At 66.5% G+C, this 230686-nt stretch carries 184 protein-coding genes, 4 tRNA genes, 1 other RNA gene and 1 riboswitch (2 of these 190 only partly in view); of the genes, 88 read left to right on the plus strand and 101 right to left on the minus strand.

What is annotated here, in order from left to right:
* A protein-coding gene (locus tag JOF46_RS00280; protein ID WP_209905489.1) for an SCO4226 family nickel-binding protein crosses the window boundary here: on the minus strand, positions 1–17 show its 5' end (the start). The gene continues 232 nt to the left of window position 1, outside the view; the window shows 17 of its 249 coding nt (coding positions 1–17); it begins with the start codon at positions 15–17; its stop codon lies beyond the left edge, outside the window.
* Between the two features lie 169 nt (positions 18–186).
* Positions 187–2322 (minus strand): RecQ family ATP-dependent DNA helicase, encoded by a 2136-nt coding sequence (locus JOF46_RS00285; RefSeq protein ID WP_209905490.1) that lies wholly within the window; start codon positions 2320–2322, stop codon positions 187–189.
* A gap of 119 nt (positions 2323–2441) precedes the next feature.
* Here JOF46_RS00285 and JOF46_RS00290 point away from each other — a divergent pair, with 119 nt between their 5' ends.
* The 4 genes from JOF46_RS00290 (at position 2442) to JOF46_RS00305 (ending at position 6389) form a co-directional block, all read left to right on the plus strand.
* Positions 2442–3863 (plus strand): phosphomannomutase/phosphoglucomutase, encoded by a 1422-nt coding sequence (locus tag JOF46_RS00290; protein WP_209905491.1) that lies wholly within the window; start codon positions 2442–2444, stop codon positions 3861–3863.
* The gene (locus tag JOF46_RS00295; protein WP_209905492.1) at positions 3860–4342 is read left to right on the plus strand and encodes a hypothetical protein; all 483 of its coding nucleotides are present in this window, start codon (positions 3860–3862) and stop codon (positions 4340–4342) included. The genes JOF46_RS00290 and JOF46_RS00295 overlap by 4 nt, the downstream gene beginning before the upstream one ends.
* Positions 4343–4550: 208 nt before the next feature.
* The gene (locus JOF46_RS00300; RefSeq protein ID WP_245347948.1) at positions 4551–4997 is read left to right on the plus strand and encodes an RrF2 family transcriptional regulator; all 447 of its coding nucleotides are present in this window, start codon (positions 4551–4553) and stop codon (positions 4995–4997) included.
* Positions 4998–5207: 210 nt separating this feature from the next.
* Positions 5208–6389, plus strand: a complete 1182-nt coding sequence (locus tag JOF46_RS00305) for a globin domain-containing protein (protein WP_209905494.1) — start codon at positions 5208–5210, stop codon at positions 6387–6389.
* 104 nt (positions 6390–6493) lie between these two features.
* Here JOF46_RS00305 and JOF46_RS00310 read toward each other — a convergent pair whose 3' ends face one another.
* The gene (locus JOF46_RS00310; RefSeq protein ID WP_209905495.1) at positions 6494–7543 is read right to left on the minus strand and encodes an Lrp/AsnC family transcriptional regulator; all 1050 of its coding nucleotides are present in this window, start codon (positions 7541–7543) and stop codon (positions 6494–6496) included.
* Positions 7544–7693: 150 nt separating this feature from the next.
* Between JOF46_RS00310 and JOF46_RS00315 the strand changes: the two genes are divergently transcribed.
* Both JOF46_RS00315 and JOF46_RS00320 read left to right on the plus strand, forming a co-directional pair.
* The gene (locus tag JOF46_RS00315; RefSeq protein WP_209905496.1) at positions 7694–8881 is read left to right on the plus strand and encodes a metal-dependent hydrolase family protein; all 1188 of its coding nucleotides are present in this window, start codon (positions 7694–7696) and stop codon (positions 8879–8881) included.
* A complete protein-coding gene (locus tag JOF46_RS00320) occupies positions 8878–10449 on the plus strand; it encodes an AbgT family transporter (RefSeq protein WP_245347949.1) in 1572 nt (523 codons plus the stop codon). The genes JOF46_RS00315 and JOF46_RS00320 overlap by 4 nt, the downstream gene beginning before the upstream one ends.
* A 93-nt stretch (positions 10450–10542) precedes the next feature.
* Here the strand turns inward: JOF46_RS00320 and JOF46_RS00325 are convergent, their stop codons facing one another.
* The 3 genes from JOF46_RS00325 to JOF46_RS00335 form a co-directional block, all read right to left on the minus strand.
* Positions 10543–11745: an alpha/beta fold hydrolase gene (locus tag JOF46_RS00325; RefSeq protein ID WP_209905497.1), complete on the minus strand. Its 1203-nt coding sequence runs from the start codon at positions 11743–11745 to the stop codon at positions 10543–10545.
* A complete protein-coding gene (locus JOF46_RS00330; protein WP_209905498.1) occupies positions 11742–12269 on the minus strand; it encodes a PadR family transcriptional regulator in 528 nt (175 codons plus the stop codon). The genes JOF46_RS00325 and JOF46_RS00330 overlap by 4 nt, the downstream gene beginning before the upstream one ends.
* A 210-nt stretch (positions 12270–12479) precedes the next feature.
* On the minus strand, positions 12480–14309 hold the full coding sequence (locus JOF46_RS00335) for a phosphoenolpyruvate carboxykinase (GTP) (RefSeq protein WP_209905499.1): 1830 nt from the start codon (positions 14307–14309) through the stop codon (positions 12480–12482).
* A 309-nt stretch (positions 14310–14618) separates the two neighbouring features.
* On the opposite strand from JOF46_RS00335, the gene JOF46_RS00340 reads away from it, so the two are divergent.
* Positions 14619–14695: transfer RNA gene (locus tag JOF46_RS00340), tRNA-Arg, on the plus strand.
* A gap of 50 nt (positions 14696–14745) precedes the next feature.
* Here the strand turns inward: JOF46_RS00340 and JOF46_RS00345 are convergent.
* Entirely contained in the window at positions 14746–15927 is a 1182-nt protein-coding gene (locus JOF46_RS00345; protein WP_209905500.1) for a low temperature requirement protein A, read from the minus strand.
* 281 nt (positions 15928–16208) lie between these two features.
* Between JOF46_RS00345 and JOF46_RS00350 the strand changes: the two genes are divergently transcribed.
* Positions 16209–16282: transfer RNA gene (locus JOF46_RS00350), tRNA-Arg, on the plus strand.
* A 67-nt stretch (positions 16283–16349) separates the two neighbouring features.
* On the opposite strand, the gene JOF46_RS00355 is transcribed toward JOF46_RS00350, so the two are convergent.
* The gene (locus JOF46_RS00355) at positions 16350–17120 is read right to left on the minus strand and encodes an esterase/lipase family protein (protein ID WP_209905501.1); all 771 of its coding nucleotides are present in this window, start codon (positions 17118–17120) and stop codon (positions 16350–16352) included.
* A gap of 3 nt (positions 17121–17123) precedes the next feature.
* The gene (locus JOF46_RS00360; RefSeq protein ID WP_209905502.1) at positions 17124–18149 is read right to left on the minus strand and encodes a lactonase family protein; all 1026 of its coding nucleotides are present in this window, start codon (positions 18147–18149) and stop codon (positions 17124–17126) included.
* A 157-nt stretch (positions 18150–18306) separates the two neighbouring features.
* Here JOF46_RS00360 and JOF46_RS00365 point away from each other — a divergent pair, with 157 nt between their 5' ends.
* The 3 genes from JOF46_RS00365 to JOF46_RS00375 are packed head-to-tail and all read left to right on the plus strand — an operon-like array spanning position 18307 to position 22102.
* Entirely contained in the window at positions 18307–19182 is an 876-nt protein-coding gene (locus tag JOF46_RS00365) for an ABC transporter ATP-binding protein (protein WP_209905503.1), read from the plus strand.
* Positions 19179–21497, plus strand: a complete 2319-nt coding sequence (locus JOF46_RS00370; RefSeq protein WP_209905504.1) for a YhgE/Pip family protein — start codon at positions 19179–19181, stop codon at positions 21495–21497. Before JOF46_RS00365 ends, JOF46_RS00370 begins: the two co-directional genes overlap by 4 nt.
* Positions 21494–22102, plus strand: a complete 609-nt coding sequence (locus JOF46_RS00375; protein ID WP_209905505.1) for a TetR/AcrR family transcriptional regulator — start codon at positions 21494–21496, stop codon at positions 22100–22102. Before JOF46_RS00370 ends, JOF46_RS00375 begins: the two co-directional genes overlap by 4 nt.
* 19 nt (positions 22103–22121) lie before the next feature.
* Here the strand turns inward: JOF46_RS00375 and JOF46_RS00380 are convergent, their stop codons facing one another.
* The 6 genes from JOF46_RS00380 to JOF46_RS00405 form a co-directional block, all read right to left on the minus strand.
* A complete protein-coding gene (locus JOF46_RS00380) occupies positions 22122–23837 on the minus strand; it encodes an ABC transporter ATP-binding protein (protein WP_209905506.1) in 1716 nt (571 codons plus the stop codon).
* Positions 23834–24988, minus strand: coding sequence for a DUF1611 domain-containing protein (locus JOF46_RS00385; RefSeq protein WP_209905507.1), 1155 nt, complete (start codon positions 24986–24988; stop codon positions 23834–23836). The genes JOF46_RS00380 and JOF46_RS00385 overlap by 4 nt, the downstream gene beginning before the upstream one ends.
* 237 nt (positions 24989–25225) lie before the next feature.
* Positions 25226–25747, minus strand: coding sequence for a SixA phosphatase family protein (locus JOF46_RS00390; RefSeq protein ID WP_209905508.1), 522 nt, complete (start codon positions 25745–25747; stop codon positions 25226–25228).
* A gap of 558 nt (positions 25748–26305) precedes the next feature.
* The gene (locus JOF46_RS00395; RefSeq protein WP_209905509.1) at positions 26306–27421 is read right to left on the minus strand and encodes an ABC transporter substrate-binding protein; all 1116 of its coding nucleotides are present in this window, start codon (positions 27419–27421) and stop codon (positions 26306–26308) included.
* Between the two features lie 178 nt (positions 27422–27599).
* Positions 27600–29219: a flavin-containing monooxygenase gene (locus JOF46_RS00400; protein ID WP_342592320.1), complete on the minus strand. Its 1620-nt coding sequence runs from the start codon at positions 29217–29219 to the stop codon at positions 27600–27602.
* On the minus strand, positions 29209–30153 hold the full coding sequence (locus JOF46_RS00405; protein WP_209905511.1) for an alpha/beta hydrolase: 945 nt from the start codon (positions 30151–30153) through the stop codon (positions 29209–29211). Before JOF46_RS00405 ends, JOF46_RS00400 begins: the two co-directional genes overlap by 11 nt.
* Positions 30154–30355: 202 nt before the next feature.
* Between JOF46_RS00405 and JOF46_RS00410 the strand changes: the two genes are divergently transcribed.
* The 4 genes from JOF46_RS00410 (at position 30356) to JOF46_RS22485 (ending at position 34671) form a co-directional block, all read left to right on the plus strand.
* Positions 30356–31030, plus strand: a complete 675-nt coding sequence (locus JOF46_RS00410) for a GntR family transcriptional regulator (protein WP_209905512.1) — start codon at positions 30356–30358, stop codon at positions 31028–31030.
* Between the two features lie 113 nt (positions 31031–31143).
* Entirely contained in the window at positions 31144–32208 is a 1065-nt protein-coding gene (locus tag JOF46_RS00415; RefSeq protein WP_209905513.1) for an alcohol dehydrogenase, read from the plus strand.
* Between the two features lie 92 nt (positions 32209–32300).
* Positions 32301–33677: an NAD-dependent succinate-semialdehyde dehydrogenase gene (locus tag JOF46_RS00420; RefSeq protein ID WP_209905514.1), complete on the plus strand. Its 1377-nt coding sequence runs from the start codon at positions 32301–32303 to the stop codon at positions 33675–33677.
* 865 nt (positions 33678–34542) lie between these two features.
* Positions 34543–34671 (plus strand): hypothetical protein, encoded by a 129-nt coding sequence (locus JOF46_RS22485; protein WP_281070075.1) that lies wholly within the window; start codon positions 34543–34545, stop codon positions 34669–34671.
* Between the two features lie 232 nt (positions 34672–34903).
* Here JOF46_RS22485 and JOF46_RS00425 read toward each other — a convergent pair whose 3' ends face one another.
* Positions 34904–35701 carry a winged helix-turn-helix domain-containing protein gene (locus tag JOF46_RS00425; protein ID WP_209905515.1) on the minus strand — a complete coding sequence of 266 codons (798 nt, stop codon included), beginning with the start codon at positions 35699–35701 and terminating at the stop codon, positions 34904–34906.
* Positions 35702–36289: 588 nt separating this feature from the next.
* Here JOF46_RS00425 and JOF46_RS00430 point away from each other — a divergent pair.
* Positions 36290–37030, plus strand: a complete 741-nt coding sequence (locus JOF46_RS00430; RefSeq protein ID WP_113763161.1) for a response regulator transcription factor — start codon at positions 36290–36292, stop codon at positions 37028–37030.
* Positions 37027–38679 carry a sensor histidine kinase gene (locus tag JOF46_RS00435; RefSeq protein ID WP_209905516.1) on the plus strand — a complete coding sequence of 551 codons (1653 nt, stop codon included), beginning with the start codon at positions 37027–37029 and terminating at the stop codon, positions 38677–38679. Before JOF46_RS00430 ends, JOF46_RS00435 begins: the two co-directional genes overlap by 4 nt.
* Before the next feature lie 80 nt (positions 38680–38759).
* Here JOF46_RS00435 and upp read toward each other — a convergent pair whose 3' ends face one another.
* Positions 38760–39398, minus strand: a complete 639-nt coding sequence (upp, locus tag JOF46_RS00440) for a uracil phosphoribosyltransferase (RefSeq protein WP_209905517.1) — start codon at positions 39396–39398, stop codon at positions 38760–38762.
* A gap of 151 nt (positions 39399–39549) precedes the next feature.
* Between upp and JOF46_RS00445 the strand changes: the two genes are divergently transcribed.
* Positions 39550–40959 (plus strand): FAD-binding oxidoreductase, encoded by a 1410-nt coding sequence (locus tag JOF46_RS00445; RefSeq protein ID WP_245347951.1) that lies wholly within the window; start codon positions 39550–39552, stop codon positions 40957–40959.
* 80 nt (positions 40960–41039) lie between these two features.
* On the plus strand, positions 41040–41528 hold the full coding sequence (gene tadA / locus JOF46_RS00450) for a tRNA adenosine(34) deaminase TadA (RefSeq protein WP_342592321.1): 489 nt from the start codon (positions 41040–41042) through the stop codon (positions 41526–41528).
* A 15-nt stretch (positions 41529–41543) separates the two neighbouring features.
* Here tadA and JOF46_RS00455 read toward each other — a convergent pair whose 3' ends face one another.
* Complete coding sequence (locus tag JOF46_RS00455; protein ID WP_209905518.1) at positions 41544–42782, minus strand: DNA glycosylase AlkZ-like family protein; 1239 nt, start codon at positions 42780–42782, stop codon at positions 41544–41546.
* A 70-nt stretch (positions 42783–42852) separates the two neighbouring features.
* Between JOF46_RS00455 and JOF46_RS00460 the strand changes: the two genes are divergently transcribed.
* Positions 42853–42943, plus strand: a tRNA-Ser gene (locus tag JOF46_RS00460).
* Positions 42944–43204: 261 nt separating this feature from the next.
* On the opposite strand, the gene JOF46_RS00465 is transcribed toward JOF46_RS00460, so the two are convergent.
* Positions 43205–43939 carry an NUDIX hydrolase gene (locus tag JOF46_RS00465; RefSeq protein WP_209905519.1) on the minus strand — a complete coding sequence of 245 codons (735 nt, stop codon included), beginning with the start codon at positions 43937–43939 and terminating at the stop codon, positions 43205–43207.
* Positions 43940–44050: 111 nt separating this feature from the next.
* On the opposite strand from JOF46_RS00465, the gene JOF46_RS00470 reads away from it, so the two are divergent.
* Positions 44051–45070 (plus strand): SPFH domain-containing protein, encoded by a 1020-nt coding sequence (locus tag JOF46_RS00470; RefSeq protein WP_209905520.1) that lies wholly within the window; start codon positions 44051–44053, stop codon positions 45068–45070.
* 8 nt (positions 45071–45078) lie between these two features.
* The gene (locus JOF46_RS00475; RefSeq protein ID WP_209905521.1) at positions 45079–45978 is read left to right on the plus strand and encodes a diacylglycerol kinase catalytic domain-containing protein; all 900 of its coding nucleotides are present in this window, start codon (positions 45079–45081) and stop codon (positions 45976–45978) included.
* Between the two features lie 137 nt (positions 45979–46115).
* Here JOF46_RS00475 and JOF46_RS00480 read toward each other — a convergent pair whose 3' ends face one another.
* Both JOF46_RS00480 and JOF46_RS00485 read right to left on the minus strand, forming a co-directional pair.
* Positions 46116–46889 (minus strand): SDR family oxidoreductase, encoded by a 774-nt coding sequence (locus tag JOF46_RS00480; RefSeq protein ID WP_209905522.1) that lies wholly within the window; start codon positions 46887–46889, stop codon positions 46116–46118.
* A gap of 91 nt (positions 46890–46980) precedes the next feature.
* Positions 46981–47685: a phosphatase PAP2 family protein gene (locus JOF46_RS00485; RefSeq protein ID WP_209905523.1), complete on the minus strand. Its 705-nt coding sequence runs from the start codon at positions 47683–47685 to the stop codon at positions 46981–46983.
* 100 nt (positions 47686–47785) lie between these two features.
* Between JOF46_RS00485 and JOF46_RS00490 the strand changes: the two genes are divergently transcribed.
* From JOF46_RS00490 to JOF46_RS00515, 6 genes are all read left to right on the plus strand, one after another.
* Complete coding sequence (locus tag JOF46_RS00490; protein ID WP_209905524.1) at positions 47786–48244, plus strand: 23S rRNA (pseudouridine(1915)-N(3))-methyltransferase RlmH; 459 nt, start codon at positions 47786–47788, stop codon at positions 48242–48244.
* A complete protein-coding gene (locus JOF46_RS00495; protein ID WP_209905525.1) occupies positions 48237–48713 on the plus strand; it encodes a hypothetical protein in 477 nt (158 codons plus the stop codon). Before JOF46_RS00490 ends, JOF46_RS00495 begins: the two co-directional genes overlap by 8 nt.
* A gap of 55 nt (positions 48714–48768) precedes the next feature.
* The gene (locus tag JOF46_RS00500) at positions 48769–53637 is read left to right on the plus strand and encodes an ATP-dependent helicase (RefSeq protein ID WP_209905526.1); all 4869 of its coding nucleotides are present in this window, start codon (positions 48769–48771) and stop codon (positions 53635–53637) included.
* A gap of 113 nt (positions 53638–53750) precedes the next feature.
* A complete protein-coding gene (locus JOF46_RS00505) occupies positions 53751–54584 on the plus strand; it encodes a DNA-formamidopyrimidine glycosylase family protein (RefSeq protein ID WP_181578381.1) in 834 nt (277 codons plus the stop codon).
* A 64-nt stretch (positions 54585–54648) separates the two neighbouring features.
* On the plus strand, positions 54649–55722 hold the full coding sequence (locus JOF46_RS00510) for a pseudouridine synthase (RefSeq protein ID WP_245348231.1): 1074 nt from the start codon (positions 54649–54651) through the stop codon (positions 55720–55722).
* A gap of 177 nt (positions 55723–55899) precedes the next feature.
* Positions 55900–57696: a hypothetical protein gene (locus tag JOF46_RS00515; RefSeq protein ID WP_209905528.1), complete on the plus strand. Its 1797-nt coding sequence runs from the start codon at positions 55900–55902 to the stop codon at positions 57694–57696.
* Positions 57697–57712: 16 nt separating this feature from the next.
* Here the strand turns inward: JOF46_RS00515 and JOF46_RS00520 are convergent, their stop codons facing one another.
* Positions 57713–58021 carry a hypothetical protein gene (locus JOF46_RS00520; RefSeq protein ID WP_209905529.1) on the minus strand — a complete coding sequence of 103 codons (309 nt, stop codon included), beginning with the start codon at positions 58019–58021 and terminating at the stop codon, positions 57713–57715.
* An 86-nt stretch (positions 58022–58107) separates the two neighbouring features.
* Between JOF46_RS00520 and JOF46_RS00525 the strand changes: the two genes are divergently transcribed.
* Positions 58108–58884: a DUF1684 domain-containing protein gene (locus JOF46_RS00525; RefSeq protein ID WP_209905530.1), complete on the plus strand. Its 777-nt coding sequence runs from the start codon at positions 58108–58110 to the stop codon at positions 58882–58884.
* A 40-nt stretch (positions 58885–58924) separates the two neighbouring features.
* Here the strand turns inward: JOF46_RS00525 and JOF46_RS00530 are convergent, their stop codons facing one another.
* On the minus strand, positions 58925–59704 hold the full coding sequence (locus tag JOF46_RS00530) for an SDR family NAD(P)-dependent oxidoreductase (protein ID WP_209905531.1): 780 nt from the start codon (positions 59702–59704) through the stop codon (positions 58925–58927).
* A gap of 146 nt (positions 59705–59850) precedes the next feature.
* On the opposite strand from JOF46_RS00530, the gene JOF46_RS00535 reads away from it, so the two are divergent.
* A complete protein-coding gene (locus tag JOF46_RS00535; RefSeq protein WP_209905532.1) occupies positions 59851–60597 on the plus strand; it encodes a glutamine amidotransferase in 747 nt (248 codons plus the stop codon).
* On the opposite strand, the gene JOF46_RS00540 is transcribed toward JOF46_RS00535, so the two are convergent.
* Positions 60594–61115, minus strand: a complete 522-nt coding sequence (locus JOF46_RS00540; protein WP_209905533.1) for a YdeI/OmpD-associated family protein — start codon at positions 61113–61115, stop codon at positions 60594–60596. The two genes, JOF46_RS00535 and JOF46_RS00540, sit on opposite strands and share 4 nt — an antisense overlap.
* Before the next feature lie 86 nt (positions 61116–61201).
* Here JOF46_RS00540 and JOF46_RS00545 point away from each other — a divergent pair, with 86 nt between their 5' ends.
* The 3 genes from JOF46_RS00545 to JOF46_RS00555 all read left to right on the plus strand — a co-directional run bounded on the left by JOF46_RS00545 (position 61202) and on the right by JOF46_RS00555 (position 63298).
* Positions 61202–61360: a ribbon-helix-helix domain-containing protein gene (locus JOF46_RS00545; protein WP_209905534.1), complete on the plus strand. Its 159-nt coding sequence runs from the start codon at positions 61202–61204 to the stop codon at positions 61358–61360.
* Complete coding sequence (locus JOF46_RS00550; RefSeq protein ID WP_209905535.1) at positions 61360–62115, plus strand: hypothetical protein; 756 nt, start codon at positions 61360–61362, stop codon at positions 62113–62115. The genes JOF46_RS00545 and JOF46_RS00550 overlap by 1 nt, the downstream gene beginning before the upstream one ends.
* Positions 62116–62188: 73 nt before the next feature.
* A complete protein-coding gene (locus tag JOF46_RS00555) occupies positions 62189–63298 on the plus strand; it encodes an oxidoreductase (RefSeq protein WP_209905536.1) in 1110 nt (369 codons plus the stop codon).
* Between the two features lie 94 nt (positions 63299–63392).
* Here the strand turns inward: JOF46_RS00555 and JOF46_RS00560 are convergent, their stop codons facing one another.
* On the minus strand, positions 63393–64766 hold the full coding sequence (locus tag JOF46_RS00560; RefSeq protein ID WP_209905537.1) for an MFS transporter: 1374 nt from the start codon (positions 64764–64766) through the stop codon (positions 63393–63395).
* A 41-nt stretch (positions 64767–64807) separates the two neighbouring features.
* A complete protein-coding gene (locus JOF46_RS00565) occupies positions 64808–66043 on the minus strand; it encodes a M20 metallopeptidase family protein (protein ID WP_209905538.1) in 1236 nt (411 codons plus the stop codon).
* Positions 66044–66202: 159 nt separating this feature from the next.
* Here JOF46_RS00565 and JOF46_RS00570 point away from each other — a divergent pair, with 159 nt between their 5' ends.
* The gene (locus tag JOF46_RS00570; protein ID WP_209905539.1) at positions 66203–67189 is read left to right on the plus strand and encodes an Lrp/AsnC family transcriptional regulator; all 987 of its coding nucleotides are present in this window, start codon (positions 66203–66205) and stop codon (positions 67187–67189) included.
* A gap of 102 nt (positions 67190–67291) precedes the next feature.
* Here the strand turns inward: JOF46_RS00570 and JOF46_RS00575 are convergent, their stop codons facing one another.
* Positions 67292–68728 (minus strand): MDR family MFS transporter, encoded by a 1437-nt coding sequence (locus JOF46_RS00575; protein WP_209905540.1) that lies wholly within the window; start codon positions 68726–68728, stop codon positions 67292–67294.
* A gap of 163 nt (positions 68729–68891) precedes the next feature.
* On the opposite strand from JOF46_RS00575, the gene JOF46_RS00580 reads away from it, so the two are divergent.
* Positions 68892–69431, plus strand: a complete 540-nt coding sequence (locus tag JOF46_RS00580; RefSeq protein WP_209905541.1) for an NUDIX hydrolase family protein — start codon at positions 68892–68894, stop codon at positions 69429–69431.
* 15 nt (positions 69432–69446) lie between these two features.
* On the opposite strand, the gene JOF46_RS00585 is transcribed toward JOF46_RS00580, so the two are convergent.
* Both JOF46_RS00585 and JOF46_RS00590 read right to left on the minus strand, forming a co-directional pair.
* Entirely contained in the window at positions 69447–70067 is a 621-nt protein-coding gene (locus JOF46_RS00585; protein WP_209905542.1) for a maleylpyruvate isomerase family mycothiol-dependent enzyme, read from the minus strand.
* 52 nt (positions 70068–70119) lie between these two features.
* Positions 70120–71190 (minus strand): FUSC family protein, encoded by a 1071-nt coding sequence (locus JOF46_RS00590; protein ID WP_209905543.1) that lies wholly within the window; start codon positions 71188–71190, stop codon positions 70120–70122.
* Between the two features lie 178 nt (positions 71191–71368).
* On the opposite strand from JOF46_RS00590, the gene tgt reads away from it, so the two are divergent.
* Positions 71369–72670, plus strand: a complete 1302-nt coding sequence (gene tgt, locus JOF46_RS00595) for a tRNA guanosine(34) transglycosylase Tgt (protein WP_209905544.1) — start codon at positions 71369–71371, stop codon at positions 72668–72670.
* A 16-nt stretch (positions 72671–72686) separates the two neighbouring features.
* On the opposite strand, the gene JOF46_RS00600 is transcribed toward tgt, so the two are convergent.
* The 4 genes from JOF46_RS00600 to JOF46_RS00615 all read right to left on the minus strand — a co-directional run bounded on the left by JOF46_RS00600 (position 72687) and on the right by JOF46_RS00615 (position 76605).
* Positions 72687–73277: a DUF4126 domain-containing protein gene (locus JOF46_RS00600; protein ID WP_209905545.1), complete on the minus strand. Its 591-nt coding sequence runs from the start codon at positions 73275–73277 to the stop codon at positions 72687–72689.
* A 68-nt stretch (positions 73278–73345) separates the two neighbouring features.
* The gene (locus JOF46_RS00605; protein ID WP_209905546.1) at positions 73346–75040 is read right to left on the minus strand and encodes a DUF6297 family protein; all 1695 of its coding nucleotides are present in this window, start codon (positions 75038–75040) and stop codon (positions 73346–73348) included.
* Positions 75027–75719, minus strand: coding sequence for an ABC transporter ATP-binding protein (locus JOF46_RS00610; protein ID WP_209905547.1), 693 nt, complete (start codon positions 75717–75719; stop codon positions 75027–75029). Before JOF46_RS00610 ends, JOF46_RS00605 begins: the two co-directional genes overlap by 14 nt.
* Positions 75720–75879: 160 nt before the next feature.
* Complete coding sequence (locus tag JOF46_RS00615) at positions 75880–76605, minus strand: queuosine precursor transporter (RefSeq protein ID WP_209905548.1); 726 nt, start codon at positions 76603–76605, stop codon at positions 75880–75882.
* A 293-nt stretch (positions 76606–76898) separates the two neighbouring features.
* Here JOF46_RS00615 and JOF46_RS00620 point away from each other — a divergent pair, with 293 nt between their 5' ends.
* The 5 genes from JOF46_RS00620 (at position 76899) to JOF46_RS00640 (ending at position 84132) form a co-directional block, all read left to right on the plus strand.
* Entirely contained in the window at positions 76899–77546 is a 648-nt protein-coding gene (locus tag JOF46_RS00620; RefSeq protein WP_209905549.1) for a TetR/AcrR family transcriptional regulator, read from the plus strand.
* A gap of 184 nt (positions 77547–77730) precedes the next feature.
* Positions 77731–78387: a hypothetical protein gene (locus JOF46_RS00625; protein ID WP_209905550.1), complete on the plus strand. Its 657-nt coding sequence runs from the start codon at positions 77731–77733 to the stop codon at positions 78385–78387.
* Between the two features lie 93 nt (positions 78388–78480).
* Positions 78481–79305 (plus strand): hydroxymethylpyrimidine/phosphomethylpyrimidine kinase, encoded by an 825-nt coding sequence (locus JOF46_RS00630; protein WP_209905551.1) that lies wholly within the window; start codon positions 78481–78483, stop codon positions 79303–79305.
* 492 nt (positions 79306–79797) lie between these two features.
* Positions 79798–83085 (plus strand): S8 family peptidase, encoded by a 3288-nt coding sequence (locus JOF46_RS00635; RefSeq protein WP_209905552.1) that lies wholly within the window; start codon positions 79798–79800, stop codon positions 83083–83085.
* A 132-nt stretch (positions 83086–83217) separates the two neighbouring features.
* Positions 83218–84132, plus strand: coding sequence for a serine hydrolase domain-containing protein (locus JOF46_RS00640; protein WP_209905553.1), 915 nt, complete (start codon positions 83218–83220; stop codon positions 84130–84132).
* Positions 84133–84138: 6 nt separating this feature from the next.
* Here JOF46_RS00640 and JOF46_RS00645 read toward each other — a convergent pair whose 3' ends face one another.
* A complete protein-coding gene (locus JOF46_RS00645) occupies positions 84139–85149 on the minus strand; it encodes a glycoside hydrolase family 3 N-terminal domain-containing protein (RefSeq protein WP_245347952.1) in 1011 nt (336 codons plus the stop codon).
* Between the two features lie 511 nt (positions 85150–85660).
* Between JOF46_RS00645 and JOF46_RS00650 the strand changes: the two genes are divergently transcribed.
* Positions 85661–86041: a hypothetical protein gene (locus JOF46_RS00650; protein WP_209905555.1), complete on the plus strand. Its 381-nt coding sequence runs from the start codon at positions 85661–85663 to the stop codon at positions 86039–86041.
* Here the strand turns inward: JOF46_RS00650 and JOF46_RS00655 are convergent.
* From JOF46_RS00655 to JOF46_RS00695, 9 genes are all read right to left on the minus strand, one after another.
* The gene (locus tag JOF46_RS00655; RefSeq protein WP_209905556.1) at positions 86038–87312 is read right to left on the minus strand and encodes a Y-family DNA polymerase; all 1275 of its coding nucleotides are present in this window, start codon (positions 87310–87312) and stop codon (positions 86038–86040) included. The two genes, JOF46_RS00650 and JOF46_RS00655, sit on opposite strands and share 4 nt — an antisense overlap.
* Positions 87309–87536, minus strand: coding sequence for a hypothetical protein (locus tag JOF46_RS00660; RefSeq protein WP_209905557.1), 228 nt, complete (start codon positions 87534–87536; stop codon positions 87309–87311). The genes JOF46_RS00655 and JOF46_RS00660 overlap by 4 nt, the downstream gene beginning before the upstream one ends.
* A 154-nt stretch (positions 87537–87690) precedes the next feature.
* Positions 87691–88077, minus strand: coding sequence for a LexA family protein (locus JOF46_RS00665; protein WP_425355073.1), 387 nt, complete (start codon positions 88075–88077; stop codon positions 87691–87693).
* A 108-nt stretch (positions 88078–88185) separates the two neighbouring features.
* Positions 88186–89079: a cytochrome c biogenesis CcdA family protein gene (locus JOF46_RS00670; RefSeq protein ID WP_209905559.1), complete on the minus strand. Its 894-nt coding sequence runs from the start codon at positions 89077–89079 to the stop codon at positions 88186–88188.
* Between the two features lie 18 nt (positions 89080–89097).
* Positions 89098–89841, minus strand: coding sequence for a DsbA family protein (locus JOF46_RS00675; RefSeq protein ID WP_209905560.1), 744 nt, complete (start codon positions 89839–89841; stop codon positions 89098–89100).
* A 241-nt stretch (positions 89842–90082) separates the two neighbouring features.
* Positions 90083–90913, minus strand: a complete 831-nt coding sequence (locus JOF46_RS00680) for a MerR family transcriptional regulator (protein WP_209905561.1) — start codon at positions 90911–90913, stop codon at positions 90083–90085.
* Between the two features lie 53 nt (positions 90914–90966).
* Entirely contained in the window at positions 90967–92586 is a 1620-nt protein-coding gene (locus tag JOF46_RS00685) for an SH3 domain-containing protein (protein WP_209905562.1), read from the minus strand.
* 194 nt (positions 92587–92780) lie between these two features.
* Positions 92781–94370, minus strand: coding sequence for a long-chain-fatty-acid--CoA ligase (locus tag JOF46_RS00690; protein WP_209905563.1), 1590 nt, complete (start codon positions 94368–94370; stop codon positions 92781–92783).
* A gap of 146 nt (positions 94371–94516) precedes the next feature.
* Positions 94517–95029, minus strand: coding sequence for a nucleoside deaminase (locus JOF46_RS00695; protein WP_209905564.1), 513 nt, complete (start codon positions 95027–95029; stop codon positions 94517–94519).
* A gap of 113 nt (positions 95030–95142) precedes the next feature.
* Here JOF46_RS00695 and JOF46_RS00700 point away from each other — a divergent pair, with 113 nt between their 5' ends.
* Both JOF46_RS00700 and JOF46_RS00705 read left to right on the plus strand, forming a co-directional pair.
* Positions 95143–95772 carry a uracil-DNA glycosylase family protein gene (locus JOF46_RS00700; RefSeq protein ID WP_209905565.1) on the plus strand — a complete coding sequence of 210 codons (630 nt, stop codon included), beginning with the start codon at positions 95143–95145 and terminating at the stop codon, positions 95770–95772.
* Positions 95769–96623: an NAD-dependent epimerase/dehydratase family protein gene (locus tag JOF46_RS00705; protein ID WP_209905566.1), complete on the plus strand. Its 855-nt coding sequence runs from the start codon at positions 95769–95771 to the stop codon at positions 96621–96623. The genes JOF46_RS00700 and JOF46_RS00705 overlap by 4 nt, the downstream gene beginning before the upstream one ends.
* 53 nt (positions 96624–96676) lie before the next feature.
* On the opposite strand, the gene JOF46_RS00710 is transcribed toward JOF46_RS00705, so the two are convergent.
* The 3 genes from JOF46_RS00710 to JOF46_RS00720 form a co-directional block, all read right to left on the minus strand.
* Complete coding sequence (locus JOF46_RS00710) at positions 96677–97462, minus strand: SDR family oxidoreductase (RefSeq protein ID WP_209905567.1); 786 nt, start codon at positions 97460–97462, stop codon at positions 96677–96679.
* 544 nt (positions 97463–98006) lie between these two features.
* Positions 98007–99284 (minus strand): NAD(P)/FAD-dependent oxidoreductase, encoded by a 1278-nt coding sequence (locus JOF46_RS00715; protein WP_209905568.1) that lies wholly within the window; start codon positions 99282–99284, stop codon positions 98007–98009.
* A 194-nt stretch (positions 99285–99478) separates the two neighbouring features.
* A complete protein-coding gene (locus tag JOF46_RS00720; RefSeq protein ID WP_209905569.1) occupies positions 99479–100093 on the minus strand; it encodes a metallophosphoesterase family protein in 615 nt (204 codons plus the stop codon).
* Between the two features lie 111 nt (positions 100094–100204).
* Between JOF46_RS00720 and JOF46_RS00725 the strand changes: the two genes are divergently transcribed.
* Both JOF46_RS00725 and JOF46_RS00730 read left to right on the plus strand, forming a co-directional pair.
* A complete protein-coding gene (locus JOF46_RS00725; protein WP_209905570.1) occupies positions 100205–103576 on the plus strand; it encodes a DEAD/DEAH box helicase in 3372 nt (1123 codons plus the stop codon).
* A 69-nt stretch (positions 103577–103645) separates the two neighbouring features.
* On the plus strand, positions 103646–104773 hold the full coding sequence (locus JOF46_RS00730) for a hypothetical protein (RefSeq protein WP_209905571.1): 1128 nt from the start codon (positions 103646–103648) through the stop codon (positions 104771–104773).
* A gap of 126 nt (positions 104774–104899) precedes the next feature.
* On the opposite strand, the gene JOF46_RS00735 is transcribed toward JOF46_RS00730, so the two are convergent.
* A complete protein-coding gene (locus JOF46_RS00735; RefSeq protein WP_209905572.1) occupies positions 104900–105523 on the minus strand; it encodes a malonic semialdehyde reductase in 624 nt (207 codons plus the stop codon).
* Between the two features lie 444 nt (positions 105524–105967).
* Positions 105968–107230, minus strand: coding sequence for a sensor histidine kinase (locus JOF46_RS00740; protein ID WP_209905573.1), 1263 nt, complete (start codon positions 107228–107230; stop codon positions 105968–105970).
* A gap of 359 nt (positions 107231–107589) precedes the next feature.
* On the opposite strand from JOF46_RS00740, the gene JOF46_RS00745 reads away from it, so the two are divergent.
* Together JOF46_RS00745 and JOF46_RS00750 are read left to right on the plus strand one after the other, a co-directional pair.
* Entirely contained in the window at positions 107590–108261 is a 672-nt protein-coding gene (locus tag JOF46_RS00745; RefSeq protein WP_209905574.1) for a response regulator, read from the plus strand.
* 228 nt (positions 108262–108489) lie between these two features.
* On the plus strand, positions 108490–110271 hold the full coding sequence (locus tag JOF46_RS00750) for a BCCT family transporter (protein ID WP_245347954.1): 1782 nt from the start codon (positions 108490–108492) through the stop codon (positions 110269–110271).
* 106 nt (positions 110272–110377) lie between these two features.
* Here JOF46_RS00750 and ctaD read toward each other — a convergent pair whose 3' ends face one another.
* Complete coding sequence (gene ctaD / locus JOF46_RS00755; protein ID WP_209905575.1) at positions 110378–112108, minus strand: aa3-type cytochrome oxidase subunit I; 1731 nt, start codon at positions 112106–112108, stop codon at positions 110378–110380.
* A gap of 186 nt (positions 112109–112294) precedes the next feature.
* Positions 112295–113548, minus strand: coding sequence for an APC family permease (locus tag JOF46_RS00760; protein WP_209905576.1), 1254 nt, complete (start codon positions 113546–113548; stop codon positions 112295–112297).
* A 128-nt stretch (positions 113549–113676) separates the two neighbouring features.
* Here JOF46_RS00760 and JOF46_RS00765 point away from each other — a divergent pair, with 128 nt between their 5' ends.
* Positions 113677–114924: an exonuclease domain-containing protein gene (locus tag JOF46_RS00765; RefSeq protein ID WP_209905577.1), complete on the plus strand. Its 1248-nt coding sequence runs from the start codon at positions 113677–113679 to the stop codon at positions 114922–114924.
* A 123-nt stretch (positions 114925–115047) separates the two neighbouring features.
* Entirely contained in the window at positions 115048–116292 is a 1245-nt protein-coding gene (locus tag JOF46_RS00770; protein ID WP_209905578.1) for a hypothetical protein, read from the plus strand.
* A gap of 21 nt (positions 116293–116313) precedes the next feature.
* On the opposite strand, the gene lhgO is transcribed toward JOF46_RS00770, so the two are convergent.
* On the minus strand, positions 116314–117513 hold the full coding sequence (gene lhgO / locus JOF46_RS00775; protein WP_209905579.1) for an L-2-hydroxyglutarate oxidase: 1200 nt from the start codon (positions 117511–117513) through the stop codon (positions 116314–116316).
* Positions 117514–117630: 117 nt separating this feature from the next.
* Positions 117631–118200 (minus strand): histidine phosphatase family protein, encoded by a 570-nt coding sequence (locus tag JOF46_RS00780; protein WP_209905580.1) that lies wholly within the window; start codon positions 118198–118200, stop codon positions 117631–117633.
* A gap of 154 nt (positions 118201–118354) precedes the next feature.
* On the opposite strand from JOF46_RS00780, the gene JOF46_RS22490 reads away from it, so the two are divergent.
* The 3 genes from JOF46_RS22490 to JOF46_RS00795 all read left to right on the plus strand — a co-directional run bounded on the left by JOF46_RS22490 (position 118355) and on the right by JOF46_RS00795 (position 123942).
* Complete coding sequence (locus JOF46_RS22490; RefSeq protein ID WP_281070077.1) at positions 118355–119515, plus strand: GAF domain-containing protein; 1161 nt, start codon at positions 118355–118357, stop codon at positions 119513–119515.
* A 98-nt stretch (positions 119516–119613) separates the two neighbouring features.
* Positions 119614–121404, plus strand: a complete 1791-nt coding sequence (locus tag JOF46_RS00790) for an NAD(P)/FAD-dependent oxidoreductase (protein WP_209905581.1) — start codon at positions 119614–119616, stop codon at positions 121402–121404.
* Positions 121405–121464: 60 nt separating this feature from the next.
* On the plus strand, positions 121465–123942 hold the full coding sequence (locus tag JOF46_RS00795; RefSeq protein WP_342592323.1) for a TOTE conflict system archaeo-eukaryotic primase domain-containing protein: 2478 nt from the start codon (positions 121465–121467) through the stop codon (positions 123940–123942).
* Here JOF46_RS00795 and JOF46_RS00800 read toward each other — a convergent pair.
* The 3 genes from JOF46_RS00800 to xsc form a co-directional block, all read right to left on the minus strand.
* Positions 123920–125518 carry a sialidase family protein gene (locus tag JOF46_RS00800; protein ID WP_209905582.1) on the minus strand — a complete coding sequence of 533 codons (1599 nt, stop codon included), beginning with the start codon at positions 125516–125518 and terminating at the stop codon, positions 123920–123922. The two genes, JOF46_RS00795 and JOF46_RS00800, sit on opposite strands and share 23 nt — an antisense overlap.
* Positions 125519–125659: 141 nt before the next feature.
* On the minus strand, positions 125660–127000 hold the full coding sequence (locus JOF46_RS00805; protein WP_209905583.1) for an NAD(P)/FAD-dependent oxidoreductase: 1341 nt from the start codon (positions 126998–127000) through the stop codon (positions 125660–125662).
* A gap of 166 nt (positions 127001–127166) precedes the next feature.
* On the minus strand, positions 127167–128972 hold the full coding sequence (gene xsc / locus JOF46_RS00810; RefSeq protein WP_209905584.1) for a sulfoacetaldehyde acetyltransferase: 1806 nt from the start codon (positions 128970–128972) through the stop codon (positions 127167–127169).
* Positions 128973–129163: 191 nt separating this feature from the next.
* Here xsc and JOF46_RS00815 point away from each other — a divergent pair, with 191 nt between their 5' ends.
* The 4 genes from JOF46_RS00815 to JOF46_RS00830 all read left to right on the plus strand — a co-directional run bounded on the left by JOF46_RS00815 (position 129164) and on the right by JOF46_RS00830 (position 133250).
* Positions 129164–130003 carry an IclR family transcriptional regulator gene (locus JOF46_RS00815; RefSeq protein WP_209905585.1) on the plus strand — a complete coding sequence of 280 codons (840 nt, stop codon included), beginning with the start codon at positions 129164–129166 and terminating at the stop codon, positions 130001–130003.
* Between the two features lie 5 nt (positions 130004–130008).
* Positions 130009–130995, plus strand: coding sequence for an AAA family ATPase (locus JOF46_RS00820; protein ID WP_209905586.1), 987 nt, complete (start codon positions 130009–130011; stop codon positions 130993–130995).
* Between the two features lie 20 nt (positions 130996–131015).
* A complete protein-coding gene (locus JOF46_RS00825; protein WP_209905587.1) occupies positions 131016–132734 on the plus strand; it encodes a cobaltochelatase CobT-related protein in 1719 nt (572 codons plus the stop codon).
* 93 nt (positions 132735–132827) lie between these two features.
* Positions 132828–133250 (plus strand): DUF1801 domain-containing protein, encoded by a 423-nt coding sequence (locus JOF46_RS00830; protein ID WP_209905588.1) that lies wholly within the window; start codon positions 132828–132830, stop codon positions 133248–133250.
* 629 nt (positions 133251–133879) lie between these two features.
* Here the strand turns inward: JOF46_RS00830 and JOF46_RS00835 are convergent.
* The 17 genes from JOF46_RS00835 to JOF46_RS00915 all read right to left on the minus strand — a co-directional run bounded on the left by JOF46_RS00835 (position 133880) and on the right by JOF46_RS00915 (position 156915).
* Complete coding sequence (locus tag JOF46_RS00835; protein ID WP_209905589.1) at positions 133880–135343, minus strand: protein adenylyltransferase SelO; 1464 nt, start codon at positions 135341–135343, stop codon at positions 133880–133882.
* A 178-nt stretch (positions 135344–135521) separates the two neighbouring features.
* A complete protein-coding gene (locus JOF46_RS00840; protein WP_209905590.1) occupies positions 135522–136598 on the minus strand; it encodes a YeiH family protein in 1077 nt (358 codons plus the stop codon).
* 109 nt (positions 136599–136707) lie between these two features.
* Entirely contained in the window at positions 136708–138267 is a 1560-nt protein-coding gene (locus JOF46_RS00845; protein WP_209905591.1) for an APC family permease, read from the minus strand.
* 83 nt (positions 138268–138350) lie between these two features.
* Positions 138351–139364, minus strand: a complete 1014-nt coding sequence (locus JOF46_RS00850) for a phosphotransacetylase (RefSeq protein WP_245347955.1) — start codon at positions 139362–139364, stop codon at positions 138351–138353.
* A gap of 27 nt (positions 139365–139391) precedes the next feature.
* Positions 139392–140783 carry an aspartate aminotransferase family protein gene (locus JOF46_RS00855; RefSeq protein ID WP_209905592.1) on the minus strand — a complete coding sequence of 464 codons (1392 nt, stop codon included), beginning with the start codon at positions 140781–140783 and terminating at the stop codon, positions 139392–139394.
* A gap of 157 nt (positions 140784–140940) precedes the next feature.
* Positions 140941–142122, minus strand: a complete 1182-nt coding sequence (gene alr, locus JOF46_RS00860) for an alanine racemase (RefSeq protein WP_209905593.1) — start codon at positions 142120–142122, stop codon at positions 140941–140943.
* 125 nt (positions 142123–142247) lie between these two features.
* Positions 142248–143759, minus strand: a complete 1512-nt coding sequence (pdxR, locus tag JOF46_RS00865) for a MocR-like pyridoxine biosynthesis transcription factor PdxR (protein WP_209905594.1) — start codon at positions 143757–143759, stop codon at positions 142248–142250.
* 19 nt (positions 143760–143778) lie between these two features.
* Positions 143779–144675 carry a universal stress protein gene (locus JOF46_RS00870; protein WP_209905595.1) on the minus strand — a complete coding sequence of 299 codons (897 nt, stop codon included), beginning with the start codon at positions 144673–144675 and terminating at the stop codon, positions 143779–143781.
* A 107-nt stretch (positions 144676–144782) separates the two neighbouring features.
* On the minus strand, positions 144783–146282 hold the full coding sequence (locus tag JOF46_RS00875) for a helix-turn-helix domain-containing protein (RefSeq protein WP_209905596.1): 1500 nt from the start codon (positions 146280–146282) through the stop codon (positions 144783–144785).
* A gap of 227 nt (positions 146283–146509) precedes the next feature.
* Entirely contained in the window at positions 146510–147748 is a 1239-nt protein-coding gene (locus JOF46_RS00880; protein ID WP_209905597.1) for an acyl-CoA dehydrogenase family protein, read from the minus strand.
* A gap of 36 nt (positions 147749–147784) precedes the next feature.
* Complete coding sequence (locus JOF46_RS00885; RefSeq protein ID WP_245347956.1) at positions 147785–149011, minus strand: acyl-CoA dehydrogenase family protein; 1227 nt, start codon at positions 149009–149011, stop codon at positions 147785–147787.
* A 19-nt stretch (positions 149012–149030) separates the two neighbouring features.
* Complete coding sequence (locus JOF46_RS00890; RefSeq protein ID WP_209905598.1) at positions 149031–150470, minus strand: LLM class flavin-dependent oxidoreductase; 1440 nt, start codon at positions 150468–150470, stop codon at positions 149031–149033.
* A gap of 20 nt (positions 150471–150490) precedes the next feature.
* Entirely contained in the window at positions 150491–151591 is a 1101-nt protein-coding gene (locus tag JOF46_RS00895; protein WP_209905599.1) for an ABC transporter permease, read from the minus strand.
* Positions 151588–152595 (minus strand): ABC transporter permease, encoded by a 1008-nt coding sequence (locus tag JOF46_RS00900; RefSeq protein WP_209905600.1) that lies wholly within the window; start codon positions 152593–152595, stop codon positions 151588–151590. Before JOF46_RS00900 ends, JOF46_RS00895 begins: the two co-directional genes overlap by 4 nt.
* Entirely contained in the window at positions 152592–154157 is a 1566-nt protein-coding gene (locus JOF46_RS00905; protein WP_209905601.1) for a sugar ABC transporter ATP-binding protein, read from the minus strand. Before JOF46_RS00905 ends, JOF46_RS00900 begins: the two co-directional genes overlap by 4 nt.
* Positions 154141–155181 carry a substrate-binding domain-containing protein gene (locus tag JOF46_RS00910; protein ID WP_209905602.1) on the minus strand — a complete coding sequence of 347 codons (1041 nt, stop codon included), beginning with the start codon at positions 155179–155181 and terminating at the stop codon, positions 154141–154143. The genes JOF46_RS00905 and JOF46_RS00910 overlap by 17 nt, the downstream gene beginning before the upstream one ends.
* 147 nt (positions 155182–155328) lie before the next feature.
* A riboswitch (SAM riboswitch) is annotated at positions 155329–155424 on the minus strand.
* Positions 155425–156087: 663 nt separating this feature from the next.
* Positions 156088–156915: a shikimate 5-dehydrogenase gene (locus JOF46_RS00915; RefSeq protein ID WP_209905603.1), complete on the minus strand. Its 828-nt coding sequence runs from the start codon at positions 156913–156915 to the stop codon at positions 156088–156090.
* Positions 156916–157578: 663 nt separating this feature from the next.
* Here JOF46_RS00915 and JOF46_RS00920 point away from each other — a divergent pair.
* Together JOF46_RS00920 and JOF46_RS00925 are read left to right on the plus strand one after the other, a co-directional pair.
* Positions 157579–158319: a hypothetical protein gene (locus JOF46_RS00920; RefSeq protein WP_209905604.1), complete on the plus strand. Its 741-nt coding sequence runs from the start codon at positions 157579–157581 to the stop codon at positions 158317–158319.
* Positions 158320–158640: 321 nt separating this feature from the next.
* Positions 158641–159924 carry an MFS transporter gene (locus JOF46_RS00925; protein WP_342592324.1) on the plus strand — a complete coding sequence of 428 codons (1284 nt, stop codon included), beginning with the start codon at positions 158641–158643 and terminating at the stop codon, positions 159922–159924.
* Between the two features lie 107 nt (positions 159925–160031).
* On the opposite strand, the gene JOF46_RS00930 is transcribed toward JOF46_RS00925, so the two are convergent.
* Together JOF46_RS00930 and JOF46_RS00935 are read right to left on the minus strand one after the other, a co-directional pair.
* Entirely contained in the window at positions 160032–161156 is a 1125-nt protein-coding gene (locus tag JOF46_RS00930) for a YkvI family membrane protein (RefSeq protein WP_209905605.1), read from the minus strand.
* A gap of 188 nt (positions 161157–161344) precedes the next feature.
* A complete protein-coding gene (locus JOF46_RS00935) occupies positions 161345–161581 on the minus strand; it encodes a hypothetical protein (protein ID WP_209905606.1) in 237 nt (78 codons plus the stop codon).
* Between the two features lie 93 nt (positions 161582–161674).
* On the opposite strand from JOF46_RS00935, the gene JOF46_RS00940 reads away from it, so the two are divergent.
* From JOF46_RS00940 to JOF46_RS00965, 6 genes are all read left to right on the plus strand, one after another.
* Complete coding sequence (locus JOF46_RS00940) at positions 161675–162664, plus strand: ArsR/SmtB family transcription factor (protein ID WP_209905607.1); 990 nt, start codon at positions 161675–161677, stop codon at positions 162662–162664.
* Positions 162665–162711: 47 nt separating this feature from the next.
* Positions 162712–163086: a PH domain-containing protein gene (locus JOF46_RS00945; protein ID WP_209905608.1), complete on the plus strand. Its 375-nt coding sequence runs from the start codon at positions 162712–162714 to the stop codon at positions 163084–163086.
* 133 nt (positions 163087–163219) lie between these two features.
* Entirely contained in the window at positions 163220–163882 is a 663-nt protein-coding gene (locus JOF46_RS00950) for a nucleoside/nucleotide kinase family protein (RefSeq protein ID WP_245347957.1), read from the plus strand.
* Positions 163883–164269: 387 nt separating this feature from the next.
* Positions 164270–165571, plus strand: a complete 1302-nt coding sequence (gene aceA / locus JOF46_RS00955; RefSeq protein WP_209905610.1) for an isocitrate lyase — start codon at positions 164270–164272, stop codon at positions 165569–165571.
* A gap of 134 nt (positions 165572–165705) precedes the next feature.
* The gene (gene aceB, locus JOF46_RS00960) at positions 165706–167340 is read left to right on the plus strand and encodes a malate synthase A (RefSeq protein WP_209905611.1); all 1635 of its coding nucleotides are present in this window, start codon (positions 165706–165708) and stop codon (positions 167338–167340) included.
* 297 nt (positions 167341–167637) lie between these two features.
* Positions 167638–168849, plus strand: a complete 1212-nt coding sequence (locus JOF46_RS00965) for an MFS transporter (protein ID WP_209905612.1) — start codon at positions 167638–167640, stop codon at positions 168847–168849.
* Here the strand turns inward: JOF46_RS00965 and JOF46_RS00970 are convergent.
* A complete protein-coding gene (locus JOF46_RS00970; RefSeq protein WP_209905613.1) occupies positions 168846–169514 on the minus strand; it encodes a YoaK family protein in 669 nt (222 codons plus the stop codon). The genes JOF46_RS00965 and JOF46_RS00970 overlap by 4 nt on opposite strands.
* Before the next feature lie 281 nt (positions 169515–169795).
* Between JOF46_RS00970 and JOF46_RS00975 the strand changes: the two genes are divergently transcribed.
* Positions 169796–171217, plus strand: a complete 1422-nt coding sequence (locus tag JOF46_RS00975) for an amino acid permease (protein ID WP_209905614.1) — start codon at positions 169796–169798, stop codon at positions 171215–171217.
* Positions 171218–171509: 292 nt separating this feature from the next.
* Positions 171510–172232 (plus strand): DsbA family oxidoreductase, encoded by a 723-nt coding sequence (locus JOF46_RS00980; protein WP_209905615.1) that lies wholly within the window; start codon positions 171510–171512, stop codon positions 172230–172232.
* Between the two features lie 6 nt (positions 172233–172238).
* Here the strand turns inward: JOF46_RS00980 and JOF46_RS00985 are convergent, their stop codons facing one another.
* Both JOF46_RS00985 and JOF46_RS00990 read right to left on the minus strand, forming a co-directional pair.
* Positions 172239–172907, minus strand: a complete 669-nt coding sequence (locus JOF46_RS00985) for a LytR C-terminal domain-containing protein (protein ID WP_209905616.1) — start codon at positions 172905–172907, stop codon at positions 172239–172241.
* An 8-nt stretch (positions 172908–172915) separates the two neighbouring features.
* On the minus strand, positions 172916–173215 hold the full coding sequence (locus tag JOF46_RS00990; protein ID WP_071214717.1) for a type II toxin-antitoxin system VapB family antitoxin: 300 nt from the start codon (positions 173213–173215) through the stop codon (positions 172916–172918).
* 180 nt (positions 173216–173395) lie between these two features.
* Between JOF46_RS00990 and JOF46_RS00995 the strand changes: the two genes are divergently transcribed.
* The 3 genes from JOF46_RS00995 to JOF46_RS01005 all read left to right on the plus strand — a co-directional run bounded on the left by JOF46_RS00995 (position 173396) and on the right by JOF46_RS01005 (position 177019).
* Positions 173396–174421, plus strand: coding sequence for an isopenicillin N synthase family dioxygenase (locus JOF46_RS00995; protein WP_209905617.1), 1026 nt, complete (start codon positions 173396–173398; stop codon positions 174419–174421).
* Positions 174422–174524: 103 nt separating this feature from the next.
* Positions 174525–176291: a sensor histidine kinase gene (locus JOF46_RS01000; protein WP_209905618.1), complete on the plus strand. Its 1767-nt coding sequence runs from the start codon at positions 174525–174527 to the stop codon at positions 176289–176291.
* Between the two features lie 323 nt (positions 176292–176614).
* Positions 176615–177019, plus strand: a complete 405-nt coding sequence (locus JOF46_RS01005) for an Hpt domain-containing protein (protein ID WP_209905619.1) — start codon at positions 176615–176617, stop codon at positions 177017–177019.
* Here JOF46_RS01005 and JOF46_RS01010 read toward each other — a convergent pair.
* Positions 177009–177791 (minus strand): response regulator transcription factor, encoded by a 783-nt coding sequence (locus JOF46_RS01010; RefSeq protein WP_209911406.1) that lies wholly within the window; start codon positions 177789–177791, stop codon positions 177009–177011. The genes JOF46_RS01005 and JOF46_RS01010 overlap by 11 nt on opposite strands.
* A 150-nt stretch (positions 177792–177941) precedes the next feature.
* Positions 177942–178026: transfer RNA gene (locus JOF46_RS01015), tRNA-Ser, on the minus strand.
* Between the two features lie 332 nt (positions 178027–178358).
* Here JOF46_RS01015 and JOF46_RS01020 point away from each other — a divergent pair.
* From JOF46_RS01020 to recR, 5 genes are all read left to right on the plus strand, one after another.
* The gene (locus JOF46_RS01020) at positions 178359–179771 is read left to right on the plus strand and encodes an HNH endonuclease signature motif containing protein (RefSeq protein ID WP_209905620.1); all 1413 of its coding nucleotides are present in this window, start codon (positions 178359–178361) and stop codon (positions 179769–179771) included.
* Positions 179772–179841: 70 nt separating this feature from the next.
* An RNA gene (gene ffs / locus JOF46_RS01025) (signal recognition particle sRNA small type) lies at positions 179842–179938 on the plus strand.
* A 63-nt stretch (positions 179939–180001) separates the two neighbouring features.
* The gene (gene gluQRS, locus JOF46_RS22065) at positions 180002–180922 is read left to right on the plus strand and encodes a tRNA glutamyl-Q(34) synthetase GluQRS (RefSeq protein ID WP_245347958.1); all 921 of its coding nucleotides are present in this window, start codon (positions 180002–180004) and stop codon (positions 180920–180922) included.
* Positions 180919–184497 carry a DNA polymerase III subunit gamma and tau gene (locus tag JOF46_RS01030; RefSeq protein ID WP_342592325.1) on the plus strand — a complete coding sequence of 1193 codons (3579 nt, stop codon included), beginning with the start codon at positions 180919–180921 and terminating at the stop codon, positions 184495–184497. Before gluQRS ends, JOF46_RS01030 begins: the two co-directional genes overlap by 4 nt.
* A gap of 100 nt (positions 184498–184597) precedes the next feature.
* Positions 184598–185260 (plus strand): recombination mediator RecR, encoded by a 663-nt coding sequence (gene recR / locus JOF46_RS01035; RefSeq protein ID WP_071214710.1) that lies wholly within the window; start codon positions 184598–184600, stop codon positions 185258–185260.
* On the opposite strand, the gene JOF46_RS01040 is transcribed toward recR, so the two are convergent.
* From JOF46_RS01040 to JOF46_RS01055, 4 genes are all read right to left on the minus strand, one after another.
* Positions 185257–187749 (minus strand): GcvT family protein, encoded by a 2493-nt coding sequence (locus tag JOF46_RS01040; protein WP_209905622.1) that lies wholly within the window; start codon positions 187747–187749, stop codon positions 185257–185259. The genes recR and JOF46_RS01040 overlap by 4 nt on opposite strands.
* Positions 187750–187775: 26 nt before the next feature.
* Positions 187776–188678: a formyltetrahydrofolate deformylase gene (gene purU / locus JOF46_RS01045; RefSeq protein WP_342592326.1), complete on the minus strand. Its 903-nt coding sequence runs from the start codon at positions 188676–188678 to the stop codon at positions 187776–187778.
* A gap of 74 nt (positions 188679–188752) precedes the next feature.
* Positions 188753–190633 carry a BCCT family transporter gene (locus JOF46_RS01050; protein ID WP_209905624.1) on the minus strand — a complete coding sequence of 627 codons (1881 nt, stop codon included), beginning with the start codon at positions 190631–190633 and terminating at the stop codon, positions 188753–188755.
* Between the two features lie 755 nt (positions 190634–191388).
* Complete coding sequence (locus JOF46_RS01055; protein ID WP_209905625.1) at positions 191389–192321, minus strand: LysR family transcriptional regulator; 933 nt, start codon at positions 192319–192321, stop codon at positions 191389–191391.
* 160 nt (positions 192322–192481) lie between these two features.
* Here JOF46_RS01055 and JOF46_RS01060 point away from each other — a divergent pair, with 160 nt between their 5' ends.
* The 3 genes from JOF46_RS01060 (at position 192482) to fdhA (ending at position 196635) form a co-directional block, all read left to right on the plus strand.
* The gene (locus JOF46_RS01060) at positions 192482–193786 is read left to right on the plus strand and encodes an aromatic ring-hydroxylating oxygenase subunit alpha (RefSeq protein ID WP_209905626.1); all 1305 of its coding nucleotides are present in this window, start codon (positions 192482–192484) and stop codon (positions 193784–193786) included.
* Between the two features lie 8 nt (positions 193787–193794).
* Positions 193795–195264 (plus strand): ferredoxin reductase, encoded by a 1470-nt coding sequence (locus tag JOF46_RS01065; protein WP_209911408.1) that lies wholly within the window; start codon positions 193795–193797, stop codon positions 195262–195264.
* Between the two features lie 150 nt (positions 195265–195414).
* Complete coding sequence (fdhA, locus tag JOF46_RS01070) at positions 195415–196635, plus strand: formaldehyde dehydrogenase, glutathione-independent (protein ID WP_209905627.1); 1221 nt, start codon at positions 195415–195417, stop codon at positions 196633–196635.
* Positions 196636–197062: 427 nt separating this feature from the next.
* Here the strand turns inward: fdhA and JOF46_RS01075 are convergent, their stop codons facing one another.
* The 4 genes from JOF46_RS01075 to JOF46_RS01090 form a co-directional block, all read right to left on the minus strand.
* Complete coding sequence (locus tag JOF46_RS01075) at positions 197063–197872, minus strand: IclR family transcriptional regulator (RefSeq protein ID WP_209905628.1); 810 nt, start codon at positions 197870–197872, stop codon at positions 197063–197065.
* Positions 197873–197925: 53 nt separating this feature from the next.
* Positions 197926–199668, minus strand: a complete 1743-nt coding sequence (locus JOF46_RS01080) for a zinc ribbon domain-containing protein (RefSeq protein ID WP_209905629.1) — start codon at positions 199666–199668, stop codon at positions 197926–197928.
* Between the two features lie 386 nt (positions 199669–200054).
* Positions 200055–201152, minus strand: a complete 1098-nt coding sequence (locus JOF46_RS01085; RefSeq protein ID WP_209905630.1) for an ABC transporter permease — start codon at positions 201150–201152, stop codon at positions 200055–200057.
* Positions 201149–202129: an ABC transporter ATP-binding protein gene (locus tag JOF46_RS01090; RefSeq protein WP_209905631.1), complete on the minus strand. Its 981-nt coding sequence runs from the start codon at positions 202127–202129 to the stop codon at positions 201149–201151. Before JOF46_RS01090 ends, JOF46_RS01085 begins: the two co-directional genes overlap by 4 nt.
* 323 nt (positions 202130–202452) lie before the next feature.
* Here JOF46_RS01090 and JOF46_RS01095 point away from each other — a divergent pair, with 323 nt between their 5' ends.
* Positions 202453–203739, plus strand: a complete 1287-nt coding sequence (locus JOF46_RS01095; protein WP_209905632.1) for an aspartate kinase — start codon at positions 202453–202455, stop codon at positions 203737–203739.
* A gap of 136 nt (positions 203740–203875) precedes the next feature.
* Here JOF46_RS01095 and JOF46_RS01100 read toward each other — a convergent pair whose 3' ends face one another.
* Positions 203876–205261 carry an HNH endonuclease gene (locus JOF46_RS01100; protein ID WP_209905633.1) on the minus strand — a complete coding sequence of 462 codons (1386 nt, stop codon included), beginning with the start codon at positions 205259–205261 and terminating at the stop codon, positions 203876–203878.
* Between the two features lie 191 nt (positions 205262–205452).
* On the opposite strand from JOF46_RS01100, the gene JOF46_RS01105 reads away from it, so the two are divergent.
* Positions 205453–206358 carry a 3-methyladenine DNA glycosylase gene (locus JOF46_RS01105; protein WP_209905634.1) on the plus strand — a complete coding sequence of 302 codons (906 nt, stop codon included), beginning with the start codon at positions 205453–205455 and terminating at the stop codon, positions 206356–206358.
* Positions 206359–206406: 48 nt separating this feature from the next.
* A complete protein-coding gene (locus tag JOF46_RS01110; RefSeq protein ID WP_209905635.1) occupies positions 206407–206898 on the plus strand; it encodes a serine protease inhibitor in 492 nt (163 codons plus the stop codon).
* 28 nt (positions 206899–206926) lie between these two features.
* On the opposite strand, the gene JOF46_RS01115 is transcribed toward JOF46_RS01110, so the two are convergent.
* Positions 206927–207592, minus strand: a complete 666-nt coding sequence (locus tag JOF46_RS01115; RefSeq protein ID WP_209905636.1) for a response regulator — start codon at positions 207590–207592, stop codon at positions 206927–206929.
* Positions 207589–209289: a sensor histidine kinase gene (locus JOF46_RS01120; RefSeq protein WP_209905637.1), complete on the minus strand. Its 1701-nt coding sequence runs from the start codon at positions 209287–209289 to the stop codon at positions 207589–207591. Before JOF46_RS01120 ends, JOF46_RS01115 begins: the two co-directional genes overlap by 4 nt.
* Positions 209290–209494: 205 nt before the next feature.
* Between JOF46_RS01120 and JOF46_RS01125 the strand changes: the two genes are divergently transcribed.
* Positions 209495–210919, plus strand: a complete 1425-nt coding sequence (locus JOF46_RS01125; protein ID WP_209905638.1) for a CitMHS family transporter — start codon at positions 209495–209497, stop codon at positions 210917–210919.
* A 157-nt stretch (positions 210920–211076) separates the two neighbouring features.
* Positions 211077–212648 (plus strand): Na+/H+ antiporter, encoded by a 1572-nt coding sequence (locus JOF46_RS01130; protein ID WP_209905639.1) that lies wholly within the window; start codon positions 211077–211079, stop codon positions 212646–212648.
* 111 nt (positions 212649–212759) lie between these two features.
* Here the strand turns inward: JOF46_RS01130 and JOF46_RS01135 are convergent, their stop codons facing one another.
* Positions 212760–213701: an NADP-dependent oxidoreductase gene (locus tag JOF46_RS01135; protein ID WP_245347959.1), complete on the minus strand. Its 942-nt coding sequence runs from the start codon at positions 213699–213701 to the stop codon at positions 212760–212762.
* 260 nt (positions 213702–213961) lie between these two features.
* Between JOF46_RS01135 and ald the strand changes: the two genes are divergently transcribed.
* Positions 213962–215080: an alanine dehydrogenase gene (gene ald, locus JOF46_RS01140; protein WP_209905640.1), complete on the plus strand. Its 1119-nt coding sequence runs from the start codon at positions 213962–213964 to the stop codon at positions 215078–215080.
* A 123-nt stretch (positions 215081–215203) separates the two neighbouring features.
* On the opposite strand, the gene JOF46_RS01145 is transcribed toward ald, so the two are convergent.
* Entirely contained in the window at positions 215204–215605 is a 402-nt protein-coding gene (locus JOF46_RS01145; RefSeq protein ID WP_209905641.1) for a YchJ family protein, read from the minus strand.
* Positions 215606–215806: 201 nt separating this feature from the next.
* On the opposite strand from JOF46_RS01145, the gene purS reads away from it, so the two are divergent.
* From purS to purL, 3 genes are read left to right on the plus strand one after another with little or no spacing between them, the layout of a single operon-like run.
* Positions 215807–216058 carry a phosphoribosylformylglycinamidine synthase subunit PurS gene (gene purS / locus JOF46_RS01150; RefSeq protein ID WP_071214694.1) on the plus strand — a complete coding sequence of 84 codons (252 nt, stop codon included), beginning with the start codon at positions 215807–215809 and terminating at the stop codon, positions 216056–216058.
* On the plus strand, positions 216058–216813 hold the full coding sequence (purQ, locus tag JOF46_RS01155; protein ID WP_209905642.1) for a phosphoribosylformylglycinamidine synthase subunit PurQ: 756 nt from the start codon (positions 216058–216060) through the stop codon (positions 216811–216813). Before purS ends, purQ begins: the two co-directional genes overlap by 1 nt.
* A 38-nt stretch (positions 216814–216851) precedes the next feature.
* Positions 216852–219137 (plus strand): phosphoribosylformylglycinamidine synthase subunit PurL, encoded by a 2286-nt coding sequence (gene purL / locus JOF46_RS01160; protein WP_209911414.1) that lies wholly within the window; start codon positions 216852–216854, stop codon positions 219135–219137.
* A 71-nt stretch (positions 219138–219208) separates the two neighbouring features.
* Here purL and JOF46_RS01165 read toward each other — a convergent pair whose 3' ends face one another.
* The gene (locus tag JOF46_RS01165) at positions 219209–220330 is read right to left on the minus strand and encodes an ATP-binding protein (protein WP_209905643.1); all 1122 of its coding nucleotides are present in this window, start codon (positions 220328–220330) and stop codon (positions 219209–219211) included.
* 312 nt (positions 220331–220642) lie between these two features.
* Positions 220643–221038 carry a VOC family protein gene (locus JOF46_RS01170; RefSeq protein ID WP_209905644.1) on the minus strand — a complete coding sequence of 132 codons (396 nt, stop codon included), beginning with the start codon at positions 221036–221038 and terminating at the stop codon, positions 220643–220645.
* A 252-nt stretch (positions 221039–221290) separates the two neighbouring features.
* Here JOF46_RS01170 and JOF46_RS01175 point away from each other — a divergent pair, with 252 nt between their 5' ends.
* Positions 221291–223183, plus strand: a complete 1893-nt coding sequence (locus tag JOF46_RS01175; RefSeq protein WP_209905645.1) for an FAD-binding monooxygenase — start codon at positions 221291–221293, stop codon at positions 223181–223183.
* Between the two features lie 54 nt (positions 223184–223237).
* On the opposite strand, the gene JOF46_RS01180 is transcribed toward JOF46_RS01175, so the two are convergent.
* From JOF46_RS01180 to JOF46_RS01210, 7 genes are all read right to left on the minus strand, one after another.
* Positions 223238–224869 (minus strand): HD domain-containing phosphohydrolase, encoded by a 1632-nt coding sequence (locus JOF46_RS01180; RefSeq protein ID WP_342592327.1) that lies wholly within the window; start codon positions 224867–224869, stop codon positions 223238–223240.
* A gap of 9 nt (positions 224870–224878) precedes the next feature.
* Positions 224879–225592, minus strand: a complete 714-nt coding sequence (locus JOF46_RS01185) for a hypothetical protein (protein ID WP_209905646.1) — start codon at positions 225590–225592, stop codon at positions 224879–224881.
* Between the two features lie 85 nt (positions 225593–225677).
* Positions 225678–226346 carry a DNA alkylation repair protein gene (locus JOF46_RS01190; protein ID WP_209905647.1) on the minus strand — a complete coding sequence of 223 codons (669 nt, stop codon included), beginning with the start codon at positions 226344–226346 and terminating at the stop codon, positions 225678–225680.
* Positions 226347–226413: 67 nt separating this feature from the next.
* Positions 226414–227817: a DUF1990 family protein gene (locus JOF46_RS22630; protein ID WP_209905648.1), complete on the minus strand. Its 1404-nt coding sequence runs from the start codon at positions 227815–227817 to the stop codon at positions 226414–226416.
* Positions 227818–227825: 8 nt separating this feature from the next.
* A complete protein-coding gene (locus tag JOF46_RS01200) occupies positions 227826–228149 on the minus strand; it encodes a putative quinol monooxygenase (RefSeq protein WP_209905649.1) in 324 nt (107 codons plus the stop codon).
* 23 nt (positions 228150–228172) lie between these two features.
* Positions 228173–228568 (minus strand): MmcQ/YjbR family DNA-binding protein, encoded by a 396-nt coding sequence (locus JOF46_RS01205; protein WP_209905650.1) that lies wholly within the window; start codon positions 228566–228568, stop codon positions 228173–228175.
* Between the two features lie 139 nt (positions 228569–228707).
* Positions 228708–230686: the final stretch of a DUF7927 domain-containing protein gene (locus JOF46_RS01210; protein WP_209905651.1), read on the minus strand. Its footprint extends 8431 nt past the window's final position; 1979 of the gene's 10410 nt are visible here — the last part of the coding sequence; the start codon falls outside the window, past its right edge; the stop codon is at positions 228708–228710.

Raw genomic sequence — 230686 nt, forward strand, 5'->3', positions numbered from 1 at the left:
TCCATGAATTCAGCCATAGCAACACTTCCTTGGATTGTGGCAAACGCATTCATGACTCTGCGTTGGCCCCATTCTAGGAGCAGCTCGGACGCATAAACATAGCTGCCGGCCACGAATCCTGCCGCCGGCCGCCACCCTGCCGGCACGGCTCGAATCCTGCGGAAACGTGCCGCCTTGCAAACGCCGCTAGCCGGCCACTCCCAGCACAAACGGAAGCACCCCGGGGGCCCCGGCCTCGCGCAGTATCCTGGCTGCCTCGGTCATCGACCACCGACTGTCGGCCAGGTCGTCGAGGAGCAGGATCGGGCCCGGGGCGCCGGCCAACTTCTCGGCCATTTCGGCGGGAACCACAAACTGGTCCCAGACCGCGGCGAGCCTGAAGGCCGAGTTGCCGCCCGAGCCGCCGCGCGGCCCATGGTCCCGGTATTCCAGCTGCCCCAGATACGGCAGCCGGCCGATGGTGGAAATGCCTTGGGCAAACGATCCAACCAGTTGCGGGCGGGACCGCGAGGGCATTGAGACCACCGCGACTGGCCTGGTCGACCATTTCCACTCGCTGAGCACCTTCACGCAGGCATCGAGCATGGCCTGGGGCACCGGTGCATCCGGCTCGTCCGCGCTTTCGAGCAGGGCGCGCAACCGGCCGCCCCAGCCCAGATCGGTCAACCGGGCCAGGGCCCGTCCGTCCTCGGCCTGGAACCCGGGGGCGATCTTGCCCTTGAGCGGAACACCCAGTTTTTCCATGCCGCCGGGATACATCCGGCGTGCCTCAACCAGGGCACCAACCCTGCCCAGGGCAGTCTGCGCCGAGTCCTTGGCCGAGGCCTGGATGTCATCGCTGAACCAGACACCCGCGCAGTTGTCGCAGCGACCGCACGGGGCAGCCGCCGGGTCGTCAAGGGCGCGGGAGAGGAATTCCATGCGGCAGGTCTTCAGGTTTTCGTAGTCGAGCATCGCGTTCTGCTCGGCCACGCGGGCGGCGGCCACCCGGGTGTAGCGTTCGGCGTCGTAGAACCACTGGGCGCCCGAACCAATCCACCCTCCGGAGACCCGCTCCACGGCGCCATCCACGGCCAGCACCTTCAGCAGCAGCTCGAGCGGCGTGCGCTTGATGTTGACCCGGGCCTCGAGCGCGGGCACCGACAGCGGCCCCGTCGTAGCGGCGAGTTCCTGCAGCACGGCATTGGCCTTCTGCTGGTCCGGCATGGAACTGGTGGCGAAGTAGCGCCAGATCTCGCGATCCTCCGGACCGGGCAGCAGCAGCACGTCTGCGTTGATGCTGCCACGACCGGCACGGCCCACCTGCTGGTAGTAGGCCACCGGGGAGCTGGGTGCCCCGACGTGGATGACAAACCCGAGGTCCGGCTTGTCAAAGCCCATGCCCAGCGCGCTGGTGGCCACCAGCGCCTTGACCTCGTTGTTCTTCAGCGCGGTTTCGGCGCGGTGGCGTTCTTCGGTGTCGGTGCGACCCGAGTACGCGAGCACCTTGTGCCCGGCCTCGGCCAGCAACCGGGTGATGTCCTCGGCGGCGGAGACGGTCAGCGTGTAGATGATGCCCGAGCCGTGGAAGTCGTTCAGGTGGCTCAGCAGCCAGGCGAATTGCGAGCGCGGCGAGGCCAGGCGAAGCACGCCCAGGCGCAGGGACTCGCGGGCCAGCGAGCCGCGCAGCGTGAAGACCTCGGTGCCTCCCACGGCCAATTGCTCCTGCACGTCGTGGACCACCCGCTCGTTGGCCGTGGCGGTGGTGGCCAGCACCGGGACATTGCCCGGCAACGCCTGGATGAGGTCCTTGATGCGGCGGTAGTCGGGTCGGAAGTCATGGCCCCAGTCGGAGATGCAGTGCGCCTCGTCGATGACCAGCAGGCCCATCCGCGCCACCAGCGCCGGCAGCTGGGTGTCGCGGAAGACCGGGTTGTTCAGCCGCTCCGGGGACACCAGCAGCACGTCCAGTTCGTCGTTGTCGAGCTTCTGGGCGATCGACTGCCAGTCCAGGGCGTTGGCGGAGTTGATGGCCTCTGCCCGCACCCCGGCCCGGGAGGCGGCGGCGACCTGGTCGCGCATCAACGCCAGCAGCGGGGAGACGATCAGCGTCGGCCCGGCCCCGCGTGCCCGCAGCAGCAGCGAGGCCACGAAGTACACGGCGGATTTTCCCCAGCCGGTGCGCTGCACCACCAGCGCCCGACGGCCCCCGGCCACCAGGGCCTCGATGGCCTCGAACTGGCCGTCGTGGAACTGCGCATCGTCCCGGCCGACCAGGGAACGCAGGATGGAAGTGGCAGCGGAGCGCAAGTCCGAATCAATGCTGGGTGTATAGGCGTCCATGGCCCCCAGTATTCCAGTGTCCACCGACACTTGCCCCCACCGGGCAAATGCCGCACCTATGGCACTACTCACCTTCATTGCGCCAATTCCCCGGAGCATCGGGCCAACCGGATAAGCTCATGGGTGTGAGTGTGGAAATCGATCTTTCAGAGTCCTTCAAGGCCTACGACGTGCGCGGCATCGTCGGGGCCACCATTAACGCCGAGGCGGTCGAGGCCATTGGCGCCGCATTCGTCGACGTGTTGGGCCTGTCCGGACAGGACGTCCTGGTCGGCGGGGACATGCGCCCCTCCTCCCCCGAATTTTCCGCTGCCTTCGCGCGCGGGGCCGCCTACCGCGGTGCCAACCCGAAGATGCTCGGGTTGATCTCCACCGACGAGCTGTACTACGCCGCCGGCTCGCTGGGTTGCGCCGGGGTGGTGTTCACCGCCAGCCACAACCCGGCCGCCTACAACGGCATCAAGATGGCCAAGGCAGGCGCCGTGCCGGTGTCCTCCGACACCGGGCTCTTCGACATCCGCGACCTGGCCCAGTCCTACCTGGACGAGGGCCTGCCGGTGTCCACCGAGGCCCCCGAGGGGACCGTCGCAGAGATCGACGTGCTGGCGGACTACGCCGCCTACCTGCGCGAACTGGTCGACCTGACGGGCATCCGCCCGCTGAAGGTCGTGGTCGATGCGGCCAACGGCATGGGCGGGCTCACCACCCCCGCGGTGCTCGGCGACACCCTGCTGCCGGGATTGCCGCTGGAAATCATCGAGATGTACTTCGAGCTCGACGGCACCTTCCCCAACCACCCGGCCAACCCGCTGGAACCGGAGAACCTGCGCGATTTGCGGGCCGCGGTCATCAAGCACGGCGCCGACATCGGCCTGGCCTTCGACGGGGACGCGGACCGCTGCTTCGTGATCGACGAATTGGGCAACCCGGTCTCCCCATCGGCGGTCACCGCGCTGGTCGCCGTGCGCGAGATTGCCCGGGCCCGGGCCGCGGGCGAGGACACCCCGGTGATCATCCACAACCTGATCACCTCCCGCGCGGTGCCCGAGGCCGTCGCCGCGGCCGGCGGCCGCCCGGTGGTCACCCGCGTGGGGCACTCCTTCATCAAGGCCGTCATGGCGCAGGAAGGCGCGGTCTTCGGCGGGGAGCACTCGGCCCACTACTACTTCCGCGACTTCTACAACGCGGACACCGGCATGCTCGCGGCGATGCACGTGCTGGCGGCGCTGGGCCACCAGGACACCCCGTTGAGCGAGTTCGCCGCGGAGTACGAGCCCTATGTTTCCTCCGGCGAGATCAACTCCGAGGTCCAGGACAAGGCCGGGGCCGTGGCCCGCGTGCTGGCGGAATTCACCGATGCCCCGGTCACGGTCACCCGCATGGACGGCACCACCGTGGCAGCCACCGACGGGTCGTACTGGTTCAACCTGCGCCCCTCGAACACCGAACCCTTCCTCCGCTACAACGGAGAAGCAATAGACACCGCGACCATGGAATCCATCCGCAACCAGGTCCTCTCAATCGTCAGGAGCAACGCATGAGCACCCCCGAAAACAAGATCGCCGAACTCGACGAGGCCGCCCAGGCCGAGCTGAACAAGGTCCTGGGCACCGCCCTGGGCGTGGCCCGCGAACAGCTGGAGGAACAAGGCGTCTTCTTGCCCTTCGCCATCGCCGTGGAACCGGCCACCGAGGAAAACGCCGAGCCGGAACTGCGCCTTCTGGCCGTCCAGCCCACCGAGGACCTCGACGACCCGGAAGCCGACATCGACGCCGAGGTCATGATGGCCGATCTCGTCCAGCTGCTGCAGGACCAGCGCGATTCCTTCAACGCCGTGGCCTTCGTCTCGGATGTCACCTTGCTGGATGACGCCACGGACGCCGTGCACGTACTGGCAGAACACCGCAACGGCGGTTCGGTCGCCATCGTGCAGCCCTACACCGCACCGGATCCGGAAACCGGGATCTGGGAGTTCTCCGAGCCCAGCGCCGAGGGCGGCCAGATCCAGGTCTGGGCCTAATCCCCCCGATTGTTTTCCGGCCTGTGGCCCGGAACCGGTTCCCCGGTTCCGGGCCACCGGTCTTTGTACTGCTGTTCCCGGCATGGCGACGCGGAGCAGGAACGCCAGGGGCCGCCAAACACGATCGAAGCGTTTGCTGGAGCAATGCCGGACGGGCACCGGCTGCCCGAGGTCTGGATCACGGCGCAGGAATCCAACACCTGCGAGAATGGGACACGTGAAACTCAGCGCCTATGCAGACGTGTGCCTGCGCACCTTGATGTTTCTCGGCTCCCGTCGCGGCCAACAGGTCACCACCATGGACATCGCCGAGCAGATCGGCGTGCCCTACAACCACGTGGCCAAGGCCATCGTTGAGTTGCGCAACCGCGGCGCCCTGGACGTGGCGCGCGGACGCTACGGCGGATCGCAGATCACCGGCCGCGGAATGGATCTGCGCGTGGGCACCTTGATGCGCGACCTCGATGTCCGCGAGGATGTTGTCGACTGCATCTCCGAGGCCGGGGTCCCCTGCCCGCTGCTTGCCGCGTGCAAGCTGCGCAGCGCCCTGCGCCGGGCCCGCGAGGCCTTCTACGCGGAGCTGGACCTGCTCAGTGTCGAGGATCTCACCTCCGTTTCCACCAAGGCACCGCTTCCATTCCCCGCCATGCCCTGACAGCCGCAACCCCGGGATTCAGGGCGTTGTAGCGACTTCCGGCACGTTGCGCGGGCGCAAAGGCACGGCGGTTTGAGTCCCGAAATGACACCCTCCTGCACGAACTCGACGGGCCGATTTGCATCCAACTTCTACGCCATGTAGAAATGAAGTATCAATCTTGCATGACAGATGCAAGATAAGAGCCACCCTTCGTCAAGGAGCCACAAGATGCTTTCCGAGAAGTCCCGCCCGGTCATCGAAGCCACGCTGCCAATCATTGGTGAGCGCATCTCCCACATCACCCCGAAGTTCTACGACCGCCTGTTCGCCGCACACCCGGAACTCCTTGACGGACTCTTCTCCCGCGCCAACCAGAAAAACGGTGCGCAGCAGCAGGCCCTTGCCGGCTCCATCGCGGCCTTCGCCACCCACCTGGTCAACAACCCCGGCACCCTGCCCGAGGCGGTGCTCTCCCGCATCGCCCACAAGCACACCTCGCTGGGCATCGTCGAGGAGCAGTACCCGATCGTCTACGAGCACCTTTTCGCCGCCATCGCCGAAGACCTGGGCGAGGCGGTGACCCCCGAGGTCGCCGAGGCCTGGTCCGAGGTCTACTGGCTCATGGCCGACGCCTTGGTCAAGATCGAAAAGGGCCTCTACGCGCAGCAGGCCAACGACAAGATCTGGACAGACTGGAAGCTCGTGGCCAAGGAAGTCGCCGGAACCGGTTCGGTCACCTTCCGCTTCGTCCCTGCCGACGACACCCCGGTGACAGTGGCCAAGGCCGGCCAGTTCGTCTCGGTGCGGGTCCCGCTGCTGGACGGGGTGCGCCAGTGCCGCCAGTACACCCTCAGCGATTCGGTCACCTCCACGACCGAGCGCGTGATCACCACCAAGTTCGACGGCGGCGGCGAGGTTTCCCCGTTCATGCACCGGCACCTGGACGTCGGAGACGTCATCGAGCTTTCCAACCCGTACGGCGACCTGGTCATCGACACCACCGGCGCCCCGATCATCCTGGCCACCGCGGGCATCGGCTGCACCCCCAGCGCCTCCGCGCTGGCCACCCTCGCCGCCGCGGGCTCGGACCGCCAGGTCATGGTGCTGCACGCCGAGGCCAACGAGGATGCGTGGGCGCTCAAGGAGCAGATGCTCGAATCCGTCGAGTCCCTGCCCAACGCCGAACTGAAGCTGTGGCTCGAGGACATCAACGCCAAGGCCGAAGGCACCGAAGCCACCGAGGGCTACATGTCCCTGGCCAACCTGGAGCTGCCGGCCGATGCCCGGCTGTACCTGTGCGGACCGCTGCCGTTCATGCGCGCTGTCCGCTCGCAGGCCATCGATGCCGGCATCCCCGCCACGAACATCCACTACGAGGTCTTCGGCCCCGACCTCTGGCTCGCAGCCTAACGAACCGGAAGCCGCGGGTTCCGCGGCGATAGGCATATCAGCGGAACCCGCTTGGGGGGCGAAGGCCGCCACCGATGACTCGGTGGCGGCCTTCGCGCTTCGTTTCAGTACCCCACGGGAACCACGTCACCAAAGGCTCCGGAATCGGTGATCCTTGCACCGTTGTATTTGAATGTCCTTAGGACGATCCGCCGGTCATCGATGGTCAGACCGGGAACGGCACGCAGGATCTTGCGCTCGATGGCTAACAAATCGGCTGGGCTGTTAAGCCAGACCACCATGTGGATGTTGTGCGCGCCGGTCACAGCCATCATGATCCGGAGTTCCGGCATTTCAGCCCCGAGATCTCGGTCAATAAGAAGCATGGCCTCCGGCGTCATGGTTCCCCAAAACACGGCACTGACGTTGCGTCCCAGCCCGTGACGCACCAGGTCGCAGCGCACATTGATGAAGTTCCCTGTTATCAGCCGGTTAACGCGTCGGGCCGCGGCCGGCGCGGAGATTCCGGCGCGATCGCCAATTTCCCTGAAACCCATCCTCCCGTTGGTGCTCAAGGAACGCGCCACCTCGCGATCGGCTTCATCCATCACAACGTTGCGGTCTTCGCGAGCGGAACCGGCGCTAGAGGAAAGGCTTCGAAGCGTGCGCACCGCAGCCGCCGGCAATGCACGAAAATGCCATTTGCTGGCTTCCACCAACTGACCGGTCACCGTGCGCACCGAGTAGTGCAGCACTCCGTCCATGGACCCAATGGTGGTGATCAGGAAGTCCGCCAGTGAGCCCCCGGGTGCGGCAACCGTCACCAAGAGGTGAGCAGACCCTGCAATGAACTGGACGGTCATGGCCCGGTGGTCCATGAAAAGTTCGTTAGCAACCTGCGTGACCTGGCTGTTTCTGCATGTCAGCTCGACGAATGCCATTTCCAGTTGCGTGGCACTGCCATGGCCCGGGGAGGTGGAGATGCGAGCCAGTCCGGCCTCCGCGATGCGGTCCCAGCGGCGTGAGAGTGTGGTTGCATGCACGTCCAGGACCTTCGACAGCTCGCTCCAGCTGGCTCGTGGTGCCAGCTGGAGGGCGTTGACGAGCTCCAGGTCACTTTCGGAGATGCCGGCTATTTTCTGCAAATTTTTTGCCATAAAATCTTTTTCCTGCATTCTGGAGAAAAGTCATGTCTGTCTCCTTACGTTTAGTTGAAATTATGACACAGCGCACATGGAGGAAAGTTGCAGCAGCTGCAAACGGTATTTGAACACGTCACCCTTATCGATGGCACGGGGACTGCCCCGGCGGAAAGGCACACCGTAGTGGTGCGGGGCCGCAAGATCGAATGGGTTGGCCCGGATGCACTTGCACCGATCTTCGATACCGATGCTGTCCGCATTGACGGACGTGGACAGGTCCTTCTCCCGGGATTCATCGATTCCCACGTCCACTTGGCCATGTCCGCAGGCCAGTTCAGCGGCACCGAAATGTTGCACCTGCCTCCACGTTTTGGCTACTACGCAGCGATTCCGCTGCTGCGCGCCACCCTTGACGCTGGGATCACCACCGTCCGGGACTTGGGCGGCATAGACATGGCAACCGAGGTGGCTGTCGAGCGTGGACTCGTCGAGGGACCGGAAATCATCTTCGCTTACCGTGCGCTGGGCCCCACTGGCGGCCACGGCGATTTCCGCACCTGCTGCGGCTTCAATCAGGGCTCCGCGATATCCCCGAACGGGGACATCGGGTTCCTGACCGACGGGACGGATGAGGCTTTGCGCAATACCCGCGAGGTCATGCGCCTGGGCGGAAAGGTCATCAAGGTTATGGCCAGTGGCGGCGTGTGGTCCCCGCGCGACACCCCATGGCACGACGGCCTGAACATCGCCGAAATGCGCACGGTGGTCGACGAGGCCGGAAGCCACGGCGTGCCCGTTGCCGCCCATGCCCAATCGGCTCGTTCCATTTCCAATGCCCTGGTCGCCGGCGTGCGAAGCATCGAGCACGGCTATGAGATCGATGAAAAGGCGATCGAGCTGATGCTCGACAAGGGCAGCTTCCTGGTGCCAACCCTCAGCACGGCAACGGTCCCGGCCGACCCGGCGACTGCAGCTTCCTACGCGGTTGAAAAGAAGCAACGCCTACAGAAAAGCCTCTACGGCTGCGTTTCGAATGCCATATCCGCCGGAGTCAAGGTGGCCATGGGAACCGACGCAGGGATTTCCCCGCACGGCACCAACCTCACCGAGTTGGGTCTCCTCGTTGACTTCGGCATGACGCCGATGGACGCCCTGGTCGCCGGAACCCTCAACGCGGCACGGCTGCTGCAGTTGGAGGACCGGGTCGGCTCTGTCGAGGTCGGCAAGGAAGCGGACTTGGTCCTGACAAGTATTGACCCCATGACGTCCATCCATGCCCTGGCCAATGCCAAGAACATCGATCTCGTCATGGCCAAGGGGCGCATCGTCAAGGACAGCCGCGTCGGCGTGCCGGCAGGGGCCGTCGCATGAGCACCCTGATGAGCAAGAAGCCACCAACCAAACCCCGGGTCGGAAAGAAGAAATTCGGCGCAGGGGCACTGGACCATATCGAACGCGTTGGCAACAAGCTGCCCGAACCCTTCGCGCTATTTCTCTATCTTTTCCTGGCCATCGGGATTATCTCCACCGTGGTTTCCTGGTTCAACGTGAGTACCACGCTGCCGGGAGCCGAGACACCGACATTGGTCAAGGGGCTTTTCACCGGCGAAGGCATCGTGTGGCTCATGACCACCGCCGTCCAGAACTTCATCGGGTTCCCGCCCTTGGGCGTTGTGGTCACCTTGTTGCTGGCGGTCGGTGTTGCCGAACGCACCGGGTTGTTGCTGGTCCTGGTCAAATCGACATTGGGCCGCGCCCCGGGTTGGGCGTTGCCGTACGTCATGGCTTTGGTGGCGTTGTGCGCCCACATCATGTCCGATGCCTCGATCCTGGTAATCCCGCCCATCGCGGCCATGGTTTTCCGCGCCGCAGGGCGCAACCCCGTGGCCGGCCTGCTTGGGTCCTATGCCATCGGGCTGGCGGCATTCAGCTGCACCCCGTTCGTCACCTCCACGGATGCGTTGCTGGCAGGCATCTCCAATGCCGCAGCCGCTCCTGTCGCGGAGATGGTGCTGCCGGTGACGGCAGTGTCGAACCTGCTGCTGAACATCGTCTTGGCTGGCGTGCTGACGATCGCCGGCGGTCTGGTCATCGACAAGGTGCTCGAGCCACGGCTGAACCGCGCCGGAGTGGGCGTGAATTCCATGGTCTCCGAGGACGCGAACACGGAAGTCACCGCCGCCGAGAAATCCGCACTGCGCTGGGCGGGGCTGGCGCTGTTGGCCGTCGTCGGCTTGGTCTTGGCCTTGTCTATTCCAGAGGGCGCACCGCTGCGCAACGAGGCCGGCGATTTCCTGCCCAAGTCGCCGCTGCTGAGTTCGGTCATTTTCATCGTGTTCTGCGTTTTGTTGGCACCGTCGATCGTCTATGGGGCACGTCTTCGATTGATCACCAATATCCAGTCCGTCGTGGAAATGATGGGCCAGGCCGTAAAAGACGCAGTGTCCTTCATCATCGTGGCATTCATCCTCGCCCAGTTCCTGGCGTTGTTCACATGGTCCGGTCTTGCCTCATGGGTTGCGGTCAACGGGGCCCAGATGCTGAAGGACATGAACTTCACCGGTTACGGCGCCATCATCGCATTCATCGTCGTCGTCTCGATCCTAAACCTCCTGATCAGCTCGGGGTCTTCCTTGTGGACGCTGATTGCCGCCGTGTTCATCCCGATGTTCGCCCTGATCGGATACGAGGCCGGTTTCATCCAGTCGGCTTTCCGCGTCGGTGATTCCGCAACCCAGGTGTTGACTCCGCTGAATCCGTATCTGGTGGTTGTCCTTGGATTCCTGCGTAGATACGAGCCGGAAGCAGGCATCGGGTCCATCATTGCCCGCCTTCTCCCGTTCACGCTGGTCTTCTGGGTGCTTTGGGTGCTGGTGTTGACCGTGTTCTTCCTGACCGGCACAGGCACAGGCCCTGGCATGGACATCATGATCGGCTAGGGAACCCGTTTCCCGGGAGGCCGAGGGACCGGGGTCGTTGCAGGGAGCTTTCCGCAACGACTCCGGTCCTTCTGTTTCGCGCTTGCGTGCCGTCTACTGCCCTGGCTCCTGCAGCCGCGGGTGCGCGGTGCCCTTCTCGATCCAGGCGCGCACGGTGGCGTTGAAGAGGATCGGGTCCTCGATGTTCCACTGGTGGTGCATGCCGGCCGCGGTGCGGAACCGGGCCTGCGGCAGCGCGCGGGCCAAGGCCGGGAAGGACTTGGCCACCAGCTTGGGTTCCTTGCCGCCGGCAATCACGAGCACCGGGCCCTTGTAGTCCCCGAGCCTGGCAGGGACCCCTCCGGGGTCGACCTCGTCCATGATCGCGCGCATGTTGTCGGCGCGCAGCGCCGTGCCGTGCTCGGTGAACAGTTCCTTCTCGTCGGCGACCATGCCGTAGGCGCCGGCCTGGAAGCGCCAGTACCATTCGCTGCCGAACAGGCGCAGCTGCATCCGGCTCATGGTGCGCATCGAGGCCGAGACCCCGGCGGCCGGGACCCCGGAGATCAGCAGGGAATCAACCAGCTCCGGATGCCGGGCCAGCACGCGCAGTGCCACGACGCCACCCAGGGACAGGCCCACCAGGTGGGCACCGCCGTTGGAGACCTCATCGGCAATGACCGCGGCCACGTCGTCGGCGGCGCTGTCCAGTCCCGCCCAGTCCTCCTGGGAGCGGGCACCGAACCCCGGAAGGTGCGGGGTGAGCACCTCGTAGTCGCCAAAGGCGCGCACCTGGGGGTCCCAGGTCCAGTTGGCCACGTTTCCGCCGTGCAGGAACACGATGGTCTGGGCCGGCTTGCCGTCGCGGCGGGCACGCGTGGGCGCATGGAATTCCGGGTACCCTCCCGGATCGCGCGGCCCTGCGGGCTTGGCCGGCACGGGGGCGGCTGCCGGTGCCGCCGGGGCTTGCGGCTCGGTGCGGGTGTGCGGGACGGCCGGCCGGGGTTGCCGTGGAGCCTTGGCCGGGCGCGCGGCCCTTTCCTTGGCGTGGGCCTGCTGTTGGCGCTCCGGGGACGCCTGGTCCGCCGGGCCGCCGGCCGGAACCTCGGTCCCTTCGTCTGAGGGCTTCGCCTCGTCCTTCGCGATGTCCTTGGGCGCTCGCTTCGGGATTGCCTGCGGGGCAGGCTTCTCGGCCTGCGATGCCTTGCCTTCCCCGCCTGCCGGGGCGGGCTCGGTGTTCTCGTCGGACAGCGAGCGGTCCACGAATTCCTCGTCGGCTCCCGCGTCGCCGCCGGAGGCGTCCTCGTGCCGGCTCATGGCAGGTACTCCGTCACGGCATCCAACCATTCAAGCTCGGCTGCCGCATGCCGGATTCCGTTGTCGAGGGTTGCCGCCATCAGGAAGCTGCGTCGGTCCGCTGCTGCTCGCATGTCAATGTCCTCACGCTGGGAGAGGTAGTCGTCCAGCACTTCCTGCGTGGCCTCGCGCCGGGCGCGGATCAGTTCCAGCACCGACTCCCGGTCGAGCTCGGCGGCAAAGAACACCCGGGCCAGGAACGGTTCTCGGGGAGTGTGCGCAGTGACCTCGCCGCCCAACCATTCCACCAGGGCCTCGCGCCCGGCATCGGTGATGTGGTGTTCCTGGCGGTCCGGGTAGTTCCGCTGGGCAACGGTGGTGACGGTGGCGTGCCCGTCCTTCACCAATTGGGCCAGGGTGCGGTAGATCTGCGCCTTGTCGGCATTCCAGAAGTGATTGATGGACGAGTCGAAGTGCTTCTTCAGTTCATACCCGGTCATGGGCGCCAAACTCAAGAGCCCGAGGATCAAACGCGCAAGAATCATGCTTTCATCCTGACACATCCCCTAGGGGATTGTTCCAGCAGCCACGCATTTTGCTGTCGAAACCGTGCCCGACCACTGGCGATGAGGCCGCCGCCGGGCCCCTGGAAGGGGAAACGGAAGGGCCCCGCCTACCATCCTCCCCACCATCCCGTGACCGGGTGGCGGGTGATGGCAGCGGGGCCCTTCACGAAGGTTGCAGCGCCAGGAAGCCTAGGCGCCCAAGCGCTCCTTCAGGCCTTCAAGCTCGGCACGCAGCGACGCGGGAAGCGCCTCGCCGAACTTGGCGTACCACTCCTGGATGCTGGCCAGCTCGGTGGCCCATTCGTCCTTGTCGACGACCACGGCGGCCTCGACGTCGGCCGGGGTCATGTCCAGACCGGTCAGGTCGATCGAGTCGCCGGTCGGCACGAAGCCGATCGGGGTCTCCACGGCCTCGGCCTTGCCCTCGATGCGATCGATGGCCCACTTCAGCACGCGGGAGTTGTCCCCGAACCCGGGCCAGGCGAACCCGCCGTCGGCGTCGCGGCGGAACCAGTTCACCAGGAAGATCTTGGGCAGGCGCGCCGGGTTGGCCTTGGACTCGATCGAGTCCCAGTGCTTCAGGTAGTCGCCGGCGTTGTAGCCGATGAAGGGAAGCATGGCCATCGGGTCGCGGCGGACAACGCCCACGGCACCGGCTGCAGCGGCAGTGGTCTCCGAGGACAGGGTCGAACCCATGAAGATGCCATGGGCCCAGCTGCGGGCCTGGGTGACCAACGGGATGGTGGTCTTGCGGCGGCCACCGAAGAGGATTGCGTGGATTTCCACGCCGTCGGGGCTGTAGTACTCCTGCGAGAGCATGTCGACCTGGTCGATCGGGGTGCAGAAGCGGGAGTTCGGGTGTGCCGCGACACGACCGGACTCGGGGGTCCAATCGTTGCCCAACCAGTCGGTCAGGTGCGCCGGGACCTCGTCCGTCATGCCCTCCCACCACACGCCGCCTTCGTCGGTGAGTGCAACGTTGGTGAAGATCGAGTTGCCCTTGGTGATGGCGTTCATGGCGTTGGGGTTGTTTGACCAACCGGTGCCCGGTGCCACGCCGAACAGGCCGTATTCCGGGTTGACGCCGCGAAGCTCGCCGTCCTTGCCAATGCGCATCCAGTTGATGTCATCGCCCAGGGTCTCGGCCTTCCATCCCTCGATGGTCGGATCCAGCAGGGCCAGGTTGGTCTTGCCGCAGGCAGACGGGAAGGCCCCGGCAATGTTGTAGCTCTTGCCTTCGGGGTTGGTCAGCTTGAGGATGAGCATGTGCTCGGCAAGCCAGCCCTCGTCGCGGGCCATCACCGAAGCGATGCGCAGCGCGTAGCACTTCTTGCCCAGCAGTGCGTTTCCGCCGTAGCCCGAGCCGTAGGACCAGATGGAGCGCTCTTCCGGGAAGTGCACGATCCACTTGTCTTCGTTGCATGGCCAGGCCACGTCCTGCTGTCCGGGGGCCAGCGGGGCGCCAACCGAGTGCAGCGCGGGGACGAAGAATGCGTCCTCTGCCTCGATCTGGCGCAGGACCTTGTCGCCGATGAGTGCCATGATGCGCATGGAGGCGACAACGTAGGCCGAGTCGGTGATTTCCACGCCGTACTGCGGCTGCTCGGCGTCGAGCGGGCCCATGACGAACGGAATGACGTACATGGTGCGGCCGCGCATGGCACCGTCGAAGAGGCCGGTAAGCATGGACTTCATCTTGACCGGGTTTTCCCAGTTGTTGGTGAAGCCGGCATCCTTCTCGTCTTCCGAGCAGATGAAGGTGCGTTCCTCGACGCGTGCGACATCCTTGGGGTCGGAGAACGCTGCGAAGGAGTTCGGGAACGAAGGATCCGTAAGGCGCTTCAGCGTGCCGGTTTCAACCAGCTCGGCGGTCAGGCGATCGTTTTCCTCCTGCGTGCCGTCTACCCAATAGACACGGTCAGGCTTCGTCAGTTCCGCGATTTCCTGCACCCAAGCGGCTAGCTTTGCGTGCGTGGTCGGTGCTGCGTCGATGACCTTCTGGTCCGAGCTCTCGCTCATGTCCATTCCCTCCATTGGGCTGAATTTGCAATGATTCGATGCTATGGGGCGAATCCCGCGGGCCCCTGTGACTCAGATCGCCAAATATCCCCGCATGTGATTTAGCTTCAGCGAAAAGCCCGGCTTTCCGGGCCCCGCACTTTCCCCATCAAACCACAAAAGTGACGAAGGACACGTAGACCGGTACACTTCACGCAACGCGACAAGACAACTGCCCACCCGACGGTGCCCCGGATTTTGCGCGGACGGCAATCGTATGTATAGTTATTCGAGGTCGAACCGCAAGGTTGGTACCAAAAATTAGAATATGCGCCCATAGCTCAGCTGGATAGAGCGTCTGTCTACGGAACAGAAGGTCAGGGGTTCGAATCCCTTTGGGCGCACCAACAAGAAAGGCCACGAGAAATCGTGGCCTTTCTGCTTTCTCCCACCCCCCCTATCGGCGGGCATACCAGTGGGCTCCAAGTGAACCGCCGATGACATCCAAGGCGAGCAGGGCCAGGGCAACGAATCCCACGGTTGCCCACGCTTGCAGCCCTCCGGTCAACAGACAGGCCAGCGTAGGCAACAGCACGGCCAGCCCGAACAAGACGGCAACGCGGCCAACCCTGCGCCCAAGCCGCAATCCGATCACCGCATTGCACAGGTAAAAACCGCAAACACCCACGGCGAGCAACGTCCGGGCGCTTCCGGACAGCGGAATCACCGGATGGGCCACTGCGATGCCGACGGCCGCGGCGATGAGCGTGAGCGAGGCAACGGCAATGAACGGAAAGTACATGACGACATCGCGCATTGCCGAATAGGAACCGGCCCGCCTGGCGGCATCGAGTCCGGACGCCGTCCGGGGAACTCCTCCGCGAAAGAACGCGCGGGCCAGCAGGGCACAGGCAAGGAAACCGCAAAGCGCCGCGGCCGCACCGCCGACGGTCGGATGCCGGGCCAGGCCGGTTACGCCCAGATAGACGGCCTCGCCGATCACGATGACAACAAACAGCCCGATACGCTCAAGCAAATGCGAAATGGAGACTTGTTCGTACACTTCGAAGGCGAATCCGCGGCGAAGCACCAACAGGATCATTTCTGCGCCAACCGCCGCAGCCCACAGCAGATAGCGGTAGGGCGTCTCCACCGCTATCGACCCCACCCACAGCGCGGCGGTGGCGAGGTTGTACCCAAGCGGGCGCCACAGCGGAACCTCCACGAGCCTTGCCCTGTACGGGATGAGCCAGATGAGCAGCAACACCAGCCGGATCCACGCAGCCCCGGATGCATACAGCCACCCATATTCCTCGATTCCGCTGGCCATGGCTATCGCCATGGCCGCGGGGCCGGGCATGGCCGCCACCACGAACACGCCCATGGACGGATATCGGCTTCCATAGAGGTTGTTGGAGATCATCAGGTTGACCCAGGCCCACCACAAGGGGAAGAACAGCAGCACGAACTCGATCACCACCCACAGGTGCGGGCCTTCCTCAAGGGCCTGGGCGGAGATGGCGATGACTGCAACAAAGACCAGGTCAAAGAAGAGCTCGTACCAGTCCACGGGTCTCTCGTCCCGATCCGGCCGTTCGTGTGCGGGGCTGCCCGGCAAGGCGGGATCGGCAGTGGACATCGGACCCGTTCTCCTTCCGCACTTGCGCGGCCGGCCCGGGCGGGCGACGGGAAGTGCACCAGGGCTGCCGGCGTTGACGGTTCCCATTATGGGCGCGCGACCGAACCCGCGCTAGGTTTGGGCCGCGGCGATGGTGCCTGGGTGAGAGGCAGGACGGAAAACCAACTCCCCGCACCGGGGCGTGAGCTAGCGCACGATTCGCTTTCCTGAATCGACCAGCCAGCCAAAGGTATGTATAGTTATTCGAGGTCAAGCCGTGAGGCGGGGCAACAACAAAATATGCGCCCATAGCTCAGCTGGATAGAGCGTCTGTCTACGGAACAGAAGGTCAGGGGTTCGAATCCCTTTGGGCGCACACATCGCACAAGAGCCGCAATCGAAAGATTGCGGCTCTTGTCGTTTTCCCACAGGTTCCCGCCCGGCTAGCCTTCGCCATCGCCCAAGGACGCCACGGCCTCCTCGACGGCAGCCAGCACGAGAGGATCTCCCAGCGTGCGGAAATGCCCCGCCACCGGAAGTCGCACGTTTGTTGCCCCGGCGAGCGCACTTCCTCCCGGGATATGCGGGTCGAATTGGGCAAAGATGGAAACGATCCTGTTGTTGACGTTTTGCTGTGCCTGCAGCGACAGCAGGACCGCATCCCGGGGAGAAAATTGGCGCAATGTGCGGGAAAACAGATATCGGGCATAAACGGATCCGCCAAACGGGGTGCCAACGGCAACAAGGCCCCTGATCCGGGCCGTCTCCCCCGCGGTGGATCCATGTGGCTCCTGCAGCAGCCCGTCGAGCATCGCATGCTTGCCAATCAGCCCTCCCTTGCTATGCGCCAGCAAGATGCATTGCCCAATCCCGTGGACCTCGCAAAGCTCCCGAAGGCGCCGCCGCACCAGCTGCGCGGATTCGGGAACCGAAAGCTTGTTGGCCCCGAGTTCCGGGACCGCGTACACGCGGTACCCGGCCCCGTTCAGGCGCAGTGCCGCAGGTTCCAGGAACCTCCAGGTCTCATAGACGCCGGGCAGCAACACGATGGCGGGGAGCCTCGGGTCTCCGCTATTGAACGATTCCGGGCTCCGGCGACGGACCACGGACCGCATCTGCCGCCATCCGGCGTAGGCATAGTCCAGTGCCCACCACCAGGGGCGTGCCAGTGGACCGGGCCCATCCCCGCCTCCACGGCGCCGGACCGATTCCATGCCTCAGTTTGTCACTTGCGCGGCGATGCAGGTGGGGCTTTCCAACGCCAGGGAGCTGAGGCGCCGGCTGGGCAACCCGTCCGCGGAGTCCAGCCCGATGGCCTCGATGGTGTTCGAGAGCTGGTTGGCCACCAAGAGGGAGTTGCCGACGTGCACGTGGTGCCGGGGCCACTCCCCCGCGCACGGGGCACTGCCCAGGAAGACCGGGCGCCCGGCGTTCAGCCCCAGCACGGCCATTACCCGGGCGCCCCGGACCCCGATGTAGAGCCTGTTGGTGGGCAGGTCCAACGATATCTCCGCCGGGAAATGCTCGCCGGCCCGGATCGACTCGCCCAGGGCGCTCCGAGAGACTTCCCGGTAGTCCCCGGCGGCATCGGCGCCCAGCGCGATGACCTCGGCACTGTGTTCGGTGACTACATAGATGAGCCCCGAGGGATGCTCCACCAGGTGGCGCGGGCCGTCCCCCTTGCGCAACGCGACCTGCTGGCGGAGTTGCAGCTCCCCGTCGACCAGGTCCCAGATCCGCACCGAATCGTGGCCCAGGTCGGTGGTGATGACCCGGCCCGAGCGCAGCACCGTGCTTTGGTGCGACCGCGAGGCGCGCCTTTCGTGCCCGGGCACGGCGAAGGGGTCGACCGAGGCCGGGGCCGTGGACGGTTCCGCCAGGGACCCGTCGAGGTTGATCGGGTAGGCCAGCACCTTCCCGTCCCCGTAGCAGCTGGCAACCAGTGCCCCTGCGGCAGCGGCAACGGCCAGGTGGCACACCAGGTCCCCGGCCGGCACGGGCCTGCCTAGGGGTTCGAGCCGATCCCTGCCGATGATGCTGTAGGCAGCGACCTCTCCGCGGTGTTCGAGCGCCGCATAAAGCACAGGCAGCTTCGGGTGGGTTGCCAGCCACGAGGGCGAATCGGCGGCGTGGGCCAGGCCCAGGTCGTTCAGCACGCCGTTGCGGATCCCGATGGCCCGGATGCCCAGGCTTGTTCCGCCGCCGTCGGGCGAATAGCCTCCGACCCAAAACCTCTTGTCCATACCTCCAATCCTCCCCCGCCGCCCCTCCCGCGTGGTGGTCAGCGATGAAATGTTGCCCGATCGTGTCGTTGGTCCCGTCTTGCGCCACACACCGAGGTGGGGAATCCAACATCCATACTATTTGTACTGACCAGTCAGTTTGGTTTACGCTTTAGCTGTGCTCATCGCCGATAACCTGGCCATTGCCGGACGCCACCTGCCCCTGCTGAACCCCACAAGCCTCGCCGTTGCGCGCGGCGAACTCCTGCTGGTGGCGGCCGAGCCCCAGCCCACCCGCACCGCGCTGGCCCTGGGGCTCAGCGCGCGCATGCGACCCGGCAAGGGCACCGTGAGCTGGTCCGGGACCACCGCCCTGCGTTCGGTGCGGCGCATCAGCGCGCTGGTCGACTCCCCGGAAATCAACGAACCCGAGGCGCACCTGAAGGTCCGTGACCTCGTGGCCGAGGACCTGGCGCTGCAGCCCGGCCCGATCTGGCGGCGCAGCGGCATCGACGCCTGGATGAGGAAGCACGGCATGGATTCGCTGGCCAACCAATGGCTCGACGCCATTGACCCGCTCGAGCGCCTCACGCTGCTCACCCACCTGGCCCTCGAGGACCGCTCCATCGAGCTGCTGGTCTTCGACTCCCCCGACCGCCACGGCATCCCCGAGGACGATTGGACCCGCTACCTTCATTCCGTGGCCACCTCCCGCCGTTCACCGGCAGTGGTCGCCGTGGTCCAACGCATCCCGGAAAACTGGGACGGCTCCAGTGCACACGCGGGCCAGGTGCAGGAAAAGCCGGCGGTGGCCCAGGAACAGCCACCCGCACATGCGACCGAATCCGGGCCGCGCTCCGGAACGGCGGCCGCTCCCGTCGAGGTTTCGGGGAACGCGCCGGCCCCGGCATTGCCCGCCCCCGAAGAAACCCCGGTTCCCGAGGCCTCGCCTTCACGGCAGGAGCCCGACATCGCGCCCGCGGACGAACCCGCAACCGACACCGATTCGGCCGAAACCACCTTGCCCTTGAGTGCACCGAAGGAAAATTCATGACCACGTTGCGCCTCGCCCTGTCCGAACTCAAGCGCATGACCTCCGGGGCCCTGCCCCGGATCGCAATCATCGCCATGTGCCTGGTTCCGCTGCTCTACGGAGCCCTGTACCTCTACGCGAACTGGGACCCGTACGCGCACCTGGACAACGTCAAGGCCGCCATCGTGAACCTCGATACGGGCTCCACCAAGGACGGCAAGGAACTGCAGGTCGGAGACGACGTCACCAAGGAATTGCTGCAGGACGGCACCTTCGGCTGGACGGTGGTTGCTTCCGAGGACGCGGCCAACGCCGGGGTCGCCTCCGGCGACTATGCATTCTCCATGACCATCCCGAAGGACTTCTCGGCGAACCTTGCCTCCCCGGGCGACTTCGAAAAGGCCAGGCAGGCCATCTTGAAGATCACCACCAACGACGCCAACAACTACATGGTCGGCACCTTCGCCGACAAGCTCGCCGGACAGGTCCACAACACCGTGGCCAAGGAGGTCGGCACACAGACCGCCGACGCCCTGCTGTCCGGTTTCTCCGACATCCACTCGTCCATGGCCAAGGCCGCGGACGGCGCCGGGGAACTGCACACCGGGACCGTCAAGCTCTCCGACGGGGTCACCACGCTGGCCGACGGCGTGGGGAGCCTGCAGGACGGGGCCATCAAGCTCGACACCGGTGCCGCGGACCTTGCGGACGGAGCCGACACCCTGCACGAGGGGACCGGCACCCTGGTGGCCGGGCAGAAGAAACTGGTTTCCGGGACCGACAAGCTCGCCGACGGCGCCGATGCCCTCGCGGCGGGCACCTCCGAGCTGAACACGGGGCTGGGCGAACTGAAGTCCAAGACCTCCTCGCTTCCGGCCAAGACGGCGCAGCTCGATGGCGGGGCGCAAAAAGCCGCCGATGCCTCCAAGAAGCTTTCCTCCGGTGCCGCCCAGGTCGCTGCCGGCAACAAGGCCCTGGATGACAAGGTCACGCAGGCGGCCGACACCCTCACGGCCCTGGAGAAGGATGCCGAGAGCCGCATTGATTCGGCCACCGACACGTTGGATGCCCGGCTGGACACCTTGGTGAAGGACGGGGTCCTCACCCGGGACCAGGCACAGAAGCTCCGCAGCGACGTCAAGGACGCCGCCGCCTCCAGCGGCGTGGCCAACCAGGTCGCCGACACCAGGAAGCAGCTGACCACCGCCCGATCGCAGATCTCCGCGCTCGCCGACGGGTCGGCCCAGGTCGCCGCGGGTGCCAGGGAACTCTCCGGCGGGCTGAGGACCCTCGCAGACGGAACCCACCAGCTGGCCGGGGCCATGCCCGCACTGAAGACGGGCATCCGGGATGCCGCTGCCGGCGCGTCCAAGCTCAACGGCGGCGCCCACACCCTGGCCACCGGGGCAGGCACCCTGGCCGACGGGCAGCACGACGCACTGGCCGGGGCCACGAAGCTCGACTCCGGCGCCGGATCGCTGGCCGAGGGTGCCGACACCCTGCACGCGGGCACCTCCTCGTTGGTTTCCGGGGTCGGCGAGCTGCGCGAGGGCGTGGGCGAGCTGGGCGACGGCGCCACCGAATTACGCGACGGCTCCGGGGAGCTGTCCACCAAGCTGGCCGACGGCACCGACGAGGTGCCCAACCCGGATGCCGCGGCCCGCGAGCAGGTCTCCTCGGTCATCGGGGACCCCGTGGACATTGCCCGCACCGACCAGGCCAAGGCCGGGGTGTACGGCGAGGGACTGGCCCCGTTCTTCATGACCCTTGCCATCTGGATCGGTGCCTTCATCCTGGTGCAGATCATGCGCCCCATCACCAAGCGCGCGCTGGCCTCCAACGCCGCGAACTGGAAGATCGCCATCGGCGGCTGGCTGCCGTTCCTGGGCATCTCGATGCTCCAGGGCACCATCCTCTACGCCGTGGTGCTCTACGGACTGGGCCTGGACACCGCCCACCCGTGGATGACCTGGGGGCTGTTCCTGCTGGCCTCCATGGCGTTCACCGCGATCATCCAGGGCATCTGTGCGCTGGCAGGGACCCCGGGAAAGATGGTGGTGTTGGTGCTGATGGTGCTGCAGCTGGTCTCCTCCGGCGGCACCTTCCCGTGGGAAACCACCCCCGAGGCGCTGCACGTGGCGCACCGCTGGCTGCCCATGGGGCACGTGGTCACGGGCCTGCGCCACCTGATGTACGGGGCCGACCTTTCGGTGCTCGGACCCATCGTGGCGGGCCTCATCGGCTACACCGTGCTGGGCCTGGTGGCCAGCACCGTGGCGGTACGATTGCATAAGACCTGGTCCCTGAAAACCCTGCATCCGGAGCTGAGCGCATGAGTGAACCAAGCGCCCCGCGCACCCGCGTGCGGGCCACCGATTCGAAGCACCGCCTGTTCACCGCCTCCATGGAGCTGATCGGTGCGCGCGGGCACCACGAGGTGAGCGTAGATGAGATCGCCAAGGCCGCCGGGGTCTCCAAGGGCACGGTCTACTACAATTTCGGTTCCAAGTCCGAGCTGATCGGCGAGCTGTTGAACTACGGGGCTGCGATCCTCTTTGAGCGCTTCGAGCGGGCCGCCGAGGTCCCCGACGCCGCCGACGGCTTGCGGCTGATGATCGCCGACGCCCTGGAATTCATTGCCGAATACCCGTCGTTTGCGCAGCTGTGGATCTCCGAGCAATGGCAGGCCGACAGCGACTGGGCCGCCGCGCTGGCCACGCTGCGCCACGAGGTGATCGCCCTGGTGCGCAACGCCCTGGCCCGGATGGCCGCGGACGGCCCGCCGGCCCGCCTCGCACCGGCGGTGGACCTGGGCACCCTGGCCACCGCGATCTTCGGTGCGGCACTGATCCTGGGACGGGACCGGCTGGTGTTCCACCCCGAACGCAGCGTCGAAAGCTGCGTGGAGGCGGTCATGGCCTTCACCGCGCCGCTGCGCTGAGTCCCCAAGCGGTTTCCCTTCAGGCCGCCGGCCCGTCCAGGTCCCATTCCCGGTAGCCGGAGCACCATGCGGCATCGGAGCCGACGATCACCACGCCGCGGTAGGACTGCAGCATGGCCTCCAGCTCGCGCCGGGCAGCGGCGTCGAGGTGGGAGTCGATCTCGTTGAGCAGCAGCAGCTCCGGGGAGCCGAGCATCGCGCGGGCGACCATGAGCCCGGCGCGTTGGGCGGCATCCAGCGGCATCCCGCCGCGGCGCAAAAGCGTGGTTTCCCCGTGTTCCAGCGAAGCTGCGTCGAGCCCCAGCCGCGCGGCCAGCGCCAGCGCCTTGGCGGGGCTTGCCTCGGGCCGGCGGTAGCGCAGGGCCCGAAGGACGGTTCCGCGCTCGGGCACCATGGAGGCGAAGGCCGCGCCGATGAGCCGGCGGCGTTTCTTCTCCGCAACGGCCGCGGGCACCACCCCTGCCACCACGTAGCCGGCACCCCGTCCTGCTGCATCTTCCCCCAGGTCCCCGAGGATCGGGCCTCCGGCGGTGCGTGCCGTGGCGAGCATGCCGAACAGTTCCCCGCGGGCCCGCGCGTCAGCACCAACCATCCGGATCCGGTCCCCGGGCTTGGCGTCCAGCTCCGGGACGGGCCTGCCGTCGAGTTCCACCCCGCGCAGCCACACCCCGGAGATTCGCGAGGCCTGGATCTCGGCGGCGGCCCGAGTCGCTCCCGGGCGCAGCCGGGGGTCGGCCGACAGCGTGCCTTCTTCTGCCAGCAGCGGGGCAATGATCCGGGAGGCAGCCCGGTAGTTCTGCCGGTACTCCACGATGCGCCCCCATTCGCCCACCGGGGCAGCGCACAGCCCCAGCAGCGTCAGGGCCGTGGCGATGTGCCCGGGGCCCAGGGCCGCGGTCCGCGAGACCAGCACCACCACGGCGGTGGCCAGCAGCGGCATGCCCAGTGAACAGGCGCGAAGCACCGCGGCCAGCCGGGCCCGTGCCACCGCGGCGTCCACGACCCTGTTGCCGCTGGCTTCCACCCGTGACAGCTCGCGGGACACGCCGCCGGCGGCGACCACGGCGGAGGACGCGGCGACGGTGTCGGCGATGCGCGCGGCCAGGTTTCCGCGGTGCCGGCGCAGGGTCCGGGCCCGCTCGTAGGCGGGGCGGGCCAGGAGCAGCAGGACGCCGGCCAGCACCAGCACTGGAACCCCCAGGGCCAGGGCCAGGGCCGGGTGGAGGGCGAAGAGCCCGGCCATGGAGATGAGCACCAGCGGGATGCCGGCCAGCAGCGGGGCGATGCCCTGGGCTACCCAGTTGCGCACCGAGGAGAGGTCGTTGCTGGCCCGCGCCACGGTGATGCCCACCGAGGGCACCTTGGGGGCCAGCAGGGAGTGGGAGATCAGCGACAGGCGCAGCTGCGCCACGTAGTGCTGCCCCAGCTTTTCGGCAAGCACGCGTTCGGAGTAGCGGCCGGCGCCCAGCAGCAGGATCAGTGCCCCGATGCCCGTGGCCAGCGGCAGCACCGCTGCCCCGGTCACCAGTGCGCCGACCAGCAGTGCGATGGCCACCCCGAGGGCTCCGCAGCCGGTGGCCAGGGCCAGCAGCGCAAGGAACAGCCCGCGGCGCTTGCCGGTGACCAGCTTCGGCAGGCGCGGGGCCGGTCCCCGGTCCGCGGGGGCCGGAACGATGCCCAGCGGCGCCGTGGCCGGGGCCCGGCGGTCCTCCATCAGTGCGTCGTGGCCGCTCACAGCGAGTCGGCGCGCACCGGGACCAGGGCGGTGGCGACCTCGGGGTTGCACAGGGAGTAGGTGTCGATGACCGGGACCTCAAGCTGGGCCGCGGCTTCCGCGGTGGCCAGCGGGGAGGCGGTGAGCAGGCCGGAGACAGCGGCAACCGGCACCCCGGCATCCTGCAGCACGTCCAGCCCGGCACGGGCACCCAATGCGTCCTGGGCGGAGAACACCACGGTGTCCACGCAGGCGGCGAAGAGCGGGTCGCGCAGCAGCCTGGAGGTCTCGCCCTGGTACAGGCCGTCGGCGATCTCGATGACGACCACGTCGGCGCCGGAGGCGGCCTGCTCGTCGATCATCGCGGCCAGCAGGTCGCGGACCTGCTCGTAGGCGAGCTTGAAGGTGGTGGGGTAGCCGAAGTCGGTGAAGTCGCAGACCGGGAACGCGCCGGCGTCGATGAACAGGTTCGGGTCGTTGCCGGCCCCGGTGCCGGTGGCCTTGCCCGCCGCCACGTGCAGCCCGGCGTTGGCCAGCCCGTTGACCAGGCAGCCCAGCGTGGTGGACTTGCCCGAGTTCATCGAGGTGCCCAGCACCGCAATGACCGGAGGGCGCGGGGCGCCCACGGCGCGGACCACGGCCAGCGACGGGGTGCCGACCTGCAGCGGGGCGAAGTCGCGCAGGTTCACCACGCCGTCCTTGGTGGCGAGCAGGCCTACCGGTTCGATCGCGGTGGCCGCGTCGATCGAGGCGTGCATTTCGGTGACGTATCCGGCCAGCCCGCCGCCTGCCACCAGGTGGCAGGGCTCCAGGGTCTCGGGCACGTGGGCCAGGAACTGGTCCGGGGCGTAGCGGTTGCCGTAGGCGACCATGATCTCCTGGCCGACGAACATCAGCTGGCGCCGGGAGACCGGGGATTCGAGGCGGGTGTGCTTGCCGATTTCGGCGACACGGGCGATGACCACGTCCCCGGGCTGCGGGTGCACATCCGCACCGGCGATCAGGTGGAAGTCCTCGGGTCGCTTGGAGAACTCGGTGGCCACGAAGCGGGTCGTGTAGGCGGCACGGATCTCCAGCGCCCGCCGGGCCCCGAGCTGCAGGTGGCGCAATTGGCCTTCGTCGGCCGGGGCTGCATCGATGGTGCGGGTTTCAAGGCTGGGGCTGATGCTCATGGGGACAATCCTTTTCAATGCCGGGAATCAGGTGCCGCGCTGCCGCGGCCGCAAGCCTTGGGTGCTTGCGTTGTTCCAAGTCAAAGGCCTCAAAGTTAGCAAAGGATGAACATTCCATGAGGGCGTTCTCATAATCGGTCCATCCGCTCTCATGTTCGCGGTGGAACGGTGCGGAAACCCGGGGTTTGGACCCTCCCCAAACTCTCATCGAAGTATTTATGGCACCTGCGCGGTGCCTCAGCGCGGGACCACGAATTCGGTGACCCTCATGTCCCTTCCGTCGATTTCCGCCCACGACTTCTCGGTCTGCAGCACGGCGAGTCCCAGCGTCGGGTAGTTCATGGCCAGCTCGTAGACCGCTTCCTCGTCCGAGTCTGCCGAGGCCAGGCGCATGGCCAGTTCCTGCAGCACCGGCTGGTGCCCAATGACCAGCAGCGTGGTGACGGTGTCGGGTGTTTCGTTGATGATGGCGCACAACCTGGTGCTCGAGGCGCCGTAGATGCGCGAGTCCATGTAGGGCGTGGGGGCCTTTTCGCCCAGCTCGCTGATGACCCACGCGCAGGTGGCGCGGGTCCGCTGGGCATCGGAGAGCACGATGTAGTCGGGGACCACGTCGTGCTCGCGCAGCCAGGCACCGGCGGCGGGCGCCTCGCGGTTGCCGCGGGCGGCCAGCGGCCGGTCATGGTCGGACACACCCAGCGGGTAGTCACTCTTGGCATGGCGCAGCAACACGAGTCGCTTCAGGTGGTGGTCACTCATGTTCCCAAGCTTAAGCCGCTTTGGTCATTGCAGCACCCCGCGCTGCGCGCCGCCGGCCCCGGGTGGATCGTGAAAGCGTGGAATATCAAACATCAAGTCTTGGGTTGTCTCCGCAGCGGCCTGCATTTGCCAGGTTTAGTCCGGTTGGTGCTTGGCCAGGTGTGGTCGCGGTGGGTTTTGTGCGTTCCCGATCCAGCAGCGAGAGGAACCACAGCGGATCAGGGGCGATGTCACCGCCGTCTCTGCTGCCCAGGATGGTGATTGCGCAGTCGAGACAGCCCGTGTTCCAGGGAACGATGGTAGCAACGGGAAAATTCAGCCCGCTAGCGCTGGTGTTCGAGGACCTATAGCGGATCCCTGAATCGATTCCGGGTTCCAGCGGAGGAGTGACGCGGGCCAACCTGTACTGGTGGATCTCGTACAGGTTGGCCCTCGACTTCGACAGGACCCGGGGCGAGGAGCCCGGGAGCTCGGCAACCAAGCCTTCGTATGGTTTATCCGGCCATATCCGTATCCGGTCAGGGCCGGCGGACGATTCGGCACGTCGCGCGGCTACGCCTATGCCCGCGCAAATTCGGGTACCAGCGATTCATACACGATGTCACCCTTCTGGACGCTGCCAAAACGCTCGGCAAGTATTGCCATGTGTTCAACGGTTTCCTTCTTGGCCTTGAACATCGGCTGAATCCTCGGGGCAATGGCCGTGGCGTAGTGCTCGATGTATGCCGCAGCGATTTCAGGTGCCTTGCCACCGAGTCCGGTGGTGTTCAGCAGGTCGGCTGCAGCCTTTTGGTTATCGATGATCCACTTATTGGCGTCTTCCTGGCACGCCAGCCAGTTCTGGACGAGCTCCGGCTGCTGCAACGCCATTTCCTCGCGGACACCGATCGCAAGTACCGCCTGGTTGCGCATAATATCGGGCACATTCTGCTCCGCGAAATCAATGATGATGCTCCCGCCGGCTTCCTGGGCAGCAAAGCGAGTCGAGGTCCACTGGACGGTGACGTAGGCATCGATGCGATTCTGCTGCAGGTTCGTGATCCCCTGGGCGGTGGTACCGACGCCCAGCACCGTCACGTCGCCGTATTTCATTCCGGCCGTCTCGAGGGCGAGCTTCAGCTGCAGGTCACTGCCCGAACCAACGCTCGTAACGCCGACTTTCTTTCCCTTCAGCGACTGCATCTTGTCCTCAAAGCTCGCATCGGCACCCGGAGCCTTGAAATCCTTGCCGCCGACGATTCCGTAGGAAGTCTCCGCGGTGCGGAAACCGATGAGCACCGGACGCTTACCCTTGGTGCTGTTCGCATGGGTCGCCATCAACAGCATCGAATCGGAGGCGTTCCCGTCGAGGGCGCCTGCCACCATCAGCTGGAACGATTGGACGCCGCTTTGCGGGGTCAGGTGCTTGGGAGTGTCCAGGCCGTGCCTGCCATAGTCCTTGTTGGCCAGATTGACGGTATCAAGAAAATAGGAATCCCCGGGGAAAGATCCAACCGAGAATTTAGTGAGGCCCTTGGTGGCTTCGGCCCCTCCCCCGCAGGCCGCCAGCAACGGGACGGAGCCAAGCGCGGCAGCGCCAAGTCCGACATACCGTAACAGCGATCGGCGCGAGACTTCGTAGCCCAACATCCGCGGATCCCCAAAAGTCGTTCCGTTTTTCCTTGACTCAAACATTCCTACTCCTCAGTGGTTGATTGGTACTTGGTGCTCTATTGGTGCGATGTGTAAAACCTTGGTTGCCCTCGGGCCCCTGCGTACCCCGCGACTGTTGACCCTGTGGCTGCTCCCACGGCAAGCCGTCGATGTGCAGCTGGCCAGCCAGCCAGAGGGCCCCGCGGCCCCCGGGGAAGGACTATTTGATCAAGAATCCTTCATAGTCGCGGGCGGCAATGTCTTCACAGTGCGCCCGGTACGTTCCGACACCGCCGACGTAGGGCATGAACACCCGAGGCTTGCCCGGAACGTTTGCGCCCAGGTACCAGGAGTTGGCGCTTGGGAACAGGGTTTTTTCCGAAAGCTCGCGGACATGCTCAACCCATTCGTCCTCTGCGACGGTGTTGGCCTCGGAACTAGCGCATCCCCGCTCAGCCAGGTAAGACAAGTGCTCGGCGATCCACTCGACGTGCTGCTCAATGGAGGTGACCATGTTGCTCAGCACGCTGGGGCTGCCGGGTCCGGCAATTGTGAACATGTTGGGGAAACCGGCAACCGCAAGGCCCAGGTAGGTGCGGGCTCCCGCGTCCCAGTGTTCACGCAATGAGGCGCCGCCGCGTCCACGGATATCCATGCGGAGCATGGCTCCGGTCATGGCATCGAAACCGGTGGCCACGACGATCGTATCCAGCTCAAAGTGCTTGCCGGCCGTCTGGATTCCACGGGCCGTGATTTCCTGGATCGGGTCGCTCTTGACGTCTACAAGATCTACGTTGTCCCTGTTATAGGTCGCGTAGTAGTCGGTGTCGACGCAGATGCGTTTTGCGGTGATCGGGTGGTCCTGGGGCTTGAGGAGTTCCGCGATTTTCGGGTCATCCACCATTTCGTCGATCTTGCCCCGGACGAACGTGGCAAGTGCGTCGTTGGATTCCTTGTTCCGGATGAGGTCATTGAAGCAGGAAGAGATCCTGAATCCACCCTTGGGCCAGTGGTGCTCAAAGATCCGCTGGCGCTCTTCCGCGCTGACCTCCATGGCCGACTGGTCGCGCCTTTGGTATGGAATGCCCATGGTCGTGTGTCGGGAGCGTTCACGCAGTGCCGGGTAATCGGCCTTGATTCCCTTGACCCACTCCTGGTCAATCGGTCCGTTGAAGGCGGGAACCGAGAAGTTCGGGGTCCGCTGGAAGACCTGGAGGTTCTCGGCCTGCGAGGCAATCACCGGGATTGCCTGGATGCCCGAAGAACCGGTTCCGATAACCCCGACGCGCTGGCCGGTGAAGTCGACCTCTTCGTGAGGCCACATTCCCGTGTGCAACAAGTTGCCCTCGAACGATTCAAGACCCGGGATATCCGGCATGCGGGCCGAGGACAGGCAACCGGTCGCCATGACGCAGTACCTAGCACGAGTCACCTGGCCGCCCTCCGGCCCGACGGTGGTCACCGTCCAGACATCGGAAACCTCGTCGAAAATCGCGGATACTGCCGTCGTTTCGAAGGAAATGTCCTTCCGGAGATCGAAGCGATCGGCCACATGGTTAAGGTAGCGAAGCAGTTCAGGCTGCGCGGGGTAACGTTCGGTCCATTCCCATTCCTGTTCCAGGTCCGCATCAAAGGAGTATGAGTAGTAGGGGCTTTCAACATCGCAGCGGGCACCCGGGTACCGGTTCCAGTACCAGGTACCACCCACGCCGTCGCCCTTTTCGAGGGCCACGGCCTCCATGCCGATTCCCCGAAGCTTATGGAGCATGTATAGACCGGAGAATCCGGCGCCAACAACCAATACATCGACTTCATCTGGCAAACGCACGTTAGGCCTCACTTTCTACTTTTTCGTTTTCGCTGATGCGACTCGCAATCAGTTCTGTCACTTCTAAACTTGCTGGCAGTATTCCCACCATTTGAATAAACCCATGCATTTGTCCCTGCCACCGGTGCAACTCGACGTCGACACCGGCTGCTGACAGCGCACGCGCGTAGTGCTCTCCCTCATCACGAAGCACGTCATGCTCCGCGGTAATGATTAGTGCCGGGGGAAGCCCGGAAAGATCTTCGCGTTTGAGCGGTGAAGCCTCCGGGTGGCTCCGCCCGAAAGGATCTTGCAGGTAGTGCCCCCAGAAGTACTCCATGGCTTCCACCGGAAGCAGCGTCTGGTTCTCCGGCGCAAGGTAGCTCGGCCGAGTCAGATCGTGGTCCACCACCGGATAGATCAGGATCTGGCCGGCGAGCTTGCCCACCCCGGTGTCCCGGGAACGGTGCGCCACGACGGCTGCCAGGTTTCCACCCGCGCTGTCGCCAGCAACATACATGGCTGCCTCGGGTGCGGCCACGACTTCACGGTTTTCAACCATCCATTCAAAAGCCGCCCACGAATCGTCGACAGGTACCGGGAAGGGGTGTTCCGGAGCCTTTCTGTATTCGGCCATGACGATCGTGGCACCCGAGCTTTTGGCCAGGTTACGTGCCATCGAATCGTGCGAGTCGAGACCCCCGAGAACCCAACCGCCGCCGTGAAGGTACAGCACCACGGACCTCGGAGTCAGGCTCGGCTTGTGGATGCGCATCCGGATCTCCGCATCCGGCGCCACAGAAAGAAGGAGGTCACGCGTCTCTTCAAGCTCGGGACCGGGCGCTGCCAACGCACCTCGGGCGGAAGTCTGACGCCTCGCTTCGACCGGGCTAAGCGAGTGGAACGGAACCGCTTCCGAATTTTGTGCTGCGCGCAAAAGTGCGGTTGTCGCTTCATCGAGGGCCATGGAGAAGTCCTTCAAGTTCAGTGAGTGGATGGGGTGCAGCTCGATTCAAAGTGAACCTTGTCACAACAGCCTAGAATGCATGATGCATTCTTTTCTAGTGCTTTGAGGAAAAACTTGTTTCCTTGCCAGCTCTGTCCGAAATCCGGAATAAGCTTTATGATGATCGGCTCCACCCGCACCCCCGACTCAGGAGAAGGCACCCATGACAACCGGGCCAAACAACTTCGTCGCACCAGCGACTCTCGGCGAAGCCGTTGCCGCGCAGCTCAGGAGTGAGATCGCCACGGGTACGCTCCCTCCGGGAGCACCCGTGAGGGATGCGGAAATTGCCGCGAGGCTGGGCGTCAGCATCACCCCGGTTCGAGAATCAATTGCGGTTCTCATCTCAGAAGGACTGATCGACGTCCTGCCCAACAAGCGCCGGCAGGTCACAACCCTCACCCAGCGCCAGGCGGAAGAACTCATGGATGCGTTGGGCGCACTTCTCACAATCGGGCTATACAGGATTGACGGAAAAACCCAAGACATCGAGCCCTTGCGAAAAATCATGCTGAAAATTGGCGAGGGCATTGCGCATCCCGAGACACGCCCACCCGAGGGTGGTCCTGTCACGCAAATGGTCAACGAGATATTCGCACTCGCCGGCAATTCGGAACTGCGAGCACTGTCCCAGGGTCTCGTGATCCGCAGTAGCGCCAGGATCTCCCTTTACCCGTACAAACACCTTGCACCCCTCTGGAATGCCGCATTTACGGAAATAGCTGAATTGCTTCCCGACACCAAGGCGGCCGCCGTCAAGGTCTCCGAATTCTTTGAGCTGCTGGTGGCCACAATGTCCACCGAGCGGACTCCGGATCAGGTGGTCACGTTGGCCTAGCGCCACATCCTCCGAAAGATCCTCGGCAAAATTGTCGCTCTAGACAGAACCGTGAAATTCATGTCATGGTTTTGAGCGTGGCAGAAGTCACGCCAATACCCCGAGGAGTTCCATTGAAGTCTTTCGCTGCGTTCACTGCCGATCAGTCCATCCGTGAAGTTGAGTCGGAAACCCCTTCACCGGCAGGAAAAGAAGTTCTTTTACGAATTACCCACAGTGGAGTTTGCCATTCAGATATCCATGCGCGACAAGGTCATTTTGATCTTGGTAGCCGTGGAAAAATGTCACTCGCCGCTCGCGGAATGGGTGAAAGCATCGTCATGGGTCACGAGATTGTCGGCGAGGTAGTGGCCGTCGGCGGGGACGTTGTCGACAAGAAAGTCGGAGACCGACTGCTCGTATACCCGTGGCTTGGATGCGGCGAATGCACGCGATGCCTGGACGGCCGGGAAAATGCTTGCACGCGCTCGCGAACCATTGGCGGGCAGCTGCCCGGCGGATACGCCGACCATGTCCTGGTTCCCAACGAAAAGTACTTGCTGGATATTAACGGGCTGGACCCATCGTGGGCAGCGACGCTGGCATGCTCAGGCGTCACCTCCTTCTCGGCCATCAACAAGGTCCTCCCGCTGCCCCCGGAAGCACCAATTGCCGTTATCGGTGCCGGCGGCGTCGGCCTGAGCGCCATTGCAATCCTCACGGCAATGGGCCACCGGAATACGATCGCTCTTGACTTGAATACGGCCAATCTTGAACTCGCTGCGGCCGCCGGCGCAACCCACACATTTTTGATGGACTCGGAGAGCAGCAGGGCAACCGTGGTTGATGCTCTCGGCTTTTCCCCCGATGCAATCATCGATTTTGTCAACAATTCGCAGACTTCAACCTTGGGGTTCGATTGGATCGTGAAGGGCGGAATCATGGTCCAGGTCGGTCTCTTTGGAGGGGAGCTGGTTGTCCCAACAACCCTGCTGGCCATGAAGATGATCACCCTTCGAGGGAGCTTCGTGGGCAACCTTGGCGAGCTGACCGAATTGGTTGAATTGGCGAAATCGGGGCAGCTTCCCCAAGCACCGGTGAGCTTCGGCCCACTGTCGGAAGATGGCGTGCGCAACGCCCTGGACGCCCTGGAAGCCCGTCTGGTGTCCGGTCGCGTAGTTCTTGTTGCCAACAATTAACACAAAGAATGCATTCTGCATTCATAATAGGACCCGCGTGTCTCGCCGCACTCTAGCAGTTGCCACCGCCCCGCTAAGGAGAAACCCAAGTCATGTACCGCTCAACCAATCCCGCCACCGGCCTCATCGAGGCAGAATTCCCAACACTCACGCCCGAGCAGATTGCACAGGCTGCAGAACAATCATCGACCGCGTACAAGTCCTGGCAAGAGGTCCCAGTCAATCGCCGCGCAGAGATCATCCTCAACGTCGCGAATATTGTTGAAGGCAGGGCCGAAGAGCTCTCCGAAATAATCACGCGAGAAATGGGAAAACCAATCTCGCAGTCTCGTGGAGAAATTTCAATTGTTGCTTCCATTTGTCGCTACTACGGCGACAACGCCCAGGAACTACTAGCAGATGAGAAACTGAACCCGGCCAGCGGCGACCATGCCATCGTACGAACCAGTCCGATCGGCCCGATTCTGGGAATCATGCCTTGGAACTTTCCATTCTATCAAGTTGCTCGGTTCGCTATTCCTAATCTGTTGCTTGGAAATACCATTCTTTTGAAGCACGCAAGCAATTGCCCGCAAGCTGCAATCGCTTTTGATGAGATTCTTCACGAGGCAGGGGTCCCTGCGGACGCCTACATCAACCTCTTGGCTTCATCCCACGACATTGATGACTTGATTGCTTCACCGCACGTCCAGGGAGTATCGCTCACGGGCTCCGAGAAAGCCGGGGCGGCCGTCGCCGCCCAAGCCGGCAAACACCTGAAGAAGGTGGTCCTGGAACTCGGTGGATCCGATCCGCTCATCGTCCTCGATTCGGAAAAGCTATCTTCGACCGTCAAGCTGGCACTGCGCGGCCGGTTCGCGAACGCCGGTCAGGCCTGTGTCTCGTCCAAACGCATGATCGTGCTGGATCACGTGTTTGATGAGTTCTCCGCTGCCTTCTCTACCGCAGCTTCTTCCATCACGCCGGGCGATCCCATGGACGCGTCGACGTTCCTGGGTCCGCTCTACTCGGCCGAAGCGCGAGAGGAAATCATGGAAATCGTCAACGACGCACTGGACCGCGGCGCCGAACTGCTTGTCGGAGGGGAATCCGTCGGGGATTCGGACGCGTTCATGAGTCCCGTTGTCTTGACCGGCGTTACCCCCGAAATGCGTGCATTCCGGGAGGAAATCTTCGGGCCGGTGGCGGTTCTACACCGCGCCCGGGATACGGAACATGCGATCGAGCTGGCAAACGATTCCGATTTCGGTTTAGGTGCCGCCATCTTTGGTTCAAATGCGGCCGAGGCAAACGCCGTTGCCGATCGCCTCGAAGCCGGCATGGTGGTCATCAACGGCATCGCCGGAACCCAGGCGGATCTTCCGTTTGGAGGGATCAAGCGCTCGGGTATCGGCCGTGAACTGGGCCAGTACGGAATCGATGAGTTCTCCAACAAGAAGCTGATCCGAGTGCCGGCACCAGCTGTCTAATCCCGACACCACCTACCGGGAATTTTCTGCGATCGCTCGAGTGACCCTTTGACATCCTGCGTTTCGCGACGCCGGAGCCGGTCCGTGATGGTCGTGGCGGGCTCCTTTCCTGGTATCAATTTTCCATGACATGCCGGGAGGCCGTTGATTTCGTGATTTTCTCGGGATCGGCGGTCTGCCCGGTTTCGGGCGTGCCATCACAACCACGTCGTTGACCAGGGCATAGGGTTCCGCTGCGACTCCGCCATCGCGGCGGTCACCTTGGTCGTGCTCCAGCAATCCGGCTGCAGTCAGGACCGTTGCTGCCGGATAACGAACCGAGTTTGATCCGCGCGTTGATTGCTGCCGTTTAGATCGGCAATGCCATGCTTTTGCTGAACCTGCCATTGGCCGGAGTCCATAAGGCTCTGGATTCCTCCCACCTACTTCTAGACGACTGATTCCAAGGGATCTACGGCCGCAGGCACTCAATGAGAGCAGTGGGTGCCGGACGGCCCCCCGGCTGCCCCAGATTGCCATAGTCCGTGCAAGGCGGCGCCCTAGCACCCACACGGTGACCCGGGCAATGGTGCGCCCACCATGGGCGTCGAGGTCCAGCCGGCTCTTGTGGGTTACGTTGATTGACTCGACGATCTGCTTCAACTGTTTCAGAAAGTCGCTGACGAGCGGGCTTCACCGGGACGATGCCGGACTTGGCGAAGCCCGCTTCCAAGGCCTTGCCAAGCAGTTCCCGGTCGCCGCCACCGGCAACCTCCGGACGGGCCCTCAAAAGGTTTCCACTGGTGCCGCAAAAGTGTCCGGGTCGTTGTCCATCGGAACTTTTCAGGTTCGAATGGTCGGTATTGCATCTCGAGTCTGAGCACCCTTGCCCACACAGTCACTCTTTGGAACCAATCCTCAGTCGCGCATCGTGCTATTCGCCCTGCTTGACGCGTACAACATCAAGAGCGCAGGGTTCGTTGTCGGGGTGCTGCTGGCGTTGGTCCTGCGGTGACAATTCCCTGGTCCCCTCCCCGGAGATCCTTTGGGCCAGTACATCGTTCCTCCCTGCAGCGACGTTGAGCCCGGCTCGGGTGTCGTCGTGAGACCGAGGTGTGGCATGGAACAGGCTGGATAGCACTCGTTCCGGGCCTGGCATGATTTCTGCACAGCGCCGCACCGCTTAATGCAGTTGGGGGCTTGCACGGCAAATGCCGCGCAAGCCCCCAACTGGGATAAAACGAAATTTATATGGTGTATTCCGGGGCGGCCCAGACGACGACCTCGGGGTGCTCGTAGAAGCGGTAGCCCTGGCCGCGCACGGTGCGCACGGTGTTGGCCAGACGGCCCAGCTTGGAGCGCAGGCGACGGATGTGCACGTCGATGGTGCGCTCGTTCGGGACCTCTTCGGCGTTGCGCCACAGGTTGGTGAGCAGCTCGTCGCGGCCCACGGTGCGGGTGCCGTTCTCCACCAGGTAGTTCAGCAGCTCGAATTCCTTGAACGTGAGGTTCAGGGTCTCGCCGTCAAGGTGCACCTCGCGGCGGGACAGGTCGATCAGCACGCCGGAGGGGCGCGGTGCCGTGGGGCGGGCATCGACGCGCGGGCGGCGGTTGACCGTGGGGTCCCCCAGTGCCTGGCGCACGACGTCGATGTTTTCGCCCTGGGCGCTGGCCGGGGCCAGTGCGACGGCGGCATGGGTCTGCGCTTCGGGGGAAAGCGTGGCCAGGAAGGCGCGGACCTGGGTTGCCAGCTTGCCCAGCGAGGTTCCCTGCGCCTGGGCCACCGACTCGTCAAGACCTACATAGAGCACGAAACCGCGTGCGGTGGTGTCGCCTGCCACCGGCTGCGGGCCGGGGCTTCCGCTGGGAGCCACAATGGGGGTCGGAGCAGTCATCGGTCGAGTCTCGTGGGCCGCCGGGACCGCATGGAGCTGGCGATAGCCGGCAGGGGTGTAGCCGCCTGGAGCAGTGTTGCGCTGCGCTGCCGCGGCGCGGGACTGGGCGTTGCGGATTGAGACATGGACGTATCCGGACGTTACCGACATGCTTCTTTACCTCTAACTCGTGTGAATGCCACGGAATGGCGCGAATACCTAGGTGCTCCGCTTGCCTCGCCGGTGCGAGGGGCGGGAGCGATGCGAGTGTCACTGAGCGTCGAAAGGGTTCCGACGCTCAGCTGGGCATTCGACAATGACACTGGCGATGAGTCATCGCCACGCCTTCAAAAAGGCTCCGAGGTGTCATTGCTGCGCTATTCACAAACACTAGTTTCCTCGTAATATAAGGAACCCGCAAGTAACAAACTTCGATAGTGTCCACCATGTGAGACATCAAGCGCTTGAAGTGACGATCATCACATTGTGCAGATGTGTGATGTGGTGGCCGCTGGCCATGCGGTATGCCCTGTCATTTCCCATCGGGCAAGCAATCTGATCAATGCTCCCCATCCCTACCGCCGATGCGGCCAGACTTACACCCGTAGCGGGCTCCAAGCAACGGCCCCGCCAGGCATTGGCGCCGCAGCCACCGGACCCACGGCGATCACAGGCCGTAGGCTGGATGCACCATGCCTCACAGCCCGCGCACAGCCGGGCCACAGGGCCGGCCTACACCCCGGAGGGAAAGTTAGAAACATGCCAAGCTCCCGATTTTCTCCTACGCAACTGCCCCGACTGACCCACCCGGACGGCACCGCCATCAAGGTGCTGGTCGTCGACGACGAACCCTCGCTGGCCGAACTGGTCTCGATGGGCACCCGCATGCTGGGTTGGGAAGCCACAGTGGCGCATGACGGGCCCTCGGCGGTGGAAGCAGCCCGCAAGTCGACACCCGACGTCCTGGTGCTCGACTGGATGCTGCCGGGTTTCGAGGGCCCGGAGGTCCTGCGCAAGGTCCGCACCTTCCTCCCCGAGGTCCCGGTGCTCTTCCTGACCGCCAAGGACGCGGTGGAGGACCGCATCGAGGGACTGGGCATCGGCGCCGACGACTACGTCGCCAAGCCCTTCAGCCTCGAAGAGGTGCTGCTGCGGCTGCACAAGCTCGTGGAACGCTCCGGCGCCACCGCCGCAGACAGCGCCGAACTGGTGGTCGGCGACCTGGTGCTGAACTCCGACTCCCACGATGTCACCCGCGCCGGGGTTCCCATCAACCTCACCGCCACCGAGTTCGACCTGCTCTCCTACCTGATGGTCAACGCACGCCGCGTGGTCTCCAAGACCCAGATCCTGGACAACGTCTGGCACTACGACTTCGGCGGCCAGGCCAACATCGTCGAGCTCTACATTTCCTACCTGCGCAAGAAGATCGAGGCCGACGGCCCGGCCATGATCCACACGGTGCGCGGGGCCGGGTACATGCTCAAGCCCGCGTCATGAGCCAGCCCGCACGCCCGTTGCTGCCACACGACGCACCGGAACCGCAGCCGGCCGAAGCGGCCCGGCCCGATGCCGGGGACGCAGAGGCTGCCTCGGCCCTCGAGGCAGCCTCGTCCGAACCGGGAGAGCCCGGGCAGGAAGCCGTACAGGTTCCGCTCAGCGCTCGGCTGAGGCAGCGCTTCGGCCGGCTCACCCTGCAACGCAAGCTGCTGCTGGCCCTCATCGGGTCACTCGCATTGATCTGCGCCGTCATCGGGCTGCTGTTGAATGCCGGCATGCGCCAGGCCATGGCGTCGCAGCTGCACGAACAGTTGGACTTCGCTTCCGAACGCGCCGCAACCTACTCCGCGCAAAACGGACGCGACGCGTCATCCGGCCCGCTTTTCGCCCCCGGCCAGGCCTCCGGAACGCTCAATGCCCGGCTCGTCCCCGGCTACCTGATCTCCGGGGCCGTGCTCGACTCCAAGACCGGAGACCGCAAGGACATCACCGACGCGGACGTGCTGCCGTTGTCCTCCGTCAAGGTCGATGCCCCGCCAGTGGTCAAGCACCTGAGCATCGGCGACTACCTGCTCTCGGCCCAGAAGGACCCCGGATCCGGAGGCGTCCTGATCACCGGGCTGCCGTTGGCTCCCAACGAGCGGACCCTGGCCGCGTTGGGCATCCTGACGCTGACCATTTCGCTGGCCGGGGTGATCGCCATCGGCCTGGTCGGTTCGATGATCATCCGCCGCTCGCTGGCCCCGCTGCAGCGGGTCTCCGCCGTGGCTTCCTCGGTGGCCAACGCCGAACTCGAATCCGGCACCGCCGCGCTGGAGGCACGGGTTGCCCCCCGCGATTCGATCCCCGGCACCGAATCCGGCGAGGTGGGCAGGGCGTTGAACGCCCTGCTGGACAACGTGGGCTCTGCCTTCGCGGTGCGCGAGGCCTCTGAGGCACAAATGCGCCAATTCGTTGCCGACGCGTCGCACGAGCTGCGCACCCCGCTCTCGGCCATCCGCGGCTACACCGAACTGATCAGCGCCACCGAGCATTTCTCCGACGACGGGCAACGATCGCTGAACCGCGTGCTGGAACAGAGCACCCGGATGAGCTCCCTGGTGGAGAACCTGCTGCTGCTGGCCCGGCTCGACGAGAAGCACCACGTCAAAAAGGCCCCGGTGGACCTGGGGAAATTGGCGGCCGAAATCACCGAGGACTTTGCCATCACCGCCCCGACCCACCACTGGATCCCCAAGGTCCCGGACACCCCGCTGACGGTCTCGGGCGACGCCTCCGCGCTGCGCCGGGTCATCACCAACCTGCTGGCCAACGCCCGCAAGCACACCTCCGAGGGCAACACCGTCACGGTCTCCGTCACCCGCGATGCGGCCACGCACCAGGCGGTGCTGCGGGTTGCCGACACCGGGGAAGGCATCGCACCGGACTTCCTGCCGCTGGTGTTCAAGCGTTTCACCCGCGCCGATGCGGCGCGCTCCGGCGCCGACGGCACCACCGGGCTGGGACTGCCGATCGCCAAGGCCATCGTGGAGTCGCACGACGGATCCATCGATGTCACCTCGGCCCCGGGGAACACGGTTTTCGAGGTGCGCCTGCCGCTTCCGCTGGTGGTCCCGCCCAAGCCCTCGACCCCGCCGAAGCCTGCCTGAGCCCGCCCCCCAACACAAACGCCGCCGCGGATCGGGACCCTTGATCCCATCCGCGGCGGCGCCGCAAGTACGTGTTGTTGTTAGTGGGCCACGCCGTAGAGGCGGTCTCCGGCATCGCCCAGGCCGGGAACGATGTAGGCGTTCTCGTCCAGCTTCTCGTCCAGGGCACCCAGGACCAGGTGGACCTTCTCGTTGTCCCCGTAGGCCTGCTCCAGGCGGGCCAGTCCCTCGGGGGCCGCGATCAGGCAGATGCAGGTGACGTCGGCTGCGCCGCGGTCGAAGAGGAACTTGATCGATTCGATCAGTGTGCCGCCGGTTGCAAGCATCGGGTCCAGCACGAAGACCTGGCGACCGGTCAGGTCCGAGGGAAGCCGCTCGGCGTAGGTGATGATGTCCAGGGTTTCCTCGTTGCGGGCCATGCCCAGGAAGCCGACCTCGGCGGTCGGGACCAGGCGGGTCATGCCCTCGAGCATGCCCAGGCCGGCGCGCAGGATCGGCACCACGAGCGGGGTCGGCTTGGCGAAGGCGATGCCGGTGGTCGTTGCCACCGGGGTCTCGACCTGGATCTGGACGGTCTTGACCTCGCGCGTTGCCTCATAGGCCAGCAGGGTCACCAACTCATCGGTCAGCTGCCGGAAAACCGGCGACGGGGTGTTCTTGTCTCGAAGGACCGATACCTTGTGGGCCACCAACGGGTGGTCAATTACCTGTACGCGCATGCACCAAAATCTACCAGCCGAATGTGCCCGTTTGCCGGTTTTCGCATTCCGGCTTCGGGTGATTCCCGCCATTGACCAACCTTTGGGCCGGGAGGAGAATGGGCCGCAGACCGGGCCGGCCTGCGGCCCGGAGAAACATGAAGCTGGCACCATGGAAATCACCCACCCGCTTCCGGCATCCGCGTTACGGTCGCTGTCGGCGTCACTGCACGGAATGCTCTTCACCGCCGCCGATCCCGAATACGCAGAGAGCCGCACCGTTTGGAACGCCATGATCGACAGGCACCCCCTGTTGGTGGTTCGCGCCGCCGACGTTGCCGACGTGTCTCTCGCGCTGGCCTTCGCCCGGGAGCATGGATTGCCGTTGGCGGTTCGATCCGGCGGGCACAACGTGGCGGGGTTCGGCACCGTCGAGCACGGCTTGGTGCTGGACATGCGCGCCCTGAACACCGTGCACGTGGATGCCGCGGAGCAACGGGTGAGGGTCGGCGGAGGCGCGCTCCTGGGTGAACTCGACCGCGCGACCAGCACCCACGGGCTGGCGGTCCCCGTCGGCGTCGTCTCGAAAACCGGCGTGGCCGGACTGTGTCTCGGCGGTGGCTTCGGCTGGCTCACCCGGCCCCTCGGACTGACCGTTGACAGCCTCTTGGCGGCGGACCTTGTCACCCCGGAGGGCGAGGTGATCCACACCGACGCCACCACCAACCCCGACCTGCTCTGGGGTCTCACCGGCGGGGGCGGAAACTTCGGGGTCGTCACCGAGTTCACGTTCAAGGCCCACCCGCTGCCGGAAACCCTCTACGCCGGGAACCTGATCTACCGCCCCGAACAGTGGAAGCATGCCCTGCACGCCGTGCGTGACTGGTCCTCCAGGCTCCCGGACCAGATGACGGTCATCGTCACGGCCATGGTGCCGCCGCCCGAGTGGGAGCTGGGCACCAGCAGCGTGCTCATCGTCGGATTCCTCTGGGCGGATCCGGACCATGCGACCGGCGCCGCTTGCGTGGAGGAATTCCTCGCAAATGCGCCCACCGACGAACAGGACATCTCCCCCGTTTCATGGCCCGACTGGCAGTCCGTGGTGGACGAGATGTTCCCCAAGGGCGTGCGCGCCTACTGGAAGAACACTGCACTGGACGACCTCTCGGACGAGGCCATCAATGTGTTCACTGCCCGAGCGCGGCAACTCGACTGGCCGGGCATGGGCTTCGACATCCACGTCATGGGCGGTGCCATGGGACGAATCCGCCCGGAAGCAACGGCATTCGAAGACCGAAGCTCCCCGTTCTGGCTGAACATCTACGGCTTCTGGAACGGCAAGGAACTCGACGACCACCACATTGCCTTCATCCGCGGCTTCCACCATGAGATGCAACCCTTCACTCACGGCGGGGAGTACGTGAATTTCTCAAGCAGCGATGAACACGTGCCCGGTGGCTTCGATCTACTCGGCCTCTACGGGGCCGAAAAGCTCGCCAAACTCACGACGCTCAAACGCCGCTACGACCCTCACAACAGGCTTCGCCTGAACCACAACATCGTCCTGCCGAGCACCGGATAGCCGCACCCGCCGGCAGCTGGTTGCCGCATTCCGGTGCAGACGGCATCGAGGGCGCCTACACCGGAACTAGACTTGGCCGGGTGATTCCCGAACAACCCAGCCACCGCGACCTCATGGACCTGGCCCTCGCCGAGGCCAAGGCGGCCTTGGCCACCGGCGACGTTCCCATCGGCGCGGTCGTCATCGGCCCCGATTCAAAGGTGCTGTCCACCGGCCGCAACGAGCGCGAGGCGCACGGGGACCCCACGGCCCATGCGGAGCTCGTGGCCATCCGCGCCGCGGCCCAGGCCCTGCGTGATGCCGGGCGCGGGGACGGGTGGAGGCTGGAGGACTGCACCCTGGTGGTCACCCTCGAGCCCTGCGCCATGTGCGCCGGGGCCATCGTGCTCGCGCGCATCCCGAAAGTCGTCTTCGGCGCCTGGGACGAGAAGGCCGGTGCCGTCGGTTCGGTGTTCGACATCCTTCGCGAACCGCGGCTGAACCACTGGGTCGAGGTCTACCCAGGGGTCCGCGAGGAAGAATGCGCCGCGCTGCTCAGCGATTTCTTCCGCGCCCGGCGCCGCGACTGATCCGCACCCGCCGCCCTACCCGGCGCGCAGCGCGTCGAGCCTGGCAATGTTCTTGGCCCTCGACTTCGGCGAATCCAGGGAAAACGACCTGAAATCGCCGAGGTCCCCGGTGATCCACTCCCCAGTGAGCGCGATGCGTGCAAGCACGGCGGCGCTCGCCGGCTCGAACGTCCACCAGGCGACCCGGGCGTTTTCCGGGTCGTACTGCCACAGCCCGATGATGCGCCCGCGATCCAGGATCGGATGGTCCGAGAGGTCGGCGGCCAGCGCCGAGCCGCTCATCCCCTCCACGGCCTTGGCCCCGGCTTCATCGAACAGGTCGGCCGAGTTCCGGCGCAACAGCACCAACGAGTCGGAGCCCGAGAGCAGCTGGATGTCTTCACCCGCGGGAGCCTCGAATCCGGCCAGCTCGTTCACGTCATGCGGCAGCATCCACAGCACCTCGCCCGCAGCGGTGGGAACCTGAACGGCCCCGGCTGCCGCCAACGCCTTCTTGGACTGGGCCACGGTGAATGCCGTGAACCAGCGGACCTGACCCAGAGTGGCGCCTCCGGTCCAGCCAAGGAACCGCTCGAGCATGCGCGCCCTGACTGCTTCGTCGTCTTCCCCGCTGCCATCCAGCTCCCAGGCCACATAGGAGTAGCGCTGCTGGTCCAGCCGGCCGTTCACCGGCACCCGGCGGATCCGTCCGTCCGCCTGCAGCAGCCCGAGCGCGGCCGGCAATGTGGTGGAGGCACCCTTCTTCTTGCCTTCCTCGCCCATGTTGCGGACCCTGTCCCCCAGGACCTTCTTGAGGCCCTGCGGGTCCAGTGCTTCCTCTGCGGTTCCCCGGGCGTCGCGCAGGACCTGCAGGATGTCTTGCGCCAATGCCTCGATTTCCGCCCGCTTCACGCCCAGGCGTTCGAGCACCTTCACGGAGGCCTCGGCCGAGGCGTGGCCCAGTTGCAGCCCCCAGGCGTAGTCCGCGGCCGGCAACACGTAGGTGCAGCCCCGGGCAGTCGGCAGCTCATGGATTTCCCGGGAGGCGGCGGCCGCGTCGACATCGGCCCGGGGCATGCCGGTCCGGGAGAAAAGCGTCAGGTAGATGTTGGCCCCGCCGATCGACCGAGCCCAGCCCACCCGGTCCAGGATCTCTGCCGCTCCCTTGGATGCCAGCGAACCGTCAAGGCCCTGGCGGTGCCAGGACCAGGCACGAAGCAACTGCGGGTCCAGGTTCTCCGGCGGGATCTGCGTCATTTCATTCAGCGTCGTCATGGGTACATTGTGCCTTCATGGATCCCACGTTTTTGCTGTGGACCATTCTTCCGATAGAGTATTCAGGTCTGGAGACGTGTCCGAGCGGCCGAAGGTGCAACACTCGAAATGTTGTGTACGGTAACCCCGTACCGAGGGTTCAAATCCCTCCGTCTCCGCCAGATTGAAGGCCTCAGATCCCTTATGAACAAAGGGATCTGAGGCCTTTTTCATGCCCGGGAACCAGCTGCCGGGGCCCCGCTTCGGGCTCGCGCCCCTGAGGCGCGCCGTCATGCAAGCCCTTGCACTTCCCCTGCAGCCGCGGTCGGCATTGCCGCAGACGCGAACCGCGAAAGATTCCCCCTTGCGCCCGTGCATTGCGCAGGGCACGCCTTTCCGGCATCCAGGAAAGTCGCACGGGCACGCCTGCTTGCAAGGCGGCGTCAGGAATGCGGCCGCATCAGCGGTGGATTGAGCACCGCCCGGACCGGTTCGCCAGCCGCGGAACGGGCTTCCGCCGCGAGCCGGAAGAGCGCTGCGGGGCGGCCCGCGTCGCCCGTGGTCATCCGCCCCGTGTCCTCAAGGAAACCGGGGTTTCCCGTGGCCTTGCGGTGGAAGTTCCGGGGATCCAGGCGGGTGCCCCATACCGCTTCATACACGGCCCGCAGCTGCGCGATGGTGAACTCCTCCCCGCAAAAAGCCGCCCCCAGCGGCGAGTACTCGAGTTTTGACCTTGCCCGCTCCACTGCGTCGACCAGGATGCGGGCATGGTCGAACGCCAGATGCCTTTCCCCCGCCAGGACATCGCCGACCGGGCACCAGGCAGCCTGCTCGGCGTCGCTCCCGGCAGACAAGACGGGAAAGTCGGGCGCAAGCAGCAGGTGGGCCACGGTGAGCACATCCCCTCGCGGGTCGCGCCCCTGCGGCCCATAGCTCTGCAGCTGCTCCAGGTGCCCCGGCACCTGCTCGACCCCGGTTTCCTCCGCCAGTTCGCGGATCGCGGCCTCCCCCAGGCCCTCTCCGGCCAGCACGAATCCTCCCGGCAGCGCGAGCCGGCCGCGGAACGGCTCGATGAGGCGCGTGATGAGCAGGACGTTCAGGACATCGTCGCGGACGGTGAGGGCGACGATGTCCACCGTCACCGGGAAGCGCTGGAGCGCGGAAGGGAAATCGGCCATGCACCCATCATAAATACTTATCGTCACCTTGACAATAAACACGAAAGCTCCCTATGCTTTTCTTATCGTCAATCAGACGATAAGTTGCAAAGGTTGAGGAGCGACCCCATCATGGCCACCATCAAGAACTACCCCTGGATCAGCCACTTCCTGGGCAGCCCCACCGGTTACGTCGTCCACCTGCAAAAGGGTGCCATCAGGCACCGGGGTGTGGGCCAGGCATTCTGGTTCCGGCCGGCGGCATCCGTGCTGAGCGAGGTCCCCGTCGACGACCAGGAACTGCCCACGCTCTTCCACGCCATCACCCGCGACCACCAGGACGTCAGCGTCCAGGCCAACGTCACCTACCGCTTCGTGGACCCGGTTTCCGTGGCCAGCCGGCTCGACTTCGGCCTCCAGCAGGCAGGCCCGGCAACGTCCGGCGGCAAGGAGCAGGTGGCCACCATCATCGGCCAGCTCTGCCAGAGCCACGCGATCGACCACATCGCCACCACCACGCTCGCCCAGTCGCTGGAACGCGGGGTCAGCGAGCTGCGCCAGATCCTCACCGAGGCCCTCGGCACGGACGCCCGGCTGGCGTCCACCGGCATCGAGATCCTCGGCGTGCAGGTCCTCGCCGTCCGTCCGGAGTCAGAGGTCGAACGGGCCCTGCAGACACCGGTCCGCGAACACCTGCAGGCCGAGGCCGACCGGGCCGTTTACGAACGCCGGGCGGTCGCGGTCGAACGCGAGCGGACGATCTCGGAGAACGAGATGGCCAGCAAGATCGAGCTGGCCTCCCGGCGCGAAAGCCTCGTGGCCCAGGAGGGGGCCAACGCCAGGCGCGAGGCCGAGGAGCAGGCCGCTGCCGGCCTCATCCAAGCCAATGCGGAAGCCGAACGCCGGGGCATCGGCGCCACCGCCGAGGCCAACCACGTCCGTCTGGTGGGCGAGGCGGAAGCGGCACGGGAAGCCGCCGCCATGGAGGTCTACCGGGGCATGGACCAGTCCACCTTGCTGGCAGTGGCCTTCCGCGAGGCCGCCGGATCGCTGCCGAACATCGGGAACCTGACGGTCACCCCGGACCTGCTCAGCGGGGCCCTGGCCGGGTTGTTCCGGGAACCGGGCGCCTCGGCCGCAGACGGAAAGTAGGCCCGGCCATGGCAACACCTCGCCTCGTCATCGTCCATCGGCGCACCGAACTGGCCCAATTGCTGGACCGGCACGCCACCGTGGGCCAGGCTGAGTTCTTTCTCCGCACCCGCGGCCGAACCATGGCCGCCGTCCAGGAACGCCACGAGCTGCTCGGCGCGGCCCTGGCAACGGTCCGCGCCGCGGTCCAGCCCGACTGGCGCCTCGCTGAGGTGGAACGGGAGGACCTGAACAGGTTCATGTTCGCGGCCGAGGACATCATCGCCGTGGTGGGCCAGGACGGGCTCGTGGCCAATGCGGCCAAGTACCTCGCCGGCCAGCCTGTCATCGGGATCGACCCGGAACCGGGAATGAATCCGGGCGTACTGGTCCGGCACACCGCCGCGGATGCCGCACGGTTGCTGCGGGGCCTCGCCCCGGGCAACGGAGGCCCGCTGCCGTTGCCCTGCCGGGAACTGTCCATGGTGAGGGCCAGGCTCGACGACGGACAGGAACTGTCGGGACTCAACGAGATTTTCATCGGGCACCGGGCCCACCAGTCGGCCCGCTACCGGCTCACGACATCCAACGGCCGAACCGAGCATCAGTCGTCGTCCGGTCTCATCGTTTCCACCGGGACGGGCGCCACCGGATGGTGCGCCTCCATCGCGCAGGACCGCGGCGGTCGCACCCTGCCGGCCCCCACGGACCGGCGCCTGGCCTGGTTTGTCCGCGAAGCCTGGCCCTCCCCAGTCACCGGCACGTCCCTGACCGAAGGCGTGCTGGAGGCGGACGAACCGCTTCGCCTCACCGTGGCGTCGGACCAACTGGTGGTGTTTGGCGACGGTATGGAGCAGGACCGACTGACCGCCTCGTGGGGGCAGGAAATCAGCGTCGAACTGGGCCGCCGGCCACTGCGGCTGGCGTAGCGCCGTCGCCGGAGGCAACGGAAACGTCGACAACTCCAGCCCCGGGGACAGCAAATGCCTCCACGGCGCGGAACTCTTGCTGGGCCTCCGGGCGGCCGCGCGCGGCTGGGGCGTTTACGACCGGCGTTCGTTCCGGTTCAGGCCTTTCGGCCCCCGGCCAACCACGTCTCAAAGGTCGTGGAATCCCGGGGGACCGCCGCCGACGGCAACAGCCCGCCGTTCATCACCTTCACTCCCGGAACCGGGACGCCAATGACCGTGGCGTGCGGCCCGCCGTTGCGGGAGGCCGCGTTGTTCCGGGAGACCAGGCGCGCCAGGCTCGCCATATTCCGCGGTTCGGGCCCGGCCAGCTCGAGGCCGGCCGGTGCGTTCTTTCCCGCTTCGACCGCGGAGAGCACCAGCCTGGCCACGGCGTCGGCAGCCACCGGTTGGCTGTCCATGTGGGGCACCACCGCAACCGGGCCGATCGTGAGTTGTTCGATCATGGTTTCGGCCTGCTCGAACCATTGGGTGGAGCGCACGATCGTCGTGGGAACCTTCGCGTTTTGGTAACGCGCCTCCTGTGCCGCCTTGCCGCGGTAGTAGCCCATGTGCTTGTTGACCTCGGGCTTGCGGGCATTGATGATCGAGACACACACCAAGTGCTTGACTTGTTCCTGCTCGGCGGTGCGGATGATGTTCCTGGCCGTGGTTTCATAGAAATCAGTGGCGGTTTCGGCATTGGTGGTGATCACGTTCAGGCAGTCCACGACCGCGTCGGCGCCGCGCATCGCCGCCGCCAGGCCAAACCCCGTGTAGGCGTCGACCCCGGTTCTCCGGCCGGCCGACACCGCCTCGTGGCCGGCTTCCTGCAGCAGGTGCACGACCCGCTTGCCCATGTTTCCGTTGCCGCCGAGAACGATCACCTTCATGCAATTCAGCGTACGCCTGATACACCGGTTGGTTCGAGGGAATCGGCAGGCATTGGCCTCCGCAGCCCGGGTTGATACTTGCGGGAAGCGCCTAAACGTTCAGCCACCTGTGCCGGCGCCGGTTCTTGAGAACCACGAAGTGGTGCAGCGCGATCACCACCGTGGCCCAGCAGCCGCCAATGAGCAGCCCTCCGGCCACGTCGCTGAGCCAGTGGTGGCCCAGGTAGATCCGGCTCCAGCCCACGCCGAGGGCAAAGCACCCCAGCGCACACAGCGCCAGGATGCGGGCAAGCCGCGTCCGCAGGACCAGGAACGCCAGGTAGCCAACGACGGACAGGATCGCGACGGCATTGAGCGTGTGCCCGCTGGGGAAGGAGAATGAGGCCGGAACCGGCGGCAAGGCTTCCGCCAGCGGCGGCCGGGCCCGGCCCAGGGTGCTCTTCAACACGATCGTCAGCGCCACCGAGCCGGCTGCCGTCGCCGCGACCAGCGCACCGGGCCACGCGCTTCTGGTGCGCCAGGAGAACAGGGCGATGAGGCACAGCGAAATGATGCTCATGCCCAGGGTGTCCCCCGCGATGGTGAAGCACCAGGCGACCGCCGTGGCGGCCGGGCTCCGGTGGCCCACCATCCATTCGAGCACCGGGATGTCCCAGGCATCGGGGACTCCCCCAACCCGGACCGAAACCCAGAGGCGGCGTGCCACCGCAAAAAGACCCAACACGAGGGCAAGGACAAAGACCATGATCGAACCGGCGCGTTGCCCGCTCTTGCCGGGACGGCGCGGTGAATTCATGTAAGCCAGCCTAGCGTTCACACCTTGGCTTGGTTCGAGGGGGGGCACCCGGCCTTCGCGCATGCCCGAGGGGCGGGCAGCCATGCGGGAAGATGGAAGCATGACAATCCGCGTGCTGGCCATCGGCAAGAAACACGAATCCTGGGTGACCGAGGGCATCGAACGCTACGAAAAGCGCATGAAAAAGCCCTTCGACATCAAATGGCAGCTGCTCCCCCACTCCTCGCGCGAGGGGGATGCGGCCCGCACCGAGGAATCCGAACGGATCCTGGCCAAGGTCGAGGCGAGGGACTTCCTGGTGCTGCTGGACGAGCGCGGCAAGAACATCGATTCCCCCGCGCTGGCCACGACCCTGCAGCGGCCCTTCGACACCTCGCGGAACATCACCGTGGTGATCGGCGGCGCCTACGGCGTTGACGCGTCGGTGCACGAACGGGCGGATTTCACCTGGAGCCTGTCCAAGCTGGTCTTCCCGCACCAATTGGTGCGGCTGATCCTCACCGAGCAGCTCTACCGCGCCCAGGAAATCTCCGGAGGCGGGAAGTACCACCATGTCTGACGCGCCATACGGCACCACTCGGCCCGCCAGGGAGAACCTGCAGCCGGTGGTGAATCGACTGTGGTGGTATGTGCCGGTGGCCTGTGCGGCTTCCATGCTCCTGCTGATCTGCGTGGTGGACCCGTCCATGGCCGGGGCACCATGGTGGGAACTGGATGAGGAAGGGCTGTGGGTGGCGCTGGCATTTCCGTTGGCTCCATGGTTCATCTGCGCGGCCCTGGCGGTGCTGGTCGGCTTCACGACCGGGTCGCGAACGGCCATCGCCCTGATGTCGCTGCTGTCGCTGGCCTCCGGGATCATCCCCGCCTTGATCTGGACCCTGCTGCTGCACGACGTGTTCCCGGACTCGGGACCGCTGCGGCTGTCAATGGCCGTACCCGCGCTCGCGGGCGCCGCGCTGCTGGCCTTGCTGGCCGGGCTGGGCCTCGGGCACACCGTGCGCGCCGCCCGCCGTATCGGTGCCGCCTGACGGTGTTCCCGCGGCCGAACCCGAATTGACGCCTCGAACGTTTACGCTGGGATCGATGGCTAAGAATGTTGAGGCGGCGCACGTCCTTGAGCGGTTCACCCCCGCGACGCGCGCCTGGTTCGAGGGAGCCTTTGCCGCGCCGACCCCCGCCCAGATCGGGGCCTGGGACGCGATCTCCACCGGCCAACATGCCCTGGTCGTTGCACCCACCGGTTCCGGCAAGACGCTCTCGGCGTTCCTCTGGGCGCTGGACTCGTTCGCCCGCACCGCCACCGAGATCCTGGACCCGGCGCTGCCGGGCCTGGAAACCGCGGGTTCGCCCGGGGCCACGGACAAAAAGACGGTAACGCCCGGCGGCACCAAGGTGCTCTACATTTCCCCGCTCAAGGCCCTGGGCGTTGACGTGGAGCGGAACCTGCGCGCCCCGCTGGTGGGCATCAAGGCCACCGCCGCGCACCTGGGCCTGGCGGTCCCGCAGGTGTCGGTGGGCGTGCGCTCCGGGGACACCCCTGCCAACGAGCGCCGCAAGCTGGTGACCAACCCGCCGGACATCCTGATCACCACCCCCGAATCCCTCTACCTGATGCTCACCTCCCGGGCCCGCGAGTCCCTGGTTGGCGTGCACACCGTGATCATCGACGAGGTGCACGCGGTGGCCGGGACCAAGCGCGGCGCCCACTTGGCCCTGTCCCTGGAACGCCTGGACGTCCTGCTGCCGTCCCCCGCCCAGCGCATCGGGCTCTCGGCCACCGTCGAGCCGCGCGACGAGGTGGCCCGCTTCCTGGGCGGCACCGCCCCGGTGAGCATCATCGCCCCGGCCATCACCAAGACCTGGGAACTGAGCGTGCGGGTACCGGTCGAGGACATGACCGACCTGCCCGCCGCCGCTGCCGCCCACGACCTGGGACCGGGTTCCGGGCTGGCCCCGCAGGCCAGCATCTGGCCGCACGTCGAGGAGCAGATCGTCGATCTGATCGAGGCGAACCGCTCCACCATCGTCTTTGCCAACTCCCGCCGGCTGGCCGAGCGGCTGACCGGGCGCCTCAACGAGATCCACGAAACCCGCCTCACCGGGACCGCCTCCGGGGCAGGCTTCGCCCCCAACGGGATCGGTTCCACCGGCGCGGAGATGACGGCCGGGACGCCCATGGCCCGGGTGCAGCCGGGAACCGGGATGCCCGCGGCCATGATGGCCCAGGCCGGAACCACCGCCACCAGCACCCCCGATCCCGGGGACGGGGCCGTGGCGCCGCTGGCCCGCGCCCACCACGGTTCGGTGTCCAAGGAGACCCGGGCCAACATCGAGGACGACCTCAAGACCGGGGTGCTGCGCGCCGTGGTCGCCACCAGCTCCCTGGAACTGGGCATCGACATGGGCCTGGTGGACCTGGTGATCCAGGTCGAATCCCCGCCCTCGGTCGCCTCGGGCCTGCAGCGCGTGGGCCGGGCCGGGCACCAGGTCGGGGAAACCTCCATCGGCGCCTTCTTCCCCAAGCACCGGGCCGACCTGCTGTCCACCGCACTGACCGTCTCGCGGATGCGCGAGGGGAAGATCGAGAAGCTGCACATCCCGGCCAACCCGCTGGACGTCCTGGCGCAGCAGACCCTGGCCGCCTGCGCGCTTCAGGACCTGGGCGTGGAGGCCTGGTTCGAGACCGTGCGGCGTTCGGCCCCCTACGCCTCGCTGCCGCGCGCCGCGTTCACCGCGACCCTTGAAATGCTGGCCGGCAAGTACCCCTCGGACGAGTTCGCGCAGCTGCGCCCGCGCCTGGTCTGGGACCGGGATGCCGGGGTGCTCACCGGCCGGCCCGGCGCCCAGCGCCTGGCGGTCATCAGCGGCGGGACCATCCCGGACCGCGGGCTCTTCGGCGTGTACCTGGCCGGGGCGGAGGATTCCGGGGCCAAGGGCGGGCGCCGGGTCGGGGAGCTCGACGAGGAAATGGTCTATGAATCCCGGGTCGGTGACGTCTTTGCCCTCGGGGCCACCAGCTGGAAGATCGAGGACATCACCCACGACCGGGTGCTGGTCTCCCCCGCGTTCGGACAGCCGGGCAAGCTGCCCTTCTGGAAGGGCGACACCCAGGGGCGGCCCGTGGAACTCGGCGCCGCGCTGGGCGCCTTCACCGCCCGGCTGGCCAACGCCACCGAGGAGGCGGCCCGCACGGAGCTGGAGGGCATCGGCCTGGATGCCTTCGCCGCCGGGAACCTGCGCAACTACCTCGGCGCGCAGGCCCAGGCCACCTCCGTGGTGCCCAGCGACAAGACCCTGCTCATCGAACGCTTCGTGGACGAGCTCGGGGACTGGCGGGTCATCCTGCATTCGCCCTTCGGGCTGCCGGTCCACGCGCCCTGGGCGCTTGCAGTCGGGGCGCGGCTGCACGAACGCTACGGGCTGGACGGGTCCGCGATGGCCGCGGACGACGGGATCGTGCTGCGCGTCCCGGCGATGGACGACGAGCCTCCCGGGGCCGAGCTGTTCGCCTTCGAGCCCGAGGAGATCGAGGACCTGGTCACCGCGCAGGTGGGCAACTCCGCCCTGTTCGCCTCGCGCTTCCGCGAATGCGCGGCCCGGGCCCTGCTGCTGCCGCGCACCGACCCGTCCAAGCGCACCCCGCTGTGGCAGCAGCGCCAACGCAGCAAGCAGCTGCTGGACGTGGCCCGGAAGTACCCGGACTTCCCGATCATCCTGGAAACCGTGCGCGAGTGCCTCAACGACGTCTACGACCTGCCCGCACTCAAGTCCCTGCTGGCCGGCATCACCTCCCGCGCCATCGCGGTGCGCGAGGTCGCCACCCGCACGCCATCCCCCTTCGCCCAGTCCCTGCTCTTCGGCTATGTCGCCCAGTTCCTCTACGAGGGCGACTCGCCGCTGGCCGAACGCCGCGCCGCGGCCCTGTCCCTGGACCCGGCGCTGCTCAACGAGCTGCTGGGCCGCACGGAGCTGCGCGAGCTGCTCGACGCCCAGGTCATCACCCGCACGCAGGAGCAGCTGCAGCGCACCGCCGAGGACCGCAAGCTGGCGGGGCTCGAGGGCGCCGCCGATTTGCTGCGGATGCTCGGCCCGCTGGACGCCGAGGCCGTGGCGGCCAGGCTGCGCCCCGAATCCGGGGACGAAACCGAGGCCGATGCCCTTCAGGCCGCGGCCGGGCACCTGGCCGCGCTGGTGCACGCCAACCGGGCGCTCGCCGTGCGACTGGGCGGCCGGGAGGTGTTCGCTGCCATCGAGGATGCCCCGCGGCTGCGCGACGGGCTCGGGGTGCCGCTGCCGCACGGGGTGCCGCTGGCCTTCATCGAACCCGTCGCCGACCCGGTGGGCGATTTGGTCTCCCGTTTCGCCCGCACCCACGGCCCGTTCACCGCGGGCGACGTCGCGGCCGCGCTGGGCCTGGGCGTCGCGGTGGTGCTCTCGGTGCTCGAACGCCTGGTGGCCGATTCGCGGGTGATGGCCGGGGCGTTCCGGCCCGCCGAAATGCTTTCCGGGCTCCCGGCGGCCGGGGCGAGCGCCACCGAGTATTGCGATGCGTCGGTGCTGCGGATGATCCGCACCCGGTCGCTGGCGGCGTTGCGCGCCGAGGTCGAGCCCGTGGACCAACAGACCTTCGCCCGCTTCCTGCCCGGTTGGCAGGGCATCGGTGCGGGGCTGCGCGGCATCGACGGTGTGCTGGCCGTGGTGGAGCAGCTGGCCGGGGTGCCTGTCCCCGCCTCCGCGCTGGAGTCCTACGTGCTGCCGGCCCGCGTGCGGGACTACCAGCCATGGATGCTCGACGAGCTCATGAGCGCCGGGGAGGTGCTGGTCTCCGGGGCCGGGGCGCTGGCCGGGACCGACGGCTGGATCGCCCTGCACACGGCCGAAAACGCGCCGCTGAGCCTGCCGCTGCCCGACACCTCCGAGCTGGGTCCGCTGGCCGCCCGGCTGCATGCGGTGCTGGGTTCCTCCGGCGCCTACTTCGTGCCGCAGCTGGCCGGGTTGCTGGCCCGCGACCCGGGCGAACCGGGTCCGGAGCCCGCGGGCACCGCGGTGCTCGAGGCCCTGTGGGAACTGTTCTGGGCCTCGGCCGTCTCCCCGGACACGCTGGCACCGATCCGCCAGCTGGTCTCCGGGGGCAAGAGCGCGCACCGCCTTCCCGCTCCGGCCCCCCGGGCGCGCACCGCCCGGCTGGGGCGCATGGCCATGCTGCGCGCTTCGAACCCCGGGGGCCCCGTCGAGCTGGCCGGACGCCGCCCGCTACCGGAGTCGGCCACCGGGCGCTGGGCGGCGCTGCCGGCGCCGCTGAACGACCCCACCATCCGGGCGCACGCGGCCGCGGAGTTCCTGCTGGAGCGCTACGGGGTGGTGACCCGCGGCTCGGTCGCCGCCGAGGCGGTGCCCGGGGGCTTCGGGCAGCTCTACAGGGTGCTCGGGAGGCTCGAGGAGGCCGGGCACACCCGCCGCGGCTACTTCGTCGAGCGGTTGGGCGCCGCCCAGTTCTCCACCTCCGCGACCATCGACCGGCTGCGCACCCTGGTACGGGAGCCGGGGCACGGGCAATTGCCCACCGCCCTGGGGCTGGCCGCCACCGACCCGGCCAACCCGTACGGGGCGGCGCTGGGCTGGCCCGAGTCCGCCGGCGGGCACCGGCCCGGGCGCAAGGCCGGGGCCCTGGTGGTGCTGCTGGACGGGGCCCTGGCCCTGTATGTGGAACGCGGCGGCAAGACGGTGCTGGGCTTTGGCGCGCTGGCCCCGGACACCGAATCCTCCGGTGCCGCAACGGAAGTGCTCGATGCGGTGGCCGTGGAACTGGTGGCGGTGCTGCGCCGGGCCGGGACGGTGAAGCTGGGAATCGAGAAGGTCAACGGCTCCCCCGTCAACGACTCGCCGCTCGGGGCGGCGCTGCGCCGCGCCGGGTTCTATTCGACCCCTAGTGGACTGCGGTTTAGGAGCTAGGAATTTGGGTCATTTTCGCCCGCCGGTGCCCGGCACCGGCTAGGCTAGGTGACTAGGGTCACCTGAATACTTGGGCAGGTGAACCCCGTCTAGCGAGTTAGGTGGTTTTGGCGATGCCCGAAGGGGACACAGTTTTTCGCACGGCCCGGCGACTGGAGGCGGCACTGGGGGGCAAGGCGTTGAGCCTGAGCGACTTCAGGGTGCCCGCCCACGCGACGTTGTCGCTGGTGGATTGGATGGTCGAATCCGTCGTCTCGCGCGGCAAGCACCTGCTGATCCGCACCCGCCCGCCGTCGCGGGTCTCCGCCCCTCCGCTGAGCATCCACTCGCACCTGCTCATGGAGGGCCACTGGGACGTCTACGCCACCGGCGAGCGCTGGCGGTCCCCGGCGTTCAAGGCCCGTGCTGTGCTGGGCAACCCGGCCTTCACAGCGGTGGGCTTCGAGCTCGGGTTCCTGCACGTGCTGCGCACCACCGACGAGGTCGAGGTCATCGGGCATCTGGGCCCCGACCCGCTGGGGCACTCCTGGGACCCGGCCGAGGCGGTGCGCCGGCTGCTTGCTGCCCCCGAACGGCCCATCGGCCTGGCGCTGCTTGACCAGCGGCTGATCTGCGGGCTGGGCAACGTGTACCGCTCCGAGCTGCTCTTTGTGGCACGGGTGCACCCGCGCACCCCGGTGGGCGAGGTCGAGGACCTGGGCCACCTGGTGGACCTGGCGCACCGGCTGCTGAACGCCAACAAGGACCGCGCCCGGCGGGTGACCACCGGGGCCGATGGGATGAACCCCTACTGGGTCTACGGCCGCGCCGGGCAGGCGTGCCTGCGCTGCGGGGAACCGCTGCAGAAGGAATCGCTGGCCGAATCCACGCGCAGCGCCGAACGCGACGTGTTTTTCTGCGCCTCCTGCCAGGGCTCCTACGTGCCTTCCGGGGAAGGGGCGCGCTAGGAACCCGAACGGGCCAGGGCGGCCGACGAGGCCATGCACGCGTGAAAGACTGGTGTGCATGGCCATGATCTCTCCCCTGCCCGTGCGCAACGGCGTCAATGCAACCCGCCTGCGCGTGCCCTCCGGCGGCCAGTGGGCCACGGTGTGCGACTACATGCTGCACCGCTTCGGGCACGTCGACGCGGCGGGCATCACCCGGCGCTTCCGCAACGGCGAGGTGGTCGGCATCGACGGGGTCGTGCTCGACGAGCACACCCCGCTGGGCGGCCACGAGTTCATTTGGTACTACCGCAACCTGCCGGCCGAGGAACCCATCCCCTTCACCGAGACGATCCTGCACCACGACGAGCACCTGCTGGTCATCGACAAGCCGCACTTCCTGCCCACCACCCCGGGCGGGCGCTTCATCCAGGAATCGGCACTGGTGCGGCTGCGCAACCGGACCGGCAACCCGGAGCTGATCCCCATGCACCGGTTGGACCGGGCCACCGCGGGGATCCTGCTCTTTTCCACCAACCCCGTCACGCGCGGCGCCTACCAGACGCTCTTCGAGCGCCGCGAGATCTCCAAGACCTACGAGGCCGTCTCCGCGCTCGAGCCGGTGGCAGGACGCCCGGCCGGCGAGGTGCTGGGCACCGGCGGGCTGGGCGGAAGCGCCGAGGAACGCAGCGGCAACGCGGTCGACGGGACTGCGGGGCCGGGAAACCACCTGCTGGCCCCGGACGAACTGAAGGCCCGGCTCGATGCGCTGGCCGCCGACCCGCTGGTGTACCGGAACCGGATGAGCAAGATCAAGGGGCAGCTGCGCTCGCTGGTCGAGGAGGGCGATCCCAACGCCGAATCCCTGATCGAGCTGCTGGGCACCGGCACCTCGGCCGGGCACTTTGCCGGGACGAAGGTGGCCAGGTTCAGGCTGAGCCCGCACTCGGGCAAGACCCACCAGTTGCGCGTGCACCTTGCCGGCCTGGGCCTGGGGATCCTCAACGACCCGTTCTACCCCACGCTGCTGGACCTGGCCCCCGACGACTATGCGCGCCCGCTGCAACTGCTGGCCCGCAGCATTTCCTTCAACGACCCGATCACCGGGCTCCCGGTAAGCTACACCTCGAAGCTGGAACTGGCCGAATCCCCCGCCTGAGGCCAGGCAAGCGGCCCATGCCTCCCGCCTCCGGGGCGGCGTTCATGGCGCAACTCACCCTCGGCGCCCGGGTGTGCGGGCGTGGGAATCGGGCATCCTCTCGGCGTTGTTCGGTACGCTGGTAGCCATCCGATGGGCCGGTGCACCACGGGCAGCGCGGCGAAGAAGGGGCTGAACATGAGCAATTCCAATACCAGGACCTCCGCCGGGTCAAAGAAAACACCCAACGCGGCCCCGGAACGCCCTGCCAAGGCACCGGCACCGGGCAAGGATCCGGCCGCCTCCGGCACCACACCGGTGAAGAGCCCCACTGCACCCGAAGCCGAAGCCCCCAAGTCCACGGAACCGACGCCGCCCGGCCCGACCGACCTGGTCCGTGCCGCCGAGGATTCCGCACCGGTTGCCGGCACCGACCGGGTCTCGGAGCGCATCGCCCACCCGGTTCCCCACCACATCGTTCCCGAGCCCGGCTCCGTCGACGAGGTGCTCAAGTCCCCCGAGGCACCGGCCGCAGAAGAGTCCCCGCTGCGCCACCTGACCGACAAGCACGCGGCCAAGGCAGCGGACGAGCAGCCCGTACGAACGGTTTCCGGCGGTTTCTCCGGAATCAACAACTGGCTCGATTCGATGCCCGAACCCGATTGGGAACGTCTGGGCGACAAGATCTATGCGGCTCCCACGACCTTCAAGGCCCGTTGGCAGCAACGGCGCGTTGAACGGGCCAAGGCCGCCGAACTCAAGGAACAAAACCGGTTGCTCGAGGTCGCCCGCGCCGAGGCGAAGGCCGAGGCCGCCAAGCGCGAGGCCGTGCGCCTGGCCCACCAGGCCAAGCTGGATGCCGCAGCACACCGGGCCGCCGAGGCGCGGATCGTTGCCCAGGCGCAGGCCGAGGCCCGCACCCGGGCCGCCGAAGCTGCCCGGAACAAGCCAATGGATCCGCCCCCCGTAGTGCTTTCGGCCCCCGTGGTGCCCGAGGTTGACCAGTCTCCGGAAGCCGAGGTGGCGATTGCCGGCGAGGGGACCCCGGTGGCCTGGGTTCCGACCCCGCAGGTGGATCCGGAGCAGCTGGCCGCGCTGGTCGCCAGCGCCAAGGCCGCAATCGACCACCAGCAGGCCACCGCCGAGCCGGTGTACGTGGCCCCCTACGCCCTGCCCGAATTCGAACCCAATCCGGCCGAGAAACCGACGGACCTGCGCCGCAGGATCGCCGGCAGCGCCGCCGCACTGGCGGCAGCGGCCCTGTCGCTGGCCACCTTGGATACGCTGTCCTCCGGCAGGGTCGAGTCGCTGGGCTCCAATTACTCGATGCTGTCCCTGGCCCCCACCGCGCACCTGGTCTGGCCAGTCATCTTCATCTGGGCCCTTTTGGGTGCCGCCTACTCGTGGGCACCCTCGCAACGTTCCGCGGTGCGCCAGCGCGTGGTCGGCTATCCGTTTGCGCTGGCCTGTGCCGCCTCCGGGCTGTGGATGCTCAGCGCCCTGAACGATTGGCTGTTCCCGGCCCTCGTGTGCGCCGCGGCCAGCTGCTGGTTCCTGTTCACCGCGATGCGCGGGCTGAACGACAAGACCGCCCGCACCCGGCGCGAACGCATGCTCACCGACGCCCCCGTCAGCCTGATGACCGGCTTCAGCCTGGTCGTGCTGGCATCGACCTTCACCAGCATGCTGGCGTCCTGGGGCGCCGGCGGCGGGGTGGGCATCTGGATCGCCACGCTGCTGGTGCCCGCGGCGGGCTACGCGGCCATGGCGCTGTCGATGACCGAACGCGGGCGCATCATCCTGGCCATCGGCTTTGGCTGGGGCATGTTTTGGGTCCTGGTGCCCCGGGTGCTGGGGACCAGCAACTCCATCTGGGTCGCCATCCTCGCCGGCATGGCCGGGTTCGTGGTCCTGCTGGCCACCGAGAACCGGCGCTACCAGATCCACCATGCCGAGCACCGGGCCGCCCGCGGCAAGTCCACCGACTTTTCCTGACCTTCAGGGCCCGGGGTCAGGGGCGCCGCAGCGCGATCCAGCGTCCCTTGGTGCGGCGCAACACCACCAGCTTTTCGGTCACCGCCACGTTTTCCACCGCGGCGCGCATGGCCGCCGCCGAGGAAACGGCACGCGCATCCGGGTTCCCGTCCTCTTCCACGGTGTAGCGCACCGTGATGCGCGGGACCCCGGCCACCACATCGAGCTGGTTCGCATCCACGTGGTGGCCGCTTGCCAGCGAGGCCACCGCGGCGTCCATGACCGCTTCGGGCACGTGCCCGGGCCGCAGCCCCATGATGTTCAATTGCGCGCGATAGGAAGGCATGGCATCAAGCGTAGCTGCGGGATCCGGGTGCCGTCGCCGCGCCGCGGGCCGGGCCCCGGCTGGCGCAAAGGTGGGACACTGAAATCATGAGTGCAGCAGAAGAATTCACGCAGTGGCGCCGGATGCGCAACGAGGGCCTGGCCGTCCCCTTCGGGTGGCTCTCGCTGAGCAGCTACCAATGGCTCCCCGCGGATCCCGGGCACCTGGACCTGGTCCCCGGCGCCTGGAGCGCCGACGCATCCGGGGCGAGGGCCGGCTTCGCGGCAGCCGACATGGTCACCACCCCGGACGGCGACCCGGTGTCCGGGACCCTGTCCAAGTCCATGCACGAGGACGAGTCGATGCACTTCGTCCGCCACGGCGACACCCTGGTGGAGCTGGGGGTGCGCGGCGGACGCTACATGATCCGCACCCGCGAGCGCACCCACCCGCGGCTGAAGGCCTTCTCCGGGGTCCCGGTCTTCGACCACGATGCGCACTTCGTCGTGGCCGGGCGCTTCACGCCCTTCCACGCCCCGAAGGTGGTGCCGATCGACAGCTTCCGCCCCGACACCACGCTGAAGGCCGAGCTGGTCGGCGAGGTCGAGTTCACGCTCGCCGGACACGCCGCCTCCCTGGCCGCGACCCAGAACGCCGACGGCGCGCTGACCCTGGCCTTCCGGGACACGACCAACGGGGAGCAGACCGCGCCCTGGCGCTTCGTCACGGTCCCGGCCCCCGGTGCCGACGGGTCGGTCACGATCGATTTCAACCGCACGCTGAACTACCCCATGGCCTTCTCGCCCTTCGCGGTGTGCCCCGCCCCGGTGCCGGGCAACCGGCTCGGGTTCGCGGTGCGCGCCGGGGAAAAGCAGCCGCACTAAACCTGCGTGGCAACGTCTTGGGCGTTGCTCTGGGTGCTTCCTACTTCGGGCCCATGCGGATGGCGCCGTCCAGGCGGATGGTTTCGCCGTTGAGCATCTGGTTGGCCACGATGTGTTCCACCAGGGCCGCGTATTCCGCCGGCTTGCCCAGCCGTGCCGGGTGCGGAACCTGAGCGCCCAGCGAGGCCTGTGCCTCGGCGGAAAGCGAGGCCATCATCGGGGTCTCGAAGATGCCCGGTGCGATGGTCATGACCCGGATGAAGTGGCGGGCCAGTTCCCGGGCCAGCGGCAGCGTCATCGAGGCCACCGCGCCCTTGGACGCGGCGTAGGCGGGCTGGCCGACCTGCCCGTCGAAGGCGGCGACCGAGGCGGTGTTGATGATGACCCCGCGTTCTTGCGTGCCGGTGGCCGGGTCCACGAGCGGTTCGGTCGCTGCCATGGCCTCGGCCGCCAGGCGCACCACATTGAAGGTGCCGGTGAGGTTGATGGCAATGACCTTCTCGAAGGTGGACAGCGGCAGCACGCCCTCCCTGCCCAGCACCTTTCCCGGGGTGGCGACCCCGGCGCAGTTGACCACGATGCGCAGGTTCCCAAGTTCCCCGGCAGCGGCAATGGCTGCCTGGACCTGGACCTCGTCGGTGACATCTGCGGCCACGAACCTGGCCCGCTCCCCCAGCGCGGCTGCGGCTGCGTCGCCCTGGGATGAAGGCAGGTCCACCAGCACCACGCGGGCTCCTGCGTCGTAAAGCACCCGGGCGGTGGCGGCCCCGAGGCCCGAGGCGCCCCCGGTGACCAGTGCGACTGAATCGGTGATGAGCATGCTGGGATTCCCTTCAACGGTGTTGCCGGCGGCCACCAATTGGGTTAGTGGCCATTAACTCACTCCAGCGTAGGCGAGCGGGCCACGAGACAGAAGGGGTGGTGCGACAGTCTTTGCGGCCGGGACAGGGGACGTAGACTGCTGAAATGGGGCGCTTCATCTTGATTTCCACGCGGGAACACGACCTGGCCACCTCCGACGAGGTGCGCGGGGTGCTGGCCGCCAGCGGGCTGGCTGCCGATTCCCTGCGGGTCATTCGGCTCGACCGCGAGCCGCTGGGCCCGATCGACGGGCTGGGGCTGGAAGACTGCCCGGGCATCATCCTGGGCGGCAGCCCGTTCAACGCCTCGGACCATCCCTCGGTCAAATCCGCGACGCAGAAACGCTGCGAGGCGGATCTGTCCCGATTGCTCGATGTGCTGGTGGCCGAGGACTTCCCGTTCCTGGGCGCCTGCTACGGAGTCGGCACGCTGGGAACCCACCAGGGCGGGACGATCGACACCCACTATGGCGAGCCCGTGGGCACCTCCCGCATCCGGCTGACCCACGAGGGGCGGATCGATCCGTTGCTGGCGGGGCTTCCCGAGGAATTCGACGCCTTCGTGGGCCACAAGGAAGCGGTCTCCGTGCTCCCCGCCTCGGCGGTCCTGCTGGCGGACTCCGCGGCCTGTCCCGTGCAGATGTTCCGCATCAAGACCAACCTGTACGCCACGCAGTTCCATCCCGAGCTTGACCCGATGGGGTTGGCCCAGCGCATCCTGATCTACCGGGATGCCGGCTACTTCCCGCCGCACGAGGCGCAGCGCCTGCACGATGCGGCCCTGGGCTCCCGCGTGGAGTGGCCCGCACTGATCCTGCGCAACTTCGTGCAGCGCTACGGGGCCGAAAGCTAGACGATCCCCTGCCCGGCATCGAGCCGGGCCACGTAGTCGGCGATCTTTTTCCGCCGGGTCTCGGCCCCCTTGACGGTGTGCAACCTGTAGTAGATGGCGAAGCGCTCGCTGGCACCGAGGGTTGCCAGCGTTTCACGTGCCCGGGGAGATCCGGACACCGCCTCGAGGAAATCGGCGGGAAGCTGCGCCGATGCCTGCCCCGCATAGGCGTCGTCCCACCTCCCGGCGGCCTCCAGCCGCTGGATGTGTTCCACGTTCCTGGCAGACCACTTGCTGCGCGCGGTGCGCGGGGTGAACCTATTGGTAAAGCTGTGCTCGTCGCGCCCGTTGCGCTGGCCGTCGATCCAGCCGAAGCACAGCGCCTCGTCCAGCGCCTGGGCGTAGGTCAGCTCCGTGACGGTGCCGCCCTTCTTGTGCAGCACCAGGCGCACCCCGGGATGGTCCAGGTGGTGTTCGGCCAGCCACCGGCGCCAGGCCGCGGCGTCGGGGAGCAAGAGTTCTTCCAACAGGATTGCCATGGAACCCATCCCACCACGCCAAGGTGCGTTGGCGCCACCGCCGGCACCCCTTCACAAATAATTGCTAACTTGCTAGCATCCATTGCATGGCAACGAACGAGGACGCACCAAGTCCCAAAATCCAGTTCAACATCTACCTGCCCGCCGCCCTGGTGCGCCGGGTGAAGCATGCCGCCATCGACGACCAGGCAAGCCTTTCCGCGTTCGTCGAAAAGGCGCTGGAACACTACCTGGAGGATCACTGATGCTGCGCGTCCGCCCCACCGTCCACACCCCGCACCCCGAGGCCTGGGCATTGCTGCTCGGCGAGATGGGGCTGGGCGAAATCACCCCGCCACCTGCCACCGGTGCCCCGTCCGGGACCGCGCAACGCTGCTTTGCCGCAGACTCCGGGCGCATCCTGCTGCAGGAATCCGCCAAGCCGGGCACCGAGCTGGTCTTCGAGGTGCGCGACCTGGAAAAATTCGCCCAATGGACCATCGCGGACGGGACCCCGGTGGACCTGCGGACCGCGGCCGACGGCAGCACCGCGCTGGCGCACATCACCGCCCCGGACGGCCTGGAATTCACCGCGCTGGGCGTCGATGCCGCGGTGGACGCCGGCACACCCCGGTTCCCGCAGGACACCGAAACCCCGCGGCCCGGGACGCTGGCCGTGCTGGCGCTGTGGAACACCCCCGACGTGCCCGGCGCATCATCCACCCTGGCGAACATCGGGGCCAAGCCGGACACCACTTCCAACGGCGGCGCCTGGGCGCAGTACCGGGCCAAGCACGGCGGCTTTGTCGCCGCACATGCCGGGGCAAGCCGCGGGATCGAGCTGTCCCTCGAATATTCCGGGAAGCTGGAAGCACTGGCGGACCGGCTGTCTTCCGCCGGCATCGAGGCGCAGCTGGTTGACGAGGCCTACGGGCGCACGCTGCTGGTGGAGCATCCCGACGGCGCCCAGCTGTGGATCAACGAACGCCAGCAGGACCTGTACGGATACTCGCGCCACTGATGCACCCGAGGTGGGGAGCGGGTTCCGGGATGCTTCGGGAATAGCCCGGGCCGTGCACGGGTTGGCACCACACATGAGCAAACTCTTTACGCCGGTCACCCTGGCCGCCCCGGCGGGCCCCGGCCTGGACCTGCGCAACCGCACTGTGCTGGCCCCGATGTGCCAGTACTCCGTCACCAACCACGACGGGGTGCCGCACGCCTGGCACCTGGCACACCTCGGAGCCCGGGCCGCCGGCGGATTCGGGCTGGTGTTCACCGAGGCCACCGCCGTGACCGCCGCGGGCCGGATCAGCGACGCGGACACCGGCATCTGGAACGATGCCCAGGGAAGCGCCTGGGCACCGATCGTCGACTTCATCCATTCCCAGGGCGCGGCCGCCGGTATCCAGCTGGCGCATGCCGGAGCCAAGGCCTCCACCCACCCGTGGCTGCCGGGACCCATTGCAGCCGGGGAGACCGGGAACCTGCCGGTGCCTGGCCGCGGCTGGGAAACCGACGGCCCCTCGGCCTCCGACGCCTTCGGGCTGGCCCCGGCCACCGCAATGTCCACCGGGCAGATCGCCGACTCGGTCCGGGACTGGGCCGAGGCCGCAACACGCGCCGATGCGGCCGGATTCGATGTCGCCCAGATCCACGCTGCCCACGGGTACCTGGTCCACGAGTTCCTTTCCCCGCTGACCAACACCCGCACCGATGCATACGGCGGAAGCTTCGAGAACCGCACCCGCTACGCCCGCGAGGTCATCGCCGCGGTGCGCGCCGCCTGGCCGGCGCACAAGCCGCTGGCGATCCGCTTCTCCGGGGACGACTGGGTGGCCGGCGGGTGGCGGATCGCCGACACCGTGCGCTTTGCCGCCGAGGCCTTCGAGTTGGGGGTCAGCGCCTTCGACCTCTCCAGCGCCGGGATCGGCAAGTACCACGGGCCCTCCGGCCCGGGCTTCCAGGTGCCGCTGGCCGCGGCCGTGAAGGAGGCGGTGCCCGAGGCCTTCGTGACCGCCGTGGGCATGATCAACGATCCCTCGCAGGCCGAGCAGGTGCTGGTCACCGGCGCCGCCGACGGGGTCTCGATCGGCCGTGCGGCGCTGAAGAATCCGAACTGGCCGGCGGTTGCCGCAGCCGCACTGGGCTCGGTCCGCGACGCGGTGCCCTTCGCCCCGCAATACTGGCGCGCCCACTGGTAGGAGCGCCGGGAACGTGCAAGGGCGCGGACCCTCCGGTTTGTCCCGGATGGCCCGCGCCCTTGCACGTTGGTGCCGAAAGTCGGTTGCGCGGGCCTTAGCCGCGCAGGTCCTTGCCCACCGATTCTGGCAACTTGTAGACGGTGACCGCCGTGATCAGCAGCAGCACGATGGCGTAGACCGCGAAGACCGTTCCTCCGACGGAGTGCCCGAACCAGGCGTTGAAGCCGGCCTGCAGGAAGGCCGCGGTGCCGCCGAACGCCGCCACGCAGATGGCGTACGGGATGGCCACGCCGATGGTGCGGATGGCGGTGGGGAAAAGCTCGGCGTACACGGCCGGAACGATTGAGGCGGAGGCCGCAATGAAGACGAGCATCACCGACATGGCGATGAACAACTGCCACGCCTCGCCGCGGACCAGGGAGGACATCGGGAACTGCATGACAGCGGCTCCCAGGGCCGAGATCAGCAGGACCGGGCGGCGGCCGATGCGGTCCGAAAGCTTGCCCCAGAACGGCAGCACTGCCATGAACACCAGGTTGGCGGCGACGCCGGTCCACAGCGCGGTGGCCGGATCCATCTTCATGTTGGCGATCGCGTAGGCGGGGGTCGAAACGCTCCAGATGTAGTAGACCACCGTCAGCCCGACGGTCAGGCCGATGACCTGAAGCGCCTGGCGCCAGTTGGCCATGATCTGCGAGAAGACCGAGGGCCCGGACGTGCCGTGTGCGGCCTTGGCCGACTTCTGTTCCTCGAACTGCTTGGTCTCCTTCAACCGCGAACGCATGATCAGGGTGTACAGGCCCATGAGCGCACCGACGGCGAAGGGGATGCGCCAGCCGAAGGCGCCCATCTGTTCCTTGCTCAGGGTCACGGTCAGGATCGCGCCGAGCAGGGTGCCGACCACGATGCCGGCGGTGCCGGAGAAGTACATCAGCGTGGAGTAGAACCCGCGCTTCGGGGCCGGGGCCACCTCGGCGAGGTAGGTCTGCGCGCTGGGCATCTCGCCGCCGTGGGCCAGGCCCTGCAGCAGCCGGGCCACCAGCAGGATCAGCGAGGCGCCGGCTCCGATGCTGGAATAGGTCGGGGTGATCGCGATGATCAGCGAACCTACCGAGGCCAGGCCCACGGCCATGGTCATGGCGGCCTTGCGGCCGACCTTGTCACCGATCAGGCCGAAGAAGGCCCCGCCGAAGGGGCGGGCGACGAATCCGACGGCGAAGATCGCCATGGTCGCCAGGAAAGCGGAAGTCGGGTCGGCCTTGGAGAAGAGCTGGCCGGAGATGAAGGAGGCGAACGTGGCGTAGATGGCCCAGTCGAACCACTCCACGGCGTTGCCCGCGCCGATGCCCAGCAGGGTCTTGAAGGTGGACTGGCCGGGTGTCCCGTGCGGGGACGGTGCCGCTGCGTGCTGGGGACGGACGGTGGCCTGGGGGCTGCCGGCCGGAGCCAGCTGTTCCTTGATGCTCATGGGGAGGGTTCCTGGATTCTGTGTGGGAGGGGGAACGGGGATTAGCGTGTTGCCAGGGAAGCGAGCTTGGCGGTGGCCAGCTGCGTGTAGAGCGCGGTACCGCGACCCAACACCGAATCATCGAAACGTGCGTACGGGGAGTGGTTGTACTCCGCCGCACCCACGTCCACGCCGGGGGTCAGCGCGGACAGGAAAACAAAGGCACCGGGAACCTCGTTGAGCACCCGGGAGAAATCCTCGGATCCGGCCAGCGGGCTGGCCATGGTGGTGAAGGAATCGGTGCCGAAAAGCTCGCGCACCGCATCGGCGGCGAAATGGGTCTCGGCCTCGGCGTTGATGGTGGTGGGGTACTCGGTGCGGTACTGCACCTCGACCTCCAACCCGTGGGCCAGTGCGATCCCCTGCAGCAACGCGGGGACCGAAGCCTGCAGCTTCTCGTGCGCGGCATGGCTGAAGGAGCGGATGGTCGCCTCGAAGTAGGCGGTTTCGGGGATGATGTTGCGCACCGTCCCGGCCCGCAGCACGCCCACGGAGATGACCACGGGATCAAAGATGTCGAACTGGCGGGTGACCATGATCTGCAGTGCCGTGACCATTTCCGCGGCAGCGGTGACCGGGTCCTTGGCGGCAAAGGGTGCCGAGCCGTGCCCGCCCGCACCGCGCACCGTCACGAACAACCCGTCGGATGCGCTCATCATGGCTCCGGGCTTCGCGGTGAAAACCCCGGTGGAACCCATCGCGCTCATGACGTGCAGGCCGAAGGCCGCGTCGACCTTCTTGCCGCTGGCCTCCAGCACGCCCTCGCGCACCATGTGGCTCGCCCCGTCCCAGCCTTCCTCGCCGGGCTGGAACATCAGGACCACGTCGCCGGGCAGGGACTCGCGGCGCTCGGCCAGCAGCGTGGCGGCACCTGCCAGCATCGCGGTGTGCAGGTCGTGGCCGCAGGCATGCATGGTGTCCCCGGTTCGCGAGGAAAACTCGACACCCGATTTCTCGGTCAGCGGCAGCCCGTCCATGTCCCCGCGCAGCAGCACCGCCGGGCGCTCGCCGGCAGGGGCGTTCGATGCCCCGCCGCGCAGCACCGCTGTCACCGAGGTGAGGTCGGTGCCGAGGGTAATCTCGTACCCGATGGGCTCGAGCCATTGCAGCACGCGTTCCTGGGTGCGCGGCAGTTGCAGCCCGGTTTCGGGCTCGCGGTGCAGCGCATGGCGCAGGTTCATGATCTCGGGTTCGAGTTCGCGTGCGTCCTGCAGGATTGCGGTGGTGGCGGTGCTCATGCCGTGTGGTCTCTTCCCGGGTCTGCCCGCCCACCAATTGGTGAGCCGTGTCACTATCGATCGTGGGGCACGGGCAGGATAATGGAGGAAGATTCACAGATAATTGCGCAAGGCGGCCTTCAAACCGCGAAAATGTGCGCGGATGACAAAAGGGGCTTCATGGAACTGCCGGTCGAGGACCTTCAGCTGGTCCACGCGCTGCAAATCGCGCCGCGCGCCAGCTGGTCCGAACTCGGGGCAATCCTCGGAAGGCATCCCGCGACACTCTCAGCCCGCTGGACCCGTTTGCGCGAGGATCGCATGGCCTGGATCCTGGGGCACCTGGGCGGCTATCCCGACCAGCATTGCACCGCATTCATCGAGGTGGTGGCCGATCCGGCGCACATCGAGGAGGCGCGCGTGGATTTGTGCGCGATCTCCGAGGTGTTGACGGTCGATGACGCGACCAGCAGTGCCGACTTCCGGCTGACCTGCCTGGCCGCGGATTGGTTGACCATGGCCCGCCAGGTGTTGCCAAGCATCAAGGCCGCCCGCGGCGTCCAGCGCACCAAGGTCTCGCTGTGCACCAAGCTCTATTCCACGGGCAACGCGTGGCGCCTGGATGTGCTCTCCCCCGCACAGCAGTCCCAGATCCAGCGGCTGGCCCACCCGCCGGTTGCGCAACCAACCCTGATCCCCGACTCGTTCTGGCCCATGTTGCGGGTGTTGATGCGCGATGGGCGTGCCACCGCAGCGGAGATTTCCCAGGCCACCGGACAGCATCCGTCCACCACGGGCAGGGCCCTGAAGACCGCGTTGGAGACCGGGATGGTGACCCTGCGCTGCGAACTGGCTAGCCACTACACGGGCTACCCGCTGACGGTGCAGTGGTTCGCGAAGGTTCCGGCCGGCTCGGCGGATGCCGTGGCCACCTTTCTGCGGGAGCACCGCACGCTGCGGCTGTGTGCCTCCACCACCGGGGCGGCGAACATGACCTTCATGATGCAGATGCGCACCCCTGCGGACATCGCCGACCTCGAGGCCCGGCTGGCGGCACGGGTCCCGGGAGTCGACATCCTGGAGGCGAGCGTGGGCGTGCATTCCTTCAAGCGCATGGGCTGGATGCTGGATCCGGACGGCAGGCCGACCGGGGTGGTCGTGACCTGACCTGCGTCGGAAAGACGCCCTTAACAACGATTCCCCCCGTCATCCGCCCCCCTCAGGGGGAAATGGCGGGGGAATCGCCCAACCTACACCGGGCGAAAGGTGCTAGTGCGCGTGCACCTCGGCCTCGGCAGGCTCTTCGGCCTTGGACAGGAAGAAGGCAATGACGACCATGCCCGCGGCGCAGATCGAGGCCACCGTGAATCCGGCGGAGAACCCGTTGATCTGGGCCTGGATCGGATCGATCCCGGCCGCAGCCCCGGCACCGATGCGCGAGGCCAGAACACCAACCAACAGGGCGGTGCCTGCCGCGCCACCGAGCTGCTGCAAGGTGGAGAGCACGGCCGAGCCGTGGGAGTGCAGCGAATGCGGCAGCGGGTTCAGCGCGGTGGTGAAGGCCGGGGTGAAGATCAGCGCCAGCGCCAGCGACATGGTCAGGTGCAACCCGATGATCACGCCGATGGCGGTCTCGGCACCCAGCAGGCGCGAGTAGCCGAACAGCACCAGGGTCAGGATCACGGCACCGGGGATCATCAGCGGGCGCGGGCCCACCTTGTCGAAGATCCGGCCCACGAACGGTGCCAGCAGGCCCATGAGCAGCCCACCGGGCAGCAGCATCAACCCGGTGGCCAGGGTGTCGAGCCCACGCACGTTCTGCAGGTACATCGGCAGCAGGATGATGACCCCGAACAGCGCCACCATCGCGAGCACCATCAGCGACAGCGACAGCGTGAATGGCCTGTAGGTGAAGGTGCGCAGGTCAAGCAGCGCGTGGTCCTTCTTTTGCAGGCGCAGCTGCAGCATCGTGAAGACCACCAATGCCATCACCGCAACCACGAGAATGACCAGTGTCTCGGCATCCAGCCCGTTGGCCGAGAGCCTGCTGAGCCCGAAGACCAGCCCGCCGAAGCCGGGGATCGAAAGGATCACCGACGGGATCGACAGCGGCATCTTTGACGCCTCGGCGACCTTGTTCAACCGCGGTGCGCCGATGAGCAGGGCGGCCAGCGCGATGGGGGCGACGATCAGGAACATGAAGCGCCACGACAGCGAGTGCAGGATCAGTCCCGAGATCGTCGGGCCGATGGCCGGGGCCACGGAAATCACGATCGACACGTTGCCCATGATGACCCCGCGTCGTGCCGGCGGCACCAGGTCAAGGACAGTGGTCATCAGCAACGGCATCATGATCGCGGTGCCGGAGGCCTGGATCACGCGGGCAGCGAGAAGCAGGGAGAAGCCCGGTGCCGCTGCGGCAAGGAGCGTGCCCAGGGAGAACAGACCCATGGCCAGCATGAACACCCCGCGGGTGCTGAAACGCTGGAGCAGGAAGCCGGTGGCCGGGATGACCACGGCCATGGTGAGCATGAAGATCGTCGAAAGCCACTGGATGGCTTCCTCGCTGACCTTGAACTCGTGCATGAGCACCGGCAGTGCAACGTTCATGATGGTTTCGTTCAGGATCACCACGAACGCGGAAACGATCAGCACCGTGATGGTGGCCAAATCCTTGGGGTTGAGTTTGGTGCTGGTCTCGGTCACGGGTGTGGCCTCTTCCATGGGTGTCGGATTGGTATTTTGCAGAACATTTCATTCTAGCGTCGGGGGACACCAGATGATTCCCGGAAAGCGAAAACATGTCCGGGATTACACAACACGGCCGCCGACGTGGCCCGCGGGCCCGCCGATGGGCCAAGATGGGAACATGAACGTTCGCACTCCGGATCCTTATCCCGGCTGGTTGTCCGATGAAGACCTCTACGAGGCCCGCGCCCGGTTGCCCATGCTTTACATCGAAGCCATCCCGGTGCGCCTGGATCCGCTCGGCTATGTCACGGAGATCGGCCTGCTGCTCACCGCCGATCCCGAGGGCAGGATGCTGCGCACCTTCGTCTCGGGCCGGGTGATGTACCGCGAGACCATCCGCGCGGCGCTGACCCGCCACATCGAGAAAGACCTGGGTCCGATGGCGATGCCGCAGCTGCCGCCCTGCCCCGCGCCTTTCACCGTGGCCGAGTACTTCCCCTCACCCTCGGAGACCGGGTTGACCGATGAGCGGCAGCACGCCGTGGCGCTGGCCTACATCGTGCCGGTGCGCGGGGAATGCTCACCGCGCCAGGACGCACTGGAGCTGACCTGGTTGACGCCCGAGGAAGCGCTGAGCCCGAACATCCAGGAGGAGTTCGCCGGGGGCCGGGAGAACCTGGTCCGCCAGGCCCTCGCCCACGTGGGGCACGTCGGCTAAAGCGCAGCAGCGTCCCTAACGGCGCTCGAGCCGGCCGGCCAGGATCGGCTGGCCGGGTCCGGCCAGTTCCGCGGTGATGCCGCGGCGACCCGTCATCGCCATGAGCAGTGCCTCTCCGGGGCCCGCCACCTCGGGGCCCTTGCCATGGGCGAAATCCATGTCGATTGCCACGAGGCGCAGGCCGCGGATCCATCGCCAGGGCGCGAGCCGCGGGTTGCCCGGGGTCATGGCGAGCACCCGCAGCAGCCGTTCCTCGGGGATCTGCCGTTTCATCCCCAGCGGCCGCCTGATGTCTTGGTGGTGGATCATGCCGTCGGCCAGCCCGATCTTCCCGCCCAGGCCGGCGGCCAAACCGCTCGGGCGGGCATGGGCGCGGAGGTTGGCCAGCAACTCGGCGGCCGTGGCGTCCTTCATGGCGTCGACTCCGACCTGGTTGGCATGCACCACCCGCCCCTTGGCGAAGCGCCGCAGCAGGCCCATGGCACCGAGGTCGTCGTAGGAAACCACGTGCGCCACCACGTCGCGCACCCGCCACTGCGCGCACAAGCTCGGCGCATCCCATTGCCCGTCGGCAAGGCCCTCCAGGAAATCGGCGAGGTCGGTTCTTTCCGCCTGGGCCAGGTCCATGTCATTCATGGGGCAATCCTGCCATGCCGCCGGCTGGCGGCGAGGACCGGGCAGGAAACCCTCAGGTTTTCTCCGGCACCAGCCTGCGCCGCAGCCGGGAGCCGTAGAGCGCGCCGAGGAGCACCACGAGCATCCCGACCAGGGCCCCGATGATGGTCTCGAGCATCCGGTCGTAGAGCAGCGTGGTGCTCAGCCCCGTTCCGATGGAGACGCCCACCAGGGCCAGCGGGGTGACGAAGATCTGTGCCAGGAAGTAGTTCCGGGCGATGAACATCTCGGCCGCGAACTGCAGCAGCCCGATCATCGCCAGCAGCACCCAGGTCGGCGGCGCGAAGGCGATGACGGCGGCCATCAGCACCAGCCCGGTCAGGGTCCCGAGGATACGGTGGATGCCGCGGCGCACGCGGTGGCGGGTGGTGTGCCCCACCAGCGGGACCACCGCGGCCACCATGGCCCAGTAGCTGTGTCCGGTGGACAACACCGGGGCCAAGAGGTTCGCGATGGAACCGGCCAGTCCGGCGGCGAGCACATACATCAGTGCCTCGATCCAGATGGCCAGGCGCACCTGCCGCGACAGCGTGGCCGGTTTGAGGTAGGGCCCCCACGTGGCGCCCTTGGCAAAGAGCTTCCCGGAAAATCCGAGCACGATCGCCAGCAGCACCGCAGCCAGGGCGGCAGCCATCGACTCGGCCGGCGGCGGCTGGTGCGGCATCGAGGCAATGGCCGCAAAAGCGAAGATGTGGAAGAGCGAACCACCGGGGCGCAATTGCAGGTAGCCGGTGACCACCGAGCAGATCCCCGAAACAACCGTGGTCAGGCCAACGACCATCCAGGCGCTCGCCGCCAGGTCGTCGTGGTTGACGAGGTAGTGCGAGGCAAGTGCCGCGGCCAGGATCACGACCATGAACAGGCCCCCTGCCTTGGCCTGGGCCGCCAAACGGTTCGCGTATCCCGGCACCCGGCCGTAGACCCCGGTGAAGGCACCGAAGATCACGAACACCATCAGGTCCAGGCGATCGATGGCCAACAGGGTGAAGAGCGGGACAAAGATGCCCACGGCCGTGCGCAGCGCAACCCAATGGTCATTGGTCGACGGGCCCAGGCTCAGCAGGCTCCCAAACTTCTTGTCCATGTGTTCCGTGGCTCCTGGGGCATGGTCGGTGTTTCCTCGCGGCTATGCGGCGGGCCCGCGGCGCGGCACGTCCCCACGCATATACGCTACGCCCACATCCCCCTCGGGATCCGGTCCTATGAGCCATCCCACGCGGGCATTTTGCCGGGGCCACGGGTGCATGCGGCACACTGGATAGGTGCCCCACGAATCTTTTGACCCCACAGCGCCCCATCCCCGCCAGTCCGACTTTTCCTTTGACGTCGGCACCCGCCTGAACAACCCCGACGGTTCGGTGTCCAATGGACGCACCGGCGTGATCAGCACCCCGCACGGGCAGATCAAGACCCCGGCATTCATTGCCGTGGGCACCAAGGCCACCGTCAAGGCCATCCTGCCCGAATCCGTGGAGCAGCTCGGGGCCCAGGCGGTGCTGGCCAACGCCTACCACCTGTACCTGCAGCCGGGCTCCGACATCCTGGACGCGGCCGGCGGACTGGGCCGGTTCATGAACTGGTCCGGGCCCACCTTCACCGATTCGGGCGGATTCCAGGTCATGAGCCTGGGCTCGGGGTTCAAGAAGGTCATCGACATGAAGTCGGTGGACCAGTCCGGTCCGGACGACGCCGTGGCACCGGGCAAGGAACGCCTGGCCAACGTGGACGACGACGGCGTCTGGTTCAAGAGCCACATCGACGGCACCAAGCACCGCTTCTCCCCCGAGATCTCCATGAGGGTCCAGCACGAGATCGGCGCCGACATCATGTTCGCCTTCGACGAGCTGACCACCTTGCAGAACTCCCGCGGCTACCAGGTCGAATCCCTGGAGCGCACCCGGCTGTGGGCCGAACGCTGCGTGGCCGAGCACTTCAACCTCACCGATGAGCGCGTCGGCAAGGAATACCAGGCGCTCTTCGGCGTCATCCAGGGCGCCCAGTACGAGGACCTGCGCCGCAAGGCCTGCCAGGACCTCGGAGCCATGGCCTTCGACGGCTTCGGCATCGGCGGGGCGCTGGAGAAGGAAAACCTCGGCACCATCGTTGGCTGGTGCGCGGAGGAACTCCCGGAGAACAAGCCGCGCCACCTGCTGGGCATTTCCGAGCCCGATGACATCTTCACGGCCATCGAAAACGGGGCCGACACCTTTGACTGCGTGTCCCCCACCCGGGTGGCCCGCAATTCGGCGTTCTACACCCCGCACGGCCGATTCAACCTCTCGGGCACCCGCTACAAGCGGGACTTCACCCCGCTGTCCGAGGATTGCGACTGCTACACCTGCGAGCACTACACGCGCGCCTACATCCACCACCTGTTCAAGTCCAAGGAACTGGTCAGCCACACGCTGATCTCGATCCACAACGAACGCTTCGTGGTGAAGATGGTCGACGACGCCCGCCTGGCCATCGAGGACGGCACCTTCTTCGAGCTCAAGGAAAAGGTCATGTCCAGCTACTACGCCGGGGCACCGGATCCGCAGGGCCTGGCAGCCGTCGCCGTCTGACCTGCGGCGGCAGGTTCTAGGTTGCGGTTCCCGATCGCCGGGGCCGCAGCCTGCGCACGCCGACGACCAGCAGCACCGCCAGTGCCGCCGCGGCCAGGAGCACCAGCACCGGGGCGGCTACGGCCAGCAGGCTCAGACCCAGCGCCGTCCCGTCCTCCGCGGTGCTCACCACCGGGGCGGCAACCCCGGCGGTGCCCAGGTTCAGCAGCGGCCTGGCCCCGGACTTCAACAGGTGGAAGACCAGGGCGATCCCCGCGCCGATGAGCAGCGGCACCCACGCCGCGGTGCCGAACGTGTTTCCGGGATCCGCCACCGCAACGGTCTGGGCACCGACCCCGGAGGCAAAGACGAGCCCGCCGGAGGCCGGGCGCACCACCGTTTGCAGCGCGTCGTTGACCGAGTCAATGACGGGGATCTTGTCGGCGACCACCTCGATGAGCAGCAGCACCGCAAGGATGCCCAGGGCCCAGCCGTTGGACAGCCAGCCCCAGCCCTCGGGCAGCGCCACCCACGAGGTGAAGCGGTTCAACAGTCCCAGCACCAGCAGGGGGATGTAGGCGTTCAGGCCCGCGGCCGAACTCAGCCCCGCGGCCGTGAGTAGTTCCATGGCTTCAGCGTAAGTGCCGCGGCGGTGCAATCGCCGCATTGGTGACGGTGCCGCACGCGGAAAACCTGCTACTGCTGCGCTCGGTGGACGTTGGACCGGTTCGAGGTCGAGGTGCCCACGCCCCAGGCCACGGCGGCCACCACCGCGGCAAGCACCAACATCACCGGCGGGATCGGTGCCAGCAGCAGGCCCGCAACCAGCGCGACGACCGACACCGCCATCACCTCGTACCCGTAGGTGAAGTGCAGGACCATGGGGCCGGCGGCCTGGCCCATGGCGGCCATGAGCATCACCGATCCCCAGTCGATCGCCGGCCGGAACGCCATGCGCACCGCTCCGGCGGCAAGCCCCGCACCGGCCATGGCACCCAGGCCGAGCAGCACCGGGAAGTCCGCCGCGTCGATGCCCACGGCCCACCCCAGGAATCCGGACAGGCACACGCCCCACGGAACCAGCAGCAGCGCCGCCACCAACGCGTGGGTTTGCCGCACGCCCACACGGCCCAGCGGAATGATCGCATCCAGCGACGGCACGTCAGCTGCCTGCGCGGCGGCCTTGGATGCCGCCCGCGCTGCCAGCACCGAGCCGACAAGCACCAAGACGGCCAGGACCAGCGGCTGCCCGCCGGGCACGGCGAAGACCCCGGCCGCCGGGACGCACAAGCCGGAAAGCATCCCCCGCCAGGTCTTGGGCGTGCGCAGCAGCACCAGCAGTTCGGCACGCACCAGCGCCGCATGGGGGCCGTGGACCCATCGGGCCGGAAGCATGCGCGCAAAGGCATCCGATCCGCGGGCCCGGATACGTTCCCGCCTGGCACGGGCGCGTTTGCTTTCGCGGGTGCCCGCGGCATCCAGCGCGCTGCCCAGCGCCTTGTCATCCAGCAGTGCCAGCGCCGCTCCCGCGTGTTCGCTCGCTGCCCCGCTGGAAATCAATTCCCTGCCGGGAATACGTTGCAGTTGTCCCGCCAGGGCGGCGAATCCTCCGGCGCAGAGCACCGCGAGGACCACCGGAACCCACCAGGCCCCGGCCTGGGCCAGGAACGGCAGCGACGACGGCAGCCACACCCACAGCGGCTCGAGGTTGCCCAGCCCGGTGATGCGCAGTAGCACATCGAGCAGGTAGGCCAACAACACCGCGATGGCCGCTGCGTTCAGGAGGGCGCGGAAACGCCCTGCCGCCTGACGGGCCTGGGACCATGCCGCCAGCAGCGAAAGCGCCACGAACAACAATCCCAGGGTCGCTGCACCCGCCAGCACCCCGGCAAACGATCCCCGGGCCAACCCACCGAGCACGGTTCCGTAGCCGATGGGCAGCCACAGGAAGGCCCCATACAAAAATGTGCTCACCAGACGTTGGCGCAGCAAGCGTGCCAGGAAGCCGTATCTTGCCACCGGCAGGCTGAGCCACCAGAATCCCTGGGCACGGTCGACCGCCGTCGGGCCGAGCTTGGAAACCAGCAGCAGGGCCCCGAGCATTCCGAGCATCACCAGGGCGGAGGCCGCAGATTGGCCGGGAAGCACGCCGACACCTGCCCGCACGATGCCCGAGCCGGGGCCACCCCGGAGGTTCTCAAAGAAGGCCAGGGCAAGCCCTGCGGCGTAGCCAAAGACGATGGCGGCGGCCAGCAGGGAGATGTAGGCATCGCCCATGCGTTCCCAGAAGTCCTCGCGCTTTGCACGTTTCTCGACCACGCGGTTTCGCGCCCACGGATCAAAGTCGACCGGCTCGTTGTCAAGCATCAGGCGTGGCTCAATCGTGGGCAATGGCTGCAGCCCCTTGGGCGACGGTGGCCGGGATGACCCGGCCGTCGGCGACCAGCAGCACCGAGTCCGCAACGGTCGCGAGGAAGACCGGGTCGTGGGTGACGACCAACAGCGCGGTTCCCGCGGTGGCCAGTGAGCGCAGGCGTGTGGCCAGGGCGACCCGCATCACCGGGTCGAGGCGTTGTTCGGGTTCGTCGAGGACCAGCAGGTTGCAGGGACGCAGCAGGGCGGCGGCCAGCAGCAGGCGGCGGCGCTGCCCGGAGGAGAGCCGGTGCGGGTATTCGGTGCGGGCAGCTTCCAGCTCGAAGAAGGCCAGTTCGTGCTCGACGGCGGCCTGGGGCTCGGGCATTCCGTGCCCGCCGGCGATGAGCTGGAGGTGATCCTCCACGCTCAGCGAGGGGAAGAAGGCGTCCTCGTCGAAGACGACGGACACGGCCTTGCGGTAGATGAAGCTCGAGTCGTCGGTGAAGGAGCCGAGGATCACCGATTCCCCAGCGACGGGTTCCTGGTAGCCGACAAGTGTGCGCAGCAGCGTGGATTTGCCGGCGGCGTTGAAGCCAACGATCCCCAGCGATTGGCCCGGTTCCAGCAACAGGTCCAGCGGCCCGCACACGTCCTGGCCGCCGTAGCCGGCGACAAGTCCCGTGGCCCTGAGCAGTTCGCGGTTCATGGTGTCCATGCTTCGACGCTACCAACCGGCGCCGCCGCCGCGCCTCAGCATTGCGGACGACATCGCTCCCGCAACCGAAGAATGGAGATTGGAAACAAGAAGGCGGTGGCCGGCTTCGTCAAGTGCAGACGAAGCCGGCCACCGCCGACTCAATGTTTCGCGGCTGCCGCTACGAGGCGGTGCCCGCGGTCTGCGGCCCGGGGGCGTAGCTGGGTTCGCGGCGCTTGAACCAGCGGATGACCAGCGTGGTCACCGGCACGAAGAGGAATTCCACGGCCGTCTTGTAGACGAAGCCGACCAGCACGTAATTGATGAACGTGGGCATGTCGGTGATGCCGATGACCGTGGCGGCAATGGAACAGAAGATCAGGGTGTCGGCGAATTCGCCCACCCCGGTAGAGCCCATCAGGCGGCCCACCAGGCCGCGTTCGCCGAAGCGTTCCTTCATCTTCACCAGCACCCAGGAGTTCAGGGTCTGCCCGACCAGGAAGCCGAGCAGCGAGGCCAGGACGATGAGCCAGACCGGCCCCAGGGTGCGTTCGAGGGCTTCCTGTCCGTCGTACCATTCGGCCGCGGGCAGGTGGATCATGATCCAGAAGCACGCCGTGGAGAAGGCCGCCAGCGCGAAGGTGGTGACAATGGCCCGGCGGGCGACCTTGAAACCGTAGACCTCGGAAATGACGTCACCGATGATGTAGGCCAGCGGGAAGAGGAAGAATCCGCCGTCGGTGACGATGGAGCCGAAGGTGACGCCCTTGGCGGCACCGATGTTGGAGAGGATGACCACGACGGCCATCAGGGCGAGCACTGTGGAGAAGTAGGGGCTTCCTGCGGACGCGAAAACGGCGCGCGGAGCCTGTGTACGTGTTGAAGTGGAGGCGGTTTTTTCGCCCATGGTGGTTCCCAATCGAAGAAGTGGTTCGCCAAGCCGATCCCGGGGCTTCGATTCCGGCTCCGTCCCAAGCCGGGACGGGGCGGTCGAGGCGGGTGGGACCGCTCGCTGTATTAGCACTTGAGGTTCAAGTATCCCATGCCGCATTCCCAACCATTTTGCGGTTTCCCCCTCACTTGGCCTGCTTCTCTCCGCGGCAACGACCGTTCCGCCGCTTTCTGCTGGGGAATACTGAATTTTGAACATGTTCAAAAAAGACTATGATGGAGATCCGGCCAACAATGGAGGCAAGTGCCATGAGGACAGCGACCGCCAAAAGCACCCAGACCCGCCAATTGCTGCTGGACACGGCCCTGGAACTGTTCGCCACGAAGGGCTTCTCGGGGACAACGATGCGCGTGATTGCCACGGAATCCGGGCTTTCCCTAGGCAATGCCTACTACTACTTCGAGTCCAAGGACGCTATCGTCCACGAGCTTTTCCGCAACCTTCTCGAACGGCACCGGACCGCCACCTGGCCGCTGCTGGTTCCGGGAAACAACCTTGAGACCAACCTGCGCATTGCCCTTGACCAGGCGCTCGAAATCATGACACCGTTCCACGAATTCGGACCTGCGTTTATCCGCACCGCATTTGCCGGTGCCCACACCGAGCTCGGCGACGTCCACCGCGCCCTCGAATTCGGGCTCTGGCGCCAGGTCGTGGCTGCCAGCAGGCCGCTGCCCCCGCTGGCCATCCGCAACGACCTGCCCGAACTGCTGTGGCTGATCCAGCGCGGGATCTTCCTGTTTTGGGCCTACGATTCCTCCCCCGGGGCCGCTCGCAGCCACCGGCTCATCAAGAATGTCGCGCCCGTGACGGCCCGCCTCGTCGTGCTCTCCCGAATGCCGGTGGTCCGCAGCATTCTCGACGATGTGCTCTCGATGGTTCGCACCGCATCCTGAGTCGGGAAGGGCCCCGGATCCTGCGCATCGCAGCATCTCCCAACTTGGAATCGGCAGGCGCAGGCGTAGAGTCGGTAATGAACCACCCAAGGGACGCCAGCGCACAACGATCATTGGTGATCAGCAAGGCGTTTGCGCCCCCAACAGGTTTTTCGTTGCCCGTCCTTGAAACAGGAGCCGCCAGATGCCATTCGAACGCTCAAGCCTTCCGCGCTGGGTCCATGCCTTTGCCCTGCTGCGCGACCGCACCGTGACCCGCGAAGAGCCCGGCCGGCTGCACAGCGTTGCCGAAGACGGCAGCAGCTACGAAATCACCTGCCCCTGGCCCGGCACCGGCGGCCTTGCATCCCTGCTGGGCGACACCGAACTTTCATCCCACCAAGGCCAAACCAGGCTGACGTTCCTGGGCCCACCGGACGAGTCCGCCGGCCGTGAACTGGTCGCCCGGGGTTGGAGCCTCAGCGACCGGCGCGTGCTGCTGGCCGCGCTGGCCAACGACGTTGAGCAGGTGGTCTCGCTGCCGGAAACGGCCACGCTGTTCGAAGCCCCGATGGCCGACTACGACGTGGTTGAAATCGCCGACTTCGACGCGACCGCGGGCCGCGGCCGGATCCGTTTTGGCGAGGATTTCGCACTGCTCGGAGACCCGAGCATCACCGCAACCTCGAACATCGAGCAGTTCCGCGCCGCGATCCTGGCCAACCTGGCCGCCGCTGCGGCACGCCAGGGCCTGCCGGTGCTGTTCATGGTCACCAGCGCCGACACCGCCACCGGAATACGCGCCGAACGCGCGGCCGGCTGGTCCAACGCCACCCAGCTGACCACTTTCACCCGGGCCTGATTCCCGGTCACCTGTTCCCGACCGGAACCGCCGGGCTGCCGAGCCGCTCCCGGGTGGAATCGGCGCGCAGGAAAACCACCCTAAAATGGATGCATGACTTCTGCCACCACCGGGACCCGTCCCGCCATCACCTTGACCATCGCCGGTTCCGAAGCAACCGGCGGAGCCGGCGCCCAGGCCGACCTGAAGACCTTCCAGGAATTGGGGACCTACGGCATCGTTGCCCTGACCTGCATCGTCTCCTTCGACCCGAAGGACAACTGGAACCACCGATTCGTCCCGGTTGAACCGCAGGTCATTGCCGACCAGCTCGAAGCTGCCCAGACCTGCTACGCAGCGGACCTGAAGACCGTCAAGCTCGGCATGATGGGCTCCCCGGCCACCATCAACACGGTTGCCGCCGCGCTGAAGAACCAGGAATGGGACAACGTCGTCCTGGACCCGGTGCTGATCTGCAAGGGCCAGGAACCGGGCCACGCCCTGGACACCGACGAGGCGCTGAAGACGATCCTGCTGCCGCTGGCCACCTTCGTCACCCCCAACCACTTCGAGGCAGAGTCGCTGTCCGGGATGAGCATCAACAACGCCGAGGACCTGACCGAGGCCGCAAGGAAGATCCACGCACTCTCCGGCGCGGCCGTGCTGGCCAAGGGCGGGGTCCGCCTGGCAGGCGCCGAGGCCGTGGACGTGTTCTACGACGGCGAAACCCTTGAGATCCTCTCGGCCCCGAAGGTCGGGGAAGTTGCCGTGTCGGGTGCCGGTTGCTCGCTGGCCGCCGCCATCACCGCCGAGCTGGCCAAGGGCGAGAGCCCGCTGCAGGCGGCCCGCAATGCCAAGGTCTTTGTCACCGAGGGCATCAAGAACCGCGTGGCCTCCGCCGCCCCGTTCGACGCCCTGTGGCAAGGCGGAACACGCTAGGGCTTCCGCAACCCGAAGGCCATCCAAGAAAACGCTGGTCCCATGCATGCATGGGACCAGCGTTTTTTCGTTTCCCCCCAGAAACGCCGCCGCTTCACCGGCGCACGGACAAACAGGTTCGCGGCAGCGGCGTCCTTGCCCGATGCCAACCGTCGCTTCCCCATCCGTCCCGCGCCCGCGGTGCGGGCAGTGGCTCCTCCCCAAGAGGGCCACCGACTGCCCAAAGACTATCGATGGCCTCCGACACTTTGCCGGACCCGGGCTCCCTTCTTCCCTCCGGCGTCCGCTTGCACGGGAACAAAACGGTTCCGCGGGTCCGGATTCCCATCCCCGCTTCCAGCCCGGCCCGCGACATTTTCCAAAGAATCTCAAACAACCCCTTGATATGTGCCGCGTCTCACATAGTATGTGGCGTGGGACGGTACCCACTATCCGCTCGCGGGAATCCGTCCTCATCACTCCCAGTCACTCCCACCGGATTCAAGGAGAACCATGTCCAACCCGCGTCGTCACAGACTTGCGCGGACGATCTTGGCGTCGGCCTCGGGGCTTGCCCTGGCCGTCACCATGTCTGTCCCTTCCCTTGCGGCACCGCCGACGATCGACCCGGCACCGGGTGCCGACTCACCGTCCCTCGGCGGGACTGCCCCCAAGGCGCTGAAAAACCTGAAGGTCTCCGGCCCGCTGGCCGCTGCCAAGGGCGATGTCTCCGTGTTCGTCCAGTTCGAGGGCGAAGGAGCCTTCGAAGCCACCCAGCCGGACAGCGCCAAAACGCCACACGGCAAGTCGGTCAAGAACCCCGACAAGGTCAAGAAGATCCGCGACGGCATCAAGGCCAAGGGCAAGTCGGCCGCCAAGGCCGCCAAGGCCGAGGTCATCTACACGACCACCAACTCGCTGCCGGGCGTGGCACTGCGCGGAGACGCCGACGCCTTGCGCGCACTGGCCTCGCGTCCCGACGTCAAGAAGATCACTGCGATCGTCCCCAAGACCCCCGAGAACAAGGGCTCGGACATCGACACCCGCGCCCTCGAGGCATGGAACACCCTGCAGGAAACCGGCGAGGGCATCACCATCGCCGTGCTGGACACCGGCATCGACTACACGCACGCCGGCTTCGGCGGCCCCGGAACCCTCGAGGCGTACGCAACCGCCCAGGCATCCAAGGACCTGCCGTCCAAGACCTCCGGGCTGTATGACCCCGAGAAGTTCATCGGCGGCTGGGACCTGGTCGGCGACGACTACAACGCGGACCCGAGCGCGCCGAGCTACCAGCCGGTTCCCAAGCCGGACTCAAACCCGCTTGACTGCGCCTCGGCCGGACACGGCTCCCACGTCTCGGGCACCGCTGCCGGATACGGCGTGAAGGCCGACGGCACCACCTTCAACGGCGACTACACCAAGCTCACCGCCGACGAGGTGGGCTCCATGCTCATCGGCCCGGGCTCCGCCCCCGAGGCATCGCTTGTCGGCATCCGCGTCTTTGGCTGCGAAGGCTCCTCCTCCGTGGTCGGCCAGGCACTGGACTACGTCCTGGACCCGAACAACGACGGCGACTTCTCCGACCGCGCCCAGATCGTGAACATGTCCCTGGGCTCGGACCACTCGCCGGTCGAAGACCCTGAGAACGACATCGTCAACACCCTCACGGGCCTGGGAATCCTCTCCGTCGTGGCCTCCGGCAACGCCGGAGACGTCACCGATGTCGGCGGCTCGCCGGGCAACGCCCGCTCCTCGCTGACCGTGGCCAACTCCGTGGGCACCAAGGTCACCCTCGATGGCATCAAGGTCAACGCACCTGCCGAGTCCGCGGGAACCGCGGCAGGCCAGTACTCGGCCAACTTCAACTACACCACCGCCGACCCGGCCAAGCTGACCGGGGATGTCGTCATGGCACCGGCTGCCAACGCCTTCGGCTGTGCCCCGTTTGCCGACGGATCGCTGGCCGGCAAGTGGGTCTGGCTGCAGTGGAGCGAGAACCTCGAATTCCCCTGTGGCTCGGCAACCCGCTTCAACAACGCCGAGAAGGCCGGCGCAACCGGTGTCATCCTGGACTCCGAGGTAGCTGTCTTCGAGGCCGGCATCGCCGGAAACGCCACGATCCCCGGCGCCCAGTTCACCAAGGCCTACTCCGATGCGCTGCGTCCCGCGGCCGAGAACGGCACGCTGAACGTCACCCTGGATCCGAAGCTGGTCGGCACCGCCTCGGTCGAGTCGGGAATCGGGAACACCCTGAACTCCTCGTCCTCGCGCGGCGTGCATGGCTCGGAGGGCATCGTCAAGCCGGACGTGGCCGCACCGGGCACGCTCATCGGCTCGGTGGGCGTGGGCACGGGCAACGGCCCGGCCGTCATGTCCGGCACCTCCATGGCAACCCCGCACACCGCGGGCATTGCCGCCCTGGTGGCAGGCAGCGGCGACTACACCGCATTGCAGGTCAAGTCCCTGGTGATGAACACCGCCACGGTGGACATCCTGGCCGCCAACGGCGAGGCCTACGGGCCAAACCGCGTGGGTTCCGGGCGCGTCATTGCCGATGCGGCCATCAATTCCCCCGCCTACGCATTCGCCACCGCGGACCCGGACCTGGTTTCCGTGACCTTCGGCGTCATCGAGGTCGACAAGACCAAGTACAAGGCCGCCAAGTCCATCACCGTGGTCAACAAGTCCGACAAGACCCAGACCTACAAGGTGAAGTACCTGCCATCCACGCAGATCCCGGGTGCAGGGTACTCCCTGGACAAGAACAGCGTGACGCTCGCGGCCGGGGCAAGCACCCAGATCAAGGTCACCCTTGACGTGGATGCCCGCAAGTACGCCAAGACCATCGATCCGACCATGGACCGCACGCAGCTTGGCCTGCCGCGCGCCTGGGTCGCCGATGTCTCGGGCCGCGTGGAACTGAGCAGTGCCACCGCCCCGACGCTGCGCGTCCCGGTCCAGGCGGCACCGAAGCTGGTTGCCGACATGGGCGCCAAGAAGATCATGCTCGCCCCCGGCGCCACCTCCGGCACAGTCGACCTGGCCGGCAAGGGCGTCCTGGCCGGTTCCGGCGACACCCAGGTGGTGTCGTTGCTCTCCGCGTTCGAGCTCGGGGCATCCTCGGGCAAGCTGCCCGCCGGCGCCGACGCGGTTCCGGGCGCACGCTCCATGGACCTGCAGCACGTCGGTGCCGCATCCACCGCCCGCACCACGGGCGTGGCCGACGGTCTGCTGAACTTCGGCGTGAGCACCTGGGGCAACTGGGCCCACCTGGCCGGTGCCACGGAGATCGACGTCGAAATCGACACCAACGGCGACGGGGTGGCGGACTTCGTCACCTTCAACAGCTACTTCGACGAGCTCGATGCCGACCTGGCAGCGACCTACGACCTGCGCAACGGTTCGCAAGTTGACCTGCAGTTCCTCAACGGGCTGGGCGGCGATGTCGACACCAACACCTTCGATACCAACGTGGCATCCCTCCCCGTGTCGCTCGCTGCCCTGGGCCTGAGCGGCTCCAGTGCACCGATCGCCTACCGCGTGAGCACGTACTCCGTCTACAACGCCGACGACACCGGGGCCCTGGCCCCGGTGGACGAGACCGATTGGATCGCCTTCGATGCGATCGCCCCGGAATTGTCCTTCGTTGGCGGCGGAACCGCGTTCGCCGACCTGGACAAGGCCAAGCTGACCGCGACCATCGCCGCGGACAGCACCGACGCCAAGGCCCTGTTCCTGCACATGCACAACGCCTCGGGCAACCGCGCCCAGGTGGTGGATGTGGAGGTGCGCAAGTAGCACTGCGGCTTGGTGCCGCAACAGGCACCGACGGCGCGGCCCGCCGGATGGCGGTTCAGTGGTTTGAACCGCACATCCGGCGGGCCGCGCCGTTTCCGCATGCGGGCAGCCGGCGGGCTTAGGCTCGGGACCATGGATGGAATATCGATCCCCGCTTCGCTGGGCCGGATGCTGCCCCCGGGTGCCGCGGCAGCCTGTCGCGGACCCGGAGACGAGGGAGCCGTGCAGGTTTTCGGTTCATCCGAGCCCCTGCCGGTCTTCAGCGTGACCAAGATGTTCGTAGCCGCCGGCGTCCTGCGGGCCGTGGATGCGGGCCGCTTCAAGCTCGCAGATCCACTGGCTTCGCGACTGCCCGGAGCCCCGGCCGGCCGCACGATTTCCCAGGTGCTCACGCATACCGCGGGGATGGGCAATTACGCCTCAAGCCCCGGCTACCTGGCCGCCGTCCGCCAACGGCCGGCGGACCCGTGGTCGCTGGAGGACATCGCCGCCGCCGGCAGCGCTTCCGAGCCCGGTCCCTTCGCCTACAGCAACACCGGCTACTGGTACCTGGGCGCGCTGCTCGAGGAGGTCTCCGGGATGTCGCTGGGCCAGTACCTGCACCGGGAAATCTTCGAACCGGCCGACATGGCCTCGACACGCTATCCGGATCCGGAAACCGCATTGACGGATTCGGGCTACTCGACGCTGTGGGCCGGGCCCGCCGGGGCCGCGTTCTCCACGCCGGCCGACCTGCTGCGCTTCGGCGACCTGGTCACGGAACGCAACCCGCTCTTCCCCTCGTCCCTGTCCCCCGCCATGCGCGCCGCGTTCATGGATTCGGTTCCCGTGGCTGCCCCAGCGCCGTGGAGTGCGCCGCGCTACGGGGCCGGGGTCATGATCGATACGGACCTGCAGCTGTGGGGGCACGGCGGTGCCGGGCCCGGGTACCGCGCCGCGGTCTTCACCTCCCGGGCCACCGGGATCGCGGCCGCTGCCATTGCCCCCGAGACCAGCGGCTTCAGCCCCGAAGAGACCCTGGTGTCGCTGCTGGGGCCCAAGGACTGAGTCCGCTCAGCGCCGATCTTCCTTGACCCGCAGCACGTGCAGCGCCGCGGCATCGATGAGCCGGGCGAAGGCGGGGTCCTTGCCGGCCTCGGCATACAGGGCATTGGCGATCGCCGGCATCTTCGGCGCGTCCACGCAGAGCATCATGGTCCCGCCGGCCTCGAAGAAGCGCAGGGCCCGGGCGCCCAGGGTCCAGGGGGACAACTGCACTGCGTCGCACATGTCATCCGAGACGATGATGCCGTTGAACCCCAGGTCCTCGCGGAGCATCGAACGCATGATGGTCGAGGAGAACGGGGCGATGTTCTTCGCATCGATCCTGGAGTAGTAGGCGTTGGAAACCATCACCCAGTCGTTGCCCGCGGCGATGCCGTCGCGGAAGGGCTTGAGGTAGCCATCACGCCGGGTGGTCTTGGTGTCGGTGACGTTCCTGGCGGTATCGGTGTTCTTGGTGACGCGTCCGAGCCCCGGGAAGTGCTTGATGACCGGGTCCACGCCCGCGGCCAGCATCCCCGAGGAAAAAGCCCGCGTTGCCGCCGAAACCGTTGCCGGGTCGTACCCGTATTCGCGCTTCCAGTAGCCGATGGGCGCGTTCGACGGAGCGAAGGACGCAGAGGGGACGGTGTCGGCCACCGGGGCGAGATTGACGTTGACCCCGGCGGCGGCCAGTTGCCCGCCCCAGACCTCGGCACGCTCGCGCAGGGTCGCGGTGGCCCAGCTGCCCTGGACCAGCGCCGTGGGCAGGGTGGAGAAGCCGCTGCCCTTCAGGACCTGGACATAGCCTCCCTCCTGGTCGGTGGCCACGAACGCGTCGACGTCCACCGACAACGCCTTCGCGATGGTTGACTCGACCCGTTGGACCGCGCCGGCCGTGGCCCCGGTTCCCGCACTGCTGCGGCCCTTGAGGAAGAAGTTCCCCAACTCGTGGGCGGCAATGGTGGACCTGTCGGCGGCGCTGCTGCCCGTTGCCGGGACACCCACCATCAAGACCTGCCCGATTCGCTCCTTCAGGCTCATGGCGGCCAGCGTCTTTTCGGCCGGGTCTTGCTGCGCGGTCGGGGCGGGTTTGTCGCTGTGCGTCGGCGTTGCGCTGGGTTCGTGGCTCGGTGTCGCCGACGGCGACTGGCTGGCGGACGACGGGCTCGAAGGCGGTGCCGAGGTAACCGATGGTGCAGGTGTGCCCGAGGATTGGGTCGGGGCGGGGTTTGAGCTCGTTGCGCTTGGCGGCGCGGGTGCCGGGGTCGGAGCGCAGCCGGCCAGGACCATGCTGGGTAGAACCAACAGGGGAAGGACCACCCGATGCCCAAAAATCCTTGCTCGCGAATTGTTCATGGTCCACAGCCTCTTTTCTCCACCACATCCAGCGTGCCAGAGATTCGGCCGCCCGGAAGCCAATGGAACCAAAAACGTGACCTGTGGATTTGTTGCCCATCGTGCCATGGCGCCTTGGCCCGCGCGGTCGCAGGACCGGCGGAATCTGTCGGCGGGCGCGCATAGGCTGGGCACAGGACTATTGAAGGAGGATCCCATGGCATCGGAAGGTCCCTTTGGCACCGAAATGGTTCCCGGGGTCTGGACCATGCCGTCGCGCGGCATCGAGTGGTGCGACTGCGGGCGACACCATGTGCTGGACCGGGACATCGTGTTCGGTTTCGCCCAGGACCTGGTTGAAGACCCGGATTGGATGACGCACGACGAGGTCGTCGACACCGCCATGGACCTGTGGAACTACGTGTCGGTTTGCGAGTTCTTCCTGCTGGGCATCCGGCGCTCGGCGAGCGCCGTGAACGGCGGGCCGGCACCCAGGTACAGCTTTGAACGCGGCCTGGAAATCGTGGCGTATTTTTCCAAGACCTGGCAGGGGTGCCCGGAGGAAATCTGTTCCCCGTCGCGCGACCGCGAGGATTAGGCCTTCACCACCGGGATGTCGGCCCAATCGGTGGTGAACTTGGGCGAGGAGTAGTCCCGCTTCATCGACCATCCCGGTTCCACGGCCAGTCCGCCCGAGCCGAGCCCAATGGACTTGTTCCCGAATTTCGCCTTGACCGCGCCCAGCACGTCCCCGACGTGCGTTTCGGCCATTTCCTCTTCAAAGATCCCGAAGGCTGCCTGCCCTGGCTCCGGCTGCAAGCCGGAAAGCACCACCCCGCCGCGGACGTACGAGGCCCCGGGGTGCATGATTTCACGCATGGCCCCGACCGCCAGGCGGGTGAGCAGGATCGGGTCCTGGGTGGGCGAGGGCAATTTGAGCGTGATCGAGGGAAACGAGGCCTCCCCGGAGGCAAAGCGGCTGGTTCCCGCGGTGACGGTCAGCAGCGTGGCCCACAGTCCGTCGGACATCAGCCTGGCGGCCCCGCGCTGCGCATAGATGGACATGACCTCGACCATGTCCTCGATGGTTGTCACCGGGTTGGAGAAGGACCGCGAGTACATGATCTGTTGCTTGTCTGCCCGTTCCTCGTTGTGGGGAATGCACGGGGTCCCATTCAGTTCCAGGACCGTGCGTTGGAGCACCACCGAGAACTTCTTCCGGATCTCGGTCACGTCGGCCGCCTTGAGGTCGGCGATGGTGGAGATGCCCATGCCCGACAGCCTTGCTCCGGTGCGGGCCCCGACACCCCACAGGTCGGTGACGGGAACCCTGGACTGGATGTCCCCAACCACTTGCGGGTCCATGGAATCCATGGAGCACACACCGTCCAGGTGCGCGTTGCGCTTGGCGACGTGGTTGGCGAACTTGGCCAGGGTCTTGGTCGGTGCCACGCCCACGCAGACCGGGACCCCGACGCTGCGTCCAACGGCGGAACGGATGCGAGTGGCCAGTTCACCGAGTTGCCCGGGGTTGCCTTGGACGCCGATGAAGGACTCGTCGATGGAGTAGACCTCCTGCCAGGTGCCAAAGCGCGAGAGCACCTCCATGACCCGGGCGCTCATATCCCCATAAAGTTCGTAATTGCTCGAGCGCACGGCCATGCCGTGGCTTTGGATGAACTGCTTGACCTTGAAGAAGGGTGCGCCGGTGGTGATCCCCAGGTCCTTGGCCTCCTGCGAGCGCGCCACCACGCAGCCGTCGTTGTTGGACAGCACGACCACGGGCCTGCCGATGAGCTTCGGGTCGAAGACCCGTTCGCAGGACACGTAGAAGTTGTTCACGTCCACCAGCGCAATCCGCTCCGTCATGGCGTCTCCGAGCGGTGCAACCGCACACCGAAGGCCGGGGACTCGCAAGGCAACGACACCGCCCCCTGCGGGAGCGGGGCTTCCCGGATGTCGTTTCGACGGGTGGGCAGAATCGGGCGGCCATCGACCGTTGGCAGGAACGGATTTTTCACGGTCGTTTCTTTATAGACTTCTAAATTCTTTATACAAGAATCAAGCCCCTCTGCCAGGGCTTCGATGACCATGCCACCAGCCAAGAACTGCCATGGAGGCCGCCTCCATCTCCAAGAGCTTCTCTGGGTGAAGCGTGGGAGCCGCCCTGCCCCCAGGCACGAAAAGCGACCAAGAAATCTCGGGGATCCCCCTTTCACGGGGGAACAATTCAAGGGGAATGCACCGCTACACATGGTGCAGGCACCGGGTGACGACGCCCCAGATGGTGGTTTCCTCGGTGATCGCCTCGGCCTGCTCAACCGGTTGCTCGTCGCTGGACAGGACCATGGCGCCCCGGCGGGACACGAGCCGGCGGATGACCAGTTCCCCGTCCTGGACCGCGATGACCACCGAGCCGTCGCGCGGGGCCACTGCGCGGTCCACGATGACCTCGTCGCCGTGGCTGATCCCGGAAGATGCCATCGAGTTGCCCGAGACCCGCATGAGGAAGGTCGAGGTCCGGTCCCTGATCAGCAGGCGGTTCAAGTCGATCCCGCCGCCGTAGTAGTCCCGTGCCGGGGAAGGGAAGCCCATGGCTTCGACCGCGCCGACCGGCCCCTGGGATTCCGGCATCGGGGCGGGTGGCTGCGGCAGGTCCATTCCAAACATGAGCCCCCGACTTTCATAGAACATAGATTCGATGTCAAGCCTACCAGCGGAGGCCGCGGGTGCGGGGTCCGGCTACCGTTCTTTGAAGACGTTCCCTTCCCGCGGCGCCTCGCGGGCCGCGGAGGTTCTCGATGTTCCCGAAGGCGCATTGCCGCCGGTGCGGCGCACGGCCGCGCGGAGCCACCAGAACAGCAGCAAGGCGCCGACCAAGGCGGTCCAGGCCCATGATGGAACCACCGCGTCGAGTTGCCGTCCCAGGTTTTCCATCGCAGCAATCATGCTCGAGGGCAACAGCTCAGGGACGGCCGCCATGCCGTTGGTGAAGATCATGAGCCACCCAACGGCCGCGGTGACTGCTCCCATCAGCAGCGAGGTCGTGTGCAGGCGCAGCCTACCCACCTTGAGCAGTCGACCCCTCATCCAACCCACCGAGCGGTGGCCGAGCCTGCGGATCGCCATCGCAATGAGCATGATCGGAAGGACCATCCCCACACCGTAGAGCCCCAGCAGCGTCCCTCCGCGGGCCGGGCTCGCGGAGGTCAGCGCCAACGTGAGGATCGCGCCCAGCACCGGGCCGGTGCAGAACCCCGCCACCCCGGATACCGCGCCCAGGGCAAAGGTACCGGCCAACGAACCGGCCACGGGCCGGGGCTTGCCCGCAAGGAACCGGGCGAAATCGATGCCGCCGCCGAATGCCGTCAACACGCCCAGGGCAATGAGCACCCACCCGGCGCCGGCGAGCAATAGCCCGCGGTCCAGGACGATGGTTCCACCCAGCCACCCCAGTCCCAGGCCGAGCGGGACCAGGGTGAGGAGCAAGCCGGCCAGGAAGACAGCGCCCAGGCTCAGCAACCTGGCACGTGAGGTGGAGATGGTGGCAAAGAGCGCGGGCAGCAGCAATGCGTTGCAGGGGCTGAAAACCCCGAGCATTCCGCCGATCAGTGCGTATCCGAGCCCGATGTCCATCGGTTTCCCAGCCCGGCCCTAGCGGGCCAGTTCCTCGTCGATGGTTTGGACGAAGACTTCCAGCGGTTGGGCACCGATCAACGGGCGGCCATTGACGATGAAGGTCGGGGTTCCGGTGACGCCCAGGGCGCCGGCCTCGTCGTGGTTCTTCTGCACCAGGGCCGCGGTGTCGGCGTGCGCCGCGTCCGCGGTGAACTGCTTGGCATCAACCCCGATGCGCTCGGCCAGTGCCGCGATGCCCTTGGCGGAGTAGTCGGCGTCCTTGGCGGTGGCCCCCTTGGCGAAGATCGCGTCGTGGAATTCCTGGTACTTGCCCTGTTTGCCGGCCGCAACGGCAAGCTCGGCGCTTTGCCGCGAGTTTTCGCCGAAGAACATGATGTCGCGGTACTCGATGCGCAGTTGTCCCCCGGCGACATACTTCTCCAGGATGGTCGGCAACGATTCGGAGGCCCACTTGGCGCAGTAGCCGCATTGGTAGTCGGAATAGGTCACCATGACAACCGGTGCATCGAGTTCGCCGACCGCAGTGGGGTCATTGGCATCGCGTCGTTCCACGTTGATCCGTTGCTGGGTCTCCGAGGGTGCTGCCTGGCTCGGGCTCGGGCTTTCCTGCGTCGCCGCGGCCGCCGGCGATGCGGCGGTTTCACCGGGTGCGGCAATTTGCAGGCCAATCACGATGCCCAATCCGAGGGCCACCGGAATCGGGAGAATCCAGAACCACGGCAGTTTCGCCTTGGTTGGTGTTGCAGGGGATTCCGTCATGTCCGAGACACTGGTTCCTTCCCGGTTGGGCCCTCGTACCCCCGTGACGCTTCGGCGTCCCCAAGGAGATGGGAAGGCCAGTTGGTGCGGAGGCTGGGCGGGGGGGTGTTTTCCTCCCTTGAACGTATCGAAGTGAAGTGCACTTGGCGAATTGGCGTCGGGACGCCACCACGGAAGCCGGCACCCCTGCATGCGGCCCGCCGCGGTCGCTCCCCCTGCATCGAGCGGCCTTGGCCTGCTCCTACGCGTAGGGCCAGGCCACCGTCATATCCGCCGGATCGTCGGCCCACGGCAGCACATGCCAGATTTCGTGCGGTGGTCCCACCGAGGTCGCGCCGGCTTCCTCGACCCAGCTGCAGGCCTGGTCATAGGCCGCCAGGATCGCCGGGAAGGCCGTCTCGGCCCCGGAGACCCGGATGCTGGCGTAGCGGCCTCCGGCCAGCCGGTAGCTGCGCACCGGTGCGTCGTTGGTGCCGGCGGCGCCGGCAGCGAGCCTGTCCACCGGAAGGCAAACTTCCAGCGGCCCGTCGGAGTCCGGGGTGATTTCCTGGTGGAAGATGCCAAACGGGTCGCCGGTGACGGCCAGCCCTTCGGCATCGGCGAAGGCCTGCAGTTGTTCCAGGCTCTGCTTCATCCCGGTGTCAAGGCCGTCGACGAAGGCGTGCAGCATGATGGAGATCAGGTGTCTCTCTGGTTCCAGCACGGTAGTGACGTTATCCATGTCCTGTCCTTTGAGGTGCGCCCGCACGGCGGCGAGCAGGGTGGAAGTCGATTCGGTGTTGTTCCGGACGGCGGATTCGTAGGCGGCCAGCTGCTCCAGTGCGCCTTCGGGGTCCGCCGAGCCAAGGGCCAGCAACGTGGAGATGCCCTCGAGCGGCATCGACGCCGCGCGCAACATCGCGATCATGCGGCCCCGGCTGCGTTGGTCCGGATCGTAATAGCGGTATCCGGTGAATCGGTCCACGGATACCGGCACCAAAAGCCCACGGTCGCCATAAAGCCGCAGGGCCTTGGGTGAGAGCATGGTCGCCTGAGCAAAGGCGCCGATGCTTAAGAGCTTTTCGTGGTTCATGGCTTCAGTCTTTTCCTTGGCCCTGGGTCAAGGTCAACCGCCATGGGCCATGGTTATTTATTGGCCCGGGCAGAGGAGATTTCCGCGTGGATGTGATCCATGTGCAAGGTGGTCGCGTTCCATCCGCGCGAGGATTCCAGGTGCTTGCCCCAGCCGCCGGTCGAGTACGGTCCCCACTGGCCGTCCTCGGCCAGCCAGAGCTTGTCCCGCCAGATCAGGTAGCTGATCCCCAGCCGTTCGTGGTTTTCCACCAGGTACTCGGCGATCCGGTCCCCGGCCTTGATGCCGGCGGCCGAGGAATAGTCCTTGATCATGAAGTCCGCGGCCAGCCCCGAGCTGTGCCCGATGGATCCGGCGCGCGAGCCGCCGACGCTGCTGATGCCGGCCCCGAAACGCTCCTGCACGTCCTTGATCATGGCCCGGGTCATGGGCTGCAGTTCCTTCGGCGCCCGGTATTCGACGCTGCTCAGCAGCGTGTTCTTGATCCAGCCAGTGCCCTTCGAGGTCTTGACCTGCGACCATCCGTCGGAGGACTTCAGGTAGGCCATTTTTTCGTTTGCGGGCAGGATCCCCAGGGAGCTGAAGGAGGTCGAGGGTCCGGTGCGGACGTTTGCGGCGTAGGCGGTCCAGCGATACGAGGTGGAGTTGTTGTTCGGTTCGCTGGTGGCCAGCGACGAGCTCGGGATCCAGCCCTGGCCGGCCGGAGTTTCGATGTACGACCAGTTTCCTGCGCTCTTGACCAGCCGGACCTTTGTACCGTCGGTTTGCACGGCCAGGCGGTTTGAGGACAGCGAGGCCTTCTCGTACATCGGTTGCGTGCCGTCCACCCAGCGGTTGGCGCCGGCGACCGGATTGGACTCGGGTACCTGGCCGGCGGCCTTCACCAAGTAGTGGGAACTCACCCATCCGGTCCGGGAGCCTGCCTTCACCTCCCACCAGGCGCCGCTGGCCTGGCCCGTCCTGGCGACAGCAGTGCCCTTTGCCAAGACAACCAGCGATTTGAAGTGGGTGCCGGGGTGTTGGCGCAGGTTCAGGTTCGCACTGGTCCGGTGGGTCGCGGAGGGCGTGGGAGCCGGCGCGGGCGTCGGCGTCGGCGTCGTGCCGCCGGACTTCACCAGGTAGTTGGAGCTCACCCATCCGGTCCGCGAACCGGCCTTCACTTCCCACCAGGCGCCGCTGGCCTTGCCGGTCCGGGCGACAGCGGTGCCTTTTGCCAGGACCACCAGCGACTTGTGGTGGGTGCCGGGATTTTGCCGCAGGTTCAGGTTCGCGTTGGTTCGATATCCCGCTGCGGCCCGGGGCGCGGGAGCAGCGACGGTGCTCTTCGCCAGGTAGTGGGAGCTCACCCACCCGGTCCGCGAACCGGCCTTCACCTCCCACCAGACACCGCTGGCCTTGCCCATCCGGGTCACCGCAGTGCCCTTTTTGAGCACGGCCAGCGAGTCGAAGTGGGCGCCGGGGTTCTGCCGCAGGTTCAGGTTCGCGGTCGTTCGAATGATCGTGGTGGTTTGTGCACGCGGCGCTACGGGCCTCTTCGCGACGACCAGATGCGTCTGGGGCGAGGTCGCGGGTGCCGGCGCTGCCATCACCGCGGGGGCCAGCGCTCCGACCGCCAGCGTCGCACCGAACGTCGCCGCTGCAAGCCGCAGGGAAAGAAGTGGTTGTGTGCCCATGGTGCTGACTCCTTCAAAAGGGAATTGACCGTGAGGCATCAATCCCTGTGGATCGGTACGCGCTTGGGTACACCCTATGTGGCCAGAGTTGCTGATGTCACGGGTGGGACACGAGTGATTAAATAATGGTCGGTCGTCCCGGGGACTTTTCCCCGGGACGACCGACCACCGAAACACGCCAAGGCGCGGCGGCGCTAGGCCTGTTGCCGCAGCACGTTCTTTTGCACCTTGCCGGTGGAGGTCCGCGGCAGGTCCTGCGGGAAGTGGATGGTCTTGGGAACCTTGAAGCCCGCCAGTTGCATGCGGGCGTGGGCCTGCAACGCAGCCGCGTCGATCTGCGAGCCGCTGGCCCGGATCACGTAGGCAACCGGGGTTTCCCCCCATTTCTCGTCCGGCACGCCGATCACCGCCACGTCAAGGACCTCCGGGTGGCTGGCGAATGCCTGCTCAACCTCGATGGTCGAGATGTTTTCCCCGCCGGAAATGATGATGTCCTTGGCGCGGTCCTTGAGCTGGATGTAGCCGTCGGGGTGCATCACTCCCAGGTCCCCGGTGTGGAACCAGCCCCCTGCGAACGCCGCGGCGGTGGCTTCTTCGTCCCGGTAGTAGCCGATCATCACGTTGTTGCCGCGCAGCACGATTTCACCCATGGTCTCCCCGTCGGCCGGCACGTCGTTCATGTCCGGATCCACGATGCGCGCCGATTCGGCCTGGACCATGCCCACGCCCTGCCGCGAGACCCGTTGGGCCTTGGCCTCGTCGTCCAGCTCGTTCCATGCGTCCTGGTACTCGCAGATCGTGTAGGGCCCATAGACCTCGGTGAGGCCGTAGACGTGGACGACCTCGATGCCCAGTTTTTGCAGCTTCCGGATGATCGCCGGCGAGGGCGGGGCCCCTGCGGTGGTGATCCTGATGCCGCGTTCCAGCTCGTGGGCCCGGGGCGAGTCGGCGATGATCGAGCAGACCGTCGGGGCGCCGCACAGGTGGGTGACGCCGAGGTTGTCAATCGCGTCCCACACCGGTTCCTCGCGGACCGCCCGCAGGCACAGGTGCGTGCCGCCGGCCGCGGTGACGGCCCAGGGCGTGCACCAGCCGTTGCAATGGAACATCGGCAGGGTCCACAGGTATCGGGTGCGGGCGTCAAAGCCCTGGTGGAAGGCCTCCCCCATCGAGTTCAGGTAGCTGCCGCGGTGCGAATACAGCACGCCCTTGGGCTTGCCGGTGGTTCCCGAGGTGTAGTTCAGCGCGATCGGAGCCCGTTCGTCGGCAATCGCGTACCCGAGGTCCGTCCCGGTGCCGGTGGCAATGAACTCCGCGTAGGTGCCATCCACGAGGACGTCGGGCCTGCCGCCGGTGAATTCGGCATCTTGGATCTCAATGATCGCTTCCAAGGTCGGGACCTCGGCGTGCAGCGTCTCCACCGCACCGAGGAGCTCCGAGTCGGCAAAGAGCATCTTCGTTGCCGAGTGCTCCATGATGTAGCCGAGTTCGCGGGCCGAAAGCCTGGTGTTCAATGCCACGAGCACGCCGCCGGCCAGCGGGACGGCGTAGTGGGCGATGAGCATTTCCGGGATGTTCGGTGCCAGCACCGCGACGCGGTCCCCGGGCTCTATCCGCGCGGCCAGCGCCTTGGCGAATTGCTGCACCTCCGCCCCGAATTGCGCATAGCTGTAGGACCGTGCCCCGTGCACGATGGCTTCCTTGGACGGGTACACCTCCACGGAGCGCTGCAGGAATCGCAGTGGTGTCAGTTCCGAGTGGTTGGCCAGTGGTTGCACGCCCATGTGCTCCTCGTTCCGGTCGTCAGCGATAATTCCGGCCACAGCCACCAATGCGGCATGTGACGCGGGCGACAATTGCCCCGCACCAGACTAAGGCCTTGGAACCTAGTTTCACAATCCGGCATCGAGTCCCAAGCCCCTTGGGGTGCCTAGGACCCGTCGGCAGAAGCCGTTCCGCGCTGGGATTCCTGGAACGACTGGAAATGCAGGTAGCGCAGCCGTGGCACCAGTTCGTCGGCCGGCCCGTCCACCCGGATGCCGGGCACCACCAGGTTGATGGGCAGCGCGGCCACCGCCCCTGGAGCGGCACCCCACTCCCGGCGCCAGGAGTCAAGCATGGCCGCCGAGGCGGCGAAGACGATGCGCCCCAGCCCGGCCCAGCCGTGGGCGCCTGCGCACATCGGGCAATGCTCCCCCGAGGTGTAGACCGTGGCCGCGGCCCGCCGCGCGGGCTCCAGGTTGACCAACGCCCACTGCGCAATGGCCAGCTCGGGATGCGCCGTGGAATCCCCTCCGGCCACGTGGTTGCGGCCCTCGTAGAGAACAACCCCGTCTGCATCGACGAGTATCGAGCCGAAGGGCTCGTCGCCGGCCTCCAGGCCCTCTTCGGCCAGTTCAACACAGCGGGTCAGGTGGCCAATGTCCAAGCGAGTCAGTTCCATGGCCCCATCATGCGACATGGGCGTCGTTTTGCCCACCGTGGCATGCCATGGACAGGCGGAATGCACCAAAGCCATATTCGGCGTAGGCTCAACGGGAGGGCGAAAGGTTAATAATGAGCCAATCCGAGTACTTTGAAGAACAGCTGAGCAAGGTGGAGGACGATTCCGTCGCCGAGCTCACGGCATTATGTCGCAAGCTGCAGGACCAACAGCCCGGTTCCCGGGTTCCGCTCATCGATCCGGTGCACGACGTCGATGAGGCTCGGGTCATTTCCTTGCAAATCGCGCCGGGTCCCGGAACGTCTTCGGGCTTCCTGTCCTTGCGCAACGACGATCCCACCGCGGCACGGCTTGCTGCAGTCTATGAGGCTGCCGGGCTGGAGCCGCGTTTTGGCATCCCGTGGAATGTCTTTCCGTGGGAACTGCCCGAGGGTGGCACCAAGCTGACCCCGGACCAGGTCAAGGCCGGCATCCGCCCGCTGAAGGAGCTCATGCGCATCGCGTACCGCACCTCGGCGATCGTGGCCCACGGAACCGAGGCCAAGCGCCTGGTCCAGGCCTGGATCAAGGCCGGCGGCCAGCAGGTCATCAACCAGCGCGGCATCAAGATCTATGAGGTGCGTTCCACCGCGGACCGCGCCTTCCTGGGATCGGCCGAAAAGCAGCAGGCCTGGTTCGATGAAATGGTCGCCGCCTACACCGACGCCATGGCGCGGGCCGGATTGCGGCCAGCGGGCAAGTGAAGGTCCTTGTTCTCGGTGCCGGGGATCTCGGCACCGAGGCGGGGCTCCGCTTCATTGCGGCCGGCCACCGGGTCACCGCGTGGCGCCGCCGCCCCGAGCTTTTGCCTGCCTCCTTTGGCACCCGCCGGGTCGACCTTGGCGACGCCGGCACCGAGTTGCCGACCATCGATGCCGACACCGACATCGTGGTTTTCACTCCCGCCGCGCCCGACCGCAGCGAAGAGGCCTACCGGCGCACCTATCTTTCGGCCGCGCATCGCATGTTCGACGCGCTGGCACGCGACGGCGTTGACCCGAAACGCTTCCTGCTGATCTCCTCCACCGCGGTCTATGGCGACGCGGCAGGCGGCTGGGTCGGTGAGGACGCCCCGATCTCCCCGCGCACCGCAACGGCGCGGATACTGGCCGACACGGAGGCGTTGGTGCGCGAGCGAGCATCGGCGCCCATCGTCCTGCGCCTTGCAGGCATCTACGGACCCGGCCGCAACCACCTGATCACCCAGGTGCGCGACGGGGCAGCCCGCACCCCTGGAAAAACCGTGTGGACCAACCGGATCCACCGCGACGATGCAGCCTCGGCCATCGTGCACCTGTGCACCGCGGTGCGGGCACCGGATCCGCTGTACCTGGGTGTCGACCACGAGCCGGTGGACCTGGCCGAGGTGCAGCGCTTCATCGCCGCATTCCTGGACGTCCCGATGCCCGGGCCCGGGGACGCCCCGGTGAACCGCGGGGGCGACAGACGCCTGTCCAATGCACGCCTGCTGGCAACGGGGTTCCGTTTCGCGTTCCCGTCATACCGCGAAGGCTACGCAAGTGTGCTGGCCGGCGAGGGCACCCGGCACCCCTGAGCACTGCCGCCATTTTCGTGCCCGGGACGCCCGGCGTCCCGGGCACGTTTACGCTAGCTGGACCAGATGTCGTCGCCGCGCAGGGTGGCATCGGCGCCACCGTCAATGTAAATCGTCTGCCCGGTGACATGCGTGTTCTCCTCGCTCGTCAGCCACGCCAGCTGGCGCGCGATCACCACGGCCTCCGAGTGGTAATTCAGCGGCATCGGCACGTTGTCATCGGCCAACTTGCGCCCCGCTTCGGTGGCAAGCAGTTCGCGCGTCATGTTGGTGATGACGGTTCCGGGGGCCACCGCGTTCAGCGGGATGCCGGCCCCGGCCCAGGGCGCGGTGATGCATTCGCGGCGCACCCAGCGGGAGATGGCACGCTTGGACGAGGAATAGTTCATGTAGCCCTCCAGTTCCCCCCGGCTCTCCAGTTCCGCACCCAGACGAAGTGCCTCGGCCTCATCCCCGGCCAGCATGGCCTCGACAAGGGTCTCCGAATTCGCCTGCAGCGAGGCCATGGACGAAACCACTGCAACGCGCGGCGCCGCGGAAGCCGCCAGCGCCGGCAGCAGGCCTTCAAGAAATGACGTCACGCCAAAGAAATTCACCGACACGGTAAAGGCCTTCGGGGCGGAGACCCCTGCCGCGGCGATGATCGCATCGATCCTTCCCCCGCCCGCAGCCAGGGTATCGGCGACCGCGGTTTCGCGTCCCGCTGCGGTGGAGAGGTCGGCATTCACCTCGGTGTTGCGCAGGTCCACGCCAATCACCTTGTGCCCGCGCTCGCGCAGCAATTCGGCGGTTGCGGCTCCAATGCCGGATGCGGATCCCGTGACTACATACGTTCTCATGAAATATGGCCTTCCCGGAGGCCCGCGGGCGGCCAGGGCTTCTTGTCCCACGCTCGTCCCGGATGGGCCAACCTTTCCGATCCCCACGCTACGCCCGGATCCACGGTTCCAGGGGGCCGTTCACCGACAGCTGGAATGATGGCGGAACCAAAAAACCTCTGCTATGTCCGGTTTTCAAACGGCCGGAGCCATCCACGGCGAACCGGTGCCAGCCTGTCGCGTCGCCGCACGCCCCTGGCGGGATTGCCCGATGCCGTGGCCTCCGCGTCTCGCCCGCCATGCCGGACAGGGCGGAGTCTTCCCGGTCCGGTGCTGCGCCTGCGGACCTCCAGCGGGTTCACCAAGCACCACGCGACGAGCGGTTGGTGAAGAGCGATATGAACCCGCCTCCGGCAGCTGCAGCGACCTCCATTGTTCGGCGGTGAGGTCCCTCGGTGCGGGTTCCTCCAACAACCCGCCCCCGGATGCAAGAAACCCCGGTGAGCGGTGCGATCTGTTGATCCGCACCGCTCACCGGGGTTCCAGCGGCATTGCCGCCGAGGGCCTAGAAGCCCTTGCGCAGCGGGTCGAAGTGGCGTGCCACGGACGGCTTTTCCTTGCCCAGGATGCCGGCGGCGATCATCTTGCCGGTCAGCGGGCCCAGGGCCACGCCCCACATGCCGTGTCCGCCGCCAACGTGCACGCGCGGGGAACGGGTCGCGCCGACCAGCGGCATGCCGTCGGCGGTGCAGGGGCGTCCGCCGACCCATTCTTCCTTGCGGCTTTCCCAGTTGATGCCCTTGTAGACCGGGGCCGCCGCGGCGACGATGGCCTCGATGCGCTTGGGCTCCAACGGGTGGTTGGCGTCGCGGAACTCCATGGTGCCGGCGATGCGGAAGCGGTCCCCGAGCGGGGTGCAGGCCACGCGCTGGGACGGGAAGTAGATCGGGTGGGTCGGCATGACCTCGGGCTGGACGGTGAAGGAGTAGCCGCGGCCCGCCTGGACGACGACGTTCACGCCGAACTTCTTGGTCATGTCGTTGAGCCAGGCGCCGGTGGCCATGACCACGTGGTCGGCGGTGATCGAACGGCCCTCGGAGCCGATGACGGTGACCGAGCTGCCGTTGTCACGGATGTCGGTGACGTTGTAGGAACCCACGATGTCGCCGCCGCGGGCGATGACGGACTCGGCGAGGGATTCCATGTACTTCGGCGGGTTCAGGAAGCGCTGGTTCTTGATGGCCACGCCTGCAGCCACGGAATCGGAGAGGGTCGGCTCGATGGCGCGCAGCTCGTCTCCGGTGAGCAGGTCGAACTCGACGTTGCCGCCGGTCTTCTTGATCATGTCGAACTCGTGGAGCAGTCCGTCGCGGTCCTTGAGCGACTTGAAGCCGGTCAGGAACGGGTTGGCCGGCTTGGTCTTCTCGACGACGCCCGGGCCCGCGTTGGTGCCCTCGGCGATCTCGTCGAAGGCGTCCAGCCCGGTGGTGCCGAGCTCGGAGTAGATGCGCATGGCCTCCTGCCACTTCTTCGGGGTGCTGTGCCAGGTGAACCCGATCAGGAAGCGAAGCAGCTTGGCGTTGGCCTTAAGTGGAATGTACAGCGGGGACGCTGGGTCCATCATCATCTTCAGGCCGCTGGAGAAGATGGAGGGTTCGGCGATCGGCAGGGTCAGCGCCGGGGTCAGCCAGCCGGCATTGCCCCACGAAGCACCGGAGGCCACGCCGCCGCGGTCAACGACCGTGACCTTGACGCCTTCTTCCTGCAGGTACCAGGCGGTGGACAGGCCGACGAACCCGGCGCCGACGATGACAACATGCTCAGGCGTCGTTACGCTGGCCATGGTTCACACTCCATTCAAGATTTTTCTAACACTTGGGCTCAACTTTGGCGGGGAATGCGGCGCGAAGCAACGGGACTTCGTTTTTCATCGGTGACGCAGGCCACAGCACCTTGTTGTTTGCATTAAATACGGTAAAGACGATCGTTTATCATTTTTTCTGCGTCGAGTCGTTCGGAGGACGGGTTTCTGACCCGTCACGCGGTGTCTGGCCTGTCTCCATCCTCGGTTGAATCGATCACTTGCGCCAGCGCCAGGGCGCCGACCGGGGCGAAACCGTGCATGTCAACCCCGACGTTGATGCCCCGGCCCGAGACCAGGAAGGCATTGTGGACGTGACCGTGCAGTAACCATGCCCCCTCGTCACGCAACCGGAACTGCGCATAGCGGTCGCCGCCATGGGAATCCCCCGCGTACGGGAAATGGCTGAGCAGCACCTTGCGCCCCGGCACATTTTTCACCGTCGCGGGCAGCTTGACGCGTGCGAAATCCTGCACGGAGGCGAAGCCCGCATCGAGGAACTGCCGGAGGTGGCGCTGCGCCCCGATGCGCCCGGGCCAGCAGGCGTCGTGGTTGCCTGCGACCAGGTGCTTGGTGCCGTGCAGCTCGGAGACGATCTCGAGCCCGCGGGCCTTGTCACCCAGGGCCCAGTCCCCCAGCACCCAGACAGTGTCCGCGGCGCCCACCACCTGGTTCCACCTCCGGATGATCTCGGCATCCATTTCGGCGACGTCGGCAAAGGGCCTGTGGCAGGACTCGATGATGCGGGCATGTCCGAAGTGGGTATCGGAGGTAAACCAGGTGCTTCCCATTGTTTCCGCCTCTTTCCCCGCCACCCGGACGTTCCCGGCGGGTTTCAGCCCACAGGCCCACTGCGGCCATTTTGGCTCCGTGGCGTGGGTGCCCGCCTTTAGACTATTGACATGTCTTCCGTTGCACCACTGCTCAACTCCACCACACTGATCCGTGAGCTTGTCGGACCACTCAGCCTGGATCGCGGGGCGGCCTACGCAAGCCAGGGCAGGGTCCTGGACGTCAACTGGGTCGAGCCCATGGGCATCGTGCGCGCTTCGGTGTTGGGCTCCGGCGGCATGGTCTACCGCACCGCGGTCCATTCCCAGGTGCGCCACGGGCTGCTCATGCCCCAGCTGGGAATCTGCACCTGCCCGGTGGGCTCGAACTGCAAGCACGCCGCGGCCGCGCTTTTCGCCTACATGTGGGACGAGACAAACTACGAGGATCCCGATCCGCGTGCCCCGTGGGAGCGCACGCTGGACTCGCTCATCGGGGACGGCGGTGCCGCCGGGCAGGAAACCGAGCAGCGCACCCTGGGGCTTCAATTTGAGCTGCGCCCGAAGACCCTGCAGCGCTACCAGGCCTCGGCCATGGCCAAGATCAAGGACGGGACCATCCCGCACACCTCCAAGCTGGAGTTGCTGCTGCGCCCGGTCCAGCTCAACGACAAGGGCCGCTGGGTCTCGGGCAACCTGGCCTGGCAGCATTTCCGCTACACCCGCACCGGCGGCATCCCGACCCTGCCCTTCGACTACTCCTACGACCCGGACCAGGTCGAGTGGTTCTGCACGCTGCTGCAGCTGAACTCCTTTGTCGCGTGGAACGGGACCCACCTGTCGGCCAGCGATTTCCTGACCCCCATGGTGTGGAACCACCTGGCACGGGCCGCGGCGCTGGGCATCGAACTGCGCGGCCAGTCGGCAAAATCCTCGGTCCGGGTGCACGATCCGGTCGCGGTCCGCACCGACATCGCCTCCGAGGGCAAGAAGCTGCGGATCCGTCCCTCGGTCGATGTGCTGCCGCCGGACTTCGACAGCGACTTCCTCGGCGCCGTGGCCGACCACGGGGTCTTCTGGTGGGACACCACCGAGGGCATGAAGAACGTGGACCTGCACCTGGCGCCCTCCCGCGCCAAGCTCCCCGCATTGGTCACCGGCCTGCTGGCCACCGACAAGAAGGTCACCATCCCGGCCAACGGGCGGGAAAACTTTGAGCAGGAGTACCTGCCCAAGCTCGCCAAGGCCTCCGAGCTCTCCTCGATCGACCACTCCGTCGAGGTGCCGACCTCGCTGGAACCAGTCATGCTGCTGCGCGTCGAGCACTTCGCCGGCCAGCAGAACCCGGTCCGCAAGCAAAAGAAGGACGAAACCTCGGTCCCGGGCATCAACCTGCATTGGGGCTATTCCTACGGCAACCACCAGGTGCCCCTGGAGCTGGTGGCGGGAACCGAACGCAACCCCAAGGCCGAGCTGGCCATGCAACGCGAAGTCGCCGCAGCGATCGCCTCTTTCCCCCAGGCCTATGCCGATGCCTTCGCCAATCCGCAACGCAACGTTGCCGCCACCCGGGTCGCACCGCGCCTGCATGGCGTCGCGGCGGCACGGTTCATCACCGAGGCGCTGCCGGCATTGCAGGCCCTGGAAAACCTGCGGGTACACATCGACGGCGAACAGCCGGAGTTCGAGGAACTCACCTCCAACCCGCTAATCACCATCTCGACCGAGAACACCGAAACCAACGACTGGTTCGACCTGGGCGTCGAAGTCGCGATCGACGGCAACAAGGTCCCGTTCACCGAGCTCTTCCAGGCACTGGCGCACGGCGATGAATACCTGATGCTGCCCGACGGCAAGTACTTTGCCCTGGACCGCCCGGAATACGAGCAGCTGCGCCGGCTCATCGAGGAGGCCCGCGCACTGTCGGACGCCACAAGCGACGGCACCATACGGATTTCCAAGCACCAGGCCTCGCTCTGGGAAGACCTCAAGGACATCGCCACCAACGTCGAGGCGTCGGCCGCGTGGAAGCACTCCACCGAGGGACTGAGCAACATCCTCGAGGTCGACCACGCCCCGCTGCCGGCCGGCATCGACGCCACGCTGCGCCCCTACCAGCTCGAGGGCTTCGAATGGCTCTCCTTCCTCTACGACAACGGGCTGGGCGGGGTGCTCGCCGACGACATGGGACTGGGCAAGACGCTGCAGACCCTGGCGCTGATCCAGCACGCCAAGGACAACCACGACGAGTCGACCGGAAAGATGCCGCCGTTCCTGGTGGTGGCCCCGACCTCCGTGGTCTCCAACTGGACCGCCGAGGCGGCACGCTTCGCCCCGAACCTGCGCAGCGTCTACATGACCGAGACCGTGCGCCGCGGCGGGGTCCCCGCCCACGAGATCGCCGCCGAGGTCGACATCATGATCACCTCTTACGGCCTGTTCCGCATCGACCAGGACGAATACGCAGCCACCAGGTTCTCCGGGCTGATCCTGGACGAGGCGCAATTCGTGAAGAACCCCGCCACGCAGGCCTCCAAGCAGGCCCGCGACTTCCCGACGCCCTTCAAGCTCGCGATCACCGGCACCCCCATGGAGAACAACCTCTCCGAGCTCTGGTCGATGTTCGCCATTGCCGCCCCGGGGCTCTTCCCCGCACTCAAGCGCTTCGACGAGACCTACCGCAAGCCCATCGAGAAGGACGGCGACAACGAGGCCCTCAAGCGCCTGCGCCGCCGGATCCGCCCGCTGATGCTGCGGCGCACCAAGGAACTGGTGGCCACGGACCTGCCCGAGAAGCAGGAGCAGATCCTGGAGCTCGACCTGGCGCCCAAGCACCGGGTCATCTACCAGCGGCACCTGCAGCGCGAACGCCAGAAGGTGCTGGGCATGCTCGAGGACATGGACAAGAACCGCTTTGCGGTGTTCTCCTCGCTGACCAAGCTGCGCCAGCTGTCCCTGGATGCCTCGCTCATCGACGAGGAGTACGCCTCCGTTCCCAGCAGCAAGCTCGACGCCCTGCTCGAGCAGCTCGAGGACCTCACCGCCGAGGGCCACAACGCCCTGGTCTTCAGCCAATTCACCTCGTTTCTGTCCAAGGCCAGCGACCGGCTCACCGAGGCCGGGATCGAGCACGCCTACCTGGACGGCTCGACCACCAAGCGCGCCAAGGTCATCGAGTCCTTCACCTCCGGCAAGGTCAAGGTGTTCCTGATTTCGCTGAAGGCCGGCGGGTTCGGCCTGAACCTCACCCAGGCCGACTACTGCTTCCTGATGGATCCGTGGTGGAACCCGGCCTCGGAGAACCAGGCCGTGGACCGTGCCCACCGTATCGGGCAGAAGCGCAACGTCATGGTCTACCGGATGGTTTCCAAGAACACCATCGAGGAAAAGGTCATGGCGCTGAAGGACAAGAAGGCCAAGCTCTTCACCGCGGTCCTCGACGACGATGCCGCCTTTGCCTCGGCGATCAGCGCCGACGACGTTCGCTCGCTCTTCGCGGATTAGCACGGAGCCGGAAGGCACCACCCAAGTAGCACCCAGAATTTTCCAAGCCCAGAGGGGGACGACACCAACATGTCGAAATCAAAATCCGCCGGCACGCCACGCAGCGGGCACCCGGGACGCAACCCAAGCGCCGGCGCCTCCAAGTTCGAGGACCAGGTCCGCACGGCCATGCGGCCCTACGCCGCGCAATTGCGTGCCTTCTTCAACCAGCGCCACACCCCGGACGACTCCGAGGCCGGCGTCGAGGGCCTGGTCACCCTGCTGACGGTCCATGCCCGGCTGCGCGGGAAGGTGGCGGTGTCCGAGCTCGACCATGACGCGCTGGCCATCCAGTTCACGGACCTGCGCGAGCTTGGCGACGAGGTCGCCGTCGCGTGCGCCGCCATGCTGCGCGAGTTCATGCTCTTTTTGGCCGAAACCGGCCGTTGGAGCGGAGAGGTGGAGGAATTCAAGGCCGTCTTCGACCTGCTGTCGGCCCAGGGCGGCCAATCCCCCGTTGTGGTTCACGAGCTTGACGAAGCCAGCGCGGACGAGCGCTGGGCCAAGCTGCCGATGGTGGCCACGGCTCGGGCTTTGCTGGCCTGGGTGGGTGAGGGCCGCGAGGTGGCAGAGGACGGATTGCTGCTGCCCACCGACCTGGTTTCGGCCGCCGCGGCCGTCGGGCTCGAGGTCCGCCTGGACCCGGAATCCGAGGATGCACGGCCGGGCTGGGTGCCCGAGGCCGGATCCTCGGTTGCCACATTGGCTCAGCTTCCGAAACTGGGCACCTATTGGGATGCGCTGTTGCGTGCCGGGGTACTGAGCTTCCAAAAGGGAAGGGCACTTCCCAACCCGGTGGTGGCCGAGGCGTTGAACGCCGATTCGGGATTCAGCGCCCGCGGGGCGAAGGACCTGGTGGCCGAGGGACTCTACGCCCACATCCTGCTCAATGCCGTGGGTCCGGATGCGGACCACACCGTCACGCAGATGACCGCCGCGTTGCTGGCCAAGGCCGGATCGGCGAATCCCCCGCGCACCGAGGCAGCCTTTTCGATTCCCGCAGCCGGGGAGCTGGAGCCGGAACAGGCCCACCTGCAGCCGCTCTTCGCAAAGACCGTGCCGGCCGCCGAGGCCCTGCTGCGTGCCGCCGAGGCCGAGGGACTCGTGCGCATCGGCAAGCACATCCGCGTGCCGCGCGTGCTTCGCGCCCCGCTGTAACGTGCGCTGACCCGGGTGGCCGAAGAGGTCTTGGCCTAGGTTCCAATGCTTAACGTCGTGGGGCGGTGAAGATGCCTGGCATCTTCACCGCCCCACGACGTTCTTGCTTCGGGCTTGGCCGGATGTCTAGATGCTGGTGGTTGCCACGTCGACGTCCAGGCGCGGCAGGCGATCGAACCACGGGTTCTCGCCGGGGGCGCCCACGTTGACGATGAGGAACGCGTGGTTGGCGGAGTCCGCGTTGATGACCGAATCCACTCCGGCAGCGTCGAAGCCGCCCATCGGGCCGGCGTGCAGTCCGGCCGCGCGAACGGCCATGATGAAGTAGCCGGCCTGCATCCAGGCATTGTTCTTGGCGATTTCGGCGCGCGAGGCGGCATCCTGGTCGAACATGGCCTTGCGCTCGGGAGCGTGGGGGAAGAACACCGGAAACTGTTCGTGCCAGTCGGCGTCGTAGCTAAGCACCGCAAGCGCCGGGGCGGCCAGGGACTTGGCCCGGTTCCCTTCCATCATCTTGGCGACGACTGCCTCGCGGGCCTCGGCGCTCTTGACCCAGGTGATGCGCAGCGGCTGGTTGTTCATCATCGTCGGGCCCATTTTGGTGAGCTCGTAGATGGCATCGAGGGTCTCGTCGGCCACGACTTCCTCGGAGAAGGTGTTTGCGGTGCGGGCTTCAAGGAAGAGCTTGTCTGCGGTGTCGGCATCGATCGACAGTTGGTCGTACACGGTTGCGGCGGTTTCAACGCTCATCTGGGGGTGTTCTCCTTGCGGTTCTTCGGCGGCTTCCTACCAGGCAGAACCGCCACAGCCACGGGAAGCATTCCCTCGGGGCCTGTGAAGCGCATCACCCGCCGGGCCAATCACCGGAAAATCGGGGCAACCATGAGCTTAAACATCAGCACGCCCGACGACGCCGATGGTGGCTTCTCTTGGGGTAGAAGCGACCTAGGAACCTTCAATGCCAAATGCTCCTTGGGGGAAAGCATTTGACGTGATTCCTGTGCTGCGAACCAACTTGGGGGCTCGGTTCGCGGGGCTGGCGTCGTCTGGCGTGCTGGAAATGAGTTCTGGAAACGCCACTCGCAAAACGTTCCTAGTTCCCATCAATCGGCCATTCCGCCGATGTAGTACCTACTCTATCCACTCGGACGAGCGCTGCACATTAGACCTTTGGCCATACTTGATGAGGTAACCTCACAATTGGTCCGAGGCCTCGGAGGTGTCCTCGGAAGCCTTGAGGTCTTGGTCGATGGTGGTGGCCGGGAGTTCGGCACGCACCACCCAATCGCCGCGGACTCGCTTGGCGGAGAGGGTGCCGCCGAAGGCCGCCATCCGGTCGGACATGCCGACGATGCCCGAGCTGTGCCCGCCAACGTCGAAACCTTGGTCCATGACGTGGCGGGGTAGCGAGTTGGCAATTTCCAGCCATACCCGGTCCCCGACCACGAGTGCCTCAATGCGACATGCGGCATGCGGCTCCGCATGCTTGACGATATTCGTCGTGGATTCCTGCAGAACCCTATATAGCGCGGCCTGCGCGGACTGCGGCAAGCCAGCAAGCCTCGGATCGGCCATGGTCTTCGTCGGATGGCCAAGATCAATCAGCCGCTCGGCAAACACCTCGACACCGATGAGGATCTCTAGGCTGCTGGCTGCATTTCCCGCCGAGTCAACGAGTGATCCGTCCACGCGGGTCGCGGACCCGTCCGATCGCAGGACGTTGAGCATGACGCGGAGGTCCTGCAGCGCCTCCTTCGAGGTATTCCCAATGACCTTGAGCGCGGCCTGGGCAACGGCGGGATCCCCCGAAAAACCTGCGGCCTTGGCCTGCATGGAAATCACGGTGATGTCATGGGCCACGATGTCGTGCAGGTCTCTGGCAATGGCCTTGCGCTCGGCCTCCACGGCTTCTTGCTGCTTGCGGCGCAGGTCTTCGATGCGTCGTCTGTCGGACTCACGCTGATCTTGGTACTTTCGAGCGAAAAGTGCCACAAAATAGGCCACTGCTAGCAACGGCACGAGAATAATCAGGAAACCCACGTCATAGGATCTGACAACGATGATCAGGATGGCCCAGAGTCCAGTTATACATAGGTACCTGAAAGCAAACCTGCGAGTTTCCACCAAACTAATCAGACCGACCAGTAGGGGAACCACGAGCAGCGAGAAAAGATAGGCGCCCGTAAAAACGGTCAGCGCCATGGCAACAATTGAGACGATGACTGCGTACCGCGCCCGGACCCAAAGCAGTCCAATAGAAAGAGTGTAGGTTGCGTTGACGCTGGCTTCAGTCGCACGCCGCTGAAATCTAACCGGGTCGGATTCGCTGACAAGGCTCACAATATCGGTGACGAAAAGCAGTGCGACAACACAGCTGGCCACCAGGAGAATCGTCCTTCCCAAAGTGGAGGACGACTTCTCGCTAGCGACTTCAGAGTCAGAAACGGTTGGATTCACCGCTCTATTCTCACCCAAAGTAGGACTCATTCCTATGAGCCCCGAGTTCTACCTAGGGCATGCCGCACCGAGGTAACGGCACAGCCAATCATTGAATGCATCAGATGCACCGGCAGGCGAAGCAACCGGGAGAGAAGAGCCTTGGGATATGGGACCTGAGACAACGGCAGCCTGAGCAGGGATGGCGGCCGGCAGCAACAGGGCAGCGGACATGGTTACAGCAGCGAAGATACGAGTTTTACGAGTCATGTTGCTCATTCTTGCACTTATTTCCATAAGTCAACAGGTGTTTTCCCAAAAGTTCATGTTGTTGACCATCAAAGACGCTGATTACCCAAAAGCTCACTAGACTCAAGGCTGTGACCGACATCCAAGTTCTCGTGGTTGATAACGAACCACTCATGCGCCAAGCCCTCAAAATCATCCTTGAAGCCGCCCCGGGGTTTCAATGGCTTGGAGAAGCGACAAACGGCATCGAAGCCGTCGACTTCTGCGCGGGCAACAATCCGGATGTAATCCTCATGGACATGCAAATGCCCCGCATGGACGGTGTTGAAGCAACCAGCATCATCACCACAAATTACCCGGGCATTGGCGTACTTGCCATCACCGCATTTTCCTCGGAGGAATACCTGGTCCCGGCTCTTCGCGCAGGAGCCGCTGGTTACCTGGTCAAGGACGCCGAGCCCACGGAAATCCTCGCAGCCATCCAGGCAGTGCAAGACGGAAGCGCGGCGATTTCCGCGTCGGTGTCGCAGGACCTAATTCGCGCAATTCGCGAAGCCCACGACGTAAAGCCCAGCAGTTCCATCGGGCCGAACCCCATGGCTCTGTCCGAGCGGGAGCAGGAAGTCCTCCAACTACTCGCACGGGGCAGAAACAATCCGGAGATGGCCGCAGAATTGCACATTTCCGAGGCAACTGTGAAAGCCCACCTGAGTCGAGTCATGGCAAAATTCGGCGTCCGGGACAGGGTCCAGGCCCTGATTCGTGCCGCCCAATACGGACTGGTCGAGCTTCATATGGACTAACCGGTCGGCGAATGGCTCTGGGGTGCTCCGAGCGCTTCACCACCAACGCCTTGTACGATTCCGAATCCGACCCCTGAACCGTATGTGCGGGGCTTACTTTTGTCTGGAAAACCTTGTAGTTTTTTCCTAAGTTGAACTCCAATTCATAGATTCTCAAAGTTTCGCAAATTTGGTGGTGATTCCCACCTTTCTTGTTGGTCGCCCCCTGCCATCCCATAGGCTCGGGAAATGACAACCGAACAGACAAAGACGAGTACATCACCCCGTGTACACCGGTGGGTCTTCTGGCCCGCGGCCATTATCACCATTGTTTTTGCCACGTTCGCCATGACCATGCCCGGTACGGCAGAGTCATTCTTCTCATCCATCCAGACGAAGATCATCGGATACTTCAACTGGTACTACGTCCTGATTGCAACGGGCTTTGTGGTGTTCAGTCTCTGGCTGGGATTCGGGAAATTCGGCGAGATCAAGCTCGGCAAGGACGAAGACGAACCGGAGTTCTCCCTGGGTTCCTGGTTCTCGCTTCTCTTTGCCGCAGGGATGGGCATCGGCCTGGTTTTCTACGGCGTCTCCGAGCCGCTGAGCCACTTTGCCTCACCCAAACCCGGCGCTTCGGGGTCCCCGGCAGACCTTGCCCAACAGGCCCAGGCCCAAACGTTCCTGCACTGGGGCGTCCATGCGTGGTCGATCTACGTTGTCATCGGGTTGGCCCTGGCCTACGCGATCCACCGGCGAGGCCGACCCATTTCGATCCGCTGGACCCTCGAACCATTGCTGGGTCGCAAGGTCCATGGCGGCCTCGGCAACCTCATTGACGTTGTAGCCCTGGTCGGCACGATCTTCGGTGTGGCCACCTCACTGGGCTTGGGCGTCCTGCAGATCAGTGCCGGCCTGGAAAGCGCCGGCATGTTCAAGGCCTCCCAATTCATCGACATCGTCATCATTGCCGTCGTCACCTGCCTGGTGCTCTTCTCCGTGCTTTCGGGCGTTGGCAAGGGCATGAAGTGGCTCTCGAACACCAACCTGATCTTGGCCGGGGTGTTCGTCGCCTTCCTGCTGATTGTTGGTCCCACGCAATTCCTTCTGCGCAACTTCGTGCAGTCGATCGGCAACTACCTGCAAAACTTCCTTGCCATGTCCTTCAACGTCAGTGCCTTCACCGGCGCCGAAGGCGAAGCCTGGCAGGGCGTGTGGACCACGTTCTACTGGGGCTGGTGGATTTCCTGGGCCCCGTTCGTGGGCATCTTCATCGCCAGGATCTCCCGCGGCCGCACGGTGCGCCAGTTCGTTGGCGGAGTCATCCTGGTCCCCACGGTTGTCACCATGCTGTGGTTCGCCGTCCTGGGAGGAACCGCGATCTACGGCCAGCTGCAAGGCACCGGGAACCTCGTGGCTGCCGACCGCTCGATCGACACCGAAGGCGCGTTGTTCGCCATGCTGGACACCTTGCCGGCCGGTTCCGTGCTGACGGTCGGGGCAATCATCATGATTGTCATCTTCTTCGTCACCTCGGCCGACTCGGGCGCACTGGTCATGGGCATGATCGCCACCGGCGGCGACGTGGAACCGAAGAACTGGATCCGCATTTTCTTCACGCTGGCCACTTCCCTGCTGGCCGCTTCGCTGCTCATATCCGGAGGCCTCGAAGCCCTCAAAACCGCAGCCATCGTCATCGCGTTGCCCTTCAGCATTGTCTTGATCATGATCTGCTGGGCGACGTACCGGGCGTTTTCCCGTGAAGTGAAGGTCTATGAGAAGGCCCGACGGATGGCGTTCGTGGACCACATCGGTGACTTCTACGGGTTGGAAGTTGAAGGCCCGAACCGGGATTCGCAGCTGCTCAATCTCCAGAACCTGACGGCAAGGCTGCGCCGGGCCGTTCCCCAGGGTCGTCGAGCCGATGCCGCGGTGCCGGCTGTCTTAGTTGGCGCGACAGCTGTCCATGGCGCAGACGCACCCAAGGCCGATGCCGGACAGCCCGGAGGGCACCCCAAGTCCACCAACTAGCACGCACGGCAAACGGCAACGTGGGGTGGTGGTTCCCGTCCAAGGACGGGAACCACCACCCCACGTTCGTTTCGACCCGCATTCCTGTCGCTGCGGGAGTCCGGCATCAGCCCGATTCGTCAGTGTCCTTCTGCTGTGCCGGGCCGAACACCTTGGCCACGGGGCCTCGCGGGGTTGTCCGCGCGCCGAGCTCCGGGTGGTGGAGGTCTAGGGCCGGGCGTTCGGAACGGATGCGCGGGATCGAGTTGAAGTTGTGGCGCGGCGGCGGGCAGGATGTTGCCCATTCCAGCGATCCGCCAAAGCCCCACGGATCGTCCACGACCACCTTCTTGCCGTGGCGATGCGTGATCCACACGTTCCAGAAGAACGGGATCATCGAAGCTCCCAGGATGAAGGAGAACACCGACGAGAATTGGTTCATCGTGGTGAACCCGTCTTCGGGAAGGTAATCCGCGTAGCGACGCGGCATCCCCATGACGCCCAGCCAGTGCTGGATCAGGAACGTGCCGTGGAAGCCCACGAACAGCATCCAGAAGTGGATCTTGCCCAGTCGCTCGTTGAGCATCTTGCCGGTCCACTTCGCCCACCAGAAGTAGAAGCCCGCGAACATGGCGAACACCACGGTGCCGAAGACCACGTAGTGGAAGTGCGCCACCACGAAGTATGTGTCGGTCACATGGAAGTCCAGCCCCGGTGCCGACAGGACGATGCCGGTCAGCCCGCCGAAGAGGAAGGTCACCAGGAATCCGATGCTCCAGAGCATCGGGGTCTCGAATGTGACAGAGCCTCGCCAGAGGGTGCCGATCCAGTTGAAGAACTTCACGCCCGTGGGCACCGCGATCAGCATGGTCATGAAGGCGAAGAACGGCAGCATGACCTGGCCGGTGGCATACATGTGGTGGGCCCAGACGGAAATCGAAAGCGCCGCGATGGAGATGGTCGCGAAGATCAATCCCTTGTAGCCGAAGATCGGCTTGCGGGAGAACACCGGGAAGATCTCGGTGACAATGCCGAAGAACGGCAGCGCAATGATGTAGACCTCGGGGTGCCCGAAGAACCAGAACAGGTGCTGCCACAGCATCGGGCCGCCCGCTTCCGGATCATACACATGCGCACCGAACCGCCTGTCCGCACCCAGGGCGAACAGCGCCGCCGCCAGCGGCGGGAACGCCATCAGGATCATGATCGCGGTGATCAACGTGTTCCACGTGAAAATGGGCATGCGCCACATGGTCATGCCCGGGGCACGCAGGCAGATGATCGTGGTAACGAAGTTGACCGCGCCCAGGATGGTGCCGAAGCCCGACAGCGCCAGGCCGAAGACCCAGAGGTCACCGCCGATGCCGGGGCTGAAGGTGGTGTTCGCCAACGGCGCATACCCGGTCCAGCCGAACGCCGCCGCGCCCTGCGGGGTCAGGAAGCCCGAAATCGCGATGGTCGAGCCAAAGAGGAAGAACCAGAAGGCCAGCGCATTGAGCCTGGGAAACGCGACGTCGGGCGCCCCGATCTGCAACGGCATCATCACGTTGGCAAAACCTGCAAAAAGCGGAGTCGCGAACATCAGCAGCATCAGCGTGCCGTGCATGGTGAACAGCTGGTTGTACTGCTCCTTGGTCTGCACGATCTGCAGGCCGGGGTCGAACAGTTCCGCCCTCATCAGCATCGCCATCACGCCGGCCAGGCAGAAGAAAGTGAACGAGGCGATCAGGTACATGTACCCGATCCTCTTGTGGTCGGTGGTCGTGAGCCAGCCGACGATCATCCTGCCCTTGGTCAGCGGGACGGCCCTTGGTTGGTCGCGGGTCAGTTCATCCGTTGCGTATTCATAGGTTGCCATTTTTCATCTCACGGTTTCCCCAAACGACGTGGCAGCCGCCCGCTGTTCCCCGGCCGGGCAACCGACCCACGAAGTTTCTGTGGTTCGAAATGTGTGGTTCTTCCCCAGCATGCTCTTCTTTGCGCAAAGTTGCTAGGGTTGGCCACCGGAAGGCACCGGTGCCACCTGCCAGGTCCGGGGCCGAACTCAGCCGCCGAACCGAAGCCTTGTCGCGCGATACCCCAGGCCCACGGCGAACATGGCCAGTCCGCCGATGACGGCGGATACCGGAAGCGAGGCGACCAGCACCGCGCAGCCAGCGGCCCCGGCAACCCCCAGCCAGACCGGCCCCAACCGCTCGTTCTTCGGTTGCCTCGCGGCCGAGATATTGGCGATCAGGTAATAGACCAGGACCCCGAACGACGAGAAGCCGATGGCCGTGCCCAGGTCGAAGAATGCGATGAGCACCAGGATCGCGGCACCGACGACGAGCTCGGCCCTCAAAGGCGTGGAGAACCGAGGGTGCACGGCCGAGAGTGCCCGGGGCAGGTCGTTCTCCCGGGCCATTGCCATGGCGGTGCGTCCGATCCCTGCAACCAGGGCCAGCAACGCACCCAGGGAAGCCAGCGCCGCCGCAACCTGTACCAACGGAAGCGCCCAAGAGTCTCCCATAGCGGTCGCCAGCGGCTTGGGGCTTTGGGCAATGCCGGCCGTCCCCAGGACATCGATCAGCACCAGTGCCACCGCGGCATAGAGGACCACCACGATGCCAAGCCCGATCCCGATGGCCCGAGGAATGCTCCGGGACGGGTTGCGCACTTCCTCACCCAGGGTCGCGATACGCGCGTAACCCGCAAACGCGAAGAACAACAGCCCCGCTCCCTGCAAGACGCCAAAAACCCCGTGGTTGGTCCCGGCAACGTATTCCGGCGGAGCATGTCCTCCCGCCAGGATCACCACAAGGACCACTGCCAGGAGCGCCAGGACCGCGGTGACGATGATCCTTGCCGCGGTCGCCGTGCGGGTAACGCCCAGGCAATTGACGCCCACGAGCAGTGCCACCGCCACGGCGGCCACCGGCTTCACCCAGGGCCCGGGGACCGTATAGGTGGCAAAGGTCAACGCCATGGCTGCGGCGGATGCAGTCTTGCCGACCACGAATCCCCACCCGGCAATGAACCCCGGCCACGGCCCCAGCACCTCCCGCCCATAGGCATAGGTGCCGCCGGAGGTCGGGTAGCGTGCCGCGAGCTGGGCGCTGGAACGAGCATTGGCATAGGCAATTGCGGAGGCCAGGAACAGGGAGACCAAGAGCGCGGAACCGGCCGCGGAGGCCGCGGGCGTGAAGGCTGAAAAAAGGCCCGCCCCGATCATGGCACCCAACCCGATCATGACCGCGTCAAAGGTGCCCAAACGACGTTGAAGGCTTGGCCCCACTTCTTTCCCGCCCTGAGATTGCATCCATAAGTCTTACTACACGAAAGTTAACACCCGGTGGGGCCCGAACACACAGCCAGACGCCCACGGCCCGGCCGGGTGGCCTAGGATCAAAACACATCGTCGGATACGGGCAAGAAGCGGGGGCCTCCATGGCACAGGGATATTTCGCCGTGATTGACACGGAAACCACGGGGCTTTTCCCGGGAAACCACGACCGGATAGCGGAAATTGCCGTCATCACCCTCGACCGCTCCGGCACCGTGCTGGATCGGTGGGAAACGCTGGTCAACCCCGAACGGGACCTGGGCAAGCAATCCATCCACGGGATCCGTGCCAAGGACATCCTCGAGGCACCGCGCTTCGTCGACATCGCCCAGGAGCTTGACTGGCGGCTGTCCGGAACCATCGTCGTCGCGCACAACCTCGGCTTCGACGTCCGCTTCCTCGGCGCCGAATTCCAGCGTGCGGGGCTGGCCCTGCCGGACTTCTACCTGCCCCGCGGCCTGTGCACCATGCAGATGGCCCACGAATACCTGCCCGGAGCCGGGCGTTCCCTGCAGGACTGCTGCGATTCGTTCAGCATCGAGCTGCGCCATGCGCACAGCGCCGGGGACGACGCCGAGGCCACCGCGGTGCTCCTGTCCCGGTACATGGAGCTTGACCCGGACCTGGACGACTGGGACTACCTGCTGGAGCAGGCCGCGGCCACCAGCTGGCACGCCGCCACTCCTCCCGCGCTGTTTGCACCGGTGCACCGTTCCACGGAGGGAACCAGGGAAACCCACTTCGTAGACCGGATCGTGGTTCGCCTGCCCGAAATCACCGGGCCGGCCGAACACCAGGAATACCTGGCGTTGCTCGACCGCGCGTTGCTTGACCGGTACCTCTCGGCCCACGAGCAATCCGCCTTGGTTGCGATGGCAGACGAGATCGAACTGAGCAGGACCACCGTCATCGAACTGCACGGCCAGTATTTTGCCTCGGTCGCCGACACAGCTTGGGCCGACGGCGTCCTCACCCACGACGAGCTGGACGACCTGGCAACCATCGCCCAGCTGCTTGGCATCTCTTCCGCGCAACTCGAGGCCGCATCGCTGGCCAGGCCGGCCACCCCGCCACGGGCCCCTTCCGTGAACGCCGCGTCTTCGTCGTTCCTGGAGCCCGGGGACCTCGTCGTGCTCACCGGGGACATGACCCGGCCCCGGAGCGCCATCGAGGCCGAACTGGAATCCGCCGGGTTCAAGTCGCACCCGGCGGTGACGAAAAAGGTGAAGCTGTTGGTGGCCGCCGACCCGGACAGCCTCTCGGGCAAGGCCCGCAAGGCCAGGTCATACGGCATCCCGGTGGTTGGCGAGGATTACCTGTGGAACCAGGTCCTTCATCCGGCCGGGCACTGAGACGGCCGAGAAAACCGTCGTTCGCTGTACCAACGGCTCCGGCTCGCTAGTATGCTCAAACCGATAGCGGCCTTGCCGTCCCCATGAGGCATTGCCACGAAGCCCGACACGTGTGGAATGAAAATGTCTCACAAAGACCCGAAAACAGCCAAGAATGCCGAACCGGCACCCCGGGAATCCCGCGGGCCGGCCATCGTCAGCATCGGCGAATATCGCATACGGCGCGAGATTCCAAGCGTGCTCCCGGCGTTCGAAGCCTGGTGCCGCGAGAAGAATTTTGATGTCCGCGGTGACGAGCTCAAGGCACGAATCACAGCCTTCCTCGGACACTACGCACGCCACAACAGGAACAGCGACATCACCTTCCTGAACGTCCAGGCCTTCGCGGCAACACTGGATGAGTTGATGTTCTTCGGGAAAACCAACGACTTCCTGGACATGACCCACGTCTTTGGCGCCTACCTCGAGTTCTTGCACACCACCGGCACCTGGGGCGGGACCCACGAGCAATTCGTGCAGCTCGACACCTACTTCAAGTGCTTCAGCTTTCCCAGATTCGAGCCGTCCTACTCCCCGATCCCCGAGCTCCAGGCCGCCATCATCACCGTCCCCAAGCTCTCCGAGGACGAGGTCACCGAAGTCATCGGAAAGCTGCCTGTGGCCAGGAGGGTGCTCTCGTTCCTGAAATGGCTCGGACCAAGGCGCGAGATCACCAGCTTGAAGGTGCTGAACAAGAAGCACGTCCAGGAGGCCGCCGCAGCCCTGGATGTCGATGCCGTGCCCGTCTCCGGCGCCCTTCCGGTCGGAGGGCAACCCACGAGCGGTCCGGTCCTGTTCAAGAGCGCGGCAGGCGTCGGCCGGCTTGAACTTTATTGGGACGCGCTGGTCGGTGCCGGACTGATCGAGCTCAGTGCCAGCCGTGCCTACCCGAGCCCCGAGGCAATCGGCTTCCTCGAGGATCCATCCGCGAACCTTGTCGAGGTTGTTCGCACTATCGCCCGGAACATGTACGGGGCATTCTCCCAGGAGGTCAGTGACCGTTACCAGGAGATGGAAATGGGGTACCTGACCCGGTATTTCCTGTTGGAGGCCGCGGTTGAACCGATCAATGTCGAGGTGCTCAAGCACCCGGTCCGAGGCCTTCCCGATCTTGATCCGCGGGGAGAGCCCGACATCATTGCGATTGCCTGGCGACGGCTGGAACGACTGCGCGACGAGGGGCTGGTCGAGATTGGTTCATGCCTTTCCATCCCGCCGGCCTTGCTGAAGCCCTTGGTCCTTGAACTCGCGAAGGCCTCCGAGGTTGCGGTCCGTTTCAAGGACCCTGCCGACGAGGCCGCGGCTTTCGACAACTACCCGCCGGCCTGAGTCCGGCAAACCGCGGCAGGGCTAGGTCCGGATTCCCAGGTGGTTCGCCAAGACGTGCTCGGCAATGGCCATGGACGAGGTTGCCGCCGGCGAGGGCGCGTTGCGCAGCAGCGTGACCGGCCCGACCTGGTCCACGGCAAAGTCATCAAGCAGCGAACCGTCCTTGGACCATGCCTGGGCGCGAACACCCGCCGTGGTCTTGTGCCGCAGGTCCGAGGGCAGCAGTTCCGGGATAAAGGCCTGCGCAGCCTTGAAATACAGCGGTTTGAAGAGCGAGGCGGCGATCTCCTTTCCACCCATTTTCCAATGGGCCTTGGCCAGGGCGCCGGCCCCTGGCCACCGCAGGGACTCGAGGGTGTCGCGGACCGAGATCCTGCCCCACGAATACCCCTCCCGGGCCAGTGCCGGTACGGCGTTGGGCCCCACATGCGTTTCGCCATAGACCCCGCGGGTGAAGTGGACCCCGAGGAACGGGAACGCGGGATCCGGAACCGGGTAGATCATGCCCTTGACCAGATCGTTGCGCTCGGGGGCCAGGGACCAGTACTCGCCGCGAAACGGCAGGATCCGTGGCGAGTCCGAGGCCCCGACCAGCCTGGCGATGGCGTCGGAATGAAGGCCGGCGCAGACCACCAGCCGGTCGAAGACGTGGGTGGTGCCGGAGGTGGAAACGCGGCAGCTTCCGGCCGAGGATTCAACGGCCACGACCTTTTGGTTCAGCAGCACCCTGCCGCCGGCCCGCCGCACCTGGTTGGCCAAGGTTTCGGCAATCGCCGCGTAGTCGACGACCGCGGTGTGCGGGGAGTGCAGTGCAGCGACCCCCGCAGCGTGCGGCTCGATCTCGCGCAGCCGCGCCATGGAGACGCGGGCCAGGTCCGGAACCGCGTTCAGGACGGAGCGCCGCTGGATCTCATCGAGCCGCGGGACCTCGCCGGCGTTCAGCGCCACCACGAGCTTCCCGGCCTCGCGGTACGGGAGGGAATGCTCCTGGCAGTATTCACGGGTCATCGCCCGCCCCTTGGCGCAGAGTTCGGCCTTGAGCGAGCCGGGTTGGTAGTACAGCCCGGCGTGCACGACCCCGGAGTTGTGGCCGGTTTGGTGCATGGCCACACGGGATTCCTTCTCCAACACCGTCACGTCGAATTCCCCCGTGCGGGCCAGCGCCTGGGCGATGGCCAGGCCCACGATCCCGGCGCCAACGATCCCGATGCGTTCGGCCATGATTTCCCGCTCTCCCCGTGCAAATGGTGGTGCCAGCGGCCCTGCCTGGCCATTGCATCGTCTCACGGCGGCGCCTCAGATAGAGAGGGCATTGAGCGGGCGCCTGAGGCCAAGCGGCTACCGGGTGAGCGGTGCGCCCACCGTTTCCCCGTTGACGCTGCGCACCTTCCAGGGCCCTTCGTCGTTGTCCAGCAGCGAGACCGAGCCATTGAGGATGCTGTCGAATTGGACTTCGGCGAGCGCGGACAGCGTGTAGCGGATGATCGTTCCGTGGCACACCACAGCGACGTTCCTGCCCGGGAAGTCCGCGGCGATCTTCTCGATCGCGGCCTTTCCGCGGGCGACCACGGAGTCCAGGGCCTCGATGCCGCCGCCGGACTTTTCTGGCCAGAGCTTTTCCCATTCCTCGTCCGTCATGCCCTCGGCCTGGCCGTAGTCGCGCTCGATGAGTTCGTCATAGCTGCGGCCCAGTTCGATGCCCAGGCCGGCGGCGATGATTTCGGCCGTTTCACGCGCCCGGGAGAGCGGGGAGCTGACGATTGCGTCCCACGTTCCGGCTCCAAGCACCGCCACGGCGTCACGGGCCTGCTGGCGTCCGACGTCGTTGAGCGGAATGTCGCTGGAGCCCTGCAGGCGGCCTTCGGCGTTCCAGTTGGTTTGTCCATGGCGAATGAATCCGAGTTTCATGGTTTCATTCTCCCGGTTCGTGCCCTCCATCGCCCACCTTGTGACGTCGAAGGGCAGCGGCCCCTCGAAACCGGGCGGGGCTTGCCCATGGGTCGGGGCCCCTTTCACGGATTCCGCTTCCGTGCGATCCTCTAAGGGGTGAGAGGTGGGACACATGAGGCCGCAACGGCTGGAGGCCGCATTGGCTGCATTCGAGGATCCGGCGGCCAAGGCCCGCTCGCTGGTGCCCCTGCACCGGGCCTGGGCCAGCACCGCGGCCATCCCCGCACCGGTGCGTCCCGTGGTGGCCCGCTCGTGGCAGCGGCAGTCGCTGAAGAACCCGGCCATCCGGCCGCTGGGCACCGGGGACATTGTCGACCGCAGGGAACGCGCGGCGGTACTGTCGGGCCTGGTGCCGATGCTCGAGGAGCGCCTGCTGCAATTAGCCGCGGACGCCGGCAACGAGCTGGTCATCAGCGACGACGAGGGCTACGTCCTGTGGGTTGCCGGGCCCTCCCCCATCCGCCGGCGCAGCGAGGACATCGGATTCGTCGCCGGGGCGCGCTGGCGGGAAACCGATGTCGGCACCAACGGGCTGGGCGCCGCCATGGCCGAACGCACCCCGGTGCAGATCTTCGGCCCCGAGCACGCCCGCGAGGAACAACACACCTGGGTGTGCACCAGCGCCCCGATCATCGAGGAACGCACCGGCCAGGTGCTTGGCGCCATCACGCTCTCCGGGTCCTACCGCACCGCGCACCCGCACACGCTGGCCCTGGTCAGCGCGACCGCGCGGGAGGCCGCCTGCCTGCTGGCCGCGCGGCACGATCGTGAACTGCACCTGCTGGCGGGCTCGGTTCCAGCCCCGCCGGGCCGGCACGTGCTGGTCGATGCGCAGGGCTGGGTGGCGCATTCGGCGGGCTTCGGGGTGGGGAACCGCCTGCGGCTGCCCGGAAACCTGTGCGCCGGCGGGACCTGGCTCCCCGAACTCGGGGCGGTCCTGGCCGAAGAAGTCCCCGGGGGCTGGCTGCTGCACGGTGGAAACCGCGAGACGGACGCCCGGCTGGAACTGGAGCTGGCCCCGGTGCCGGTGGCCGTGCTCGTCCAGGATGGACAGCGCACCGAGATCCGGCTCAGCGAGAGGCACGGCCAGATCCTGGCCCTGTTGGTGGCGAACCCCGAGGGCCTTGACGCCCACGGGCTCATGGAGCAGTTGCCGGGGACCACCACGACCGTCACGGTGCGCGCCGAACTGTCGCGGCTGCGGGCCAGGCTCGGCGGGCTGATCGAGTCCCGCCCCTACCGGCTTGGCCTGCCGGCAAGCTTCCGCGCTTGAGGTTTGGGCGGGCGTTGCAACCTCTTGCAACCCTCGCGGCACTGTGATCCAGCTCATAGCATCGTCTCCATCGCAACATGCTTTCGAAGGAGATCGACATGACTGACCAAAATGCCGCCACGGCGGCGGGGCAATGGCTCGGCGAGCTGGAACGCGCCCTGGGGGCGGGCAACACCGAGGCCGCTGCGGCGCTCTTCGGCGAGGAATCCTACTGGCGGGACCTTTCCGCGCTGACCTGGAACCTGCACACCTCCGAGGGCCGGGAACAGATCAAGGACATGCTCGACGGGGTCGGGCCGGACGCCTGGCCGCGGGATCTCGCGCTGGCCTCCGCCACCGAGGGCGACGGCGTGATCGAGGCCTGGTACACCTTCACCAACAAGTCCATCGACGGCAAGGGGCTGCTGCGGCTGCGCGACGGCAAGTGCTGGACGCTGCTCTCCACGGCCCAGGGGCTGCGCGAGTTCCCGGAACCCGCCGGAGCGCTGCGCGAACGCGGTGCCGACCACGGGGCGGAAATGTCATCGGAGAACTGGTTGGATCGGCGCAACCGGCGCGAGGCCGAGTTCGGGATCACCGATCAGCCCTACGTGCTGGTCATCGGTGGCGGGCAGGGCGGCATCGGGCTCGGCGCCCGGCTCAAGCGCCTGGGCGTCCCGGCATTGGTCATCGACAAGCACCCGCGCCCGGGAGACCAGTGGCGCTCGCGCTACCACTCGTTGGCCCTGCACGACCCCGTTTGGTACGACCACATGCCCTACATCCCCTTCCCCGACCACTGGCCGGTGTTCACCCCCAAGGACAAAATGGGCGACTGGCTCGAGCACTACACCCGGCTCATGGAGCTCGACTACTGGTCCAACACCGAGGCCACCTCCGCCACCCACGACCCGGGCACCGGGACCTGGACGGTGCAGCTCATCCGCGAGGGGAAGGCGCACACGCTCCACCCCGCGCACGTGGTGATCGCCACCGGCATGTCCGGGATCCCCAACGTCCCCTCGTTCGCGGGCCGGGACGTTTTCGCCGGGGAACAGAACCACTCCTCCACGCACCCGGGCGGGGAGGCGTACCGCGGCAAGAACGTGGTGGTCATCGGCGCGAACAACTCCGCCCACGACATCTGCGCCGACCTGGCCCAGAACGGGGCCAAACCGGTGATGGTGCAGCGCTCCAGCACCCACATCGTCCGCTCCGAGTCCCTGATGGACACCGTCCTCGGGCCGCTGTACTCGGAGGAGGCACTGGCCAACGGCATCGGGACCGAGACCGCCGACTTGATCTTCGCCTCGATCCCCTACAAGGTGCTGCCCGAGTTCCACCGCCCCGCCTTCGAGAAGATCCGCGCGGACGACGCGGACTTCTACCAGGGGCTCGCCGACGCCGGGTTCGACCTGGATTTCGGCGACGACGACTCGGGATTGTTCCTCAAGTACCTGCGCCGCGGCTCGGGCTACTACATCGACATCGGCGCCTCGGCGCTGGTCGCCGACGGGTCCATCGCCCTGGCCCACGGGGATGTGGCGCGCCTGACCGAGGACTCGGTGGTGCTCGATGACGGCACCGTGCTGCCGGCGGACGCGGTCATCTACGCGACCGGCTACGGGTCCATGAACGGCTGGGCGGCCAAGCTCATCTCCCAGGACGTGGCCGACGCCGTGGGCAAGTGCTGGGGCCTGGGCTCGGAAACCACCAAGGACCCCGGTCCGTGGCAGGGCGAGCTGCGGAACATGTGGAAGCCGACCCGGCAGGAGAACCTGTGGTTCCACGGCGGGAACCTGCACCAGTCCCGGCACTATTCCAAGTACCTGGCACTGCAGCTCAAGGCACGCTTCGAGGGCATCGACACCCCGGTCTACGCGCTGGCCGAAACGCACCACACCTCCTGACGGCGGCCGCCGGGCCCCGAACTCCGGCGTATTGTCGGGGCTTCGGGGCACAATGGTGTTGTGAGTCCCGCACGCCACGATCCCGCCCAGACGCAGCTTCCCCTGGATGACGAAGCGATCGCCGCGATGGCGCCCGCCCACCCGGAGGTCGAAGACGTGGCCGGCGCCGGGGAGGTTGCCGGCTCCGTGCAGCGCGAGCTCGAGGCGCTGCGCATCGACAACAAGCGGCTGCGCAAGCTGCTGGAACTTGGCGAGGCCGAGGCCCGGGCGGCGGCCCCGGCCCAGGGGCAGCTCGCCCTGCGTGCCCCCGGCCCGGTGACCGCGGCCTCCCCGGAGGCCGAGAAGATCCGGCTCTACATGGACCTGTTCCGCACCCGGACCGATGTCTTTGCGCTGCGCTGGGAAAATGCCGCGGAGGGAAAGGCCGGCTGGGTTCCGGCGGTTCCCGGCGGCTGGCGCAAGTGGATGGACCGGGACAACACCAACTACACCCGGCTCACCCCCGCCGAGGTCGAGGCCCACCTGCGCGGGCGCCAGCACATCGGGCTCTACCCGCTCACGGAGGCCGACAGCTGCGCCTTCGTGGCCGCCGACTTCGACGGCGCGGCGGCAATGCTCGATGCCCTGGCCTACCTCAAGGCCGCCCGCTACCGCGACATCCCCGCGGCCCTGGAGGTCTCGCAGTCCGGGCGCGGGGCCCACGTGTGGATCTTCTTCACCCACTTCGTCCCCGCCGAGGCCGCCCGGGCCCTGGCCAGCGCGCTGCTGCACGAGGCCATGGGCATCCGCGGCTCGATGTCGCTGCGCAGCTACGACCGGCTCTTCCCCTCCCAGGACCGGCACACCGGCAAGGGCATGGGCAACCTGATCGCGGCCCCGCTGGCGGGCAGGCGCCGGAAACACGGCACCACGCTCTTCCTGGATCCCGCGACCCTGGAACCCTTCGAAGACCAGTGGGCCTATCTCTCGGGCCTGGGCAGGGTGAGTCCCGGCGAACTGAAATCGCTGCTGCGCACCCTGCCGGCGCCGGTCACCGGGCGCAAGACCCGCCTGGAGGTCCCGGCCTCCTCCAAGATCTCCCCGCGCCCGGCACCGATTGTCCAAGCGGTCATCGGCGCACGCATCACGCTGCGCTCCACCGACCTGGGCCCGGCCATGATCACCGCGCTGAAGCACGCCGCGGCCCTGCCCAACCCCGACTTCCATGAGCGCCAGCGCCAGCGCCGCTCCACCTGGGGCATCCCGCGCTTCCTGGCCAGCTACGACGAAACCCTTGAGGGCGACCTCATCTTGCCCCGCGGTCTGCTGCCGATGCTCGAAAAGCTGGTGGAAACCGCCGGCAGCCGCCTGGCGCTCACCGATGGCCGCGTGGGCGGCCAGCCCCAGGACTTCGAGTTCACCGCGACCCTGCACCCCGAGCAGGCCCGGGCCTTCGAGGCGCTGGCGGCCCGCACCCACGGCGTGCTGGTGGCGGCCCCCGGCAGCGGCAAGACCGTCATGGCCTGCGCCCTGATCGCGGCCAAGTCCGTCTCCACGCTGGTGCTGGTGGACCGCAAGACGCTGGCGGACCAGTGGCGCGGGGAGATCCTGAGGTTCCTGGGCGAGAAGTCCGGGCAGATCGGCGGCGGGAAGTCCAAGACCACCGGGCGGATCGACGTTGCGTTGCTGCCCACGCTGGCGCGGCGCAAGAACGTCGCCGAGCTGGCCGCCGGGTACGGGTTCGTGGTCGTCGACGAGTGCCACCACGTCCCCGCCGCCGCGTTCAGCCAGGTCATGAACCAGATCCCTGCCCGGTCCTGGCTCGGCCTCACCGCCACCCCGTACCGGCGCGACGGGCTGGAAGAGCTGATCTTCCACCAGCTGGGCAGCTTCACCCACGAGTTCACCGCACCACGCCACGGTCAATTGCCGCAAAGCGCCGCCGAGCATCCCGCCCCGGCACTGCAACTGCAGCTGCACGAGACCGCCTTCGAGTACGACGGGGACATCGATCCGAGCTCGCCGGGCGGCATCACGCAAATCCACAAGATCCTCATCGAGGATCCGGCCCGCGTGGCCCAGGTCGCCGGCGACATCATCGAGGCGCACGCACAGGGCAGGCAGGTCCTGGTGCTTTCGACCTGGAAACGGCACCTGCAGCTGATTTCGGCGGCGCTGCGCGCCGCGGGGCTGGACCCGGTCGAGCTCACCGGCTCGCTCAAGGCCGGGGCGCGCCGCGCAGCCATGGAGCGGATCGATTCCACCCCGGCCAACGAGCCGCTGCTGGTGCTGGGCACCGGGTCGCTGATCGGCGAGGGCTTCGACTGCCCGCGCCTGGACACGCTCTTTCTGGCGGCCCCGATTTCCTTCCGGGGCAGGCTCCTGCAGTACGCCGGGCGCGTCACCCGGCCGTACCCGGGAAAGGCCAATGCCGTGGTGCACGACTACGTCGATGTCCGCACCCCGGTGATTGCCCGGGCCTACGACAAGCGTTCGGCCGGGTACCGGGAGCTGGGGTTCGACCCCGTGCCAGTCGCTACCCCGCGTCCAGCTCCCTGACGGCACCGGTTGCGGTGTCCGCCCGGAAGCTGCGTTCCCAGGTTTGCCCGCCGGCATGCACGGCGCAGCGCACCGTTGCGTGCCCGCGGGCCACGTCGGCTTCGGTAACGGTGTAGGTGGGGGTGAAATACAGGGCCGCTTCCCCGGGCCCCACCGCCGCGGCCGGGAAGGATGCGGCCACGTCCCCGTCGAAGTTTCCCTCCAGTACCGCCTCGACGGTGTGGCCGAATGGGTTCCGGAAGCGTCCGGTGAAGGCCAGGATGTCCCCGGCCCGAAACCCCGGTGCGGCGGGCCCGTAGTTCACGTCCTGGGCTTCCCGGGTGCCCAGCACCTGGTTCCCGTCCCCGTACCCCTGCCCGATTTCCTTCCAGGTGTGCACGCCCCACTGGGCGGGCGCTGCGGAGATGGTGTGGGATTCCCCGACGCCTTGCCAGGTTCCGGGGCGTGACGGGGTGATCGAGCGCAGCACCAGGCAGAAGTCCCCGCCGTCGTCATCAAGGTATGCCTCGGCTGCCGCGTCCAGGGCCGCAGGGGCCAGGTGCGCCGCGGCCAGCCGGGCGAAGACGATCTCGCTGTAGCCGTTGTCCTCGTAGAGCACTCCGAGGGCGCCGTCGGGCAGCAGCGCCGCGGTGGAGTAGGCGCTGGATCCGCGGCGGATCGCGGCGACCGGGCGCCAGCCGGCGCCCTCGTCGCGGGAGAAGCTCAGCACGGTGTTGCGGCGCAGGTCGGTGTCCCGGTTGTTGGTGGCCAGCAGCAGCCCCGGGCCCGTTCCGGGTTCCGGGAGCCGGAGGATGCTGCCGTTGTCGCTGGGATCCGGCAGGCTCGACACCGGTTCCAACGGCCCGTAGCTGTGCCCGCCGTCGGTGGAGATGGCCTGCAGCCGGGCGCCGCGGGCGCGCGAATTCAGCAGCACCCTCCCGCCGGGCAGCTCGACGACCTTGTTCTCGTTGGCCTCGGTGGCGGTGGCCTGGCCGAGTGTCCAGGTCTGGCCGTGGTCGTCCGAGTAGGCGGAGGCGGCGCGGATGTTCCCGTGCAGCAGGATGACCATTTGCTGGACCAGACGCCCGGCCCACGGCCCGTGTTCGAGCTGGATCCCGGCCCCTGCCGCGGCGAAGATCCCGGTGATGCCCTCGCGCTTGAGCGCCCCGGTCAGCCGCCGGTGGCTCCAGGATTCCCCGTCGTCATCCGAGAAGGACACATCCACGTGCTGCACCGCGTCTTCGGGTTCCAGGCCCTCGACGGCCTCGAAGAACCCGGCATGGGTGCCGGCGGCGTGGAAGCAGAAGATGCGCCCGGTGATCTTGTCCACCAGCAGGCTGGGGTCCCCGAAGCCCTGCAGACCGCTGCCGGTGCGGATTTCCTGCTGGGCCTCCCAGTTCGCCCCGTTGTCGAAGCTACGGCGCAGCAGCAGGTCGATGGTGTTGGGCAGGTCATCGAGGTTGGGGCGCCCGTCGTAGGCGGCCAGGACCGTTCCGGCGGTGGACACGGCAAGTGCGGGGATCCGGTATTGGCGGTGGCCGCCGGCGCCGCGGGCGGCCAGGACCTGGTGGGAGAACGGGGAAACGTCATGGGTCATCCTCCATCTCTACCGCCGTCCCGCCGTCCGAACCAAGTCGGCGCATGGTGCGTTACGGGGCGGGACATGCGCCGGGGCGCGGTGCGGACCCTGACGGGTTCCGCACCACGCCTCCCCGGTGTCGTTGCGCCGGGGCGCGGGTCAGCGCAGCGGATTGAAGTGCCGCATCACCGCCGGGGTCGATTCCCCGGTGATCGCGGCGGCCAGCATCTTGCCGGTCAGCGGGCCCAGCGCCACGCCCCACATGCCGTGGCCGCCGGCCACGTGCACGCGGTTCGAGCGGGTGGCCCCGATCAGCGGCAGCCCGTCGGTGGTGCAGGGCCGGGATCCGACCCATTCCTCCTGGCGGTCCTCCCAGTTGATGCCGGTGAACAGCGGGGAGGCCGCTGCGACGATGGCCTCGATTCGCTTGGGCTCCAGCGGGTGGTCGGCATCGCGGAATTCCATGGTGCCCGCCACCCGGAACCTGTCGCCCAGCGGGGTGCAGGCCACGCGCTGGGCCGGGAAATAGATCGGGTGGGTCGGCATGACCTCGGGAACCACGGTGAAGGAGTAGCCGCGTCCGGCCTGGACCACGCGCTTGACGCCGAATTTCCGCGCGAGCTTGCCCAGCCAGGCACCGGTGGCGATGACCACCGCATCGGCTCCCTGGGTGCGTCCGTGGACGTCGATGACCTCGACCCCGTGGGCGTGTTCGCGGATGTCGGCGACCTCGAAGTCGGTGGTGATCCGCCCGCCGCGGGCGATGACCGAGTCGGCCAGGGAGTCCATGAACTTGGGCGGGTTGATGAAGCGCTGGTGGTGGATCGCAACACCGGCCTTGACGCCGTCGCCGAGGGTGGGTTCCATGGCACGGATGTCCGCGGCGTCCAGCAGGTCGAATTCGACCTGGCCGCCGGAGGCGCGGATGCCCTCGAACTCGTGCAGCAGCCCGTCGCGGTCCTTGAGGCTCTTGAAGCCGGTCAGGAAGGGTTCGGCCGGCTTGGTGGGTTCGGAAACGCCGGTGCCCAGGGTCGTGGTTCCGCCGCCGCTTCCGGAGGCTCCGCCGCCGACGGCCGCGTGGTCCCGGCCGATCCTGGTGACGGCGTTGGCCTCGGAGATCTCGTCGAAGGCATCCAGGCCGGTGGCGCCGATCTCGCTGAACACGGCCATGGCCTCGCGCCACTTGCCCGGGGTGCAGTGCCGGGCGAAGCCGAGCAGGAAGCGGATCAGCGAGGGCTTGGCCGAGAGCGGGATGTACAGCGGGGAGGCCGGATCGAACATGGTCTTCAGCCCATAGGTGAGCACCGAGGGTTCGCTCAGCGGCAGCGTGAGGGCGGGGGTCAGCCAGCCGGCGTTGCCCCACGATGACCCGGCGGCGACGCCGTCGCGGTCCACCACGGTGACGTTGACACCGCGTTCCTGGAGGTACCAGGCGGTGGCGAGTCCCACCATGCCCGCACCGATGACGACCACGTTTTCCGGCGTCTGCGTATTGCTCATTGTTCGCTCCAATCCTTGTGCTGTCTCCCGCGGTGCACCTCGTTGTGCGGCGGCGGAAGTGAATCTCTGGGGGATGCAAGCGGGGGAAGGCGAGGCAAGCGGGCACCGCGGTGCCCCCTGCCTTGCCCTCCCCCCACTCATTGCTGCCCGGGGTTGCCTTCCGGGTTTAGACGTAGTCCTTGTACTTCTCCAGGTGGCGGACCGGGGTGGACAGCGCGTCACGGCGGAACGGGTCGCCCAGCTCGCGGGTGCACATGACCTCGATGACGGTGGTCTTGCCGTCGACCATCTGGGCGTTCAGGGCTTCCTTGAGGGCGGCACCGACGTTCTCCAGCTTGTCCACCACGATGCCCTCGGCACCCATGGAACGGGCCATCTCGGCGAAGGACTCGCCGTTGTCCAGCTCCCCGGCGATGAAGCGGCGGTTGTAGAACTCGACCTGGTTCTTCTTCTCGGCGCCCCACTGGCGGTTGCGGAAGACGACCGCGGTGACCGGCAGGTCGTGGCGGACCGCGGTGAGGACCTCGCCCATGCTCATGGCCCAGGCGCCGTCGCCGGCGTAGGCGATGGCAGGGCGGTGCGGGGCCGCGGCCTTGGCGCCGATGATGGTCGGCAGCGCGTAGCCGCAGTTGCCGAAGGACATCGGGGCGAAGAAGCTGCGCGGCTTTTCGAAGCGCAGGTAGCTGTGGGCCACGGAGTTGATGTTGCCGATGTCTGTGGAGATCATCACGTCTTCCGGCATGGCGTTTTCCAGTTCGCGCAGCACCTGGCGCGGGTGCAGCCAGTTGCCTTCCTCGCCCTTGGCCTCCTCGATGACGTCCAGGGAGTACTCGTCCTTCTCGTGGGTCCAGGCGGAAAGCTCCTGCTCCCAGGCGTCCTTTTCGGCCTTGATGTTCGCGGCGCGCTCGGCCTTGGTGGCGTCCGAGGCGAGCTCGGTGCCCTCGAGGCGCTTGACCAGTTCGATGGCCACGGCCTTGGCGTCGCCGGTGATGCCCACGGATATCTTCTTGACCAGTCCGAGCTTGGTGTGGTCCGCGTCGATCTGGATGATCTTGGCCTCGGTGGGCCAGTAGGCCTGACCGTACTGCGGCAGGGTGCCGAACGGGCCAAGCCTGGTGCCCAGGGCGATGACGACGTCCGCCTCGGAGATCAGCTTCATGCCGGCCTTGGATCCCTGGTAGCCCAGCGGGCCGGCCCAGAGCGGGTGGCTGGCGGGGAAGGAGTCGTTGTGCTGGTAGCTGTTGACCACCGGTGCGCCCAGGCGCTCGGCCAGGGCCTTGGCTTCCTCCACGCCGTCGGCCATGACCACGCCGCCGCCGGAGACGATGACCGGGTTCTTGGCGGTCTTGAGCAGCTCGATGGCCTCGTCGAGGGACTTGGTGCCGCCGGCACCGCGGTCCACGCGGCGGGGGGCGGGGATCTCGGTGATGGATTCGCCGTAGAAGTAGTCGCGCGGGATGTTCAGCTGGGTCGGGCCGTTTTCGCTCATGGCGCGGTCGAAGCAGCGGGCGGTGAATTCGGCCATGCGGTTCGGGTGGGTGACATGGCCCTGGTACTTGGTGAATTCCTGGAACATCGGCAGCTGGTTGGCTTCCTGGAAGCCGCCCAGGCCGATGGTGTTGGTTCCGGCTTCCGGGGTGATGATCACAACCGGGCTGTGGGCCCAGTAGGCGGCGGCGATGCCGGTGACGCAGTTGGAGATGCCCGGGCCGTTCTGGCCGATGACCACGCCGTGGCGGCCGGAGGCACGTGCATAGCCGTCGGCCATGTGGGCGGCGCCCTGTTCGTGGACGACCGGAACCAGGCGGATGCCGGCGGGGGCGAAGATATCCATGGCGTCCATGAAGGCAGAGCCCATGATGCCGAAGATATCGGTGACGTCGTTGGACACCAGCGTCTCAACGAAGGCTTCCGACGACGTCATCTTCTGCGCGCCCTTGACGACCTCGCGGGATGTGGCCTTTTCAGTCATTACAAGTCTCCTTCGTGGATCAAGACGTCGCAATCACGCAAAGTCTCAAAAAATGATTCGAACTGCTCCCATAAACGGGATTGCTCACAAAGCTATGCGACCCAGCTCACATCCGTCAAGACCCTATTCCATTTATTCTTCGTACTGATACGATTTAATGAAACTTCGCACAACGGATGATTGGATCGATCATGGAAAATCTCACGGAACCGGATCTCGGGCCCGCGGGTGCCGTCCAGGGCGAAACACCGGCCCTGCGCCTCTTCGCACTGCTGGAGCTGATCACCACCCGCGACCAGCTCTTCACCCTGCAATCCCTGGTGGACCAGACGGGGCTTCCCAAGCCGACCCTGCACCGCATGCTGCAACAACTCGAGGGCGCCAACCTGCTGACCCGCCAGTCCGACGGCCGGCACTACGGCACCGGTTCGCGCATGCGCCGCATGGCCGAGGACGTGCTGCTCAACGACACCCGGCACGGCACCCGGCACGCCATCCTGCGCGGACTGGTCGACGAAATCGGCGAAAGCTGCAACATCACGGCCCTGTCCGGCAACGAGGTCATCTACCTGGACCGCGTGGAAACCAACGAGCCGCTGCGCGTGTACCTGGGCCCCGGTTCCCGGGTGCCGGTGCATTGCTCGGCCAGTGGCAAGTTGATCCTCGCCCAATTCGGCCCCACCCAGCGCGAACGCGTGCTGACCAGCGGACCGCTGCAGCGCTTCACCGCGCACACGCTTACCGACAAGACGGAAATCGAGGCCGAGCTGACCCAGATCCGGCGCAACGGCTACGCCGAGGACCGCCAGGAATACCTGGACGGGCTGGTCTGCCTAGCCGTGCTGGTCCCCAACCCGGCAGGCCGTTCCAACCTTTGCGTCGCGGTGCAGGCCCCGATGATGCGCAAGAGCTCGGCGGACCTGCTCACCTTGCTGCCGGCCCTGCGCCGGGCCGCCGAGAGCATCTCGCGTCTCGAGGACCACGCGGATCTGGGCTCTCCGGAGTCCGAGCCGATCGCGGCAGGGTGGTGAACCGGATGAACCACCAAACACCCGGGCTCGCAGCCCAGGAGCTGGTTTCGGTCCGCGAGATATTCGACATTGACAGCGAAGCGCGCGCGCCGCGGTTCGTCGAGGCCACCGAGCACGTCCCGGCCATCGACCCGGCCTACCGCTTCAACCCCGATGTCACCCTGGCGATCCTGGCCGGGTTCACCCACAACAGCCGGGTGATGGTCCAGGGGTTGCACGGCACCGGGAAGTCCACCCACATCGAGCAGGTCGCCGCCCGGCTGAACTGGCCGCTGATGCGGGTGAACCTGGATGGCCACATCAGCCGCCTGGATTTGGTCGGCAAGGACACCGTCGTGATCCAGGACGGTGCACCGGCCACCCGGTTCCAGGAGGGAGTGGTCCCGTGGGCCATGATCCAGCCGATGGCGCTGGTCTTCGACGAATACGATGCCGGCCGCCCCGACGTGATGTTCGTGATCCAGCGGCTGCTGGAGCGCGACGGCGGCTTCACGCTGCCGGACCAAAACCGGGTCATCCGCCCGCACCCGCACTTCCGGCTCTTCGCCACCGCCAACACCGTCGGGCTGGGCAACCTCAACGGGCTCTACCACGGGGTGCAACGGCTGAACCACGCCCAGCTGGACCGCTGGAACATCGTCGCGGCACTGGACTACCTGCCCGTGGCCGACGAGGTCGGCATCGTGGCCGCCCGCGTCCCGGACCTGGCACAGAAGCCCTCCGGAATGGAACTGATCCGCTCCATGGTGCAGGTTGCCAACCTCACCCGGGACGGCTTTGCCGCCGGGGACATCTCCACCCTGATGTCCCCGCGCACCGTGATCACCTGGGCGGAGAACATCTCCATCTTCCGCGATCCCGCGCTGGCCTTCCGGCTCTCCTTCATCAACAAGTGCGACGAGGCCGAGCGCTTCATCATCTCCGAGTACTACCAGCGCGTCATGGCATGCGAGCTCGAGGAGTCCTACGCGCTCGTTCCGGCCGGGGCCTAGCGGACACCGTCCGGAACGCCATGGACACCACGGGAATCACCGAGCGCCGCGCCCAGGAAATCCGCCAGCTGTGCGCCGCGTCCCTGCGCGCGCTCGGCGCCGACCCGCGCCTGGAGCTGCTCGGATCCCGGCCCTACCGGGGCACCACGGTGCTGCCGTTCAACGCGCCGCACCTCTACCCGCCCTCCCCCGGCGCGGCGTTCGAGTCCTTCCGCGGCGCCAGCGACGGGATGGCGTTGCGCACCCTGCATTCGGACACCGCCGCCCACCTGGCCCTGCTCCCCGAGAATCCCAGCGCCCGACTGGTCTTCGAGGTGCTCGAGCAATTCCGTTGCGAATCCCTGGCCACCCTGCCCGGGGTCCTTTCCAACCTGCGGGCCCGGCACGAGGCATGGTCCAAGGAATACCTGGCCTCGGGCCTGGCCGAAACCTCGCTGGGCATGCTGCTGTACACGATCCTGCAGGTCGCCCGCTCGCGGATCACCGCCGAACCGGTGGTCGCCGAATCCGAGGACATGATCGAGGCGACCCGCGCGAACCTGTCCCCGGTGCTGGGCCCGCTGCTTCCCGCCCTGCGCCGGAACAAGCACAGCCAGTCCGATTTCGCCTCGCCGGCGTTGGAGATCGCACGTCTTGTCGCCGACGCCGTCCAGGCCCTGGAATCCCGGGCACCTGCCCGCAAGGCGCCGAAGGCGAAGGAGTCCAAGGCGGCTGCGTTTTCGCTGCTTGTGGACGTCGAGCGGGAGGCCGCGCTGATCGGGAGAACCTGCACGGGAGCCAGCGGCACGCTGGCGGACGCGGCCGGCGGCTACACGGTCTTCACCCGTGCCTATGACAAGGAATCGGCGGCCCGGGACCTGGTCCGGGAGGACCTGTTGCGCGGCTACCGCGAACGCATTGCCGCCCGGGTGCACACCGAGGCGGTGAACACGGCGCTGCTGGCCAAAAGGCTCCAGGGGCTGCTCTGCGTCCCGGAGCGCTCGGGCAACGATTCCGGCGCGGAGGAAGGCCTGCTCGATGTTTCCCGGCTGGGCCAGCTGATTGCATCCCCCACCGAGTCCAGGCTGTTCAAGACCGAACGCTTCGAGCCGGTGGCCGCCGCAACCATCACGTTCCTGGTTGACTGCTCCGGGTCGATGAAGCAGCACGCCGAGGGGCTTGCCGCGTTCCTGGACGTGCTGGTTCGGGCGCTGGAACGCATCGAGGTGCCCTGCGAGGTGCTGGGCTACACCACCGGCGCGTGGAACGGCGGGCGCGCGCTGAAGGACTGGCGCCGCGCCGGCAACCCGGAAAACCCCGGACGGCTCAACGAGCTGAGCCACCTGGTCTTCAAGGACGCCGCGACTTCGTGGCGCACCGGGCGCCCGGGCCTGGCGGCGATGCTCAAGTCCACGCTGTATCGCGAGGGCATCGACGGGGAAGCCGTGCGCTGGGCACTGAGCCGGCTCGAAACCCAAGGCCAGGAACGCCGGATCCTGGTGGTCATTTCCGACGGCAGCCCGGCGGACGGCGCCACGGCAAACGCCAACGACGAAAACTACCTGCAGCATGATTTGGCCGCGGTGCTGCGCGGGGCCGAGGCCGCCGGCTCCACGACCATCCTGGGCCTGGGCCTGGGGCTGGACATGAGCCCGTACTTCCGCCGCAGCACCATCCTGGACGCCGGGCGGCTCGGCGGCTCCGAATCCGTGCGCGACCTGCTGGACCTGCTTCAGCGCTCGCTGCGCCCCGGGCGCTGAGCCCCCGGGCACACCGCCCGCGACGATGCCCGCGGGGGCTTCACGGGGCCGGGAGTACGCTGGGTTCTCCGGCACCATCGCGAGGAGACCCCCATGGCAGCGAAACCGCCAGCAATGTCACCGTCCGACCTGCCGGTTGCCCAGGTGCTGGACCGGGCCACGGGGCCACGGCGCGCCGAGGCCGACGAACTGCTCGCGCTGCTCGGCGGGATCAGCGGTGAGACGCCGGTCGTGTGGGCCGGGCGCATCATCGGGTTCGGCGAGTACGGGTACCGCTACGCGAGCGGGCACTCGGGCCGTGCCCCCGTCCTGGCCTTCGTCCCGGGCCCGACGAAGCACACGATCTACCTCGCCAACGACTTTTCCCGGCGCTGGCCGGAGCTGTTGGCGAAGCTCGGGCCGCACCGTGCGTCCAAGGCCTGCCTGTATCTGACGCGGTTGACCGGGGTGGATCGCGGCGCGCTGCGCCGGTTGCTGGAGCACTCGCTCGCCGAGACGATGTCGCCGGGGCACTGAACACCGCACGTTCTCGAACGGCCGCGGTGATGGCACGATCGATAAAACACGGGGACGGCAGCTTGGCCCGCGACATACGGACGTCGTCAAGGTGAACGCCATGTTGACCGCCTCGTTCGGGACAGGAACTGCTCACGGGCCGCCGGTGCGTGGTCCTGCCATGGGCGTGGGCCCATCCTGAACCATGGGTGCATGCATCCTCGTTGCCTTTGTTGTTCCCGTCCAAGCCGGTTTGGTCTTCCCCCGGTCCGGCTTGCCGCTGCACCTTACCCTGGTCCGCTTCGATAGCCGGGAAACCGCCGAGTTCGTAAGCACCCGGCTCAACGGTGTGCTGCCGGCGCGATTGGGCCTTGGCGTGCACGTCACCCATGCCGGCGAACGCCTGCGACCCGGGACCCGGCCATGATCCGGCAGGCTGCGCTGGTGGATATGCGCCCGGATAATGATCCACGGCTGCGCCGGGTTCTGGCCGTTTGGGACCCGGTGCAAGACCCGATCCGCCGCCCATGCAGGCGCGGCCTTCAAGCTGAAGCCGCCAAACCGAACCACGTGGCCGGTTGACACCAGGACTTCGTCTCCACTGGCCGGCCAAGGCCTGCGGGCAGTACCGGCATGGCCCGCACTCAGGCTCAGGTTCCGCAGAACGTCCGGTAGGGGCCGAAGCCTTCCGGGGCCGCGGCGGCGAACCGCTCGAGGCCGGGACGTTCCTGGAAAGGTGCGCTCAGCGCAGCCAAAAGCTGTGAGAGCGGCTCCTGGTTGCCGTCGACGACGGCAGCGAGCGCCTCCTCGACGAGGTGGTTCCGCGGGATGTAGACGGGGTTGGTCCGGTCCATCAAATCCGCGTCCGGTTCCAGCGCCCACCAACGCTCCATCCAGGCCTCGAACGCGGCCGGATCGGGGAACATGGAGCGTGCGGACTCGGCCTCACCCCGCGCGGCTTTGCCCAGATTCCGGAAGAAGGACGTGTAGTCCACGCGGGCCTCCTGCAGGAGGATGACCAATTCCCCGGTGAGTGACGTGGCCGAGTAATCGTCAAAGTTGTCGGCCAGGCCGAGCTTGGCCTTCATTCCGGCCAGCCACGCGGCGCTGTACCGGGTGTGGAAGGCGCCCAGGGATTCCTGGGCCAAGGCAACAGCCTGGTCCTGGTCCTCGTGGAAGAGTGGCAGGAGCGCCTCCGCCAATCGGGCGAGGTTCCACTGGGCCACCAGTGGCTGGTTGCCGTAGGCATAGCGCCCGGCTTCGTCGATCGAGCTGTAGACCGTGGCAGGATCGAAAACGTCCATGAAAGCGCACGGCCCGTAGTCGATGCCCTCCCCCGAGATGGTCATGTTGTCGGTGTTCATGACTCCGTGGATGAATCCCACCAGCATCCATTGCGCCACCAGCGACGCCTGGGCCGAGACCACCGCTTCGAACAGGGCGAGATAGGGGTTCCGGGCCTCCGCCGTTCCGCGATGGTGGCGTGTCATCGCATGGTCGGCCAGGCGGCGCAGCAGGTCCTCGTCGTCCATGGCCCGGGCATATTGGAAGCTTCCCACCCTCAAGTGGCTGCTTGCCACCCGGGTCAGCACCGCCCCGGGCAGCACGGTCTCGCGGCTAACCGGCCGTCCCGTCGCCACCACGGCCAGGGAGCGCGTGGTGGGAATGCCCAGGGCGTGCATCGCCTCGCTGATGACGTATTCACGGAGCATCGGGCCGACCGTGGCAAGGCCGTCACCACGGCGGGCAAACGGGGTGCGTCCGGAACCCTTGAGGTGGAGGTCCCGAAGGCGGCCCTCGGCATCGGCAATCTCACCGAGCAGGAGCGCCCGGCCATCACCCAGACGCGGCGAATAGGAGCCGAACTGGTGGCCGGCATAGCCCTGCGCCACCGGAGTGGCACCATTCGGCAGCGCGGTACCGATCAGCAGCCCCAGCCCCTCGGCATTGCCCAGGGACTCGGGGTCGAGGCCCAATTCGGCAGCCAGCGGCTCGTTGAGCACGACCAGTCGCGGATCCGGAGCCTGTTCCGCCTGCCAGGGAACGGCCAGTTCGGGAAGTTCACGGGCAAATTGGCCGTCCAATGTGAAGGTTGGTTGTGCGTCGACGCTCATCTTTCAAGAGTACCTGCGGCATGGGACGGCCCACGCGGAAAGGCGGAAGCAGGCACCTGCCACGGCGTCGAAGACGCCCCTGGCCTCCAGCGCGTCACCACACTGGATAACAGGGAAGGGCCCGTCCGCCGGAAACCGTTCCGGCAGACAAGCCCTTCCTGTTCTTGCGGTCCCTGCCCTACATCTGCAGCAGCAGGACCCCCGCGTAGCCCAGGCCCGCGATCAGCGCCCAGGCGCACAGCGCCATGAGGATCGAGGCGCCCTTGGAGGCGAAGAGCTGGCGGACCCGCACCGCGGAACCCAGGCCGAAGAGCGCCGCGGCCAGCACGATGTCCTGCACGATCGTGGCGGCATCCAGCAGCTCGGCCGGAACGTCGAAGATCGAGCGCACCGCCACCAGCGCCACGAACCCGATGATGAACCCGGGAATGATCGGGGGAAGCTTCAGCCCCGCGTGCTCGGAGCCGGTTCCCTGGGTGCGGCGGCTGATGATGCCGGCGGCGGCAACCATCGGGGCCAGGGTCAGCACGCGGGTGAGCTTGATGACGATGGCGATGGCCAGCGCGGAGGCGCCGGCGGTCTGCGCGGTGGCCACGACCTGGCCCACGTCATGCACCGAGGCGCCGACCCACTGGCCGAAGGCCTCCGGGCCCAGCCCCAGCGGGCCCATCAGCAGCGGCAGCACGGCGATGGCCAGGGTGCCGCACAGGGTCACCAGCGCCACCGGGATCACGGTGTCCTCGTCCTTGGACCGGCGCACCGCGCTCATCGCGCCGATGGCCGAGGCGCCGCAGATCGAAAAGCCCGTGGCGACCAGCAGCGGCTGGTCCCCGGGCAGCTTGAACGCCTTGCCCAGCAGGTAGGTCCCGCCGAAGGCCAGCAGCACGATCGCCACGACCACCACGAAGGTCAACCAGCCCAGGTCCAGGACATCGACGATGCTCAGCTTCAGGCCCAGCAGCACGATGCCGACGCGCATCAGCTTCTTCCCGGCGAATCCCAGGCCCTTCTGCAGCGGGCCGGCCACCAGGGTGGACAGGCCCGGGATGTTGGCCGACAACACGCCGAGCACCACCGCGGTGGTCATCACGGGGATGGAAGGGAACAGCAGGTGGACCAGGAAGGACAGCGGGACGGCCACCGCACAGGCGGCAAGTCCGGCCCAATGCGTCACAACCCAGGAGCGGGCCTTGCCCGCGCGGGGGGAACCCGGACCCTTGGACCGCACCACCGATTCGTGTGTTTGGTTGGCCATGAGGGGGATGCTCCTTGGAAAAAGAGACGCGCTCGTGGTGCGGCCTGCGGCCACACCACGAACCACGCGCTGGATATGTTTACTATTGTGCCCCTAGTCTCTTCCGGCGTCAGTTTCCCGCCGGGGCCCCGCTGGCGGACGAGGTCTTGAGTTTGGTAACCTCCGGCCTCGGGGCGCCGAGGACCAGGATGTCGACCTGCTCGTCGGACAGGGTCTTGTTGTGCTTGCGGCGCATCATGAAGAACACCACGCCCAGCAGGGTCCAGACGGCCAGCGCGGACATCGACTCCTTGCCCAGCACGCCCGGGGAGCCCGGAACCAGCAGCAGGGCCATGAACACCAGCGCCGTGACCGCGCCCAGCGCGCTGAGCACCTTCTTGGAGGTTGAGCGGGTGCCTTCCAGATCGCCGGCTCGCTCAACGGAGTTGGTCGGACGGAAGATCTTGAACGCGCACAGGCAGGTGTAGAGGTAGGCGACGGTGACTCCGACCGCGGACATGTCCACCACCCAGGTCAGTGCGGCACGGCCAAACCAAGGGCTGACTAGGCATACAGCGCCAACAAAGATGACTCCGACGTATGGGGTCTTGTACTTGGGGTGCAGCCGGGCGAACACCTTTGGGACCATCTGTGCCCGTCCCATCCCCAGCAGGATGCGGCTGGCCGAGACGTAGAAACCATTCAGGCCGGTGCTCACGCCCATGGTGATTCCGATGGTCAGCAGCAGCAGACCCGAGCCACCCAGCACTCCGGTCAACGCATCCGCGGTGCCCCATGCGGAATCCCCGGCAACCAATGCCTCCCATGGTGCGGCCATCGCAACTGCGGCAATCATGGCCGCGTAGAGCAGTGCGGCTGCCAACAGCGCCAGGACAATCAACTTCATGGCCTTGGCCGGAGGGAAGTCGAACTCCTCCGCAGCCTGCGGCACATTGTCGAATCCGATGAAGGCCCAGGGCGCTATCGCGACGATCGCAGCTATCGCGGCGATAGGATTAACATTCTCCGGGAACGCCGGAAGGGCGTTGGAAAAGACGACCTGCGGGCTGGCAATGACGGCCACCAGGATGCAGGCGACCGCGACGAGCATGATCACGCAGGCAATGAACTGGATGCGGCCCGACAATGCGGTGCCGCGAATGTTGAGGTAGGCGAAGACCGCCAAGGCCACCATCGAGATGATGACTTCCACCAGGTAGACGTCCCAGCCGGCCACGGTGTAGAGATAGCCCTGCTGCACCACGTCGGGCATGAGCTTTCGGAAAAGCAAAGCCAGCGCGGAGGCGTTCAGCGCCACGATGCAGGTGTAGCCCAGGGTCAGGAACCAGCCACAGAAGAAAGCGTGGGTACGGCCGAATCCGACCAGGGCGAAGGCCAGTTCGCCGCCGGAGACCGGGAACGATTTGATCAGGAACCCATAGCTGACGGCGATGAGTACCATCAACGCGCCGCCGATCAGGAAGCCGGAGACCGCCCCGAGCGGTCCACCCATGGCCAGCCAGTCCGTGGGCAGGATAAAGGCACCCCAACCCACCGCGGAGCCCAGGGCAATGGCCCAGACCCAATGGGCCTTGAGCGTCTTTTCCATGCGCTCGGGCTGGTCACCGTCGAAACCTGGCGAAGCCGATGCCATGGGACTTGTCACCGTCTTGTCTGTTGTGGCTTTCATTTGAACCTCGTTCTTGCACGGCGACGCCTGCGTCACCATTGGGGGGCTTGTCGGTTCGCCCTGGGGGGGCGGACCTGTCGGGGTCAAGATTTCTGGGATTGCATCATGCTGATCAGTGAAACGTTCACGATGTCCGCCACGGTTGCACCGCGGGACAAATCGTTGATCGGTGCGGCCAATCCCTGCAGGATCGGCCCGTAGGCCTGCGCACCGGCGAGACGCTGGGTGATTTTGTACCCGATGTTTCCGGCGGCCAGGTTGGGGAAGATGAAGACGTTGGCGTGTCCGGCCACCGAGGAACCCGGGGCCTTGGAGACGGCCACCGATTCAAGCAGCGCCGCATCGAATTGCAGTTCCCCGTCGATCTGCAGCGTCGGCTCGGCCTCGCGTGCCAGCGCAGTGGCCGTGCGGACCGTTGAAATGCTTTCGTGCTCGGCGGAACCGGCGGTGGAGAAGGAGAGCATCGCGACCGCCGGTTCCTGCCCGGTGAGGGTGGCGAAGGTGCGTGCGGTGGCGGTGGCGATGTGCGCCAATTGGGTGGAATCGGGGGTGGGGATCACGGCGCAGTCGCCGTAGCCCACGTAGCGTCCGTCCTTCAGCCGCATCAGGAACGAGGAGGAGATGGTGCCACCCTCCTCGCGGGTTCCCACGACCCGAAGGGCCGCACGCAAGACGTCGGAGGTGGGCCGGGTGGCCCCGGCGACGGCCGCCGCCGCCAGCCCCGCCGGAACCGCGGCAACGGCCAGGAACAGCGGATCGTCCATCCACCCGGCGGTCTTCTCCGGCCCGAGCCTGGCGACGACCCCGGCGAGGTGGGCCCCGGCGGCACTGTCCCTCAGTTCGGCGGTGTCCATGATGGTGGTGGCGTCGGTGAGCGTGACGCCCTCGGTGAGCGCGAGGGCGTTGATGCCCTCGCGCCCACCGACCAGGATGACTTCCAGGCCGATCTCGTTGAGCACGCCGGCGGCGGTGATGGCCCGCGCGTCGTGCCCGTCGGCAAGGATGATGCGGCCCGAGGGGCCGGCGCAGTGGCCGGCCGTGAAGCGGGCCAGCATGTTTTCGTCGACCCCCTGGGGCCGCACCGGTGCAATGGTCATCGACTTTGGTTCCTGGTTCCCTTGGCCCTAGACCGAGGCCAGCGCGGCGGGGGCCTTGAGGTAGCTGTCCACCGTGCCCATGACGTGGTCGACCTTGTTCAGCAGGTCGTCGAGCACGTCCTGGTCGGCGACCAGCGGCGGGGAGAGCACCAGCATCGTGGCGCCGCGGTTGTCCGGGCGGGTGATGAGGTTGACCTCGCGCATGGCCTTCGGCATGACCTGTGTGAGCAGCGCCTTGGACTGCTCGGCGGTCAGCTCGCGGCCCTCGCTGCGGCTGCCCATGAGCTCGATGGAGTAGAAGAACCCGGTGCCGCGGTATTCCTTGATGCCGTCGTGCGCCGAGAGGATCTGGTCCAGTCCGTTCTGGAAGTACGGCTCGAGGCTGCGCACGTTGCCCACGACGTTCTCCTCCTTCAGCGCCTTGAGGTTCGCCACGGCCACCGCGGTGGAGACCGGGTGCCCGCCCCAGGTGGCCCCGTGGGTGAAGACCCCGGCCAGCGGCGAGGCGAGCATGCCGTCGGCCAGCGGCTTGCGGATGATGACCCCGCCCAGCGGTGCGTAGCCGGAGGTCGAGCCCTTGGCGAAGGTGATCATGTCCGGGACCACGTTGTACTTGATGCTGCCGAACCACTCGCCGAGGCGTCCGAAGCCGGTGATGACCTCGTCGGCAACCAGCAGGATGCCGTGCTCGTCGCAGATCGAACGCAGTTCCTGCCAGTAGCCTGCTGGCGGGACCAGGGCGCCGCGGGAGTTCTGCACGGGCTCGGCGAAGAGCGCGGCGATGGTGTGGGCGCCCTCGCGGGCAATGACCTCGCGGATGGCTTGGACGGAGGGCAGGTCCGCGGCGGTGCCGCCTTCCGGGACGATCTCGCCCAGGGTGTTAGGGACGTGGAAGACCCCGGGCATCAGCGTGCCGAAGGCCTCCTTGTAGGCCGGGATGCCGGTGACGGCCAGGGCGCCAAGGGTGGTGCCGTGGTAGGCCATGTCGCGGGCGATGATCTTGGTGCGCTCGGGCTGCCCCTGGCTGCGGTGGTACTGGCGGGCGAACTTGATGGCCGATTCGACGGCCTCGGAACCGGAGTTCACGAAGAAGACAACGTCAAGGTCGCCCGGGGCCAACTCGGCGATGGCGGTGGCGGCATCGACCGCGGCCGGGTGCGCCGAACCCCAGTTGGTCCAGTAGGCCAGCTTGGACATCTGCTCGTACGCGGCCTTCGGGATGTCCTGGCGGCCGTGGCCGATGTTGGCGCAGAAGAGTCCGGCCAATCCGTCCAGGAACTTGTTGCCGTCTTCGTCGAAGAGGTAGCTTCCCTCGCCCCTGGTGATGATCGGCAGGTTCGGGTCGTTCCACACCTGCCCGGTGGTGAAGTGCGGGTAGAGATGCCGCTGTGCACGATTGCGGATGTCTGAGTTGGTCACGAGACCCCTCCATTCAAAGTTTTCCTGACAGGACCCGAAGCAACCTCGCCGCGGTCCTCGCCACCAATGACTTACTGTGGTGTGTATCACTCTGCCCGCATGCTGGGTCCTTTCCCAGACCCAAATTGGCGTCCCTTTTTAGGTACCAGCAACCTACCTACAGGTAGATCCGTGGCACCCTGGACCCGATGCGCGTCAGCACCTCGTAGGGAATGGTCCCGGCGGCCGCGGCCCACGCCTCCACGTGCGGCTCCCCGGAGTCCCCGGGGCCAAAAAGCAGTACTGCATCCCCGGCCGCGACATCGTCATCGCCCACGTCAAGCACGAATTGGTCCATGCAGACCCGGCCCAGCACCCGGTAGGTCCGCTTCCCGATCAGCACCGGGCCCGCGGAGCTGGCGCTGCGGAAGACCCCGTCGGCGTAGCCCAGCGGCACCACCGCCAGCGTGGTCTCCCGCTCGGTGGATTCGGTGTGCCCGTAGGAAACCCCGGCGCCGGCAGGTGCGCGCTTGGTCTGCACAACGGCCGCACCCAGGCTCATGGCCGGGCGCAGCGCGGGAGCGTTGCCACGGTCCCCTTCGGCCAGCGGATTCACCCCGTAGACGGCCAGGCCGGGGCGGACCATGTCGAAGTGCGCCTCGGGGCCCGCGAGGGTCGCGGCGGAGTTGGCGATGTGGCACAGCACCGGATCCAGCCCCAGGGCGCGCGCCGTGGCGATCGCCTGCCTGAAGACCTCCAGCTGCGCGGGCACCGAGGCATGGCCCGGCTCGTCCGCGCAGGCCAGGTGGGACCAGATGCCCAACACCCGCACCTTGCCTTCGGCCTCGAGCTCCCGGGCCGCGGCGCAGAGCCCGGGCCAGTCCTCGAGGGTGGCCCCGCCGCGCCACATCCCGGTGTCGATTTTCAGGTGGATCCGCGGCACGACGCCGACTAGTTGCCCGGCCTCCGCGATTTCCCGCAGCTGGCCCAGCGAGTAGGCGGCCAGCTCGATGTCCTCGGTGATGGCCCGGCCGTAGGGTGCGCCGGGCGCCGAGAGCCAGGAGAACAGCGGGGCGGTGATGCCTGCGGCGCGCACCGCAAAGGCCTCCTCGAGCACCGCGGTGCCCAGGTAGTCGGCCCCGCCTTCCACTGCGGCACGGGCCGCGGGCACGATGCCGTGCCCGTAGCCGTCGGCCTTGAGCACCGCCAGGAGCTTGGCGCCCTTCGCGACCTCGCGCAGGGCCCGCACGTTGGCGGTGATCGCGGCGGTCTCGATGTAGGCCGCGCGCTGCGGCACGAACCCCTCGGCGTTGCGGTAGGCGGATGCGGCGGTGTTCTTGAGCGTGCTGGACCGGTTCATGGCGTGGACTCCTTCGTTGGGGGTGCGCTTCGGCGCTGTTGGGTTCAACTGTTCTTCACCTTCGGCCCCCGGCACAGATCCAGATCGGGGCCGCTTCCTTGGGTCCACGGCCGTCGTGCGGGGCGTTACCGCGCTGCCAGGGTGGCGATGACCCGGCCCAGTTCCTTGATGCCGGGACGGATGGCCTCGAGGGAAATCGCGGCGAAGCCCAGGCGGAAGTGGTTGCGGTTGGCTTCCGGGTCGTCGAAGAACACGTCCCCGCGCTCGATCACGATCCCGGCCTCGAGGGCCGCGGCCGCCAGTGCGACGCAGTCCAGGTCCTCGGGGCCGCGGATCCAGATGCTCACCCCGCCCGGGGGCGCCGTGATCTTCCACGGCACGAACTCCTCCAGTGCCTCGACGAGCACCTGCCACTTGCGCGCCAGCTGGGTGCGGCGCCGGGAAATGGTGCGGTGGTACTGCCCGGATTCGATCAGCAGGGCCATGGCCCGCTGCGGGTGGCCGGGGATGTGGCGGATCTTGTAGCGGCGCTGGTTGCGCAGCTCGGTGACCAGCTCGGCCTCGGCCACCAGGTAGCCCATGCGCAGCCCCGGGGCCAGGAACTTGGTGAAGGACCCCAGGTAGATGACGTGCTCGGAGTCCGGCAGGGCCTTGAGCGCCGGGGTGGGCTTGCCGCGGTAGCGGAACTCGGAGTCGTAGTCGTCCTCGATGACCAGCGCCCCGGCGTCCCGGGTGCCGTCGAGTATCTGCCGGCGCCGGCTTCCCGAGAGCGTGACATTGGTGGGGCTGTGGTGGCTGGGGGTCAGGTAGAGCAGGTCCAGTTCACCCAGGGATTCGGGCGGTACCAGCCCGTGCTCGTCCACTTCAAGCGGGCGCAGCGTCGCCCCGGTGCGGGCAAAGGTGTGCCGCGCATCGACGTACCCGGGGTTTTCGACGCCCACCAGGGTGTCGGTGCCCATCATGGTTTGCGCCAGCAGGTCCAGGCCCTGCTGCGAGCCGGCGGTGATGAGGATGTTCTCGGGCCGGGTCAGGATGCCGCGGGCGGGAAGCACGTGCTTGCACAGGACCTCGACCAGGAACGGGTCGTCCTCGTCGACCGAGTCGCGCAGCGAGTAGAACAGGTGCGGCGGGTCCAATGCGTCGCGCAGCGCCCGGGACCAGCCCAGCCGCGGGAAGTCGCGCTCGTCGACCTGCCCGGCCACGAACGGGTAGGGGTAGCTGGACCAGTCGCGGACCTTGGTGATCTCCGGCATCCCGGCGTCCTGGCGGGGACGGATGTGCCGCGACCAGTCCACCGTCGAGCCGGCGGCGGGGGCCACGGCGGAATCCGGGGCCACCTTGCGCAGCATCTGGGTGTTTATGAAATAGCCGCGCCGCGAGTGGGATTCGATGATGCCCGAGGCAAGCATTTCCTGGTAGGCGGCGTTCACGGTGTTGCGCGAGAGCCCCAGCTCGCGGGCCAGTTCCCGGGAGGAGGGCAGCGGCAGGTTGGGCACCAGCGAGCCGGAGAGGATCTGGTGCTCCAAGGCCTGGCGCAGCTGCCGGTAGAGCGGTTCCCCGGCATCGGAGCTGACCGCGATCGGGGCGCGGACCAGGGCGTGGCGCGGCGGGGGCAGGTGCTGGTTCGGTGGCGTCATGGATGGCGCGGGCCCTGCCCTAGATGTGTCCCAGGCGGGCGGCGGCAGGGACCGGGACGTGGAAGCGCGGAACCACGACCATGGGCACCGGCAGCGCGCGCAGCATCTTGTTGGCGGTGGATCCCAGGAAGATCCGGCTGCGCTCGGCCAGGCGGGAGGAACCGATCATCACGATTTCCGACTCGTCCCAGTCCAGGGAGTCGATGGCCGCCTCCGTGGACTTCCCCTGCGCCACGTCGGCGGTGACGATGGTGCGGGCGCGCACCCCCTCGATGGCGCGTTCCAGCGTCGTGGCGGCATGCACGCGGGCCCACTGCCCGGCATCGGCATGGATTGAATCCCCGTCCAGTGCCACCAGGGAGATCAGCCGCAGCGGCACGTGGCGGATCGCGGCGGAATCCACGGCGACCTCCAGCACCGAGTCCGCTCCCGTGCGGGTGCCCAGGGCGCAGGTGATCCGGGTGATTTCCCGCGGCGGCAGGTACCCCGACGGCGCGAGGGCCACCGGCACCGGGGAGGAATGCAGCAGCGCGTTGGCCACGGATCCAACGGTGAAGCGCCGGAACGGCCCGTGGCTGGCGGCCCCGACCACGACCAGGTCGGCCTTGAACGCGGAGACGGCCTCGAGCAGGCCCTCGGCCATCGACCCGGCAAAGCGGATGTGGGTGCGCGCGGTCATGTTCGAGGGGACCAGGGCCAGCGCGCGGTCCATCCACTTCTGCGCGGACTGCTGCAGGAACTGCTGGTAGACGCGCTCGCTGTGCGATCCCGCGTCCTCGGGCGCGGACCCGCGGATGATGTGGACCAGCTCGAGTTCGGCATGCGTCGGCGCGGCCAGCGATTTGGACAGGGCCAAGGCCAGCGAGATCGCCTCGCGGCCTCGCTTGTCCGCAATGCATCCGACGACATACTTCATTTCAATGGCCCCTTCGGTGGGAGTTCGGCAGGTGGTGCTGCGTGCTTCCTATACCTACCAGCAATGCCCGGCGGGCGGAAAGGATGACGACCATGTGACGCAGGGCACTACTTGTCGCCGGAGTGCTGGGCCAGGAAGGAATACACCTCGGTCTCGTCGACGCCGGGGAAGGCCCCCTGCGGCATGGCCGCCAGCAGGTGCGTCTGGGCGCGGGCGCTGGGCCAGGCCTGCCCTGCCCATTGCTTCTGGAGTTCCAGCGGCGGGCGGCGGCAGCACGATTCGTCCGGGCAGGTGGAGATGGAGCGTTCGGTGGTGTCACGCCCGCGGAACCACTTCACGTGCACGTACGGCACCCCGATGCTCAGCGAGAACTTCCCGGTGGTGGAGCGTTCGGTCCGCGCGGTGCACCAGAAGGTGCCGGCGGTGGTGTCGGTGTATTGGTTGTAGGCGCTGAACTGGTCGGCCACGTCGAAGACCTCTCGGCTGGTCCAGTGCCGGCAGACCGACTGGCCCTCGATGGCACCGATGTGGTCCATCGGGAAGTTCACCCCGTCGTTCTCGTAGGCCTTGTGGATGATGCCGGACTCGTGGACCTTCTGGAAGTGCACCGTGATACCCAGGTGCTCCGTGGCCAGGTTGGTGAAGCGGTGGGCAGCGGTCTCGTAGGACACGGCGAAGGCGTCCCGGATGTCCTCGACCGCGAGCTCGCGGGCGTTCTTGGCGCGTTGCAGGTATTCGACGGTGGCCTTCTCGGGCATCATCAAGGACGCCGCGAAGTAGTTGGTGGCCACGCGCTGGCGCAGGAACTCGGCGTAGTCGCTCGGGGTGGCGTGGCCCAGCACGTGGTGGCCGAACGCCTGCAGCAGCACCGACCGGGTCGAGTGCTCGGAGCGCTGGGACTGGGTGAGGTAGACCCGCATGTTTTTCAGGTCGGTCACCGAGCGGGTGGAGTGCGGCAGGTCCGAGACGTTGTGCAGCGAGAAGCCAAGGTGCGAGGCGATGTCGGCGACCTCGTGGTGTGAGAGCGGTCCGGTGGCATGGCCGATGGCCTTGAGCACCTTGGACGCTTCCTTCTCGATCTCCGGGTAGTAGTTGTTGCGCTCGCGCATCTCCCCGCGCAGCTCGGCATTGGCGCGCCGGGCTTCCTCGGGCGTTGCGGATTGCTCGTTGAGCCGGCGTTCCAGCTCGCCCTGCAGCCCGACCAGGGATTCGAGCACGTCCATGGGCAGCCGGGAGGAAATGCGCACCTTGGGCAGCCCAAGTGCCTGGTAGAGCGGGCCGCGCTGGGCGCGCTCGAGTTCGATCTCCAGGGCCGCGCGCTTGGTGGGCGGCTCGGCGCCGAGCAGTTCCTCGAGCCCCACGCCGAAGACCGAAGCCAGCGACTTGAGCATGCTCAGCTTGGGTTCGCGCTTCCCGTTTTCCATCAGCGAGAGCTGGCTCGGCGCCGTCCCCACGGCTTCCGAGAGGTCGTCAAGGGTCATCGCCTTGGCCTTGCGCAGGTGGCGGATCCGCCGGCCGAGGGAAATGATGTCCAGCTCTTCGGCGTCTTCCGGGGACAGGATGCTCTTTTCCGGCGCTGCGGGCCGGTTCCATGTGGGGGTGCTCACGTTTTCAGGGTACGGGAAGAACTCAACATCTTTCCAGCATTCCGGCCAATGTGTCCATTGCAGGAACGCTGAAGAATGTCCTTTGCAAAGAATCTGGCCTGTTGCCAAGCACCCGGAGCGAGAGCTAGCAATCGTCGCCGTCAACGGCGCGGTGGCGGCAGGCTGCGGGCCGGGCTTCCGCCCGGCCCGCCGCCGGTGGCGTTTGATCCGCAGGGAGCGCCGCGCTGCTACCCCTTCTTTGACGCCCCGATGGCCCAGACCCGCGGCAGGGCCGCACCGTTGACGGCGTGGTCCCCGACCAGCCTGGCCTTGTAGACCCAGGGGTTGTGGTTGCCGGCGGTGCGGGCGTTGCGCCAGTGGCGGTCCAGGTTCTTGCTGGTGCTGGTCGCCGAGGCGGCCAGCGCGTCAAAGGCGTGGGTCACCGCGTTGAGCACCAACGGGGTGAGCGCCACCTGGGCCTGCGCCGAGGCCAGTTCCGCGGCGTCGTTGGCGGCCTCGTCCTCCTGTTCGGTGAGGTCCCCGGCATGGACCCCGACTGCGGCTTCGTAGGCGCGCTGCAGGGAAGCGGCCACGCGTTCCACCGCTCCGGCCGCCACGAATGCCGCCGCGGAGACCTCCCCGACGATCTGCAGCAGCTGCGGGTCCTGCCCCGCCACGTCGGCCGCGGCGTGGCTGAAGGTGCGCTTGCGCGCGGCCAGCTCGGCAGCGAACTCGCGTTCGACGGCTCGCGCCGTTCCGGCGAGCACCGCCAGCAACACCTCCTGGTAGAAGGCCGTCTGGTACTTGAATCGGGTGTCGAACTCGATGAGGTTCTCGTCGGCAACCACCGCGTTGCTGAACGTCGAGGTCCCGGTTCCGGTGGTGCGCTGGCCGAATCCGTCCCAGTCGTCGTCCAGTTGCACGCCCGGCTGGTGGGCGTTGACCGCGGCTATGACCCGCGTGCCGGTGTCGGTGCGCTGGGCGTAGGTGTCGATCCAGTCGGCGTAGATCGACCCGGTCGAGTAGTACTTGGTCCCGTTGACCACGAATCCGCCGTTGCCGTCGGGGCTGACCTTGGTGTTCACCTCGCCAACGGTGACGGTCCCGATTTCCGTCCAGGAGTTGCCGACCAGGTCGCCGGCGGAGAAGCGTGCCAGCCACTTGTCGCGTTCGGCGCCCGGGGCGGCGACGAGCCGGTCCTCCACGAACGCGAAGTGTGCGCGCAGCGCCTGGGTGATGTTGGGGTCCGCCGCCGCGAGTTCGGTCAGCAGCTCGAAGAGCTCGGGGAGCGTGGCCCCTGCCCCTCCGTGGGATTCGGGCACCCTCACCGCACCGAACCCGGCCGCGGCCAGCGCCGCCACCTGTTTGCGGGGAAGTGATTGTGTGCGGTCGCGCTCCGAGGCGCCTGCGGCGATCTCGGCGAAGAGTGGGGCGAAGCGTGCCGAGAGCTGCTCGAGCCGGCTGCGGTTCAGGGAAGTCGTGGTCATGGGGGCTCCTGTTCGTGAAGGGCTGGCGGTCCGGCTTTAGGTGTAGAGCGAGAGGGGCTGCAATTCGCCGTGCAGGAAGTGGGCGCCGACCTCGATCTTCTTGTAGTCGACTGGGTCATGCAGGGTGTGGGTGCGCACATTGCGCCAGAACAGGTCCAGGCCCACGGAGTTGGCGGTAGAGCTGGCGCCGGTGACCTCGAAGATTCGGTTGGCGACCTCGATGCCGGTCTCGGTGGCCACGACCTTCAGTTCGGCGATGGCGATGGCATACTCGCCGCGCTGTGCAGCGGTCAATGTGCCGGAGCGGGCGACCTCGGCATCGAAGCGGCGGTTCAGCTTCTCGGCGAGCGCCTCCACTGCGGCGGTGCGTGCCTTCAGCTCCCCGATCGCGCGCTGGAAGACGACATCGCGCGAGTAGCTTGCCGCGTTGGAGAGGAACCACGCGTTCTTGCGCGCCAACAGCAGTTCCCGGCCCTTGGCCAGTGCGCCCTGGGCGACGCCCAGGTAGAAGTTTCCAAAGCCAAGCTGGACCCCGGGGGTCAGCAGCGAGGCGATGGGTTCGTCGGTGACCGGTCCGAGGATGTCCCCCGGCAACACGGCAACATCGGTGTACTTCACGGAGCCCGAGGCTGTCAGTCGCTGTCCCAGGTGGTCCCAGTCCCCCAGCAGCTCCAGGCCCTCACGTGCTGTATCGAGGACAAAGGCGAGGACCTTGCCGTCCTCGGTGCCCCCTTGGATGATTGCGTTGACGATGATGACTTCGCCCACCCCGGAGCCCGTGGAGAAGCGCTTGAGCCCGTTGAGTCGGTATCCGTCGCCATCCTCGGTGAGCACCAATGTGGGGTCGACCGGGTTCACCGAATCTCCCCAGAGCCAGCCGCCCTGGACCGTGCGTCGCCACCATGCGGGCTGGTCGGCAGGATCCGCGTAAAAGCCGATGCCTGCTTGGTTGAAGTAATGGTAGGCCAGCAGCTGGGAGATCGACCCGTCGGCCGTGGCAAGGATGCGAACTGTGTGGAAGGCCGATTCGAAGTGCCCGCCGCCCCCGCCGTACTCGGCCGGGACCAGCAGGTCCAAGAGGCCCGACGAGCGCAGGAGCTCGGCTTCGGTGCGGGGCGTTGCGTTGGCGCGGTCGCGCTCCAGTGCATCGGTGGCCAGGGTGTCGGCGACGGCTTGGGCGATCGCGCTCCAGTGGGCGATCTCGGCGTCGTCGGCGTGTCCGCTCCAGGGGGTGCGGCGCAGGGTTTCGGTGTTGGTGCTCAACGGTTTGCCTCTTTCCTATTCACTGGTTTGAAGCCAGGACGGCTTCGGGGGTGGCGCTTGCGGCAGCTTCTTCGGCGGATGGTTTGCCGGCGTAGGCGCCGCGGTATGCGGCTGCCGGGTGCGTGTCAGCGACCCGGGTGTTGCCTTGCCCCGCCACGTATTCGCGCAGGGTGTTGCCTTGGTAGTCATCCCATGCCCTGCCACGCTTGCGCAGTTCCGGGACCACCAGGTCACTGAACTGTTCAAACGATCCCGGGGTCACCGCGTAGGCCAGGTTGATGCCGTCGAGCCCCGATTCGTCCACCCACCGTTCCACTTCGTCGGCAACGGTTTCGGCGGATCCAACGAAGACCGGGCCGATTCCGCCAATGCCGAGGTAGTCGGCGATCGCATTCGGGGTCCACGATCTGGTCGCATCCGCGGTGGTGAAGATCGAGAGGGCGGAACGCGCGGCATTGGTGTCTATGTACTTCAGTTCCTCGTCCCCCGCATACTGGCTCAGGTCCAGGCCGGACCAACCTCCGTAGAAGGTCATGGCGCCTTCGCGGGATGAATAGGACTGGTATTCGCGGTACAGGGCCTCCGCCTTGGCGTCCGAGTCGGCGACCACCGTGGTGACCAGCGCGTAGATCTTGGCTGCATCGCGCGGGCGGCCGACCATTTCCATTTCGTCGCGGATGGCCTCGGTCTGGCGCCGGGTGACGGTGGTGTTGATCGAATTCAGGAAGATCCCCTCGGCGTGCGTGGCGCCAAAGCGCCTGCCGCGGGAGGAAGCCCCTGCCTGGAAGATGGCTGGGGTGCGTTGGATGGATGGCTCGGAAAGGTGGATGCCAGGCACCTTGTAGTAGGTGCCGTCATGATTGATGGGGTGCACCTTGGACGGGTCGGTGTAGATCCCGCGCTCTCGGTCCTTGACCACAGCCCCTTCCTCCCACGAGCCTTCCCAGAGCTTGTAGACGACCTCCATGAATTCGTCGGCGAGGTCGTACCGCTCGTCGTGGCCCAGCTGACGGGTGTATCCCAGGTTGCGGGCGGCGGATTCGAGGTAGCTGGTGACCACGTTCCAGCCGATGCGCCCACGCGTGAGGTGGTCAAGGGACGAGAACTTGCGGGCCAGCGCGTAGGGCTGCTCGTAGGTCAGTGCGCTGGTCACCGCGAACCCGAGGTTCTTCGTCACTGCTGCCATCGCAGAGACCTGCATGAACGGGTCGTTCAGTGGAACCTGGTCTGCATCCAGCAGAGCCGGGGCGCTGGAGTTTTGATAGACATCGTAGATGCCCAGGACATCGGCCAGGAAGAGGGCGTCGAAGCCACCTGCTTCCAAGGTCTTGGCCAGATTCGTCCAATATTCGAGGGTGTTGTAGTCGTCGGCCCGATTTTCAGGGTGCCGCCACAGGCCCGGGCTCTGATGGGTTGGGGTGGTCATGTCGAAGGCATTGAGGGAAATGCGTTGTGTCATGGTGTTCTTTGCCCTTTTCCTTAGTCTGTTTCAGTGGTTGTGGCGCGAGGTGCGGGCCTGGTGAAGAACCGGGCCAGGTTCCCCTTGCCGGCCGGGGTGTTTCGGGTCAGCAGCACGCCCAGCAGCAGGATGGCCAGAAGCACCACGCCGCGGCCCAGTCCCTGCCAGAAGAAGGAGAGCCCCACCAGGTTCATCCCGTTGCTCAGCAACGCGAAGATCAGCACGCCGATCATGGTCCCGGGAACCGAGACGCGGGAGAAGCGCGAAAGCGTCGCACCGATGAAGACCGCGCCGATTGCATCCATCAGGTAGGCCTGGCCGGAGCCCGGCACGAACCCGTTGGTCCGCGAGGCCAGGATGACCCCGGCAAATCCCGCGACCAGGGAGCAGAGGAGGTAGGCCGAGGCTGTGATGCGGTTGATGCGCAGCCCGGAGATCCGTGCCGCGGTGGGCTGTTCACCGGTGACGGTCACTCCGCGGCCCCAACGGGTGGCACCGAGCAAGGCACCGACGACGAGGGCAACCAGCGCGGCGCTGACGATGACCCCATCCACATCGACCAGGTAGCCGCGTCCGAGCAGGGCGAACTCGATCGGAACGCGCGGCTTGGACAGGTAAATGGGCGCACCTCCGCCGGTGAGCAGCTGCTGGACGCTGGTGCCGATGAACCAGACGCTCAGCGTCGCCAGGAACGGCGGGATCCGCAGGCCAACGATCAGCGCCGCATTGACGGCTCCGACCAGCAGCCCGAAGAGCAGGCCAACCACGATGGCAACCCAGGCCCGGTAGCCGTCGGCGATCAGCGCCGCGGCGCCCAGTGCCGCAAGGTCTACCGCGACGCCGATGGACAGGTCGATGCCACCGGCCCGGACCACGATGGTCAGGCCCGTGGCAACCAGCGCCAGGATGGCCATTTGGCCCAGCACGCCGGCAAGGTTCCCCACGCTGAGGAAGACCGGGGAGAGCAGTCCGAAGCCCAGCAGGATCGCCGCCAGCGCCACGGGGGCGATCAATCGCGGTGCAACGGCACGCAGGCGTCCGGGCACCGAGGCCGTGGTGGGCACCGGCGGGGATGAGCGAGGAGCGGGGACATCGATCCGCGGTTCTTGGGTGATGGTCATTTTGCGGTGTTCCTTCCTCGGACAACCACTACGGCGAGCACCAGCAGGATCAGGATGCCCTTGGCAGCCCCCACCCACTGGCTGGCGATCCCCAACAAGGTCAGCCCATTGGCCAGCCCCGCCACGAAGATGGCAGCGACAACGGTTCCTGGGATGTTCACCACCAGCCGGCGGGAAAACACCGTGGACATGTAGGCGACCAGGATGATGTCCAACAGGATCTGTCCGCCGATTCCGGGGACGGCAGCCGAGAGCCGGGAAGCCAGCAGCACGCCGGCAATCCCGCCCAGCACCCCACTGATGACATAGCTGGAGAAGCGGTATCGGGCAGCGGAGAGTCCGGCAATCGAGGCCGCGGTGGCATTTTGCCCTACTGCGTAGTTGTTCACTCCCCAGGAGGTGTTGCCCAGCGCCCACCAAGCCACAAATGTGGCTGTGGCCAGCAGGAGCACGGATGCCGGCAACCCGGCAAAGCTTCCCTGGCGCAGCCAGAGGAACACTCCACCGTCAAGAGCAACCTTGATATTGTCGCTGACCACCAATTCAAGGGACGTGGCGATGCCCATGGTGGCCAGTGTCGCCAGTAGCGGCCGCAGGCCCAGGACCACCGCGGCACCATTGAGCACACCCAGCGCGGCGGCAACCGCAAGGCCGGTGAGCACGGCGGCGAGGGCTCCGGTTCCAGCTGCTGCCGCAACCGCGGTGACGGTCCCGGCCAGCCCTGCCGTGGCGCCAATGGACAGGTCGATGCCGCCTTCCAGGATGTCGTCTCCGCCGGCGATGATCACGATGGCCAGGCCGATGCCGGCAATGCCGAAGACGGCTGCCTGGTTCAGCACCGAAGCCACGTTTTCCCACTGCAGGAAGTACGGCGAGCCGAGGGCAAAGATCCCCAGAACCAGCAGGACCACGGCATACCCGGCCCATGCGACAATCGCCGGACGCTTGCGCGCCGGAGCCTTGGCCCCCCGTTTCCCGGTGGCTTGAAGTGTTGTGGCGCTCATGCGTCCTGCCTGACATAGATGGATTCGGCCACGGAACCAACGGGTTCCACGGCACTGGCTGTTCCCGAGGCGATCCCGAGGACTTGCTCGGTGGTGACCTCGCTGCCGGAAAGTTCGGCGGCGACCGACCCGCGATAAAGCACCAAGGTTCGGTCGGCGATACCGACGAGTTCCTCAAGGTCCACGCTGACGACCAGCACCGCGGCGCCCGCATCCACCAGCTCATTGATTTGTGAATAAATCTGGGCGCGGCTGCCCACATCGACCCCGGAAGTCGGCTGGTCCAGGACCAGCACCGAGGCTTCACTCGCCAGCCACTTGCCCAACACCACCTTTTGCTGGTTGCCGCCGGAAAGACTGCCGGCCATGGCCGAGCCGTTGGCCGGGCGCACATCGAGCTTCTTGATGAAGTGTTGAGCGAGCTTGTTTTCCAACGCAGGGGCGATGAAACCCAGCACACTCGACACCTTGGCCAGGGTGGCCACGGAGAGGTTTTCAGCCACCGTGTTGCGCAGGAAGATGCCGTCGCGGCGGCGGTTGGAAGGCACGTAGGCCCCTCCGTTGGCGACAAAACCCGCTACGTCTCGCACGGGCGCACCGTTGACCTCGACGGTTCCGTGCCGCTTTGCGGTTCCGGTGAGGGCGTCGGCCAGGACCTCGACCCCCGAGCCCACCAGGCCGGTGATCCCCAGGACCTCGCCGGGCAGAACCTGGAAGTCGAGCCCGTTCAGGGCCCTCGGCACCGAGAGGCCGCTGACTTTCAGTGCAGGCGCAGTCTTCCGGGGGCTCCGTGGGGTGCGGCCGTGGTCGAATTCGACGACCTTGCGTCCGACCATCATCTCGACGACATCATCAAGGGTGTCCCCGGAGCGCAACGACTTCTCTCCGACGTTGTTGCCGTTGCGCAGCACGATGATCCTGTCGGTGATGGTGTTGAGTTCCTGCAAGTAGTGGGAGATGTAGATGATTCCTACACCGGCCTCCTGCAGACGGCGCAGCGTGCCGAAGAGCTGCTCGACCTCGCCGGCTGCCAAGGGTGCGGTGGGTTCGTCAAGGATCAGCACGCGCGGCTTGGAGAGCACCGCACGAGTGATCTGGATCAATTGTTGCTGTGCGACGGTGAGTTGCCCCACCAGAAGCGATGCGTCGACCTCTTGGCCAGTGATCCGTTCGATATCCTCGGCGGCCCGTTGCTCGAGCCTGCCGCGTCGGACCCAGAGGCCGCCAAGGGTGCCGAGCCCCAGATACAGTTGTTCTGCCACCGTCAGTTGTGAGGCCAGATGCCGCTCCTGGTGGATCACGTGGACCCCCAGGCCCTCGGCGTCGGCGGGTTTGGTGATATGAACCGGTTGGCCATTGATCAGGATGCTTCCCGAATCGGCGGCGTAAAGACCGGTGAGGATCTTGATCAAGGTGGACTTGCCGGCGCCGTTTTCGCCCACCAACCCCAGGATCTGTCCGGAGCCAAGTTCGAGGGAAACGTCGCTAAGTACCTGCGCGGACCCAAACGACTTGTTGATGCCGATCATTTCCAGCAGCGGAGCCTTAGATGCCGAGGTCACGACGCACCTGATTCACGTTGGTCTTGTTGACGAAGATCGGGGCCAAGTAGCTGGTAGTGGGAACTTCGTCTGCACGCTCGCCCAAGAAGAGCGCGACGTTGGCTATCGACTGGGCTGCCATCGCCTTGGTCTGCTGCGCCACAGTCCCGGTGTAGGAGCTTCCCGCGTCGGCGATCAGATCTAGCGCACCAGGTTCGGCATCGACGCCGTAGAGCTTGATGTTATTGTCTCCCGTCGGGTCGATGGCCTGGGCCGCTCCGATCAACGGGATATCCCAGCAGCTCCAGATGGCGTCGATCTCACCGGCGGGGAGACGGCGCAGCTGGTCCTGGATCTGCTTCTTGGCGTCCTCGATGGTGCCTTCATACTTGTCCTGCAACTCTGGCTGCTGGATTTCGATCCCGGGGTAGTCCTCGAGCACCATTTTGAGTTCGTTGTAGCGAATACGGCACGGGGTCACACCGGGGAATCCATTGAAAGCAATGATCTTGCCCTTGCCCCCGATGTCCTCGGCCAGGGTGCGCGCGAGAGTGGAACCAATGGTCCAGTTGTCGCTGGTGACATTGTTGATGCTGTACTCGGACTGGAAATCGATGGTGAAGAGGGCGACGCCCGCTTCGCTGACCTTTTTTAGGGCTGGGCTGAGAGTCTGTGCATCGCCGAGAATCACGACGATCGCATCCGGTTGCTGGGCCAGGAGATTTTCCACGTTGCTGACGTGCTTGTCATCCTTGGCCTCGGCTTGCGTTGCAATCACCGTGCCGCCGAGCCCCTCGATGCGCGTCTGGAGTTCTTCGTAGACGACCCGGCTGAAGTCGTGAACGATGTCTTTGGCCGCGATCCCTACAGTCTTGCCTTCCAGAGATGGGACTCCTTCCAGCGGATCTGCTGCCTCGGCCGGAACGCCAGCGGCAACGGTCCCGCCTTGGACGGGCACCTGGGCGGCCTCGGCCACGGGTTCCTTCAGGGAACAACCCGTGACAAGGAAGGTCAGGGCCGCTGCGGTGCCGATGCCCTTCAGCATCGCTACACGAAGTGAACGACGGGACAAGTCCCGGCTGTGGTGGGGGTTTTGCATCAAGACATTCCTTCAACAATCTCAGTGGCGAAGAAATCGGCAACCGGCATTTCCATGCAAGGGCAAGACCTTGCACCGGGAAGCTTCGCGAGATCTCCATCGGTCCTGGCGGAAGCACTATCCACTAATTGCTCGGTGGACTTGCTGCGGCGTCAACAAGCCAGGTCTCTCGGCCGCTCTGGATGGGTACACTTCGATTCAAACAGCCAATTCTTGCCCGGGGAACCCAAACGTCACATGACGACCACATGCGGCCTCATGACGATATGAAAGTCCGTTTTGGCCTTAATGCGGAGTCTTATTTGGCTGCCAAGCCCTGGAATGTGGTCATGTGACGCAAGAAACCGTCACGTTCCGTCACCAATTGGCCCGGCGAACTGAGTTGAGCGATTTGTTCCGATCGCGTCGCGAAATATGTCGCGGGCTGCCGTGGCCAGCCACAAAGTGAAGTCTTCTGGCAAGGCTCCGCAATGGGCAACGGATCTAGAATGGAAATATCGAAAAAGGGTCCGGTGGCCGCCATGAAACACGTAAACAACCAACCGACTGGTCAATCAGGCAATGTTCCACGTATGGGGCCCGCGGCGTTGCATGGCTCGGCATCCAGTCCGGGACTTCCCAATCTCGCGGGTGCCCAGAATCCAGGACCCGGCACGGGGCACATTCTCTACGGGGAAAACGGCCGCTTGTCCGATGAATCTGCCGATCCCTGGGAACTCGAGGGCCATCTCGGTGACCGTGGCGGACTGCGTCGCTTTCTTGGCTTTTTGCGCGGACGTTGAGTGCCGGCGGGAGCGAACTCCCGTCTCGATCCACGTCGCACAACGTTTCGAAGGCTGTCGGATTCCCGGCTCAGGCTGTTTGCGCGCTTGCCAGCATGAATTCGCGGGCGGCGTGTATTTGCCCGGCGGTGGGCGTGATGCCGGTGTAGAGCACAAATTGTTCCACAGCTTGCAGTGTTGCCACGTCGGTCCCGGTCACCACGCGCTTTCCTGCCGCGCGTGCTGCTCGGATCAAAGGGGTCTCTGCCGGCACGGCCACCACGTCGAACACCACCTGCGCCGCTTCCACCTGATCCAGCGAGAAGGGCAGCATGTTCGACTCGTTGCCACCGGCCATGCCGATGGGGGTGACGTTGACCAGCAGCTGCCCTCCGTCGGCGACTTCTCGCTTCCACGTGAAGCCATAGGTCTCGGCCAGGTTCCGTCCGGCCGATTCATTGCGGGCCACCACCACGACGTCTCCAAACCCGGAGTGCGCCAGTGCCGCCACCACTGCCTTGGCCATCCCGCCCGATCCGCGCACCACGGTGGGCAGCGACGGAGATACCTCATGGAGCCCCAGCAGCTGGAGCACCGCCGAGTAGTCGGTGTTGTGGGCGGTGAGGATCCCGCCGTCATTGACGATGGTGTTGACCGAATCGATGGCCGCCGCTGACGGAGCCAACTGGTCAAGCATCGGGATGACAGCTTCCTTGTAGGGCATGGAAACGGCGGCACCCCGGATACCCAGCCCGCGGATGCCGGACACGGCCTGGGCCAGGTCAGTCGGGGCGAACGCCTTGTAGATCCAGTTCAATCCCAACTGGTCATAGAGGTGGTTGTGGAACAGCGTCCCGTTGTTGCTGGGCCGCGCCGCCAGCGAGATGCAAAGCGTCATGTCCTTGTTCAGTATCGGCATGCCCCGAGTCTATTCCGGTTGCCGGGGCCCGCTCCGGCACCACATGGGCCATCAGGCCAGGTGTCTTGATCCGAGGTGTGGCAGTGCGGACCGCCGGACAGGCGTCGTGCAGGCACCACGCCTCGGCTATCTTGGCGATGGTGGGATGTGCACGATGGGGATCGGCCAGGTTACGGCGAACGGCCTCGGGGCCGCGGCAACTGAGCGAGCTGATCGCCCTGGATGATCCTGCGAACGAGCGCTGGAGCGTACGCACGGAGACCCGGGTGCGCTGCATCGTCCACGCGGACCTGCACGACAAATTTGTATGGAAACTGCTCGAACGCGACGACTCACTGGTTGTCGGGAACTCCGCGGGGCCGGTGCACCCGGGCCCGATCATCGAGGCGTCCACGGAAACCCAGGGGATCACCATCGGCCCGGAAATCCCCGGGTACCCGTTCAAACAGGGCACACCCGCGGCGGTTGGTTACGCGGCCGCTTCCGCAGCGCCGTTTGGATTGCGTGCAACGGCGTCGGGTCTCGCGATCTGGCTGCGACCTCAAACCGGAGGTCGGCTCATGGTGCTTGCGATTGTCGTGCAGCTAGTCTGGGCTCGGGTGGCGATCTTCCGAGAAAGTGCCCAGAGGGAAAGGTGCTTGGCCAACCACGAGAGGCAGACCCATGGATTTTCAGAACTCCGGCAGTTCGACCATTGGCAAGCTACTTGAGGAAGTCTCTTGGGAAACGGCCGCCAACTACCGCAGCGGCGGGCGTGGACGCGAGAACGTCCTCACGGCCGAGTTCCTGATCGGTCTCGATTTCCTCCCTCGAGATTTGTTTCTTGGCGGGCTCCTGCGGGCGGCCAAGGGTGCCGACCTTGCGCGCATGGACCTTGCCTCCGAGGCTGAAGGCATCCAGCTGCAGTTCCTGCCCGGAGACCTACCAATCGCCCCGAACCAACCGGGCCAGCATGCCTTCATCGTTCAGCCCGACGCCATGCTGACCTCGGAGCGCACCGTGGCGCTGGTTGAAGCGAAGCGGATCCGTGCCTCATCGTTCCAACCCGAACAATTGGCCCGCCAGTACGTCGCGCTGATGGCCAATCGTGGCGAACGGACTCCGCTGCTGCTCCTGCTTGGTGCAGCACCGCCTGTTTTGCTGCGTGGCCTTGGACGCATGAGCATCCACGATGCCGTTTCCCGGCATATCGATGCCGTTCTGGAACGAGGGTGCTACCCCGCGGGCACCCGCGAAGAACTCATGCATGGCATTGACGAAGTCTTCTGTTGGATCGCATGGGCCGATGCCGCCGACGTCATCAAGCGTGAGGCAAATTCGTACTTATCGGATTGCCCGTCGACAACTGCTTCCATTCGACGGATCGCAGATGCGTCGCTCGCTTCCATTAAATGGCACTCCTGACGTGGTCCCGCTCCGGAATGCCACAAGGCGCGGAGCATCTGCACAGGTCGCGAATATGCAGCGTCGGCATGCCGGCCGCAACGGACAGCCGGGGCCTTTGCAAGTAAGCAGCGTGATCCCGCTTTCAACCGGATCGGCAAACACGACGGTATGGGCTTCAGCGACTCGGCGCCGGCCCTCGACTATTGCGCCCCTGTCGCCCGGGCACAGCTTCATGCCCGGGACGCCTGCCGCTTGTTACGGCACATGCCGCAACCTGCCCTCGTTACCGACAATGCAGACGAGTGCTCCGCTAGGCTAAAAGCAGGACCTTGGCGCAAATTGGCATCCGCGTCCGAATACCCAAAGGAGCCCACCTCGCGCAACCGCCCATCCCCGCGCACGACCTTGCCCTGGGTCATTGCGGGCATCGTGGTCGTGGCCTTGAGCCTGCGAGCGCCGATCATTGCGCCGACCGCGGTGATCGGGGACATCCAGGCAGACACCGGCCTGTCGGCGTTCGGGGCGGGCCTGTTGACCGGGCTTCCAGTGCTGTTGTTCGCGCTCGCCACGCCGCTGGCCACCCGGACGATCCGCCGTTTCGGACCGGAAGCCACCATCATCCTGTGCTTGGCCGGGGTGCTCGCCGGAACGGTCATCCGCTCGATCGGGCCGTCCTCGGTGATGATGGCGGGAACCGTGCTGATCGGCGCCGCGATGACGCTGGGCAACATTGCCGTCCCCGTACTGATCCGCCGGGACGTGCAGTGGAACCGGATTTCCTCCGTCACCGGCGTCTATTCGGCAACCATGAACATCGGTTCCATGGCCACCTTGCTGGGCACCGCCCCGCTGGCCGCGCTCGTGGGCTGGCGCTGGGCGATTGCGTCCTGGGGTGTGATCACCGCCGCGGGCCTTGCCTATTGGATGCTGCGCCAACGGCGCGCACTGGCCGCAGGTGCTTCCTCCGCGCGGCCGATGGCGGCCCTTCAGGCAACGGCGCACAACATCTCCGACGGCCCCGGCGCGGCAGCCGCCACGGCCAAGGCGACGGCAGACCGAGTCCGGTTTCGGCGGGTGGTCGCCCTGCTGGTCTTCGCATTCTGCGGCCAGTCGGCCGCATATTACGCCACGACAGCTTGGCTGCCCCTGTTGCTTTCCGAGACCCGGGGCATGGCCCCGACGTCTTCCGGTGCCACGGCTTCCCTCTTCCAGATCGCTGCGGTCATCGGTGCCTTCGGGGTCCCGCTGCTGGCCGCGCGAACGAAGCTCTGGATCGCCACCGCCGTCATGGCGGGGTTCTGGATTACGCTCCCCATCGGGCTGTTGTTGGCCCCGGACGCATTCGTGCTCTGGGCCATCTTGGGTGGCATCGCCCAGGGCGGCGGCTTTACGGCGATCTTCTCGATCATCCCGCGTGTTGCCCACAGCGACGCCGACATGGCCACTGCATCCGCGCGCATCCAGGCAGGCGGCTATTTGGCCGCCACCTGTTCTCCGTCACTGGCCGGCTGGCTGAACAGCTCCACCGGGACCTGGACCGTCCCACTGCTGCTGGTCCTTGCGATGACGCTGGTCTTCACGGTCGGCGCGCTTTGGGCCGCCCGGATCACCGAACGGCCCTAGCAGGAGTCTCCAAAGGAGACCCGGGCAGGGGGTTGTCCACGCCTTGCCCGGCTTCCTTTTGGCGCGCACCACTGAAGCGGCCCTCGCTCGGGAGTTGCCGCGCAGGCCTACAGGGCCTGGCGTCGGATGAACCGCGTGCCGGTCTTGACCAGCATCAGGACCAGCAGCAGGATCCCTACGTAACCGTTGAGCACGTAGACGATATTGACCATCTGGGAGAAGGGCAGGACCAGGCCGATCACGGTTCCGGCGGCTGCCAGGCCGATGGTGAGGTACTTGAAGCGCGGCGTCTTGTCGGCGAAGAATCGCGAGGAGACGGTCCACAGCAGCGGTACCGCGGTTGTGTAGATGCCGGCGAGGATCATGACCGAGATCCCTGCGGCAAGCACGGGGCTCACGTCGCTGGCCAGCACAAGCATCGGGATCTCGGTCCCGCCTACGCGCGTGATGTTGGCGAGCAGGCCCAGACCGACGATGATGCAGGCAACCGAGAAAGCGACAGAACCGACCAGGCCTCCGGTGGCAGCTTCCTTGCGGCTGCGTGCCGTCTTGCCGAGCGCGGTCAGGAAGGCCGCGAGCCACAACATACAGAAACCCACGTAGGACAGGCCGGCCATGAACCAGTTCGTGGAAGCCTGGGTCAAGTCCAGGGTCGGGAGCAGTGCATTGCCCTCCGCGATCCCGCCCGCATTGCGGAAGATTCCCAACAACCCGAGGGCAATGGCGACGACGACGATCACCGGGCCGATCTTGCCGATGACATCAACCAGGCTCTTCAATCCAAACCACACGCTGATCCCGACCACCACGGCCAGGCCGATGCCTCCGGCGTAGCGCGAGAGACCATAGTGCTCCTCGAAGACGGCGCCGGCGCCGGCGACCATCACTGTGAAGCTCAGGAAGACGAACAGGATCGAGAAGTAGTCGAAGAAGGTCCCCAGATGCCTGCCGCAGTAGTAGTGGAAGATCAGCGAGGGTCGCTCGAATTTCTTCGCCTGGCCGACCACGAAGAATTCGACGGCCACATAGGTCATCAGCACCAGGACCAGCAGCCCGGTGCCAAAGACTCCCCAGTACCCGTAGGAGGTGAAGTACTGCATGATCTCCTGGCCGGTGGCGAATCCGGAGCCGATGAGGAACGCGATGATCGCTCCGGCGTAGGTGAGGACACGCAGGAAGCCACCCTTTTCGACGGTGTCCAGGTGCGCCCGCGTGGGGGATTTTTGAGGCATGTTGCAGTTGTCTCCCGTGGCTCTGTCCGACGCCACTGGCGGCACGTCGCTAGGTGATATATCAATTGCCCTAGAACGATATGTCTCACATGTGACCTAGTCAACAAACAAAAGTAATATGACGGGCCTCACACTGAACAAGCTTGGGCTTGGTGGCATCGACTGACCAATGCCACCGGTGTCGATGGTCAGAACCTCCCCGCCACCACCGAGTGGAGCTCAAGCCAGGCTCGTTCGCGGTTTTCCCGCAGCATTTCCTCCTGACGTGGCGAGAACACCAATAGCGGGCCGAAGATCAGTCGACGGCGCGGCGCCGCATGGGCCGCCGCAGTCGTCCGAGCGGTGCGTTTTCTGGCCAGATGGCGGGCACCTGCACGATTGTCGAAGGCTGATTGGACATTGAAGGCATCTGTTGAAGTAGTCATGCATCAAGCCTGAAACGACAGGCCTCACCTGACCACCATTCGGCTATTTCCGAATCCTTACCTCGACGCAGCCGCAAGCCTAGACTCGGTGTCATGCAGATCAGACTGTCGGCCGAGGACCTGACCCGGGTGCGTTTCACCGTCTCGCCCCTGTGGGAAACCGTCACCAGCATGCGCGCCCTGCAGCTCGGAACCCGGTTGCACCGGCCCTGGATCACGGAGGCGACCTCGCGCATCCTGGCTTCGAGGGACACCGCGAAACAAGACCACCTGAAGCTACTCACCACCTTGATCCGTCCCACCGGGTTCATCGCCGATTCCTTGACACCCACACCGCTGCGACAGGACACCTTCGAGGCAGGCCTCACGGCTGTCGCCGCCGTGCCGCCGGAGTTTTGGGTCCGTGATCTCAGTTACTTGATAGCGGTCGAGCGGGAAGAAACCAGGCTGGAGACGATCCGTGCGTTCTGCGACGACCCTGATGGCGGAATCCCTCGACTTCTCGCGGCCCTGCGCTGGTACTGGGAGACTGCTCTTGAACCCTTCTGGCCCCGACTGCGCGCCATGCTGCTGGCGGACCTGGACTACAGGCTGGCGCTGCTGGCGGAACACGGAATCCACCAGGTCTTCGACACCCTGCACCCCAGCGTCCGGCGCACCCGCGACGGACTGGAGATCACCGCGAACTGCGACGGCTCGCACCATGCCGCGCCCGGCAACGGGCTGATCCTGGTCCCCAGCGCATTCGTCTGGCCGCGCACCCTGGTCCTGGATGTCGAACCATTCGTCCCCACACTCACCTACGCCCCGCGCGGGGTCGGCCGGCTCTGGGAGAACACCCGCCAGGTGAAGGACTCCCCCGTGGCCAAGCTGCTCGGCCACACGCGTGCAACGATCCTGGCCCAGCTCGACCTCCCGATGACGACCACCCAGTTGGCCTGCGCCCTGGACCTGGCAGCGGGAACGGTCAACGGGCACCTGAAGGTGCTCGAAGCCTCGGGGCTCACCGACACCATCCGTGCCGGCCGCGAGGTTTTCTACCGACGAGCGGGCCTGGGCGAGGACCTGCTCGCCCGGGCGTAGCCGGGCGCCGTCCACGGACTGTCTGCCCGACTGGGTAGTCTCGGGGCATGATCGATTTCAACAATGCCTCCGTCTTCAAGCTCAGTCCGTGCAACCCGAATGACGTGGCAGGGGAAGTCACCCCGCTCTTCGTACAGGGCGAGGACCTGCTCGCCGCCTTCAAGGGTGTGCGGGACTACGTGGTCTTCAGCAACAAGCGGCTCATTGCGGTGAACATCCAGGGGATCACCGGCAAGAAGCGCGACTATACGTCGTTGCCGTATTCCAAGATCCAGGCCTTCTCCGTGGAAACCGCCGGAACCTTCGACCTCGATGCCGAACTGGATTTGTGGTTCAGTGGCTTGGGCAAGGTCCGCCTCGAGTTCAAGGGCAAGGTCGACGTGCGCGCCCTCTCGCAGCTCATCGCTTCCCACGTCCTGTAGCGGAATCCGCTGCCTTTGCCGACCCGGGCCGTGCGATTAACCGGAAATACACAGGCCGATGCTGGCATCGAATCGGTTGCGTTGTTCGTTGGACCAAAAGGAGAGCACCCACCGAACCAACCAACGGAGCCCCTTGCCTTCAATCCGCACAGCCACGAGCCTTGCACTTGCCGACCGACCGGAGCCTCGGGACGCAGGCGCTCTTTCCGGTGATTCGTCGCGCCGCCGGACCGTCGTGCTGCTGGGGATCGACGGGGCCGGCAAGACCACCACGGCAACAGCCCTCGTGGCTTCGCTCCGGGATTCCGGGGCCCGTGCCCAGTTGTTGCGAAACCCGGCCGGGCGCCGCTGGATGACCAAGGTGGCCGCCAGGTTCGGGACGGCGTTGACGCCGGTTTGGGCCAATCGGCTTGAATCGGTCGTCCGGTGCGTCAATGTCCTGCTCGCCCATACCCGGGCCGTCGCGTTTCCCGGAACCACCGTGATGGACCGCCACGTGGCCTGCCAGCTGGTCTTGCGTTCCATCCGGGGCCTACCCCAAGGCGTCCTCTTGCCGTGGCTGCTGGCCCGGCTTCCGCGCCCGGAGGCGATCATCCTGATCGATGTCCCGGCCGATGTCGCATACTCCCGGATCCTGCTGCGCGGGGAAGACAGCGAGACCCTTGCCTATTTGAGCTCGTCGCGCGAGGCCTACCTTGAGATTGCGATGGCCCGGGGCTGGCACGTCGTTGACGGATCCGGCACGCCCCAGCAAGTGGCCGCCGACGCCCTGCGGGCCGCGTGCTCCCTCAGCTGAGGCCTCCGCCGCAGCAACGCCTGTTCCGGGCCCAGCGGAACATCTCCCCTCCTTGCCGGGCGATACCCGGCTCTGACCACAAGGAATGTGAGTTGACGTGGGTCGCGATGAGACACCTGCTTTTTAGCTTCTAAAAAGACCCGGGCTTCTTCGGCGGTTTCCTGCGGACCTCGACCCATTTCCGGCTTTCTTGCCCGGTTCGGTGGTCGAGCGGCCGCATTTTTAGATTTCGCGAAGAAATGCAAATCTTTCCATCAAAACCCTCTAGCCGACTCTGGCAAAGTGCGGAAATGTAGTTCTTACGCAGAAAGAACGCCGGAACAACCTATCGGGAACATCAACGAAGATGGTCCCCAACCGGCACCGGCAACCAGCAAGGAGAAGGCAATGACCGAGCAGAACTCGACCGAGAACCGTATCGCAGCAATCGAACAGGATTGGGCAACCAACCCACGCTGGAACGGCGTTACTCGTGATTACTCGGCAGCTGAAGTTGTGAAGCTCCAGGGTTCCGTCCAGGAAGAGCACACGCTGGCTCGCCGCGGCTCGGAGAAGCTCTGGAAGCAGCTCACCGAGGAAGCCCCGACCGGCGGCTACACCAACGCACTGGGCGCCCTGACCGGCAACCAGGCAGTGCAGCAGGTCAAGGCCGGCCTCCGCGCCATCTACCTCTCGGGTTGGCAGGTCGCAGCAGACGCCAACCTCTCGGGCCACACCTACCCGGACCAGTCCCTCTACCCGGCCAACTCGGTTCCGCAGGTCGTGCGCCGCATCAACAACGCGCTGCTCCGTGCCGACCAGATCGAGCACGCCGAAGGCATCAAGTCGGTTGAGGACTGGATCGTCCCGATCGTTGCCGACGCAGAGGCAGGCTTCGGCGGCCCGCTGAACGCCTACGAACTGATGAAGTCGATGATCTCCTCCGGCGCCTCGGGCGTTCACTGGGAAGACCAGCTCGCTTCGGAGAAGAAGTGCGGCCACCTCGGCGGCAAGGTCCTGATCCCGACCCAGCAGCACGTTCGCACCCTGAACGCAGCCCGCCTGGCAGCAGACGTCGCCGGCACCCCGTCGGTCGTCATCGCACGCACCGACGCCGAGGCAGCAACCCTGATCACCTCCGACGTCGATGACCGCGACAAGGAATTCGTCACCGGCGAGCGCACCGCGGAAGGCTTCTACAAGGTCCGCAACGGCATCGAGCCGTGCATCGCCCGTGCCAAGGCCTACGCACCGTACTCGGACCTCATCTGGATGGAGACCGGCACCCCGGACCTGGAACTTGCCCGCAAGTTCGCCGAGGCAGTCAAGGCAGACTTCCCGGACCAGATGCTCTCCTACAACTGCTCCCCTTCCTTCAACTGGAAGAAGCACCTGGACGATGCAACCATCGCCAAGTTCCAGCGCGAACTCGGCGCCATGGGCTTCACCTTCCAGTTCATCACCCTCGCAGGCTTCCACTCCCTGAACCACTCGATGTTCGACCTGGCCCACGGCTACGCCCGTGAAGGCATGAGCGCCTACGTCGAGCTCCAGGAAGCGGAATTCGCTTCGGAGGCACGCGGCTACACCGCAACCAAGCACCAGCGCGAAGTCGGCACCGGCTACTTCGACGACATCGCCACCGTGTTGAACCCGAACGCCTCGACCCTGGCCCTGGCCGGATCCACCGAAGCCGGACAGTTCCACTAAACAAACCTCGGCGGTTGCCGCCGCGGTTCCGGTGGGCCGGCTGGAGACAGCCGGCCCACCGGGCCACACGTATTTACCCGATTTTCCCAGGCACACCGCCACCCAAAATCTTGATTCAAGAAGGAGTCACAGCCATGAACGATCCAATCACCCTGAACGGTATTACTTTGGTCGCTGCCCCCGTCCGCCGGCAGGAACAGATCCTCACCCCCCAGGCGTTGGACTTCTTGGCCCAGCTCCACAAGGCATTCGACGGACGCCGCGCAGAACTGATGCAGACCCGCCAACTCAACCGTGCGCGGATCGCCAACGGCGCGGATCCGAAGTTCCGTCCCGAGACCAAGCACATCCGTGACGACGCCTCCTGGCAGGTCGCCCCCATCGCTCCCGGCCTGGAGGACCGCCGCGTGGAGATCACCGGCCCGACCGACCGCAAGATGACAATCAACGCACTGAACTCCGGCGCGAAGGTCTGGCTGGCAGACCTCGAGGACTCCTCGACCCCCAGCTGGTCCAACGTCATCAACGGACAGCTGAACCTGCGCTCCGTGCTGGACCGCAACATCGACTTCACCTCGCCCGAGGGCAAGGAATACAAGCTGCAGGGCGAAAAGCTCACCGACATGCCCACCATCGTGGTTCGCCCGCGTGGCTGGCACCTGCCGGAAAAGAACCTGCTGGTTGGCGGCAAGCCGGTCTCCGGCGCGTTGGTCGACTTCGGCCTGTACTTCTTCCACAACGCCCAGCGCCTGATCTCCCAGGGCCGCGGCCCCTACTTCTACCTGCCGAAGATCGAGAACCACCTGGAGGCACGCCTCTGGAACGACGTCTTCGTGATGGCCCAGGACCTGGTGGGCATCCCGCAGGGCACCATCCGTGCCACGGTCCTTATCGAGACCATCACCGCGGCCTTTGAGATGGAAGAGATCCTCTACGAGCTGCGCGACCACGCAGCAGGGCTGAACGCCGGCCGCTGGGACTACATCTTCTCGATCATCAAGAACTTCCGTTCCCGCGGCCCGCGCTTCGTGCTCCCGGACCGCGGCATGGTCACCATGACCGCGCCGTTCATGCGCTCCTACACCGAGCAGCTGGTTCGTGCCTGCCACCGTCGCGGTGCCATGGCCATCGGCGGCATGGCTGCCTTCATCCCCAACCGCAAGGACGAGGCAATCAACACCGTGGCCTTCGAGAAGGTCCGTGCCGACAAGACCCGCGAAGCCAACGACGGCTTCGACGGCTCCTGGGTTGCACACCCGGACCTGGTTCCGGTGGCCCGCGAGGTCTTCGACTCGGTCCTGGGCGATAACCCGAACCAGCGCGAGAACACCCGCGACGATGTCACCCCGGACGACAAGGAACTGCTGAACATCGCCGGCACCGAGGGCAAGATCACCGAAGCCGGCATCCGCAACAACATCGAGGTGGGCATCCGCTACATGGAGGCCTGGCTGCGCGGCAACGGCGCCGTCGCCATCCACAACCTCATGGAGGATGCCGCCACCGCCGAGATCTCGCGTTCGCAGATCTGGCAGTGGATCCAGCAGGCAGCCATCACCGACGAGGGAGAACTGATTTCCCGTCACTGGGTCGAGGCGCTGACCGAAGAGGAATTCGAGAAGCTTTCCCGCTTCGAGGGCGACCGTTTCGACGACGCCCGCGAGATCTTCGAGGCATGCGCCTTGCGTGAGGACTTCCCGACCTTCCTCACCGTCCAGGCCTACAACCGCTACCTGCGCGAGGCCAAGGCACTCGAACCGGCAGCCTAGATCCGCTGTGGCGGCGGGGGCAGGGGGCAAGCGCAACGACGCGAACACCCCCTGGTCCCCGCCACCAAGCAACAACTGAATAGACGTCGATCGTCCCCACCGGCAGAGCTGCCTATGGCGGGGACGATCGTTCTTTTAACCAGGCTTTCCGCCAAATCAATGGATCCCTCACGCTAGTGTCGGCAATGACACCACCCTCCGCGTCATCAAATGCCCAAACCCGCAGGGCACGGGGCCGATAATTGCAGGTGGCCCCGATTCGGGACCGAAAGCAGGAAAAACCCAAGAAGGAGCCCGGTGAGCCAGCCACACGATCCCCCCACGAAACTCTTCACCCGGGATTTCCTGCTCGCCGCCACCGCCAACCTGTTCATTTCCATGGTCTTCTACCTCTTGATGACCTCGATGGCGATCTACGCCGTGGACAGGTTCAATGCTTCGGACAGCGCCGCCGGATTGGCCTCGAGCGCCTTCATCATCGGTTCGGTCACCGCGCGTTTCTTTGCCGGCAAGCTGCTGGTGGTCCTGGGACGCAAGCGGCTGATGGTCATCTCGCTGTGCGTGTTCGTGTTGGCCTCGGTGCTCTACATCTTCAGCGACACCATGTGGCTGCTGCTCATCGTCCGGTTTGTCCATGGCATGGCCTTCGGATCGGGCAACACCGCGATCGCCACCGCGGTCCAGGCCATCATTCCCCCGGCACGGCGCAGCGAAGGAACCGGGTACTTCGGCCTTTCCACCACCTTGTCCACCGCGGCGGGCCCCTTCTTGGCGGTGGTGCTGGCCGCAAACGGCAACTACACCTCCGTGTTCGTGTTCTGCACGGTTTCATCGGCGGCCGCACTGGCCTTCGCGTTGATGATGCACATGCCCGAGCCGCCTCGGCTGCACGACAGGCCCGGGGGCGCCCCGCGGCGCGGCAGCTTCATCCGTTCCATCATCAGCCCCGCCGCACTGCCCATCTCCCTGGTGCTGTTGGTCTGCGGCATCGCCTACTCGGGGATCATCTCCTTCCTGGCTCCCTTCCTGATTTCCAGTTCCATGGCCGAGGCCGCCAGCTGGTTTTTCCTGGTCTATGCCGTCACGGTGCTGGTTTCCCGGCTTTTTGCCGGACGCATCCAGGACAGGCGGGGCGACAACGCCATCATGTATCCGCTGCTGGTCGTCTTTGCCCTGGGCATGGCGGCGCTGGCGTTCACTCCGAGCAACCTGACAGTTGCCTCGGCCGCGGCGCTGACCGGATTCGGTTTCGGGGCACTGATGCCCTGTGCCCAGGCCATTGCCGTGAATGCGGTGCCCCCGGCGGAACTTGGCGTAGCGACCTCGACGTTCTTCCTGATGCTTGATGTCGGGATCGGCTTCGGGCCGGTGGCATTGGGATTGCTCATCCCCCATGTGGGCTACACGGGCATGTTCGGGATCCTCGCGGTGCTGTCTGCCCTTGGCATCGCCCTGTATTTCCAGGTCCACGGCCGCCATGCGGGCGGCACCCGGCCCAGGACCGCTTAGCCGAGGGTTCCGAAGATCCGCCCGGGGCTGTCCCGCAAGAAGGCAACGACGGTCCACAGGACCAGTGCCAACGCGGCTGCCCACAGGATCAACAATCCCACCTGCAGGTAGAGGAATGCCCCGACGAAGGACCCCATCGTGATCATGGCCCAGAGTGCGCCGTACGGCAGCCAAGCCCACTTGGGTCCGCCGACCAGTGCCGCCGCCAGGTGCTGGCCCATCTTCACCAGGGCCCCGGTCATGTACGTCAGCCCCACGCTGACTTCGCCGCGGCGCGTATAGGTCGCGTTGATGGCGCCCATGGACATGGCCATCAAGGCCCCTGTCCACACGGCATGGAGCGACCCGAGCGTGGTCAAGGCCGCAGCCACCAGGAAGACCGAGGACACCGAGAGCACCGCTCCGCGCCGGTGCACCGACGGCACCTGGCTGGCCAGGGTCGCCGCGGCCACGCCCAGCACGAAGCTGACCACCAGCCCGATGGCCAAGGCCCACTCGAAGTAGTTTCCTTCTGCAAGTCCCGCGCTGGAACGCGTCGAGTTCCCGCTCATGAACGAGACAAAGTATCCGCCAAAGTGGATGAACGCCACACCATCCACGAATCCGGCAATTGCGGTTAGTCCACTGGCAAAGGCGATTCCCCGCCATCCCAAAGACCGCGCCACGTGTTTTCTCCTCATCCGTGCCCCGGCGCAAAGCAACGCTCCGGGCGGGGCACCCGCAAAATCATGGGTCCGGTGCGCGCTCAAGATCGCTTCCGGCTCCCACCCAGTCTATTGAAGCCCCCAAACCCGGCCGCATCGACGCACGCAGTCCGGGTTTCCAGGTTTTCGCCCGGCCAACTGGAAGTGCGGGCGTCAAGGTGATCCACGCCACCGAACCACAACCGATTCGGGTTGCCCACTTACCATTGAAGTAAGCCCCTTCCAACCAAAGGTTTATTTCCGTGCCCCAATTTTCCCAGGCGCTTGCCCGCGGTCTGAATGTCCGCCACGTCCGATTCATGGCCCTTGGCTCGGCCATCGGCACCGGACTGTTCTACGGTTCCGCATCCGCCATCCAGGCCGCCGGCCCGGCGGTCCTGCTGGCCTACATGATCGGCGGCGCCGCCGTCTTCATGGTGATGCGGGCATTGGGCGAGATGGCGGTGCGGCACCCGGTCTCCGGGTCCTTCGGCCAATACGCTTCCAGGTACCTGGGCCCGTTCGCGGGGTTCATCACCGGCTGGACCTTTGCCTTCGAGATGGCAATCGTGGCAATCGCAGACGTCACCGCGTTTGGCATCTACATGGGCTTCTGGTTCCCGGATGTGCCGCGCTGGATCTGGATCCTGGCCGTGGTCTTCTTCATAGCCGCACTGAACATGATGAAGGTCAAGGTCTTTGGCGAGACCGAGTTCTGGCTCTCGCTGATCAAGGTCTCCGCCATCATCGCGATGATCATCGGCGGGGTGCTGATCGTGCTCTTCGGCTTCGGGCTGCCGGCCGAAGCGAACCCCGGCATCGGGACGATGCTGGCCGCCGGAGGGTTCTTCCCCAACGGCTTCTGGGGACTGTTGGCTTCCTTCTCGATCGTGATGTTTGCCTTTGGCGGCATCGAGACCATCGGCATCACCGCCGGCGAAGCCGAGAACCCCAAGAAGGTCGTCCCCGCTGCGATCAACACCGTCCCGGTTCGCATCTTGTTGTTCTACGTCTGCACCTTGGGCGTGCTGATGATGATCTACCCGTGGAACCAGGTCGGCTCGGAGGGCAGCCCGTTCGTGCAGATCTTCGATTCCCTGGGCATTCCCGCAGCGGCACATATCCTCAACGCCGTCGTGATCACTGCCGCGATCTCGGCCATCAACTCGGACATCTTCGGGGCCGGACGCATGATGTTCGGCCTGGCCCAGCAGGGCCACGCCCCGGCATCCTTCGCCAAGATCTCCCGCAACGGGGTGCCATGGATGACCGTGTTGACCATGGGCATCGTGCTGCTGGCCGGCGTGGTGCTCAACATGTTGCTGCCCGAGTCGCTGTTCCTGATCATCGCCTCGATCGCGACCTTCGCGACCGTCTGGGTGTGGGTCATGATCCTGCTCTCGCACATCGCCATGAAGCGGGCCATCAAGCGCGAGGGGTTGCCCGCCTCGGAGTTCCCCTCCCCCTGGTGGCCGGCCGCCTCCTACGTGGCGCTGGGCTTCATGGGCTTTGTGATCGTGCTGCTGGGCATCATGCCCACCACCCGCGTGGCCCTGGTTGTGGGCACCGTGTGGATAGCGTTCCTCTTCGTCGCATACAAGGTGTGGGTCCGCGGCAAGGGCCATGAACGTGCCGAGCTGGTCGACGAAACCGGGCGCGAATACGTATCGGTCGACGCGCAATAGCGGACAGGATCCCGCAGTTTCATTAGCTGGACCCCCGGACGCCCAATAAGTGGTCCGGGGGTCCTTTTGCATTTTGGTGCAGCATTCCACCAGGGGAATTCGATGCGCGCACCTGCATTTCCAGCAGGGCGGGCAGCCAATCCGCCAATCTCCCGCGCCCGGGATTCCGAAACCTTCCTTACTTCCGGCCGGGCCAGTGGCATCCCGCGCCGATCGGGAGTGGTGACGAAGACCCCTCTGTGGCCCGACCATTGCAGGGAATACGCTCCCCGGCTCGGCTGTTGCCCAAGGTATGACTGAAACCCGCCTGAGCGTTGACATCTATTCCGACATTGCCTGCCCCTGGTGCTTCATCGGCAAGCGCCGCTTCGAGACGGCCGTTGCGGCCCTTCCCTTCGGGGACAAGGTCGACGTGAAATGGCATGCGTTCCAACTGGATCCCTCGCTGCCCGACCACTACGAAGGCAGCGAAGTGGACTACCTGGTCAAGGCCAAGGGCATGCCCGCCGAGCAGGTCGCCGGAATGCTTGAGCATGTCACCGCCCAGGCCGCCGGGGAGGGCCTGGACTACGACTTCGAGGCATTGCGCCCGGCCAACTCCTTCACCGCCTTGCGCCTGCTGGCCTTGGCCAAGGAGCGCAATCTCGGCAACGAGATGAAGGAAGCCCTGCTCTCGGCCCATTTCGAGAAGGGCGTGGACACCGGCAGCACCGCGGCGCTGCAGGCCATCGCCGATTCCGTGGGCCTCGACGCGGCGGAATCCGCCGAGGTGCTCGCCGGGGACAAGTACGCCGACGCGGTGCGGGCCGATGGTGTGCGTGCCCGCGAGCTGGGCGTCACTGGCGTGCCCTTCTTCGTCTTGGAGGACAAGTACGGGATTTCCGGCGCCCAGCCGGCGGAGGTCTTCGAACAGGCTCTGAACCAGGTCTGGAAGGAAATCGGAGGCGAGACCCTGCAGATGCTCGGCACCCCCTCACCCGACGGTGAGGTGTGCGGTCCCGAGGGCTGCAACTAATCCCCCTTATTTGTCTTTCTGCTCCGTCGACGGCTTTGCATCGTCCTTCGGCTTCGGCGGGGTGCAACCAAGCTTCCCGGGCTTCTTGTTGACCGATTTTTCCTTGACCAGGTCCTTGTACTTGGTGCCAACGACCAGGTCCACGGTCTTCCCCGGGCGCTTGGGATCGTAGACGTAGGTCAGGTCCTTGATGTGCCGCTGAACCGTCATGGCCTGGGCGTAACCGTCGGGCCCGGAGGTCACGGCGCCCACCACCTCGACGTTGGACAGGCGCGCGTTGCCCACGTCCCCGACCTTGAATCCGCGTTTCTTCAGCTTCGTTGCCGTGGCGCCGGCCAGGCCGGAAACCTGCGTGGCGTTCATGACGTTGACCTTCATCTTGGCCGGGTCGACATAGTTGAACTTCGTGGTGGGGCAGGCCTCGTTCACCGCAACCGGGGCCTCGGCAACCGGCTTGGGCTCAAGCGCATCGATGATCAGGGAACGGGTGTTGACCATGTATGCCAGGACCAGGGACGCGATCAGGACCAGCAGGATAAACGTGAGGATGATTCCGTGGCGGATGGTGCGCCGCTTCTTGATCCTGGCATCCGTGGTGAACTCGGGGCTCGCCAACTGGTCTTCGGAGATGATTCGGTGGCCGTGCCAATCGTTTGGATCGGTATTGCGCGCCAAGGTCTCCCCTAGTCTTCCAGCACCAGCACGCGGGCGTGCAGGATCGAACGTTGGTGCAGGGCCGTGCGGACGGCCCGGTGCAGTCCGTCTTCCAGGTAGCGGGTGCCCTTCCACTGCACGACGTGCGGGAACAGGTCCCCGAAGAACGTGGAGTCCTCGGCCAGCAACGCGGCCAGGTCCAGGGTGCTCTTGGTGGTCACCAGCTCGTCGAGGCGCACCTGCATGGGCGCAACGGAAGACCAGTCCTTCGGGGTGACGTAGCCGTGTTCCGGGTACGGGCGCGAATCGCCGACAGATTTGAAGATCACTTGACCAGCTTAGGAAACTTCCAGCGACATTTGGGCCGATCAACGGATTTTTGTGCGAGTCGCGGATTTTGGAGGCGGTTTCACAGCCTGCGTCAAGGGTTCCGACGCATGGATTCACACTACGGAACGGGACGTAACCTTCACTGTCACAAACCAGCCGACCGGGTGCATTCTTGATGCATGAGTACAGTTCTCACCACCGTTCCGGTCCTAGACATGTCTACCGCACGTCGCGCCGATGGCAGTTTTGATGAAGGTTTCATTACGGCCCTGCGCGACGCCGCCCACCGCGTGGGCTTCTTCCAGATCACCGGCTTCGGCGCCGGCGAAGGCACGACGCAGAACTTGCTCAAGACCCTGGCAGAGTTCTTCGCCCTGCCCGTCGAGCAGAAGCTGGAACTGGACAACCGCACCTCGGCACAGTTCCGCGGCTACACCCGGCTGGGGGCCGAAATCACCCGCGGCCGTGCCGACTCGCGTGAACAAATCGACTACGGGCCCGAGCGCGAGGTCCTCACCGACGTACCGGCCGAAGCGCCCTACCTGAACCTGCAGGGACCCAACCAGTGGCCGGCCCGGTTCCCGCAGCTGGAAACCGCCGCCATGGAATGGGCAACGCTGATGAACCGCGTCGGTGCCGAGCTGCTCTCCGCACTGGCCGTCGGCCTGGGCCTGCCCCGGGAATACTTCGATGAGCCCTTCGCCGAGACCCCGGCCTGGATGGGCAAGCTGGTGCATTACGTCGGTGGCGGGGTCGTCCCGGGCGCCGGAACCCAGGGCGTCGGCGCCCACGCCGACTACGGTTTCATCACCCTGCTGCTGCAGGACGCGGTTGGCGGGCTCCAGGTCCAGCCCTACGGCCAGGACGAGTGGATCGAGGTCGAACCGATCGAGGGCGCGCTGGTGGTCAACATCGGCGAGATGCTCGAGGTCGCCACCAACGGCTACCTGATGGCCACCATCCACCGGGTCACCGCTCCACCGGCGGGAGTGGACCGCTATTCGGTCCCCTTCTTCTACTCGCCGCGCCTGGACTCGGTCATCAACACCGTGCCGCTGCCGGCCGAGCTTGCCGCCGAGGCCCGCGGCATTTCCGACGACCCGCAGAACCCGATGCTGGCTTCCTACGGCGCCAACGTCCTCAAGGGCTGGCTTCGCGCCCACCCGCAGACCGCCAAGGCGCACTACCCGAACCTGGTGAAGTAGACCTTCCGCATGCGGGCATGTAGCGGGTGACTTGGTCGTCCGCATCCTGCTCGGCCCGGTCACAAGTCCATGGGCAGACCGCGACGGAACCTATGCTGTACCTATGAGTGCCACGAATACGGGCCGGCAGCGCCACACGGGAGCCAGGTTGCCGTCGCTGATCTCCCGGCTTGTCACCAAGGGCGTCCCGTTTGCCGACCTGCCGCTGCGCCGCAAGGCCGGCTGGTCGCAAACACCCATGCTGCTGGCGGTGGCCATCGCCTGCATCCTGGCGGCCATCACGGCCCCCGGGGAAATCTACGGGGACGGGCATTTCGTGGCAGGGGTGCTGCTGACGCTGCTCAACAGCGTGCTGGCCTGGACCGTCCCGTGGACGCGGCTCGGCCCGCAGTCGTACCTTTCGATCCCCGCGCTCGGGTTGGTGGCGGCAACCCTGATGGCGATCGGCGCCTATCCCTGGCTCACCGGGGTCAGCTTGTTCATTGCCTTCCCGGTCTTCTGGTTTGCCTGGTCCGGGGTCATCCCGCGCACGACGCTGTTGCTTTCGTTCGTCGTGCCGCTGGCCGCGACCTGGCTGCAGTTGTGGCACCATCACGTTTCTTTCTCGCTGGAGACCATGGCCAAGCCGTTGCTCGTCCCCCTGGCCATCCTTGCGCTGGCCACCACCACGGTCATCGCCGCACACAACGCGACACTGGCCGAACGGCAGCTGCGCGCGACACTGGCCAGCAGCAAGCGGCAGACCCACCTGCTGAACGCCGTGCTCAATGCCGCAAACGTCGGCGTCGTTGTGGTGGATCGCGACGGCCACGACGTGTTCATGAACGACGTCCAGCGTTTCCAGCACCGGTATGCCACCCCGGAGAGCAACCCCAACCCCAACGAGTCCCAGCTGCTGATACGCGCGGTCTCCTCCGACTACGAGCCGGTTGGCGAGCTCCTGGATCCCCATGACCGGCCGGTCATCCGCGCGATCCGCCAAGAGGAGTTCACCGACGAACTATTTGCGATAGGCCCGCTCTCCAACCCCATGTACCTGTCCACCTCGGCCCGCTCGTTCTTTGGCGAAGACGGTGCCTACGACGGTGCGGTGACCATGTTCAAGAACATCACCCCGCTCATCGAGGCGTCAAAGACCCGCGACCGCTTCCTGGCCAACGTGAGCCACGAGCTTCGCACCCCGCTGACTTCGATCCTGGGCTACCTCGAACTGCTCCAGGACGATGCCGGTCTGGACCACGCCCACAAGCATTCCGTGGATGTGATCTCACGGAATTCCGAGCGGATGCTGCACATGGTCAACGACCTGCTCGCCGCGGCGGCCGGACACCACCAGGTCAATATCGTCGCCATGGACCTCGGAGCGGTGATCCACGCCCAGATCGAGTCCCTGTTCCCGCGTGCCGATACCGCGGGGATCGCGTTGCTCGAGGGAAACCTATGCCACGAGGCAGTGCTGGGCGATCCGTTGCGCCTGGGGCAGGTGGTGGACAACCTCGTGTCCAACGCCATCAAGTACACCGACGCGGGGGGCTCCGTCACGGTGGAGATGAGCTGCAACAGCAAGGAGATCTCGCTCCGGGTCATCGACACCGGGCACGGGATGTCCGATGAGGACCTCCAGGGCCTCTTTACCCGCTTCTTCCGCACCGACAGAGCCAGGCGCTCCGGGCTTCCTGGTGTCGGCCTTGGACTGGCAATAAGCCAAGAGCTGGTCAATGCCCATGGCGGGACGATCACGGCCGAAAGCAAGCTGGGCGCGGGAACGACCATGACCGTCACCATGCCGCGCAAGTCCCCGGACCCCGGCACGGGGTCCTCGGTCCGCCCGCTGGGCTTTCCGTCCATGCACCCGGACTCTCGCCACTGAAACGGCGGCTTAAAAACAAAGTGTGAGTTCAAGGTGCACCTGAAACTCACACTTTGCCAGGTTCGTCGAGTCCACTCACGCCCCCATGATGCGAGTGAAGAACCTTGAATTGGTATTCGGGGACTCATCACTTTCCCCGTTGCCGGCGGCGCGGATTCACCCGATCCTTCAGCAATCAACACTATTCCTTGTCAACATCAATTTTTCGTCCAAACGCAGGCAATATTGCCGCACAGTATCCTCAAGAATCTTGGAGACTTCCTTGAGGTGGTCTTGAGCGTTTTTGGGGCCCGTTCGTGAGCTTTGCGCAGCATGATGGGACCATGAGGTTCCTGCCCATTTCCCCTGACGACGCGGTGTGCACGCAGACCCTGGGAAAACTGTGCTCGGAACTGGGACCGCAATCCGTCGACGAGTTCATTGCCCAATTCAAGTCGCTTCTGCCCATGCGAATCACACGGCTGAACCAGGCGCATTCCACGCATGACGCAAGCGCGGGACAGGATGCCGCGCTCTCCTTGAAGTCCGCGGCAACCATGGCCGGAGCCCACGGCCTGGCCTGGCTGGCTTTTCTACTCCACGACGCTTTTAGGGACGATCAGCGGGACGTCCAGGGCGAACTCATTGGCCGCATCGAGCGGGCCGGGGGCACGATCCTTGCGGTGTTGGGCGCACCCGGATTCGCCGAGCACGCACTAAGGGCATATCTCGGGTCGGCTAACGTCTAGCCACCGCGCGGTAGCCAACCCCGCGCACGGTTTCAATCCAGCGCGGTTCCTGGGCCGAGTCGCCCAGCTTGCGCCGCAGGTTCCCCACATGCACCTCCACGGACCGCTCGTCGGACGCCGAGACGTAGGTTCCTGCGTCGGAATCCTCGTTGCGCAACCGCCTCACCAAATCTGTTTTGGTACGGATGTGGCCCTTGGCCCCCAGGAGCGATTCGAGCAGCGTGAACTCCGTCGGCGTGACGACTTTCGCTTCCCCGTCAACATGGACCGAGTAGGTGGCCACATTCACGACCAACCCGTTGAGGCTGCGCAGGTGGGCCTCGTCGGTGGCCGCCTCGTCCTGGGCCAGGGCCGCAGGTCGGCTCTCGCCGGGCGTGGCGCCGTTTGCCGTGCCGCCGAGGCTCGTGCGCCGGCGCATGATCGCATCGACCCTGGCACGCAGCTCTCGAGGGCGGAACGGCTTGGTGACATACTCGTCGGCGCCTGATTCCAGTCCCAGGACCGTGTCGATTTCGTCGGACCGTGCCGTGAGCATCAGGATGTGCGCGTCGGAGACGCTGCGGATCCGTCGGGCGGTTTCGAATCCGTCGATGTCCGGCAAACCGATATCCAGGGTGACCAGATCGGGATGGTGGGATTCAACCAATTCCACGCCGGCAACCCCCGAGTCCGTGGAATGGACGTCAAACCCGGATTGCTGCAGGACAACCTCCAGCAACCCCCGGATGTCGGCGTCGTCTTCCACGACCACTGCGATACGGCGTTCGGTCAACACACTCACCTCTTCAGCTACGTTCGGTTGGTGCCATCAACTTTCGCCAATGCACTGGTCGTTAGTCTAACGATTTCCCGATCGAGTGGTGCAGCTTAAACGAAATCGGCCTTGACGAGATTTCTCAAGTCAAGACCGATTCCGTATCCGCGGAGGATGGGGGATTTGAACCCCCGAGGGCGTGAACCCAACACGCGTTCCAGGCGTGCGCCATAGGCCGCTAGGCGAATCCTCCAGCTTGCTCCAAAGAGCAGGTTCCAGCATAGCGGACAATTTCGATGACAACTAATCGACGCTCGAAGCCCACCCCCAAAAGCCTCTTCGGGCAACCCCGCGCCCTTTCCCGCACACCCCCGGATGGCCCAGGCCGCACTCCACAGCCGGGCGGGGGCCGGGCGCGGGAAGGACCGTGCCGGGTTGCACTGGAACATGGGAAAATTTGCGGCGCACCATAGCAATTCAGGGCCCGAAGGAGGTGGCGTGCCGCCTGCCGGGTCTCGCTACTATGCCGGGATGGATGGCACCTGGAGCACCACTGTGGAAGCATTCCTGGCCCGGAACCCCCTCATGAGGGCAGTAGCGAAGCTCACATCGATCCATTCCCCGCGAACCCCGGCACAGGGCCTGGACCAGCTGCGCGAGCTCAGTCGGATCCGCGCCATGATCGACGGGCTCGAGTCCACATTGCTGGCCGACACCTCCGAAATGGTGCAGCGCGGCATGCCAACCCCGCTGTCGGAGGAAAACCCCACGCTCTTTGACTACAAGCGCGAGATCGAGGAACACGGCTACCCGCTCTCCCGGCTGGACCAGGACCTGAACCGATCCTCGTTCGCGGCCGAGGCCGCCATGGTCACCAGGACCTCGGAGCACTCCACCTTCAACAGGCTGGCCACCGCCGAGGGCCTGCGGACCGTGCACGAGGCCTCCCTCTTCGCCTTGTACACCGGCTCCATCACCTCACGCACGGCCGCAGCGCTGGTGAAACAGACCCGCGGCATCCCACGCGCAACCGCCCAACAAATCGAGGCGAGCCTGCTTCCCACCGCGACCACCGCCTCCGACGCGGCCATGGCATTGCGCATCAAGCGCGCCCGGGAGCGCCTGCATCCGGAACCGGCCGCGGACCGCAGGTCGCGGGCGGAGACGGGACGTTCGCTGGTGTGGTGGCCCGAAGAAGACGGGATGGCGGTGCTGCAGGCCTACCTGCCCGCCGAGGACGTGCTGGCCATTTACAACACCGTTTCCACGCACGCCAACCTGTTGCTCCCGGGCGAAGCCGTCCGGGCGCTGGGCCAGCTGCGTGCTGACGTCTTCAGGGATTCGCTGCTCGAGGGCTGGCCCGGGCAGACCACGAAGAAGCCCCCGCCCTTTGTGGGGTTGACAATCCCGGCGCTGGAGCTGCTGGCCAACCCGGAGCGCGGGACCGCCAATCTTGAGGGGTATGGCCCCATACCGATCGGTGTCGCGGTGCGGTTGGCCGCCGCGGCGCCGTCGCTGCGGCCCATTCTCACCGACCCGTGGACCGGCTCCGTCCTGGATCTGGGCCGCAAGCGCTACAAGCCCTCGAAGGCGTTGCGTGATTTCCTGCGGGTGCGCGACGAGCATTGCCGGTTCCCCGGCTGCCGGCGGGCCCCGGAGCTCTCCGAATTCGACCACATCGACGACTGGGCAACCGGAGGCGGGACCTCGGCGCGCAATGCCCAGCTGTTGTGCAAGCGGCACCAGATCTACAAGCATGTGTTGGGCTGGCAAGCGGTGTACCTGGGCAACGGTTCGCTGCAATGGCGCACCCCGCACGGTCTGACCCAGCTGGAGCTGCCCGACGGGTTGCTGTACCCCCGACCCCTAGGCCCCGAAGCGCCGCCGATCCAGCTGATGCTGCCCGGAACCACGATCGATGCGCAAACCAAGCGGCTGCTGGGCTGGAACGAGTCCGAGAAGATCCCGGGGATCGGCGACGACGCCCCCGAGCCGTGAAGGCAGGAAAACGTGAGCCGATCGACGCATGCGGATTTCGGGCCTGGGCCCTGTCTCGGGTAGACTATTTGACGGCCCCTCATGTGGTGTCATCCTGTTGAACTCCCCCAGGACCGGAAGGTAGCAAGGGTAGATGGGCTCTGGCAGGTGCATGAGGGGCCTTTACTATTTTCCCGCGACGGGTGTTGGCCCCACCACCTCGAATCCGGGAGTCGAAAGGGAGTAGGTCCATGGGTTCCGGACGGTTCGCTCCCAGCCCCTCGGGAGAACTGCACCTGGGCAACCTGCGCACCGCGATCCTGGCCTGGCTCTTCGCCCGCTCCACCTCACGCGGATTCCTCATGCGCGTCGAGGACCTCGACAGGGCACGTGCCGGCGCCGAGGAACTCCAGCTTGCCGACCTCGCCGCCATCGGGCTCACCTGGGACGGAGAAATCGTGAGGCAGTCCGAGCGCTCCGGCCTCTATGCCGAGGCCCTTGGCGATCTGCGGGCCCGCGGCCTGCTCTATGAATGCTTCTGCACCCGGCGCGACATTGCCGAGGCCTCCAGCGCCCCGCACGCCGCACCAGGAACCTACCCCGGGACCTGCCGGGATCTCACCGAGGCCGAACGGGCCGCCAAGCGCGGGCTGCGGCCGGCGGCATGGCGGCTGCGCACCGAGGCGGAAACCTTCACCGTCACCGACGTGCTGCACGGCCAATACACCGGGGTCGTGGACGACTTCGTGGTGCTGCGCAACGACGGGGTCCCGGCCTACAATCTGGCGGTGGTCATCGACGACGTGGCCCAGGGCATCGACCAGGTGGTCCGCGGCGACGACCTGCTCTCCTCGGCCCCGCGGCAGGCCTATCTGGCCCGGCTGTTCGGTGCCGAACCTCCGGTGTACGCCCATGTTCCCCTGGCCCTGAACGCGGCCGGCAAGCGCCTGGCCAAGCGCGACGGGTCGGTGACCCTCGGCCAGCTGGCACATGTCGGAATCGACGCCGCGGCGGCCCGCGCCATGATCCTTGCCTCATTGGGGTTGCCCGGCGACTCGCTCTCCGCGGCGCTGGCGGCCTTCGATCCGGCACTGCTGCCCACGCAACCGTGGGTCTTCACAACCGATCCGGGTGCGCATGCATCCGGAAAACCGATAGGGTGGCCCTCGTGAGTACAGCTCTTTACCGTCGCTACCGTCCAGACAATTTTGCGGACGTGATCGGGCAGGAACATGTCACCACGCCGCTGATGACGGCCTTGGAAAAGAACCGGGTCAACCATGCCTATCTCTTCTCGGGTCCGCGCGGCTGTGGCAAGACCACGTCCGCCCGCATCCTGGCCCGCTGCCTAAACTGCGCCCAGGGCCCTACGCCGACCCCGTGCGGCACCTGCCCCAGCTGCATCGAGCTGGCCAGCGGCGGCCCGGGCTCCCTTGACGTGATCGAAATCGACGCGGCGTCCCACGGCGGCGTCGACGACGCCCGCGACCTGCGTGAACGCGCCACTTTTGCCCCGGTGCGCGACAGGTACAAGATCTTCATCATCGACGAGGCCCACATGGTCACCTCGGCCGGCTTCAACGCCCTGCTGAAGATCGTCGAAGAGCCGCCGGAGCACATCAAGTTCATCTTCGCGACGACCGAGCCGGACAAGGTCATCGGCACCATCCGCTCGCGCACCCACCACTACCCGTTCCGCCTGGTCCCGCCCGAGCCGTTGATCAAGTACCTCGAGTACCTGTGCACGGCCGAGGGCGTCACCGTGGCCCCGGGCGTGCTCTCGCTGGTCATCCGCGCAGGCGGCGGGTCGGTGCGCGACTCGCTGTCCGTGCTTGACCAGCTGATCGCCGGCGCCGGGCCCAACGGCCTGGACTACGAGCTGGCGGTTTCGCTGCTCGGCTACACCCACGCCACGTTGCTCGACGATGTCGTCGACGCACTGGGCGCCGGGGACGCGGCAACCGTGTTTGCCGCCGTGGACCGCGTGGTGCAGACCGGGCACGATCCGCGACGATTCGTCGAGGACCTGCTCGAACGCTTCCGCGACCTGATCATCGTGCGCGCGGTTCCCGAGAACGCCGCCCAGATCATTCGCGGCCTGCCCGAGGACCAGCTGCACCGCATGCAGGCCCAGGCCGCGGGACTCGGCCAGGCCGAGCTCAGTCGCTGGGCCGATGTCACCAATGCGGGCCTGACCGAGATGACCGGTGCTACGTCGCCGCGCCTGCACCTCGAGCTGCTCTGCGCCCGCCTGCTGCTTCCGGCCTCGGACGCCACCGAACGTGGTTTCAACGCGCGCATGGACCGGATCGAACGCCGCCTGGCCTACGCAGGCGACGATCTTCCGCCGATGCCGGCCGGCGACTCCGGCCAGCCGGGCCATGGCGGTTCCAACGCCGGTTTCGAGGGCGAATCCTCGGGCCAGGGTGCGGCCGCGGTACGCGAGGCCCTGCGCGCGGCCCGTGCGCAGAAGGAAGGCGGCGGCGCCGAGGCGCCGGCAACCCCGGCAATCCCCGATGCCCCGGCTGCAAGGGAAGCCGCACCTGCACCGTCCGCACCCGCGGAAGTTGTCATCCAGCCGGTCGACGAGCCATCCCAAGCCCCGGTTTCGGCCGCTCCCGCCGCCGCTGCACCCGCACCGGAAACATCGGCGGCACCGGCCCCGTCGACACCCGTTGCTGAAGCTCCCGCCGCCGGGGAACCTGCCGGGCACTCCCCCGATTGGGGTGGAACCTGGGGACCGGTTCCCGAGGGCCCCGTCAACCCCGTCACCGAGCCGGTTTCGCCCGCCCAGGGCACCCCGGTGCACCCGCCTGCCAATGTGCCGCCGTTCAGCATCCTGCCCGATCGCGCCCCGGAGACCGAGGGCGAGCCCGCAGCCCCGGCACCCGAACCAGCACCGCTGCAGCAAAACCAAGCCATGGCGGATTTCACCAAGAAGGTCAAGGAGGAGCAGGCCGCCAAGGAGCGCGCCGCCGCCGAGCAGGCCATGGCCGAACGTTCCGCCCAGGAACGGGCTGCCGCCGAACAGCGAGCAGCCGCCGAGCGAGCCGCACAGGAACGCGAGGCCCAGGAACGTGCCGCGCAAGAACGTGCCGCAGCCGAGCAGCGAGCCGCGCAACAGCAACAGCAACAGCAGCAACAGCAACAGCAGCAACAGCAACAGCAGCAACAGCAACAGCAACAGCAGGCTGCCACCCAGCCGCAGAATGCGCAGCAATTCGCCGCGCAGCAGCAGGGCCAACCACAGCAGCACCAAGCCCCCGGGCAGCAACGCCAGCAGCAGGGGCAGATGCCTCCGCAGCAACAGCAGGGGCAGCCGCAGGGGCAGATGCCTCCGCAGCAACAGCAAAACCAGGCACCACGGCAGCAGCAGCCACCGGCCACTCAGCCGCAGCAGGGCCAGGGCCCGGCAGCACACTCCGGCGGCACCGGCTCGGTGGAAATGTTCCGCCGCGCCTGGCCCGACATCCTGGAAGAGCTCAAGAGCAACAAGCGGTTCGTCTGGATGATGGTGGCGCCGAATGCGTCGGTCACGGGCTTTGACGGCCGCACGCTGACCGTGAGCTTCGCGCACACCGGCGCCATGACCGCGTTCACCGCGCGGGCGGACAACGTTGCGATCCTGGGGCAGAGCATCCAGAAGGTGCTCGGCGTGAACATAGAGTTGGTCATCGCAGAGGGAGGCTCCGCACCCGCGGGTGGTTCTGGCCCAAAAGTTGATCGCCGGCCCGAGCCGGCGGTGACCACTGGTCCAGCTGAATCCGCACCACAGCAGCACACCGCCCCTTCCCCTTCCAGTGCGCCCGCTCCGAGCCAACCCGGCCGGGGAGCCGCACCGGCACCTGCCGTCCAGGGCGAGCCCTCCGGGCCCGCGCCTTCCGTGGCAACCGCACCCTCGGTGGCATCCGCGGCTCCGGCTGCTCCGCAACCGGACGCCCCGCAGCCGGTCGCCCCGCAGCCTGCAGCCGCATCGGCTGAACCGGCGCCGACCCCGCCTCCGGTGGCCGAGCCGCCCATCGCGGATGCCTCCGCCGAGGACCCCGGCTTCGGACCGGAACCCACCTGGGATTCAGAGCCGTGGGATGACGGCGGCGGCGACTGGGACGCTTCCTCCGTGCCGGTGCCCGACTGGGAAGGGGAACTGGGAACCCCGGTTGCCGGACCTGCCGTCGAGGACGATCCCTCGGGAGCGGCCGGCGCCTCGCTGCCGGCGGCCCCGCCTCCGGCGACCCCCAAGGGCTACGTCGCCCCGGCCCCGTCCCTGGGTGCCGCCGACCGCCCGGTTGCTCCTCCCCCCGGCGCATCGGCCGCCACCTGGGGCATGCCGGTTCCGGCTCCCGTCCCGGCCGCCGAGGAACCAGGCGCCCCGGTGCCCGCCAACGGCGGCAAGCTCAGCCGCTACCAGCGTTTGATGAACCGGGCCGCGGGGATCACCGATTCGCATCCGGCACCCGTGCATGCCCCGATCACCACCGATCCGTCGGCCGGCGCCTGGGGCAACCCGGACGACGCCCCGGATTTCGCCCGCCCGCGGACAACGCCGCCTGCGGACCAGCGCCCGCAGGCACCGGTTGCACCAGTAGAATTGGATGAGACGGAGTTCGTCCCCAGTGACGACGACATCGAGATCGAGGATTCCTCGCTGATCGGTGTCCCCGCCATCGAGCGCATCCTCAAGGGCCTCGTCATCGAGGAACGCGACGCGCAGGGCAACGTGATCGAGCGCCCCAACCGGCCTCGATGACGGCCCGCCGGCCGGGACCAAGCGTCGGGGCCGGTGTGTAGTGTCTGGTGCACGCAAACAAGGTCGCAGCGAACAGCAAGATTAGGCAGTGTGAATCCAAGTGTACGAAGGCGCAGTCCAGGAACTGATTGACGAATTGGGAAGGCTTCCGGGCATCGGCCCGAAGTCGGCCCAGCGCATTGCCTTCCACATCCTCGAAGCGGATGCGGAGGACATGAAGCGCCTGGCCCAGGTCATCTCCGTGGTCAAGGAACGGGTGAAGTTCTGCACCGTGTGCTTCAACGTCTCCGAGTCGGAGACCTGCTCGATCTGCCGCGACGAACGACGGGGGGACGACATCATCTGCGTGGTCGAGGAGTCCAAGGACGTCATCGCCATCGAGCGCTCGCGCGCCTTCACCGGCAGGTACCACGTGCTGGGCGGGGCCATCAACCCGATCAACGGGATCGGCCCGGAGCAGTTGCACATCCGCGAGCTGATCGCCCGGCTGGGAGATGAGCGCATCACCGAGATCATCCTGGCCACCGACCCGAACCTGGAGGGCGAGGCGACGGCCACCTACCTGGTGCGCACGCTGCGCCCGCTGGGCATCAAGATCAGCCGGCTGGCCTCCGGCCTGCCGGTGGGCGGGGACCTGGAGTACGCCGACGAGGTCACCCTGGCCCGCGCCATCGAGGGACGGCGCAACACCGCGCAGCCGGCCCCCGCCGCCCCGCTGGTGCGCACCGCCCCGCCGTCCCAGGAGCCGGTATCCGCGTCCTAGCCGCGCAGTCGCTCCATCTTCGGATCGAAGAGCGGGTCCGCGGCCACCGTCGCCGGTATCCGCCGGCCGAAGTACTCGATCTCGACCTGGTCCCCCTCCACCGTGGAGGCCGGCAGCCAGGCGTAGGCCAGCGGCGTGCGCACCGTGTAGCCGTAGGCGGCACTGGTCACGTAGCCGGCCGGGTTCCCTTCGAGGTAAACCGGCTCCTTGCCCAGCACCATCGAGGTCCCGTCGTTGATGGTCAGGCAGCGCAGCGCCCGCTCCGAGGGCTGGTTGCGCAGCACGTCCACGGCCTGCGCCCCCACGAACCCGGTCTTGTCCTTGGCGATGGAGAAGCCCAGCCCGGCCTCGAACGGGTGGTGCTCGGGGGTCACGTCGGTGCCCCAGAGCCGGTAGCCCTTTTCCAGCCGCAGCGAGTTGAACGCCCCGCGCCCGGCGGCGATGATCCCGTGTTCGGCTCCGGCCGCAAAGAGCACGTCCCAAAGCTTCTGTCCGGTCTCGGCGCTGGCGTAGAGTTCCCAGCCGAGCTCGCCCACGTAGGACAGCCGCATCGCGGTGACCGGGATCCCGCCGATGACCACCTCGGCGCTGCGGAAGTACTTCAGCGAATCGTTGGAGAAGTCGTCCGCGCTGACCTTGGCCATGACCTCGCGGGCCAGCGGCCCCCACAGACCGATGCAGCAGGTGGCACCGGTGATGTCGGCAACGTGCGCCCAGGCCCCCGGGTCCGTGGCCGCCTGGCGGCGCGCCTCGACGGTGAAGTAGTCCAGGTCGATGTTCCCGTTCACTCCCAGCTGGAAGCGCTCCTCCCCCAGCCGCGCGATCGTCACGTCGCTTCGGATACCGCCATCCGCGTTCAGCAGCAGGCAATAGGTGACGGCACCCGGCTTCTTGGCGATGTTGCCGGTGCTCAGGCGCTGCAGCAGCGCCAGCGCGCCGGGCCCGGTGATCTCCAGTCGCTTGAGCGGGGTCATGTCGTACATGGCCACCGCGGTGCGGGTCCGCCAGGCCTCGGCCGCGGAGATCTCGGAGTGGAACTGGTTGGACCAGAAGTCGCGCGCCGGGGACCGCCAGCCATCGGGCATTGTCTCGAGCAGGTGCCGGTTGGCCTCGAACCAGTGCGGACGTTCCCAGCCGGCGGATTCCAGGAAAAAGGCGCCGAGTTCTTCCTGGCGGGCCCGGAACGGGGCCGAGCGCAGGTCCCGGGGTGAGGTGCGCGGCTCGAGCGGGTGGCGGATGTCGTAGATCTCGACGAAGTTCTGCTGGGACGTCTCCGAGATGTATTCCCTGGTGGTTTGCACCGGCTCGAAGCGGGTCACCTCGCCCTCGTGCAGGGAAATGGAGGACTGCCCGTCGATCAGCAGCTCGGCCACGGCCCGGGCGATGCCTGCCGAGTGGGTCACCCAGACGGCCTCGGCCACGTAGAAGCCCTCCAGCGCCGGGGCCGCACCCACCAGCGGGCCGCCGTCCGGGGTGAAGGAGAAGATCCCGTTGAACCCGTCCTCTATCGACCGCTCGCCCAATGCGGGCAGCAGCGCCTTCGAGTCCTCCCAGGAGGGCAGGAAGTCCGCTTCGGTGAAGTCCAGCCGCGAGGGCATCTCGTGCTCGCTCATGTCCTCGGCCGGCACCTTCGCCAGGGAGTCCAGGGCCACCGGCATCGGGCGGTGGGCGTAGGAACCGATGCCGATCCGATCCCCGTGCTCACGGTAGTACAGGTCCTTGTCCTGGTGGCGCAGGATCGGCAGGGACGCCCCGTGGGGCCCGGCGTTGCGCCCGGCGAGCTCCGGCAGCGCATCGGTGGTGACGTATTGGTGGGCCAGCGGCAGCAACGGCACGCGCATCCCGATCATGTCCCCGATGGCAGGTCCCCAGAACCCGGCGCAGGAGACCACGATGTCGGCCTCGATGACGGTGTCGTCCCCGATCCGCACCCCGGTGACCCTGCCGCCGGCCTGCTCGATCCCGGTGACGGTCGTGTCCCCCAGGAACCGCACCCCGGCCGCGGTGGACTTCTCGATGAGCAGTTGCACGGCGCGGGCCGCGGACGCCAACCCGTCGGAGGGAACCAGGAAGCCGCCGAGCACCGCATCCTCATCCAGCAACGGGTGGAGCCGCTTGCATTCGGCCGCATCGACCAGCCGCGATTCCAGTCCCCAGGAGGTGGCGAATCCGTGCCGGCGCGCCAGCTCCTCGAGCCGTGCGGGGGTGGTGGCTATTTCCAGCCCGCCGACCTGGTTGAAACAGGAGGTGCCGTCCTTCTTCAGGGACAGCAGCTTTTCGACGGTGTAGCTGGCGAACTCGGTCATCGACTTGGACGGGTTGGTCTGGAAGACCAGGCCCGGGGCGTGGGAGGTGGATCCGCCGGCCAGGTGCAGGGGGCCCTGCTCGATGACGGTGGTGTTTGTCCAGCCGCGGACGGCCAGCTCGTCGGCCAGGTTCGCGCCGACGATTCCGGCCCCGATGATCACGACGTTCGGTGCTTGGTTCATGGGAATGCTCCTTCTCGGGGGGGTGTTTAGCGGAAGACGACGGTGCGGGTGTTGTTCAGCAGGATGCGGTGCTGGCAATGCCAGGTGATGGCCCGGGCCAGGGCCTGGGCCTCGGCGTCCCGGCCGATCCGCGCCAGGGCGTCGGCGTCCGGGACGTGGTCGACCCGGAACACCTCCTGTTCGATGATCGGGCCCTCGTCCAGCGACTCGGTGACGTAGTGGGCGGTGGCCCCGACCATTTTCACGCCGCGCGCGTAGGCCTGGTGGTAGGGCTTGGCGCCCTTGAAGCCGGGCAGGAACGAGTGGTGGATGTTGATGGCCCGCCCGTGCAGCGCGGCGGTCAGCTCGTTGGAGAGCACCTGCATGTAGCGGGCCAGCACCACCAGGTCCGCCCGCTGTTCGCCGATGACTTCCTGGAGCCGCTCCTCGGCGGCGGGCTTGGTCGCGGCGGTGACCGGAATGTGGATGAACGGCAGCCCGGCGGCCTCGGCCATGGGGCGCAGGTCCTCGTGGTTGGAGACGACTGCCACCAGTTCGGCACCGAGCGTTCCGGTCCGCCAGCGGTAGATCAGGTCGTTGAGGCAGTGCCCGAACTTCGAGACCATGACCAGCACGCGCTGCGCCCGCCCGTCGTGGAACGCGAAGTCCATGTCGAACTCCCCCGCCAGCCGGCCGAACGCAGCTTCCATCGTCCCGGCGGTTTCCCGCGGATCGCCTCCGGCAAGCGCGGTGCGCAGGAAGAGCCGGCCGCCGACGTGGTCGTCGAATTGCTGGTGCTCGGCGATGTCGAAGCCGGCATCGTCGAGGAACCCGGTCACGGCCCGCACGATTCCGGGCTTGTCGGGGCAGGAGAGGGTCAGGACGAAGCGGACGCTGCGCGGGTGCGTGGCGTCGGCGGTCGCTTCCGGCTCGCGGGTCGTGGTGGTCACGTTGGTTGCTCCCTTGGGTCGCTGAAAGGTGGATGGTTGTTGGTTGATGGTGGCCTGTGGATCGCGGAGGTTCATCAGGCGTCGGTGCCCCGGCCCGGGCAACGGGCCTCCGCTTCACAGGTCTCGGTGCAGTCGTGCCTGGTCACCAACTTGAATGGCACCCCGCCGTGTTCATCCACACCGCTGCGGATGGCCCGTTCGACCACCGAGTCGGCCAGTCTCTTGCGCAGCGCCAGCGGGTCGCGACGCAGGTCCTTGACCAAGGCGATGCACAGGACGAACATGACGATCGCGAAGGGAAGGGCAGAGACGATGGTGATGTTTTTCAGGCCGTTCAGCGCCTGCCCGGGGTCGTCCCCGCCGGCCAGCAGCATGATGGCTGCCACCGCACCGGTGAGCACGCCCCAAAACACGATCACGCGCTTGGAGGGTTCCATGCGCCCATTGGTGCTCAGCGAGCCCATCACGATCGAAGCGGAGTCGGCGCCGGTGACGAAGAAGATGCCGACCAGGACCATCGCCAGGATGGCAATGGCCAGCGTGACCCCGGGTCCGGTGCCAAGATGCTGGATCAGATCGAACATGGCGCCCTCGAAGTCAATGGACGGTTCCCCGTCGACCATGCTCACCATCGAGCCGGAGGCCCCGCCGGATGCTTCGGCCTTGAGCTGGACGTCGAAGGCGGCTCCGCCGAAGATCGAGAACCAGATGACGGACACCAGGGACGGGACCAGCAGCACGCCGGTGACGAACTGGCGGATGGTGCGTCCGCGGCTGATCCGGGCGATGAACATGCCCACAAACGGTGCCCAGGAAACCCACCACGCCCAGTAGAAGATGGTCCAGCCCGACATCCAGGCCCGCACCGATTCGTCTCCGGCGGACTCGGTGCGGGAGGCCATCGATGGCAGGTCACGGACGAAGTCGCCGATGGCCGAAGGAATCAGGTTGAGGATCAACAGCGTGGGGCCGAGCACGAAGACGAGCACCGCCAGCAGCAAGGCCAGGATCATGTTGATGTTGGAGAGCCACTGGATGCCCCTGGCGATCCCCGAGACGGCGGAAAGCACGAAGCAAATGGTCAGCGCGGTGATCACCGCGACCAGAACCGGGGAGCCAACCTTGCCGACCCAGCCGTTGAACTCGATGCCGCTGGCGATCTGCATGGCCCCAAGCCCCAGCGAGGCGGCTGTTCCGAAGAGCGTGGCGAAGATGGCCAGGATATTCACGATCTTGCCGGCCGGCCCCTCGACACGCGGGCCGAACAGTGAAGTGAATGCGGAGGAGATCAGCTGGCGGCGCCCCAGCCGGAAGGTCGAGTAGGCCATCGCGATGCCGACCACCGCGAACATCGCCCACGGGTGGATGCTCCAGTGGAAGATGGAGGTGGCCATGGCCGTCTGGATGGCCTCGGGGGTGCTCCCGTCCACGGTTCCCGGGGGCGGAGAGACATAGTGGTAGAGCGGTTCCGCCACGCCGTAGAAGACCAGTCCGATGCCCATGCCGGCGCTGAACATCATCGAGATCCAGGAGACGGTGCGGAACTCGGGCTTTTCCCCGTCCCGGCCGAGCGGGATGTTCCCGAAGCGGCCCAGGGCCAGCCAGAGCACAAAGATCACGAAGAACGAGGCCAGCGAGACAAACAGCCAACCGGTGTTCTCCGTGACCCAGGACAATGCCACGCTGGAGGCCGCCGAGAGAGAGGCGGTGTTGACCAGCCCCCAGATGACGAAGGCCAGCGCGAAGGCTCCGGCAACGCCGAAGGTGACCTTGTCCAAACCCTCGGGCAGACGCGGTATCACCCGCAGTGCCTTCCGTTCCGATTCGCTGTCTTTCAACTCCTGCAGGATCATGCTGTCGTCCGCTGGCGGGCGCACCATTTCCGGTTCCTCGGCCAGTTCCGCCTCGGGCACATCCGGATCGTCGGACAAGGTTTCATCGGTGTTCACTGCCATGTGGGTTTCCTTTGACTGGGGATTCGAATTGCGTCTTTGGAGCCAGGTGGAGCCGTGGAACGGGGATATTCACCCAACGCGGGAGCGCTATTTGCGGTGGATGGCGCCGGTCGAAAGGATTGCCTGTTGCGTGGTCGGTGCGGTCAAGAAAAGGTGAACCTTGTTTCGCATCGATCAACAGCAAGCGCCTCGAGCAACAATCGTGGCCCACCTCACATTGCAAAGTCAAGGGATCGCGAACTAATGAAAGTGGCTGGCTGGATGAGATGCGTGCCTGACGGAGAAACGTGCACGAGAAGTTCCGACACGTGCGACTTATGCGTGCAACTGATGTGTGGGCCCGCGCGCTGGGTGGAAGCCCGAGAAATTGCTGGCGGGACCCTTGCCTGGAAGTTTTCCCCTGCTTCCGCAGGGCAGGGGTCCTGCAAACGGGCGTCGCCGGGGGAATCAGGGGCCGAAGGCCGACGGCATTGACGCCCGTGAAGCAGCTGGGATTGCCATCAATGGCCCGGTCCCCATGTCCGGACGTGGCAGGTTTCGACGGGACGCCAGCGGCGGCCTATCGGTCACAAACCCGTCCGGCATCCCTCGATACCGAAAACCGCTGATTCAGGACCTTTGTTGCCTACAGGGAGGAATCCACGCGGCATGTTGCAGAACGATGGCCCGAGATCCCCAGACGATTGATGGCTTCGGACGCGCCGAACCACCTGCTCTCATCGCCACCAAGAGTCCAAGCCGATGATCACGCGGTGTCACAGGTCGCTTTCCAGCCGCTCGGTGAGGATTCGCTTCGCCCGAGCCTGGAGGATGACGAGGGACTCCTTGATGAGCGGTGATCCGAGGCTGCCCTTGCGCACGGCGGCGACGATCCTGCGCGAGGGCCGCCCCCTGCCCGATATGGGCAGTCGAGTCACGTTCTCCGCATTTCCCAGGGTCGCCAGGCGCGGCAGCAGTCCAACTCCCAGTCCCGCGCCGACAAAGGCGATCTGGGTTTCCCATTCGACGGCCTCATGGGCAATTCTCGGAGTGACGCCAACGGCAGTGAACGCCGCAGTGAACAGCGAATGGTAGGTGGACCCGGGGGCTTCCGTGATCCAAGGGTCCGTCGCCAGCTCTTCGAGCGTCACTGTTTCCCGTGACGCCAGGGGATGGTCGGAGGGAAGGATCACGTCGAGGGGATCATTGAGCAGCGTTGTCTGCTCAAAGCGTGGATCCTCCTCAACGTACGTCTCGGACTGCATGGCCACGATGACCGCAAGGTCGATTCGCTCGGCAACCAACAGATCGAAGCACCGTGCCGGATTCGCCTCGAGCACCTGGACCTCCAGCGACGGGCGTGCCTTACGCAGGGTGGCTGCAAGCGGCGCGAGCAGTTGGGCAGCCGCGGTGGAAAAGCCGCCGAGCCCCAATCGGGACTGCACCTGGTCGCCGGCCTCCAGGGCCGCGGCGCGCAGTCTCTCCCAGTGCGTAATCAGCGTGTCCGAACCCTCCACAAGAAATCGCCCCGTGGCGGTCAACCGGACGCCCCGTCCGTCCTTTGCCAAAAGCTGCATTCCGAGGACGCGCTGCAGTTCCCGCAACTGCGCGGAGACGGCGGAAGGTGAATAGCCAGTGAGCTCCGCGGTTCCTGCGACGGTGCCGCATCGGGCGAATACCCTGAGCGTGGTGATTCGTGAATCGATCATGCACACATTGTGCATCATTATCTCCAAAATCTTGCGCTTTTATTGCAGATCGAGGATCCCTAACCTCATGAGTAAGACGAGTTCGACAGCTGCGGTGACAACAATCACCCCGTGGTCCACGGCCCACGCACGCAAACCCATTCCTCCGAGGAGTAATTACATGCCTGCTTCAGTGAACGTGCCTCTGTCTTCACGAGGCAAGCTCGCTTCGTCATTGCCCGCAGAGCAGCTGGCAGAAATCACCGAGTTGTTCGAGCATCGGCGCGCCGGCTATTCCCTCGACGCCCCCTTCTACACCGATCCGGCGATTTTCAAGATCGACATGCAGGCCATTTTCGGCCAACACTGGATCTTCGCCGCAAGTGTTGCCGAGCTCCCCGAGCCGGGGGACTACGTCACCGTCGACTACGGCCCCTACTCCTTGATCGTCCTGCGCAACGACGAGGGCGGCGTAAACGTCATGCACAACGTGTGCCGCCACCGCGGGGCACGGGTCCTGACCGAATCGGCCGGGAGCACCGGCAACATGGTCTGCGGCTACCACTCCTGGACCTACTCGCCCAACGGCGACCTGATCCATGCCTCCGCTCCCGGGGAAACCAATTTCGATAAGAGCTGCTTCGGCCTCAAACGCGCCCACAGCCGCGAATACGCCGGACTCATCTTCGTCTGCATGGCGGACGAGCCGCCGGCCGATTTCGATGAAACGGCCAAGATCTTCGAGCCCTACCTCGCGCCCCACGACCTGGCCAAGACGAGGGTCGCCTACCAGCAGAACATCATCGAAGAGGCGAACTGGAAGCTCGTGATGGAGAACAACCGGGAGTGCTACCACTGCGACGGCCACCCGGAACTCGCCTGTTCCCTCTTTCCCACCTGGGGCCTGACGGAGGGCCTCATCCCGCCACATCTCGAAGAAGTGTGGGACCGCAACAAGGAAGCCCAGGCCGCGCTCGAAAAGCGCTGCCAGCGCTACGGCATTCCCTACGAGGTCGTCGAGGAGCTTGACACCCGCGTGGCGGGAATCCGCATCTCCCGCGAATCCCTCGACGGCGACGGCGAGTCGTTCTCGCCCGACGGGCACCGGCTCTCCAAGAAGCTGCTTGGGGACCTGCGCGATTTCCGCCTCGGCCGCTGCTCGATGCACCTGCAACCCAACAGCTGGTTCCACTTCCTCGGCGACCACGCCATCACGTTCGCCGTGTTCCCCGTCAACGAGCACCAGACGCTGGTGCGCACCACCTGGCTGGTGGCCGACGATGCCGTCGAAGGCGTCGACTACGACCTCGAGAAGCTCACCCACACCTGGAAGCAGACCAACCTGCAGGACAAGGCTTTCGTGGAACTGTGCCAGAAGGGCGCAAGCAGCCCCGCCTACGAGCCCGGCCCGTACATGAAGAGCGAATACCAGGTCGAGGCCTTCATCAACTGGTACGTCCAGCGTGTGCAGGAACACCTGTCGTGACCATGACCATGACCGAACCCACGACAACGACCGAGATCACGACCACGACCATTACCGCGCCCCACCAGGAGCCACAGCGCATCCGCGGCCTGGAAATGCCGTGGAACCGGGTGCTGGGCAGCACCGAGGGACCGGCCAGTGCCGCGCGCGCTCTGGGCCCCTGGCATCCGCAGGAGTTCCTGGCGGAATGCGTCGAGGTCGTTCCGGAGGTCGGCGGAATGCTGACCTTCGTGTTCCGCCGCCTTGACGGCGCGCCCCTGGCGTTCCGTCCGGGTCAATACGTGAACATCGCCTTTCCCGTGAACGGCGAGGGCGGGGAACCGATGGACCGCAGCTACTCCTTGTCCAGTTCGCCCACGAAACCGTGGACCTTCGACATCACTGTGAAGCGCGATCCGGCCGGCCGGGTCTCGCCGTGGGTACACGAGAACGTCGGACCCGGCACGGTGCTTGAAATGCTCGGGCCCGTCGGCGCATTCCACCTGCCCGATGTCGACCGGCGGGCGCGCTACCTCCTGCTGGCGGCGGGATCCGGCATCACCCCCATCATGTCGATGCTGCGGACCATCCATTCACTGCCCGGACAGGCGGACGTGGTGGTGCTCTACCACGGTGCGGTGCCCGGGGGCTTCGCCTTCCACCAGGAATTGGGTTACATCGCCACCGTGGATTCGCGCGTCACGGTCCACTACTCCTTGGGCGACCGCAGCGCGCCCGAGGACTGGGAAGGCCTCACCGGACGGCTGTCCACCGCGATGCTCGACGAGGTGGCGCCGGACGCCAACGGGCGGCAGGTCTACGCCTGCGGCCCCGAGGGCTACCTGAACAGCGTGTCCGAAATGCTCGCCGCGGTCGGCGTCGACGACACCTCCATCCACATGGAGTTCTTCTCGGGTGACCGCGAGACTACCCTGGAATACCGGGCAGAGGTCGCGCTGGCGGAGGAGCTTGCGGAGGGAATCGCCGAGGAAATCGCCGACTCCGCGGAGGACTATTACGACAGCCAGCCTTCAGCCCTCGGCATGTACGAACCGGCCTACGACGACGAGGGGCCTTTGGAGGCCACGGGCCTGCCGCTCGAGGCGGCCGATCCCGACTTTGCCGAACCAGGCCCTGTCGATTCCGAGGTCCAGGCCGCCGACACCGCACCCGAGACCGAAGAAACAGCGGAACCTTCCGCCCCCGACGTTTCGGCATTCGACACCGTCGGAACGGGAACGCTCACCCTGTCCTTCGTTCGCACGGGCATCAACGTCCTGATCAATCCCGAGGAGAAGATCCTCGGCGTGGCCAAGCAGGCAGGCGTCAGGATCGGGGCCAACTGCCAGGAAGGCATGTGTGGTTCGTGCAAGGTCGTGAAGCTTTCCGGGGACATTGAGATGAACCACCAGGGCGGGATCCGGTCACGGGAAATCGAGGCCGGCAAGTTCCTGCCCTGCTGTTCCACGGCGTTGACCGACATGGTGATCGACGCCTAGCCGCCGACGGCGCCACAGCGGCTGTTTTCGGGCCGTCCAACAACCCGCACGGCCCCCGGGAACCGACCCGGCCCCTTTCACCGGCACCACTGGCGCACCCGAGGGGGCCACCGCGAATGATTGACCACCCAACCAATGAGGAGCCATTCAATGTCAGGTAACAAGGCCGTCGCCTACAAGTCGCCCGGGGTCGTCGAGGTCATCGACACCCCGTACCCCACCCTCGAGCTCAGGGACGGACCCGGGGTCAACCCCGCCAACGTCGGGCGCAAGGTCCCGCACGGGGCGATCCTGCGCACCGTGGCCACCAACATCTGCGGCTCGGACCAGCACATGGTCCGCGGCCGCACCACCGCCCCCGCAGGCCTGGTCCTGGGCCACGAAATCACCGGGGAGGTCATCGAGACAGGCCCCGACGTCGAATTCCTCAAGGTCGGGGACATCGTCTCGGTCCCCTTCAACATCTCCTGCGGGCGCTGCCGCAACTGCAAGGAGGGGCAGACGGGGATCTGCCTGAACGTGAACCCCGACCGCCCCGGAAGCGCCTACGGCTACGTCGACATGGGCGGCTGGGTCGGCGGGCAGGCCGAATACGTCCTGGTCCCCTACGCGGACTGGAACCTGCTCAGGTTCCCCGACCGCGACCAGGCCCTGGAAAAGATCATGGACCTGACCATGCTCTCGGACATCCTGCCCACCGGCTTCCACGGCGCCGTCACCGCCGGGGTCACCGTCGGCTCGACCGTCTACGTGGCGGGGGCCGGGCCCGTCGGGCTCGCCGCCGCCGCGTCCGCCCAGCTGCTGGGGGCCGCGGTGGTCATCGTGGGCGACCTGAACGAGGAACGCCTCGCCCAGGCACGGTCCTTCGGCTGCGAAACGATCAACGTCGGCGCCGGGGACCCGGCAGACCAGATCGAGCAAATCCTCGGCGTGCGCGAGGTCGACTGCGGCATCGACGCCGTCGGCTTCGAGGCCCGCGGCCACGGGCACGGCTCCGGCGCGCAGGAGGCCCCGGCCACCGTGCTGAACTCGCTCATGGACCTCACCCGGGCCGGCGGATCCCTGGGCATCCCCGGGCTCTATGTCACCGGGGACCCCGGCGCGGTGGACGAGGCGGCGAAGAAGGGCAGCCTGTCCCTGTCGCTGGGCACCGGCTGGGCCAAGTCCCTGTCCTTCGCCACCGGCCAGTGCCCGGTGATGAAGTACAACCGGCAGCTGATGATGGCGATCCTGCACGAGAAGATCCACATCGCCAAGGCCGTGAACGCCCGGGCGATCGCGCTGTCCGAGGCCCCGCGCGGCTACGCCGAGTTCGACGCCGGCGCGGCCACCAAGTACGTCCTGGACCCCAACGGGTACCTCAGCAACTAGCCCCGGGCAAAGGATGGCGGGTTGGCTTCGCCCCCTACCGGCAGGATTGCGCGGTCGTTGCAGCACCCAGATCGCTTGGGAGTTGCAACGACCGTGCTGTCCTTAACGACGAGGCCACTCACCGGTGAAAATCACTGGGGCCCGGGAAGGCACTCCGCTGAGGATCGCCAACGATCCACCATTGCTCCAGGGCGTTCGGGGAGGGTTTTCTCAGCGGCCAGGGAGTTCGGGTCTTGACTTCTCAGTCCGTGGCTCCCGCGGTACGAAGAAGGCCCCCTGCGTCCCCAGGACCGGCAGGACGAAGAATTCGATTCCTTGCCCCGGCGCTAAGCATCTCAGAGACCGCGCGCCGATAAGCAGGTAGGCCCCAAACGACATTCAGGGCCGCATTGGACGGCACCAGTGCCCATTTTCTTGGTCGGGCGCGTCAGCCGACTGTGTAGCCAAGCGATGCGCTGACCTGGAGCCCGGCCCGCTTGAGACCCTCGATCAGGCCTGGCTCCTTTTCCGGGTCAAAGCGGAAGGCCGGGCCGGAGATGCTGATGGCCCCCACGACCGCCCCGAGGTGGTTGCGCACCGGTACCGCGACCGAGTTGACACCCATCTCGAATTCCTCGCGGGCCTGGGCGTAGCCGTTCTTCACGACCTGCAGCAAGTCCTTTTCCAAGGCGGGGCGCGTTCGGATGGTTTTGGCCGTGCGCTGGGGAAGCTTGGTGATCTTCAGTATCCGTCCGCGCTCATCGGCCCCCAGGGCCGCCAGCAGCACCTTGCCGCTCGAGGTCGCATGCAACGGGGTGAGGCTGCCGAGCCAGTCGTGGGTCGCCAGGGTGGAGGGGCCCATGGCCTGGTCGACATTGACCGCGTATTCCTCGCGCAGGACCGCGAGGTTGACGGTTTCCTTGTACTCCTCGGCCAGCGCCTCGATGACCGGTCGGGCCTCGCCCACCAGCGAGAGCCGTCCGGGAATGGAGCTGGCAAGCTTCAGGATGCCGAACCCGAGCTCATATTTCCCGCGGTTGGTGTTCTGTTGCACCATGCCGCGGGCCAGCAGCGAGCTCAGCAGGCGGGAAGCGGTGGACTTGTGGATGTCGAGCTCGTCGGCGACCTCGCCCACCCCGGAGCTTCCATCCCGACCCAGGATCTCCAGGATCGCCAGCGCCCGGTCCACCGACTGGACGCCGCCGGGAACGGCATCGTCGTCGTCAGTTTCGGTGCCTTGCGGTTCGTCGACTGCCAATGGATTTCCGTCCTTCGTGCCGGTTCGTCTCTTTGGGCGTTTCACTCCAGCGTCTACGGAGCTCTGTCATTCCCTGATACTAGGGCATCGGGGGTAGTGGTCCGTCGTTCACGAGTGCCCGGGGGCTGGTTCGTGTCCCACACCGACGCTTGGGATGCAGGAAGAAAGGTTGTGGCTGTTTTCACCGCCACCGGTGCCACGGAGTTCCGCACCCGTTTGTGGCGGGTCCGTCTGGGCGTGGAGGCGTTCTTCGGGCACCGCACGCGCTTCACCGGGGCGTGCACGGCCTTGCGGATGTGCTTGCGGCCGGTCTTCCGATCAACCGTGAGACTGTCCTGGCCGGCGATGGCGCGCTTGGCGATGTTCACCGCGGCGACCTGGTCCCGGTTCCCTTGAAGCCCGCAGGACCGGCAGCAGGCGCGGTGGTAGCCGCCGGGACGGGTGAGCTCCGCATCGCAGCCGGGGCAACGGGCGCTGGTGCCCCGGGCCGGTACCTCGATGACCTCCAGTCCCGCGCGGGCGCCCAGGTGGGTGGTGGCATGCACGGCCTTGCGGCGTGCGGACTGGGCCACCCTGTTGTTGTTTCTCCTGCCGATGCCGCCGGCCTGCAGGGTGGCGAGGTCCTCGATGGCGATGGTGGTGGCACCGGATTCTTGGGCGTGGCCGGTGGCCCATCCGGCGAAGTGGAAGGCCAGCTCACGGTTGACCCGGCCGCGCTTGGCCCCGAGTTCGGTGCGCAGCTGCCTCCAGAGGGTGATCTTCGCCTCCAGCCTCGCGCGCAGGGGCGATGACTCCTCGAGCCCGTCGGCGAGGTGCCCGGTGCGGGCGATCTTCCCGGACAGGATTTCGCCCTCGGCCTGGAGCCGGGCCAGCTTGGTGCCCAGCCCGCGGTCGTCATACCTGTACCCCTCGAACGCCGAGGACAATGCCCCGTCCGGGGAGGCGGTGACGCGGGACATGACGCCCAAGGCACTGGGTGACCAGTCGATGCCGACCACGGAGGTGATCGGCGTCGACTTCTCGCGCTCGGGTGCGTCCGGTTCGGTGTAGGCGAGGTGGAAGCGCGCGATGCAGGGTCTGGACGGGTGCGGGGTGATGGTGGGCAGGTGCCACCGGGTGATCGGACGGCTCTGCAGGTGCCTCGGGATCGGCAGGACGATCTCGGTCGCCACCCAGTGCCCGCGGCCGGTGGGCCGGGCCCGTGAGGGCAACCGCACGGTAAGCACCAGGAAGGTACCCGCCGGGGTCAGTTCCATGGTGGCCAATTGCTTGTCCACCGCGCCGAGGACCAGCCGGTGCCCGGGGGCCGGGGTGTCCTGGAGCGCCGGGAGGCGCAGGGAGGCGATCTCGGCACCCGGGTGGTGCTTCAGGTGCCGGGCCACCTGGCGGCCCAGGTTCTGGGCGACCTGGCGGCCCAGGTTCTGGGCGACGCCGGCGCGGACCTTCGGGTGGGAGGCGGCCAGCTCCCCGGTGCCGGCGAGCCGTTGCAGGGCGGTGTCCCGCTCGGCGAGGGTCCGCAGGACGGCGACGACATTCGCCTGGATCATCCGGTCCACCCGGCTGGGCACATACACGCCCTTCCGGTGCGTGGGAACAAGTCCGAGGCGGGCGGCGGCCACGTGGGCGCTGGCCGGCAGCCGCCGCCCGGTGGCATCGGTTCCTGCGCAGAGCCTCTCCAGCACCGCGGTCGTGAAGCCCCGGGCCATCAGCGTGGCGGCGGATGCCTCGGCGAGGGCGAACAGGCGGGCCAGGCCCGGGTGCATCGGGACATTCAGCGTCGCGCTGGAGATGGTCATGGGGAACCACCGCTCCCGGCGTCCGGGGAACCGGGACCCCGCGTAGCAGTGGACTCGTCCATGTCCCCAGTATGTGCGCGGCCACCGACACTTTGGGCCCGCAGACGCAGGGGTGTGGGAAACGTGCCCGGGGTGATCGCCGACGGGAGCCGGGAGCCTGCCCGTGTTTGCGCAAGACACCATGGTGAGGGGAACGTACCGAGCCGATTCCCGGGGCCCGGTCTCCGGACGGGCCACCGGTCCCCCATCCGCCGGCCGAAATCCCCCGGGCGTTTGGTGGCCGCCTGCCATTGTCGAGAAGTGCCAACGAGTGCAGGGGAAATTGCCAACTGTTGACCAGCCTAGTGCCGACCGGGCCGGCCGGCCCCGATTCCGGGGCCGGACAGCTAGGCAATCCGCGTTCCCGCGGCGAGCCTGCCCGCCGGGGTCCTGAGCCGATTTCGGCCGGCGGCCACGATGCCTCCGGCCAGCAGGACCTGGATGCCAAGGCCCAGCGGCCACAACGGCGCGGGGGTCGGGGGCAACCCGGTGTTCTTGACCCCGTTCAGGCACGGGATCTGGAATTCCGGACCCGCCTGCGAGTAGCGCACGCCCTCGCTGATGGCCCCCATCGGACCGGCAGCGGTAAACATCGAGGAATCCACCGGGGCCGGGGACCGCGGTGCGGCATCGGCCACCACCACAAACGGGTTGGCCGCCAGCAGCCAGGTGATGCGTTCGGTGGCAAAGGTTTCCTGCGCGTACGTCCGGGTTTCACAGGTGTAGTTGTTCTCGTCCCATTCCCCCATCAAATCGCCGTTCATGTACGTCTCGGGCCAGACCTGGTTGGAGACATTGACCTCGGTCTTCACCATCTGCATGCTCAGCCCATAGGCAATCAAGGTCCCGAGCCCGAGCAACGCCACCAGCAGGTAGGTGACCATGACGGCAAAGAGCGTGCGGTTGGCCAGAGCGGAAACCCCTACCCCTAGCGCGCAGACTATGCCCAGTTCAACCGCCAGCATGCCCAGCAGCACCGGCGCCGCCGGCAGGTACACGTCCCCATAGGTCATCGCCCAGCCGATCAACGGGATCGTGACCACCAGGAAACCCAGCGACGCCACCCACGAGGCCAGCCACTTGCCCCAGAGCAATTGCCCCGGGGTGAGCAGCGTGTTTTGCAGGATCGCCAGGGTTCCGTTGGCCCGGTCCCCGGTGATCGAGTTGGCGCTCAGTGCCGGGGCGATGAGCATGCCGAAGAAGAGGACGAACGCGATGACCAGTTCGAACATCACCTGCCCGACACCGAGTCCGTCTTCCCCGACGCTCAGGGCCGCAAGGCCCACGACGGCGGCGACCACCACGAACCAAATGCCCAGCATGATGTACCAGCCGCGGTTGCGGATCCGTTGCCGGATCTCCAGGCCGAAGACGGTGCGGATGCCCGCAAGGTAGCCCAGTGCAGGGGCGGCGCTTTGTGCGCGTGGGGACGTGGAGATACTCATGGCATTTCATCCTCAAGGCTCAGGTAGGTCTCTTCGAGAAGGCCGGAAGTCGGGGCGAATGCGGTGACGGGAACCCCGGCACCGGCCAGCCGGCCCAGAAGCTCCGCGGCCTGCACTTCTCCGATGAGCTTCACCTTGGCGCTGCCCCCGCCGTTTTCCAGGTTGCCGCGATATGCCGCTTCGAAGTTGGCTTCCACCAAGGCGACGCGCAGCATCTCCAGGTCCAGGCTGGCGATGGTGTAGCCGCGGCTCTGCGCCCCGGCCTCGGCGAGACTCTGGCTGCGCATCGTTTTGCCCCTGGACAGGAACACCGCCGCATCGGCCATTTCATCGAGTTCCACCAGCACGTGCGAGCTGATCACCACGGTCTTCCCGCTGTCGGCAAGCTGGCGCACGAGCCGGCGCAGTTGCACGCGGGCTCCTGGGTCCAGCCCGCTGGCGGGCTCATCAAGGAGCAGCACGGACGGGTCGTTGACCAATGCCCTCGCCAGTGAGAGCCGCTGGGCCTGTCCGCGGGAGAGAACCCGGGCCGGGGTGTCGGCCAGCTCTCCGAGGTTCACGACTTCCAGCAGCTCCGCGGCCCGCACCCGGGCCTGCGCCTTGCCGATCCCGTACAGGGCGGCGACGGTGGTGAGGATTTCCCTGCTGGTCAGGGACTCCCAGAAGCCCAGGGTGTCGGGCATCCAGCCAAGGACGGCGCGCACCGCGCGGGGATCTGCGCTCGGGTCGATGCCCTGGATGCGAATGCTTCCGGCATCCGGGCGCAGCAGGGATGCCAGCATCAGCAGCAATGTCGTCTTGCCCGACCCGTTGGGTCCGATCAACGCAGTGACTTTCCCCGGTGCCGCATGGAAATCGATGTTCTCCACCGCCCGCACCGCCCCGAAGGAGCGGGCCAGGCCGGTGGCCGTGATTCCCAAACCTAGATCCTGCCGCTGCCCCGGTGCTTGGCCCGGGCCCGTGACAGCTGTTTCCATGAGATCCCACCCTGTGCTTGTTCCGATGGCTCCCCCGGGCCCGATCCTCCCAAGGTACGCAGTCTGACTAGGCAAGTCACGCGTTCATCCATTCCGTTACCAAATAGCAGTGTTCGGACCCCCGAATCGCCACAAGCCTTCGCCCGGGGTGACCTGAGCGACATCCAATCGAGCAAATAGACCAGCCAAACCCCGCTTTATGACCAAGAACGGTCACGTATTGGAGCTCCGGTGCATCACAATGGCTAAAATGGATACGGTGCCGGCCACAGCTGCGCCGGTTGAAGTCCACCTATTTCCCGTCCCATGGAGTGTGCTGACGCATGAGCCTGATTGTCCAAAAATTCGGCGGTTCATCCGTGTCGGATGCCGAAGGCATCAAACGCGTTGCCCGTCGGATTATTGACACCAAGTCCGCCGGCCACGAAGTCGTCGTGGTGGTTTCCGCCATGGGCGACACCACCGATGAGCTGCTCGACCTTGCCGGCCAACTGACCGACGAGGCTCCAGCCCGCGAGATGGACATGCTGCTGTCCGCCGGGGAACGCATCTCCATGGCGTTGCTGGCCATGGCCATCGACGGCCTGGGTGCCAAGGCCGCGTCATTCACTGGCTCGCAGGCCGGCATGATGACCGATTCCATCCACGGCAAGGCCCGCGTGATCGAGGTTTCCCCGCAGCGCGTGCGCCGCGCCATCGACCGTGGCTACGTCGCGATCGTTGCCGGGTTCCAGGGCATGAGCAAGGAATCCAACGACATCACCACGATGGGCCGCGGCGGTTCGGACACCACTGCGGTGGCCCTGGCTGCCGCGCTCGGCGCCGACGTGTGCGAGATCTACACCGACGTCGACGGCATCTACACCGCCGACCCGCGCGTGGTTCCGGCGGCCCGCAAGATCGACACCATTTCCAGTGAGGAAATGCTGGAGATGGCCGCCTCGGGCGCCAAGATCCTGCACCTGCGTTGCGTTGAATATGCGCGCCGCTTCGGGGTCCCGCTGCATGTGCGCTCCTCGTTCAGCACCAATGAGGGAACCTGGGTCCTGCCCAGCCCCGATGACCAGATCAAGATTCAAGAGGGAGAACCCTTGGAACAGCCCATCATTTCCGGTGTAGCCCACGACCGTTCCGAAGCCAAGGTCACCATTGTCGGAGTTCCCGACATCCCCGGCAAGGCCGCCCAGATTTTCCGCGTCATTGCCGGCGCCCACGCCAACATCGACATGATCGTCCAGAACATCTCCACCTCCGGCTCGGGTCGCACGGACATTTCCTTCACCCTGCCGATGGTCGATGGAAAGCATGTCCAGGAAGCATTGCGCTCCGCGCAGGAGGAAATCGGCTTCGAGGAAATCTCCTACAACGAGAACGTCGGCAAGCTCTCGCTCATCGGTGCGGGCATGCGCTCGAACCCGGGTGTCTCCTTCACCTTCTTCGAGGCCCTGCACCAGGCCGGCGTGAACGTCGACATGATCTCCACCTCGGAAATCCGTATTTCGATCGTCACCGACGCCAACAAGCTCGACGACGCGGTACGTGCGATCCACGCCGCTTTCGATCTTGATTCCGAGGACGAGGCAACCGTCTACGGCGGTACCGGCCGCTAGTTCCGGTCTCTTTCGCACGCCGCGCGGTCCGTGGCGCCGGGGCACGCTTCAATGCGTGCCCCGGTGCCGCGGACCGTTTTCGTTGGCGGGCGTGCGGGGGCCCGGCATGGCACGTGTGTGGTGCGGGTCCCCGGCGTCAGCCGGGGGTGCCGGGCAACGGCGGTGCGGTGGAGGTGTAGGTCGCCCCGACCGGGGTGGTGATCTCGATGGTGTGCCGCCCTCCGCTGTCCACGACGCGCTCCTCCCAGCCGGCCTGTTCCTTGGTCTGGTTGCAGCTTGCACACCTCCCGGCCGAATTAACCTCGCTGGTCGGGCCGCCGCGGCTGTGTTGGACCACGTGGTCGAAGTGCTTGATCGGTGCGTTGCACCAGGGGGTGCGGCAGTACCTGTCGCGGATGCTGATCAGGTCCTTCAGGGCGGTGGGGAATTGGCGGGACCTGGAGTCCATGGCCACCAGCGCCCCGGTGCCGGGGTGGGTGTAGATCCTCTTGAGGGACACCAGCCCCCGGTAGCGTTCCCGGTCCTGGGGGTCCCGCCCGGCGACCACCATCCTGGCCCAGGTGGAGGGGACGGTGCCGTAGCCGACCAGGTGGGCCGGTTCGCTGGAGCCCTGGAAGAGGGTGCGGTCGTTCATGACCAGGTTCAGGACGACCTTCACGCCCTGGGCCGGCTTCCTCCCGCTGACCCGGTCCACCAGCACGTCGGCCCGGATCTGGGCCAGGGTGCGGGGGTCCCCGGCCGCCTTGATCTCCCGGGCCGCCTCGTCCAGGGCCTGGTGCACGGCCAGTCCGTCGTCGACGGGCAGCAGCCCGGCCAGCTGCATCATGCCGTCGCGGGCCGGGAACGCGGCCGCGTAGCGCCCGGCCCGGGCGTCCTCCAGGCGGGTCAGGGCGTCGAGCGAGTCGTACCTGTAGGCGAGGCGGCGCACGGTGTCCACCAGCTGCCGGTCGCACATCCCGTCCAGGGCGTGCGGGGTGCGCATCAGTTCGGCGTCCACTTCCTGGCGTTCCTTGGAGGGGAGGTTCCGGGTTTCGCTGTCGATGGCCATGGCCTGGGCCTCGTTGAGGTCCCCGGCCAGCAGGGCGGCGAAGGTCAGGGGCAGGTCCTGGACCATGCGGTTGGAGTAGGCCATGAAGGCCCTGCCCTTGTCCGGGGATTCGCGCCGCGCCATCCCGGCCTGGACGCCGACCCCGTAGGCGGGGTTGTTTTCGTGGACCCCGGCCTCGGTGCGGGCGTCGATGACGCTTTGCTGCATCATGGTGCCGGCGATGAGCTGTGCGCCGCAGGCCGCGCCCTTGATGCGTTCGAGCATGGCCATTTTTTCGTGTTGGTCCCGGGCGCTGCCGCCGGTGTGCAGGTTGGCGACGCCGTCCAGGAACGCGTGGAGGTAGGCCAGGTCTTCGGCGTGGCTGCGTCCGGGCACCGGCGGGAGGGGGATGGCCGGGGGCGTTGGGGCCGCCGGCGCGCTGTTTTCGTCTGGGGGTTCGTCTTCCGAATCCCTTTTGTGGTATTCATCGAACATACCTCCATTCTACGCCGTCGGGCCGGCAAAATGAAGACCCGGAGTGCTACCGGTCGGAAACAAAAGCTCATGTCAGCATCGGTTTTTGGTTGTCCACAGAACTGCGCGGGGGGCTTGACGGACGGGCCCGGAAGGGGCATCGGGGCCCCGGAAATTGCTGCTTCCCGGCCCCTGCGCGAGACAATGGTTGAATGCTTCCCTCCACCCCGATCTGGCTGCCTCAAGAGCAGTGGCTGCCCGCGGCCACGGCCCACCAGTCGCGCGCCAAGCGCTTTGGCGAGCCGTTCACCGAGCGCCGGATGAAGCGGCAGAAGCATCCGGTCGAGGATTTCCTCTTCACCTACTACACGCAGAAGCCCGGACAGCTCTACCGCTGGCATCCGGGACCCGGTGTGGTCCTGGCCGGGGAAAAGGCCCGCGAACGAGCGGATTGGAAGTTCTACCAAGAGGTCATCGACCCGGATTCCGGCGAGCGCGGATACACGGTGGACCTGACGGCATTTGCCAACGCCCGTGCCGAGGCGATCCGCTTCGCCGCCATCATCCTGGCCCGCACGGCATCGCGCCCGGGGAACTTCGCCTGCTTCGGGCTGCACGAATGGGCCATGGCCTACAAGTCGGCAGACAACGGCATCCGCCACGAATACCTGCCGCTGCGGCTGGGCTCCGCGGGAACCGATGCGGTGGTGGAGGAACACAAGATCCGCTGCACCCACTTCGACGCCTTCCGGTTCTACACCCCCGAGGCCGTGCCGCTCAATGAACTGCAGCCGACCCGCGAGACCCAGCGGGACCTGGAACAGCCCGGCTGCCTGCACGCCAACATGGACCTGTACAAGTGGGCCTACAAGCTCACCCCGGCCGTTCCCACCGACCTGGTCATGGACTGCTTCGAGCTCGCCTGGGACATCCGCGCCATGGACATGCAGGCCTCGCCGTACGACTTGGCCGAGTGGGGGCAGGAGCCGATCCGCATCGAAACGCCCGCGGGCAAGGCCGATTACGTGCGCCTGCAAAAGGAGTTCGCCGACCGCTCCCAGGTCCTGCGCGGGCGGCTGCTGGCCGTTGCCCAATCCCTTCCGGTGCCACAGACTTGAGATAGGCCGGTAGCCACCGGTTCCGACACCAGACGGGAGGGTTCGGCCATGCGGTCCAGGTCTTCCTTCATGGCAGTGGCGCTGCTGGCCGGCGCCGCGATGCTGTTTTCCGGGTGCGCCGGATCCACTGGCACCGGGACAACGCCGGTCGAGTCTTCCACCGCGCCGGCTTCTTCCGCCTCGCCCGCAACGGGCCCTCCGACCACGGACCTGCAGGTCTCGATTCGGGCCGACGGAGCCGTGGAGAGCGCGCACTACCGCCTGCTGTGCCGGGGGGCCGACCCGCTGCCCGAAAGCCAGCACCCGGACGCGGCACAGGCCTGCGCCCTGGTGGCCAAGGAGCCGAAGCTGCTCACCGGCCCCCGCCGCGGCGCCAACGATGCGTGCACCATGCAATACGGCGGACCGGCGGTGGGCGTGGTGAGCGGGACGGTGGACGGGCGCGCGGTGAACCGCAGCTTCGATCTGCGCGACGGCTGCGGGATCGCCGACTGGCACGCGGCCCTGGCGCTGCTGGTCGCCCAGCCCGGCCTGCAATGATCCCGGCCCCGGACGGGGCTTCGCCGGCTCAGTCCTGCACGAGGTAGCGGTGCTCGGGCCGGCCCCGGCTGCCGTAGGCCAGTTCCAGGCGCAGCGATCCGGCCTGCACCAGGTTGGCCAGGTAGCGCTGCGCGGTGGCCCGGGAGATCCCCACGGCGGTGACCACGTGCATGACGGTGGCAGGTTCCCCCGCCGCGGCAACGGCAGCCAGCACCGCCTGTTCGGTGGGGGTCGCCACAGCGCCAGCGGACTCCTCGCCCGAAAGCAGTGCGCGTTGGGCGCGGTCGATGCCCTGCTGGTCCAGCGCCGCGGCGCCATCCAGTTGCCGGCGGTAGCGGGCGTAACCCCGCAGCCGGGAGGCGAGCATCTTGGGGTCGAAGGGCTTGACCAAGTAGCCCAGCGCGCCGCGCCTGATGGCGGTGCGCACCGCATCGACCTCGGTGGCCGCCGAGAGCACGAAGGCGTCCACATCCAGGGTCGCCAGCAGGTCCAGCCCGGAGCCCTGCGGCAGGTACACATCCAGCAGCAGCAGGTCGGGCTTGCCCTCGGCGACCGCGCGCGGCACCATCCGGGCGTCGTGCACCGGGGCCAGGGCTCGGAAGCCGGGAACCGCATCCACGTAGCCGGCGTGCAGTGCGGCGACCCGGAAGTCGTCGTCGACCACCAGGACCTTGTAGTCGGTGTGCTCGCTCATCGCGTGTTCTTCCCTTCGGTGGTTCCGACATCGGTGGACAGCACCCCGGGCAGGCGTGCGGCAAAGACTGCCCCGGAGTGCGCATTCTCGGTGTTCCCGGGCCCGCCGGGGTCCGCGATCCAGACCTCGCCGCCGCGGGTGCGGGCCAGCCGGCGCACCAGCGGCAGGCCCACGCCCTGGCCGTGCTCCGGGGCATCGGGCAGCGCGCCGGTGCTGACCCCCTCGGCAAAGACATCCAGGCCCGCCGGGACCCCGTCCCCGGAATCGGCGACGGCCAGGTGCAGCGTGGCGCCCTCGGAGAGCAGGTCGACCTCGACCCAGCGCGGGGCCGGTCCTTGAACCGCGGCGCGCAGCGCATTGTCGATCAGGTTCCCCAGCACCGCGGTGGCGTCCTGCGCGTCGATCAGGCTGCCGTAGAGCGCGCTGGCATCCCCCACCCGCAGCACCACGCCGCGCTCGTAGGCCTCGACGCCCTTGGCCCCGAGGAAGGCCCGCAGGTAGGTGTCCTCGATGGCCGCGAGGTTCTGCACGGGCTCGCGCACCGGCCCGGAGGCGATGACCTCCCCAAGGTAGTCCCGGGCCTCGGCCACGTCCCCGTGGTGCAGCAGCCCGGAGATGGTGTGCAGCCGGTTGGCGAACTCGTGGCGCTGGGCCCGCAGCGCGCCGGCCATGGTCTGGACCGCGTCCAGCCGCGAGCCCAGGGTCTCGATGGTGGTCACGTCGCGCAGCAGCACCACCTGGCCCAGGTCGATGCCCTCGCGGGCCACCGGGTGCACGGTGGCCACCAGTGCCGCGTGCTCGGTTTCCAGGCGCAGCGTGGCTCCGGTGCCCTCGGCGATCGCGGCAACCAACGGTGCCGGCAGCCGCGCGTCTGTGTAGGGCTGCCCGATGATGTCGGAGGACTCGTGGCGGTGCGGCAGCCCCAGCATGATCCGCGCGGCCTTGTTGCGCACCGAAACCCGGCCGTCGGGGCCGATGCCGATGACGCCGTCGGCCACCCCGTAGAGCACCGCGTCGCGGTCCCGCAGCAGCTGCGCCATCTCGGCAGGCTCCAGCCCCAGGGTCTGCGCCTTGAGCCGGCGCACCAGCCAGCGGGTCGAAGCCGCGGAAAGCGCCAGGGCCCCGAGGCCCAGCCCGAGCACCCAGGCACCGGCGGTGCGCAGCCGCGCGGCCAGCTCCTGGACGCCCACCCCGACGCTGACCTCGCCCACCACGGTGGCGTCGCCCGGTGCGAAGACCGGGACCTTGGCGCGCACGGATTCGCCCAGGGTCCCGTGCTCCCGGGAGACCGACTCGTGCCCGGACAGCGCGACCGGGTCGGTGGAGACCTTCTGGCCCAGCAGGGAGGGGGTCGGGTGCGCCAGGCGGATCCCGCGGTCCTCGGTGACCACCACGAAGAACGCACCGGTGCGCGCCCGCACGCCCTCGGCCGCCTGCTGCACGTACCCGGTGCGCAACGCCGCGGCGTCCAGCGTGTCCGCATCGGCGTAGCGCTGCACCTGCGCCCGGATCTCGGGGTCGGCGGCCAGGGTGCGCGCAATGGCCAGCGCGCGTTCCTGGGCCTGTTCGTTGACCCGCTCGACGGTCACCCACATGGCTCCGGCCGCGGCGGCAAGGATCATCAGCCCCACCACAACGAATTGCAGGGTCATGATGCGGGCGGCGAAGCCGCGGGAGGGCTTCGGTTCTTGGGGCATGGAAACCAGTCTAGGACCTCGCGTGGGCTTTATGAGCAAAAAAGGATTTAGGGGAAGAAGCGGGGTTTGTGGGCACAACCACACCACCGTGATGCGCACCACGTAGCGTTGTGTTCCACGGCGCGATCCACCGGTGAAAGCACCCCCGGCAGATCGCAAGCCAACTCCCCCCACTCGCGTTACACCCCCACTTAAGGAGATCCCCATGCTGGTAGCACTCGGGTTCCTGATGGTCGCCACGTTCATGGCGCTCATCATGACCAAGCGCATGACCCCGTTGCTGGCGCTGATCATCGTCCCGACCATCTTCGGCCTCTTCGCCGGCGCCGGCCTGGGGCTCGGCGACATGGTGATGGACGCCGTGAAGTCGATGTCCGGCACCGCGGCCCTGCTGATGTTCGCCATCATGTACTTCGGGATCATGATCGACGTGGGGCTCTTCGACAAGCTGGTCGACGGCATCCTGAAGCTGGTCGGCAACGACCCGGCCAAGGTCGTCATGGGCACCGCGCTGCTCACCGGACTGATCTCCCTGGACGGCGACGGCTCCACCACCTTCATCGTGGTCACCGCCGCATTGCTGCCGATCTACCAGCGCCTGGGCATGAGCCCGGTGGTGCTGACCTGTGTGGCCGGGCTGACCAACGGCACGCTGAACATCGTCCCGTGGGGCGGCCCGACGGCCCGCGCCGCCGCGGCGCTGCACGTGGATGCCTCCGCGGTGTTCGTCCCGATGATCCCGGCGCTGGCCGTGGGACTGGTTGTCGTCTTCGGCTTCGCCTGGGCCATGGGCATCGCCGAGCGCAAGCGCCTGCAGCGCGAGGATCCGCTGCGTTGGGGCCCGGGCTCGGTCATGGCCGGCGGCACCGGCGGCTCCAAGGGCTCCGGCAATTCCAAGACCCCAACCGGCGGCCGCGGCGTCGCCCTGCTGGAGAAGGTCGCGGTGCGCGGCGACGGCACCGAGGCGCCCACCATGAACGGCACGGTCCTGGACCCGACCCGCGAGACACTGCGCCCGAAGCTGTTCATCTTCAACCTCTCGATGACCGTGGCCATCTTCGTGCTGCTGATCGCCGACGTGCTGCCGCTGTCCTACCTGTTCATGATCGGCACCGCCGTGGCGCTGCTGGTGAACTTCCCGCGCATCTCCGACCAGGCCAAGATGATCGCCTCGCACTCCTCTGAGGTCATCGCCGTGGTTTCCATGGTGCTTGCCGCCGCGGTGCTCACCGGCGTGCTCTCGGGCACCGGCATGGTCGATGCCATGAGCGCCTGGCTGGTCGACGTCATCCCGACCTCGATGGGCCCGTACCTGGCGATCCTCACCGGCATCATCTCCATCCCCGCGACGTTCTTCATGAGCAACGACGCGTTCTACTTCGGCATCCTGCCGGTGCTCACCGAGGCCGGCGCCCACTACGGCATCCCCGCGGTGGACATGGCCCGCGCCTCGATCACCGGCCAGCCGGTGCATATGCAGTCCCCGCTGGTTCCCGCGATCCTGCTGCTGGTCTCGATGTCCCGCGTCGATCTGGGCGACCACCACAAGAAGGTCCTGTGGCGCGCACTGGTCGTTTCCCTGGTGATGCTCGCCGTGGGCGTGCTCATCGGCGCCATCGGCATCGGCTAGGAAACACCGCACCAACCACGCAGCACGCCACGGGGCGGGGAACCGGAAACGGTTCCCCGCCCCGTGGCGTTCCCGCGCCGGCTCTGCGCGCTTAACGTCCCCGAAACGGGCGTGTGGAAAACTGGAAGAACGGATCAAGAGGAAGAGGCACACCCCCATGGAATTCCTGCTGTTGCTGGTCGGGTTGCTCTTCGGGACGGTGCTGGTGGCGGGCCTGGGCGAACGCATCCGCCTGCCCTACCCGATCCTGATGCTGGTCTTCTCGGCCGGGGCGGCATTCCTGCCCTTCATTCCCGAGGTCCACATCAACCCCGAACTGATCCTGCCGCTCTTTTTGCCGCCGCTGCTGTACGCCGCGGCCCAGCGCAGCTCCTGGTCGATCTTCCGGCTGCGCTGGCGCTCGCTGGTGCTGCTGGCGGTGCTGCTGGTGGTTGCGACCACCGCCGCGGTGGCGTCAGTCGCCTGGCTGATGGTCCCGACCCTGGCGCTGCCGGTGGCCATCGCCCTGGGTGCCATCGTGGCCCCGCCGGACCCGGTGGCCGTCGAGGCGGTCGCCGGCAAGGTCAAGATGCGCCGCCGGCTTCTCACGGTGCTGCAGACCGAGGGCCTGTTCAACGATGCCATGGCCATCGTGATCTTCCAGGCGGCGGTTGCCGCGGCCATGAGCGGCGGCGAGGTCGGCTGGGATGTGGTGCCGAAGTTCCTGATCGGTGCGGCCGGGGCCATCGTGCTGGGCCTGGGCACGGCTTGGCTGGTCGGGGCGCTGAACCGCTTCGTCCCGGACCTGGTGGCCCGCTCTGCGACCACGCTGGTGGCACCCTACGCGGTGTACCTGCTGGCCGAGGAGGTCCACTTCTCCGGCGTCGTCGCCGTGGTGGTCACCGCGCTGGAGCTGGGCCGCCGGGCCCGCCCCCAGGACTCCGAGGAACGCCTGACCCGCACCGCTTTCTGGGACGTGGTGGAGCTGCTCACCACCGGGGTCGCCTTCGGGCTGGTCGGCATCGAGATGCGCTACATCATCCAGGACGAGGGGGCGAACCTGCTGACGTTCATCCCCGGCATCGCGGCCATCTGCGCCACGGTGGTGCTGGTCCGCTTCGTCTGGATGATGGCGATGTTCAAGATCGGCGGAACCGAGCGCAAGTCCAAGACCCCGGGCTCGCTGAAGGAAGTGCTGGTTCTGTCCTGGTGCGGCATGCGCGGGCTGGCGACCCTTGCGCTGGCGTTGGCGCTGCCGGCCACCATGGCCAACGGGCAGCCGCTGGAAGGCCGGAACTTCGTGATCGCCACCGCCTGCGCCGTGCTGATCACGACGCTGGTGCTGCCGGGCCTGACGCTGCCGGCGCTGATGCGCGCGCTGAAGCTGCCCAACGACCATGCAGCGGAGGAACACAAGCAGCGCTCGCTGGCCCGCCGCGCGGAGAAGGTCGCCTTGGAGACCATGAAGCGCTCCGCCGCCGCGGCGGCGCTGCCGCAAAAACGCCGCGACGCCCTGGCCCGGCGCATGTCCTCGCTGCACACCATCCTGGAGGCCGACCTCGAGGCGGACCCGGAGAAGATGCTGCGCCTGAAGCAGATCCTCACCGTCATGGACGACGTGCAGCGCGAGGCGCTGGATGCGGCGCGCTCGGAGATGCTCAAGGCCCGCAACGAACCGGGCAACGACCCCGAGCTCGTGGACCGGGTGCTTCGCCGCCTGGATCTGCGCACCGTCACGCTGGACCAGTAGTCCCGGCCCAATTGCCGGCCCTTAGTTGCGTCTCGTTTATGACTTGGGGTGGTTACCCATAAAATTCGCACGATTCCTTATGAGTAACCGGCCCGAAGGTGGGCGCGAGGCTCATTCGGTGAAACCGGTCAGCACGATCTTGCCTCCGGCATGCCCGCCCATGCTCTGCGTGATGGCGGCCGCGGCCTCCTGCATCGGATAGCTGGAGACCACGTGCACGGAGAGCTTGCCTGCCTCGACCAGCGCGTCGAGCCGCGCGAGCTCGCGCCCGTCGGGGCGCACCCAGATGTAGCGCCCGCCGTGTTCACCCACGGTGCCGTCGGCGATCGAGGCGTGCTTCCCCGATTCCCTGAGCACCGCCAGGGTGTCTTCGAGCGCCCCGCCGTGGAAGTCCGCCACCGCGTCGACTCCCTCCGGAGCCAGCGCACGCACCGATTCGACCAGGCCGTCCCCGTAGGTCAGCGGGTGGGCACCGAGGGATGCGAGCAGTTCGTGGTTCCTTTCCGAGGAGGTGGCCAGCACGCGGACCCCCGCGGCCGTCGCGATCTGGATGGCTGCCTGCCCGACGCCGCCTGCTCCGTTGTGGATCAGCAGGGTCTGCCCGGGGGCCAGCTCCAGCGCGTCGAGGGCGCGCAGCGCGGTCCCTCCGGTCAGCGGCAGCGCTGCTGCCTCCTCGAAGGAGAGCTGCTTTGGCTTGTGCGCCACGGCCCCGGCGGGCAGGGTGATGTATTCGGCGAAGGAGCCGATGCCCACGGTGTCGCGCCTGCCGTAGGCGTGGACCTCGTCGCCGATGTTGAACTCGGGGGTGTCGAAACCGACGGCGTCCACCACTCCGGCAACATCCCAGCCGGGGACCGCCGGGAAGTGAACATCCATGATGGGGTCGAGGTAACCGGCCATGATCTTCCAGTCCACCGGGTTCACCCCGGCCGCCTTGATCTTGATCCGCACCGTTCCCGGACCGACCTTCGGCAACGGAAGCTCGAGCTGCTCCAGCTTCTCCACGCCGCCGTAGCTCGCATACGCCATGGCCTTCATCGTGCGCTCACCCATATGTGTTTCCTGCTTTCGCTTCTCGGCTGTTGTGCTTCCCCCGTGGACAACCGTCGCCGGGCCGAAATTATTCGGTGTTTCCGCGCCACGTGGGCAAGGGCATAACCACGGGAAGCCGAACTGCAACGGATCATCCACCGATCCGCAGCACAAGCACACTGACATATACCCGTGATTCCGGGCCTTTTCGCTACCCGCGGCCTAGACTCAACTCAATCGCCCTACATGGGGGCCGCCAGAAACCTCAGGAGCAATTCCCAATGATCATTGCCGTGCCCCAGGAAACCAAGAACAACGAATTGCGTGTGGCCATCACCCCGGCCGGAGTTTCGGAGTTCGTGGCGCACGGCCACCAAGTCGTCATCCAGGCAGGTGCCGGGATCGGGTCGGGCATCGAGGACGCCCACTACCTTGAGGCCGGGGCGCGGATCGCCGCCGACGCGAAGACCACGTGGGCGGCCGGTGACATGGTGCTCAAGGTCAAGGAACCGACTGAATCCGAGTACGGCTTGCTGCGTGCCGACCAGGTGCTGTTCACCTACCTGCACCTGGCAGCCTCTCCCGAATGCGCCGACGCAATCCTGGCGGCGGGTACGACCGCAATCGCCTACGAGACGGTGCGCCGCGGCGCCGCCCTGCCGCTGCTGGCCCCGATGAGCGAGGTCGCTGGACGCCTGGCCGCACAGATCGGCGCCTTCACCCTGCAGGAGCCCTCGGGTGGATCCGGCATCCTGATGGGCGGCGTGCCCGGGACCCGGCCGGCCAAGGTCGTGGTGATCGGCGGCGGCGTCGCCGGCGAAAACGCGGCGGCTGCCTCCGCGGGGCTCGGCGCGGATGTCACGATCTTCGACGTGAACCTGGCCCGGCTCAAGGAGATCGACACCGACTACCGTGGCCGGATCAAGACACTGGCTTCCTCGAAGCATGCGATCGCCCGTGAGGTCGCCGATGCCGACCTGGTCATCGGCTCGGTACTGATTCCGGGCGCCGCGGCACCGAAACTTGTCACCTTGGACATGGTCGAAAAGATGCGTCCGGGTTCGGTGCTGGTGGACATCGCCATCGACCAAGGCGGCTGCTTCGAGGGCTCGCACCCCACCACCCACGCGGCCCCGACCTACAAGGTGCACGATGCCCTCTACTACTGCGTGACCAACATGCCCGGCGCCGTCCCGCAGACCTCGACCGCAGCATTGACCAACGCGACGCTGCCCTACGCGCTGCGCATCGCGGACAAGGGCTGGAGGCAAGCCATGGCCGAGGACGCGGGCCTGGCCAACGGCTTGATGGCGCACGCCGGATCGGTGGTCTTTGCTCCGGTGGCCGACGCCCTGGGCCGGGAGCACGTGTCGATCGAAAACGTGCTGGCCGGGGCCTGACGAGCACCACCAACTTCAACTGTCACTACTCACACCATGGTTGAAGTAGATGGTGTGAGTATTGCGAGTAAGTGTTGCGAGTAGCGGTGCGGGTGGGTGATGCAGCCGGGGACCTCGCTCGCCCTAGTCGTCGCCGTCCAGGTAGTACCAGCGCCCGCCCTCGCGCACGAAGTCGCTGACCTCGTGCTGGGAGTTGGACTGGTTGAGCAGGCGGTAGTGGGCTTCGAACTCAACAATCCCGTTGCTGTCGAAGGGTCCGCCGGCCTCGGTGCGGATGATGTCCAGGTCCTGCCAGACAATGGCTTCGTCGAGTTCCAGCTCAGCCGGGCGGGTGTCGGGGTGCCAGGTGGCCAACAGGAACTCCGGCAGGCCCAGCGCGAAGGCGCTGAAACGCGAGCGCATCAACGCGACAGCGGTTCCGGGCCAGGCAGGGGTGTTGGGATCGTTGAATCCCTGGTGATATCGGCCACAGCAGGATTCGTAGGATTCCCCCGAATTGCAGGGGCATCGCGAGTCTTTTTCCATTGAACCAGCTTAAGGGCAGCAGGAAGCGCAAAATACCGACCTATCGCCCCTCCAACAGAACGTCGAACGGCAGACATGAAATCCGTGTAGCTACCCCGTGCCGGTAGACTTAGCAGGCAAGCTCGCGGAGCGCCCCCACCCTTGGCGTGAGACGGCACGTCCGCGGGCGATTAACCACCCCTCGCGCACAGGAGAACCCGGATGCCCCGGATCGTTGTTGATGTTATGCCCAAGCCCGAAATCCTTGACCCGCAGGGCAAGGCCATCGTTGGCGCACTTCCCCGCCTCGGCTTCACCGCTTTCAGCCAGGTCCGCCAGGGCAAGCGCTTTGAACTGACCGTTGAGGGCGAGGTCACCGAGGAGATCCTGGCCCAGGCCCGCACCGCGGCCGAGACGCTGCTCTCGAACCCGGTCATCGAAGACGTGGTCAACGTCGAGGTTGTCGCAGACTAATGAGCGCAACCGAACTTCCCTTGATCGGCGACTACTCGACGCCTGTCCCCGAGCTGAACGGCGCCCGCATCGGCGTCGTCACCTTCCCCGGAACCCTTGATGACCGCGACGCCGCTCGCGCCATCCGGTTGACCGGGGCCGAGGCAGTGTCCCTGTGGCACGCCGACCACGACCTCCAGAACGTCGACGCCGTCGTCATCCCGGGTGGCTTCTCCTACGGGGACTACCTGCGCGCCGGCGCCATCGCACGCTTCGCACCGATGATGGGCAACATCATTGACGCCGCGAACTCCGACGCAAAGCTGCCCGTGCTGGGCATTTGCAACGGCTTTCAGATCCTGACCGAATCGCACTTGCTGCCGGGCTCCATGGTGAAGAACGACCACCTGAAGTTCCTCTGCCGAGACCAGGTCCTGCGCGTGGAAAACAACACCACCGCCTGGACCAACCAGTACGCCAAGGGTGAGGAAATCACCATCGTGCTGAAGAACCAGGACGGCCAGTACGTCGCCGACGAGAAGACCCTCGACGCCCTCGAGGCCGAGGGCCGCGTGGCCTTCAGCTACGTCGGATGGAACCCCAACGGGTCCCGCCGCAACATCGCCGGCATCACCAATGCCGCGGGCAACGTGGTCGGCCTAATGCCGCACCCGGAGCACGCAGTGGAGGCCGGATTCGGCCCCGACCACACCGGAACCGACGGACTTGGGTTCTTCACCTCCGTCCTGACCCACCTTGTTGGAGGCCAGAAGTGAGCGCCGCAGAGCAGACCGCAGAGCAGAAGAAGTTCAACATGGACACCGTGGCCAACGCCGCGGCCACCCCTGACACCGAACTTCCCTGGGCCGAACTCGGCCTGAAGCAGAACGAATTCGAAGAGGTCGTCAAGGTCCTGGGCCGCCGCCCGACCGCTGCCGAACTCGCGATGTACTCGGTCATGTGGTCCGAGCACTGCTCCTACAAGTCCTCGAAGAACCACCTGCGCCAGTTTGGCGACAAGGTCACCGAGGAAATGAAGAAGGACATGCTCGTTGGCATCGGCGAAAACGCCGGCGTGACCAACCTGGGCGACGGCTGGGCCGTCACCTTCAAGATCGAATCGCACAACTCCCCGACGATGATCGAGCCGTACCAGGGTGCCGCCACCGGCATCGGCGGCATCGTGCGCGACATCATCTCCATGGGCGCCCGCCCGGTCGCCGTGATGGATCCGCTGCGCTTCGGCGCGATCGACCACCCGGACACCGCACGCGTCATCCACGGTGCGGTCGCCGGCATCGGCGGCTACGGCAACTCGCTGGGCCTGCCGAACATCGGTGGCGAGGTCGTCTTCGACTCCGTCTACCAGGGCAACCCGCTGGTCAACGCACTGGCAGTTGGCATCATGCGCCACGAGGACATCCGCCTGGCAAACGCCTCCGGCCTTGGCAACAAGGTTGTGCTCTTCGGTGCACGCACCGGCGGCGACGGCATCGGCGGCGCCTCGATCCTCTCCTCCGAGTCCTTCGACGACACCAAGCCCTCCAAGCGCCCGGCCGTCCAGGTGGGCGACCCGTTCGCCGAGAAGGTGCTCATCGAGTGCTGCCTCGAGCTGTTCAAGGGTTCCCTCGTTGAGGGCATCCAGGACCTCGGCGCCGCAGGCATCTCCTGCGCCACCTCGGAACTGGCCTCCAACGGCGACGGCGGCATGGACATCGAGCTGACTTCCGTGCTGCTGCGCGACCCTTCGCTGACCCCGGGCGAGATCCTGATGTCCGAGTCGCAGGAACGCATGATGGCAGTCGTCTCCCCGGAGAACGTGGAAGCCTTCGAGGCCGTCATGGACAAGTGGGCCGTGGAGTACTCCTGGCTGGGCGAGGTGACCGACACCAACCGCTTGGTCATCAAGTGGGACGGCGAGGTCATCGTCGATGTCGACCCGCGCACCGTGGCACACGACGGACCACTCTACGACCGCCCGTACGCCCGCCCTGTGTGGCAGGATGCGCTGCAGGCAGACACCTTCAAAGCCTCCGAGGCCGGGAAGAACCTGCCGGCCACCGGCGAGGAACTCAAGGCAGCACTGGTTGAACTGATGTCCAGCCCGAACATGTGCTCCAAGTCCTGGGTCACCAACCAGTACGACCGCTACGTCGGCGGCAACACCGCGCTGGCCACCCCGGATGACGCCGGCGTGATCCGCGTTGACGAGGAAACCGGCATGGGCGTGGCCCTGGCCACCGACGCCAACGGCCGCTACACCTTCCTGGATCCGTACCACGGCGCACAGCTGGCCCTGGCCGAGTCCTACCGCAACGTCGCCACCTCCGGCGCCGTGCCGCTGGCCGTCTCCGACTGCCTGAACTTCGGTTCCCCCGAGGACCCGGATGTCATGTGGCAGCTCGCCGAGGCCATTCGCGGCCTCTCGGATGCCTGCATGGAGCTCGGCGTCCCGGTCACCGGCGGCAACGTGTCCCTGTACAACCAGACCGGCGCAACCCCGATCCACCCGACCCCGGTCGTGGCGATGCTGGGCAAGTTCGACGACGTTGCACGCCGCACCCCCTCGGGCTGGCGCGCGGACGCCGACGGACAGGCCATCTACCTGCTGGGCACCACCTTCGACGAGCTGGACGGTTCGGAATTCGCGAACATCCGCGGACACCTCGGTGGCCTGCCGCCGAAGGTCGACCTCACGGCGGAGAAGACCCTGGGCGCGATCCTGATCAACGCCAGCCGCGATGGCATGATCGACTCGGCACACGACCTCTCCGAGGGTGGCCTCGGCGCCGCACTGGGCGAGATGGCCCTGCGCTACGGCGTTGGTGCCCGCGTCGCACTCGATGACCTGTGCGAGCGCGACGGCGTGGATGCCTTCACCGCGCTGTTCTCCGAGTCGCAGGCCCGCGCCATCGTCGCGGTTCCGCGCTCGGAAGAGGTCCGCTTCAACGACATGGCCACCGCACGCAACTTCCCGGTGGTTCGCCTCGGTGTTGTTGATGCCTCGGCCACCTCGCTGGAGATCCAGGGTCAGTTCGACCTGGACTTGAACGAGCTGAGCGAGGCCCACGAGGCCACGCTGCCGAAGTACTTCGGCTAAGCGATAGCACTCTGCTGACAGCGGGGGCGTCGGGGATTTTCCCCGGCGCCCCCTCAGTTGCTTAACGGCTTCTACCGTTCCAGGTTCTGTCGTCGAATGAAATCGGACATGCCCGGGACGGTAAATGCGATTTCGCCGTATTCGGGTGAGTAGACGAGACCCTTGGCGATGAGCTGGGCACGATGCGGTCCCAAGCTTGTCACTTTCGTCCCCAGTCGCTCTGCCGCAACTCGAGTACTGGAAGGTCCCTCTCCGTCTTCGGCCATTGCGAGCATATATTCACGCTCTTTTGGCGTGGCCCGATCCCACCGGGACGGAAAGAAGCCCGAATCGAGCCGCTGCAATCGCGCATGAATTGCTGCAGTGGCATCGTCGCGTTGAAAAGGATGCGAAGTCGCCACATTCCACATGGCACTGCCGAACTCTTGAATGAAATAGGGATAGCGCCCGGATGCCTTAACGAGCAACTCCAATGCTTCGTCAGAGTATGTGGGACCAACGGATTTTGCCGGTATCACAAATGATTCCTCGGTTTCTGATTCCGAAAGTTTACCGATTACTCGATAGTCGAAAAGCCGCTCTGGGTAGCTCCGAGCGTCGGCTAAGCGTGCCGGAAAATTGGGCAACCCCGCTCCAACGACGAAGAACGGCAATTCATTTTGTCCAGCATGATGTTGCGCGGCAACCAGTGCCACCAGCAACTCTTCGTCAAGGTCTTGCATCTCATCGATAAAGATCACAAACCCTTGACGGGCCGCTCGCATCGCACGGGCCACATCCTCTATGACGTCCCTCAAGTCGATGTCCACCACGCCAGTACGGGCCCGCGAGGGGTCTAAATCCACACCAAGGGATATCCCCGATACGCCAAAGGTGGCCCCAAAAGACGAAACTGTCCGAAGCATGGATTTGAATACGGCTTCGCCGGAGCGTGGCGCATAGCGCCGCGAGGCGATTTGCAGTTCTCGAGCAAGGACGTTCCGCACGTCCCTGGCTGCGGACGCGCCGGCCTGGGCTTCGATCTTGATCGTCAGCCAGTCGTGCGCCAGGGCTATTCCTCGCAACCGGTTAAGTAGCACGGTCTTTCCCACACCACGCAATCCGCTGAGCATCAGGGATCGGCTGTGACGCGACAATTTTGTTCGAGCTACCAGGAGGTCGAAGGCATCAATTTCAGCTTGCCTACCCGCCAAGAAGGGTGGCGGAACGCCAGATCCCGGGTTGTAGGGGTTTAGTGCGGGTTCCCTCCTTTGATTATGACAGGTTATGAGGGCTTATAAGAAGAATCCTTATAAGTCCTCATAAGCACCTACAAGATATCGGCAACGTCCGTGTCAAGCGCGGTGGCGCCAGATTCAACGACATGGGAATCGCGCACCAACTTACCGTTACGCCGCCCTGGTGCAATTGAGGCCCTTGGGCTGCGCGGGAGGACCAATGGGAACCCCCTGCACCCCAAAGCCCTCACACAACAGGCAGCCCCAGGTTTGCGTGGCCGTGTCGGATCATGAAGCGCCAGGGCGTGGCGTGAGCACCTCGACGCGATTTCCGAAAGGATCGCGGCAATGGAATCTTTCGTAGCCTTCAAAGGTGTACCGCTCTTCCCAGGAGAAATCGAAGCCGGCCGCCTGGATCCCGGCGGCCAGTTCTTCGAGGCGCGCCACGGATTCCACAACGAATGCAGGGTGCGACTTCTTGCCGGGCGCAAATCCCGGTTCGACACCCACATGGATTTCTGCCACGACGACTTCCCCGTCGAAGGCGCGGAACCAGCAGCCCCCGCGGTCGGCAAGGGATGGCGGCTTGTTGACCTCCTTCAGGCCCAGGGTGCCGGCGTAGAACGCGCGCGCTTCTTCCTCCGAGCCTGGCGGCATCGAAACCTGAACATGATGCAATCTCATCGTGCCTCCGCACCCGTTGACTTGCTTGGCAGTCTATGGGGCGACCGCACCGTCGGGCCCTCCGCAATGCCGCTGCCTGGCGCCACCGGGAGCTTCGGCAGCCGTCACGCGTCCACAGGCACTTGTGAGCCACGTCGCCTTGCCGTAGAGTTCTACGTCACGGACCAGTGTTCGACTATAGAACCATTAGTTCTAATATAGAACACTTGTTGTCAGCCAACAGACACAGACCTGCGAAAAGAGGAAAGCCCCGTGCAGTTCCACCACCACGGTTACGTATCCGGTGACCCGCGTATCAAGCCGGCCGCCGGCGTCGGCATCAACCGCCCGGAGGAATTGCCCGAGGAGGTCGACGTGCTCATCGTGGGCTCCGGCCCCGCAGGCATGCTCACCGCCGCCCAGCTGGCCCAGTTCCCGGACATCACCACCCGCCTGGTCGAACGCCGAGGGGGACGCTTGGAGATCGGCCAAGCCGACGGCATCCAGGCCCGCAGCGTCGAGACCTTCCAGGCCTTCGGCTTCGCCGAGCGCATCACCGCCGAGGCCTACCGGATCACCGAGATGGCCTTCTGGCGCCCGGACACGCAGAACCCCAAGAACATCGTGCGCGGTGGACGCGCGGTGGACGACACCACCGGCATCAGCGAATTCCCGCACCTGATCGTCAACCAGGCCCGCGTGTTGGACTACTTCGCCGAGGTCGCCCGCAACTCACCCACCCGACTGGTGCCCGACTACGGCTGGGACTTCCAGACCCTCGAGGTTGCCGAGACCGGCGACTACCCGGTCAAGGTCACCCTGGTACGCAGCGCCGGGGAGGATGCGGGCACGGAAAAGATCGTGCACGCAAAGTACGTGGTCGGCGCCGACGGCGCCCGCTCCAAGGTCCGCTCCTCCATCGGCTGCACCATGGCCGGGGACAAGGCCAACCACGCCTGGGGCGTCATGGACGTGCTGGCCTCCACCGATTTCCCTGACATCCGTCTCAAGTGCGCCATCCAGTCCCACGACGGAGGCTCCATCCTGCTGATCCCGCGCGAGGGCGGACACCTCTTCCGCATGTACGTGGACCTGGGCGTGGTGCCCGAGGACGACAACGGCGCCGTCCGCCAGACCGGGATCGAGCAGATCATCGCGCATGCGAACCAGATCCTGACCCCATACACGCTTCAGGTGCGCAACGTCGCCTGGCACAGCGTCTACGAGGTCGGCCACCGACTGACCGACAGGTTCGACGACGTGCACGTCGAGGACATTGGCACCCGCACCCCGCGCGTGTTCATCACCGGGGACGCCTGCCACACGCACAGCGCCAAGGCCGGCCAGGGCATGAACGTGTCCATGCAGGACGGCTTCAACATCGGCTGGAAGCTCGCCCACGTGCTCGAGGGCCGCAGCCCCGAGTCCCTGCTGGCCACCTACTCGGCCGAACGCCAGGTCGTGGCCAAGAACCTCATCGATTTCGACAAGACCTGGTCCACCATGATGGCCAAGAAGCCCGAGGAATTCGAGAACCCCTCGGACCTCGAGGACTTCTACGTGCGCACCGCCGAATTCCCGGCCGGCTTCATGACCGAGTACGCGCCCTCCATGCTCACCGGTGCAGCGACCCACCAGGAGCTGGCCACCGGATTCCCCGTGGGCAAGCGCTTCAAGTCGGCCATGGCCTCCCGGGTCTGCGACACCAACCCGATGCAGCTGGGGCACCATGCCACCGCCGATGGCCGCTGGCGCATCTACGTCTTCGCCGATTCAGCGGCACCGGGCACCGGCTCGAAGGTCGCCGAGCTGGGCACCTGGCTGGAAACCGCGGCCAACTCGCCGCTCGCAGCAATGCCCGAAGGCCTGGATGAGGACGCCTGGTTCGACGTGAAGGTCATCTACCAGGCCAAGCACGAGGACATAGACATCAACGCGGTGCCGAAGGTCTTCAAGCCGCTGGTCGGCCCGTTCAAGCTCACCGACTACGAAAAGGTCTACGGCGTGGTTCCGGGAGCCGACATCTTCGAGACGCGCGGCATCTCCCGCAATGGCGCGATCGTGGTGGTCCGCCCGGACCAGTACGTCGCCAACGTGCTGCCGCTGGATGCCACCGCGGAGCTCGGCGCGTTCTTCGCCGGCATCCACACCGGCGCGCGCGTCTAGGTTCCGGCACCATCTGGGCCCCGCATTCCCTTCCGGGTCAATGCGGGGCCCTGCTCATGTGCCGGCGTGGGCGCGGTCCCACATGCCGTGCTCGAGCGCGAAGAGCGTGGCCGAGACCCTGTTGGTCGCACCGGTCTTGAGGTAGATGTGTTCAACGTGGTTGCGCGCGGTCTTGGGCGCGATCACCAATGCCGCGGCAATGTCGTTGTTGTTCATGCCGCGGCAGAGCAGGGCCAAGACCTCCGTTTCCCGCCCGGTCAGCCCCGCGGGCCCGGCACCGTGCCTCATTTCCCCGGTTCCCGCGGCCGCGCCCAGCACCGCCTCGACGGCGCGCGCATCGAGCCGGCCCGCTGCGGCCTCTGCGCGCAGCCGCTCACCTGCAGCCCGCGGGCCCAGGGCACCCCGGTGCGGCCGCGGTTCCAGCTGGCTTTGGTAGGCATCGGCGGCGGCAAGCAGGCGCTGTGCGGCATCGAGTTCGGGAGCTCCGCGCCCCTGCGGGTAGCCCGACCCGTCGAGCCTCTCCCGGTGGGCACCGGCCACCGCGGCCACCTGCCGCATCCCGGGAACCCGCGCCAGGATCCGCTCGCTCAGGTACGGGTACATGGCCAGGTGCTCCGCTTGGACCGCGGAGAGCGGTTCGGCCTTGTCCCACACCGCGTTGGACACCCCCATCCGGCCCAGGTCGTGGACCCAGCCGGCCCGGCGCAGCACCGTGGTTGCCGCCGGCCCCAGGCCCAGCCGCCCGGCGGCCCCGGCTGCCAGCGCGGACACCGCCCGGGAATGCCCGCTCGTCCAGGGGGACTTCAGGTCCGCGAAATCGCCCATGGCCTCGAGCACCGCATCCAGTTCCCCCTCGCCCAGCGGTGCCTCGGCGGGGGCGGAGGCCAGTACCTCGTCCCAGGGGTCCAGCTCCAGCAGCCCCCGCACCAGCTCCGCCGCCCGGGCACTGAACAAATCGGCGATCCCCGGGTCGAACTGGGTTCCGCGGCGACTGGCGACCATCCGGAGCGCCGCGTCAAGGCCGCCGCTGCGCAGGAAGACCTCGGCGGTATCGGCAAGCTGCGCAATGCGCATCTCCAGCGGGATCTGCGTACCGGAGCGCCCGGCGGGCAGCCCCTTGCCGTCCCAGCGTTCAAAGGTGTTGGCGAGGATTGCGGGCAGGTTTTCGTCCAGGCCCACGCGTGCGGCCAGCTGCCCGGCCGAGCTGCAGTGCGAGGCGATCATGTCCCTGACCGTCGTCCTGGCATTCACCGCGAACCGGGCGCGTTCGGCCATCCGCCGCCCGGGCCGAAGCCCGGTTCCGGTGCGCTGCAGCATCAGGGAGAGCATCGGGAGCCCGTGGGCGTCGATGCCGTAGTAGTCGGAGCGGAAGCCGATGTCGTCGCCGAAGAGCGCCGCCAGTTCGAAGGAGTCCACATGGCATCCGATCCAGGCCAGCAGGTTGGCGTGGTAGATCCGCCCGCGCATCGCTTCCCCGGTCTCGAGCAGCGCGGCGAGGCGCAACCCCAGCACGGTGGCGCGCAGCATGTGTTCCATGGGCTGGCCGAGCCCCAGGTCGATGGCCAGCGAGAGCGCGGCCAGCAGTTCGCTGCGCCGCGGGGCTCCGGCAGGCTCGCGCGGCACGGCGCCCCCGGGCCCGCTGCCCGCGGGAATCCGGTCGAAGCTGTCCGTGCGGTTCCGCGCCACGGGTTCATTCTACGGCGGCGGCGCTGCCGTCGAAGGGAAAACGAGGCTGGTGTCCGCCACGAACACGCCGCGCTGCGGCAGCCAGGCGTCGGCCAGGTGTTCCTGGACCGGCAGCGGCCGCGGGGTGCCGGCATCGGCCCCGTCAATGGTCGCGCTGGAGGCGGCGACCAGCCACACCCGCAGCGGGCGTGCCCGGAAGGACTGCCCGTTGGGCACCAGTCCGGACAGGCCCATTCTCCCGGAGCGCAACACCGGTCCCATGACCCTGCCCATGGCACCAAGCAGCGGCTCGCTGCTCCACAGTGACGGGGGCATCGCCCCGGCCAGCGCGGAAAGCAGCATCGTGGCCGGGGTGGATTTCATCTCCAGCTCCCAGTCCAGGACGCCGGGGACGGAGACCAGCAAGCGGTTGGGGCCCGTCCAGCGGCCGGTGACCGGTGTGCGCACCGCCTCGTGCAGCGCCGCGCCGAAGAAGCGGGCGCAGCTGAGCTCGGGTGCGGCGTCCGCGTAGAAGCTCCAGCTCCCGTCGGGCCGACGCAGCCACACCGAGCTGTAGCCCGGGCCGAAGGAGCTGCGCGGGAAGCGCCGGTAGGCCAGGTAGTGCCCGCTGCTGAACGGCAGGCCCATGAGTGCGTAGCCCGCGAGCCGGTCCCCGTCCCCCGGTGGCAGCGTGGCTCCGGCCTCGGCCCGTTGCGCGTACTGTTGCGGCGTCTTGGTTCCCATGGCGTGCTCCTTGCTCGATACCCGCAAGCGTAGGAGTCCGACTGCCAAGGCGCATGGGGCCGCTGCCCCATCTTTGGCGCGCCGCTCAGGATGCCTTGCGGCGCACCATCTCGTTGATCCAGTCCGGGGCGAACGGCGAGGTGCAGTTTGGTGGCGTCGGGTAGTCCTTGAGCACCTCGAGTCGCTCACCGATCGCCAGCGCACGGGCACGGAATTCCTCGTGCTCGATGCCGATGGTGGCCAGGGCCTGGTTCATGGCCCACTGCAGCCGGTCCGGCGCGTCCTTCATCCCTGACTCGATGGCATCGAGCAGACCCGGCAGGTCCAGCCCCTCGGGCTTCTTGGCAATCCGCTCGCTGGTCAGCGCCCAGCCGGCGCTTGCCACCACCGGGTCCGGGTCGGCGCTCCAGGAAACCCGCAGCACCTCGGCGTGCTTGGACTTCTTCACCACGTAGTTCACCAGCCAGTCGTGCACCTTCGGTGCGCGCGCCTCGCGCAGCATCGCATCGAGCTGGTCCGCGGTGAATTCCTTGGGTTTGCAGATGAGCAGGGCCACCAGCTTCGCGGCCGTCTGGCCGGTGTCCCACAGGGCGGCGGACAGCTCCTGGTTGGTCTTCAGCGCCTTGGCGACGGCGCGCAACTTGGTCAGGTTCACCCCGTGGTCGTCGCCGCGCGTTTCGTTCAGCGCGCGAACCTTCGCGTTTTCGAGGCCGGCCAGTTCGGTCAGCACCTGCTCTACCGTCGTTGCTTCCATGCGGTCCTCCTAAGGCCTTGTGCGTGGCACCAGTCTACGTATCGGGACCCACCATACGGCCCCGGTGTCAGGTGCCCGCGGCGAGCCGGCGGGCGGCCGCGACGTACCGCCGGGTGATAAGAGCCTGCGTGGCCCCGGTCAGCGGGCCACCGAGCCGGCGGAACCTGGTCGAGGGGCGGGAGACCGCCTTGATCTCCAGGTACACCGATCCGTCGTCCTCCAGCACGGATTCGAAGGATTCCTCCCCGGATGCGGGGTGCCCGGACAGCGTGCCGTAGGCGAAGCCGGACCGGGCGCCTTCCTCGATGAGCCGCACGACGCGGCATGGTGCGTTGATGCGCGCCGGGCCGAAGCCGATCCCCAGCACCACGCGGCTCCCGAGCTGGACCCGCGGGGTGTCGGGCCGGACCCCCAGCCGTGCATCCTCGTGCAGTTTCCAGCCCATGATGCCCGCTGACAGCGCCTCGAAGGCGGCAGGGCCGTGGCCGACGTATTCGCGCACCCGCAACGCGATGTACCCGGCAGGGGGATCTCCACCTGCCGAAACGGCCAAGTCCGGGTAGTTCAAATCGCGCAGCAGCCCCAGCCTGAACAGCCGGCGCCGGGCGGCCAGCTCGGCGGGCCCGCGCTCATCGAGCACCAGCCCGGCAAGCCCCAGCACCGCCTTGCCGCCGAGACGGGCCGGCAGCGGCACTGGCCCCAGCGATGCAGGTTCAAGGCCCAGCAGCCTGCGGTGGTTTTCCGGCAGCGTGTCCACAACGGCGGCAAAGAGCAGCTTGTAGCCCGGCAGCACCGCGGGGTCCAGCGGCGGGTTTTTCAGGAAGGAAACGACCTCGGCGACCCGCGGGCCACCGGCCAGTTCGCCGCGGGTCTCGTATCCGACGATCGCCGCGCGCAGTTCCGCCTCGCTGCGCGGCGGGTTGGCCACGCCCATGAGTTCCCCGGCCTTGGCCCATTCGCGCACGTAGGCGTCGGCGCCCTGCGGGACGGGGCCGCTGAAGGCCTCGTGGCAGCGCAGGAAGGCATCGGCGAAGGCGATGTGCACCCAGTCGGAGAGGCCCGGGTCGTTGGCGCTGTACCCGCGATCCTCCCCGGTTCCGGCGGTGTAGTGTCCCGCCACCGGGGTGTGGAGCCGTTGCACCCACGCGCAGGCGTCCCGTGCGGCAACCGTGTCGCCGTAGGTCAGGGTGAAGATCCAGCGGATGGTGCCGGCCAGCCGGGCCAACGGGTCGGCCTGGTAGTTGGAGTGCTCGGCGACCCCGGCCAGCGCGCCGGGATGCAGCGCCTGGGTCAGCAGCGCCCGGATGCCCGCGGCGATCGGGCTCATGCCGCCGTGCACCGCCCAGACCGCGGAGTCGTGCCGGAAGTATCCCGCATCCTCCCCCGCATCCAGCGCACGTTCCCACACGGGGTCGTAGGTTTCCTGGGCGGAGAAGGTCTGGTGCAGCTTGAGCCGCAGCGCGGAGAACATGGCGGGAACTAGTCGATCTGCAGTTCGCCCATGTCGCCCCAGGAATCTCCCTCGACCTTGCGCGAGACGATCTTCGGGGTGGCGGCGAGGGCCGGGCGCATGGATTCCAGGCCGGCCTTGAAGTGCGCGGAGTTCACGTGGGTGCCGGCGGCCTCGTCGTCGAGGAAGGCCTCGACGAGCACGAACTCTGCAGGGTCCTGGACGCTGCGGGACCAGTCGAACCAGAGGTTGCCGGGCTCGGCGCGGGTGGCCTCGGTGAACGGGGTCACCAGGTCCATGAATTGTTCGGTGTATTCGGGCTTGGTCTGGAACTTAACAACGATGAAGTACATGCCACCAGCCTACAGATTCCGGATCAGCCGCGCTCGAGAAGGCCCCTCCATCCCAGCGCCGCGCGGTCGGCGGCAGGCAGGGAGGCGACCACCAGGTCGTAGGAGTCCTCGATCATCGCCAACATGGTCTCGGCGTCCAGGCCCGGCACCACGGTGTTCCAGTGCTTCTTGTTCATGTGGTAACCCGGGGTGATCTGGGGGTTTGCGGCTCGCAGCTGCTCGGCCAGGGCCTGGTCGCACTTCAGGTTCAGGCTCGTTGTCCCGCCGCGGAGCATCAGCAGCCCGAACATCTTGGCCCGTGCGCCGTCCCTTCCCGCGACCTTGAAAACGGCCGCGTCCTCGCCGAAGGGGAAGTCCTCGAAGGCACCCGGAAGGGAGAGCAGCATCTCGCGCCAGGATTCGTATTCCACGCTGCCCATCCTAGCCCCGCCGGGTATGGAAGTGGCCGGCCCTGCCACCTGGGGGTTGTGGCAAGACCGGCCGGTCTACAGGGGTTCGCGGTCGGCCCGTCCCTCGAGTGGGGAGAGGCCGACCGCGAACTTCGGTTTTTCCTGTGGGTCAGTTCCCCTCGCCCTTGCGGCGGCGGGAGCTTGCCACGAATGCTGCCCCGAGGAGCAGGATCAGTGCGCCGGAGCCCAGGATCCACAGCGTGGAGTCATCCGCGCCCGTGGTCGCCAGCGGCGGTACCGGCTTGCGCGGCGGAACCACGACGACCGGCGCCGGATTCACCGGTGGGACCACGACCACCGGTGCCGGATTCGCCGGCGGGACCACGATGACCGGCGGCGCCGGCAGCAGGTGCTGCTCCTCCGGGGTCGGGTGCACGGTCTTCGACGGCGGGACATCCCCGTTGCCGGTGGCCACGTTCACCAGGATCTCGTCCCAGGCCTCGTCATCCACCGTGATGGAGTAGGTGAGGGTCTTCTCCTCGCCGACCGCCAGGTCGCCCACTGTCCACACCAGCTTGCTGCCGTCGATGGCAGACTCGCCGCCACTGAGCTGCAGGCTTCCCTCGTCGAGGGTTGCCGCGTGCTGCCAACCGGCCATCTCGTCGGTGACGACCGCCCCGGTGTACACGAACTCGCCGGTGTTGCGCACCGTGAGGGTGTAGCTGACGGTGTCCCCTGGCCAGACGATGGTGCCGCTGGCCGGGTTCGAGGTCTTCACCAGCGAGTAGCCGCGCGGGTTCTTCACCGGGGTCTCGCAATCGCGGGATGCGGTGCTTTTGCCGTTGGCGCTCAGGGTGGCCTCGTTCAGGAAGCCGCCGTCGGTGTTGGTGTCCTCGGGCTGGCAGGTGCCGGCCTCGGACCCGATGACCCCGTCCGCCAGGACCGCGACGACGTGCACCACGTAGGTGTGGGAGTCGCGTGCCTCGAGGTTGCGGTCGGTGGCCAGCACCGTGCTCGTCTGCGTGCCGGGGTTCTCCCAGCTGCCGGCCTCGTCGGTGCCTTCCAGGGTCCAGTTGGCGCTGGTGGCGGTGATGCCGTCGCCGAAGCGCAGCGTGTCGGTGAGGTTGTAGCGGGTTGCCACGTCCGAGGTGTTGTTCACCACGACCGTGTAGTGCGCATCCCAGCTGCCATCCGCGTTCTCCTCGGCCGTGACGGCCGTCTTGACGACGTTGCTGCTCGGTGCCGGGATTTCCAGGCAGGCACTGTCCGTATCGGACTCGTTCCCTGCGGTGAGGACACCGGTGTTCAACAGGCCGTGGCCTCCCTCGCCGCATACCCGGTCCGCATCGTTGATCGCGGAGGTCAGGGACACGTTGACGATGACCGTGAAGGTGTGGACAGCTCCCGATTCCAGGACCTGGTCCGCCACCACGACGTCGTCGGTGGAGTCCTTGCCGTGCCATCCCTCGTTGACCACGACGTCGGTGGAGCTGACGTAACGGTCGTTGACGGTGACGCCGTCGGCGAAGGCCGGGGTGTCGGTGAGCGTATAGTTCGCGCTCGTGCCGTCGGTGGCCGGGTTGGCGACGATGAGCGTGTAGCTCGCGTCCCAGGTGCCGTCCCAGTTTCCGTCGGCGTCCTCATGCTGGACCAACCCAAGTCCCTGCTTGTCGAGGCTCGGGGCAACCGGTGCCGCGCAGGCCGTCGCCTCTGTGTCCTGCCCGTTGGCGGTGATGGTGGCCGAGTTCAGGAACCCGGTGCCGTCCTCGCCGTCGACCAGTTCGCAGTTGCCGGCCTCGGTGCCCACCACACCGGCCGCGACGTCTGCGGTGACCGTGACCTGGTAGGCCTCGGTGGCTCCGGCGTCGATCAGCCTGTCGGTGGCCAGGACCTCGGTGTAATCCGGGGTCGCCAGGTCCCAGGCGCCCGAGTCGCCGGCCACGGGGCCGGTCCACGAAGCGCCGGTGACCGTGATGTCTCCGCCGAAGGACAGGGTGTCATCCAGCGAGTAGCGGCCCTGGACATCGTCGTTGTTGGTGACCTCCAGCGTGTAGGTGATGTTCCAGGTGCCATCGGCGTTCTGCCGGGTGCCGGTGACGGTCTTTTCGACCGTCGAGGCCCCGACCGTCACGCAGACCTCGACCGAGG

It is taken from the genome of Paeniglutamicibacter psychrophenolicus (genome assembly GCF_017876575.1).
In the GTDB taxonomy this organism is placed as follows: Bacteria; Actinomycetota; Actinomycetes; order Actinomycetales; family Micrococcaceae; genus Paeniglutamicibacter; species Paeniglutamicibacter psychrophenolicus.

What these genes read in the sequence shown, in the direction of transcription:
- JOF46_RS00425 (WP_209905515.1), bottom strand. Translation starts at nt 35,701, where the DNA reads ATGTCGGTAACGTCCGGATACGTCCATGTCTCAATCCGCAACGCCCAG.
- JOF46_RS00565 (WP_209905538.1), bottom strand. Translation starts at nt 66,043, where the DNA reads ATGAGCACCGCCACCACCGCAATCCTGCAGGACGCACGCGAACTCGAA.
- JOF46_RS00505 (WP_181578381.1), top strand. Translation starts at nt 53,751, where the DNA reads ATGCCCGAAGGGGACACAGTTTTTCGCACGGCCCGGCGACTGGAGGCG.
- JOF46_RS00690 (WP_209905563.1), bottom strand. Translation starts at nt 94,370, where the DNA reads ATGGGCGTGCAACCACTGGCCAACCACTCGGAACTGACACCACTGCGA.
- JOF46_RS00645 (WP_245347952.1), bottom strand. Translation starts at nt 85,149, where the DNA reads ATGAGCCTGAAGGAGCGAATCGGGCAGGTCTTGATGGTGGGTGTCCCG.
- JOF46_RS00675 (WP_209905560.1), bottom strand. Translation starts at nt 89,841, where the DNA reads ATGACGGAATCCCCTGCAACACCAACCAAGGCGAAACTGCCGTGGTTC.
- JOF46_RS00530 (WP_209905531.1), bottom strand. Translation starts at nt 59,704, where the DNA reads ATGCTCATCACCGATTCAGTCGCACTGGTCACCGGGGGCGCCTCGGGC.
- JOF46_RS22490 (WP_281070077.1), top strand. Translation starts at nt 118,355, where the DNA reads ATGAGGCCGCAACGGCTGGAGGCCGCATTGGCTGCATTCGAGGATCCG.
- JOF46_RS00750 (WP_245347954.1), top strand. Translation starts at nt 108,490, where the DNA reads ATGACAACCGAACAGACAAAGACGAGTACATCACCCCGTGTACACCGG.
- JOF46_RS01110 (WP_209905635.1), top strand. Translation starts at nt 206,407, where the DNA reads ATGCGGTCCAGGTCTTCCTTCATGGCAGTGGCGCTGCTGGCCGGCGCC.
- JOF46_RS00585 (WP_209905542.1), bottom strand. Translation starts at nt 70,067, where the DNA reads ATGAATGACATGGACCTGGCCCAGGCGGAAAGAACCGACCTCGCCGAT.
- JOF46_RS01100 (WP_209905633.1), bottom strand. Translation starts at nt 205,261, where the DNA reads ATGTTCGATGAATACCACAAAAGGGATTCGGAAGACGAACCCCCAGAC.
- JOF46_RS00345 (WP_209905500.1), bottom strand. Translation starts at nt 15,927, where the DNA reads ATGTCCACTGCCGATCCCGCCTTGCCGGGCAGCCCCGCACACGAACGG.
- JOF46_RS00760 (WP_209905576.1), bottom strand. Translation starts at nt 113,548, where the DNA reads ATGCAATCTCAGGGCGGGAAAGAAGTGGGGCCAAGCCTTCAACGTCGT.
- aceB (WP_209905611.1), top strand. Translation starts at nt 165,706, where the DNA reads ATGAACGATCCAATCACCCTGAACGGTATTACTTTGGTCGCTGCCCCC.
- JOF46_RS00375 (WP_209905505.1), top strand. Translation starts at nt 21,494, where the DNA reads ATGAGTGAACCAAGCGCCCCGCGCACCCGCGTGCGGGCCACCGATTCG.
- JOF46_RS00930 (WP_209905605.1), bottom strand. Translation starts at nt 161,156, where the DNA reads ATGCCTCAAAAATCCCCCACGCGGGCGCACCTGGACACCGTCGAAAAG.
- JOF46_RS01185 (WP_209905646.1), bottom strand. Translation starts at nt 225,592, where the DNA reads ATGGGAACCAAGACGCCGCAACAGTACGCGCAACGGGCCGAGGCCGGA.
- JOF46_RS00295 (WP_209905492.1), top strand. Translation starts at nt 3,860, where the DNA reads ATGAGCACCCCCGAAAACAAGATCGCCGAACTCGACGAGGCCGCCCAG.
- JOF46_RS00285 (WP_209905490.1), bottom strand. Translation starts at nt 2,322, where the DNA reads ATGGACGCCTATACACCCAGCATTGATTCGGACTTGCGCTCCGCTGCC.
- JOF46_RS00910 (WP_209905602.1), bottom strand. Translation starts at nt 155,181, where the DNA reads ATGCTGAAGGGCATCGGCACCGCAGCGGCCCTGACCTTCCTTGTCACG.
- JOF46_RS01145 (WP_209905641.1), bottom strand. Translation starts at nt 215,605, where the DNA reads ATGGAAAAAGACTCGCGATGCCCCTGCAATTCGGGGGAATCCTACGAA.
- JOF46_RS00545 (WP_209905534.1), top strand. Translation starts at nt 61,202, where the DNA reads ATGGCAACGAACGAGGACGCACCAAGTCCCAAAATCCAGTTCAACATC.
- aceA (WP_209905610.1), top strand. Translation starts at nt 164,270, where the DNA reads ATGACCGAGCAGAACTCGACCGAGAACCGTATCGCAGCAATCGAACAG.
- JOF46_RS00590 (WP_209905543.1), bottom strand. Translation starts at nt 71,190, where the DNA reads ATGGACAAGAAGTTTGGGAGCCTGCTGAGCCTGGGCCCGTCGACCAAT.
- JOF46_RS00310 (WP_209905495.1), bottom strand. Translation starts at nt 7,543, where the DNA reads ATGCAGGAAAAAGATTTTATGGCAAAAAATTTGCAGAAAATAGCCGGC.
- JOF46_RS01005 (WP_209905619.1), top strand. Translation starts at nt 176,615, where the DNA reads ATGAGGTTCCTGCCCATTTCCCCTGACGACGCGGTGTGCACGCAGACC.
- JOF46_RS00940 (WP_209905607.1), top strand. Translation starts at nt 161,675, where the DNA reads ATGCAGATCAGACTGTCGGCCGAGGACCTGACCCGGGTGCGTTTCACC.
- JOF46_RS01000 (WP_209905618.1), top strand. Translation starts at nt 174,525, where the DNA reads ATGAGTGCCACGAATACGGGCCGGCAGCGCCACACGGGAGCCAGGTTG.
- JOF46_RS00980 (WP_209905615.1), top strand. Translation starts at nt 171,510, where the DNA reads ATGACTGAAACCCGCCTGAGCGTTGACATCTATTCCGACATTGCCTGC.
- JOF46_RS00480 (WP_209905522.1), bottom strand. Translation starts at nt 46,889, where the DNA reads ATGAAGGTGATCGTTCTCGGCGGCAACGGAAACATGGGCAAGCGGGTC.
- fdhA (WP_209905627.1), top strand. Translation starts at nt 195,415, where the DNA reads ATGTCAGGTAACAAGGCCGTCGCCTACAAGTCGCCCGGGGTCGTCGAG.
- JOF46_RS00630 (WP_209905551.1), top strand. Translation starts at nt 78,481, where the DNA reads ATGACTTCTGCCACCACCGGGACCCGTCCCGCCATCACCTTGACCATC.
- JOF46_RS00490 (WP_209905524.1), top strand. Translation starts at nt 47,786, where the DNA reads ATGACAATCCGCGTGCTGGCCATCGGCAAGAAACACGAATCCTGGGTG.
- JOF46_RS00445 (WP_245347951.1), top strand. Translation starts at nt 39,550, where the DNA reads ATGGAAATCACCCACCCGCTTCCGGCATCCGCGTTACGGTCGCTGTCG.
- JOF46_RS01115 (WP_209905636.1), bottom strand. Translation starts at nt 207,592, where the DNA reads ATGAGCGAGCACACCGACTACAAGGTCCTGGTGGTCGACGACGACTTC.
- JOF46_RS00435 (WP_209905516.1), top strand. Translation starts at nt 37,027, where the DNA reads ATGAGCCAGCCCGCACGCCCGTTGCTGCCACACGACGCACCGGAACCG.
- JOF46_RS00880 (WP_209905597.1), bottom strand. Translation starts at nt 147,748, where the DNA reads ATGACCACGACTTCCCTGAACCGCAGCCGGCTCGAGCAGCTCTCGGCA.
- JOF46_RS00355 (WP_209905501.1), bottom strand. Translation starts at nt 17,120, where the DNA reads ATGGAATCGGTCCGGCGCCGTGGAGGCGGGGATGGGCCCGGTCCACTG.
- JOF46_RS00615 (WP_209905548.1), bottom strand. Translation starts at nt 76,605, where the DNA reads ATGGGCGAAAAAACCGCCTCCACTTCAACACGTACACAGGCTCCGCGC.
- JOF46_RS01130 (WP_209905639.1), top strand. Translation starts at nt 211,077, where the DNA reads ATGGAATTCCTGCTGTTGCTGGTCGGGTTGCTCTTCGGGACGGTGCTG.
- JOF46_RS00325 (WP_209905497.1), bottom strand. Translation starts at nt 11,745, where the DNA reads ATGAGCCGGCACGAGGACGCCTCCGGCGGCGACGCGGGAGCCGACGAG.
- JOF46_RS00765 (WP_209905577.1), top strand. Translation starts at nt 113,677, where the DNA reads ATGGCACAGGGATATTTCGCCGTGATTGACACGGAAACCACGGGGCTT.
- JOF46_RS01060 (WP_209905626.1), top strand. Translation starts at nt 192,482, where the DNA reads ATGCCTGCTTCAGTGAACGTGCCTCTGTCTTCACGAGGCAAGCTCGCT.
- JOF46_RS00805 (WP_209905583.1), bottom strand. Translation starts at nt 127,000, where the DNA reads ATGAGCAATACGCAGACGCCGGAAAACGTGGTCGTCATCGGTGCGGGC.
- purQ (WP_209905642.1), top strand. Translation starts at nt 216,058, where the DNA reads ATGAGCGCAACCGAACTTCCCTTGATCGGCGACTACTCGACGCCTGTC.
- JOF46_RS00890 (WP_209905598.1), bottom strand. Translation starts at nt 150,470, where the DNA reads ATGACACAACGCATTTCCCTCAATGCCTTCGACATGACCACCCCAACC.
- JOF46_RS00900 (WP_209905600.1), bottom strand. Translation starts at nt 152,595, where the DNA reads ATGAGCGCCACAACACTTCAAGCCACCGGGAAACGGGGGGCCAAGGCT.
- JOF46_RS01120 (WP_209905637.1), bottom strand. Translation starts at nt 209,289, where the DNA reads ATGCCCCAAGAACCGAAGCCCTCCCGCGGCTTCGCCGCCCGCATCATG.
- JOF46_RS01020 (WP_209905620.1), top strand. Translation starts at nt 178,359, where the DNA reads ATGAGGGCAGTAGCGAAGCTCACATCGATCCATTCCCCGCGAACCCCG.
- JOF46_RS00495 (WP_209905525.1), top strand. Translation starts at nt 48,237, where the DNA reads ATGTCTGACGCGCCATACGGCACCACTCGGCCCGCCAGGGAGAACCTG.
- JOF46_RS00420 (WP_209905514.1), top strand. Translation starts at nt 32,301, where the DNA reads ATGTACCGCTCAACCAATCCCGCCACCGGCCTCATCGAGGCAGAATTC.
- JOF46_RS00550 (WP_209905535.1), top strand. Translation starts at nt 61,360, where the DNA reads ATGCTGCGCGTCCGCCCCACCGTCCACACCCCGCACCCCGAGGCCTGG.
- JOF46_RS00335 (WP_209905499.1), bottom strand. Translation starts at nt 14,309, where the DNA reads ATGAGCGAGAGCTCGGACCAGAAGGTCATCGACGCAGCACCGACCACG.
- JOF46_RS00470 (WP_209905520.1), top strand. Translation starts at nt 44,051, where the DNA reads ATGGCCACCATCAAGAACTACCCCTGGATCAGCCACTTCCTGGGCAGC.
- JOF46_RS00330 (WP_209905498.1), bottom strand. Translation starts at nt 12,269, where the DNA reads ATGATTCTTGCGCGTTTGATCCTCGGGCTCTTGAGTTTGGCGCCCATG.
- JOF46_RS00715 (WP_209905568.1), bottom strand. Translation starts at nt 99,284, where the DNA reads ATGGCCAGCGTAACGACGCCTGAGCATGTTGTCATCGTCGGCGCCGGG.
- JOF46_RS01125 (WP_209905638.1), top strand. Translation starts at nt 209,495, where the DNA reads ATGCTGGTAGCACTCGGGTTCCTGATGGTCGCCACGTTCATGGCGCTC.
- JOF46_RS00790 (WP_209905581.1), top strand. Translation starts at nt 119,614, where the DNA reads ATGACTGACCAAAATGCCGCCACGGCGGCGGGGCAATGGCTCGGCGAG.
- JOF46_RS00770 (WP_209905578.1), top strand. Translation starts at nt 115,048, where the DNA reads ATGTCTCACAAAGACCCGAAAACAGCCAAGAATGCCGAACCGGCACCC.
- JOF46_RS00465 (WP_209905519.1), bottom strand. Translation starts at nt 43,939, where the DNA reads ATGGCCGATTTCCCTTCCGCGCTCCAGCGCTTCCCGGTGACGGTGGAC.
- JOF46_RS00290 (WP_209905491.1), top strand. Translation starts at nt 2,442, where the DNA reads ATGGGTGTGAGTGTGGAAATCGATCTTTCAGAGTCCTTCAAGGCCTAC.
- JOF46_RS00710 (WP_209905567.1), bottom strand. Translation starts at nt 97,462, where the DNA reads ATGAGAACGTATGTAGTCACGGGATCCGCATCCGGCATTGGAGCCGCA.
- JOF46_RS01050 (WP_209905624.1), bottom strand. Translation starts at nt 190,633, where the DNA reads ATGGCAGTGAACACCGATGAAACCTTGTCCGACGATCCGGATGTGCCC.
- JOF46_RS01040 (WP_209905622.1), bottom strand. Translation starts at nt 187,749, where the DNA reads ATGAACCAAGCACCGAACGTCGTGATCATCGGGGCCGGAATCGTCGGC.
- JOF46_RS22630 (WP_209905648.1), bottom strand. Translation starts at nt 227,817, where the DNA reads ATGTTCTCCGCGCTGCGGCTCAAGCTGCACCAGACCTTCTCCGCCCAG.
- JOF46_RS00700 (WP_209905565.1), top strand. Translation starts at nt 95,143, where the DNA reads ATGAGCCAATCCGAGTACTTTGAAGAACAGCTGAGCAAGGTGGAGGAC.
- JOF46_RS00655 (WP_209905556.1), bottom strand. Translation starts at nt 87,312, where the DNA reads ATGACGGAGCGGATTGCGCTGGTGGACGTGAACAACTTCTACGTGTCC.
- JOF46_RS00915 (WP_209905603.1), bottom strand. Translation starts at nt 156,915, where the DNA reads ATGCCGATACTGAACAAGGACATGACGCTTTGCATCTCGCTGGCGGCG.
- JOF46_RS00935 (WP_209905606.1), bottom strand. Translation starts at nt 161,581, where the DNA reads ATGACTACTTCAACAGATGCCTTCAATGTCCAATCAGCCTTCGACAAT.
- JOF46_RS00835 (WP_209905589.1), bottom strand. Translation starts at nt 135,343, where the DNA reads ATGAGCGTCGACGCACAACCAACCTTCACATTGGACGGCCAATTTGCC.
- JOF46_RS00680 (WP_209905561.1), bottom strand. Translation starts at nt 90,913, where the DNA reads ATGAACCACGAAAAGCTCTTAAGCATCGGCGCCTTTGCTCAGGCGACC.
- purS (WP_071214694.1), top strand. Translation starts at nt 215,807, where the DNA reads ATGCCCCGGATCGTTGTTGATGTTATGCCCAAGCCCGAAATCCTTGAC.
- JOF46_RS00555 (WP_209905536.1), top strand. Translation starts at nt 62,189, where the DNA reads ATGAGCAAACTCTTTACGCCGGTCACCCTGGCCGCCCCGGCGGGCCCC.
- JOF46_RS00410 (WP_209905512.1), top strand. Translation starts at nt 30,356, where the DNA reads ATGACAACCGGGCCAAACAACTTCGTCGCACCAGCGACTCTCGGCGAA.
- JOF46_RS00895 (WP_209905599.1), bottom strand. Translation starts at nt 151,591, where the DNA reads ATGACCATCACCCAAGAACCGCGGATCGATGTCCCCGCTCCTCGCTCA.
- JOF46_RS00360 (WP_209905502.1), bottom strand. Translation starts at nt 18,149, where the DNA reads ATGGACAAGAGGTTTTGGGTCGGAGGCTATTCGCCCGACGGCGGCGGA.
- JOF46_RS00455 (WP_209905518.1), bottom strand. Translation starts at nt 42,782, where the DNA reads ATGACGACGCTGAATGAAATGACGCAGATCCCGCCGGAGAACCTGGAC.
- JOF46_RS00820 (WP_209905586.1), top strand. Translation starts at nt 130,009, where the DNA reads ATGAACCACCAAACACCCGGGCTCGCAGCCCAGGAGCTGGTTTCGGTC.
- JOF46_RS00475 (WP_209905521.1), top strand. Translation starts at nt 45,079, where the DNA reads ATGGCAACACCTCGCCTCGTCATCGTCCATCGGCGCACCGAACTGGCC.
- JOF46_RS00620 (WP_209905549.1), top strand. Translation starts at nt 76,899, where the DNA reads ATGAGGACAGCGACCGCCAAAAGCACCCAGACCCGCCAATTGCTGCTG.
- JOF46_RS00665 (WP_425355073.1), bottom strand. Translation starts at nt 88,077, where the DNA reads ATGCCGGAATCCCAGGGGCCGGTCGGCGCGGTCGAAGCCATGGGCTTC.
- JOF46_RS01080 (WP_209905629.1), bottom strand. Translation starts at nt 199,668, where the DNA reads ATGACCATCTCCAGCGCGACGCTGAATGTCCCGATGCACCCGGGCCTG.
- JOF46_RS00945 (WP_209905608.1), top strand. Translation starts at nt 162,712, where the DNA reads ATGATCGATTTCAACAATGCCTCCGTCTTCAAGCTCAGTCCGTGCAAC.
- JOF46_RS00730 (WP_209905571.1), top strand. Translation starts at nt 103,646, where the DNA reads ATGTCGAAATCAAAATCCGCCGGCACGCCACGCAGCGGGCACCCGGGA.
- ald (WP_209905640.1), top strand. Translation starts at nt 213,962, where the DNA reads ATGATCATTGCCGTGCCCCAGGAAACCAAGAACAACGAATTGCGTGTG.
- JOF46_RS00395 (WP_209905509.1), bottom strand. Translation starts at nt 27,421, where the DNA reads ATGTTTGAGTCAAGGAAAAACGGAACGACTTTTGGGGATCCGCGGATG.
- JOF46_RS00390 (WP_209905508.1), bottom strand. Translation starts at nt 25,747, where the DNA reads ATGAGTGACCACCACCTGAAGCGACTCGTGTTGCTGCGCCATGCCAAG.
- JOF46_RS00430 (WP_113763161.1), top strand. Translation starts at nt 36,290, where the DNA reads ATGCCAAGCTCCCGATTTTCTCCTACGCAACTGCCCCGACTGACCCAC.
- JOF46_RS00650 (WP_209905555.1), top strand. Translation starts at nt 85,661, where the DNA reads ATGGCATCGGAAGGTCCCTTTGGCACCGAAATGGTTCCCGGGGTCTGG.
- lhgO (WP_209905579.1), bottom strand. Translation starts at nt 117,513, where the DNA reads ATGGCCGAACGCATCGGGATCGTTGGCGCCGGGATCGTGGGCCTGGCC.
- JOF46_RS01205 (WP_209905650.1), bottom strand. Translation starts at nt 228,568, where the DNA reads ATGGGCAGCGTGGAATACGAATCCTGGCGCGAGATGCTGCTCTCCCTT.
- JOF46_RS00370 (WP_209905504.1), top strand. Translation starts at nt 19,179, where the DNA reads ATGACCACGTTGCGCCTCGCCCTGTCCGAACTCAAGCGCATGACCTCC.
- JOF46_RS01170 (WP_209905644.1), bottom strand. Translation starts at nt 221,038, where the DNA reads ATGAGATTGCATCATGTTCAGGTTTCGATGCCGCCAGGCTCGGAGGAA.
- JOF46_RS00870 (WP_209905595.1), bottom strand. Translation starts at nt 144,675, where the DNA reads ATGAAGTATGTCGTCGGATGCATTGCGGACAAGCGAGGCCGCGAGGCG.
- JOF46_RS00920 (WP_209905604.1), top strand. Translation starts at nt 157,579, where the DNA reads ATGGATTTTCAGAACTCCGGCAGTTCGACCATTGGCAAGCTACTTGAG.
- JOF46_RS00570 (WP_209905539.1), top strand. Translation starts at nt 66,203, where the DNA reads ATGGAACTGCCGGTCGAGGACCTTCAGCTGGTCCACGCGCTGCAAATC.
- JOF46_RS00725 (WP_209905570.1), top strand. Translation starts at nt 100,205, where the DNA reads ATGTCTTCCGTTGCACCACTGCTCAACTCCACCACACTGATCCGTGAG.
- purL (WP_209911414.1), top strand. Translation starts at nt 216,852, where the DNA reads ATGGACACCGTGGCCAACGCCGCGGCCACCCCTGACACCGAACTTCCC.
- JOF46_RS01095 (WP_209905632.1), top strand. Translation starts at nt 202,453, where the DNA reads ATGAGCCTGATTGTCCAAAAATTCGGCGGTTCATCCGTGTCGGATGCC.
- alr (WP_209905593.1), bottom strand. Translation starts at nt 142,122, where the DNA reads ATGAACCGGTCCAGCACGCTCAAGAACACCGCCGCATCCGCCTACCGC.
- JOF46_RS01135 (WP_245347959.1), bottom strand. Translation starts at nt 213,701, where the DNA reads ATGGGTGAGCGCACGATGAAGGCCATGGCGTATGCGAGCTACGGCGGC.
- gluQRS (WP_245347958.1), top strand. Translation starts at nt 180,002, where the DNA reads ATGGGTTCCGGACGGTTCGCTCCCAGCCCCTCGGGAGAACTGCACCTG.
- JOF46_RS00830 (WP_209905588.1), top strand. Translation starts at nt 132,828, where the DNA reads ATGGCAGCGAAACCGCCAGCAATGTCACCGTCCGACCTGCCGGTTGCC.
- JOF46_RS00720 (WP_209905569.1), bottom strand. Translation starts at nt 100,093, where the DNA reads ATGGGAAGCACCTGGTTTACCTCCGATACCCACTTCGGACATGCCCGC.
- JOF46_RS00685 (WP_209905562.1), bottom strand. Translation starts at nt 92,586, where the DNA reads ATGGGCACACAACCACTTCTTTCCCTGCGGCTTGCAGCGGCGACGTTC.
- JOF46_RS00300 (WP_245347948.1), top strand. Translation starts at nt 4,551, where the DNA reads ATGGGACACGTGAAACTCAGCGCCTATGCAGACGTGTGCCTGCGCACC.
- JOF46_RS00580 (WP_209905541.1), top strand. Translation starts at nt 68,892, where the DNA reads ATGAACGTTCGCACTCCGGATCCTTATCCCGGCTGGTTGTCCGATGAA.
- upp (WP_209905517.1), bottom strand. Translation starts at nt 39,398, where the DNA reads ATGCGCGTACAGGTAATTGACCACCCGTTGGTGGCCCACAAGGTATCG.
- JOF46_RS00535 (WP_209905532.1), top strand. Translation starts at nt 59,851, where the DNA reads ATGGGGCGCTTCATCTTGATTTCCACGCGGGAACACGACCTGGCCACC.
- JOF46_RS01055 (WP_209905625.1), bottom strand. Translation starts at nt 192,321, where the DNA reads ATGATCGATTCACGAATCACCACGCTCAGGGTATTCGCCCGATGCGGC.
- JOF46_RS00800 (WP_209905582.1), bottom strand. Translation starts at nt 125,518, where the DNA reads ATGACCCATGACGTTTCCCCGTTCTCCCACCAGGTCCTGGCCGCCCGC.
- JOF46_RS00510 (WP_245348231.1), top strand. Translation starts at nt 54,649, where the DNA reads ATGATCTCTCCCCTGCCCGTGCGCAACGGCGTCAATGCAACCCGCCTG.
- JOF46_RS00610 (WP_209905547.1), bottom strand. Translation starts at nt 75,719, where the DNA reads ATGGACACCATGAACCGCGAACTGCTCAGGGCCACGGGACTTGTCGCC.
- JOF46_RS01190 (WP_209905647.1), bottom strand. Translation starts at nt 226,346, where the DNA reads ATGGAAGCAACGACGGTAGAGCAGGTGCTGACCGAACTGGCCGGCCTC.
- JOF46_RS01090 (WP_209905631.1), bottom strand. Translation starts at nt 202,129, where the DNA reads ATGGAAACAGCTGTCACGGGCCCGGGCCAAGCACCGGGGCAGCGGCAG.
- JOF46_RS01105 (WP_209905634.1), top strand. Translation starts at nt 205,453, where the DNA reads ATGCTTCCCTCCACCCCGATCTGGCTGCCTCAAGAGCAGTGGCTGCCC.
- JOF46_RS00825 (WP_209905587.1), top strand. Translation starts at nt 131,016, where the DNA reads ATGGACACCACGGGAATCACCGAGCGCCGCGCCCAGGAAATCCGCCAG.
- JOF46_RS00305 (WP_209905494.1), top strand. Translation starts at nt 5,208, where the DNA reads ATGCTTTCCGAGAAGTCCCGCCCGGTCATCGAAGCCACGCTGCCAATC.
- JOF46_RS00735 (WP_209905572.1), bottom strand. Translation starts at nt 105,523, where the DNA reads ATGAGCGTTGAAACCGCCGCAACCGTGTACGACCAACTGTCGATCGAT.
- JOF46_RS00320 (WP_245347949.1), top strand. Translation starts at nt 8,878, where the DNA reads ATGAGCACCCTGATGAGCAAGAAGCCACCAACCAAACCCCGGGTCGGA.
- JOF46_RS00815 (WP_209905585.1), top strand. Translation starts at nt 129,164, where the DNA reads ATGGAAAATCTCACGGAACCGGATCTCGGGCCCGCGGGTGCCGTCCAG.
- JOF46_RS00515 (WP_209905528.1), top strand. Translation starts at nt 55,900, where the DNA reads ATGAGCAATTCCAATACCAGGACCTCCGCCGGGTCAAAGAAAACACCC.
- JOF46_RS01200 (WP_209905649.1), bottom strand. Translation starts at nt 228,149, where the DNA reads ATGTACTTCATCGTTGTTAAGTTCCAGACCAAGCCCGAATACACCGAA.
- JOF46_RS00845 (WP_209905591.1), bottom strand. Translation starts at nt 138,267, where the DNA reads ATGAAAGCCACAACAGACAAGACGGTGACAAGTCCCATGGCATCGGCT.
- JOF46_RS00560 (WP_209905537.1), bottom strand. Translation starts at nt 64,766, where the DNA reads ATGAGCATCAAGGAACAGCTGGCTCCGGCCGGCAGCCCCCAGGCCACC.
- JOF46_RS01065 (WP_209911408.1), top strand. Translation starts at nt 193,795, where the DNA reads ATGACCGAACCCACGACAACGACCGAGATCACGACCACGACCATTACC.
- JOF46_RS00525 (WP_209905530.1), top strand. Translation starts at nt 58,108, where the DNA reads ATGAGTGCAGCAGAAGAATTCACGCAGTGGCGCCGGATGCGCAACGAG.
- ctaD (WP_209905575.1), bottom strand. Translation starts at nt 112,108, where the DNA reads ATGGCAACCTATGAATACGCAACGGATGAACTGACCCGCGACCAACCA.
- JOF46_RS00660 (WP_209905557.1), bottom strand. Translation starts at nt 87,536, where the DNA reads ATGGTCATCGAAGCCCTGGCAGAGGGGCTTGATTCTTGTATAAAGAAT.
- JOF46_RS00625 (WP_209905550.1), top strand. Translation starts at nt 77,731, where the DNA reads ATGCCATTCGAACGCTCAAGCCTTCCGCGCTGGGTCCATGCCTTTGCC.
- JOF46_RS00540 (WP_209905533.1), bottom strand. Translation starts at nt 61,115, where the DNA reads ATGGCAATCCTGTTGGAAGAACTCTTGCTCCCCGACGCCGCGGCCTGG.
- JOF46_RS00520 (WP_209905529.1), bottom strand. Translation starts at nt 58,021, where the DNA reads ATGCCTTCCTATCGCGCGCAATTGAACATCATGGGGCTGCGGCCCGGG.
- JOF46_RS00640 (WP_209905553.1), top strand. Translation starts at nt 83,218, where the DNA reads ATGGATGGAATATCGATCCCCGCTTCGCTGGGCCGGATGCTGCCCCCG.
- JOF46_RS00405 (WP_209905511.1), bottom strand. Translation starts at nt 30,153, where the DNA reads ATGGCCCTCGATGAAGCGACAACCGCACTTTTGCGCGCAGCACAAAAT.
- JOF46_RS00850 (WP_245347955.1), bottom strand. Translation starts at nt 139,364, where the DNA reads ATGACCATTGCACCGGTGCGGCCCCAGGGGGTCGACGAAAACATGCTG.
- JOF46_RS00500 (WP_209905526.1), top strand. Translation starts at nt 48,769, where the DNA reads ATGGCTAAGAATGTTGAGGCGGCGCACGTCCTTGAGCGGTTCACCCCC.
- JOF46_RS00600 (WP_209905545.1), bottom strand. Translation starts at nt 73,277, where the DNA reads ATGGAACTACTCACGGCCGCGGGGCTGAGTTCGGCCGCGGGCCTGAAC.
- JOF46_RS00695 (WP_209905564.1), bottom strand. Translation starts at nt 95,029, where the DNA reads ATGGAACTGACTCGCTTGGACATTGGCCACCTGACCCGCTGTGTTGAA.
- JOF46_RS00840 (WP_209905590.1), bottom strand. Translation starts at nt 136,598, where the DNA reads ATGGCCAACCAAACACACGAATCGGTGGTGCGGTCCAAGGGTCCGGGT.
- pdxR (WP_209905594.1), bottom strand. Translation starts at nt 143,759, where the DNA reads ATGACGCCACCGAACCAGCACCTGCCCCCGCCGCGCCACGCCCTGGTC.
- JOF46_RS00995 (WP_209905617.1), top strand. Translation starts at nt 173,396, where the DNA reads ATGAGTACAGTTCTCACCACCGTTCCGGTCCTAGACATGTCTACCGCA.
- JOF46_RS00635 (WP_209905552.1), top strand. Translation starts at nt 79,798, where the DNA reads ATGTCCAACCCGCGTCGTCACAGACTTGCGCGGACGATCTTGGCGTCG.
- JOF46_RS00385 (WP_209905507.1), bottom strand. Translation starts at nt 24,988, where the DNA reads ATGAGCATCAGCCCCAGCCTTGAAACCCGCACCATCGATGCAGCCCCG.
- JOF46_RS00485 (WP_209905523.1), bottom strand. Translation starts at nt 47,685, where the DNA reads ATGAATTCACCGCGCCGTCCCGGCAAGAGCGGGCAACGCGCCGGTTCG.
- JOF46_RS00780 (WP_209905580.1), bottom strand. Translation starts at nt 118,200, where the DNA reads ATGAAACTCGGATTCATTCGCCATGGACAAACCAACTGGAACGCCGAA.
- JOF46_RS01085 (WP_209905630.1), bottom strand. Translation starts at nt 201,152, where the DNA reads ATGAGTATCTCCACGTCCCCACGCGCACAAAGCGCCGCCCCTGCACTG.
- JOF46_RS00670 (WP_209905559.1), bottom strand. Translation starts at nt 89,079, where the DNA reads ATGGACATCGGGCTCGGATACGCACTGATCGGCGGAATGCTCGGGGTT.
- xsc (WP_209905584.1), bottom strand. Translation starts at nt 128,972, where the DNA reads ATGACTGAAAAGGCCACATCCCGCGAGGTCGTCAAGGGCGCGCAGAAG.